This window comes from Escherichia fergusonii ATCC 35469 (genome assembly GCF_000026225.1).
Taxonomy (GTDB): domain Bacteria; phylum Pseudomonadota; class Gammaproteobacteria; order Enterobacterales; family Enterobacteriaceae; genus Escherichia; species Escherichia fergusonii.
Window position 1 is genome coordinate 2,075,123 of the sequence record NC_011740.1, and the last position, 230,686, is coordinate 2,305,808.

Sequence of the window (230,686 nt, forward strand, 5' to 3'; positions counted from 1 at the left end):
CGTTCAGTGATCCCACGTCCCCATGAGGCAATGTGGCGTCAAATGGTGGAGGGATAATGGAAAATCAGCCTCAAACTGAACGTATGATTCAGGAATATGTACCTGGAAAACAGGTTACCCTGGCGCATTTGATTGCTAATCCTGGTAAGGATTTGTTCAGCAAACTTGGTTTACCCAATACAGTTTCAGCACTGGGTATTCTGACGATTACCCCCAGCGAAGCATCAATTATTGCTTGTGATATTGCCACCAAATCCGGTGCGGTAGAGATAGGCTTTCTTGATCGTTTTACCGGTTCAGTAGTACTGACAGGCGATGTCTCCGCCGTTGAATATGCACTAAAACAGGTAACGCGTACGCTGGGGGAAATGCTGCGTTTTACCGCCTGCCCCATTACCCGGACGTAGCATGATGAAACGTATGATGTTAATTGGCCCAAGCCAGTGCGGGAAGACCTCCCTGACACAGTGGATGCGGGGTGAAACGCTACGTTATCAGAAAACTCAGGCCATTGTCTGGACGCCTGCCACGATTGATACCCCCGGCGAGTATCTGGAAAACCGCAGACTTTACAGTGCGCTACTGGTTAGCGCATGTGAGGCAGATGTTATAGCTCTGGTGCTGAATGCCAATGCCACATGGTCGCCCTTTTCTCCGGGATTTACCGGACCGATGAACAGACCAACAATTGGTATTCTCACCAAAGTAGATTTGGCTGACGAGCAAAATGTTTCACGAACTGAACAGTGGCTCAAACAAGCCGGAGCACAGCAGATTTTCATTACCAGCGCAGTCGCCAAAAGTGGACTGGACGAAATATTTACTTATTTGAATGTAGAGGCTCTTCATGTCACATAAAATCATGGCGATTAACGCGGGCAGCTCATCGCTTAAGTTTCAGTTACTGGCAATGCCGGAAGGCGAAATCTTATGCCAGGGAATAATTGAACGTATTGGTCTTGCGGATGCACGCCTTGTAGTCAAAACAGCGACCGAGAAATGGCAAGAAATTACCCCTGTCGCCGATCATCGTGAAGCCGTCACTTTATTGCTTGAACAGCTTATTAATCGGAAGATTATTAATAGCTTACATGATATCGATGCTACCGGGCATCGTGTAGCCCATGGGGGTGAGACGTTTAAGGATTCCGCGCTGGTGACAGATGATGTTATGGCAGAGATTGAACGTCTTGCGGAACTTGCACCTCTACATAATCCGGTCAACCTGTTGGGGATAAATATCTTCCGCCAGTTGCTTCCCTCAGCCCCAACAATCGCCGTTTTCGATACAGCTTTTCATCAAACACTTGAAATGCCAGCTTATATTTACCCTCTGCCCTGGCGCTACTACCACGAACTTGGAATTCGCCGCTACGGTTTTCATGGCACCAGCCATAAGTATGTCAGTGGTAAATTAGCGGAAAAACTGGGCGTACCTCTCAGTGCATTGCGGGTAGTATGTTGTCATCTTGGTAACGGCAGCAGTGTTTGTGCAATAAAAGGCGGAAAATCGGTCAATACGTCTATGGGATTTACGCCACAATCAGGCGTCATGATGGGGACTCGCAGCGGTGATATTGATCCGTCAATTTTACCGTGGATTGCGTTGCGTGAAGGTAAAACACCGCAAGAGCTGAACCAACTCTTAAATAATGAATCGGGGTTGTTAGGGGTTTCCGGGGTTTCACCCGATTTTCGTGATATTGAACAGGCTGCAGAAAATGGTAATCAGCAGGCGCAACTGGCACTCGCCCTCTTTGCTGAACGCATCCGCGCCACCATTGGCAGCTACGTCCTGCAAATGGGCGGACTGGATGCCCTGATCTTTACTGGCGGTATCGGGGAAAACTCTGCCAGGGCGCGTGCAGCAATTTGCAACAATCTACATTTCCTTGGGTTGAGCATTGATGCCGATAAAAATCAGCACAATGCAACCTTTATACAGTCAGAACAGGCAATGGTTAAAGTTGCAGTAATAAACACTAATGAAGAGTTAATGATTGCGCGTGATGTGATGCGTATTGCTTTGCCAGAACCGGCATTACAGGAAGTGCTTGCATAAAAAAAAGTATGGTGAGGATCAGAACGATCCTCACCACTATAATCGCCATACTTCAAGTTGCATGTACTGCGTCTGCCTGCAACTTGAATTATTCAGAGTCTATAAAGCGTTATTCTGCTTTTGCTTCGCCGTTTTTCAGTTCGCCAATCGCTTTCAGCTTTTTGGAGATCTCACGACGTTCTTTCGAAAGTTCAGCATTTTTGATGATGTAATCATCAACACGGTCTTCATAATCACCTTTCATGCTGGCGATAATGCCCTGAATAGCTTCAACGCTCATACCCGGCTTAATGTAGTCACTCAGGTTATCCAGCAGCAGAACACGTTTCTGGTTGTCACGGATCTTTTTCTCAACGTCCTGAATTTCACGTTGCAGTTTGTTCTTACGACGGAACAGACGGACAAATTCCAGCACGTCCTGGAAAGAAGGTTTGTTAGTTTCCATTTCTATACCCCTGATAAAGTGAGAGTCGGATTCGTATGAGCAACCGCTTAAGGGTAAACATTACTTTTAGCCGTTGCAGATGACAATGATTTTATCCCTGGGCGTTATCATACCCGTAAACGATGCTGAATCGAAGCAGCAGCGGCGTTATTCACCTTGCATGCTCATTATTTGCGCAATGCCCGACTAATTAAATGCGAAAGCAACTCCAGTTGTCGTGCAGTTTCCATGCTTAGCCAAACATAGCCATGAATAGGGGTTTCAGCCACGTCCAACGCATGATGATGTTCAATTAATTGTCGAAGCTGCGCCGCCGTTTCGTTCAATTTTTCAGTATTGGCAAAAACGGTCTGAGGCTGACCATCATAAAGCGTATGCACAATAGTCAGTAACGTCTGCTGTACCGTAGACTGCGCCTGACGCAAATCTGGTGCATTCAACAAAACAAAGTGACTTGCTCGCGTGGCCCAGTAAGCATTGATTTGCAATTCAAGCATACAGACCAGATTACGGTTAATCGTGTGAATAGCCTCAAGAATCGATTTTGGTATGCCAGTCTCTTTACTGGCCGGTGCCAGCAGCGCTCGCATTTTCACGACTTCATTCAGCAACTCCTGGATCTGTTTATCCAGTCGCGGACGTTCAATTAAATTTGGCGAAAATGCAGTTTGGTACAGGCGGTTATAGTCAGTCAAAAAGGTCGCAGATTTGATACGCCAGTGCATAAACGCCCGCTGTGGCCAGATACCGGTAAAAATAATTGCCAACAATGATCCAAGAATGACATCACCACTTCGCCACAACGCCACATCCATGTTGCCCGTAGGCGCTCCCACCACAATTGCCAGCGTTACGCCAATCAACAGCGCCTGATAGGGTTTCTTGCCTAACGCCAGCCAACCGCAGAGGAACATAGCAGCGGCACACCACACCAACATCAATGGTAAAGAATAGAGCTCAAGTTGCAGTGCAATCAGGCCGGATATCGAGCCTAAGATCGTACCTCCGGCACGTTGTATGGCACGTGAAACTACATTTCCCCAAAACGAAATGGGCGCCATAATCACAACGGTGGTCACCAGTGCCCAGGTACTTTCCGGAATATTTAGCAGACGAGTCAGCAGGAAGGTCAGAACAAACGCCAGCGCGACCCGGATACCGTGAACCGTACGGTAATGATGGTAGACACGGATTTCAAAAGGACTTAAAGATTTGTCGGCACGCACTCGACACACTCCCGAAGGAATTACGAATGCGCAATTGTACTCATATTCACTAACTGAATGACAGCAGAGCGGGCAGCTTTAACCCGCTCTGTGTTGATCTGCGCCATTATTTAGGCAGTACCGGTACATACATTTCGATATCCCAGTAACCATCGACAGCACCATTGTTTAAATAAACCTCAAAGCACGGTTTGTGGGCCATCTGATACTGAGAATCTTCCAGCAAGCTATTAATAAATTGATACCATGGCGTGCCGAAATCATGCCCCTGAACACGGGCAACAGTAACGGCATATTGTCCACCCGCAATTTCAGTGACGTTCACCCCTTCACTGTTTTCCGGCAGACAAAAATTCTCTGGCACGGTCACCACTGTATCGCAACGTAATTTTTCTGCAGGCACCTCGTCCGGGTTATCGTAATAGACAGCGACCCACTCCAGCGGCTCAATGTTATGATTCTCAACCCACATCATGAGCTGATCAAAACCTTGCTTTACCGTTTTTTCCCACGGTCCAACCAGATGGAACCCGGCAATAGTGCGTTTCTTCTCTTGCTTAATCTCGTAATCCATACTTCCTCCGTCATTTACTGTGTTTTCATACAGTGAATGAGATGAACCAAAATCACAACAAAATAGTGATTATTATGTGAGCAGTCTCGCACATGTGCCACGTTGTCTGGCGAAAATCAGGCTTTCGGGTGAACGCCGGGTTGACTGTTGATATGAGTACGCCAGGATGGCAATTTTTGATACTCTTAAGCGTTCTGGCGCGCGCTAAAAGAGAGTAACGGACAGCGATTAATGATGAATGACGGCAAGCAGCAAGCAACTTTTTTGTTTCACGATTACGCGAAACACCCCTGAGAACCGCCATAAACAAGGGTTTCATGATTTGTGATTTTAGTTTGGTACGCAATTTGGTACACAACACAATTTTCACTTCAGCGGGTAGTCATCAAACTCACCATAACGAGCATCGTTAATGATGTATGTGATCACCACAAACATCACATCTGGACTAGTTCCGCTTTCATGCGCAGGTATTTGTTCACGCCTCCCTTTCTGCAAATCCTAAAGATGAGATTTTGGGGTTTTGGGATATCTTTTATCCGCAGTTCTCTATCCATTATGCAAACCAGTAATGAACCATCACCGTGTGATAGTGAGGCATCTGCCACGATAAGCGCAGAGAAATGATGCAGTGGTGGGCAGATTGGCTTGATGAAAAGGTGGAGTGATCCACCTTAACCCATATCGAAGAGCACAAAGCCTTGCAATCCAGTGCAAAGCTTTGTTCGTCTCAGATTACACAACCAAATACGTCAACTTAGTATCATTGGTAACACGATCACGCTATGGTACAGCTATCCAATCTATGTTTTCTTATTTTTTTGCTTGTCGATAAAAGAGCTTTTAGATGATAAAATTTGTCATCTCTTCAAACATTTAGTCAAAACATCCTGCATAAAGCCAGAAGTGTTTTAGGGCAGGTAAACCAAGAGAATAGTATGAAATCTGTGAAATATAGACCTGATATTGACGGTTTGCGCACATTGGCCGTGCTGATGGTTATCTTGTACCATATTGGTGTACAAAAAATAAGCGGCGGTTTTATAGGTGTTGATGTTTTTTTTGTTATTTCTGGATATCTCATCACTGGAATCATATATCCTAAATTACAAGACGGGACCTTTAGCTATGAAGACTTTTATCTGCGAAGGATAAAAAGAATTTACCCAACTCTACTATTAGTAGTTGCAGTGACATTCATTGCATCATATTTCTTCATGATGCAAACAGATTTTAAAGAATTCATAAATAGTGCTCTTGCATCGTTGCTTTCATTAAGCAATTTCTTTTTCATGTTGAACACTGGTGGTTACTTTGACCAGTCTACAGACAATCTCCCGCTTTTACACACATGGTCATTATCTGTTGAAGAACAGTTTTACATTCTTTGGCCGATAATATTAACCATAGCATTTAAATTTAAGAAGGGAACAGTTATATTCATAGTTTCCCTTTTGTTATCCATTGGGTATTCTCAATATCTAACATTCACTAACCCTTCATTTTCTTACTACATGATACCATCTAGAGCTTTCGAGTTGTTAATTGGTGGTATGTGCTCAATTTATCTAAAAAATACATCCCCTACAATCAAGATCAGATCTTTACTTGCATCGTTAGGTGCAACAATTATTATTGCCTCATCATTAATACTGTCAAAGAATTCAAACTTCCCTGGATTGAATGCGCTACCAGTATGTCTTGGAACTGCAATGATAATAATTGCTGGTAATGGCAATATTTATCCATCAGTTAACAAAATCCTAAGTCTTAAGCCGATTGTTTACATAGGAAAAATATCCTATGCTGCTTACTTATGGCATTGGCCATTAATTGCTTTTTATAATTATAGAGGCATTCCTTTAACACCGTTAAATCAATTAATCATTATCATTATCACACTATTTTTATCAAGCGTAACATTTCATTTCATCGAAAATAAGACCAGATATCTGAATTTTTCATTTCAAAAAACAGTCCTGCTATTTTTCGTTTTACCTGTCATTGCGTTTATAGGAATCACCATTACTTCATATAAAACAGATGGGTTCGCTTACCGATTCAAAGGTTACATCGATGAACTGAGTGATGAAAATGATCCTAGTAAAATAAGAAGCAATTGCCATACAAACTATTATAAAAACAATTGGGATATCAAAAGAATAATCCCAGAGTGTAATATTGGTGACACATCAAGACCTGTTGATGGATATCTATGGGGAGATTCATTTGGAAATGCAAGCGCAGGGTTCTTTGACTCTTATGGGAAGGCTAACGGGCTTAACTTTCAAGAAAGAACAATAAGCTGGACCCCACCTATACCCGCAACCTCCTTTGGTCTCCCTAACTTTAAAAATGAATATAAAACCAGCACAGCAAACTTTACTTCTTGGATATTCAATGAATCTCTAAGATATAAGTACGTTGTATTATCTGCAGACTGGAGGCAATATGACAAATGTTCTCGTGATGAAATCACTGGTATACCTCATGAATGTGCTCTGTTTGATTCTAATGGTAACAACATCACCAGAGACTATAGAAATAGAGTTGAATCCATGATTAAAGAATACATCAATCACGGCGTGAATGTAATAATCTTTAACTCTGTTAATGGCATTGATTTTAATAAAATAAAATCAGGGAAAATAAGTGGAAAAGACATTTCCACAAAAGAATACATGAAAAAAGAGGTTGTAGGGAGTGATGAATTTATTCATTATCTTGTTAAAAAATACCCACAAATTACTTATATTGATCCTAATAATATTCTCTGCAAAAATGGTTTATGCACAGGTCAGATTAATGGCAAAATAATTTATAGAGACGGTGGCCATTTAAACTGGTCTGGTTCAAAGGAACTTGGAAAACTTTACGTTAAAGAGTAATCATAGAAAAGGCGCCGTTAAACGGCGCCTTATTTATATCAAACATTAAGAGTTTGAATTATATCAGTATTACCTTTATTGTCGACTGGATAGTTACATGATAAAGTTGAATTTATAGTCAAGTTTTCACCAAACCAAAATTTATTTGATGTCGATACTGATGAGGACCCAACCCCATCAATTTTTAAACACAACAGAGCATTTATGAAATTATTCCTAACACATCTAATTGTCTTATAGTGAGACAACCACGATTGTTCCCCATCGTCTCTAAATAATGTAGCAACACTCTGAGAGATAAATGATTGTGAGGTAATTGTGTTGCAAGTTAACTCCATAATACTATTGGGTGAACCAAGTGATATACCTGATGGTAAACTAGCAATAACATTACCACCCCTTAGTATATTTCTATTTACTCGAAGTATCTTTGGAGTATAACCGCTTGCGCTTAAATCAAGAAAAAATGATGAGACAGTACCTAACTGATTACCTGATATTTCTATAACGCAATCAGAAGAACATTTAACATTGAATCTATTATATGTACCAGTGAAATTGTTATTTGTTAATGATACTTTTTGATACCCACCTCCAGAGTTACTCCACATAGCTCCAAAAAATGGCGTAGATGGCAAAGATGATGACCATCTAAAGTCATTTCCATCAATAAATAGCTCCTTACTATAACTACCAAAACTTAAAGAGCAATTTCTTATTTCATTATCATGAATGAATACACGCTCAAAATTACTAACATGTAAGTTGGCGGTTCCTGATGTTAGTAACCTACCCATAATATTATTAGTAAGACGCAGGACTGAATTTGAAATTTCATCTTGATCTACGCCAATTATCATTCCAGTGCTTGTGATATTAATAATATTGTTATCTATCTTCCAGTCTGAGTTTGTAATATGCGTATACAAAGTTAAAAATGACGGCGCGGAAAAATAATTGTCCGATATGGATACATTATAAGAATTCATAATGTAATCATTATTTCCAGATATTCCTAAAAGAAGGATTCTATCCTTTGAACGGACGGTATTACCTGTAATTTCTATACTATGAGCCCATCCTGTGTCAAACCACTCAGTCCCCCTGTTGGTGTATACCATCATCCAATAGCCACTAGTTGTAGCAGTATTTCCAGATACTGTTATTTGCCCCCATGACTGTATAGCATATTCAGATCCAACCATACCATGCCCCGTATCGAATGCCATGCATCCATCAATACAATCAAACGTATTGCCGGTAACATCATATCTGTTAAACCCAAATCGACCTTTAACTGCACCATTTCCACGAGTATTTATTCTATTTCTGAAAGTATTGCCGGTTACTGTAATATCACCAATTAATATACCATTTCCTTGATTGGCAAATGCTTGACCAGCACAGTACACAGCATGGTCATACCATCCAAGAAATGAGTTTCCAGAAACACGCAAATTCCGCGCATTCCCTGCTATACAACTGCCAGGAGCATCTTTAAAAACCATATCAAAAACGACCAGTCCTGACGTTTTTTTGTCATGGTTATAATATGTCTCACCAGCAACTGGAATATTACCATCAGGACCATGTATATAAGGAGACGTACCACCTGGTTCGATATCACCATAATAAGTTTGGTCTGGAATTCCTGTAGTGCTGCTGGTTCCCGATGCCGCAACTTCAATTGAACGTGCATTACCATCAATTTGTAACCCATGCACCGACTGAGCACCTACAGCACCACTCAGGAATCGGAATAATTTACGGGTATCTCTTGCCGGATCAATCTCGGTCGTAGAACCTTCAACAAAGTATGTGCGATACCGGCGAGTAATAGTTGCTGAACCATCGCCCCATACTGAACGAACATATGACCATACATTAACAGCCGAATCAAAACAGTATATTCCAGTTGGGAAGTATACGGAGCATTTAAGATTATGCGCCTCATCCATGACCATCTGAACTTTAGGCTGATGGTTTATTGAAAGGTCACCAGATGCCAAAGCAGCCAGCTCTGCTTCGTTCATATATTTTGTAGCCAGAATACTTGGTGTCTTCTCTACATATTCATCAAGTGTTCCATATCGGGTGTTTACAAGAGAACCATTGCCATTAGCTAATTCAAGGCGCAACTGGTCAGGATCGTATTTCAGTACATTAGGATAATAGAACTGCTGTGCCCCGTACGCATCATAAACAGCCATAGAATGGCCTTGCACAGTTACGAACTTGGCAATCTGTCCGTTATATACCGGATATCCAGCGGCGTTAATGATGATTGGTTGCGATACAGGAACGTGAGAACCGTCTTCGTTTTCCACATAAACCTGAATCTGGTTTTCAGGATTTACAGGGTCAGTGTCAATTTTACCGATATAAATTTTGCCATTGGCAACCGCTTTAAAAGAACGCGCCATAGTGAAAAGTTGCGAAGGCATCGATACGATCACATTGGCTGTAATGTCTGTCATTTAATTTGCTCCAGATACAATGAATCGCCGCAGCGTGGCCACGGTGAAATTTGGGCATAAAAAAACCCAGCCGAAGCTGGGTCGTTGCGTTGGTTATCTGTCAGTAGTTATGTACTTAGTTAATTATTTATTCTATTGTTCTGCTGTAATTTGGCTTGAAAGTATAGGGCGTATCGCATTTGCAGCATTATTTAGCGCTCTTTCATAGGCTGGTGTTCCTGCTTTGGTGTTAGCCAAACGAAGAAGCATATTCCGTGCGGCTTTGGACTCATACAAGCGCATCATTGCACCGAAACCAGCCTCAAGCCCCATTGATACGCCAAGAGTTGCCGTTGCGCCAATCGTTCTTATCCGGTTGGCTTGCGATTGCCCTGTCTGAGTTACTACATTTGCGGTGTCTGACCTTGCTGTTTGCTGTAGAACTTCATGAAGAGCATCAAGCTCTTTCATGTGCTTTCCAGAAAAAATAGTGTTGTAAATTTCACCACCTGACTGAGATTTCAGCTTATTAACTTCCGTGATGAACTTGGCTGGAGAGTCACCGGCCTTTTCCGCTATTTTGCTGACGTAAGCTGCACGCATAGCATCTTTCCCCTTATCATCCAATGCGATCCAGATTCGTTTCACGTCAGATGGTTTTCTGCTTAATACAACGGTATTTATAAGTTCAGGGCTGGCTTCACTACTTGCCTTATTGAGCTTGTTAGCAATGTTTTTATTAAGCACCTTATTATAAACGTTTGCATAATCGGAATTTGCTTTAAGGTATTTTGCTGCGTCTGAAGCACCGAGGTTTTTAGCAACTGCGTTACGAAGGTCTTTTGACATTGCATTCTCTACCATATTGGTAGCTGCTTTTGCCTGGTTGGGGAAGACCATAGCATCTCCCTGAACATTAGATCTAAATGCCGTTCTGTGCTGACGCAGGAGATCAAACGTAACATCCAAATCAGTTGCAGGGTTTGCTAATTCTTCACGTAGGTTACGCAAGGATGTAAGCAGGCTTTGATTGGCAGACGTCCCAAGCCGTTCCTGTCTTGCGATCGCTGTATTCAGAGCATTCATAGTGTTTGTGGTATCAACTGCGGCATTACCCATTTTATTGGTGACGTCATTGATAACTGCGCCAGCAGAATCCTTCCGTCCCCTTAACGTGGTGGTCAGAGATTTCACCACATCATCAGGGTTGTACTCACCAAAACGGTCAAAATAATTACTTACCAACTTACTACGCGTTGCATATTGCTCTGCCCTTTTACTGCCAGTTCCAAGAATGGCCCCCTCAGCATCCTGAGTAAGACCACGAGTGAATGCATTTTTCGGTGGGATGACATCAGATGTCATAGGTGTCACGCCCATCGATTCTGATGTGGCAATTTTTTTCGCCACTTCTGGCGCAATATCGCCTTTTATAGCCGTTATTCCACGCCCTATTCCCTTTGCTGCTGCGGAAAGAACACCCTGAGCGGCAAGGTTAACTCCGGCATTTCTTGCTGCATTTTGTGCGAAATCGCCTTTCTGATTTGCGGCCTCTGCCAGTGATCCAATAGCCATGCTTCCTGCCGTTCCAACTCCTGGAACTAAATACCCACCAATTGTTTCACCTGCTTGTGCGTAGGGGTCTGTCGGTCTGTCTACTGGACGATAAACATCATCCAATACTTTTGGCCCACCAAGCCCCTGACTGATTGCATTAATCAGACTTGCGCCACCCTGCAATACGTCAAATGGTATGTTTACCAGACCACGACCAGCCTGTTCTGCAATTTGCCCTGCACTTTGACCACCAGTGAGCCAATCGCCAGCTTGTTGCATCAATGATGGTTCTTCCTGTGTTGGTGCATTATTGGCCTGATTAACTGTTTGTTGCTGAACAGCCTGACCAGCAAAATACTCATCAATGGCGGTGCCAATATCTTCGGTGCTCGTACCATCAGGAAAGGTAAATGTCTTACCGTTTGCAGTTACTTTCATCATTCCACCGTAAATTGAATGCCTGATTTTGAGGTATATGATCCAACCTGATTCCGTGGTTCTCCTGAAGGTGTCGAATCTTGTGCTGGCGCTGCGTCAGTATTCATTGACATATACCGCTTAACGGCACTCCCCAATGATTCACCTTTTTTAACATCCAACCCCAATATCTGACCGCCATTACGCGATTGTCCAGGGTTGCCATTCGCGCTCATCCACTCGGCTTTAAACTCATTAAACTGCGCGTTTCGTCGCTCAAGGTTTGCCATTGCATCAAGCCATCTTGCGACCGTCTCAGGGTTATCCATGTCAGTTGGCGCACCCTGTCGAACGATCTCAACGTCTTTATCCGTTGCTGGGCCGGGAGGTAGGAATTTAAGAACCTGACTGTTAACAAGGGCATTTTGGCGAATGCGCAAATCACGCAATGTTGTATCGCTTCCGGTAAGTTTTGCGAACATGTTCTGTGCGTTACCGAACAAACCTGTCGTTGGTTTTTCTGCTCTGAACTGTTGAGCAAGCGCACTCATAGAATTGGCTGAGTTTGATGATGCTGTAGCATTGTTTACAGCCGTCTCGATGCCTTTTTCCATGTTTACTGACAGCTTAGGTGCTTCGCTAATCAACTGCTGAGCCTTTTCCTGCGCTTGCTGCATCTTAAACCCGAACTCTTGCTGATCCAGAGCCAAGCGCTGTGCTGCGATATTGTGCCCAGTCATTGCTGACTGATAGGAAAGGTTTTGCCCTCTCGCCTGAAGTGCTTCTCCAGCCTGATTGCTGCGGATTGTCTCTGCCAGCCTGCCTCGGTCAATCTCACGACCAACCATCTTGTCCTGAACATTGAAGTAATCAATCGGACCAAGAGCAGCCATCCCAAGGTGATCAACAAACTCACCAAATCCTGAAGGGTTCTGCTGATACATCTGAGCAACGCTGTTAGGGTCAACACCGACGCGAGTCAGTTCCTTGGCGTTGTTTTGCAGCCATGATTGCATCGCTTCTGGAGATGATGACGCAAGGCGAGCGCCAGCCGCTAATGTGCCGATAGAACTGCGCTGGTCTTCGTCAGCCCACTTCATGCCTGACTGAATCTTCTCTAATTGACCAGGATATTTGGTCATCAGATCTCGCACCTGCTGTCGATCACCTGACTGGATGGCTGCCGCATATTCTTTTTGGAATGCAGCATCCGCTTCCTGTTGCTTTGCGGCTTTATATGTTTGAGCGACACTACCCAGCCCCTGCAACGCCTGAAGGCCGATGTTATTACGTCCTGAACGCTCCATCTCGTTATTCTGTCGAATGTATGCAAGCGTGGCGTCTGCATCACTTGCTCTTGGAGCGTTGGAGTTCATGCCGCCTAACCCGGCAAGAAGCGCGCCTGTATTACCAGCCTGTTGCCATGTAGCCAAGAGACACCTCCATTAAAAAAGTGAACCAAGAAGACCGACGCCGGCACCAATTGCTGTACCCCAACCAGGCATGATTGCAGTACCTGCAGCTGCACCTGCCGCCGCTCCACCCAAGGCGCTCTGAAATCCTGATGGTTTATTCGCATTAGCCGCAGATGCTGCCGCCTGCTGTTGATACAATTGGCTGACGTTGTTAGCGTAGTTCTGCCCAGCGTTTGCCTGACCTGTAAGAGCACCAAGGCCAATGTTTGCCAGATTGTTGTAGTTGTTCATCTGACCTGACAGCCAGTTTTGACCGAGTGTAGGTGCGATTGCAGCTAACTGGTTTCCTGTTGCTGTAGAGCCTAATCCACCAGTTGCCTCTGCTGCTGCCAGACTCTGGTAACGCGCCTGACCAGCAAGGTCTTTGTACTGCTGGGAGTTGTAATACTGGTTAAGCGCCTGACCTTGCCCCTGAAGAGAGGAAAGATTTTGCAACTGTGATACGTACTGCTGAGCGAGTGGTGTGAACGGTGCAAGGTTCTGCATGTTCGTTTGCCACATTTCACGCTGCAGTTCGATGCCCTTTTCAGTTGCGCGTGCCTGGGCTTTTGAACCGCCATCACTGCCACCTTTGCAGTAAACAGTTTTGCTGAGGTGCTTATTGGCAATCTGGAAAATTAACATTCTTTAGCTCCTCGTATTTTGAGCGCGGTAACTGATAAATCGTGATGCCTACAGGCTTTCCATTGCTGGTATAAGCATCATCAAGGTGACCAACACGGGTAGCGCCAAGCAAACGGATAATTGCCCGTCCGTATTTGGTGGTGTCAGGAACCATGGTGATGCTGTTAAGGAATGGTGAGTTTTCGAGAAGCCATTTGCAGAATAATCGATGACCTTGCAGTGCATATTCACCACGGAATCCGGGGTCGTACACCGCATGGCATTCAACAACGCTATGCCAGAAGTTACGCACTTCATGAACGCCAGCCAGCACTAATCCTTCGTAGATGCCGAGGTATACCGCATCAGGCTTGATGTAGTATTTATCTCCACTGTCTACGATATTTCCCGTGTTTGCCGGGTTGTTGAGGAATTCTGCAAGCTTCACCGGATTATCGATGAGCTTTATTTCCATCACTGCTCCGCAATGATTTTGATGGTTGTGGCAGTAAACGCCGCACCATTTGACTGAATGGTTAACGTGCTGCCATTTGTAGCAAGAAAGCCGTCTTTATCCACGCTGAAGAACGTAGCTAACAAGATGTTATCGGTTGTTGTCGCCGAGTTGCGACTGCTTACCAGAGTGTCAGGAACAGAGCCGGAAAATGTTAGCTGCATTGACCTGTTGGCGGTTCCGCTGGGCCACGTCCCGACAATCGACAGCTTGAAGAACAAGGTTTTGTTCTCGTTGAACACAACCATCTTGTTGTTAACGGTGTCGAAGAATGGTGCCAACGTGCCGGATGACGGCGTGAGCGTTTTCAGCAGGCTAACAAGGTTGGTCGGCGCTGTCGGGATGGTTACAGATACGCCAGAGTAAACAACTTCTGACTTCTTGCGCGTAGTGGCATACTCAAGAGCATCGATGCGCGTTTCATGGTCTGAAAGCGTGTTTTGAATGGCGACAACTTCATCCGTCAGATAATCAATATCGTTTTCTGCTGTCGTTAATCGTGAATCAAGTCCGACTATCGCCGCTTCTGCGTTAGTAATCCTTGTTTCGTGGTCCTGAATCTTCGCTTCAGCTGATGCCAGTCGAATTTCGTGATCAACCAGAATCACATCCTGCTCATCGTTCCTGACCTGTGCATCATAAGCGCCTTGTCCGGCCTCGTTGGCCTTGTTCGCCACATTACCAACATCAGCACCCTGTGCAATAACGTAAAGCAGATACGACTGCGAGAAGATATTGCGTGGAAGGATTGATGTATCGAGCCGCGTCGCCTGAACAATAACAGGTGTATTGAGATTCGAATCCGCCATTACTCAATCCTTATCTGAGCACCAGACAGAGTGACAGGTGACTTCGTGATAACGCGCAATTTGAAGCCAATGTTTTTCCTGATGCGCCCTACTTTCTTCCACAAAACGCGTTTGTCGTAAACGAACGGTTCATTCTGCTCAATCATCTGCTCACGCCCGTAATTGATGCCGTCAGTGGTTGCAGACAGAAACAGGCGGTCAGCGTACTGCGCAACACCCGTCGATGATTCCACCTCCAGATCAAAGCATCTGGCGTTATCTGCTTTGAAGAGTGGAGTAAACAGCAGGTGTTCTTGCTGTAGCCCATACTGGCTGCTGATGTCGAATTGCAATTTCCCGGTCACGGACTCCAGCTTATCGCCGCACGTTATCTGATTGCCTTCGTAAATGAAGTCGATAGCGCGGTACACATCGTCATACAGGCCTGTTTTCAGCACACACCATTGCGGACCATTGGCGCTTGAAGATGCGTCGTACACCAGAACATGGCGCGGAAGATGGATAATCAGCAGTTCATGAGCATCAAACCGCAACGATTCCATCACGCCATCAGCCAGTTCATCAGCAGTGTAGGAGCGTAGTATTTTCTCAATGCTCGCGCTGGCGATTGGTGATACCTGACCGGAGCCGATGATATACACAGACGGCGCACCTGTTGCCGGATTGCTGATAAACGCATAGGAATCAGCAAACGGCGTTTTGCAGTAAGTTCCGGCAATGCCTTTCTGCACCATCAGTGATGGCTGTGCGACATACAAAGCGGCACCAACGGTGGTTGCACCAGTCAGGGAGAAATATTCAATCGTCGATGAACCAAAGCAGACGATGAAGTCTCGCCATGTACCTATGCCGATGATGCCATCAGGCTGAGATTCTGCGCGATATTGTGCGCTGTATCGGTCAGGGTGTGATTCGTCTTCAAGGTCAGTGATAAACCATGAATCAGTACCGTCTTTTGACCACGCATAACGCCCACGTAAGCGCGTAATGTCACGAACTGAACCTAACTCGTACTGTGTGAATCCGCTGTCTGTAGGCCAGTTTGAGACGGTTTTAACCGTACCATCATAGCGATACTCGACCAGTTGACCATTAACGCCTACAGCCTGAGATGTTCGACCATGCGCCATTGATACGCGGCCACTTCCGGCGACGTCACCGACTTCGCTTTCGCCTTTGTAGAGCTTGCCGCCACACACACGATAAACAGCACTCTGCGCCATGTTGTACTCGACGCCGCGAGATACACCGTTCACATCAGAACGTTTGGCAATGCCCGGGAATGAGCGAAGATATCCGCTGCTGTTGAGGATTTCTTTGGGGGTTGCCAGCATATTCACTGGCAGATAGTCGATATAGTCGGCGTTTCGGAAGTCTTTGCCGACACCTTTCATAAGCGGAAGTTGCTGAATCGGCATTTATTCGCTCCCGTCATCGCAATGTTCCTTCCGGTGGAAGTAATTCCAACCGTTCCACTTCGCCAACTGGTTACCACTACCAACAGGCATACGGTTTGGATAACCGGACTTACATTTAGCGGCTTTTGCTCTGTCCATTGCAGACAGTTTGACGAGTCTCTCTTTCCCGTATCTGGCAGTGGTTATAAGTTTTGCAGACGCTTCCAGCGCATAATCCGGAGCAATGCGGCAGGCAAGGTTGAAAATGACGGCATTGATAGCGTTATTTGATAAACCGTGTTCATCGCCAGGATCTGGAGCGACATCTGCATCAGCGAAAATGTAGCCAACGTTGATACCTGGTGACGCATCACCGCCAAGCCACTCAGCCATCATCATTTCAAGGTCGTTGACGCCATCTTCCATGGACTGCGGTTCGACATCGGTTAACGTGGCATTTGATGCCACACCGAGCTTACGTAATGCCGCAAGAACTAAATCACCCTTCGTTGTCAGGTTCATCTGCTGCCGCCTTAGGTTTTCGACCAGGCTTTTTACGCTGTTTTTCTTCTGGCTCTGGCTCTGGCTCTGGCTCTGGCTCTGGCTCTGGCTCTGGCTCTGGCTCTGCAACATCCTTCAGAAGATCATCAGGATGTGCAAACCAGCCAGCATCCAGATATTCCTGAAGCTCTTCGGCTTTCACGATTTCAAAGTCGTATCCAACGCCTTTCCACTTCTTCATGTCTCCATGACGAAAGATCATGTGTGTCATGCTTGTCTCCAGATAAAAAAGGGAGCCGAAGCTCCCTCTGGTTATCACGCGGTCTGGTTAGGCAGACCAACACCAATTGCCTCTGGTCGTACAGCACATGCTGAATACCACACAGCAATACGGCACTTACCAGACAGAGTGTTGATATCACCCTGCGTTGCGAAGATGCCGTTAACACCAATACCAGGAATGCTGAAGGAAGAAGTTTTCATGCCAGCAAACAGTTCATGAGTTACCGGGATCGGCTGAGACAGCAGACGGATTGAGTCATCAGCCCAGAACACGTTAGCGGTGGTTGTTGCCACGTTCAGAACATTTACCGGAGTGGTATCAGCAAGAGAGGTGTTTACGTTAGCGTAAGCCTTCTCTTCTTTTGTCAGTGACGCGTCATCCAGTGCAATCGGTTTCGGCGTGATTTCGAGGTGAGTACCATCGATCACACGGGTGATTGAGAAAGTAGCATCATCAGTCAGCACGTTCTTCGCCATCTGAGACAGGAATTTCACACCAGTGAAGCTGATTTTGTCGCCGCGCTTAAATCCGGTGGTGGAGGATACGGTCACCGTTGCAACACGGTTGTCGACGTTCTCTTTGTTACCATCGGTATCAAGGGTGTATGCCTGCGGCTTAAACTTCTGCGCACCAGAAACAGTTACACCAGTAGCGGTTGACTTGGTAACTGCCGGAAGTTTCGGTGAGCGAAGAATTTCATCAAAGCCAGCAATCTGACGCTGAATAGTACCGTTGCGATACGCTTCTTCAGGAACGCGACCGAAGATGTCACCATCTACCAGGTTGCGGCCTGCTTTGCGGTAATCGTCAGGGTTCAGGAAGTAACTGATGCCCATATCGCGGTTTAGCTCACGGGAGAACATCAGGCGCTCTGCATCAGACACAAAATCCCAGCCAGACAGGCCAGTAGATGGACCAATTGCGCGGGTATCGTGAACAACAAGTGAGCCCATTTCGGTTGCCTGTTTGGCAATTGCTGACTCAATGTTATTCGCCAGTTTTTTGGCGGATGCCTGGATGCGGCGACGGTAAGAACGCTCATCACACAGGTCATCTGCACGAAGCTCGAAGAAATCGTTATCCGGATCGCCCATGTTGCATTTTACGGAGAGTTCCAGAATCCCGGTTGCGTTGCCAGTTAAATCCCAGCCAGTCTGAGTTGGCGCTTCCTGCTCAACAGGCATCCACACGGTGTTGCTTGAACGTTGCATGGATTCTGCCGGAGGGGTGTATTTTGTCACTTTGGACGCCATTGGCGTCAGGTTCTGGACGGTTTCGATGATTTCATCCAGAGCATACGTGACCAGTTGACCTTCATTTAATGCCATTATCGAATTCCTTTATTCAGTTGCGCCTTGAGCTTACGGTACGTCTCTACATCCCCTTTGTTTGCTGCCGCTTCCATCTGCTTTTCAATCGCAGAGATATTTGCAGCAACAGCGTGTCCCTGAATGGGTTCATCAGGTAACGGGGCTTCTGAAACAGGTTTGGCTCGAGGCTTTAGAGTTAAACGTTCTGACAGTCGAGTGAGTTCAATCAGCGCGGATTGCCCGTCCATCGCCAGCAACTGGCGTGTTTTCTCAGGATTAGCACCAAGGTGATACATGAGAGCGGCGGATTTCTCAGGGAAGAGGCGCATGATGTCGGCACCGACTGCTGGCGGCACCAGTTGCATGAATGCATCCTCTTTCTCCTGATAGTCAGGGATATTGAGCTTTTCCGCTGCGTCGTAGTGCTTACGGGCTGCCTCGACGTATTGCGCTGATTGCTGGGTGAACTCCTGAGTTTTGCGACCCTGCTCGGCGACAGCCTGGCTTCGTGCGTCCATAGCCTTGATCTGCCATTCACTGTTTGCCTGCTGGAAGGCAGCCAGTGCGCGGCTCTGGTCATAGTCGTACTTAGCCAGTGCGTCTTCGGAAAGATAATCGTTAGGGTCTGGTTGTTTTGGTAACTCAGGGTTCACCCGCAGGTGCTCCGGCAACTCTCCACGCTTAACCGCTTCCATCTGCTGCTCAAGCTCACGCTGGCGTTTGCGTTCGATGCGGCGACGGGCAAATTCAGCATTAGTTGCCGGGTCTTGTTTTGGTTTCTCATCGTCTTTCAGGACAATCTCGAAGCCTTCTTCCTGACCTGCGTTGTCGTTGGCATTATCGACAACTAAGCCATCAGCAGATGCCGCTGCATGATTGCCGGGCAGGGTTAATTCTTCAGAAGCCTGAATGTCGGTGGTTTGGTCCATGATTAACTCTCTCTTATTGAGGTGTCTCGGCTACTCCGCCGGAGGGGATTTGAACTTGACGCATAAGATTCGCGAAATCCATGCGTTGTGAATGAGTCTGGTCTGCATCTTTAAGAAGCAGCTCAGCGTTAGCACGAGCGTCCTTGCTGCGCTGTTGCTGGAATTGACCTACGAGCTTGAGGTACTCACGCAGTTCTGCCTGCTTGTCGAGGTCCATATTGTTGAAGATTTCTGCAATCTTCGCGGCGTTGAGTTGGTTTTGGGCTTCAACCTTGGCGGCTTCAACCTGAATCTGCGCCTGTTGGTTCTCTGCCTTGAGCAATTCAGCCTGACCTTGCAGAAGGATGCCCTGCGCCTGAATTTGCTCTGCTGATGGCTGCTGCGGCTGCTGTTGAGCCTGCTGTACCATCTCCATCTCTTCAGGTGTTTCTGGTTTCTTCAGCCCCATCATCACCAGTTGCTTGTTCGCGTACTCTCGCATCATCTCGACGCCTTTACCGTCAAGCAGCGTGAAGTATTGCAGCATCAGCATCTGGAACTCTGGAGTACCTTGCGGAACCTTGGTTAGCAACTCCTGAATCTCTGCGCGGTTCTGTTCCTTCATACTCTGGAAGGATGGCCCAACGTCTGTATAGCACTCATATCGACCGCGAATGTCGTTGAGTGTGACCACATTGCCAGACTGGTAATCGACAACTTGCGCATAGAGTTGAACGTCTTTCTCGCTTCCATCTTCAAGTGTCAGCGTTACATGACGAGGAACGTCATAAATATCGTTTACCATTGAGGCATAAATCTCGCCATCACGTCGCATTGCGGTAGCCAGGTTATCCTGAAACACGTATGTCTCAAGGTCTGCCCGCATGTTCAGTTGATTGACGGTATCGAAAGCGACCTGAGAGTTTGCTGCCTGCGCATCAACGCCAAGACTAGCCACCTCTTTCACTGCGTTGGTGGCAGCCTCAAGCATGTAAGCGTTGGCTTGCGGCACTTCAGGGTTTTCCATGTAGGAGATTGGACCAATCGGCAGGTCGTTACCGTTTTCATCGGTCCTGTTCTGCAGATAGTACGGATAGTCATCATTTCCACCGTACATGTATTCGTAGCCTTCGATTTGCTCAGGGAAGAAGGTAGGTTTCTTCTTCGGTGAACGAGCAACAATATCGGCGTTGAACGACATGATCATGTTACGAAGGCGCTGACCGTCTTTCGTCAGCCTTACCACTCCTTCGTAGCACTCCTTGTCACCAGCGAATGACCATTCGCCATACACTGGAACGATTGGAATATGCTCTCCGGCTATCTTCTCGCGGTCTTTCAGTATCTGCGTGCAGGTGATGATCGACTTATACACACGCCGACGCTTGACCTTACGCTCTGCTACCTTAATGAATCCACGATTAGCCAGGTCGTCGATGACGTCTTTGATATCCTGCTGGTAATAGCTGACCGGCTCACCTGTCAGCGGGTCGCGGTAGATAAAGACTTTCTCTTTCTTCTCTTCTACCTCGTAATACTCAGCGACGTAGACGACATCATTCGATATCCAAGGGAACAGCCATGTATCGTTCGGATTCTGGAAAGATGGCAAGGTATCCGGATCAATACCGTAATCCTCTGCAAACTCTTTCCAGCCATTGCGTGACAAAGCGTTAATCACCGTGCAATGCTTAGCGTCGCTCTTATCCATCTGCTTGCTGTTGGCGTCCCATATGACGTGTGAGCAGGCTTCATGGATTGGCAGGCGTCGAATTACCTGATTGTTACTTGTTGGATCGTTGTCTTCGTACTGCGTGACCAGACGCCATGCACCAACGCCGGACTCTATCTGCTCACGAACGCCAACGTTAACGGCAATTTTTGCCGTGTTATGGCGCATATCAGTACGATACATCCCCATCAGCACATCGGCAGCATCAGGATTAGCGCCGTCTTTTGGTCTGAAGAGAACGTCGATAGGGTTCCGGCGCATCTCTGCGACCAGTTTCCTGACCACCGGGCGAACAACATCGAATTGTCCGCGATATTGCAGGGTCGTGTAGTTTGATAGCCAGTCATCCCATTGCGACACTCGGCTAAAATACAGGTCATTTGTCGCCTCGGTTCTGGCTTCATCGCTCGCCATCCAGTCTGCGTCAAACTTACACAGAATGGAATTGAGTCTGTTTTCATCGGCCATTTAAGTTCTCCGTGCGATGGGCCTGATTGGGGCTGGTATCTTTTTCTCTTTTGGTTTTTTGATGTCGCGCATCATTTTGGCGAAGCGGCGCATCATGTATGCATAGCGAACGGCGGAGAGAACGTCATCGTTAAGCTTGACGATTTTCCCGTTTTCATCACGGTGATAGAGGCGGAACTCCTCAAAGAATGGCTCACAGGTGTTGAATACTTTGAAGCGACCATCGAGCATCATGTCGCGCAATTCAGTGATGCCAGGCTCCACCGCGTTACCGCCATCAGGCCATGTCGCATGCTCCTGCAACATCATAAAACCAGCATCTGCATACTGCCCTTTGAGCTGCTCACCGCCGCCCTTCTCGTGCTGATTTCCGTCATGAGGCCATGCTGTTGGCACTTTATGCGCCCATGATTTAACAGCTCCCCATGCCTGAACGGCTGTTTTTTCTTTCGCCTTCCACACGCGTGAAACGTAGATTGTGTCTGCGTCCTTATCCCACCAAAGCTGAACCTGCGCCTGTGGGTGATCCCATCCGAAATCCATCCCGCCAATTACGTAGAAGTGATCAGGACACTCGAACGGCTGGCACTTAATCGTCTCTTCCGGTATCTGGAAGATTCGACCGCTACCCATCGTAGGAATACCGCGAGCACGAGCCTCTCTCTCATGCTCGGGATAGGATGCGATGATTTGCTCTTTCTGCTCGTCGGTGTAGTGCTCAGCGTCGTAGATGGTCATGTTGACCACTTTCTGCGACTTGCTTGGATTCTTCAGGAACTTGGTAACAACGTCAGACATCCCCATCAGCGGGGTAAACGTCAGAATTGAGAATTGCCCGTATTTGTTGGTACGGGTAAGACCTTCGCCATAAATGCTGTATGGTGGTTCTTCGTCAAACCACACGCCGTGGATTGTGTCACCCTGCCAGCGAGCACGGCCTTGCGAGTATGGCTTGAAGTAGCAGATTGAAATGCCATCTTCAACGCCATCAGCCGTGTGATGCTTAACCAGAAGATGATCAACAAGGTTCGGAAAGAAAGGAGACTTCTTCCAGCTAATGATGTCTTCTTTCGGTATGGAACCGTAGCCAGGCTCATCATTCTCTTCAATACGACCGCACAGGATGCGTTGAGTCGTTTTGGTTACAGTCTCGTTTGTCTCGCCACCAATCCAGAAGACAACAGGCTCATAAAAACGCTTACCTTTCCACTCACCGCCATATTTACCATCAGCAGGATAGCCTTTTGTGCCCGGATAACGCCCTGTAAGGTGAAACGCTACTTCAGCAGCACCAGTAAATGACTTACCAAGCTGGTTACCAGCCATAAAACAGCGCTCTGGATAGTCATGCCCGGCGTCGATGAACTCACGCTGTTTGCTGTATGGCGTAAATTCATATAGCAGGTGTGTGTTCCGGTAGTTCTCTTCTTCTTCGAGTAGCTCGAGCAATTCGATTTGCTCTTCGTCGCTCAGGTTATCAAGAATCGCGTCCAGTTCCACGGTTGAATAGCTCCTTGATACGAGAGCGTCGCTTATCGCGATCTCCCTTATCAGGTGTCACGTCTTCAACTTGCGACTGCTCTTTGAGGCCCAAATCACGGGCGATGATGTTAGCGTTGAGAAGGTCAGCGGCTGCGCCAGAGAATTTCTGGTCGTAGATGACCTGCTCTGCTCGCGTAACGACTTCAGATAAATCTTCTCGCAGGCGATATGTGCGCCATGTTTCAAGCGTCACATCAATGAACAGAGTGAGGCCTGTAATAGTCATCGCTCGCATCTTGGCGATAGGCTCTTGTATCACTTCACCCTGATACGAGAACGCCTTCATCTCCCATAGCGGGTTAGCTTCTACCCACTCGAAGTATTCACAACAAGCAGCCCACAGCGCCTCAGGCGATTCGAATTTAGGATTTCGCCCATGACTACTGCGGGCCTCCCAAAATCGGTTGCCCTTTGGTGCTGCCATATTCATCTCACTTAGCTGTTATTTCAGGCTGAGGACTCTTTCGCGCCTTCAATCAATGACTGCTTCAGCAATTCAAGTGTGCCAATCGCCTCGCATAAACTGATTTCACCATCGTAATCATGGATGACGCTTTCCAGCCTCTCGTATAGCTCTTGAGTAATTGGGAATTTCTTCTCCTTACCCAAATTGATTACGCGGCTCACATCATGCTCCGGTAGTGAACAGGTCTAACGCTTCCTTCGATTTACGCACCGCTTCAAATGTGCGGATCGTGATATCCGAATTAGCGCCGCCTGACTGGAAGTGAATTTTGAATAGCTCAAGCTTCAGTTCGTCAGTGCCAATGAACTGAAATGCTTCTTCTGCGGCTGCGTTCTGGTTCATGACCAGTTTGTAAATCTCTAACTGGAATTTCTGTTCTTCAGTCATGGGAATAATCTCTGCCATTGTTGGCTCCGTTTATCCGTTAAAAGGGATATCAGTTAAGTTATCCCGTGTAGGGTATAAGCCATTGTCGAGACCATTCATTGAATGGCCTCTGCAATAACCGATGTCTTTCCATCAGTCCGCCACCACAAAGAATCTTTTTTGCCATAAGGCAGGAGGTTCATCTTTCAGTGGCTGCCAGTGTTATTTCCCCACTTACTGGCTTGGGTTGTGTCGCTGTACTTCCGTAACTGGTGGTGCACAGATTTAGTTAAATCTGTTCTCGCCTGAACTATCTTTTACATACCCGGATTGTGGGGATGTAAATCACGGTTTCATTATCAAGCCCACCCGTAGATGGGCTTTGGAATGGTCACTTTGGCAGTCCGGGGATCGATATTTGCGCCTGCTGCTCAAGCCTTTCGATTCTTGCTATGAGTTGCGGTTTTTTGATCCTGCCCCAGCGGTTCAGCAAGCGTCCTGACATACTGGCAACATCCTTTTCCTTCATGAACTCCAGCATTAACTCGTTGTGCTCTCTTTGGTATGAGTGAGCCATCTCCATCAGCCTGTCACGCATCCAATTAAATGCTTTGATAAACGCCTCTTTGATGGCGGCAGCTTTTTTGCCGGTAAACGACATGATGATGTACATCGCACCGTCTTTGGAAATTTCATATTCAACATACTGATTACCCTTGTGTTCATAGGTAACCCGCGAAAAGTTGCTGGTTAGAAATTCATCCGAACAGTCTAGCTTTTCGATTTTCTGAATGATGTGGTGATGCTGCTTGTCGAAGTAAGCTGCTACCTTGCGGGAGGTTGTGATCACGCGATCACCAGAAACAACCACCATGTCCCGGAAATCGAGATTAGCCAATTGATGATTCATAGCGTCTTTACCTTTTAGAAAGTGAGCCTGTCTCACAGAAAAGCCGCCCGAGAGAGGTCGCCACCTATAACGGCATTTCTCAGGCTCGCTTACTGAAAGGCTCTCGTTAATATGCGCGTGAGATGCGCTGTGAAATTCAGATATAAAAAAGCCCCGCGAATGCGAGGCTAAATCCTGGTGTTTGTGATGACTGGCTCTTATCTCAACGCAGCCCCTTACCGCGCGCCATATGCTTAACTTCAAGCATCAGCAATGAGATGTTTAATCTGGATTCACTCCAGAAGTGATCACCACCCTGTCTACAGAGCCAGATGTGAAGGATGATGAGTAAAATTATCGCTATCATCGAAGGCATTGCGTCCTGATGTATTCCTGAAGCGTTCTCAGTGCTGTTTGGTCGCGGATAATTCCGTCCCGGACACCGAGAACGTTTCGTCCAGCAACTGGAGAGAGTTCGACGGTGGCATCATTGCCCATGCCGGAGGTGCGGGAGGTTTCGGTTGAGGCTGGCACTTGACACTTTCCTTTGACGAGCACCCTGCCACCATTATCAAGCTTGCGCCGAAGAGCATCATTTTCAGCTTTCGCATCAGCTAACTCCTTCGTGTATTTAGCATCGAGTGCATCAGCAGAACGCTGGCGCTGCTGCATGTCAGCGATGGTGGCGGTCGCCTGCTTCAGCTCACTGACTTTTTTATCACGCTGTTCTTTATAGGTAATGGCGTTATCACGGTAATGATTAACCGCCCATGACAGACAGACGATGATGCAGATAACCAGAGCGGAGATAATCGCGGTTACTCTGCTCATTGTTGCCCCCACAAACAGACTTCACGCTCAATCTCACGGCGAGTCATCAGCCCTTTCCATTGCTTACCGCCAGCGTATGTCCAGCGCCGTAGCTGATCACATGCGCCTTTGATATCACCCTGGTTTATTTTGCGAAGAAGCGTCGATGTTCTGAAATTGCCAGCACCCACGTTGTAGACGAACGAGTAAAGAGCGCCGCGCGTTGTTTCCGGTATATCGACTTTGATGTACGGGTTAATTTGTCTGGCGACCGTGGCAAGGTCTTTATTCAGGAGGGCTTTGCATTCTGCTTCGGTATACGTTTTACCGAGCATGATGTCTTTTCCGGTGTGTCCGTGACATACAGTCCATACACCAACAATATCTTTGTATGGTATGTAGCTAACACCTTCCAAACCATCGTTACCACTTGGTCCAGTGATTAACACAGATGCTATAGCAATAGCCCCGCCACTTATCGCCGCTATTACGCTATTTCGTAGTGCCGGTGACATTGCCATTCAATCTGTCCTCGCGCTCTTTGCGCTTGTAGTACCAGTTGATGCCAAATGTGCCGACAGTACAAAGAATACCAATGATGACAGCCCAGTCATTCAGGGAGAGAATGCCACCCATCGCAGTCAGTCCTCCGAAGCTGTAACTGAACCATTCTCTGATTTTGTCCATACGGTACATGCTCTACCCCTTCATTGAGGGGATTTGCTCTATTTAATTAGGAATAAGGTCGATTACTGATAGAACAAATCCAGGCTACTGTGTTTAGTAATCAGATTTGTTCGTGACCGATATGCACGGGCAAAACGGCAGGAGGTTGTTAGCGCAACCTCTTGCCACCCGCTTTCACGAAGGTCATGTGTAGAAGGCCGCAGCGTAACTATCACTGATGAATTCAGGATAGCCAGTGGCTACGGCTCAGTTTGGGTTGTGCTGTTGCTGGGCGGCGATGACGCCTGTACGCATTTGTTGATCCGGTTCTGCTTCCGGTATTCGCTTAATTCAGCACAACGGAAAGAGCACTCGGTGCATTTAAGCCAAGCCCCATAAGGGAGAATGCTCTTACCTGTTGTGCAGATATAAAAAATCCCGAAACCGTTATGCAGGCTCTAACTATTACCTGCGAACTGTTTCGGGATTGCATTTTGCAGACCTCTCTGCCTGCGATGGTTGGAGTTCCAGACGATACGTCGAAGTGACCAACTAGGCGGAATCGGTAGTAAGCGCCGCCTCTTTTCATCTCACTACCACAACGAGCGAATTAACCCATCGTTGAGTCAAATTTACCCAATTTTATTCAATAAGTCAATATCATGCCGTTAATATGTTGCCATCCGTGGCAATCATGCTGCTAACGTGTGACCGCGTTCAAAATGTTGTCTGCGATTGACTCTTCCTTGTGGCATTGCACCACCAGAGCGTCATACAGCGGCTTAACAGTGCGTGACCAGGTGGGTTGGGTAAGGTTTGGGATTAGCATCGTCACAGCGCGATATGCTGCGCTTGCTGGCATCCTTGAATAGCCGACGCCTTTGCATCTTCCGCACTCTTTCTCGACAACTCTCCCCCACTGCTCTGTTTTTGCTATATCAACCGCGCGGCCTGTACCGTGGCAATCTCTGCATCTTGCGCCCGGCGTGGCGGCACTACGGCAATAATCCGCATAAGCGAATGTTGCGAGCACTTGCAGTACCTTTGCCTTAGTATTTCCTTCAAGCTTTGCCACACCACGGTATTTCCCCGATACCTTGTGTGCAAATTGCATCAGATAGTTGATAGCCTTTTGTTTGTCGTTCTGGCTGAGTTCGTGCTTACCGCAGAATGCAGTCATACCGAATCCGGCTTGTGATTGCGCCATCCCCATAGCAGCCATCACATCAGTACCGGAAAGAGAGTCAGAAGCCGTGGCCCGTGGTGAGTCGCTCATCATCGGGCTTTTTGGCGAATGAAATTTAGCTACGCTTTCGAGTCTCATGCGCCTTCTCCCTGTACCTGAATCAATGTGAGGTTTCCGCAGAACACTGCGCCGGTATCGATATACATCTGGTTGGCAAACTTGAGTGGTTTCACTGCTGGCGTATGACCAAAGATGAACGTGTCCGCGCCTTTGATTTCTTTCACGACCCCGTCTTGTGAGTTGCTGATTCGTTCGCGGTTCCAGATTACCTGCTGATGATCAACTGGCTTTCCAAACTCGTATTCGTCACAAGGATAATCGGCGTGGCAGATGACATATTTTTTACCTTTGCTCACCAGTTCAATGATTAACGGAAGTTCATCTGCTTTATGGGCAAGAGCTTTAGCCAGAATTTCTTTGTCGTAATCGAGATTAAAGAACCAGCCACCGCCATTAAACAGCCAGTGATTGACGTTTCCACGCTCTGATAAGCCATCAATCATCATTTGCTCATGGTTTCCACGTACAGCTTGGAACCAGGGGAATGTGATTAATTCCAGACATTCGACGTTCTCTGTACCGCGATCGACCAAATCGCCAACCGAGATAAGCAGGTCTTTTTTGGTGTCGAATCCTATCGTCTCCAGTTTTTTCATCAGGTTCGTGTAGCATCCGTGCAGATCGCCAACTACCCAAATATTTCGGTATTTGCTGCCATCAATTCTTTCGTAATAGCGCATCTCTTTCACTCCATCCGCGATGAACCATAAGAACGTCGTTGACGATGGCGTGCATTTTCCCGTCTTTATCATCAACGTATTTTCTTACCGTGCCGCGACTACATTTCAGTCTGCGTGCCACTTCTGTCTGGTTTCCGTATGCTTCAACGAGCATGTCTGGAATGGTTTTTACTGAGAACGTCATGCGGCCTCACTTCTGCTATTTCGCAGGTCTTTGAGTTTCTGTTGGTACTCTGCCTTGATCGCCTTGCACTCTTCGATAGTCCAGCGATGGCGGTTATGGTTTGATTCGATTTCGTCTACTGCTTCCTGCCCGATGCGATTAATCAGTTCGACGCGATACGGAACGAGATTTCCGCTTTTGTGCTGGTTGCACACCACGCATTGCTTGTGAATATTGCGTTCATCAAATCGGAGTTGAGGCGCCGCAGCAGTTGTCCGGTAATGCCCGGCATCCCACTGAGCAGACGTGAGCGTTCCGCACGAGATACATGGTAAGTCGCGGTCTCTTTCTCTGATGAAGGCGTTTACGGCTTGTTGGGCTTGTTTAATCCAGTAACTGCGGGGCTTTAAGGCGAGTTTTCGAATCTTAAGTTTATCTTTCTGTTTCTGCTCCTCTCGTCGTCGTTTCTTCTCTGCTGCCTTTTCCGCTTTTTCGCGTTCTTTACTTCGTCGTTCGAGTGCTATCTTGGTTCCACACTCTGGAGAGCACCACCACTGATTAGCGAATGCAGGGTGAAACCATTCCCGGCATTCATCGTTTTTACATCGTCTTCGCGCTGGTTTAGCCATGACGTCTCCCCCATTTCTCTTGGCATCTCCTCAACCACACTCGCATATTTTGGCTGGTAATATCGGTATGCTCTCCGCTGTATTCCTTTTGTGAGTGCTTGCATCTCACATAAACAAATACGGCAAGCAATGGATATGCGAATAACAAAATAAATAACAGAGCTGTAGCAACAGATACTTTCACAAAAAATGCAGGCAACTCTCTGACCTGATAGTCTGGAAAATCCAAGAATTCATCGATTATGTTGTTAGCAACATTGGTAGTTGCAATACATGCGACTGACAGACAATCAAAATAATTAAAGTCATATCCAGCCGCAGCAGCCCATGTTGGATTGTCTTGAAAATGTTTAAACGTTATTTGTCCGTATCGGCTAATCACCATCGTCTTCTTCCTCGTACATTGAGCTATTCGGATCGCTCATCAGTTCTGCACAGCAGTGCTCACACACGTGAACTTCCAGCACATGCAGCTTCTGACCGCAGTTATCGCACGTTAAAGCTCGCTCGACGCTTTCTTTCTGGTATTGAAGGGATTGGGATGGGCTAAGCATTATTGGATTCTCCGCATCATGAGAAAGACAATCATGGCGGCACGGAGTGGATTGTCATATGCGACACCAACATTCGGTCCGGCATCATCAAACAAGTCCCTTGCGTTGTCTGTAGCGCACGGCATTGAGGGATTGTCTAAAATTATGCTGATGTTGTTTTCAGTGATAATCGGCCATGCGTCTGCTGGGTTTGCGCATGGGTTAAAGGATCCGCGCTCAACTTCTACTTCAACTGCGTCTCCGTTTACAATGTCTCCCTCAAATGAGATAAACACCATCGCGCCATTCTCACCTTCTTTGTAATCCGGTGATCCGTTATGAATGGCTTCGAATACTGCCACGTTAATTTCAAAATCACTTAACTGTGAATAATCCATTGTCATTTCCTCGCACGATGTCTTAGCCACCGGATATCCCACAGGTGAGCCGTGTAGTTGAATGTTTTTACGTCAGATTCTTTTGGGATTGGCTTGCGTTTATTTCTGGAGCGTTTCGTTGGAAGGTATTTGCAGTTTTCGCAGATGATGTCGGTGATACTTCGTCGCTGTCGTCTCATTCGTACCTCCTGTCGGTAAATCTGACACCATGACCAATAGCCCAGGCTGTTGTGTACTCGATAAGACTTGCCATACGCTTCACACTCATCTGCGCGCTGCTTTCGCGAATGTTGACGTATTCGCCTTCAAGCCCGGGAAAAACATCAGCTTCCTGTTTTGTTGCCACTGCATGACCGCTAATCAACAAAACCTTCCATTGTTCCGGTTTTAACCATTTGCCGCACCATTGAACCTGACGAGCGATATCCGCCAGCATCGCGTGAAATTTTGCGTTCTGGTCAAGGTTGCGCTTGTAGTCAGTAATGCGGATGGTAACTGGCTTGTCTTTATCGAGTGGTGTTGCGAGGATGGCGTTGATTGCGGCTTGCTGTTGTTGTTTACCACGGAGGAAGATTGTTTGCTTCATCGTCACTCCTTCACTTTGACTCCAGCAGCGCGGATGTTTTCCTCATAAGCATCCATTCCATCACCGAAGCCATTGGAATAATCAACAGTAAACCCTTTGGCTAAGGCTTCTCTGCTGTCGATAAACTTTGGCGCGGTTATTTCAATAGCTGCTCGCGATGCCTGCCATGCCTCCCATGCAATCTCAACCTTGATGTGCATAATCTTCATCACGTCACTTGAAACGTGATATTTGTTTTTAAACCATTCTTCAAACTGCTTTCTTGATTCGTCCATATCAATCCCCGTTAGTCGTTTCACTCACGAATCTGACAAAACCAGCCATGTTAATTTGCATGAGTTTTTTCAACACCTTGTCTCTTCGACTACGTTTTTGTTTTGGCCTGTGGTTGAATCTTTCACAAACTGGAAGGCTTGATGATTTCCAGTACCTATTTCGCCTTGCTCCATCTTCCGCCATATCAGCATGAATAAGGTCTGCGAGTGTGCTCATATTCATCTCTCCAGTTACATTGGTTTTGTAATGTTGCTAGTCATCGTTCGAATAACAAAATGCGTAAGTAACCTTGCTTTCCACATGTAAATCTCTTCAAGGCGAGATAAATCTACGAATACCGGACCTTTGTAATCTGGTCTCGATGCCCTTATGTATGAGCTAATAGTTTGTGCATCTTGCTCGTCAAGATTCATGACTTCCCTCTCTAACAGACTTCAGATTATTCCACTCCGTTACCGCACTGCGATAATTCGCGGCCGCCACAGCAGCGTGGTTAGCGCAGTAGATTTGGCACCCGTTCTCCATGTCGAATATTGTCGGTGATTTTCCGCATTTACATTTTTTGGCACGCGGTGCGTCTGAACACATTCCGTTAACGGTGTCCATCAGGATCCCCCTCGTTCTTAATCCAATAAAAAAGGGCTACTGTGTAAATAGCCCCTGTTATTAGCTCAGTGATGTAGATGGTCATACGTCAGCCCCTTGTGCATATCGTCTGCCACGTGCACCGGGTGCATTTGATGTTGTGCAAATCTGTCTGGCTTCATCCTGGTCACATGCAACAAAGTGTCCGTTGCAGAACTGCTGGTAAACCGTACCAAGCGAGCCAAAACGGTTTTTCGTCACGATGATTTCAGCAAATGGCGCGGCGCTACTGTTCTCGTCATATACAGCTTCCCGATAGAGCATGATGATTGAGTCTGCGTCCTGTTCAATGCTTCCTGAATCACGCAAATCTGCGTTTGTCGGGCGTTTGTTTGGTCGCTTCTCAACATCGCGCGAAAGCTGACTTAGGGAGATAACAGGCGTTTTCAGGTCTTTCGCCATCGCCTTCAGGCTTCCGGAGATGTGAGCAATTGCGAGGTCGTTGCGATCTGCTTTCGGCTTCTCAATCAGGCCAAGATAATCCGCCATGATGAGTGACAGGTTTGGATTTTCCTGTTTATGCCGTTCTGCGATTGAGCGTATTTCTTCGACCGATAACCGCGAGGCATCGACTACCCATACATCCAAATCCGCAAGCTGACTCATGCCGTTAGCAACACGTGCCCAGCCCTCGTCATCCATCGATGCAGGATTTCGCAGTACGCTAACCGACATCCTCCCGGCGTTGGCAATGCTTCGTTCTGCAATCTGCAATGCGCTCATTTCCATCGAGAAAATCAACACTCCTCGCCGGACGTCAGAACCAGGAATAACGCGGCTTGCAACGCCTTCGGCAATCTTCAGCGCCAGCTCGGTTTTACCCATACCAGGACGAGCAGCGATTATCACCAGGTCTTCCGCGTTCATCCCTCCGGTGATGGCATCAAGTTCTTCGATTCCGGTCTTCAGGGTATCGGACTCTTCTCCGTTCCTCAGACGCCTGTCAAGCGTGTCAGTGTAGTCAGTGATGATTTCACCCAACCGTACAGGTTTAACCTCGTCACGGGGCTTTCTGATGGCTGAGAGACGCTTTACAAGTTCATCCATCGCCTGACTCGATGCGTCGATGGTTCCGCTCTGAATTGGTTCACGCATTTCATCCATGATTTCCAGCACCAGACGGCGGTGATAGTTATCCGCGACCATTCCGGCATATCCCTTCAGGTTTGCGGCACTCGGGCAGTTTTTGCTGGTCATCAGGATTGACGTGAAATGCTCCTCTCCGCACGCCTCGGCAACCATCAGCGCGTCGATTAGGTTTCTGTTTCGCGCCTGCTTGCGGATAACCTCGAAGGCTTTCCGGTAGAGCGGAATTGAAAACGCTTCCGGCTCAAGCGTTGCCAGAACGTCACTGGCAGTTGGTGTTAATCCACCAATCAGCAGGCCACCGATAACGCTCGCTTCGATATCCTGTTTCATGCAATCCCCCTGTCTGCAAACTTCCCTTCACGAACTCCCGTTAACGAATCTTCTCTCAGCAGGTAATCAAAATCGGCCGTCCAGCCAGTGTCGTTGTCTCCGAAGTAAAACGGCTTGGCCTGATGTACAAACGCCCTGACATACGCTCTGAAACCGTCCACGTTTGGCGTTTTCAGTTGCGGGATGATTTTCTTCAGGCGGCGTTTGCGTTTCTCGTTGACCGCAACAGCGTGTGGCAGTCTGTCACCGACTTCGGTGTTGTAGGCGTTCAGGAAGGATTCGTAGTCGATTCGTTCTGCCTTGCGACGTTCAGGTTTAACCTTCCCATCACCTCCCCCATTGGGGGGTAGGGGGGTATTATTTATATTCTTGTTAATACCTTCTTGTTCATGATGTGCGGTTGTTTGTGCGGCTTCATGTGCGCTTTCATGTGCGGCATGTACTCTGAAAGCCGCGCCATTGCTGGCTTCGTCATGTGCGTCATCATGTGCGGTTGTTTGTGCGGCTTCATGTGCGGGTGAATTGTTCATTTTTTGAGCGTATTCATGGTAATTTGTGACGGTGATCACACGACCTTTTTGCTTCTCTCCATCAATGGAGATCATCCCCTCTTTCACAAAAACCTGAAGCATCCGCTCAACCTGATCACGGCTTGCCGGCTTGCCATGCCTGTCGCATAACTGAAGACCTAAATCAGCTGCTGTCACAACCAGTTGACCGGGTTGCAGATGCCATTCATGACCTTTGAAATTCGCTTTGTATGGCTTTCTGGCGGCATTCAGGAGAAGGTTTTCCCACAGGGTGCGAAGATAAACATCTTTCGCCCATGACTGTTTCAGAATGCTCCGGTACAACGGAATGTAACCAGTTTTCTGGTTCTCCATCCTGTTGCTCCTGCGCTCGTGTGCGGCGCTGAAATCGTAGATTTTTGCTGTATTGCTCATAACTACCTGCCTTGACGAAAGACCTTAAGAACATCGTTAAACTGACTTACGGATATGTCTTCTTTGAGCAGCTTTTCCAGAAATGCGTTTGGAATGAACGTATATCCCTCCTCTTTTGGTAGAGACGGGAGCAACGCCCTTGCCTCAGCCTTCAGAAGCTCAGTTCTGGCAACTTTCACAAAAGAGATTTGAGTTCTTTCATCAATGGAACGAAGGAAGCGCAAACGCTTAACTTCTTTGTGTGTATCAGGTGGATTAAAGCCTTTGTTTCGCATATAATTACCTCGTTGGATGTTGTTAAAATTCCATTTGTATTTGATCAGAACGCTCGGTTGCCGCCGGGCGTTTTTTATTGGTGAGTCCATCAAGCGCATACTTAAAAGCCCTGCTAATCGGACTGATGTCTGATGCCATTCCAAAAGCACACAGGACCGAAGCAATAAACCTCCAGTCCGTTCTGCTTATCTTCGATTCATGACAGCCAATCATCTTTGCCAGACCGCGCTGGGTAAGCGTTGACAGGTTGATGAGTAAATCTGTTTCTGCGCGATCAACGTCACGCTGTGATAGTTTGCTGTAACTTGTTTGTTCCATTTCTTACTATTTCCATAGGTAAATAATCACTAATACTCATCTTTCGATGAGTGCTTAATTAGTTACCGCGTTGTCGGCGGTGCAGATTGATAAAGAGCGGTGTTACTTATGCAGCCAGAAGGTTCTTTTTACTTATTTCAAGCATTTCGCTTGCTTGATATTTGCCACCAGAAATCTCTTCGATTTTTGAGGCGTATTTCGTTTTCCCAAAAAACTCAGTCTTAGGGAGGAAGCCGTTTTTGAGCCACTTATAGACAGCCCTTTCGCTAACTCCACAAGCCTTCGCAACTTCAGGTATGCCGACACCTTTAATCGGCTCATCAAGATTTTGCATAGGAATGTCCTTTTTCGTACTTTCAGTACGCATTATGATTGAACTGAAAGTTTTTGCAAGTGCTTTAGTATCGTACTCATGGTTCAGAATGAAAAAGTGCGCAAAGAATTCGCCCAGCGGCTAGCGCAAGCCTGTAAAGAAGCTGGTCTTGATGAACATGGTAGGGGAATGGCTATAGCCCGTGCCCTTTCTCTTTCGTCCAAAGGCGTTAGCAAATGGTTTAATGCTGAGTCTTTACCGCGTCAGGAAAAAATGAATGCGCTTGCGAAATTTCTAAACGTTGATGTTGTTTGGCTTCAGCACGGCACTTCCTTAAATGGAGCGAATGATGAAGATACTCTTTCATTTGTTGGCAAATTAAAAAAAGGGTTAGTGCGCGTGGTTGGTGAGGCAATTCTTGGTGTTGATGGTGCCATCGAGATGACCGAAGAACGCGATGGGTGGCTCAAGATTTATAGCGATGATCCAGATGCCTTTGGCCTTCGTGTAAAAGGAGATAGCATGTGGCCTAGAATAAAATCAGGAGAATATGTACTCATTGAGCCTAACACCAAAGTATTCCCTGGTGATGAGGTGTTTGTCAGAACCATCGAAGGACACAACATGATCAAGATTCTTGGCTATGACAGAGATGGAGAATACCAATTTACAAGCATCAACCAGGACCACAGGCCAATAACGTTGCCTTATCATCAAGTAGCAAAAGTGGAGTATGTGGCTGGTATTCTGAAGCAATCTCGCCATCTGGATGACATCGAGGCAAGGGAATGGCTGAGAGATTCCTGACATCAAAGTCATAGAGTGAGTTTTCTAGTTAGAAATAGTGGTCAATGGGTACGCTTAGGTAAACCGTTTAAACATAATAAACAAGCCATATAAGATGAAATAAATCATGAGCGATAAAGAGTTTAAAGTACTTAATTTTGATGATTTTGCTCATTATTTGAGCACATTGAACGGCGAACAAATTTGTCCAATGTGTATGGAAGAGTCATGGACGCTTTTCACCCCAAACAAGCTTCCTCCAGAAGACGAGGATAGGTATGTAATAAGTTCTATCCCAGGATCACTTATTTCAAGTAAAAAACCTGAAAAATCAAATCTCTTCTTCAGAAGTTACAACAACGATGTCCTCCTGATGCAATGCAGAAATTGTGGATACATGGCATTTTTTAATTATAAAAAAGTCCAAGAAAACCTTGAATCAGGGGATTATATAAAAAAAGAAGATATAGATATGGTGGATGAAAATGACAAATCAGAAGACTGATTTCTTCCGTCCAATGGAGTATGATAATAACTATGAGCAATTTGGTGTTATAGAAGCACACAGGAATGGTCGTTCTACTCCGTCATATCAGCCAGGCACCATTGGTAAGGATATCCCGGTTATTATTGCGCATAAGTTAAGCGATCAACCAGCAGGGGGTGAGCCACAGATGAGCGTAAAATCACTGTCACGTTGGGAGTTTTGGCTAGGGATTTTCACTGCCATTATTGGGATATTTTCCATTGTTGTAGGAGCAACGTGGACAATTTCTAATAATATCAATGATAAGATTAATGCATCAAGACAAGAGCTAACCGGGAACATCCAATCCAGTCGAGCAGAAATCACGGCAAGAATTGACAGGCTCGAAGATAAGATGGAGTCTAATTTCAAAGAAACATCATCGAATCTGTTCAAAATACAGGCAATTCTAGAAGCAAAATCCGACAAAGAAAAATAAGAAAGTCCGGCCTCAGCGCCGGGTTTTCTTTGCCTTACGATCCCCACACCTAATAACACCTTAACCAATTGTATTTATTGAAAAATTGATAGATACAACTTGCTAAACCACGCAATTCTGATCCCTGCAGCATAACCTTCATCCGCAACATTTACAAAAATAAATTTCCTTATATATCAAAATCATATTTCGTATAGTTAATAAATCACAAACAATTCGTACCAATAGTTCTTGATAATATCGAACTATTGGTTCATTATTATCGCCATCAGCAGGACGCTGGTAGCCAAACGGAACAGATTGGCAGGCTCTTTAACTTCGATGGGGCGCTGACAAAGCGCAAACAGATACCAAACGAGATGGGTTTGGCGGTGATGTGAATTGCAGCTGCAACGACAGCAACCAGAAGATCAGCATCTGGCGCATCACCACCAAAGCCATTTCACATGAGGAAAATATCATGACGGTAATCGTGTACGGGAAATCAACATTCGCAGGAAATGCCAAAACTCGCCGTCATGAGCGGCGCAGAAAGCTGGCTATCGAGCGTGATGCCATCTGCAACATCATCGATTCGATCTTCAGTACAGACAGTGAGGAACCTGTTCAGGAAGCCCCGAGAAAGCGTTTAAGCCTTTCTGAAAAAGCAATATCACTCGGAAGCCTTCGCTGCAAGAAGTCAGAAGAAGTCGAGCGTAAACAGAATCGTATTTACTACCGCAAGCCACGCAGTGAAATGGGTGTGACTTGTTCAGGTCGCCAGAAGCAACGCGGAAAATCAATTCCAGCTTATTACGATTGAGGTGAGATATGCTCAAGAAAGTCAAACGCCGACTTTACAAAGAAGGTAGATATTCATGCCAGTTGCCAAAATGCGACACAACAAAATGGAGTGTCGATGATTGGTGTAACTGGATAGATAGATACGGAACTTGGTGGGATAAATAACAGGTAACTTAAGCGTATTTACTTTCGCAGCAAACAACTTATTTGAGGTGAGATATGGAAGAAGAATTTGAAGAGTTCGAAGAGCATCCTCAGGATGTGATGGAACAATACCAGGACTATCCGTATGACTACGACTATTGATAAAAATCAATGGTGTGGACAATTCAAGCGATGCAATGGATGCAAGCTGCAATCGGAATGCATGGTTAAGCCTGAAGAAATGTTTCCTGTAATGGAAGATGGGAAATATGTCGATAAATGGGCAATACGAACGACGGCAATGATTGCCAGAGAACTTGGTAAACAGAATAACAAGGCTGCCTGATGGTGGCCTTTATTTTTGGCATAAACAACAGAATAAATACTGCTCCGTGTATTCATTCCAACGAGTGAATACACGGAGCAATGTCGCTCGTAACTAAACAGGAGCCGACTTGTTCTGATTATTGGAAATCTTCTTTGCCCTCCAGTGTGGGGGCTTTTTTGATGGAGGATATATGAGTGAAGTAACAGATTTAGTTGTTATTGAAAAAGCAAATGCAATGATTGTATTTCAGTCTGCTGACCAGATTGAAGAAATTCTCCAAAAGGTTGAACGTGAAGTTATGTCCTTTGTGCCTGATATCACAACGGCAAAGGGCAGAAAGGAGATCGCTTCTCTGGCGTATAAAGTTGCGCAGACGAAAACATATCTCGATGGTCTTGGCAAAGACCTTGTTGCTGAACTGAAGGAAATTCCAAAGCTAATTGATGCCAACCGCAAGACAGTGCGCGATCGCCTTGATGAACTGAAAGCCAAGGCACGCCAGCCTCTTACTGATTATGAGGAAGAACAGGCGCGAATTAAAGCCGAAGAAGAAGCTAAGGCAGCAGCTGAAGCTCTCGCAAAGCAAATTGAGTCTGACCATGAAATAGCGATTTTGATGGATCGCGAATTTGACCGCCAAAGAGAAGAGGCAAGACTCAAAGCGGAGCAGGAAAAGCGAGAGCATGAAGAACGCTTAAAAAGAGAAGCTGAAGAGAAAGCCAGAGCAGAAGCCGAAGCAAAGGCAAAAGCCGAAATTGAAGCAGCAGCAAGACGAGAAGCAGAGGCTAAGGCCGCAGCGGAACGTGCAGAGCGTGAACGCATTGAAGCCGAGCAACGAGCACAGCGCGAAGCAAAAGAGGCAGCAGAACGAGCTGAAAGAGAAAAGCATGCGGCAATTGAAGCAGAACGCCGAAAAGCACAGGAGGAGGCTGAACGAATCCGGCTCGAGGCTGAAGCAAAAGAGCAAGCCAGAATAGCAGAAGAAAAAAGAATCAAGGACGAAGAAGAGCGTAGAGCAAAGGATAAAGCTCACCGGAAAGAAGTAAATAACAAAATACTTGCTGACCTTATCAAGGTTGGCGCATCAGAAGATGTTGCTAAAAATATCATAACAGCCATCGTAAAAGGCGAAGTATTCGCAACAAAAATAACCTACTAATAAACCAACATAAGGAACCACCCATGATTTACGCAATCGCGGGAGGCGCTCGCATGGGTGCCTTCCAACTAAATGAATCTTTACTTGAACGAATCACCCGTAAATTACGTGACGGATGGAAAAGAGTTGAGGTCTTATTATGCGCAATGAAATAGCCATCAATCACCAGATACTTCGTGCAGCACAGAACAAAGCAGTAATAGCCAGATTTATTGGTGATTCCAAAATGTGGCTTGAAGCAAATAAAGCGATGAAATCAGCTATCAACCTTCCGTGGTATCGCAGGAAATGAGTTTTACAGATAACTGGTCAGACGAAGAATTCATTCGTCAGATGAAAGAATTAATCGGTAACGAAGGAGATATTCATGTCACTTGCAACCACAGTGAAGGAGAGCAAGTTACAGAGACGCATGTACACGCAGCAGGCGTTAATGTATCGCCAGAAGGGAGATCGTGAAGGTGTTCGCGTATTTTTAAATGCGGCAAAGACTGAAGTATTAAATCAGCGTTATTTCCTTGGGCCATGTCCATTCTGAGAACAATCATATGAGCAAAGAATTTTACGCAAGACTGGCAGCTATTCAGGAGAATCTGAACGCGCCAAAGAATCAGTACAACTCATTCGGCAAATATAAATACAGAAGCTGCGAAGACATTCTTGAAGGCGTTAAGCCGTTACTGAATGGCCTGTTTTTATCAATCAGCGATGAAGTTGTGTTGATTGGTGATCGGTATTACGTGAAAGCCACGGCAACTATTACCGATGGCGAAAACAGTCATACGGCAACCGCTCTTGCACGAGAGGAAGAAAGCAAGAAAGGAATGGATTCTGCACAAGTTACGGGAGCTACAAGCTCTTATGCACGCAAGTATTGCCTCAATGGTTTGTTCGGCATTGATGATGCGAAAGATGCAGATACAGACGAGCATAAACATCAGCAGAACGCAGCAGCAAAGCAATCAAAACCATCACCTACACCTGAACAGGTTCTAAAAGCATTCACTGACGCAGCATTGCAGAAAAACACCGTAGAAGAGCTTAAACAGGCGTTCGCCAAAGCGTGGAAGATGCTCGAAGGCACACCGGAGCAGCACAAAGCGCAGGACGTTTACAACATCAGACGAGGCGAATTAGAAGGAGCGGCTGCTTAATGGCACATTCGATTACTGTAAGACTAAACAAGCCCGCAAGAGAGTTTCAGACCGGGGAAAATATCGGATTCAACATCCGTGCTGGCGTTCAGTATTACGATCGCCAGACAAAAAAGAAAGAATGGACAAACTACAGCGCCGTTGTATTTGCCAAGCCGGGAGCGCAAGCGGATTACTACCGTAGTGTTCTTGTTGAAGGTGGCATTGTTGAAATTACCGGAGAAAACATCAGGGTTGATGTTTATCAGGGGCAAAATGGTCAATCAATCAATCTTGAATTACTGAATGCAAAGATTGGATTTGCAACTTCAGGAAACAGCCAACAGCAGCAAAGTAGCAATCATCAAAATCATCCTGAATACGACGATTCAATTCCCTTCTAGATTTGCAAAACAAGGATTCCATTATGCCAGCGCCTCTGTATGGTGCGGATGACCCGCGCCGCTGTTCCGGCAATTCCGTATCGGAGGTGCTGGATAAATTCAGGAAAAACTACGACCGGATAATGTCGCTACCGCAGGAAACGAAAGAGGAAAAGGAATTTCGCCATTGTATATGGCTTGCAGAGAAAGAAGAACGCGAGCGGATTTACCAGACATCAATCCGACCATTCCGCAAAGCCACATATACCCACTTCCCTGAATATATCGACCCGCGCCTGCGTAATTACCGCTCACGCTATGGCGCTATCAGTAATGACTGAGGAATTAACAATGAAAACAATGAAGCTAAACATCGACCTCGGAAAATACGTTATTACCGGAACCAAACACGACCTGATTCTTAGCGAAAGAGGAATTATCAAAGAAGGCGAGAATGCAGGGAAAGAAACGCTCAGTCGTATCGGTTATTACAGCAAGTTTGAGCATCTGGTTAAAGAGTTATGCAACCGTGAAATCCTGTTATCTCAGGCGCAGACGCTACAGGATATTCAGCAGCATATCGAGACTTTAGGTGTGTCACTTAGCATGGCTATTGACCAGTTCGTGGAGAGTAAATCATGAGAGGACTTGCATACAATCCCGGCATTCTTCCGGCAGAAATGATTATTCGCCAACGCGTAAAGCCAATGCCATCGAGAGAGGAATTGCTTAAGAGAAATTCTTTTCCATCAGTGAATCAAAACAAATATCTGAATGCGATGTGGCGCAAAGGAGGCAACCAGTGAGTGAGTCAAAATGCCAAATTAATGGCAATAAGATAGAACCGTGCGCGGTGTTGGCAAAATCTCTCGAATATGGAAATCCAACATTCAAGAGTAAAGGCATATTTATCCCGGAGCGTGTGAACATAAACACCGGCGAGTCAGGCATAGATATTGCTCAAATTCACTCGGGGAAATATATCGGTCGTGGCGTTGCAATGTGCTTTTGCCCGTTCTGTGGTGAAAGTTTGAAAACGTGGGAAGCGGAGGCAGCCAGTGAGCAAAATTGACCATCAGGCACTGCGTGAGGTGGCGGAACGTGCAATTCCAGCAATGGAACGCCTGTTAATGTTGCCAGCTGATGATGATTTGTTAAGTGAACAGGAACTTAAAGATTACGGTGTGGATATTGATGCGCTCAATGCCTTCAAATTTCTGACCGGACCAGAAACCGTGCTGGCGCTGCTGGATGAACTGGAAAGGAACCAGCAATACATCAAATCCCGCGACCAGGAGAACGAGGATATTGCGCTAACGGTAGGGAAACTGCGTGTTGAGCTGGAAGCAACAGAGAACAACCTCATTGATAGTGAATGCCATGTTGCTGAACTAGAAGAAGCACTACGCGACAAGCAGGCGTTACTTGAAGCCTCAGAAAAGCGCATAGCAGAACTGGAAGCACGGGAGGTTGTACTGCCGCGTGCGCACGATGTTCACCCATTAGGGCCGCAGTCGGCGAAAATTTTTTGTGAGTTTCACCGGAGTATCGTGAACAGATGCTCCGATGAGATTCGCAAGGTTGGCGTCAAAGTCAGCATCAAGGGGAATTAGGGATATGGCTGAACTAACCAAAGAATGGCTGAAGCAAACTATCGCTGAATACGAAGCCAATCGTGATGAATTACCGTTTGGACTGGATACCAACAGTGCCATTGAGCTTCAGGCGTTCAAGTTGGCGCTGGCATCGCTGGAAGCAGAACCAGTTGCTTATATTTTCAAACATCCGGCTGGAAAATTATTCTGGGCTTTAACGGATGAAAGCAATAAAGATCAATCGGACGTTATTCCTGTTTATGCCGCCCCTCCAGTGCCAGTAGTACCTGCTGCATTACCTGAGAACGACGATGAGGACGGGCATGACATTGATTATCTTGAGCCATCTGAAGTTTACTCGCTTGGGCGAACAGCTGGCTGGAACGCCTGCCGTGCTGCCATGCTTCATGGTGCCGAACCTGTAAGCCAAACTTACAAGTTGAACGAGCTATCTGGCAACTCTCCGGTAACTCCTGATGGTTGGATAAGCTGTAGTAAGCGAATGCCGGAGAAATACGATTTCGATATCTGGGTATTCTCTCTATCCAGAGGTGTTCTTGACGGGCTACAGTGGGATGGCTCGATGTTTACTGATGATGAATATCAGTTCGTTATTCATGACGCCACGCATTGGATGAGAAAAGCATATCCAGCAGCACCACAGCAGGAGGTCGAATGAGCAGGGTGAACGGGAGCAAGCCGCCTAAGTACATGCCGGTAATGAACTCCGCCAAGCCAGTAAAGCTAACCTATGAGCAAGTAATGGCGCTTCCGTTGATGTCGGATGTTTATGTAAGGATGAATGACGGTAAAATTTTGAATGGTAAGCTCGCTTCGCACTCAGATTATCTCGTCGGATGTCCGGTAGTCGACATAGGTGAATCGAGGAGCATTGGAATTGGATACGAGGGGGAAATTATCGCAGCAGCACCGAAGCAGGAGGTGAAGTGATGTACTCCTTCGCGAAATATACGGTTATTGACTGGATAGCATTCCTTCAGGTTTTGCTCATCTGGTTTTATATGGCTTACAGGAGTGGACAGTGGATTGTCAGTGTAGCCTGTAGCAAGGGATGGCGTTGGTGGAACCGAAAGAATAAAAAAGCACTGGCATTGGATTCGTTTTACGAAGCATTCAATCTTAACAGCCTTCAGCCTGGTTCTGTCATTGTAGTCACCACTAAAAGCGGCATGACGATACAAATTCACAAGCCAAAGGAGGAAGGTCGTGGCTAACCTGCAACTTGCCGTTAAAGGTGAATACTTCGATGCCATGATTCGTGGAGAGAAAACGGAAGAGTATCGCCTGTGTAATGACTACTGGAATAAGCGAATTATGTTCCGGGAGTATGACCGCCTGATTATCACAAAGGGATATCCGAAGCGCGACGACTTCAGTCGCAGAATTGACGTCCCGTATGAAGGGTATGAAATCAAGACAATCACACACCCCCACTTCGGCGATAAACCGGTAAAGGTGTTCGCGGTAAAGGTGAATATTGATGGCTAAATCAGCAGCAGAACGCAACTAACAAACCTCGCACCGTCGAGGTTTTCTTTTATCTTAACTCGCTACGGCGAGTTTTGTTTTATGGAGATGATAAATGCACTTCCGAGTCACAGGTGAATGGAATGGAGAGCCATTCGACAGGGTTATCGAAGCAGAGAACATCAACGACTGCTATGACCACTGGATGATATGGGCGCAGATAGCACATGCAGACGTAACCAATATTCGAATTGAAGAACTGAAAGAACACCAAGCCGCCTGATGGCGGTTTCTTTTTGCCTGGAGAATTAAGATGACCGATACCAGCCTGATTCCTGAGAAAGAAGTGATGAACAAGCTCGGTGTTTCATCACGTCAGACAATCTGGAACTATACCAAACGGCACGGATTTCCGAAGCCAGTCAGAACCCACCCCAAATCATACCTTCGTGAAGCTGTTGAAGGGTGGATTCTTAACGGTGGCGTTAATCAGAAATGCTCCTGATGTGCCAGAACAATTTATCAGCGTGAAGCTCATACGCTTTGCGCTGAGCCTCTATCCAGTCGTGTTTATTGTATACGGACATTATCCCGCCAAGTTCATGACCGAGCATTCGCTCAGTAACATGAGGCTCGACATTCATCTCGGACAGACGTGTAACAAGCGTTCTTCTGAAATCATGTGTTCGCCAGTAACCTATATCCATCCCTCCCCTTATTCTATTTACGAATCGGTTGGCTGCAGCGATGCTGATCGGTTTGTTTATGTCTTCTCCAGGGAAAAGAACATCATTGTACGTTGTCATGGCCTTTTCGAGAAAAGGCTTAATTTGTTCGAAGATTGGACGACGGATAACATTACCCATCTTGCTATGCTCTTTCGGTACGGTCCATACGTTGTCCAGCAGGTCAAATTCTGTCTTTGTTGCCAGCCTAAGCTCTGAGAGCCTCGCCCCCCACAGCATAAGCATCTGATGAAGGAGCTTATTTGACGTAGACGCACGGCTTCTTTCAATAGCAAGCCAAATCTTAGCCAGTTCGTGATACGACAGTACCCGATCCCCTACCTCAGCGCGGGAGCCGAAGTCCCTTGGCTGGATGCTCATAATTGCGCAACTATCTATCAACTGACGCCGCATGCACCAACTAATTGCTGATCTTAGTTGACTTAGCACCTGCCTTGCTCGGCGTGGATTATCTCTTTCTTCTTCGGTAAGCAGGTCAACCCATTGCTTAACCGTGATAGAAGATGCCGGACGATTAGGAAATGCGTCATGCATGCGCTTCATAACCGTTGATCGGTAAAGTGCCTGGGTCTTTTCTCTGAGAGTTGTAGAGACGTAGTTGTCGAACCAGTAGTCGAGACACTGGGCGACCGTCATGGAGTTCTCCACCTTCTCTTCAAAATAAGTGCGTGGATCCGTTCCTGAGAAATAGAGCTTTCGCAAGTCAGCAGTGATCTGTCTGGCATCCTTCAAAGACAGGGATGGGTATCGACCAAGCCCAAGTCGATTAGGCTTGCCATGCCAGCGATAGCGGTACTGGAACTGGATGACCCCCTTCGGTGAAATTCGCACGCTGAGGCCATCGGCATCAGCCACTTCTTGTGGGCCCGAATATGGTTTACCATAAATAGTACGAAGTTTTGTGTCGCTTATAGCCATAAATAATATTTGGTACACTCAAAAATAATGGTTTGGTACACATCTGGTACACAATATCACATGGACAACAGCGCACAGTAAACAACTATATTTGACGTTCGTAGACATACTCAGGTGAAAAAATGGTTGTTTTTCGAGTTATAACAGACAGTTAATTAACTACAGTGGACAATGCTAGACAATGACAGACACAGATAAACAACCTACCTTCCTCTTTCACGATTACGAAACCTTTGGCACCCATCCGGCGCTGGATCGACCGGCGCAGTTCGCGGCTATTCGTACCGATAGCGATTTCAATATTATTGGCGAGCCGGAAGTTTTTTACTGCAAACCTGCAGATGATTACCTGCCGCAACCTGGTGCAGTATTAATTACCGGCATTACCCCGCAAGAAGCCAGAGCAAAAGGGGAAAACGAAGCCGCGTTTGCTGCCCGTATTCACTCACTCTTTACCGTGCCAAAAACCTGCATTCTGGGCTACAACAATGTGCGTTTTGATGACGAAGTCACACGCAATATCTTCTATCGCAACTTTTATGATCCTTATGCCTGGAGTTGGCAGCATGACAACTCACGCTGGGACCTCCTGGATGTCATGCGCGCATGTTACGCCCTGCGCCCCGAAGGGATTATCTGGCCTGAGAATGAAGAGGGTTTGCCAAGCTTTCGCCTTGAACATCTGACTAAAGCCAATGGTATTGAACACAGTAATGCACATGATGCGATGGCCGACGTTTATGCAACTATTGCGATGGCGCAGTTGGTCAAAGCGCGTCAGCCAAGATTGTTTGACTATCTCTATACTCATCGCAATAAACATAAGCTGACAGCATTGATCGACGTGCCGCAAATGAAACCACTGGTGCATGTTTCCGGCATGTTTGGCGCATGGCGTGGCAATACCAGTTGGGTAGCCCCACTGGCATGGCATCCTGAAAATCGCAATGCCGTAATTATGGTGGATTTGGCAGGAGACATTTCCCCATTACTGGAACTGGATAGCGACACATTGCGCGAGCGTTTATATACCGCAAAAACCGATCTCGGCGATAACGCCGCCGTTCCGGTAAAACTGGTACATATCAACAAATGCCCGGTACTGGCACAGGCGAATACGCTACGTCCGGAAGATGCAGAGCGTTTAGGGATTGATCGTCAACACTGCCTGGATAACCTGAAAGTGTTGCGCGAAAACCCGCAAGTACGCGACAAAGTTGTGGCAATTTTTGCAGAAGCTGAACCGTTTACACCGTCAGATAATGTGGATGCGCAGCTTTATAATGGCTTTTTTAGCGACGCCGATCGTGCAGCAATGAAAATCGTGCTGGAGACTGAACCGCGTAATTTACCGGCACTGGATATCACCTTTGTTGATAAGCGTATCGAGAAACTCCTGTTCAACTACCGCGCCCGCAACTTCCCCGGCACGTTAGATGATAATGAGCAGCAGCGTTGGCTGGAGCATCGCCGTCAGGTATTCACACCAGCGTTTTTGCAAGGCTATGCAGAAGAGATTCAGATGCTGGCGCAGCAGTATGCCGACGATAAAGAAAAAGTCGCATTGTTGAAGGCACTATGGCAGTACGCGCAAGAGATTGTCTGATTTAAAGCCTCCGCCGCTGATACGGCGGAGGATAATTTAGGATCAGGCTTTTTGAACGGTGATGCTCCACGCAGCATCGCCAATCTGCTGATAATCGGTGATGGCATGTCCTTCTTCTGCCGCCCACTGCGGGATTGCTTCAGTTGCCTGGGTGCAATCAAACTCAATCACCAACTCATCGCCGCTGGCCATTTCTGCCAGTGCTGCTTTTGCTTCTATGAGTGGAAACGGACAGACCTGCGTCACCACATCCAGCTTTTTAATCGCCATCTTTACACCTTACTTAATTTGCCGCAGCAGTAGCCAGTCGCGCCTTACGCTGCGGTCGAACATACACAAGCCAGGACGCAGTCCAGACTCCGAGAATCATAAATACAAGGCCAATCCAGCCCTGCCAGGTCATCATTGCCGTCATGACCAGTCCATTACCGATAGAGCAACCACCTGCAATGCTGGCACCGAAGCCCATCAGCACACCACCTAACCCGCTACGTAATGTTGTTTGTGCATCAGCTGCGCGGACGCGGAACTCACGGCTCGCTTTGGCTGCAATAAATGACCCCAGGAAAATCCCTAACACCAGGAAAACGCCCCAGTTAATATATTTCACGTCACCCGCGACCAGAAATTGCAGAATATTGGCCGTTGGGGAAGTGATGCCTAACCCAAACATGCGTCCGGTTGCTTCACTCAGGGGCCAGGCCAGAAGCGCAATCAAACCGATGAGTACGGCAGTGACAAAGGGATGCCAGCGTTTTTCAAACAGAATATGAGCGATCCCGGTACGGCGCGGTGGTAAAGTCGCGACTTTTAATTTTGGTTTCTTCAACTCTTTCATCACTACCCAGAGCGTTATCACCAGCAAAACGGCAACCAACGGCCACACAGACAAATTAAAAGTCTCAGCAATAGAGTTATGTTCAGTACTGTAGTGCTGCAAGGTTTGATTTAAACCACTGGCATGTGGAGAACGCATCACCGCACTCATCACCATATAAGTGAAAAGCGCGATCCAACTGCCGATCAATCCCTCACCCGCGCGATACCAGGTCCCGGTAGCACATCCACCCGCCAGAACAATTCCCAGCCCGAAGATATACCCACCGATAACAGTGCCAAGCCACGGGAACGCCCCGGCTTCGTAAGTCAGTAGACCCGCCTGAATCAGCGCAAAAACCCCCACGCTTTGTACCGAAATTGCAATCAGCAAGGCGTAAAACATGCGATTATTTTTCGCAATATACATATCGCGAAAACCACCTGTCAGGCAAAAACGCCCACGCTGCATGACAAATCCCAGCAGAGCACCACAAATGAGCCCGCTTAATATCAATGAAAACATAAATTAATTAACCAGATGAATGTTAATGGGGAAATTATTCATGACTGGCGGGATGCAGACCAATAACCAAATTCTCTAAATTAGAACAAATGGTTATTAATGAGGATTTCGATAAAAAGAATAAAAAAACCGGAGCCAAATATTCATTCGACTCCGGTTTATTATTAGAAAAGATGATTACGCTACGTCTTCGTACTGCGGAACCGGGTTACGGAAGCTCTTAGTTACGCAAGCCAGGTAAATCAGACCGATTGCCGCCCAGATCAGACCCAGAACCATTGAGCTTTCTTCCAGATTAACCCACAGCGCACCAACGGTCAGCGCACCACACATCGGCAGGAACAGATACTGGAAGTGATCCTTCAGCGTCTTGTTACGCTTCTCACGGATCCAGAACTGCGAGATAACCGACAGGTTAACGAAGGTGAACGCCACCAACGCACCAAAGTTAATCAGCGCCGTAGCCATTACCAGGTCAAAGTTGATTGCCAGCAGGGCAATCGCGCCAACCAGGATGATGTTCATTGCCGGAGTACGCCATTTCGGGTGCACATAACCGAAGAAGCTTTTCGGGAATACGCCGTCACGACCCATTACGTACATCAGACGCGCCACGCCTGCGTGCGCCGCCATACCGGACGCCAGTACGGTAATGGTGGAGAAGATCAGCGCGCCAACCTGGAACGTTTTACCCGCAACGTACAGCATGATTTCAGGCTGTGATGCTTCCGGATCTTTAAAACGAGAGATATCCGGGAAGTACAGTTGCAGGAAGTAAGTTGCAAAGATGAAGATCATGCCGCCGATAAGCGCGGTCAGGAAAATTGCACGCGGGATCACGCGCTCTGCATCTTTGGTTTCTTCCGACAAGTTGCTGATGCCGTCAAAGCCGGTAAAGGAGAAGCACAGAATCGTCGCACCAGTGATCATCGGAATGACATGTGCATCACCAGACCAGAACGGACGAGTGCTCGCCAGCGTACCAGCGCCTTCACCTTCAAATACGCCGTAAACTACCATGCCCAGAATTACCGCGATCAGCACTACCTGCAACACTACAATTACAGTGTTGAAGTTCGCTACGGATTTCAGACTACGCAGGTTAAAGGCGGTCATAAAGGCCACCAGCGCCACCACAAACATCCACGATGGGATGGAAGGCACCAGAGCTTCAAAATAGATTTTCGCCAGCAGAATGTTGATCATCGGCGCGAACAGATAGTCGAGCAGAGAAGACCAACCCACCATAAAGCCGACAGTCGGACTAATGGATTTCTGGGCGTAGGTGTATGCAGAGCCAGCAGAAGGATAGCGGCGAACCAGCTTCCCGTAGCTCAGAGCCGTAAACAGGATCGCAATCAATGCGAACGCATAGGCTGTCGGCACATGACCATCCGTGAGGCCTGAAACGATACCAAATGTATCAAACAGCGTCATCGGCTGCATATAGGCAAGACCCATCATTACAACCGGAACTAACGTAAGCGTTTTACGCAATTCCACGCGAGAGGTGTTTGGAGTAACGTTATGCGACATGGTCATTCTCCTTTACGGTAATAACCGTCGCGTAAGCAAAAAATTGCCCCATTTTTTTGGATTCCTCAGCGACAACAACTGTCGATTTTTAGTAAATATCTATCCGGTACGAAGCCCGGCCTCTTGGTATGAATGATTGGTTTGAAGCAAAAAATAACCGACGCTAATTAAACGTCGGTTTTAGTCATTTTTTGACAGCGGCGCATTGTGCCTAAATGGGGGGTAAATGACAAGAGAATGAGAGGCTTGTCATAAAAAATTTTCTTTAACCGGCTGATTTATGGTGCGTGGAATTTGCATAGACTCCCGTGATCGCACTATTTGCTAAAATCTCGTCCCGCCACCAGGCGCTGGCAAGTCCTGCGGTCTGTTCGTTCCAGCCAATCCAGACAGGTTCAAAGAGAGTTTGGGCGACCACTTTCTTCTCGATTAACGCGCCACTATCGAGAAAACGTTGCGCCAGATAACGAGGTAAATAGCCGCAGCCGAGGCCGCTAATTTGCAGCTCCAGCTTGGTTTTAAAATCGAAAACGGTAATGGCTTCTTGTTCGTCGAGAAGTTGCGAGGCCGTAGAAGCGCCTGCCTGCGCAGTATCCCCCACCACAATCGCCCGATATCGTTTAATGATACGACGTTTTAACGGCTCTTCTTCCTGGGCTAACGGATGATGAGGCGCGACCGCAAAGACTTGTTCGAGATCACCCAACCGTGAAAAACCAAACTCACTGGAAGATGGTGGCTCATGCATCGCACCAACAATAATATCCGCTCGTCCCTGAGTCAGGGCATCCCAGGAACCACCGAGCACGCCATTGATAAACTTCAGGCGCGTCACGCTATGATGTTGGTAAAAAGCTTCTATAAGTGGCGCGAGGAGAGAAAAAGGGAAGGTGTCGTCCACGCCAATCACCAGCTCGTTTTCCCAGCCTTCATGCAGTTTTATCGCCTGCTTTTCCAGTTCTCGCACGGTATGCAGAACTTCCCGCCCCTTCTCTAATAACATTTTTCCGGTGCGGGTGAATTTAGCGCGGTGACCGCTACGATCAAGCAATTGAATGTTAAGGTCGCTTTCCAGCTTGTGAACGGTGTAACTCAGAGCGGACGGCGTCTTATAGAGTTTGGCCGACGCCGCCGCAAAACTGCCTTCTTTTTCTAAGGCATCGAGGATCATCAACACATCCAGCAGTGGTTTCATACACGCCCCCTTGCAGTGCATGCGGCGTCCTGCTGGCGTGATCGTTTACTCCAGCGGCATTACCAGCGGATCGGGATACTGGTATTCAAATCCCAGTTCATTACAAATCCGGCTGCCATCAATAATCTTACCTTTGCCGCTATCCAGACTATTTCTGAACTGCGGAGGTTCAAGCCCCAGTAAACGGGCCATTTGCGGATAAAAAACATTACGCGCAGGGTGAGCTGGCGCACATATATTATAGATGTGTCCGCCTTTAGGTGCCTGTAACAACAGGGTGATAGCGCCAATAACATCTTCTAAATGGACTAAATTGACACCATGTTCACCATCAGGCGCGGTTTTTCCGGCAAAAAAGCGACCAGGATGACGTTCCGGCCCGACCAGGCCCGCAAGACGCAGAATATCGACTGAAGTACCGGGTAAATTGTGCAGCCAGTCTTCAAGTTCTTTTAATACTTGTCCACTGTTGGTCACCGGATTACGCGGGGTCGTTTCTTTAACGGCGCCTTGTGCGTCGCCATAGACAGACGTTGAGCTGGTAAAAATAATTCGGGGAATATGATGAGCCAGCGCGGTATCCACTAACTCTTGTACCGCTTGTAAATAGAACTCATCGCCGGGGCCGCTACGACGTGCCGGAAGCGTGATGACCAGCGCATCGGCATCCATCAGGGCATCCAGATCGTCAGAATCGCAAACTAACTCAGGTGCCATGCGAAGCAGATAGCTATCAATGCCACTCATTCGGGCCGCTTCGACGCCATCTTGTGTGGTTTTACTCCCGGTGACTTGCCAGCCTCGCGCTGAAAGTGACATCGCCAGCGGCATGCCTAACCACCCTAACCCGACAATTGCGACCTTTTTCATCCGTTATCTCCTGATACACCTTAGATCTATAAGGCTACGCTAGCGTATCAAAACTGACAATTCATTCTATGAATGAATCTCTTCAATAATGATAACGACATGCTGCAATGAGCAGTGAATCATCAGTAACCGCGTATACCAGACGGTGCTCCTCTGTAATGCGTCGGGACCAGAAGCCTGACAAATTATGTTTCAGGGGTTCTGGCTTCCCCTTACCTTCAAATGGCGTTCTGCGAGTATCTTTGATAAGTTCATTGATCTTTTTAACAATTCGCTTATCTGTTTCCTGCCAGTACAGATAATCATCCCATGATTCCTCAGACCAGATTAGTTTCACTCAATAATGTCCTTTTCCGTTCCTTTGCCTGATTTCAGGCTATCGATTGAGTCCATCAATCTCCGGGCATTAGCGGGGGAACGCAATAGATAAGCCGTCTCTTCCAGGGAGTTGTATTCTTCGAGTGACATCAGAACACAAGCCTCTCCGTTCTGACGAGTAATGAGGATCGGGGCATGATCTTCAACGGCTTTCATCATTGTTGCCGACAAATTCTGACGCGCTTCGCTGTAACTAATTGTACGCATGTCAATCTCCTCTTTTGTACAGTTCATTGTACAATGATAGACGTTAATTAACTATTTATTAATTAGTTTGTAGATCAAGACATTGTCAGTGAGACGAAAAATCCAGGCTTCGCTATTTTTGGTGCCGTCAGGTTAGAGGACAGTCCTCTTAGCCCCCTCCTTTCCCCGCTCATTTATTAAACAAATCCATCGCCATAAAATATATAAAAAAGCCCTTGCTTTCTAACGTGAAAGTGGTTTAGGTTAAAAGACATCAGTTGAATAAACATTCACAGAGACTTTTATGACACGCGTTCAATTTAAACACCACCATCATCACCATCATCCTGACTAGTCTTTCAGGCGATGTGTGCTGGAAGACATTCAGATCTTCCAGTGGTGCATGAACGCATGAGAAAGCCCCCGGAAGATCACCTTCCGGGGGCTTTTTTATTGCGCGGTTGATAACGGTTCAGACAGGTTTAAAGAGGAATAAGAAAATGACAGACAACACTCGTTTACGCATAGCTATGCAGAAATCCGGCCGTTTAAGTGATGACTCACGCGAATTACTGGCGCGCTGCGGCATTAAAATTAATCTTCACACCCAGCGCCTGATCGCGATGGCAGAAAACATGCCGATTGATATTCTGCGCGTGCGTGACGACGACATTCCCGGTCTGGTAATGGACGGCGTGGTAGACCTTGGGATTATCGGCGAAAACGTGCTGGAAGAAGAGCTGCTTAACCGCCGCGCCCAGGGTGAAGATCCGCGCTACTTTACCCTGCGTCGTCTGGATTTCGGCGGCTGTCGCCTTTCGCTGGCAACGCCGGTTGATGAAGCCTGGGACGGCCCGCTCTCCTTAAACGGTAAACGTATCGCCACCTCTTATCCTCACCTGCTCAAGCGTTATCTCGACCAGAAAGGTATCTCTTTTAAATCCTGCTTACTGAACGGTTCTGTCGAAGTTGCGCCGCGCGCCGGACTGGCGGATGCGATTTGCGATCTGGTTTCCACCGGTGCCACGCTGGAAGCTAACGGCCTGCGCGAAGTCGAAGTTATCTACCGCTCGAAAGCCTGCCTGATCCAACGCGATGGCGAAATGGAAGAATCCAAACAGCAACTGATCGACAAACTGCTGACGCGTATTCAGGGCGTGATCCAGGCGCGCGAATCAAAATACATCATGATGCACGCACCGACCGACCGACTGGATGAAGTCATCGCCCTGCTGCCAGGTGCCGAACGCCCAACCATTCTGCCGCTGGCAGGTGATCAACAACGCGTAGCGATGCACATGGTCAGCAGCGAAACCCTGTTCTGGGAAACGATGGAAAAACTGAAAGCGCTGGGTGCCAGTTCAATCCTGGTCCTGCCGATTGAGAAGATGATGGAGTGATCGCCATGAGCTTTAACACAATCATTGACTGGAATAGCTGTACTGCGGAGCAACAACGCCAGCTGTTAATGCGCCCGGCGATCTCCGCTTCTGAAAGCATTACCCGCACTGTTAACGATATTCTCGATAACGTGAAAACGCGTGGCGATGAGGCCTTGCGGGAATACAGCGCGAAGTTTGATAAAACCACGGTTACCGCGCTGAAGGTATCTGCGGATGAGATCGCCGCCGCCAGCGAACGCCTGAGCGACGAGCTAAAACAGGCGATGGCGGTGGCAGTAAAGAATATTGAAACCTTCCACACTGCGCAAAAACTGCCGCCGGTAGATGTCGAAACGCAGCCAGGCGTGCGTTGCCAGCAAGTTACGCGCCCGGTAGCTTCAGTGGGTTTGTATATTCCTGGCGGCTCCGCCCCGCTCTTTTCAACGGTATTAATGCTGGCGACTCCGGCGCGTATAGCAGGCTGTAAAAAAGTAGTGTTGTGCTCACCGCCGCCGATTGCCGATGAAATTCTTTACGCGGCGCAGCTGTGCGGCGTGCAGGACGTGTTTAACGTCGGTGGCGCACAAGCCATTGCCGCACTGGCGTTTGGTACAGAATCCGTGCCAAAAGTGGACAAAATCTTCGGGCCTGGCAACGCCTTTGTCACCGAGGCAAAACGTCAGGTGAGCCAGCGTCTGGACGGTGCGGCGATCGATATGCCCGCAGGCCCATCGGAAGTGTTGGTGATTGCCGACAGCGGCGCAACGCCGGATTTCGTGGCTTCTGATTTGCTCTCTCAGGCTGAACACGGCCCGGATTCACAGGTGATTTTGCTGACTCCTGATGCTGATATGGCGCGTCGCGTTGCCGAAGCCGTCGAACGCCAGCTGGCAGAACTGCCGCGAGCCGAAACCGCCCGTCAGGCACTGAGCGCCAGCCGCCTGATCGTAACCAACGATTTAGCGCAGTGCGTGGAGATCTCCAACCAGTACGGCCCGGAGCACCTGATCATTCAGACCCGCAACGCCCGCGAACTGGTCGATGGCATTACCAGCGCCGGTTCGGTATTTCTCGGTGACTGGTCACCGGAATCGGCAGGTGATTACGCCTCCGGCACCAACCACGTGCTGCCGACTTACGGTTATACCGCCACCTGTTCCAGCCTCGGGCTGGCAGATTTCCAGAAACGCATGACCGTACAGGAACTGTCGAAAGAAGGCTTTTCCACGCTGGCTTCGACCATTGAAACACTGGCCGCCGCCGAGCGCCTGACTGCCCACAAAAATGCCGTTACTTTGCGTGTTAACGCCCTTAAGGAGCAAGCATGAGCACCGTGACTATTACCGATTTAGCGCGTGAAAACGTCCGCAACCTGACGCCGTATCAGTCGGCGCGTCGTCTGGGCGGTAACGGCGACGTCTGGCTGAACGCCAACGAATATCCCACAGCCGTGGAGTTTCAGCTTACTCAGCAAACGCTCAATCGCTACCCGGAATGCCAGCCAAAAGCGGTGATTGACAATTACGCGCAATATGCAGGCGTAAAACCGGAACAGGTGCTGGTCAGCCGTGGCGCGGACGAAGGTATTGAACTGCTGATCCGCGCTTTTTGCGAACCGGGTAAAGACGCCATCCTCTACTGTCCGCCAACGTATGGCATGTACAGCGTTAGCGCCGAAACCATTGGTGTCGAATGCCGCACAGTGCCGACGCTGGAAAACTGGCAACTGGACTTACAGGGCATTTCCGACAAGCTGGACGGGGTAAAAGTGGTCTATGTTTGCAGCCCCAACAACCCGACAGGGCAACTGATCAACCCGCAGGATTTTCGCACCCTGCTGGAGTTAACCCGCGGTAAGGCGATTGTGGTTGCCGATGAAGCCTATATCGAGTTTTGCCCGCAGGCATCGCTGGCTGGCTGGCTGGCTGAATATCCGCACCTGGCTATTTTGCGCACACTGTCGAAAGCTTTTGCTCTGGCGGGGCTTCGTTGCGGATTTACGCTGGCAAACGAAGACGTCATCAACCTGCTGATGAAAGTGATCGCCCCCTACCCGCTCTCGACACCGGTTGCCGATATTGCGGCCCAGGCGTTAAGCCCGCAAGGAATCCTCGCCATGCGTGAACGGGTAGTGCAAATTATTGCTGAACGCGAATACCTGATTGGCGCACTGAAAGAGATCCCCTGCGTGGAGCAGGTTTTCGACTCTGAAACCAACTACATTCTGGCGCGCTTTAAAGCCTCCAGCGCAGTGTTTAAATCTTTGTGGGATCAGGGCATTATCTTACGTGATCAGAATAAACAACCCTCTTTAAGCGGCTGCCTGCGAATTACCGTCGGAACCCGTGAAGAAAGCCAGCGCGTCATTGACGCCTTACGTGCGGAGCAAGTTTGATGAGTCAGAAGTATCTTTTTATCGATCGCGATGGAACCCTGATTAGCGAACCGCCGAGTGATTTTCAGGTGGACCGTTTTGACAAACTCGCCTTTGAACCGGGCGTGATCCCGGAACTGCTGAAGCTGCAAAAAGCGGGCTACAAACTGGTGATGATCACGAATCAGGATGGTCTGGGAACACAAAGTTTCCCGCAGGCGGATTTCGATGGCCCGCACAACCTGATGATGCAGATCTTCACCTCACAAGGCGTGCAGTTTGATGAAGTGCTGATTTGTCCGCACCTGCCCGCAGATGAGTGTGACTGCCGTAAGCCGAAAGTAAAACTGGTGGAGCGTTATCTGGCTGAGCAAGCGATGGATCGTGCCAACAGTTATGTGATTGGCGATCGCGCGACCGATATTCAACTGGCCGAAAACATGGGCATTAATGGTTTACGCTACGACCGCGAAACCCTGAACTGGCCAATGATTGGCGAACAGCTCACTAAACGCGATCGTTACGCTCACGTAGTGCGTAATACCAAAGAGACGCAGATTGACGTTCAGGTGTGGCTGGATCGCGAAGGCGGCAGCAAGATTAACACCGGCGTTGGCTTCTTTGATCACATGCTGGATCAGATTGCTACCCACGGCGGCTTCCGGATGGAAATCAACGTTAAAGGCGACCTCTATATCGACGATCACCACACTGTCGAAGATACCGGTCTGGCGCTGGGCGAAGCGTTAAAAATAGCACTTGGCGACAAACGCGGTATTTGCCGCTTCGGTTTTGTGCTGCCGATGGACGAATGTCTTGCCCGCTGCGCGCTGGATATCTCTGGTCGTCCGCACCTGGAATATAAAGCCGAGTTTACCTACCAGCGCGTGGGCGATCTCAGCACCGAGATGATCGAGCACTTCTTCCGTTCGCTCTCATACACCATGGGCGTGACCCTGCACCTGAAAACCAAAGGTAAAAACGACCACCACCGTGTAGAGAGCCTGTTCAAAGCTTTTGGTCGCACCCTGCGCCAAGCCATCCGCGTGGAAGGCGATACCCTGCCCTCGTCGAAAGGAGTGCTGTAATGAACGTGGTGATCCTTGATACCGGCTGCGCCAATTTGAACTCGGTGAAGTCTGCCATTGCGCGTCACGGTTATGAACCCAAAGTTAGCCGTGACCCGGACGTCGTGTTGCTGGCCGATAAACTGTTTTTACCCGGTGTTGGCACCGCGCAAGCGGCGATGGACCAGGTGCGTGAGCGCGAGTTGTTTGATCTCATCAAAGCCTGTACCCAACCGGTGCTGGGCATCTGCTTAGGGATGCAACTGCTGGGGCGGCGCAGCGAAGAGAGCAACGGTGTCGATTTGCTGGGCATCATCGACGAAGACGTGCCGAAAATGACCGACTTTGGTTTGCCGCTGCCGCATATGGGCTGGAACCGCGTTTACCCGCAGGCAGGCAACCGTCTGTTTCAGGGGATTGAAGACGGCGCGTACTTTTACTTTGTTCACAGCTACGCCATGCCGGTCAATCCGTGGACCATCGCCCAGTGTAACTACGGCGAACCGTTCACCGCGGCGGTACAAAAAGATAACTTCTATGGCGTGCAGTTCCACCCGGAGCGTTCTGGTGCCGCTGGCGCTAAGTTGCTGAAAAATTTCCTGGAGATGTGATGATTATTCCGGCATTAGATTTAATCGACGGCACCGTGGTGCGTCTCCATCAGGGCGATTATGGCAAACAGCGCGATTACGGTAACGACCCGCTGCCGCGCTTACAGGATTACGCCGCACAAGGTGCCGAAGTGCTGCACCTGGTGGATCTGACCGGGGCAAAAGATCCGGCTAAACGACAAATTCCGCTGATTAAAACCCTGGTCGCGGGCGTTAACGTCCCTGTGCAGGTTGGCGGCGGCGTGCGTAGCGAAGAAGACGTGGCAGCGTTACTGGAAGCAGGCGTTGCGCGCGTGGTGGTTGGCTCCACCGCGGTGAAATCACCAGAAATGGTGAAAGGCTGGTTTGAACGTTTTGGTGCCGATGCCTTAGTGCTGGCGCTGGATGTCCGCATTGACGAGCAAGGCAACAAGCAGGTAGCAGTCAGCGGTTGGCAAGAAAACTCGGGCGTTTCTCTGGAACAACTGGTGGAAACCTATCTGCCCGTCGGACTGAAACATGTGCTGTGTACCGATATCTCGCGCGACGGCACGCTGGCAGGTTCTAACGTCTCTTTATATGAAGAAGTGTGCGCCAAATATCCGCAGGTGGCGTTTCAGTCCTCCGGCGGCATTGGCGACATTGATGATGTGGCTGCCCTGCGTGGTACTGGCGTGCGCGGCGTAATTGTCGGTCGTGCATTACTGGAAGGTAAATTCACCGTGAAGGAGGCCATCGCATGCTGGCAAAACGCATAATTCCGTGTCTCGACGTTCGTGATGGTCAGGTGGTGAAAGGCGTACAGTTTCGCAACCATGAAATCATTGGTGATATTGTGCCACTGGCAAAACGCTACGCCGAAGAAGGTGCGGACGAGCTGGTGTTCTACGATATCACCGCCTCCAGCGATGGACGCGTGGTAGATAAAAGCTGGGTATCACGCGTGGCGGAAGTGATCGACATTCCGTTCTGCGTGGCGGGGGGGATTAAATCGCTGGATGACGCAGCCAAAATTCTTTCCTTTGGCGCGGATAAAATCTCCATCAACTCCCCCGCGCTGGCGGACCCGACATTAATTACTCGCCTGGCGGATCGTTTTGGTGTGCAGTGTATTGTGGTCGGTATTGATACCTGGTACGACGCCGAAACCGGTAAATATCATGTGAATCAATATACCGGCGATGAAAGCCGCACCCGCGTTACTCAGTGGGAAACACTCGAGTGGGTACAGGAAGTGCAAAAACGCGGTGCCGGAGAAATCGTCCTCAACATGATGAATCAGGACGGCGTGCGTAACGGTTACGATCTCGAACAACTGAAAAAAGTGCGTGAAGTTTGCCACGTCCCGCTGATTGCCTCCGGTGGCGCGGGCACCATGGAACACTTCCTCGAAGCCTTCCGCGATGCCGACGTTGACGGTGCGCTGGCTGCTTCCGTATTCCACAAACAAATAATCAATATTGGTGAATTAAAAGCGTACCTAGCAACACAGGGCGTGGAGATCAGGATATGTTAACAGAACAACAACGTCGCGAACTGGACTGGGAAAAAACCGACGGACTGATGCCGGTGATTGTGCAACACGCGGTATCCGGCGAAGTGTTAATGCTGGGCTATATGAACCCGGAAGCCTTAGATAAAACCCTCGAAAGCAGCAAAGTCACCTTCTTCTCGCGCACTAAACAGCGACTGTGGACCAAAGGTGAAACGTCGGGCAATTTCCTCAACGTAGTGAGCATTGCGCCGGACTGCGACAACGACACGTTACTGGTGCTGGCGAATCCCATCGGCCCGACCTGCCACAAAGGCACCAGTAGCTGCTTCGGCAACACCGCTCACCAGTGGTTGTTCCTGTATCAACTGGAACAACTGCTCGCCGAGCGCAAATCTGCCGATCCTGAAACCTCCTACACCGCCAAACTGTATGCCAGCGGCACCAAACGCATTGCGCAGAAAGTGGGCGAAGAAGGCGTGGAAACTGCGCTAGCCGCGACGGTACATGACCGCTTTGAGCTGACCAACGAGGCATCTGATTTGATGTATCACCTGCTGGTGTTGTTGCAGGATCAGGATCTGGATTTAACGACGGTGATTGAGAACCTGCGTAAACGGCATCAGTGATTGCGGGGTAAGCGGATACGATGTTGTTGTCGCATCCGGCAAAAAAAGGGCAAGGTGTCACCACCCTGCCCTTTTTCTTTAAAACCGAAAAGATTACTTCGCGTTGTAATTACGTAGAGCGTTACGCCCCAGTACAATCCCCGCGCCAACCATGCCGCCCAGCAACACCGCCAGAATCAAGGTGATTGCCTTTTTCGGGCTATCGCGACGCACTGGCAATGTCGGTTTCATGACATAGCGATAAGCGTGAACATTAATGTTATCGACTTTCAGATCTGCAATATCCAACAAAGTTTGACGCGTCCGATAATATTCAGGAGAAAATACCAGAGGTCGGGTAGCTTCGTGTTCAACCATTGCATTGAGGGCATCGCTACCAAGCAAGAACATTGAATCCTGGGTTACGTCCTGAGTTTGCTGGATTTGAGGTTTAGTGACATTTGCCTGCATCGCATAACGAAGCGCTTCTTTAATCTGCTTGATACGCAAATCTTTCTGCTCCTGCGCAACCATTTCCTGAGTTTTTAAAGAGTCTTCAAGAGTCGTGGTTTGCAGTTTAATGTTATCTTGCAAATCGCCATCCAGCTCTTTGGCTACCAGCTCATCAACCTGCTGAAGATACTCAGCTAATTGCCGTTGCGCTCCCTCTGCGGTTTGACCGACATAGGACACCGCTAATGGTAAGCTTTGCCCTTTTATGGTTGGCTCAATGATAAGTTTCTCAGGTTTCTCTAGGTTATCTAAGTTCTCCCCTAATGCAAAAAGTGCAGTACTAAAACGGTTAAAAAAATCATATTGGACATCAGAAACTTTCGGTGCCCCTCCCCCATAGAGTACTTCAAGAGCATTGCTATAAGCACCAATCTGCGCCACATCAGGTTTAGTGATTATTGCTGTTGAAGTCCATTTTTCTTTAGCAATTACCAGGTACCCCACTGCAAGCGCAATAGCAACAACTATGCAAGCAATGATAGTGAGCTTACCGCGCCAGAGCTGCATCAAAAGATCAATCAAATCTATCTGTTCTGGGTCGTTGCTACGACCAGAGATATGGTTATTTTCCACTCTAATCAATACCCTATATAAAATTAGGTTTAGCCAACAGTAGTTTAGCTATAATTATGATTTATGCTATAGGATAAATGATAAAATTGATTGATGTTTAAATTAAGCGAACACACAATGATCATAATTTGGGATTACATTCACATAAATTATGTATTATATGATATCAGGCTTACATACCAAAATGCCTGAATAGTGAGGCTATCAGGCATAATTGGAATTATAATCAGGTCTGAAAAATTAATCGCTGCCAAAAAGGTCACGTGTATACACTTTTTCTCTTACATCGTCCAGTTCTGTAGACATGCGATTAGAGATGATAACATCAGATTGTTGCTTGAAAGTGGTGAGGTCTCGTTCCAGACGTGAGTTAAAAAATGATTCTTCTTTCATAACGGGTTCATAGATGATCACTTCCACGCCTTTCGCTTTAATTCGCTTCATAATCCCCTGGATAGAGGAAGCACGGAAGTTATCTGAACCACTCTTCATAATCAGACGATAAATACCCACCACTTGCGGTTTGCGTGACAAAATGGCATCGGCAATAAAGTCTTTACGCGTGCGGTTAGCATCGACAATTGCTGAGATCAGGTTATTCGGCACAGATTGGTAGTTTGCCAGAAGTTGCTTGGTATCTTTCGGCAAACAATAACCACCGTAACCAAACGAAGGGTTGTTGTAATGGTTGCCGATACGCGGGTCAAGACAAACACCTTCGATAATCTGTCGGGTATTCAAACCTAAACTTTCTGCATAACTATCCAGTTCATTAAAGTACGCTACGCGCATCGCCAGATAGGTATTTGCAAAAAGTTTAATCGCTTCAGCTTCGGTTGAGTCGGTAAACAGAGTCGGGATATTTTGCTTAATCGCGCCCTCCTGTAATAACGCAGCAAAACGTTCTGCGCGTTCTGAACGCTCACCGATGACAATACGTGAAGGATGGAGATTGTCGTAAAGTGCTTTACCTTCGCGGAGGAATTCCGGAGAGAAAATAAGGTTATCGATACCCAGACGTTCTTTAATTGATTTGGTAAAACCTACCGGAATTGTAGATTTAATCACCATTACAGCGTTAGGGTTAATCTCTGTCACATCACGGATGACCGCTTCCACGCTTGAGGTATTAAAATAATTTGTTTTCGGGTCATAATCGGTAGGCGTGGCAATAATAACGTAATCGGCATTTTTATACGCGTCATACTTATCTGTCGTAGCACGGAAATTGAGATCTTTAGTCGCCAGATACTCTTCAATCTCCTTATCAACAATCGGTGACTGCTTCTTGTTAAGCATGTCCACTTTGGCCTGAACGATATCCAGTGCAACCACTTCGTGGTTTTGCGCAATCAGAATACCATTTGAAAGACCAACATAACCTGTTCCTGAAATTGTTATTTTCATTAGCTCTGACTTCTTCCGGTTTAACATTTAGAGTGGTCATTAATCCACCACCACATCTTCATCCACTGCGGGATTTTTAACGCTGATGTAGATGAACTGTCAAGGCAGCGATCCTGCTGTGCGGCTCTGTATTATATCGCTTTTTTTAACCATAAATTATAAAAAAAGGCCATAACCTGCCGCTTTGTATAATAAAAAAGCCCGGAGGGTTTCTCCGGGCCTTGCATTGATTAATTGATTTAAATCAGATTAATCCAGCCATTCGGTATGGAACACACCTTCTTTATCGATGCGCTTATAAGTATGTGCACCGAAATAGTCACGCTGTGCCTGGATCAGATTCGCAGGCAGAACAGCGGCACGGTAGCTGTCGTAATAGGCAACCGCAGCAGCGAAGGTAGGAACCGGGATACCGTTCAGTACCGCATAAGCAACGACATCACGCAGCGCCTGCTGGTAGTCATCGGCGATTTGCTTGAAGTACGGGGCCAGCAGCAGGTTAGCGATCTGCGGATTTTCGGCATATGCATCGGTGATTTTCTGCAGGAACTGCGCACGGATGATGCAGCCAGCACGGAAAATCTTCGCGATTTCGCCGTAGTTCAGATCCCAGTTGTACTCTTCAGACGCCGCACGCAGCTGAGAGAAGCCCTGAGCGTAAGAAACGATTTTGCCCAGATACAGCGCACGACGAACTTTCTCGATAAACTCAGCCTTGTCGCCAGCTGCCTGTGCTTGCGGGCCAGAGAGAACTTTAGATGCGGCAACACGCTGATCTTTCAGAGAAGAGATATAACGTGCAAACACAGACTCGGTAATCAGCGACAGTGGTTCGCCGAGATCCAGCGCGCTCTGGCTGGTCCATTTACCGGTACCTTTGTTTGCTGCTTCATCCAGAATCACATCAACCAGGTAGTTACCGTCTTCATCTTTTTTGGTGAAGATATCTTTGGTGATGTCGATCAGGTAGCTGCTCAGTTCACCGTTATTCCACTCGGTAAAGGTCTGCGCCAGTTCTTCGTTGGTGAGGTTCAGGCCACCTTTAAGCAGAGAATAGGCTTCAGCAATCAGCTGCATATCACCGTATTCAATACCGTTGTGAACCATCTTCACATAGTGACCTGCGCCATCGGCACCAATATAGGTAACGCATGGCTCACCGTCTTCAGCTACTGCGGCGATTTTGGTCAGGATCGGCGCAACCAGTTCATAGGCTTCTTTCTGGCCACCAGGCATAATGGAAGGACCTTTCAGCGCGCCCTCTTCACCACCGGAAACACCAGTACCGATAAAGTTAAAGCCTTCTGCAGAAAGCTCACGGTTACGACGAATGGTGTCCTGGAAGAAGGTGTTACCGCCATCAATGATGATGTCACCTTTATCGAGATATGGTTTAAGGGAATCAATAGTAGCATCCGTCCCTGCACCTGCTTTCACCATTAACAGGATACGACGAGGCGTTTCCAGAGATTCAACAAACTCTTTCACCGTATAGTAAGGAACCAGTTTCTTGCCTGGATTTTCGGTAATCACTTCTTCCGTCTTTTCACGGGAACGGTTGAAAATAGAGACGGTATAACCACGGCTTTCGATGTTGAGCGCAAGGTTGCGCCCCATAACTGCCATACCGACGACGCCGATCTGTTGCTTTGACATTGTTTACTCCTGTCAGGGGTAGTCACCATAATTCTTATGCAGCTATAAGCTGATTCTGATGTTAACTCATATTAGATAATAAACAATATAAGTACACCAGGTTAAGTCAATTAAATTAAAGCTCAATAAACACTAGAGTTAATATATTATTTTTCGTGGCAAAAAGCATATACGTTCATCCAAAATACATTGGATGTGTGTATAGCGAATCAAAAAACAACAATTAATTTAAGCATATACTTTTCTACTACAGAACACCATGTTTTAAGTTAATTTATTTTAATCGTTAAAATCGCGTTTTTTCTTAATGTACTTTCATTTCATATCTCTACTTAAATATTAATCAAAAAATAGAGTTGTGATATTTAAGATATTATGAAGAGAGTACTTTACTATATTGTTCTATTTTCTTATTCTTGATAATGAATTTTGATTCTACTATATGCCATGAAAAAAAGCCAAAAATAAGTGATACTACGATACTAATAAAAGTACCTTCAAAAAAACCAAGGGTTAGCTTATTTATAATAATTTGTTGTATTGGAAATGAATATATATATACTCCGTAGGAATAATCGAAGCGTCCTGCAATTAAGTTGTCTTTAAAAATATGTCCAATTGCGATCGTGATTATTGCGATATTGATATAACCTATCACATTGATTTCATTTTTATAAGCAACAGCCATGAGCACTATTGTGGAAATTATAAGCAAATAACTTATGCATCTTTTGTTATACCAATAATTCAGAGTAAGCGCCATAATGGCACCTGTAAAAAAAGATAATGCACGAACAGGAAAAGCTTGTAATACAATACCATAAAATATTATATCGGTTTTATTGAAAAGAAAATAAATAGATATAAAAAGCAACGCGATAAAGGTAATTAATATTACTCTTAAAGTATTTTTAGATAAAAATACAATACATCCTAATATGAGATAACAAGTAAACTCCAGAGGGAGTGTCCATAAACTATCATTTAGAGAGTATGGATGTATAAATCCATTAAAAATTCCTGAATGTGCTGGAGCTCCTTGTAGGGTTATAACATTGAGTATGTTTTTTAGTATAGAAAAACTGATATATTCATCTAAAGTATCCCATTCCAAATACACTCCTAATACTAGATACATAAAAATGGAACAGGGAATTAATGCAGGAAATATTCTTCTAACACGTTTTAATAAAAACAAATCAAATCTTTCACTATTGATACAGGACTTTGTGATTAAAAAACCTGATATGGCAAAAAATATGATAACGCCAATACCTCCTAAAGTAGTCATACCAAGAAAGGTTGGTTCTGACAATCCAGAAAGTGAATACTGATGAGAAATAATTACAATAATTGCTGCAAACAATCTAATTATATCAAAACAGTTATTTCTATGTTCTCTACTATTCATTTTATGAACTTTCAAAGATTAATTTAACGATATTTTTTATATGCGTATCGAATAATAAATAAAGGCAATATATGAAAACAAAACTTTCCAAGCAAAACAATACTGTTATTAATATTAAACTCCCTGAGTTTTATCATATATTTAAAACGAATAGAAAACTCACTTATTGCTTTTCTAAGCCCCCTTCTCCGAGAAAATGTATTTTCATCAATTCTATAATCTAATAATACCTCAGGTAAATTATGGAAATGATATCCCTCCTCAAGAAGACAAAACCATAACGCCATATCTTCAGTAAATTTAGTGTTCAACGGATAACGGATTCCATCTTTAAAAATTGAACTTCTAAATATAACAGTTGGGTGTATGAAGGGGCAACGTATTATACTATACTTCTTCAACTCATCATGCTTGATAGGTACTGCCTTTAACTCTAATGCATATTCGCTGCCGAATTCGTGACAAAAAGTACCAAGCACATCAATTCCTTTATTTTCCTCCATGAATCTGAATTGCTGCTCAATTCGATTCGAACGTGAAATATCATCAGTATCCATCCGAGCAATATACTTATAACCTTTATTCAAAGTTATATCAATCAAAGTATTGAGTGCAAATGCAAGGCCTTTGTTAACCTTACCACGAATAACAAAGAAATTAGAGTGAACTTTAAAACCTTTAATTACATCTTCTAATAATTCATTCAAATCACCGTCTACATAGAGATAAATATCTGCATTCATAGTTTGAGTAAACAAACTAGAAAGGCTTTGTTTCAAATAATCTGGTTTCTCAGAAAAGTAGACGCTCATTATTATTGCTACACTATGATTCATCCTATATAAATATCCATTTAGTTTATTTATTATAATTAAGACCATGTTTTATAACATGGCCTTATGCTCAAAGTTAGTTTAATATTCTTAATATTTCATCTGTTTTCATAATCATGAGTTTAATATCGCCACGCGATTCTACATTCAACCGCACCACCGGTTCGGTGTTGGAGGAACGCAGGTTAAAGCGCCAGTCGGCAAAGGTCATGCTGATGCCATCGGTGCGATCCACCGCCAGCGCCTCGCGGCTAAAATGCTGTTCGACGCGATTAATCGCCTCAACGGGTTGCACCAGTTTGCTGTTGATCTCACCGCTTGCCGGGAATGCAGCCATGCGGTCGCGCACCAGTTCGCCCAGCGTTTTTCCTTTCAGGCACACCAGTTCGGCGACCAGCAGCCACGGGATCATGCCGCTGTCGCAGTAAGCGAAATCACGGAAGTAATGGTGGGCGCTCATTTCGCCACCGTAGATGGCGTCTTCCTTGCGCATACGTTCTTTAATAAAGGCGTGTCCGGTTTTCGACATCACCGGGGTGCCGCCTGCGGCAGTCACTACATCAACGGTGTTCCAGGAAAGACGCGGATCGTGGATGATCTTCGCGCCGGGATTTTTTTCGAGGAACGCTTCTGCCAGCAGGCCGACAATGTAGTAGCCCTCGATAAACTGTCCTTTTTCGTCAAACAGGAAACAGCGGTCAAAATCGCCATCAAAAGCAATACCCATATCCGCGCCGTGTTTAATGACCGCATTGCGGGTATCGTCGCGGCATTCCGGCAGCAATGGATTAGGAATACCGTTGGGGAAATTGCCGTCCGGCGTGTTGTGTACTTTGATCAATTCCACGGGTGCGCCGAGGGCTTTAAAGCGGGCTTCGATGGCGTCCACCACCGGACCCGCCGCACCGTTCCCTGAGTTGATTACCAGCTTGAGCGGCGTGAGGTTTTTGACATTGATATAACCGAACAGGTGATCAACATATGCGTCACGTAGGTTGATTTGCTGATAGCGACCACGTTTGGTTTCATCGACGGGAGGGAAGTCGTTGGCTTCTGCCAGACGCTGGACGTCGCGCAGTCCGGTATCACCGCTGATCGGGCGAGCCCCTTCGCGCACCAGCTTCATGCCGTTATAATCCATCGGGTTATGGCTGGCGGTAACTTCGATGCCGCCATCCACACCGAGATGGAACGTGGCGAAATAGATCTCTTCAGTGCCGGACATGCCGATATCCAGCACGTCAACGCCCGCATCCTGTAACCCTTTTGCCAGCGCCAGTTTTAAGGTTTCGCTGGTGAGACGGACATCACCGCCTAAAACAATGGTTTTCGGTTTGAGAAATTCGCCATAGGCACGCCCAATACGCCAGGCGATATCTTCATTCAGTTCTTCGCCTAATTTTCCGCGAATATCGTAGGCTTTAAAGCAGGTTAATTTTTTCATCTATTAGTCATCTATTTTGTAACGTTCTTTTTGACGAACAATATCATCCTCACCTAAATAATCTCCGGAACTAACCTCAATAAGATTAAGAGGAATTACGCCAGGATTTTCAAGGCTATAAGTAGCGCCCAGAGGAATATAAACGGACTCATTAGCAGTAACTAAGACGGTTTTATTATTTAAAGTTACTTTTGCTGTGCCTGAAAGAACAATCCAATGCTCTGAACGATGATGATGCATACGTAAGGATAGCCCTTCCCCTGGTTTAACGACAATCTTTTTGACTTTATATCGTTCCCCCTGCTCTATAGCATCAAATTTCCCCCAAGGCCGAAACTCCTCGCGATGTGATAGATATTCAGAACGTTCTTGCTTTTTGAGCATTTGGACAATTTGTTTAACATCCTGAACTTCAGATTTTTTTGAAACAAGAATTGCATCTTTCGTCTGAACAATAACTATATCCTCTACACCTACAGCGGCTACTAAGGCTGACTCCGAGTGAATATAATTATTTTTTGTATTATAGGTCAGGATATCACCTTTGCAAACGTCCCCTGTAGGAGTTTTGTCACTAACGTCCCACAACGATTGCCAAGATCCAACATCGCTCCAACCAATATCAAGGGGATAGACTATACAACGCTTTGTTTTTTCCATTACTGCAAAATCAATTGATTCCGATGGACAATTTTGAAAAACATCTTTCGAGAGTCGTATAAAGTCAAGATCATGGTAGGAAGAAGAAACTGTTTTTTCACATATATCGTATATATCAGATCTGTATTTTTTTAATTCCTCTAAATATACTGATGCTTTAAACATAAACATCCCACTATTCCAAAGATATTTATCTGAGGAAATATACTCTTCAGCCCTTGAGCGATTAGGTTTTTCAACGAATTGTTCTACTTGGTAAAATTTATTACCAACTCCACTGTCTGATTCTTTAATTACATTCCCTTTTTTTATATAACCATAACCGGTCTCTGCATAATGAGGAATAATACCAAAAGTTAAGATATTTCCTTGTTCAACAATTGAAATGGAATTTTTGATAGCGTTACAAAAAACATCTGTTTTGTTTATGACATGGTCAGCTGCAAGAACTAAAAGTATAGGATCTTGTTGTTCATTACGCTTCAAAGCCGTAAATGCTGAAAGTGCTATAGCTGGTGCAGTATTTCTTCCACATGGTTCAAGAATAATGTTATCGCTTAATTGGTTTATTTGACGCAATTGTTCTGCGACCACAAAACGATGCTGCTCATTAGTTATTACTAATGGAGTTTCGCAAGAAAGGGGGGATAGTCGTAATAAAGTTGACTGTAATAAAGTATTCTCACCTGATAATTGCAGAAATTGCTTTGGATAGTGCTCTCTTGAGAGGGGCCAAAGACGGCTACCCGTACCACCAGCCATTACAACAGCAATCAACGGTACATCAGACATTTTTGACATCCTTTTTATCTAAACCAATAACAGCACTTGGAGCATGATTAAAATAGGCTCGACTGTTAGCGTGAACATTGTCACTGGCGAGCAGCGCGTCCGGCGTCAGCCAGCGGTAATCGTCGTGCTGCTCATCCGGCAGTAACAGCTCATCTTCCGCGACTCTGAAGCGAAAACCGAGCACCACATAGTGAGTGGTGAAATCCGTGCCGGAGAAGTTATCGTCATAAAAGTGCTGCCAGACACCGTAAAACTGGCCTGCTGTTATCGGCAGACGCAGCCCCAGTTCCGCCATCGTCAACCGCTCAAATGCGGCTTCCAGCGTTTCGTCTTTCTGCACGCGCCCTCCCGGCACAAACCAGTAACCCTGTGCCGGGCGGTTGGTTCTTTTGCCAAGCAGAAACTCGCCGCGGCTGTTCTCAACAATAAAGTCGAGAGAGAGCAGCGGCGTGGAGCGCACTACCGTGGCAAAGTCTTCCTGACGTAAAAACATCATTACCCCCGAAAGCGGTCTTGATTCTCAAGGAACCACTGGTAAGTGCTGGCAAGCCCCGCTTCCAGTGAGATTTCGTGATACCAGCCAAGCTGATGCAGGCGCGTCACATCCAGCAATTTGCGCGGCGTGCCATCCGGTTTGCTGGCATCGAAAACCACCCGACCTTTGTAACCCACCACTTTAGCGATGGTTTGCGCCAGCTCGCGGATAGTGCAGTCAACGCCGGTACCGACGTTAATGTGCGACAGCATCGGCTGGGTGTTTTCCAGCCAGACTTCGTGCGCCAGCTCCATGACATGAATGCTCGCCGCCGCCATATCATCGACGTGCAGAAATTCGCGCATCGGTGTACCGCTGCCCCACACCACCACGTCCGGCGCATTCTGTGCCGTCGCCTCGTGGAAGCGACGCAGCAATGCAGGGATCACGTGCGAGTTACTCGGGTGGAAGTTGTCGTGCGGCCCGTACAGGTTGGTCGGCATGACAGAGCGGTAATCGCGTCCATACTGGCGGTTGTAAGATTCGCACAGTTTGATCCCGGCGATTTTGGCAATGGCGTAAGGCTCGTTGGTCGGCTCCAGCGAGCCCTGTAACAGCTCGCCTTCTGCCATCGGCTGTTTTGCCAGTTTTGGGTAGATGCAGGACGATCCGAGAAACAGCAGTTTGTTCACGTCGTTCTGATGCGCGACGTGAATGATGTTGCTCTCAATCATCATGTTCTGGTAGATGAAATCTGCCGGATATGTGTTGTTGGCAACAATGCCGCCCACTTTCGCCGCCGCCAGATAGACCTGGTCAATGCGCTCGCTGGCAAAGAAATCATGCACCGCGCGGCTGTCCAGCAGGTTCAGTTCGTCGCGGGTGCGTAATACCAGTTCCACATCACCGCGCTGTTCGAGCTGTCGCTTGATGGCAGAACCGACCATCCCGCGATGGCCAGCGATAAAAATGCGTTGTTTACTCATGCTTATGACTCCAGCGCGATCGCCACGTCGTAGCCGTGAGATTTCAGCAGAGAGTGTTTTTTCGCCGCTACGAGGTCATTAGCCACCATTTCAGACACCATCTCTCTGAGGGTGATTTCCGGTTTCCAGCCCAGTTTTTCGTGCGCTTTGGTCGGGTCGCCGAGCAGCGTTTCTACTTCAGCAGGACGGAAGTAACGCGGGTCAACCTTAACTATTACATCTCCCGGTTTAACGGCTGGGGCATCCTCACCAGTAACAGAAATCACTATCCCCTGCTCATCTACACCGGTGCCTTCAAAGCGCAGTTTGATCCCTACTTGCTCCGCTGCCATTTCCACGAACTGACGTACGGAGTACTGAACACCGGTAGCGATAACGAAATCTTCTGGCTGTTCCTGCTGCAGCATCATCCACTGCATTTTTACGTAGTCTTTGGCATGGCCCCAGTCGCGCAGGGAATCCATATTGCCGAGGTACAGGCACGACTCCAGTCCCTGGGCGATATTGGCGATTGCGCGGGTGATTTTGCGGGTAACAAAGGTTTCGCCACGGCGCGGGGATTCATGGTTAAAGAGAATGCCGTTACAGGCGTACATGCCGTAGGATTCGCGGTAGTTAACGGTGATCCAGTAGGCATACAGTTTGGCGACCGCATACGGAGATCGCGGGTAGAACGGCGTGGTTTCTTTCTGCGGAATTTCCTGCACCAGGCCATACAGTTCAGAAGTCGAAGCCTGATAGAAACGGGTTTTCTTTTCCAGACCAAGGAAGCGGATCGCCTCCAGTAAACGCAGTGTGCCCATCGCGTCGACGTCTGCGGTATATTCCGGTGACTCAAAAGAAACCGCAACGTGGCTCATTGCGCCCAGGTTGTACACTTCATCCGGCTGCACTTCACACAAAATGCGCGTCAGGTTGGAGGTATCTGTCAGATCGCCATAATGCAGATGAAATTTCGGGTTGCAGGTGTGTGGATCCTGATAAATATGATCCACACGCTCGGTGTTGAATGACGATGCACGACGCTTAATACCATGTACTTCGTAACCTTTTTCCAACAGAAACTCTGCCAGGTAAGAACCGTCCTGTCCGGTTATGCCAGTAATTAAAGCAACTTTCATTTTTGAATAACTCCTTAAAATTTAAATTAATTCACCAGGTAAGATAAAATTTCTCGTATCATGAATATTTAGCTTTTGAGGCGCTAATACAATACATCCTGGTTTGTATCCTAGCGCAGAAGCCCATATAGCAAATGTACTATTTGACAACACTTTAAATTGGGATTGTGCCAGTAATAAAAAATCATCGAGCATATTTCCATCAGAAAAAAAGTATTTAATAGATATTTTTTTCGCTATCTCAGTCGCATAATTCTTATCATCTGTCACAATTACGAATTGATCCACAGAATTCATTTCTTTAATTTTATTCAATTGCTCAAGATAATAATTCGTCGAAGCAATACCACTATATTTTTTAGTTAAAAAATCACCTCCGCGAATGTGAATCGCACATACGTTTGGTTTAATACTGAGATGCGAATATAGATAATCTTTTTTTAACAACTCAAGCATTTCATCAAAAAGAGTTTGATCCAAACAATTTTGGAAATAACCATCTAAATAATAGCTTTTGTTTGTAAGACTTTGATAGAGCACTCGATTAAAATTTAAGTCACCAACAAATCTATCTGTAAGGTTTGCTAAAATATTTATACGCGGCAAACGCAATTTAAGCAAAAATTTATTTTCTACATTTGAATTGGTCATTTTGAAATAATGTGGCAATTCATTACTTCTTGATGCTTTATAATTGTTTAACTCCGAATCATCAAGCTCTATATATTTCACATTACTTTTTTTGCTAATTAGTAATGAGGCGCCATATTGAAAAATTTGATTACCTAATCCTCCAGCTAACCTGCAGCATACCTTCGACATCTTGATACCCTTATTTATTAACAATAATTTCTTTTATGAACACAAGTATCATCATATAAAAAAATATTATTAGCATGATAAGCCAAACACTATTATTTAATGAAAGAAGATAAAGCAACAAAAAAACAACCGCCATAATAAAATAGTAAATTATCTTATATTTATTTTCATTACCAATAATGAAATGCATTAAACCAAATGACTTAGTCGAATATATTAATAATGCAGGTAGAGTATATATTAAAACTGAAAGTGGTATATATGCTAATTTCTCTGGTACCATCACGGATGAAAAAATTAGAATTGGAAATATAAACCGTGATGAAGACAAGATAAAAAAAGTTACTGTTTTAAAGGCATTTCGTATATTATTATGGAAATAATAAATTACACTAGTAAAAAAAGCATATGAGATTATTTTAATTATTATGATGTAGGGAGTAACATATAAAACAAGAAAAAGCAAAAAAACAAAAAAAAGAGTTCTAAGCAAAATAATACTATAATAATTAGTGTCAATAAAATCATATAACTCACCAACAATTCTCAATGTTGGATTTCTCTCTTTCTTAACGGTTTTTATATCATTTTGTATGTATCCATTTTCATAAAAAATATAAACACATACATAACTAACAACAAACCCCGCCCCTATCGAAAGATCTCTTTCTGAAGATGAAAGCAGCCCAAAATAAAAAAATACGAAGCACGGTATAGGTATTGTAAGTATAAAACTAATAAGTTTTGGAATTGTTTTAATCCTGGACAAATAGGTATATCCGAAGGGTAAATATAAAATATATTTATTCATCAAACATTCTTCTTTATGAAATCAATTTTGGATATATTGTTGTTAAGGAGTTTCGACCATTTTCGAATATTTTTATCATTATGAACTATAATATGACAATGATCGCACATTTTAACTAATTCAATATCGGTAAAATTATCAGTAACTACTATTGCAACTTCTACCTTATCAAGTAATTTAGATAGCATCACTTTTTTTTGGAGCAAAAGGTCTTTTTCAAGTTTACCACTACACATATTATTGGAATAACTCAATTTTGATGAGTAATATTCCACAGATAATTTATTAGCAATGGCTTTTGCTATAGGATCTATAGTGGCGCTAGCAATTACAATATTATATCCCTTACGCTTATACTCTTCCATTAAAGCAAAAGTACTTAATATACGATTATCTTCAAGACTATCGATAAATTCTATTGCCCATCTAGTTAAATCATAATACGAAAATCCAGCCAATTGTTTTATTTGAATATTCCTGTATAAATCAATACCGCTTAATGATGAATATATTTTATTGAGAGCACGTAAAATATAAGGCGCATTCATTATGCTTTTTTTATTTTTAATTATTCCTTTGTTAGATAACCAGATTAAAAAAGAATATGTTGTATTGTCATAATATAATGTGCCGCATATATCAAAAATAGCCAATTTCACAGAATTATCCCTCAAATACAGATAAGAAGAAGGCGCGTAGCTTTTTTTCTTTATTTTTCATAAAGACGTGATATTTATCTATAATTTTTACTTTATCGAAGTTACGCGAATTTATTTCCATAATTAACATACTGAGTGTCCGAGCATCATCATTCTTATATGAAAATAATTCATCAGAAAAATAATATTCCAATTCTGGCTGCTCTATTCCACTTGAGATAACGACACATCCATATTCCAGATATTGAAGTACTTTCGAAGGAAATGAATATAAAGAAAAATTACATTTTGATCTTAGTGGATTAATACTAATTTTTGCACTAGATAATAATGAATCATAATCAGCTTCGCTAAGAAATCCTTTAAATTTAATATTCAGCTCATTTGCATGAGCAACCACCTGTTCTTTTAATCCCCCATAACCTGTTATAACAAATTTATTTCTAATATCACTAGGTAGGTTACTTATTGCTTCTAAAAGTACCTCAACCCCCCCAACATAGTCTAACCTTCCAGTATAAACAATAGTATCTGATACACTTAACTTATTGTAAGCCTTGCTATTCCTTGTATTGTACCCATAATCAACTATTGATTTTGCTTTTTTTTGCTTAATAATTTTTTTAACATTCTCATTAACAACTATAAAGTTAAGACCATTTCTAAAAACAAACTTTTCTGAGTGAAGATTTAAAAGGTTCTTAATAAACGAAAAATTGTACATGCTATATAATTCTTCAACCTGAAAAATTGTTTTTTTCAAAAAACTCGGATATATATAAGACGCTATAAGATACGGAAAAATATGAACTGGCAATAAATTGTATATAAGGAGATAATTTTCTTTCTTTAAAGTTTTAAATAATAAATATATCATTAGACAGAGCGAAAGAAATATTTTTATAAGTATCCCTAAAGGATTTGAAGGAACAAAATATGTTATGCACTGTTGGTTGTTTTCAGTATTATTCACATTTCGTTTAATCAATAAAACATTTTTTTCTTTTACAATTGAATATATTATTGATTTGGTGGCATCCGGAAGACATCTGCAAACTCGGTCGACTCTGTGTCGAACTGAACTAGCTGCAGAACTATCCTTTATGTCAAAAGGATGATAATCATTTACTCTGTAGAAGAGTTTCACTCTTTTTATACCTCCTGGATTGAATAGCCATTGTTGTAAATAAGGCATAGCTGATTAGTAACATCATATTACCTTCAAGTACAACATCCTGACACATGATAATTAAAGTTATAAGTGATATAAAAAAATATGGATTTTTTATTCTTTTTCTATAATTCCTATATCCTAAATAGCTAATTAACACAATTAAATTTGAAAGTATAAATGGGATAAGCGATATAACCCCAGCGACTCTGGCGCTATCAAGATAAATATTATGATACCAATACCCACTATATTCGCTTGCATTTGGAGTAAACCCCCCCAGTGGATGAATTAGAAATTTTGTAATACCATCCTGTATAAGTTCAAATCTAGCCGATTTCAATCCTTCACTTCCAAATCGCTCAAATATTAAATCAAAATATTTATCAAAAAAAGGAATTTCTTTAACTAATAAAGAAAAAATGCAACCAAGGCATATTAATATAGTTAATCCTATGAGCGTTTTTATTTTAAAGTTACGACTATATTTATAAGTTATACATACTAATGCAATAATAAAGAATGCTCGCCCCCCCAAAAATATTGATGATAATAAAATTAATGGATATATAAATATAAGTAAGTACTTCAAGCTCAATGTATTTTTATATGCAACGAAGAAAAACATAAAAACAATTGCGAGTGAGTTACTAATGCCTGGAGAATTTATTTCCTCGTGATTAAATGGATCTAGCAATTTACCATATCCATAAACGCCGGAAGGATCTAGGAAGCTATAAACAACTATGGATTCAGCTCTAAAAAAGACACCTAATATAAAAAAGAAAAGCATGTACCAAGCATATTCAAAATTATTAATTAAGAGTAATGGTAAACATACTATCAAAAATATCATATACATTGCATACTTGACAGGGGATTCAAGTATTAATAGTTCTGAACCTATAGAAAACACACTAAATACAAATAAAACAATAAATAACACATTATAACTTGCAGCAGTACATCCTGCGTATAATGTTCTATTTTTAATCATTGATAGAATTAATGAAATTATTAATAACGGTATAAATACGTAATACAGACTAAACCCTGCAGAGAAAAAACTTAATAGAAGTAAAGTTTTATAAAAATGATTATTCACTGTTTGCATTAATCTAGCCTTTTAACTTTATTATATAATTTAGCTAACTCACAGATACTTTCATTAAAATCCTCTCGAAATAGGAATGAATTTTTTTTTAGGTCTTGTTCAGGCCAATCCCACCATTTAATTTTTTTTAAAATTTCAATCTGTTCAGTTGGAAAACGGTATCGTTTTATAATTGCCGGAACACCAACAACGATTGCATATGGTGGAACGTCTTTTGTAACAATTGCACCTGCACCTATTATGGCACCATCACCAATTGTTACCCCATCCATAATGATGGCATTCGTACCCACCCATACATCATTTCCTAATATTGTATCCGCATTTTCTAAAAAATAATCCTTACTAGTAAACGTAACCCCACATTGTTTCTTAGTAGAATAAAAGATAGGATGAGAAGATATGAAAGTTGTTGGATGCGCACCAAGCCCTCCTATTTTAGCTCCTTTTGCAATACTGCAAAATTTTCCCACTGTCGCATTTCCTATGCTTGCTCCGGCAACATAACTATATTTCCCAATATGAGAGTCATAAATTGATGATTTTCCAGTTATTCTGTTACAACCATCTAAAGTTGAAGACTCATCAATATAAGAAAAAACATCAACATATATATTTAAGTGACTTTTATTCAATTTTCTTTTTTTTAAATGTGATTTAATTCTACTTAGAAGTCCCATAGCACCTCTTTTTTACTATCTTTTTCACAAATGAATAAATTTTATAAATAAAATTTTGTTGATTTTTCCTGAAATAATGTAAGTGAGCTAAATAATAATCATAACTTTCAGTTAAGTCTTTTTTTAGTTCTAACTCGAGAGGTTCATTATCAATTAATATATCTTTATAAATATCATCTCCATTACAGTTTTCACCTGTCCCATCATAACCGATATTTTTTGCCATTACCTTTGATGGGAATAGAGTTAACCACTTATGAGAAGCCAGTGTTATATACCAAAATATAAACCAAGTATTAAGTTTACCTTTAGCATTTAGAGTGGCTTGATCAAAAAAATTAAATGCACCATCAAAGTTTATATAATTTTTTACATCCTTACTTATTAAATTTACGGAATTAATATCTTTTTTGAACATTCTCCATCTATCATCCCAAGTAGCCCACCCCCAACACAAGGGGATCCTTAAAAGATACGTTGACTCTAAATTGTTATTTATGGTTACTGGGTAACTACTACCAGAGATCGAGGCTACTTCTTTTATATCTGCATACATATCTAAAGCATCATTCATATACTTCAGAAAATAGGGTGATGTAATTATATCGTCTTCTAAGACAATAACTCTTCCATATTGTTTGACTACTTTTGTAACGCCCTGAATTATATTTTGAGCAAGACCTACATTTTGTTCCTGCTCAACGATAGTGATACTTCTGAAACCAGTTAACTTCCTGATAAGTTGCCGTACGGCATAAACACCAGGTTTATCTTTTTCTGATTTAGCACCATCAGAATAGATAATCAAATCTGTACATTCAGATAGACTATTCTTACTTAATGCTGACAGCATTTTTTTTGTATGCTCAGGGCGTGAATAGACAAAAACAACTACAGGGGAAATATTATTCACTTTTTGTTCCATTTATCTAAGGAAAAACAAACTTTTCAATTGCATAAAAAAAATCTTCTTCGCAAAACACAGATTAAAAATTGTAGAAGCTGTAATTTGTGAGAGAACTGACGCTATCGCTGCGCCTTTGATGCCATATAGCGGAATAAGAATGATATTTGCTATAACACTGACAACAAGCCCTGTAATTGACTTGTAAAGGATGAAAGTACCCTTTCTCTCATTAACAATCCAGAGACTCTGTGAAATTCCTAAACATATGAATAAATTGGTTATAACATGGATAGAAAGAACGCCAACGCCATCTTTATAATTGGCACCTAACATAAATTCTATTATGAATGGCGATAAAGTAATAATAGTTAATGTTATACACCATCCGATAATTGAAAATATTAAAAATATATTACACAGAGTTTGATAATATATCTGTTCACTTTCTTTTTTTTTCCTTGCCACATAAGGAGCTAAACTTACCGATAAAGTCAATGGGATAAAATTCCATAATGTAGAAAATTGTATTGCAGCTGAATAAATACCTAGCGGTTTTTCTCCCATTATATTTTTTATCAAAACTTGATCGATCCTCATGTATAATATGATAGATATTCCGCTTATTAAAAAAGGCCATGACTCTGACAGTAGCGCCTTGCATCGTAATAAACTTACGTGCCATCTATGCGCTGTTTTAAATGTTTTATAAGCAAACGTCAAAGCTAGAGCAGATAATGATGCATCAATACTTAGCAAAAGAGCAAAAGTCCATAATGGTGCATTATATATTATGAGGATAATCCGTAATATATTCGTAATTGTGTAAGAGCATAGCTTTGCTATAACAGTTCTTTTACTTTGGCTCTGACTTTGAAACCAAATATCTATAGTATCTGTGCATTGTAATAATAATCCGCCACTTGCCAATAATGTTAATACTCCAAAATATGCACCATTGAATATAGTTACACCACCAATAAGTAATACTATGCTTATACAACCAACAATGAAACGCATAAATATAGCGCTTCCTAAAATTTGGGCAGCTTCATTTTTATTGCACGTAATCTCACGCACTAAAATTGTATCCATTCCGAGAGATACAACAACTTGAAATAAACTTACAAGAGTAACAATATAAGCTAGCTGACCATATGTCCCAGGCCCTAGATAGCGTGCAATCCAGACACCAACTAACAAGCCGAACATTAATCGAATAAACTTATCAAATAACAACCATCCAGCATTTAAAATTATTTTTTGTATTTCAAAGTTGAGTTTTGTTTTTTTTATAAGAGTCTTCAGCATTAAGCACCTGATAGATATAAGTAAAATATGGCCTATATTGCTTGTATAATAAATTTGTAGTATTAGCTTTAACCAGACACGCTACCGCCCCTGGCTTTACAGCTACCAGTGCACTGCGTGCATTCTCATAAGATGTTACAGACTCTGCTACTAACGTCGCAAAGCTCTCAAAAATTTAAACGCCAATTGTCTAACCAAACGAGGTCAGACACAAGGAAAATCCGAAAATTTTTGGTCTCACTAAAGAGATATAACTCATTGTTATTATTACATTTACATAAGAAACGGCAGGAACATTCTTATTATGTAAGCATCTCTGCTTTTGAATGTTCACTGCCGTTCTATTCTTATTCAATCCCCCATATATGGGATGGTTAATTTTTATTCACTTAACAGCTTCTCAATCCCTTTGCGGAACTTCGCCCCTTCTTTCAAATTGCGCAGTCCATACTTCACAAACGCCTGCATATAACCCATTTTTTTACCGCAGTCGTAACTGTCACCGGTCATCAGCATTGCATCAACAGACTGTTTTTTCGCCATTTCAGCAATCGCATCGGTCAGTTGAATACGTCCCCATGCGCCAGGTTGAGTGCGTTCAAGTTCTGGCCAAATATCGGCAGAAAGCACATAACGTCCTACAGCCATGATGTCTGAGTCCAGCGTCTGTGGCTGATCCGGTTTTTCGATAAATTCAACAATGCGGCTGACTTTACCCTCACGATCTAGCGGATCTTTGGTCTGGATGACGGAGTATTCAGAGAGATCACCCGGCATACGTTTTGCAAGCACCTGGCTACGGCCCGTTTCGTTGAAACGTGCAATCATTGCGGCAAGGTTATAACGCAGAGGATCCGCAGAAGCGTTATCAATAATGACATCTGGCAGCACTACAACAAATGGGTTGTCGCCAATGGCTGGTCGAGCACACAAAATCGAGTGGCCTAAACCTAATGGTTCGCCCTGACGCACGTTCATAATGGTCACGCCCGGCGGGCAGATGGACTGTACTTCTGCCAACAACTGACGCTTCACGCGCAGTTCAAGGAGGGATTCTAATTCATAAGAGGTGTCGAAGTGGTTTTCGACCGCATTCTTGGACGCGTGAGTCACCAGGAGGATTTCTTTGATCCCAGCAGCCACAATCTCGTCAACAATGTACTGAATCATTGGCTTGTCAACGATCGGTAGCATCTCTTTAGGGATCGCTTTTGTGGCGGGCAACATGTGCATACCAAGACCAGCTACCGGTATAACTGCTTTTAAATTAGTCATTATTTTCATCCACCTGTAAAATGGTTGCTGAATTATAGCTTGTTAGTTTCTTTTCGCCAGCATCAATTACTTTTGCTGATATGCCACTGATGTTACGCCGCTCACAGTTAAATTTCAGTAGCCATAATCTTAAGTATGGTTCTAATTTTCCAGGAATGGTCGCAAATCTATCTAATGCGTGGTGGCAGCTCAAAACTCACCTTCTCCACATTAACCACATGGTGATTAATCCTGTCGATATCGACTGAATTTTGCCCTTTTTCATTCACTGCATGAACATTAACCAGAGATAGCAATGTCTCTTTTTTAGCCATGAATTTACCGCGAACGTCCTGGCGCAAGTCGAAGTTCATGGTCAATGCAGGCCCAACAGAAAATTCCTGCATCACATTGATATTTCTCATAAAAAGGTGTTGCGGCTGGTTATGTAGTTCCAGTGATGCGTGTTTCATTTCAATATTGGTGAGTGCAACAAAAGAGATCGCATTTCCGGCAGAAATCTGAATTCCGCGTAATTTTCTGGTCAGCTGTGTATTATCCAAACGAATGTTATTGAGCTTAAAATTTTGTGGGATCGATAAGTATTTTCCTTTGATTACGCCATAACCAATTAATAACCCAGCGCTATTAGCTATATCTATATTATCGATTATGAAATTATCACAGCCATATATGGCAATCGTTGCGTTATCAATACCTGCTTTTTTGCTGTAATCCGGTGTTATGTTCTTCGCATTTACGTTACGGATGACGAAATGTTTGCCGTTCTCAACATGAATCAACTGCCGACAGTCCGATCCCGTGATATTCGCCACGACAAAGTTTTTCACTGCCTGGTCTTCCGGGTAGTTGTTATCGTAAGTACTCCCCGCAAGGCCTATGCCGATGCCCCAGTTGATTTTGCCGTTGGTACAGTTGATACGCTCGATGAGATGGTCGGAGATCAAAATATCACGGTCGTTAATCGCCACATTCCATTCAATGGCGTCGCCCTGTAAGTCGCTGAACTTACAATTGGTGATATTGGCACCGATAATCTGGTTATGAAATCCCTGGCGTAAGATGGCGTAGTTAGCGTGGCTAACGGTGAGGTTATCGATGGTCAGGTTGCGCATAACCCGTTTGTTTTTGCCGCCAATATAAATCTGCGTTACCGGGCCAAAGCCGCTCATCGCCAGCCCTTTGATGGTGCAGTCAGAGCCGCGCACATCCAGGGTGATGTTATGCATACTGCCGCCCTTCTCCCCTTTCACCTGGCTGCCGTCCTGTAAGACAAAACGCCCTCTGCCGTTACCGCGCAGGCTTCCAAGGATGTGTAACGTTTTACCAGGGGGGATGAAGATGCCGGTGTTGATATTGTCACAAACCAATCCGGCAGGCACGACGACCGTTTGCCCTTCGCTGAAGGCTTGTTTAAATGAGGCGATCCAGTCGTGAGAGTTGTAGTCGTTAATGTTAACGCTTGTTCGGGCGGGAAGTGCGCGAGCGAAAGGGGTATGGAGGAAGGCAAGCGCGGAGCTTGCCGTCAGGAAGGTGCGTCGGGAGAGTTTTTTAAATGGCATACGTTCTCCTCTATAAAGCCTGCAATAAGCTGGCGAGTTCTCGATTAATCACCTGCTGGTTAAAATCGTGTTCGACTTTTTCGCGAGCACGTTTGACGACCGGAGCAAGTTCGTCGGTGTCCAGTTGGCTAAACGCCGCCAGTCGTTGCGCCAGTGCGCGAGCATCGTTCTCAGGCACCAGCCAGCCGGATTTATCGGCCTCCACCAGTTCCGGTATTCCGCTATGCAGAGTAGAAACCACCGGAATGCCGACCGCCATCGCTTCCATCAGCGCCACCGGAATACCTTCCATATCACCATCCGCACCCGTTACCGATGGCAACAGAAAGACATCCGCGTCGTCGAGCATCGCCTTCACTTCGTGGCTCGGTTTAAAGCCCGGCATCTCTACCACATCTTCCAGTTGATATTGTTCGATGAGGGTGCGCAGGCGTCGTTCCCACGGGCCAATGCCGAGGATGCGATAGCGAAATGCCACGCCCTGCTCTTTCAACTGACGGCAGGCTTCGATCGCCACATGCAGGCCTTTTTTCTCGGTTAAGCGTGCGACGGAAATAATCTCCAGCGGTGTTGCGGGCGCTTTCACCGGACGCGGGCTAAAGCGCGTCATGTCCACGCCCATGCGCGATACGGCAATTTTTTCCCTCGGGCAGCCCATTTTTTGCAGCCTTCCGGCCCACAGATCGCTAATCGGTAACATCAGGTCGCCACGGCGAAACAGTTGTTGATATTCGGGAGTGTAATGGTTGAGCACTTCCCGACTGGAGATATCAATGCCGTGGAAGATAGTGGCAATTTTGCCGCGAATGACACCCAGTTCCCGTAGTTTTGCTGCGGTTACCCCCGCAGGGCCAAAATGTGCGATAAACACATCAGCATGAAACGGTGTTGCGACCTGACCACAAATGGCAGACAAAATCAGGTTCCGCGACTCGGCACCATAGCGTTTGAGGTTGAGCGCCTGCCAGGTATTTTTGCGATGAATGCCGCGTAAGGTCTGGCTGGCGCGGTGGCGCAGCTTCGCCACTTTGCCCGTAGGTTCATCCTGTAACCAGCGGGTTCTGGCAGCAAGGTTGTATTTCGTCCATGCCGCGTGGGTGTTTTGCGTATCGCCTTTTTGCAGCGCGACAATCTCCACCTCAAAGCCCATATCAATAAACGCAGTGATTTGGTTGAGAACGAAGGTTTCCGACGACAGCGGAAATTTCAGTAAAAAGAAGCCGACCTTCATTTCGCCTCCCCGATGCGCTCAAGCACAGATTGCACCATCTGCATTCCTGTCTGACGCTCACGACTGACAGCTTCGCTAAGTCGTGCGTTCAGCGCCGGAAGCTGGCCTAAGGTATCCGCAACCATCGCTTGCAGGCTGCCGTCTAATAAATGATGAATATCAATCGCCATCTCTGGTAGCCCCAACTGCTGCATAATCCCGGCGGATTTATGTTCGTAGTTGATGGCAATTGCCGGAGTAGCAAAATTCATCGAGATAATAGCCGAGTGCAGGCGCGTACCGACGGTGAGTTCACAGGCACCGAAGATTTTGCCCATTTCCAGATCATTGAGCTCATCCATCACCACGTGATAACGGGCAGGATCGCTGATGTGCTGACGCAGGTTGAGCGCCACCATGCGGTCGTCTTTGTTATAACTGTCGATGCCCGTACAGGTGGAGAGCGCAATCACCTGATACCCTTCATCGAGAATGCGATTGACCACCCCGGCAAAGGCTTTTTCATACGCTTGTTGAGTGGTGCCGAGACGTTTGTCGAACGGTGCCAGTTCGCGCAGGGTAATTGCCACCGTTTTCTGTTGTGCGGCAACGTCCAGCCAGTGTTGAACGGCATAGCTGGCGGTGAAGTCTTCGGTGTGGTGATCGACCAGCCATGCGGTATCGACGCCATGTTCAACTTTTGCGGTAGTGATATTGCTGCGTTTCATTAGATCCAGGCTTACCGATTCGCGCAGGATCAGCGCGTCGCAGTGCCCGAATACGTAGTTCGCCAGTTGGTTAAATTGCTCATCCTGGAACGGGCCGACGCTGTGACCAATTATAAACAGCGGCTTTTTCGCCATAAACGTGCAAAGCGCATGTTCAAACTGCGGCACGCCGTAGAGATCAACAAAAAACGAACCGCCGACCTGGATAATGGCGTCGTAACCTGAAAGCAGGCGCACAAAGTCAGTAAATCCCTGGGCAATGGCGATATTACGCAGCTTGCCAGTGTCGGTGACGCGTGAGAGCAATACCTGGTGTTGATAACGGCGACGGAGGACTTTTTTTACGCGCCCGACCACACCCGCCGCGCTGTTGTGTTGTTTCATTTGCAGGAACAGCGGATCACCCATTACCGGGCGGTTGAGCAGCCAGGAAGAACTGACCGGATAGCGGCTCATTACGTCCACTTCGGCGTGTGGATTGAGGATGTTGATGGCATCAAGTAAGCCGCGCAAGATGGCGCTGTCGCCGCGGTTGCCGCAAGTGTGGTTGCCCAGAATAAGTAATTTCATTTTTTCCTCATAAATTTGATGCCAGGTGAGGCTGTGTTTGTTGTGTTCGTTGCCGGAACCGAAAACAACTATTCACCCCGCCCGTAAAAGCATTTTCATTTTTTCGCTGCGACAAAACTGACGCTTCACTTCCACCACCAGCGGATGGCGCGACAGCACAATCATCACCACAAACGCCAGCACGCCCGCGGCTATTTGCACCGCCAGCAGCATTCCCAGCACCAGTTGGCCTTTCAGCACAATGCCCAGTGCATAACTAACCACCAGCGTCGGCAGCGAGAGATAAAACGGCAGCCATAAACTCAGGATGTACTGGCGATAACTGGAACCGAGCACCGGTTTAATCATCACGAAATAACTCAGAATGGTGTTGATAATCTGTACCAGCAGGAAACCAAGCGTGACGCCGATTGCACCCGCCATCTGTCCGCCAATAACAATCGCCGGAATAAACAGAAAGGTTTTGAATACATTGAATTTAAAGCTGATATCCACCCGCGCTTTCGCCATCAGCAGCGAGCCAATGGGGTTACCCACGGAGCGCAGTAGCCCCACAATACACAGCAATTGCAGCACCGGAATAATGCTGTTCCACTTCTCACCAAAGACCAGCGGTACAAAGTTATTCGACACCACCATCAGCCCCAGCAGTGCCGGAAAATTGATAATCCCCACCACCGACAGCAGCTTGTAGAAGTTAACGCGCAGCTTTTCGGTGTCGTCCTGAATTTTGGCAAACGCCGGAAACAACACGCGGGTGATGATCGGGTTCAGTTTCATCGGCGGCACAACGGCCACGTTGTACGCCAGGTTGTATCCCCCTGCCACGCCCGCGCCGAGAATACGCGCCAGCACCAGCGTTGAAAGGTTGGTATTGAGATAGTTGATGATGCTGTCCGCCGTCAGCCAGGCACCAAAGCGTAAGTTCGGCACAACAGACGCCAGCGAGAAATGCAGACCGGGACGATAAATTTTGCGGCCAAAGTAGCCAAACAGCAGCGTTCTCACCGCACTATTGACCAGATAACCGAGGATGGCGGTCATCGCCAGCGGCCAGAAATGGGCGCTAACCACCGTAAAAGTAAAGCCCGCCAGCACCGCGCTGGTTTCGATCATGCCGATTTTGTTGAACTCAAGCTCCTTTTGCATCAACGCGCGGAACTGTTGCCCGTGGGGGATCACCACAAACGCCAGCGACAATGTTTTAATCAACGGCGCCAGATCCGGGTTATTCAGCACGTCACCAATGGCATCACTCAACAAAAACACCGCCACGCACACCACGATCCCCAGCCCGACGTTCAACCAGTACAGCGTGGTGAGTTCAAGATGGCTGATTTCTTTTCGCTGAATAATCGAGTTAGCGATACCGAAGTCAGAAAGCGTGTCTGCCAGCGCGATAATCACCAGCGAAACGGTAAGCAAACCGAACTGGTGGTTGTCGATAATCCGCGCCAGCACGGTCATCTGCACTAGCCCGAGGCCGATGATGATCACCGTAGCAATCGCCGACCACTTCGCGCCGCTGATGGTTTTTTCACGTAAGCTCATATCAATATGCCGCTTTGTTAACGAAGCCTTTGAATACCGTCAGGAAAACGATTTTGATATCGAACCAGACGCTCCATTCACGGATGTATTCAAGGTCGAACTCGACGCGTTTTTCCATTTTCTCCAGCGTGTCGGTTTCGCCGCGCCAGCCGTTAATCTGCGCCCAACCGGTAATGCCCGGTTTCACTTTGTGGCGCAGCATGTAGCCTTCAATGAGCTGGCGATATTGTTCGTTATGCGCCACCGCGTGCGGACGTGGCCCCACAATCGACATCCCCCCGGTCAGCACATTGATAAACTGCGGCAATTCATCCAGCGAGGTGCGGCGCAGAAAGTTCCCCACTTTGGTGACGCGCGGATCGTTCTGCGTCGCCTGAGTCACGACTTTGTCGTTCTCCATCACTTTCATGGAACGGAACTTCCACACTTTGATCGGCTTGCCATCCATGCCGTAGCGAGTCTGGCGGAAAATAACCGGCCCTGGTGAACTGAGTTTCACCGCCAGCGCAATACAGCACAGCACCGGGGAGATCAGCAGCAAGATCAGCGTTGCCAGCACAATGTCTTCCGCACGTTTTATCAGGCGGTTAACCCCGGAAAGTGGCGTGTCGTACAGCGGCACCACCGGAACGCCGTTCATCTCTTCGAGGCGTGAATGGAGAATGTTGAAGGTAAAGACGTCGGGGATCAGCAGCACCGAACAGGTGGTGTCCGCCAGTTGATGGACCAGTTTTTTCACTCGTGCGCCGTCGCACATTTGCATCGCGATATAGATGTTGTGAATCTTGCCCGCTTTTGCATCCTCGACCAGCTGTTGCAGATTGCCCGCCCAGTCGTTAGAAACGCCGCCCGGTTTCGGGTCGTGGTACACGCCCACCACTTCAAACCCTAACCACGGCTGATTACGGAAACTCTCCATCAGCATTTGTCCGGCGGCTAAATCCCCCGCTACGGCGATCATGCGCTTGTTATAGCCATGATTACGCAGCCAGCCCGCCCCAATGCGAATACACGAACGGCAAACCACCAGTCCGATGCTGGTCAGCCCATACCACGCCAGCCAGATTTTCAGTTGCGTGTCGAAATCATTGTTGAACGCCACCAGTCCGGCGCTAAAAATCACGCTTAAGGTCCAGTTTTGCAGCAGCAGGGCAAATTCTGTCGTTGCCCGAACACCGCGCCATGAGCGATAAAAATCGGTGATACCGCCCAGCATCTGGAACACCACCAGCGTAATCAGCGCCACCAACAGGTGCATGTAGAGGAATGACAGTCCGCTGACTTCGCAAACCAGCCATAGCCCGGCAAACATGATGGTGATATCTGAAAAGCGTTGCACCATAGAGATTAACGATGCATTGGTTTTCGCTCGCTCGCGCTTTTTTAGATTTGTCATCGTTGTTCCTGTTATTAGCCCCTTACCCGCAATGGGGTAAGGGAAGATCCGACATTACTCGTTCAGCAACGTCAGCAGAGTTCGCGTTCGCGCTTCCATCAGTGGCACATCGCCGCGCGATTCCACATTCAGGCGCACCACCGGTTCGGTGTTGGAGGAGCGCAGGTTAAAGCGCCAGTCGGCAAAGGTCATGCTGATGCCATCGGTGCGATCCACCGCCAGTGCCTCGCGGCTAAAATGCTGTTCGACGCGGTTAATCGCCTCAACGGGTTGCGCCAGTTTGCTGTTGATCTCACCGCTTGCCGGGAACGCCGCCATGCGGTCGCGCACCAGTTCGCCCAGCGTTTTTTCTTTCAGGCACACCAGTTCGGCGACCAGCAGCCACGGGATCATGCCGCTGTCGCAGTAAGCGAAATCACGGAAGTAATGGTGGGCGCTCATTTCGCCACCATAGATGGCGTCTTCCTTGCGCATACGTTCTTTAATAAAGGCGTGTCCGGTTTTCGACATCACCGGGGTGCCGCCTGCGGCAGTCACTACATCAACGGTGTTCCAGGAAAGACGCGGATCGTGGATGATCTTCGCGCCGGGATTTTTTTCGAGGAACGCTTCTGCCAGCAGGCCGACAATGTAGTAGCCCTCGATAAACTGTCCTTTTTCGTCAAACAGGAAACAGCGGTCAAAATCGCCATCAAAAGCAATACCCATATCCGCGCCGTGTTTAATGACCGCATTGCGGGTATCGTCGCGGCATTCCGGCAGCAATGGATTAGGAATACCGTTGGGGAAATTGCCGTCCGGCGTGTTGTGTACTTTGATCAATTCCACGGGTGCGCCGAGGGCTTTAAAGCGGGCTTCGATGGCGTCCACCACCGGACCCGCCGCACCGTTCCCGGAGTTGATCACCAGCTTGAGCGGCGTAAGGTTTTTGACGTTGATATAACCGAACAGATGATCAACGTAAGCGTCGCGCAGGTTGATTTGCTGATAGCGACCGCGTTTGGTTTCATCGACGGGAGGAAAATCGTTGGCTTCTGCCAGACGCTGGACGTCGCGCAGTCCAGTATCACCGCTGATCGGGCGAGCCCCTTCGCGCACCAGTTTCATGCCGTTGTAATCCATCGGATTATGGCTGGCGGTAACTTCGATGCCGCCATCCACGCCGAGATGGAACGTGGCGAAATAGATCTCTTCGGTGCCGGACATGCCGATATCCAGCACGTCAACGCCCGCATCCTGTAACCCTTTTGCCAGCGCCAGTTTTAAGGTTTCGCTGGTGAGACGGACATCACCGCCTAAAACAATGGTTTTCGGTTTGAGAAATTCGCCATAAGCGCGACCAATACGCCAGGCGATATCTTCATTCAGTTCTTCGCCTAATTTCCCGCGAATATCATAGGCTTTAAAGCAGGTTAATTTTTTCATATCGTTACCCTTTTTCAGGCAATAGTGGGCCCTGACCGAAGCGGCCAATTTTGTTTTTGTCGTTATTTACATCGCTGTTTTGCATTCATTGCCTGATGCGACGCTGTCGCGTCTTATCAGGCCTACAAACCCGAACCGTAGGTCGGATAAGGCGTTCACGCCGCATCCGACAGCCATCGCCTGATGCGACGCTGTCGCGTCTTATCAGGCCTACAAATCCGTACCGTAGGTCGGATAAGGCGTTCACGCCGCATCCGACAAACAGCGCCTGATGCGACATTTACACCCGTCCGTAGCGATCCGCGAAGCGCACCACATCATCCTCTTCGAGATAAGAGCCGGAGCGCACTTCAATTAAATCGAGGGGAATTTTCCCCGGGTTTTCCAGGCAGTGTTTTGCCCCCAGCGGAATATAAATGGACTCGTTTTCACCAAGCAGTTTGATATCACCGTCAATGGTGACTTTTGCCGTTCCCGCGACCACTACCCAGTGTTCCGCGCGGTGATGGTGCATCTGTACCGACAAGCCCTCGCCCGGTTTCACGGTGATGCGTTTCACCTGGTAGCGGTCGCCCGCGTCGATAGAGTCATATTTGCCCCACGGGCGATACACTTCGCGATGCACCCGATGCTCATGGCGACCATCGGCTTTGATCTGCTCGACCACTTTTTTCACATCCTGCACCGCGTTACGGTCTGCAATCAGCACCGCGTCTTTGGTCTGCACCACTACCAGATCTTTCACCCCGACGGTGGTGACCAGGCCAGATTCGGCATACACGTAGCTGTTTTCGGTTTTGTGATTAATCACATCGCCGTGGCAAACGTTGCCTTCCGCGGTGTGGGCGCTGATCTCCCATAAAGAGGACCAGGAACCGACATCGCTCCAGCCCGCATCCATCGGCACCACAACGGCATCTGCCGTACGTTCCATGACCGCGTAATCCACCGACTCTTCCGGGCAGGCAAGAAACGCCTCTTCATCCACACGAATAAAATCGAGATCCGGATCGACGGCACTCATCGCCTTTTCACAGGCATCGAGAATATCCGGGCGATATTTTTTCAGTTCTTCGAGATAACGTCCGGCGCGGAACAGGAACATGCCGCTGTTCCAGTAATATTCGCCGCTTGCCACATAGGCCTGAGCGGTTTCCAGATTCGGTTTTTCGACAAACTGCGCCACTTCAAAGGCCACCGTATCCTGCTCACCCGCCGACACTTCACCGCGACGAATATAGCCATAACCGGTTTCTGGTAGATCCGGCACAATGCCGAAGGTGACCAGCTTGCCCGCTTCGGCATACGGCATGGCATTACGCACGGCGGCGCGGAACGCGTCTTCGTCGGCAATCACATGATCTGCCGCCAGGACCAACATTAACGGATCGCTGTCCGGGCTATGACGTTTTGCCGCCAGCGCCGCCAACGCAATGGCAGGTGCAGTGTTACGCCCTGCCGGTTCGAGAATAATGTTCTCGGTGAGTTTGTTTAGTTGACGCAGCTGTTCCGCGACAATAAAGCGGTGCTGCTCATTGCAAATCACCACCGGGCTTTCGCACTCCACGCCGTTCAGGCGGCAGATGGTGGTTTGCAGCATGGTAAGATCGCCTTTCAGGCATAAAAACTGCTTGGGATAAAGTACGCGGGAAAGCGGCCATAAGCGGCTACCGGAGCCACCTGCCATCACAACTGGATAGAGTTTCGACTGCGACATAATTATCCCCGAATATCATGTATAAATTGACGTAACACGTTCTCTTTATCGAGCGTGCGTTCGGCATATTCACGTGCCACCGTGTTGTGTTTGGGCAGCAGGAGCGCCTGACGAATCCCAGCAACCAGCGCCTCGACCGATTCCGGTTCTACGCAAACCGCAATTCCTGGGAAGGTTTCGCAAAGCTGCCCCAGTTCTGTGTGAGCTTCTGCGGTAATTACCGCGTTACCGCCTACCGCCAGAATATTGGTCAGTTTCGACGGCAATACGGCATCTGCCGCACCGCGTTTTTGCACCACCAGATGGCAATCCCCCATCTTCAGCAGTGCAGGCAAGGCGTCATACGATTGCAGCGGGAAAAATTGCATATTGCGCAGTCCGCGCTGCTGCGCCATTTTTTCCAGCCGCGCTTTGCCGCCGCCCTGCCCGACAATGGCAAAAATCAGCGGTTCATCGCGCAGGCGATCGGCAGCTTCAATAACGTTTTCCAGCCCCTGCTTTTCACCAATATTGCCGGAGTAAAGAATGATTTTTTTGTTATCCGGCAGGCCAAGTTGGTTACGAAGGGCAGCAACATCGGCGTCTGCGACATGCTGAAAACGAGCAATTTCCGACCAATTGGGGAAGAAGATGACGTTTTCCGCCGCCACGCCTTTTTCGATGGCTTTATTCATCATCGAGCGCGAAATCGTGGAAACGTTATCGACGTTATGCAGTCCGCTACGTTCGAAGGCTGTCGCCAGCTGTGCCACTTTGCCGCCTTTGCCTTTTCCGGCAAGGCCCAGCCCCAGCATGGCATCCACTTCGTAATCCTGAATATGCAGCACGGTACGCGCACCAGAGAGTTTCGCCAGCAGGCGCATTCCCGGCGTGCAAAACAGCGTTGGTACTACGCCGATAATGCGATCCGGCTTCCAGCGACGTTGCGCCATCAGGGGAAAAAAACTGCTGGCGGCAAAGCTGCCGAGATGTAACAGGCGTTTCACGGTGCTCGGCTGTTTTGGCACATACAGCGGGCAGCGCCACACCGTGGCGGCCCCCTCTTCTCGTTTGTACCACCATGCGGAATAGTTCTCGCCCACCTGCCACTGCGGGTAGTACGGCGGTGCGGTAATGACCCGCACCTCATGACCTTGTGCCGCCAGCCATTCCACCATCTCGCCGGTGTATTTGCCGATGCCGGTTAACTCCGGCGAGTAGTTAATGCCGTAGACCAGTATTTTCATAATCCGGGTACTCCGGCACGCTTCTCAGCGAGAAAATAGGCGCGGCTGTTAGGGTGAACATTGTCACTGGCGAGCAGTGCGTCCGGCGTCAGCCAGCGGTAATCGTCATGCTGCTCATCCGGCAGTAACAGTTCTTCTTCCGCTACTCTGAAGCGAAAACCGAGCACCACATAGTGAGTGGTGAAATCCGTGCCGGAGAAGTTATCGTCATAAAAGTGCTGCCAGACACCGTAAAACTGGCCTGCTGTTATCGGCAGACGCAGCCCCAGTTCCGCCATCGTCAGCCGCTCAAATGCGGCTTCCAGCGTTTCGTCTTTCTGCACGCGCCCTCCCGGCACAAACCAGTAACCCTGCGCCGGGCGGTTGGTTCTTTTGCCAAGCAGAAACTCGCCGCGGCTGTTCTCGACAATAAAGTCGAGAGAGAGCAGCGGAGTGGAGCGCACTACCGTGGCAAAGTCTTCCTGACGTAAAAACATCATTACCCCCGAAAACGGTCTTGATTCTCAAGGAACCACTGGTAAGTGCTGGCAAGCCCCGCTTCCAGTGAAATTTCGTGATACCAGCCAAGCTGATGCAGGCGCGTCACATCCAGCAGTTTGCGCGGCGTGCCATCCGGTTTGCTGGCATCGAAAACCACCCGACCTTTGTAACCCACCACTTTGGCGATGGTTTGCGCCAGCTCGCGGATAGTGCAGTCCACGCCGGTACCGACGTTAATGTGCGACAGCATCGGCTGGGTGTTCTCCAGCCAGACTTCGTGCGCCAGCTCCATGACATGAATGCTTGCCGCCGCCATATCATCGACATGCAGAAATTCGCGCATCGGCGTACCGCTGCCCCACACCACCACGTCCGGTGCATTCTGTGCCGTCGCCTCGTGGAAGCGGCGCAGCAATGCGGGGATCACATGCGAATTACTTGGATGGAAGTTGTCGTGCGGCCCGTACAGGTTGGTCGGCATGACAGAGCGGTAATCGCGTCCATACTGGCGGTTGTAAGATTCGCACAGTTTGATCCCGGCGATTTTGGCAATGGCGTATGGCTCGTTGGTCGGCTCCAGCGTGCCCTGTAACAGCTCGCCTTCTGCCATCGGCTGTTTTGCCAGTTTTGGGTAGATGCAGGACGATCCGAGAAACAGCAGTTTGTTCACGTCGTTCTGATGCGCAGCGTGAATGATGTTGCTCTCAATCATCATATTCTGGTAGATGAAATCCGCCGGATACGTGTTGTTGGCGACAATCCCGCCCACTTTCGCCGCCGCCAGATAGACCTGGTCAATGCGCTCGCTGGCAAAGAAATCATGCACCGCGCGGCTGTCCAGCAGGTTCAGTTCGTCGCGGGTGCGTAATACCAGTTCCACATCACCGCGCTGTTCGAGCTGTCGCTTGATGGCAGAACCGACCATCCCGCGATGGCCAGCGATAAAAATGCGTTGTTTACTCATGCTTATGACTCCAGCGCGATCGCCACGTCGTAGCCGTGAGATTTCAGCAGAGAGTGTTTTTTCGCCGCTTCGAGGTCATTAGCCACCATTTCAGATACCATCTCTCTGAGGGTGATTTCCGGTTTCCAGCCCAGCTTTTCGTGCGCTTTGGTCGGGTCGCCGAGCAGCGTTTCTACTTCAGCAGGACGGAAGTAACGCGGGTCAACGGCGATAATCACATCGCCCGGTTTAACGCCCGGCGCGTCATGCCCGGTGACGGAAACCACAATGCCCTTCTCTTCAACGCCCGTGCCTTCAAAGCGCAGTTTGATGCCCAGTTGTGCTGCCGCCATTTCCACGAACTGACGCACGGAGTACTGAACGCCGGTGGCAATAACGAAATCTTCTGGCTGTTCCTGTTGCAGCATCATCCACTGCATTTTTACGTAGTCTTTGGCGTGGCCCCAGTCACGCAGGGAATCCATATTGCCGAGGTACAGGCACGACTCCAGCCCTTGAGCGATATTGGCGATTGCGCGGGTGATTTTGCGGGTCACGAAGGTTTCGCCACGGCGCGGGGATTCATGGTTAAAGAGAATACCGTTACAGGCGTACATGCCGTAGGATTCGCGGTAGTTAACGGTGATCCAGTAGGCATACAGTTTGGCGACCGCATATGGAGATCGCGGATAGAACGGCGTGGTTTCTTTCTGCGGAATTTCCTGCACCAGACCGTACAGTTCAGAAGTGGAAGCCTGATAGAAACGGGTTTTCTTTTCCAGACCAAGGAAGCGGATCGCCTCCAGCAGACGCAGTGTGCCCATCGCATCAACGTCTGCGGTATATTCCGGTGACTCAAAAGAAACCGCAACGTGGCTCATTGCGCCCAGGTTGTACACTTCATCCGGCTGCACTTCACGCAAAATACGCGTCAGGTTGGAGGTATCACTCAGGTCGCCATAATGCAGATGGAATTTCGGGTTGCAGGTGTGCGGATCCTGATAAATGTGATCCACGCGCTCGGTGTTGAATGACGATGCACGACGCTTAATACCATGTACCTCGTAACCTTTTTCCAGCAGAAACTCCGCCAGGTAAGAACCGTCTTGTCCGGTTACACCGGTGATGAGAGCGACTTTTGACATGTCTTATTCCTCTGTATTTTTTGAATTTATTCAGTTTCAACGCGTTCGCGTATCACCACTGCGGGATTCCCCCGGCAAACTCTATTTGCCGGAAGCGATTTAAAAACACTGCTTCGCGCACCCACGACGGTGCCGTCGCCGATCGTGACGCCAGGAGCAACAAAAACATCGGTTGCCAGCCAGCATTTCTCGCCAATCACAATGGGCGTGGCGTTTATGGTGAAATGTCGACTTGCATGGTCGTGGCTCCCGGTGCATAAATAACTTTTTTGCGATATCACCGAATGTGCGCCAATGGTTATTTCACCGAGGGTATATAAATTGACCTCATCGCCGACCCACGCGTAATCACCTAAGGTTAATTTCCACGGATAGGTAATTTTTACTGACGGACGAATAACTACGTTTTTTCCTATTTTTGCGCCGAATAAACGTAATAAAAAAGCCCGCCAGCGATATAATATTTGTGGCGACCAGGCAAATATTGTTGCCTGTACTGCCCACCACAATTGCACTTTAATAGCGTTGCCGCCCCGGAACCCTTTCGGCACCGAGAAACCGCTTAAATCTTGCATTGGTATTCCTTATATTCAGACTTTGTTATATAAGGCTTTCGTCTTTGAGGTCGTGCGCTGGCGTAAATGCCAGGATAATTCAGCCCAGAAGCCAGGCACATGTAATATTTGCCGTTGGACTTTTTTCGCGTCAGCACACAATTCCATATTATTGGTGGTAGATACCCCACCCATAGAAAATTCAGACACCAGCCCATTGAGTTTTTTAAACGCATAACCGGCTTTATACATTTTGGCCGCCAGCGCATAATCGGATGAAACTTTATATTCCAGATCATAACGCCATTTTTTCAAGCCGGATACCGGGAAAAATATCGCCTGATGGCTGGCGGGCAGGCTGTGATAAATATACCAGCCCGGTTTAGCGCGACGTTTAATTTTATGCCCGTCGCCAAAATCCAGCAGCGCATCGCCGGTAATCATCACGTTATCTTTTTGCATTTTTAATCTACGGACAAAATTTGCGGCATCCTGATGAAAAATATCGCCCGAGTTGAGAAACAGCGCAAACTTGCCTTGTGCCATCGCAATGCCTTTGTTCATGGCGTCGTAGATGCCCTTATCTGGTTCACTGACAAAGCGTAGGTTATAGATACCATTGAGATTTTCCAGATACTCACGGGTGCCGTCATTGGAACCGCCATCGACAACAATCCATTCGAAGCTGATATCGTCAGCCTGCGCCAGATGCGCCAGCGAGGCATGTGTTTTGACTATCCCTTCAAGGTTACGAAACGCGACGGTGATTATGCTAAGCAACATTTTTTACCTCGTAATACCCGTCATACTTCAAGCTGCATGTGCGTTGGTTTTCCTCGCTCACCCCAGTCACGTACTCGTGTACGCTCCTGGGGATTCGCTGCGTCACCAACTTCCTGCAACTCGAATTATTTAGGGTGTATATTTAACGCTTTTCGCAAAATAAATGGACAGACGATTAAAAATGCATATTCCGGGCTAAATATCGAACCGGTAAAAAACAGCGACACCGGAGTAAAAAGATAGAGCTGCACACGAAAATTGCGATTATCACCAAAAGCGTTGATCATCATTTTTATCACTTTCCCCATATACCACAGTGATAAAAGCACTGCGAACCAGGAAAAATAAATAATCAGCAGATACAAACCATTGTCTATGGTTTTTCCGACATCCGCACCGTTAAATATTCCGAATGATGCGACATATTCATAAAGTGAGCCAAATCTGACTACACCGTCAATATGGCTCAAAGAATAACCGACCATCACCAGTGGACCGACAATACGATAATACGATGACGATCCTTCCGTACCTAAATCGCCCAAGCGGGTGGAAATATAAGGAAACGCGATTACCACACCAACCAGGAATACAGCCAGAGAAATCAATGCTAACGGTAACTTTTTCTTAATCGCCTCTTTATTCAGATATTGAAACGCCCACTCCAACAAATAAAACAGGATAAAGGTCATAACCCCTGAAAACGATCCGGATAATATTATCCCTGCGAGAATCATAGCATCGGTTTTAGGCGTTTTGATACCAAACTGTTTGATACTGAGCCAAATTGAGATTAATGCCAGAGCGAAAAATGCCGGTTCGAAATAAAGTGCTGTCGTGCGCTTGCCGCCGAATTTAATGAAATTCAGCACATAACTGTTGCTGTAAATCAGATATTTCGAAATCGACTCCATAATACTGCTGCCGCCAGTGAGGATAATTTGCGCCATCTCCACCGCCGCCAGCGCCACCACCAGCCCGACCACCAGATAAAAGAAACGTAATATCTTGCGATGGTTGTGTGGCGAAATCGTTTTAAAGCGAATACTCCACACCATGCCAATAATGATCACAATATAGACAAACAGCATGGTTGAAGTGACGTATTTACTGGCATCCAACGACTGACCAAACAAGTAGTTAAACGCCGTGAGTCCCGCGCCAATCCCTAAGGCAATCATCAATTTTTTAACGCTGATGCGCTCTAAAAACAGCAGTAACAAGACAGGTAAAAAAGTGACGATGGTGATGGGGAAACTTTCGCCAAGCTGGGCGATTTTGACGTTAACCAGCAGGTAAATCAGCGGCAGCAGCAGGTAGCTACAGATTCTGATAGAAGTTGACATACTCCTCCAGCATCTGTTGTCCACTGTAGGCGGCGCGGCTGCGCTGGCTGAACTCAGCCAGCGTGGTACCAAATATCGCCTGCGCGATTTCCGGTTTGCTTAACTGCACCAGTTGCAGCACCTCTTCTTCGCTGACGGTTTTACCGCCGGATTTTTGCAGCACTTCCCGCGCCGCATCACTATGGGTGGCAATCACCGGCACACCAATTGATAACGCCTCACACAAAATCAGCGGGTAGTTATCGACGCGAGAACTGAACACCAGCGCATCCATCTGATTAAGCGCGCTCATCAACTTGCGCTTGTCAGTTTCAAAGCCGTGATTAACAACGTTACCAGCGGTGAACGGTGAAAACTTACCAAAGGTATGCAGTTCTATTTTGTCACCCAGCGCCATCATCTCGCGCACCAGTTGCTGGTTAGTTTTGCCGTCGTAACGCAGGTCATGCGCCACCACTGCGATTTTCGGCTTGCCCTGAGTTTCGCGCACCGGAGGCAGGTCCGCCAGAATCGCTTCGGTTGCCATATCAATGCCATTATTGATAATCCGGCAACGCCCTGGACCGTACAGGCTATTGAAAGCGTCAGCCACATGCTGGCTGGGGGAAATAAACTGACAGCCCAGTGCTAGCATCTCACGGAATAACTGGCGTTTGCCCGCCACCAGCTGGTGTGCGCGATCAATCTTCACCGGCGGATAGTTATTTAAGGTCGGGCATTTCTGACAGCCCGTTTTCCAGCCTTCGCAACCGTCGGTAAAAGCGCAGCGTCCGGTAACGCTCCAGTGATCGTGCAGTGTCCAGACCAAAGTGACATCCGGTTTGTGGTTTTTCACCTTTTCGCAAAAGCGCACCACGCTCTTAAGATTCAACCAGTAGCTGTGCAGCACATGAAAATGCAGGACTACCGGTCCCGGTGTGCGAGTAATGGTGCGATATAACTCATTGAAGTTGCCGAACAGATCGCGATTAAACAGACGAAACAGGGCCATGTTCGCCATCGCGGTCATCCGCGGCGTATGTTTGATGACCTGCGGATAGTTCTGATGGCTGACGCTCTCTTTGCCGCCTTTGCCGTAGCCGTAGACAAAATGTGACGCCAGCCCCTGTTGCAGCGCGCGCTGGTGGAGATCTAACGCCACACCTGCCGCCCCGCCTTCCGCCAGTCGCACATTAAATTGCAGAATATTCATTTAATTACCTTCACTCGCGCTTTTTCTCCCACCACCAGCGCGTTGTCCGGGACAGAGTCGAGCACCACGCTGCCCGCGCCCACGGTGACGTTATTACCAATCATGATATCGCCGAGAATAATGACGTTGGCACCAAGCTCGACGCCGTTGCCAATGTGTGGACATGCCATGTTATCGGCACCACGATTGCCGATAGTGACACCGTGGCGAATGGTGAAATCATCCCCCGCTACCACGTTTTTATTGATCACTACGGCATAGCCGTGATGGATAGTAAAGCGTCGGCCAATGGTCGCGGCGGCCTGGATTTCATAACCGAAAAAGCATTCGGTGATAATGCGATACAGCATCAACAGCGGGGCCGCCCACAGATTGTTGAGGACGTTTTTTTTGCGCCACACTGAACAAAAATGAGCAACGCGATAGGCAAGAACCATGCAGCACGGGCGTAAACTCCAGCTGTTGGCGCGCAGATCTTCCAGCATCTTTAGCGCCCCCGAATTCCATCAGCCAGACGTTTGCCGTTACGCACCGACAGCAGCGTCAACAAGGTGCGCCAGGTCATGCGTTTATTGCGGATCTGGTAGAGGGTAAACAACTGATATTTTTTGCTGGCGCGGTCGAATTTGTCTTTGTGCTTACGATAAAAGTGGAAGTACCCGGAGAATTTTTTCGGTGACGAGGTGATCTGCATTTCGCCGTGATTGATATGCAGGATCTGCGTCGCCTCTTCCACTTTCCACGGTTCGCCGTACTCCACCACCATTCGCAGGAAGATGTCGTAATCCTGTGCCGCTTTCAGTTCGGTATCGAACAAGCACTCTTTGAAACGCCACGCCCAGCTGAACACCTGATTACCAATGATATTGCGTTTGTAGAACAGGCGGCGTGAATACGGCGATTTGGGATACAGCGGCAAGCTTGCCGGTTGGGAATAAACTTCGCCCTGGCAAACGTAGTCGTTGGCGTACAAGAACGCATGTGTGACCAGTTGCTGTTTATGGGCGAGGAAGACGCTCAGGCGGTTGGGTGTCCATTCATCATCGTCATCGATCCCGGTGATGTATTCCCCTTGCGCCAGCATAATCGCCTGGTTACGTACCGCGCACGCCCCGCTGTTAATGTCGTTGTGAATGTACGTAATGCGCGAATCGTTGAGGGCGGTGACGTACTGTTGCAACTGTTCCCAGGAGGTGGAGCAATCATCCACGATAATCATCTCCCAGTTGCTGTAGTCCTGGCGCAGGACCGATTTTATCGCCCGAATCGCCAGTTGTTGGCGGTTCCAGGTCGGCATATAGATTGAGATCAGCGGATTGTCTTTCATAGGTTGTTCTCCCGGAGTATCGAGATGTTCTGCCGGTTTATAAGCTGGTTTACAGGTTCTGTTGCCGGATGCGGCGTGAACGTAGGTCGGATAAGATGCGTCAGCATCGCATCCGACAGCGGATCTCGTTATTTCGCGTCCGACTTATATTCGTATTCGTAATAGCCATAATCCTGATACGCGCTGGCGCGGCGAAAGATAGAGTTCAGAATCACCCCTTTCACCGGAATTCCGTTTTGCTCAAAGCGGCTCAGACTGGTTTCCACTTCTTTCAAGGTGTTGACCGCATAACGCGCCACCATTAACGTGGTTCCGACGTGACGCCCGACAATTGCGGCATCGGTCACAGCCAGAATCGGCGGCGTATCAATCAACACCAGGTCGTAGTTTTTACTCGCCCAGTTCACCAGTTCGGTAAAGCGTTCGCTCATCAACAGTTCAGAAGGATTTGGCGGCACCTGGCCGCGCGGGATCAGGTCAAATTTGGCAATAGAGGTCGGTTTAGCAGCGGTAGTAATATCGCCCTGACCAATCAGAATTTCCGACAGGCCATTGACGTTATTGGTGCCCAACAGCTCGTGGGTGTAGCCTTTGCGCATATCGCAGTCGATCAACAACACCCGTTTATTGGTCTGACTGATCACCGCCGCCAGGTTAGCGCAGACAAAGGTTTTACCGATTGACGGGCTAACCCCGGTCATCATCAACACATTGTTCTGCGCCTGCATCATCGCGAAGTGCAGACTGGTACGCAGACTGCGGATGGCTTCAATCGCCAGATCGGTTGGATTCCCCACCGCCAGTAGCTGGCTCTGTTTATAGCGTTTAACCCCTTTGATGGTTTTGACGCTATCGCGCGCTTTTTGCCATTCCGACAGCGGGATGCTGGCATAGACGCTGATGCCGTGTTCTTCCAGCACCTGCGGGCTTTCGATGCCGCGATTAAACAACGAGCGCAGCAGCACACCCACGATAGAGAGCATCAGGCCGAGGATAATTGCGCCGAGGATAATCAGCCCTTTCTTCGGTTTTAGCACGCCAGGCTGGGTGATTGCCGGGTCAACAATGCGCACATCGCCGACGGTGCTGGCTTCGGTGATTTTCAGCTCCTGCTCTTTATTCAGCAGTTGCATATAGACTTGCTGACCAGACTCGACATCGCGCGTCAGACGCACAATTTCCTGCTGAGTCTTCGGCATCGCCGTTACGCGACCGTTAAGTTTGGCTTTCTCTTCTTCCAGCGCCTGACGTTTCTCCAGCAGCGTGCGGTACGCCGGGTGAGCTTTGGTGTACAACTTGGAGATTTCCGCCTCTTTAAAGGTCAGTTCGTTCAACTGCGCGTCGATGTTCACCATTGAATCAAGCACCGCTTTCGCTTCCAGCGGCAGATCAACAGAATCTTTATCCTGACGGAAGGCATTCAGTTTGTTTTCAGCAACATCAAGGCGGCTGCGTACTTCTGGTAACTGTTGCGCGAGGAAGGCGAGGCTTTTCGACGCTTCCGCCGATTTGCGCTCAATATTTTGTTCCTGATAGTTACGGGCGATACTGTTAAGAATGTCGCGGATCTGTTCGCGATCTTCACCGGTATAAGTCAGGCTCAGTACGCCAGCGTCTTTGCCATTCTCTGTTACCGTCAGGCTGTTTTGCAGTTGATTGATCATCCCCAGCGTGGAGTATTTAGTGACGGTAAACTCACTGCCCTGGCTGGCGTGAATAGCTTCAACCATCAGCGTGACGCCTTCTTTTTTCAGCATCTGACCCGCTTGCCCACGAGCGCTAAAGCCGCCGTCGCTGCTCAAAGTGTAGTTTTTGTCATCAAGCACATTAAGCGTAAACACCTGATCCGCCATCTCTTTCGGGCGGTTAAAGGTGGTCACTTTCACCGTCTCGTTCTGGCGTCCCATCAGGCGATCCCAGCCCGCACCGAAAATCGGGAACGTGTTTTTGCTCACAGCAATATCGAGGTCGAGATCGTCCACCGTTTTACCGAGCACCAGACGCGAGCGAATCAACTGGATCTCGGCGTCCGATGCTGGCGGCTTGTTGGCTAACGCCGAGCCGATATCCTGCACTAACGAATTGCCGCTGCTTTGCTCGATTTGTACCAGTGCGTCGGCGCTGTATATCGGCGTAGCGAAGAAGGTGTAAACCACAGCACAGAGGGCGAATACGGCGGTGATGCCAATTACCCACCAGCGCGCTTCAATGACGGTGCCGACCAGGCGACCAATATCGATTTCATCACTGCCCGTTACCGGAGCGGCATGTTGTTTTACTTTTTCTGTCATTGTTATACCTGCTCTGCGTTCAATGCCTGCGCCCACTGGCGGGCAGACCGTTCAAGTAATGTGTACACCGCTGCAAACGTTTCCCGGCTTTTGCGATACGGATCGGGGATTTCACATTCGTTATCCCAGTGACCAAACAGCATCACTTTGCCGCGCATCTCAGGTGCCATCTCGCATAAGCGTTCGATATGGCGCTTTTCCATGGTCAAAATCAGGTCGTAGTTGCGACACAGGCTGCGGCTGATTTGACGGGCACAGTGACCTTCCAGAGACAGTTGATGTTCTGCGGCGACGCTGATAGCGGTAGGGTCAGCGCCCTTACCGACCAGCGCACCGAGTCCAGCGGACTCCACTTTCAGCTCAGGGTGATAACGTTGCAGTAAGCGTTCCGCCGTCGGGGAACGGCAAATATTGCCGACACAGACAACTAAGATGTTGTTAAACATGACGATTACCAGTTATGAATGTCGCTGGCTGTATCCGTCATGTAACGGACACCGCTAATAGTTGGCAGCAACTGATTGATCAGACGGTTCCAGCGGGAAACCGGGGCGGTGGTGACATACACCACGTCATAAGGCTGCAGGCGGAATTCTGTCGCCATCACCAGCGACGTGGCATCGGACATATCCAGCTGATAGATATTGGCAATCTTGCCGTTACGCCCGCCCTCGCCTTTCAGCGGACGAATGACAAAGATGCCGCTGGCGTTGGAGGTGGTCATGTCGATGCCTTCAGCATTGCCCAGGGCTTCAGTCAGGGTCATACCGCTAAAGTCCATTTTCAGGGTGCTCTGTTTTTTCACTTCACCCATCACAAATACTTTCAGATCATCATTACGCGGCACGTAGAGAATATCGCCAGGATAAAGCAGTCGGTTCTGATTGAGGTCGCCGTTTTGCATCAGCGCCTGCAAAGAAATGCGTTCTTCACGACCATTGTGTGTTAGCACCACGTTGCGCCAGTCAGCGGTGTCGGTCAGGCCACCTGCGGCGTTGATGGCATCGAGAATGGTCAGTGGTACGTTGGTGATCGCCTGTTGACCGGATTTATTCACCTGACCGGAGATATAGGCCTTTTGTGAGCGGAAGGCGGCGATATTAACGTCCACCTGCGGGTCAGCGATGTACGTCGCTAAGCGCCCGGTAATATCACTGCGGATTTCAGCGAGCGTTTTCCCCACTACGTGAACCTTGCCAATATACGGGTAGAACATGGTGCCGTCAGGCTGTACCCAGTTACCGGTGTCGCTGGAGCTGCGGTACTGACCAGCTGGCGTGGTGAGTTCCGGGTGATCCCAGACGGTGACATTAAGAACGTCGCCCGGCCCGACACGATATTGATAATTGGCAATCTCGCTTTCCAGCGTCATATTGGGGCGCGCGACGTTCGGGCGTGGGCGTAATTGATCAATCAGGCGCGGGGTCAGCGGATAAACATTCACCATTTTGTCGAGATCGAAATCAGCATCCTGCTGTTTGATGACGTCTTTACCCATCGTCGACATATTGCTGCCCGGAAGTACTGTGCAACCGCTTATCAAGGTTACTGACACCAATAATGGTATCAATTTCATTTTGGATTTCATCATTGTTTATTTATCACTTTGGCAGAGTAATTATCCTGTGCACTATTAATAGCAATGTTGCCATGCACATTTACCTTGCAGTTAATTGAATAAAAATTTAACTGGCATCAGTCCTAAAAAAATTGATTTCATCCGCAGGCTATTGACAGAATAATTCAGACTGGTCTTTCAGGCGTCCAGACACGCTACCGCCCCTGGCTTTTTAGCTACCAATACACTGATTTAGTTTAGATTTTCTAACTCTTTCATCATGCAGTCGATTATGAAAAAGCGTTATTCCGTGAATTAATTTTCCAGATATAAGGTGGCATTATGGTAATTGAATATTGGCTTCCAATAATGCAGGAGGAAGTGTTACAGCTAACGGAATAGCAGGCAAGGTAACAATTCGGCAATTGGCTATTTTTAAGAATTATATTAAGTGTCATTCAATATGGTTTTTAGGAGTTTCTTTAGGTTGACAATAATTAATATAGTGCCTCCATATGCGATATTTCTTAAATAATGTTTTATTATTGCCACTTTTAATTCAGGGATAATGCGATGTTATAGCCCTCAAATAAAGTCAGATAAAAAGTGCTGTGACATTGCATTTTTTCCCTGATTTATCCATGATCGAATTGTGACATTTGTCATACAACGAATAGGTTTTGTACTTACTATGGAATGGATTGCCGATCCGTCTATCTGGGCCGGGTTAATCACGCTGATTGTGATCGAACTGGTCCTCGGCATTGATAACCTGGTCTTTATTGCCATCCTCGCCGAAAAACTACCGCCGAAGCAGCGCGACCGCGCACGGGTTACCGGGCTGCTGCTGGCAATGTTAATGCGCCTGTTACTGCTGGCGTCAATCTCCTGGCTGGTCACCCTGACTCAACCACTGTTCAGCTTCCGCTCGTTTACCTTTAGCGCCCGCGACTTAATCATGCTGTTTGGTGGGTTCTTCCTGTTGTTCAAAGCCACGATGGAGTTGAACGAACGGCTGGAGGGGAAAGACAGCAATAACCCCACGCAACGCAAAGGTGCGAAGTTCTGGGGCGTGGTGACGCAAATTGTGGTGCTGGACGCCATCTTCTCACTCGACTCGGTGATTACCGCCGTCGGGATGGTCGACCATTTACTGGTAATGATGGCCGCCGTCGTTATCGCTATCAGCCTGATGCTGATGGCAAGCAAGCCGTTAACCCAGTTCGTTAATAGCCACCCGACGATCGTTATTCTCTGCCTAAGTTTCCTGTTGATGATTGGCTTTAGCCTGGTGGCGGAAGGTTTCGGCTTCGTCATTCCGAAAGGCTATCTGTATGCTGCCATTGGTTTCTCGGTGATGATCGAGGCGCTCAATCAGTTGGCTATCTTTAACCGGCGACGTTTTCTTTCCGCTAACCAGACACTGCGCCAGCGGACTACCGAAGCGGTAATGCGCCTGCTTAGCGGGCAAAAAGAAGATGCGGAACTGGACGCCGAAACCGCGTCCATGCTGGTGGATCATGGTAACCAGCAGATCTTTAATCCGCAGGAACGGCGGATGATTGAGCGGGTACTTAATCTTAACCAGCGTACTGTCAGCAGCATCATGACGTCACGCCACGATATTGAGCATATCGATCTCAACGCGCCAGAAGAGGAGATCCGCCAGCTGCTGGAGCGAAATCAGCACACGCGTCTGGTCGTTACCGACGGCGATGATGCAGAAGATTTGCTCGGTGTCGTTCACGTTATCGACCTGCTACAACAATCGCTGCGCGGCGAGCCTCTCAACCTGCGGGTGTTGATTCGCCAGCCGCTGGTGTTCCCGGAAACCTTGCCGCTGTTACCTGCTCTCGAGCAGTTCCGTAATGCCCGCACACACTTTGCTTTTGTGGTGGATGAGTTTGGCTCGGTGGAAGGGATTGTGACATTAAGTGACGTCACTGAAACCATTGCAGGTAACTTGCCAAACGAAGTGGAAGAGATCGATGCCCGTCATGATATTCAGAAAAATGCCGACGGTTCCTGGACAGCGAATGGTCATATGCCGCTGGAAGATCTGGTGCAATATGTGCCGCTGCCGCTGGATGAAAAACGTGAATATCACACCATTGCCGGGCTGCTGATGGAATATTTACAGCGTATTCCAAAACCTGGCGAAGAAGTTCAGGTGGGGGATTATTTGCTTAAAACGTTGCAGGTGGAAAGCCATCGCGTACAGAAGGTGCAGATTATTCCGCTGCGTAAGGATGGCGAGATGGAGTACGAGGTGTGATGGTATCGGCCATTTTACCCAATGCTGCGTAACGCCTTATAACTTCAGCAATGAAGCGTTGTCTGTGGTACATGGACATCACAGCGGGGGTGTGGGTCCGGCTGTAAATCGCCGAATCGTTTCCTGTAGGCCGGGGCAGCCCACATGGATGTGGGCTGAGGGCGCGTTTTACAGGGATAATGAGATGGACGCTCCAGATTTTACGGTATCAAAGTACCAGACTGGATCGTTGCAATACGTCCTGAAAAATTAGGAGCGTCCACATGAAAGTATCAACTCTTGGTATCGACCTGGCAAAGAACGTTTTTCAGCTTCATGGTGTCGATCATGAAGGCCATACTATTTTGCGTAAAAAGCTCACCCGGGCTAAGTTTGTTCAGTTTGTGATTCAACTGGAACCTTGTCTGATTGGCATGGAAGCCTGCTCATCCAGTCATTATTTTGCGCGATTATTCACCCGCTATGGTCATGAGGTAAAACTCATACCTCCGCAGTATGTGAAGCCTTATGTGAAAACGAACAAGACGGATGCAGCAGATGCTGAAGCAATCTGCGAAGCGGTAACCCGCCCGAATATGCGTTTTGTTCAGATAAAAACCGAAGAGCAGCAGGCCGTTTTAGCGTTACACACTGAACGGGGAATACTTATCCGTGAGCGGATTGCCTGTGCCAATAGTTTAAGAGCCACACTTGCTGAGTTTGGTATTACGATTGCGGCCGGACAAAGCCATTTAACACGTGAGCTGCCAGCCATTCTGGAGGATGGCGAAAATGGTTTATCTCCCTTTGTCAGAACCAGCATCTACAGACAGTCTAAACATATCCGGGAACTTGAAGAACAAGTTAAACAGGTAGAAGAAGCTCTGGCCTCCTGGTATAGAACGCAGGAAGCCTGCCAGAGAATGGCCAAGATCCCGGGGGTTGGCATGCTAACGGCCACTTATGTGGTAGCAGCAGTGGGTAATGCCCGACAATTCAGTACCGCAAAGCAGTTCGCTTCATGGCTGGGGCTGACACCAAAGGAACATTCCAGCGGCGGGAAACAGCAACTGGGAGGGATCAGCAAACGTGGAGATGGATATTTCCGATACCTGCTGGTTCACGGCGCACGCGCACTTACCGCCTGGGTCAACCGAAACGGCGCGGTTGAGGAGAATTCCTGGCTTCAGGGACTCCTTGAGCGGAAGCACTACAATGTAGCTGTTGTCGCCATGGCGGCAAAAACAGCGAGGATCATGTGGTCAATGTTGTCACACAATACTGAATATCAACCTCGGCAGCTCGCCTGACACAAGGTCAGTCAATCTGACGAGGTGCTGAAAAAAAGTTAACGTCCTGGTAGGTGCAGGTGACTTCAGAAGATGGCAAAACAGGTAAGACCGCAGGCAGGACACACCGAGAGGTAACAAGGGCAAGTTAGCCCGTAGAGGATGATTGGTACCTGCCTGGCGGATTTCATCATGGTTCGGGATAAAAATCCCATCAGAAACCGGATATATGGCTGCACCTACCCGTTTTATTACATAACTGAAGAAAGCATTGCATTCCGGGAGCGTCCATATATGTTACCTCGCGCCCGTACCCGATAGCCGAAAGGAATAAGATGAGGGAACCGCGCCAGCGGCGATTTACCGCCGGGAGCCCGGGTTGCCAGGGTGGTGGCGATTGAGCCACCCTGACACGTTCACCGGCTTGAGCGTTCCATAGTAGCGAGGAACATCAAGTGAACGGAACAGCCTTCGATCTTATATATTCAGAATATAATGATGCCGCCACGAACGCCTGATGCGACGCTTTACGCGTCTTATCAGGCCTACAGGACTGGTCACCTGGTAACTTACATCTTCTCCAGCAACTTCTTCACATCTTTGCCATTGCGGGAATCTTTATTCCGCTCGGCCCAGTCATTCAGGCGACGTTTCGCTTCGTCCTGGAGATGTTTGCGTAGCAGCTGGTCCACTTGCAGGCTGTAATTAAGTTGCTGCCAGTTGCCATAAACCCGCAAAGGAACCGGAGTTTCTTTAAGGAAATCAATCAGTTTGCTTTCCCCGTTCCAGCCACCCACGACCCGAATATCAAACTGGGTGTCGCAGGTTTGATCTGCCAGATTCAACGTACCAGCCCCGGAAAGCGCCAGCATGGGCGACTCACCCTGCATGTCATCAAGAGTCACAACGCCATTGTCGAGCGTCAAATCGGTAGAGAAGTGATCAAGCCGGGTCACGTTATCGAAGTTTTCAGCGGCCTTCACATCACCACCATTACGTTCTACCGCTTGTTGGATCATCTGCTGGAAGTTCATGCCTTCCATGCGCGTATCGGCCATTTCGACATGCGCCGTCCCCTGCCAGGTGTGGCGGAATGCGTTAGCATCAATATCAGCACCAGAGAAATCCCCCGCCAGCGACATTTTCCCCGTTAGTGAGATGGGGTAGTTAAAGGCATTCAGGATGGTGCCAATCTCGACATTTTCCAGTCGTGGATGGAAAACTATACGCGGATGAGAGGCTGTGGCATCCAGCGTACCGGGTAACGACACAACACCCTGGTTAAGTTTGCCCTGCAACTGGATAATCTCCAGCAGCCCCGCCTTGTTGGTCATTTGCGCAGTGACATCGGCAAAATCCATTCCACGCCAGCGCACGTTATTGGCCTGCAACAAAATATCTGCCGCAAAGCCTTTCAGCCCCTGATACGCGGGTTCATCAATGCGTGAGGAAATTACCGGACGTGGCAGCGTCGGCTGGTTTTGCCCCTGTTGAGCAACGCCATTTTGCGTAGTCATCACATCATTCATTGGCAGCAAATTATCCAGATTTAACTGGGCAAATTGCAATCTGAGCAGCCATTCTGGCTTCTCAAGCAGCGCTACCTGCGCCTGACCGGTAAGATTACTGTCGTTAGCGGTTAAATTGATTTGTTCAAAAGAGAGACGTTTTTGCGCTTCCTGCCACTGAGCCCTGAACTGACCATGGCCCTGAATCCCCTGCTTCGGCAGATCAGCACCCTGCAACTGCCAGTCAATCTGTTGAATATCTGCCGTTAAATCATGTGGATAATCAGAGGCATCAACCGTACCTTTGAGCGATAAAGAGAGATCGCGTTGGTCGCGATTTACCCGCCCGGAAAACTCAAACGATCCGCGATGTTGTGAGTCCTGCTCCATTTGCAGGCGGATATCACGCACCGTAACCTGCTCGTCATCTTCATGCTGGAACACCAGCACGCTGTCACTGACTCGCAGGCTGGCGATATCAAACGACCAGCCACGATCTTCTGCGTTATCGGGTAATGTATTGTCTTTCGGCGCTACCGGGGCATCTTCACTGCGCACCGCTTCTGTTTCCGGTGTCAGTTGAATCACTGCCCCTTTGAGCATGACTTGCTTAACGCTGAGTTGATGACTTAACAAAGGCCAGAGGGCCACATCAAGGCGCATATTATCGGCACGGACCAGCGGTTGGCTGGCACCCTGTGCCGTTAATATTGTGCGACCAGAAAGGATACTAAGCTGCGGCCAGACGTGCCAGCGCAGAGGACCATCTAACTGAAGCTGATAACCACTTCGCGCGGCAACCTGCTTTACCATGTAATCACGGAAATCATTCGGATTAACCAGCAGTACTAACGCAGAAAAACCCGCCACCAGCACGACCAGGAGAATCATCAGCGTGGTCAGAAATCGTCTCATGGTATCCTCAATGGACCAGAATTAGTCTTTATCGATCCGGCTGGCTACCGCACCCTGCTGGTTGCGATATTTCGCGTCTTCGCGGCGGTTGTACGGGCGTGCCGCCGGGCCGGAAAGCGGCTCAAAGCTCAGCGCACCAATTAACATACCTGGGCGCAAAGCGAGCGGCAGTTTACCAGAGTTGTAAAACTCCAGCACAATGCAGCCAGACCAGCCTGGATCGATACGGTGTGCGGTAACGTGTACCATCAGCCCCAGACGAGCCAGGGAGGAACGCCCGTCCAGCCAGCCAACCAGATCGGCAGGCAGTGTTACTGACTCCAGCGTTACCGCCAGCGCCAGCTCTCCCGGATGGAGATAAAACGCTTCACCCTCGTCGAGCACAATCTCGTCGCTCATCACACGATCAAGCGCGGCGCTCACTTCATCTTTGGGGCCGCTCAGATCGATAAACGCTGCCGTGTGACCACGGAAGGTACGAAATTTATTGCCCAGGCGCACATCCACCGTCGCGCCATTAATACGCTCCACTGGCGGACGTGGGTTGATCGACAAACGGCCTTCATCAAGCCAGGCTTCAATATCGCGGTCACACAGACGCATGGCACTTTCTCCTTTCGCGCATCACTCCCTTAACGCCTTTTGCGTCAAGGGCATACCAGGTTATCACTGAACGGTACACAATTCACAAAACTTATTCAAAGAACTGACTAATTTTTGCTTTCAATATATCGATCGCGATGCGGTTTTTCCCGCCGCGCGGCACGATAATATCCGCATATTGCTTGGAAGGTTCAATAAATTGCAGGAACATCGGGCGCACAGTTTTTTGATATTGCGCCATCACGGAATCCATCGAACGACCACGCTCATTAACGTCGCGCTTGATGCGGCGCATCAGGCAGATATCCAGCGGAGTATCGACAAAAATAGAGAAATTCAATTCGTCACGCAGCCGTGCATCTGTCAGCAATAAGATGCCTTCGAGAATGATGACTTTCTTCGGTTCAACCTTCACCGTTTCTTTCATTCGCGTGTGTTCTACGTAACTGTAAACCGGCAGGTCAATGGCCGAGCCACGTTTAAGTGCCTGAAGATGTTCAAGAAGCAGGCTATGATCCATCGCGCTGGGATGGTCATAATTAGTTTTAACCCGCTCTTCCATCGACAGATGGCTTTGATCTTTGTAGTAGCAATCTTCCGGAATAACGCCGATGTGTTCATCGCCCACTTGTTCACGCAGTTCACGATAAAGGGTACTGGCAATAAGACTCTTGCCGGAAGCCGATGCGCCAGCGATACCGATAATGACGCACTGATGAGACTGATCAGTCATATATTTAGCGACCTGAATAACCTGGATGTTAGGAAGGGGAGCGTCGAAACGCCAAACGCGGCAATTATAGGGATTTCATCCGTCTGATACCAGTCGAATAGCGCCTGCATGGTTAGGGCATAAATTTAGTCGAATAATTCCCTGACGCAAATTAATTCGCGCAATTTTAATACAAAGTTAAAAATGTTAGTTCACAGCGAACGAAATATCACCTGATGCGTCATTTTATGAACAATCCACATATAAAATGTAAAACTTTTGTACTAGCATAAACAGAAATTCACACTGAAACGTCCGGTATATCCGCGACGATCTGGCCATTCGGATTGAGCAGTAATGAGTAAACCATCCCAACATGTTTTAGTTACCCTGCCACATCCGCTACTGCACCTGGTCAGTTTAGGTTTAGTTTCTTTTATTTTTACTCTGTTCTCTCTTGAGCTTTCTCAGTTTGGTAACCAACTGGCGCCACTCTGGTTTCCCACCTCGATTATGATGGTAGCGTTTTACCGCCATGCAGGACGGATGTGGCCAGGCATTGCGCTGACTTGCTCGCTGGGCAATATCGCGGCATCCGTTCTCCTTTTCTCTACCAGCTCCCTGAATATGATCTGGACGGGAATCAACATTGTTGAAGCGGCTACAGGCGCCCTCCTCCTGCGTAAATTGTTGCCATGGTATAACCCTCTAAAAAATCTAAATGACTGGTTACGTCTGGCGTTTGGCAGTGCCATAGTTCCCCCGTTGCTGGGCGGCGTACTTATTCTCCTGATTACCCCTGGAGACGATCCTTTAAGATCATTTTTTATCTGGGTCCTTTCAGAATCCATCGGCGCTCTGGCACTGGTGCCGCTGGGATTGTTATTTAAGCCACATTATCTGTTGCGCCATCGCAACCCTCGGTTGCTTTTTGAGTCACTGCTCACGTTAGCCATCACACTGACGTTAAGCTGGCTTTCGATGCTGTATCTGCCGTGGCCTTTTACTTTCATTATTGTGCTGCTGATGTGGAGCGCCGTGCGCCTGCCACGAATGGAAGCCTTTTTGATTTTCCTTACCACGGTGATGATGGTGTCGCTGATGATGGCCGCGGATCCCTCCCTGCTTGCTACGCCGAGAACGTACCTGATGAGCCATATGCCGTGGCTACCGTTTTTACTGATCCTGCTGCCCGCCAACATCATGACTATGGTGATGTATGCCTTTCGTGCGGAACGCAAACACATTTCCGAAAGCGAAACCCGTTTTCGCAACGCTATGGAGTATTCCGCCATCGGCATGGCTCTTGTGGGAACGGAAGGACAATGGCTGCAAACCAATAAAGCCTTATGTCAGTTTCTCGGTTACAACCAGGATGAGCTACGCGCCCTCACCTTTCAGCAACTGACCTGGCCGGAAGATCTCAATAAAGATCTGCAACAGGTTGAGAAACTCATTAATGGTGAGATCAATACCTATTCGATGGAAAAGCGTTACTACAATCGTACTGGCGATATTGTTTGGGCATTGCTTGCTGTCTCACTGGTACGCCACACCGATGGTACGCCGCTCTACTTTATCGCCCAGATCGAAGATATCAATGAGCTCAAACGTACTGAACACATAAACAAACGCCTGATGGAACGCATTACACTGGCTAATGAAGCGGGCGGGATTGGTATCTGGGAATGGGAGCTGAAGCCGGATATTTTTAGCTGGGATAAGCGGATGTTCGAGCTGTATGAAATTCCTCCGCATATCAAACCGAACTGGCAAGTGTGGTACGAGTGCGTGCTGCCGGAAGATCGCCAGCACGCCGAAAAAGTGATTCGCGATTCATTGCAATCACGCTCTCCCTTTAAACTGGAATTTCGCATTGCCGTGAAAGATGGCATCCGCCATATCCGCGCCCTCGCTAACCGGGTACTGAATAAAGAAGGCGAAGTCGAACGCCTGCTCGGCATTAATATGGATATGACTGAGGTTAAACAGCTTAACGAGGCATTGTTTCAGGAAAAAGAGCGCCTGCACATTACGCTGGACTCCATCGGCGAAGCTGTGGTCTGTATTGATATGGCAATGAAAATTACCTTTATGAACCCGGTGGCGGAGAAGATGAGCGGCTGGATGCAGGAGGAAGCGTTGGGGGTTCCGCTCCTGACGGTGTTGCATATTACCTTTGGCGACAATGGTCCCCTGATGGAGAACATTTACAGTGCCGACACCTCGCGTTCCGCGATTGAACAAGATGTAGTGTTGCACTGCCGGAGCGGCGGCAGCTACGACGTGCATTACAGCATTACGCCACTAAGTACTCTGGACGGCAGCAATATAGGCTCAGTACTGGTGATTCAGGACGTCACCGAATCACGCAAAATGCTGCGCCAACTTAGCTACAGCGCCTCCCATGATGCACTGACGCATCTCGCCAATCGCGCCAGTTTTGAGAAGCAACTACGCATCCTGCTGCAAACGGTAAACAGTACACATCAGCGACATGCACTGGTGTTTATCGATCTTGATCGCTTTAAAGCGGTGAATGACAGCGCCGGGCACGCCGCTGGCGACGCTTTGCTGCGCGAACTGGCATCATTGATGCTGAGTATGCTGCGCTCCAGCGACGTACTTGCGCGACTCGGTGGCGATGAATTTGGTCTGCTGCTGCCAGACTGTAATGTCGAAAGTGCGCGTTTTATCGCTACACGCATTATCAGCGCCGTGAATGACTATCATTTTATATGGGAAGGACGTGTACATCGGGTAGGTGCCAGTGCCGGGATTACCTTGATTGATGACAACAATCATCAGGCGGTTGAAGTGATGTCGCAGGCTGACATCGCCTGTTATGCCTCCAAAAATGGTGGCCGCGGCCGGGTGACAGTTTACGAACCGCAGCAAGCTGACGCACATATCGAACGGGCGGCGATGTCGATTGATGAACAGTGGCGGATGATTAAAGAGAATCAGTTGATGATGATCGCCCACGGCGTCGCTTCGCCACGGATCCCGGAAGCGCGTAATTTGTGGTTGATATCACTAAAACTCTGGGGTTGCGAAGGCGAGATTTTTGATGAACAAACATTTCGTCGTAGCTTCGGTGATCCGGCGCTTAACCATGCTCTTGACCGCCGGGTACTCCATGAATTTTTCCAGCAGACCGCAAAAGCGATTGCCAGTAAAGGCTTAAGCATCGCCCTCCCCCTTTCTGTTGCCGGTTTGAGTAGCGCCGCTCTGGTGAATGAACTGCTTGAGCAGTTGGAAAATAGCCCTCTACCACCGCGGTTATTACATCTGATTATTCCGGCAGAAGCGGTTATCGATCACGCAGAAAGCGTGCAAAAACTGCGGCTGGCGGGATGTCGGATAGTGCTCAGCCAGGTGGGTCGCGATCTGCAAATTTTCAACACGCTGAAAGCGAATATGGCAGATTACCTGCTACTTGACGGTGAGCTATGCGCCAGCGTGCAGGGTAATTTGATGGATGAGATGCTGATTACGATTATTCAGGGGCACGCTCAGCGACTCGGGGTGAAGACTATCGCCGGGCCAGTTGTTTTACCCTTAGTGATGGATACGCTTTCTGGCATCGGCGTTGATCTGATTTATGGTGATGTGATTGCCGATGCCCAACCATTGGATTTGCTGGTGAATAACAGTTATTTCGCGATTAACTAAGGCGTGCTTCCCCATCGCCTGATGCGACGTATCAGGCCTACAATTCGTCCGTTCCGTCGGGTTGCCAGCCTTCCGTATACCAGATATGCAACAGCGCATAAGAACGCCAGGGCTTCCAGCGCTCGGCATAACGGCGGATTTGTGCCGGTGTCATTCCCGGAAATCGCTGTTTAATCAGATAATCATCCGGCAGAAAAACATCTTTCGCCTGCCAGCCGCGCAAGGCGAAATAATTCGCCGTCCAGCGCCCGATACCCGGAAAAGTTTGCAGCTTTTTCATCGCTTGTTCTACGTCGCCCGGTATTATCATTGGTAAGGTGCCCTCCAGCGCCGCATTTGCCAGATGAATCAGCGCCTCTGCCCGTTTCAACGGCATACCTAACGCTTTTAATGCCTGCGGGTCGGCTACCGCCAGCCGCTGAGGCGTGGGGAAGCAGACATATTCCGGGTAATCATCCAGCCGTTCGCCATAAAGCTGTGCCACTCTGGCGGTCAATTTTGCCGCCATCGCCACGCTCACCAGTTGGCCTAAAATCGCCCGCACGCCCTGCTCAAAAGCATCAACACAACCAGGTAAACGCAATCCGGGCCGCGCCGCGCCTAACTTTCCCAACGCACCGTTCACAATCTGCGGGTTACATTGCAGATCAAACAGGCGGCTCATTTTCGCCAGACACTCAGCGGCAACAGGTTCTAAACCTGCACTTAAATTTATGTGCAGAGTATGGCTGGCTATATCCGGAATAGCAGTCACCACGCCACGATGTTCACCCACCGCCAGACTACGGGCATAAAAATCGTCAGCGACTGTTTCCACACCGCTCACCGCACGAGCGGCGAGAAAACCCAACATCCACGACCAGTCATACGGCGGCTGCCAGTTCAGGGTATACATCGCATCTCCTTGTTAATCCGCTTTCAGCATAAACGTTATTCAGACGCTGCGCTTTGCTTTCATATTCCGGTTGTCGCGACGGCAACATTTCGCTAAAGTCACGCCCCTTCTTCACCGGCATGGGGATTATTTCGTGTTTATTGGTTTTGATTACGGTACAGCAAACTGTTCAGTGGCGGTCATGCGTGACGGTAAACCGCATTTGCTAAAAATGGAAAACGACAGCACGCTGCTGCCTTCAATGCTTTGCGCGCCAACGCGTGAAGCGGTAAGCGAATGGCTGTACCGCCATCATGATGTTCCGGCAGACGACGATGAAACGCAGGCGCTGTTACGTCGGGCAATTCGTTATAACCGCGAAGAAGATATCGATGTCACGGCGAAAAGCGTGCAGTTCGGTCTTTCCTCACTGGCGCAGTACATTGATGATCCGGAAGAAGTGTGGTTTGTGAAATCACCAAAATCGTTCCTCGGTGCCAGCGGCTTAAAACCGCAGCAGGTGGCGCTGTTTGAGGATCTGGTCTGCGCAATGATGCTGCACATTCGCAAGCAGGCCCAGACACAGCAGCCAGAAGCGATTACCCAGGCGGTGATTGGTCGCCCGATCAACTTCCAGGGGCTGGGCGGCGATGAGGCAAACGCCCAGGCACAAGGGATTCTGGAGCGCGCAGCAAAGCGTGCCGGGTTTAAGGATGTGGTATTCCAGTACGAGCCGGTGGCGGCTGGGCTGGATTACGAAGCCACCTTGCAGGAAGAAAAACGGGTGCTGGTGGTGGATATTGGTGGTGGTACGACTGACTGTTCTTTACTGCTAATGGGGCCACAGTGGCGTTCACGTCTCGATCGTGAAGCCAGCCTGCTGGGTCACAGTGGTTGCCGTATTGGCGGTAACGATCTGGATATCGCACTGGCGTTTAAAAATCTGATGCCATTACTGGGCATGGGTGGCGAAACTGAAAAAGGCATCGCCCTACCGATCCTGCCGTGGTGGAATGCGATTGCCATCAACGATGTACCTGCGCAGAGTGATTTCTACAGTAGTGCTAACGGTCGTCTGCTTAACGATCTGGTACGCGACGCCCGCGAACCGGAGAAAGTGGCCCTGTTACAGAAAGTCTGGCGTCAGCGTTTAAGCTATCGCCTGGTGCGCAGTGCAGAAGAGAGCAAAATCGCCCTTTCAAGCGTAGCGGAAACCCGCGCCTCACTGCCGTTTATCAGCGATGAACTGGCAACGCTGATTAGCCAACAAGGGCTGGAAAGCGCCCTCAGCCAGCCGCTGGCGCGGATTCTGGAACAGGTGCAACTGGCGCTGGATAACGCCCAGGAAAAACCGGATGTTATCTATCTGACCGGCGGTAGCGCCCGTTCGCCGCTGATTAAAAAAGCGCTGACAGAACAGTTGCCGGGCATTCCGATTGCAGGTGGCGATGACTTTGGCTCCGTCACCGCCGGGCTGGCACGCTGGGCGGAAGTGGTGTTTCGTTAATTGAAAAATGGCTCAGCAGCGGCTTAAATCAGCCTGCGCCTGAGCCAGTTTCTCCGCTGCCTGACGTAATGGTTCCATCAACGGAATGGTCCGTGCAGGAGCATGAAGGCGGAATCGCTGCAACTCTGTCGCGCCGACAGTCAGCGCCGATTCCAGCCGATGTCGTTTGGCGGTCATTTTCGCCATTACCGCTTGTCTGTCTGCTGGCGTTACCGCTTCATTCGGCCTGAACACAAAACGGCGTTCGCAACTCGCTTTCCAGTCGATAACCGCCTGTGTCAGATGATCACCAAACCCTTTCACTTGCTTAACACCACGACGGGTAACATCTGCTGCTGTTTCAATACCAAAAGACCGTAACGCCGCTTTACGCGCAGGGCCAACGCCGGGAATAGAGGCAACATCAATAAAAAATCCCTCCAGAAACTTCTGCTTCTGCCGTTCCCTTGCGTTGTCCTGAAGTGCTGCCAGATCGCGCTTTTCTTCTTCCGGTAAACCGAGAATTTCGTCCTTCATTTTTTCGAGCATCGTCCGTTTGGCGATAAAACCTTCCAACCCGCCCAACTGTTGGATCTGGCTGACTAAATGGTCATAGTCCATTTTCGCACGATTAAATACCTCACGACGGTGCTGGACTTCTGCTTTGTAAGCTTTGCTTGTCAGACTGCCAATAATCCAGATAGCCGCCAGCACAGGCACCAAAATAATATAACGCGGTTCTGCCTGAAGACCGCAAAGCAACAGCGATAACGCTGACAGTGTGATCTCAATCAGAATAATGTATTCACGCCGTAACAGGCCTAAAGGAAGCGGCCTGCCAGCTGGTTGGAAATGATCGGGTAATGGTAACTGTAGTGCTGGCGGTGCTACTGACGCCATCACCATCGCCCAGACTTTCGCCAGCACAAAATCACCGCCGGTGGTAATCACCTCTTCGCCAAGATCAATAAAATAGATAACGCCTTGATTATCCAGTGTACACCACGGACAGTCAGTCAAATGACCAGGGTAAACATGCATTGCCGAAACAGTACATTTCTTTAATTGTTGGCGTAGAGAATCCAGTGCCGCTATCCACGCTTTTGCCGTCGGACGCCCGGTTGCCACGCCACTTTCCGTGAACGCCTGCTGAAACATGGCTTCAACATCACCCGGTAACATCGATAGCGGAATCGATCGTGGCGGCGATTTTAAACCACGTCGCTGATTATCTGACGCGTAGGCATAACGGAAATGGGCAATATCCGTCTCCAGCGCATTACCCGCATCAGAGATAAGCGGTACACCGGAATAAGGATGCCGACCACCAAACAAGACGTGAAAAATCAGCAACGCAAGGCCAAAATTATCGTGATTCGTGGTGCGTTCAAAGCCGATAAATGACGGTAAGGTTTGCAGCTCTGGCGGCGTAAAATGCGACACGCCGACTTCGCATAAATGCAGTGTGCCATTGGCGTTAATCTGAAAGGAGTCACTATCGATCAACACCACTTTGCTGTCGCGACCTACCATAAAGCTGTTCTGGTTTACGTCACCCACGACGTGCCCGTGCTCATGAACCGTAGCAAAAGATGAAGCAATATTGCGCGCAACATAGAGTAGAAAATCCCACGCACAATGAGGGTAACTCTGGCGACGATGTGCCGGGCTATAGATCATATGAATCGGTTCTTTACCAGAAACTTTTGGCATCATAAAACCGATAACTTTTCCGCCTCGTCCACCGTGAAGCGTTGCCTGCGGCCAGGCGACATAATTCAGCAACTGCGCGTCAACTGTCGCAGCCATAAAGGCAAGTTTGTCCTGTTTTAAGGCGGGTGGCGGCGTGTGATAAATCTTGGCAACGCTATCGACAAACTCCTCGATATCATAAACCGCGCCTTCGCCGCCTTTGCCCAGTTCACGCCCGAGAGTGGTCAATTCACCTGTCGATGTAAATACTTTTATATTTGTCTTCATAATGTTTCAAGGGCAGTCATATTATATTTCAATGAATAATAACACTGCCCATTATAATTATTTCTATATTGGAAGAGTCCCACTCAAGAATAAAAATGATAATGCAATTTCATCAGGATACAATTCAATTCCAACCTGATAATGATTCACTTCCACAGGTTTTTTGCTAACTTTTACTACACAGGGATTCTGGAGAAAAAATGAAAAAGATATTACTTATGTTGTGTCTGCTATTTTTTACTACCGCAAGCTATTGTGAGATTTCGGATACGTTAGTGACAGGAGGTTATGATAAAAAGGCGATGTCTGACGCGATTAAACATGCGCGGAAAGAAACCGATCAATTCATCGAAGTTATGAATAAAAAAGATGCTGATACTTTCGCAGTCAAAGCCCCGATAACCGATCGCGGAGAAACCGAGCATTTCTGGCTCACGGATGTCACTTATTCTAACGGCATGTTTATTGGTATAATAAGCAATGACCCTGGTATTGTTACAAACGTAGAATATGGCCAGGAGTGGAAAATCAAGAAAGAAGATATTTCAGACTGGATGTATACGCGCGGGGATAAAATTTACGGTGGTTATACCATTGATCCTTTATTGGTCACCTATCCAAAAGAAGAAGCCGACGAGCTAAGAGCAAAATTAGTTCGCTAGCCAGCCATTATATTGATTGCTTAAACTGGCGGTTGAACCGTTGTCTTCAACCGCCATGCGATGTTCATTCTGTCCACATAGCCAGTGCTAACGTTTTATCATCATCGGTACGCTCGTTTACCGCTGGGCTGGACAAAAACTGCTTTAACAATTCAGGTAATAAATCGAGTTGTTCCTGCGTTGCTGACGCCAGTCCATTGAAAAACGGGGCAAAGAAAGGCACATGAGGAGAATTATCCAGCATATTTAACGCCAGCCGCTGAATACCATCCGTAAATGCTGCAACTTTATGCGCACGCTCAGTGCTGGTGAAAGTTTCCAGTCTGGAAACGGCATCTTCATCGGTAATGAAATGCGTCATATTGGCATATTCACCCACCATCGGCGTAAGCGGTAATTGCAGACCGTGACCAAAATCCACCACCACGCCGCCATCGCCAATCTGCATAATCAAGGTGCCGTTAGCCGACGAAATCAATCCCAGAAACGTGCTGGCAAAATCGCGAACTGCTAATTCTTTAGCTTCCGCCTCGGCAAAAAGTCGCTGACGAATAGTCAGTACCATATTTGTGGCGAGGACATCATTAAGCCCCAATTCCCCACCCTGCACTTTTTGCGACATATAAGCCATCGCTTCATTGACGGCGAGCATCGCGCCTTCGCCCCCCTGCGAAACGCTACCTGCGCCATCAGCAAGGAACATCACCAGTAATGGTTGCTGGTCGTTTAGGCAGACAACCTGCATCTGGCAGGCATCCTGACAAGGTAAATCAGCGCTGATGTGCGACGTTCCAACGGCTGATGCATAAACCAGACGCCAGCTCACACTGACGTCCAGCCTTTTGGCGCTTCCAGCACAACTTCCGTTCCCGGCGTGGAGCGGGAAACCGAACGCAGCGAACTGGATAACCAGCTAAACAGTTCACGGAATTGTAATCCCTGTAGTGGTAAAGGCTGACGAACGCTGATTTGTGCCAGGGTCTTCATATCAGCCCCCTGAACACCGATGGTAAAGAAGGCAAACTTTTTATCTTCTTCCCCCTGAAACACTTTGTTGGCGGCAGCCTGCCACTCATCGGTTGGTGCGCCATCAGTGATCAGGAAAATCCACGGACGATAATATGAAATACCATTTGCGCGGTACTCACGTTTCCGTTCCTCAACCATATTCATGGCTTTGGTAATGGCGGCGCCCATTGGTGTATCCCCCTGGGCAAACAGGATGGGCGGGAAAAAATTAGCGGCGCTGGTAAATGGTTGTTCCACATGCACCGGGCCGAACGTCACAATACCGAGTTCCACTCTTTTTAAAGCCAGCGGATCGGCAAGCAGTTCATCACGAAAGGTAACCAATCCGGCGTTAAGTTCATTAATAGGTCTGCCGCTCATTGAGCCAGAAACATCCAGCAGCAAAATGCAGGGACAACGTGGTTCCGGGTTACTGGCAAAATCGCTGGTGGCAAACGTGATTTGTTCGCTCATAAGAAATCCTTTCTTAGAGAATTATTGAGGTCCGGTATCATACCGACTGCAATAATGAAATAAGAGCAGGCAAAGCAACTTTCAGAATTCGGCCCATAAGCGCAGAGGGTTTTGCTATTCGCCCCGCAAGAACGTGGACTTACAGATTGACAATAAGGGTGGATTAACATAACTTCAGGAGTGAGGGTAGAGCGGGGTTTCCCCCGCCCTGGTAGTCTTAGTAAGCTGGCCAGCTAATAACTAAGAGCACCACGATGATGAGTAGCTTCATCATGACCCTTTCCTTATTTAAGGCCCCTTCCTCGGGAGGGGCTTTCCCGTTTCAGCGTCCCGCTGAAATCGGCGGCCTACCTCCTTTCGCCATGCAAGCAGTCTATCGCTAACTTGCAGATAAAATAGTTTCACATGTGATTATTGCGTAACGTCTCGCAAAGAATATTTGCTGGCAGGATCGCAGACTACAAAGCCTGCGGATTGACAATCTGATTGTGAAGGCATACTTTCAGGAGTGAGGGTAGAGCGGGGTTTCCCCCGCCCTGGTAGTCTTAGTAAGCCGGTAAGCTAATGACTAAGAGCACCACGATGATGAGTATCTTCATCATGACCCTTTCCTTATTTAAGGCCCCTTCCTCGGGAGGGGCTTTCCCGTTTCAGCGTCCCGCTGAAATCGTCGGCCTACCTCCTTTTGCCCTGAATGCAGTCTATCGCTAACGCGTAGATAAAATAGTTTCATCTGTGATTATTGCGTAACGACTCGCAAAGAATATTTGCAGACAGGATCGCAAACTGCAAAGCCTGCGGATTGACATTCTGACCGTGAAGGCATACTTTCAGGAGTGAGGGTAGAGCGGGGTTTCCCCGCCCTGGTAGTCTTAGTAAGCTGGGTAGCTAACGACTAAGAGCACCACGATGATGATCCACTTCATCATGACCCTTTCCTTATTTAAGGCCCCTTCCTCGGGAGGGGCTTTCCCGTTTCAGCGTCCCGCTGAAATCGTCGGCCTACCTCCTTTTGCCCTTAATGCAGTCTATCGCTAACGCGTAGATAAAATAGTTTCCTGTGTTATTACTGGATGCGTGCTCGCAAAAGTGCCCGTCATTCAGACGATTCCCGACAGTGTTTCATAATTCCTCCATTTTTCTCCCTTATTGGCTGGCTACACTAGTATCATTCCGCGAAACGTTTCAGGAAGAGAAACTCTTAACGATGAAAGGCAGTTATAAATCCCGTTGGGTAATCGTAATCGTGGTGGTTATCGCCGCCATCGCCGCTTTCTGGTTCTGGCAAGGCCGCAATGAATCCCAGAGCGCAGCGCCAGGTGCGACGAAGCAAGCACAGCAGTCGCCAGCCGGTGGCCGCCGTGGTATGCGTTCCGGCCCATTGGCCCCGGTTCAGGCAGCAACTGCCGTGGAACAGGCGGTTCCGCGTTACCTCACCGGGCTTGGTACGATTACCGCTGCTAACACCGTTACGGTGCGCAGTCGCGTAGATGGTCAACTGATGGCATTACATTTCCAGGAGGGTCAGCAGGTCAAAGCAGGCGATTTACTGGCAGAAATTGACCCCAGCCAGTTCAAAGTTGCATTAGCACAAGCTCAGGGGCAACTGGCAAAAGATAAAGCCACACTAGCCAACGCCCGCCGTGATTTAGCGCGTTATCAGCAACTGGCAAAAACCAATCTCGTCTCCCGTCAGGAATTGGATGCCCAACAGGCGCTGGTCAGTGAAACCGAAGGTACCTTTAAGGCTGATGAAGCGAGCGTCGCCAGTGCGCAGCTGCAACTCGACTGGAGCCGCATCACCGCACCAGTCGATGGTCGCGTTGGTCTCAAGCAGGTTGATGTTGGTAACCAAATCTCCAGTGGTGATACCACCGGGATTGTGGTGATCACCCAGACGCATCCTATCGATTTGCTCTTTACCCTGCCGGAAAGCGATATCACTACCGTAGTACAGGCGCAAAAAGCCGGAAAACCGCTGGTTGTTGAAGCCTGGGATCGCACCAACTCGAAGAAATTAAGTGAAGGCACGCTGTTAAGTCTCGATAACCAAATCGATGCCACTACCGGTACGATTAAAGTGAAAGCACGCTTTAATAATCAGGATGATGCGCTGTTTCCCAATCAGTTTGTTAACGCGCGCATGTTAGTCGACACCGAACAAAACGCCGTGGTGATCCCCACCGCCGCCCTGCAAATGGGCAACGAAGGCCATTTTGTCTGGGTGCTGAATAGCGAAAACAAAGTCAGCAAACATCTGGTGACGCCGGGCATTCAGGACAGTCAGAAAGTGGTGATCCGCGCGGGGATTTCCGCGGGCGATCGCGTAGTGACAGACGGCATTGATCGCCTGACCGAAGGGGCGAAAGTGGAAGTGGTGGAAGCCCAGAGCGCCACCACTCCAGAAGAGAAAGCCACCAGCCGCGAATACGCGAAAAAAGGAGCACGCTCCTGATGCAGGTGTTACCCCCGAGCAGCACAGGCGGCCCGTCGCGCCTGTTTATTATGCGTCCTGTCGCCACCACGCTGCTGATGGTGGCGATCTTACTCGCCGGGATTATCGGTTATCGCGCCCTGCCCGTTTCGGCGCTGCCGGAAGTGGACTATCCGACCATTCAGGTGGTCACGCTCTACCCTGGCGCCAGCCCGGATGTCATGACCTCCGCCGTTACTGCGCCGCTCGAACGCCAGTTCGGGCAGATGTCTGGCCTGAAACAGATGTCATCGCAAAGTTCCGGCGGCGCGTCAGTTATCACCTTGCAATTCCAGCTAACATTACCGCTGGATGTCGCTGAGCAGGAAGTGCAGGCCGCGATTAATGCCGCCACTAACCTGTTGCCGAGCGATCTGCCTAACCCACCGGTTTACAGCAAAGTGAACCCGGCAGATCCGCCGATCATGACGCTTGCCGTCACATCAACCGCCATGCCGATGACGCAAGTGGAAGATATGGTGGAAACCCGCGTCGCGCAGAAGATCTCGCAGATTTCCGGCGTCGGGCTGGTGACGCTTTCCGGCGGTCAGCGTCCGGCTGTTCGCGTCAAACTTAACGCCCAGGCGATTGCCGCCCTCGGCCTGACCAGCGAAACCGTGCGCACCGCCATTACCGGCGCTAACGTTAACTCGGCTAAAGGTAGCCTCGACGGCCCTTCCCGCGCGGTCACCCTTTCCGCGAACGACCAGATGCAATCCGCCGAAGAGTATCGCCAGCTAATTATTGCCTACCAGAACGGCGCGCCGATTCGTCTGGGCGATGTCGCAACCGTAGAGCAAGGTGCAGAAAATAGCTGGCTTGGGGCGTGGGCAAATAAAGAACAGGCCATAGTGATGAATGTTCAGCGCCAGCCTGGTGCTAACATTATCTCCACCGCCGACAGCATCCGGCAGATGCTGCCACAGCTCACCGAGAGTCTGCCGAAATCGGTGAAGGTGACGGTACTTTCTGACCGTACCACCAATATCCGCGCATCGGTCAACGATACCCAGTTTGAATTGATGATGGCTATCGCGCTGGTAGTCATGATTATCTACCTGTTTTTGCGCAATATTCCGGCGACTATCATTCCTGGCGTCGCCGTGCCGCTGTCGTTAATTGGCACCTTTGCGGTTATGGTGTTTCTCGATTTTTCAATCAATAACCTGACGCTGATGGCGTTAACTATCGCCACCGGATTCGTGGTCGATGACGCCATCGTGGTGATCGAAAATATTTCCCGCTATATCGAAAAAGGCGAAAAACCGTTGGCGGCGGCGCTCAAGGGCGCGGGTGAAATCGGCTTTACCATTATCTCGCTGACCTTCTCACTGATTGCGGTATTGATCCCACTGCTGTTTATGGGCGATATCGTCGGGCGCCTGTTCCGCGAATTTGCTATTACTCTGGCAGTCGCGATTTTGATCTCAGCCGTGGTGTCGCTGACCCTGACGCCGATGATGTGCGCACGGATGCTCAGCCAGGAGTCGCTGCGTAAACAGAACCGCTTCTCCCGTGCCTCAGAGAAAATGTTCGACAGGATAATCGCCGCCTATGGTCGTGGACTGGCGAAAGTGCTGAATCATCCGTGGCTGACTTTAAGCGTAGCGCTCAGCACGCTGCTGCTTAGCGTTCTCTTATGGGTGTTCATTCCGAAAGGTTTCTTCCCGGTACAGGACAACGGCATTATTCAGGGCACTTTGCAGGCACCGCAATCCAGCTCCTTTGCCAATATGGCCCAGCGGCAACGCCAGGTCGCGGACGTGATATTGCAGGATCCGGCGGTGCAAAGCCTGACCTCATTTGTTGGCGTTGATGGCACTAACCCGTCGCTGAACAGTGCGCGTTTACAGATCAACCTCAAACCGTTGGATGAACGTGATGATCGGGTGCAAAAAGTCATCGCCCGTTTGCAAACGGCAGTAGATAAAGTGCCGGGCGTCGATCTCTTCCTGCAACCAACGCAGGACCTGACGATTGATACTCAGGTCAGCCGCACCCAGTACCAGTTTACCTTGCAGGCCACATCGCTGGATGCGCTCAGCACCTGGGTGCCACAACTCGTGGAAAAACTCCAGCAACTGCCACAGCTTTCTGATGTCTCCAGCGACTGGCAGGACCAAGGGCTGGTGGCGTATGTCAATGTTGATCGCGACAGCGCCAGCCGTCTGGGGATCAGCATGGCGGACGTCGATAACGCCCTGTACAACGCGTTTGGTCAGCGACTGATTTCCACCATTTATACTCAGGCTAACCAGTATCGCGTGGTGCTGGAGCACAATACCGAAAATACCCCAGGGCTTGCGGCGCTGGATACCATTCGCCTGACCAGCAGCGACGGTGGCGTGGTGCCGCTAAGCTCAATTGCCAAAATTGAGCAGCGTTTTGCGCCGCTCTCCATCAACCATCTGGATCAGTTCCCGGTAACGACCATCTCCTTTAACATGCCAGATAACTATTCGCTGGGCGATGCGGTGCAGGCGATTATGGACACCGAAAAGACGCTGAATCTGCCGGTGGATATCACCACGCAGTTCCAGGGCAGCACCCTCGCCTTCCAGTCGGCGCTGGGCAGCACTGTCTGGCTGATTGTCGCGGCGGTGGTGGCGATGTATATCGTGCTCGGCATTCTTTACGAAAGCTTTATTCACCCGATCACCATTCTCTCGACGTTGCCAACGGCAGGGGTCGGCGCACTGCTGGCGTTGCTGATTGCCGGTAGCGAACTGGATGTGATCGCGATTATCGGCATTATTTTGCTGATCGGTATCGTGAAGAAGAACGCCATCATGATGATCGACTTCGCGCTGGCTGCTGAGCGCGAGCAAGGCATGTCGCCGCGCGATGCAATTTACCAGGCCTGTTTGCTGCGTTTTCGTCCGATCCTGATGACCACTCTGGCGGCACTGCTTGGCGCGCTGCCGCTGATGTTGAGCACCGGAGTTGGCGCGGAACTGCGTCGTCCGTTAGGCATCGGTATGGTCGGCGGTCTGGTTGTTAGCCAGGTGCTGACGCTGTTCACCACGCCGGTGATTTATCTGCTATTCGACCGCCTGGCATTGTGGACCAAAAGTCGCTTTGCCCGTCATGAAGAGGAGGCGTAAGTGAAGTTTTTTGCCCTCTTCATTTACCGTCCGGTGGCGACGATTTTACTGTCGGTTGCCATTACCCTGTGCGGAATACTGGGCTTCCGTATGCTGCCGGTCGCCCCGCTGCCACAGGTCGATTTTCCGGTGATTATGGTCAGCGCCTCGCTGCCCGGTGCGTCGCCGGAGACAATGGCGTCTTCCGTCGCCACGCCGCTGGAGCGCTCACTTGGGCGCATCGCCGGGGTCAGTGAAATGACCTCCAGCAGTTCGCTTGGCAGCACGCGTATTATTTTGCAGTTTGATTTTGACCGGGATATCAACGGCGCGGCGCGCGATGTGCAGGCGGCGATCAACGCCGCGCAAAGTTTGCTGCCCAGCGGAATGCCAAGCCGTCCGACCTATCGCAAAGCGAATCCTTCGGATGCGCCAATTATGATCCTGACGCTGACATCCGATACTTATTCGCAGGGTGAACTGTACGATTTCGCCTCGACGCAACTGGCTCCGACAATTTCGCAAATCGACGGCGTCGGTGATGTCGATGTCGGCGGCAGCTCGTTGCCCGCCGTGCGCGTTGGGCTGAACCCGCAGGCGCTGTTTAATCAGGGCGTGTCGCTGGACGACGTACGCACTGCCATCAGCAATGCCAACGTGCGTAAACCGCAGGGGGCGCTGGAAGATGGCACTCACCGCTGGCAGATCCAGACTAACGATGAACTGAAAACCGCCGCTGAATATCAGCCGCTGATTATTCATTACAACAACGGCGGCGCGGTTCGTCTGGGCGATGTAGCGACGGTGACCGACTCAGTGCAGGATGTGCGCAACGCCGGGATGACCAACGCCAAACCGGCTATTTTGCTGATGATCCGCAAGCTGCCGGAAGCCAATATTATCCAGACGGTTGACAGCATCCGGGCAAAATTACCGGAGTTGCAGGAGACCATTCCGGCGGCGATTGATCTGCAAATTGCCCAGGACCGCTCCCCCACCATTCGCGCCTCACTGGAGGAAGTCGAGCAAACGCTGATTATCTCGGTGGCGCTGGTGATTCTGGTGGTGTTTTTATTCCTGCGCTCGGGTCGCGCCACTATTATTCCCGCCGTTGCGGTGCCGGTTTCGCTGATTGGTACGTTTGCCGCGATGTACCTGTGCGGTTTCAGTCTCAATAATCTTTCGTTAATGGCGCTGACCATCGCTACAGGCTTTGTGGTGGATGACGCCATCGTGGTGCTGGAAAACATTGCCCGTCATCTGGAAGCGGGAATGAAACCGTTGCAAGCCGCACTGCAAGGTACCCGCGAAGTCGGCTTTACAGTGCTGTCGATGAGTCTGTCACTGGTGGCGGTGTTCCTGCCGCTGCTGCTGATGGGCGGATTGCCAGGACGCCTGTTACGCGAGTTTGCCGTGACGCTTTCTGTCGCCATTGGTATTTCGTTGCTGGTTTCCCTGACGCTAACGCCAATGATGTGCGGCTGGATGCTGAAAGCCAGCAAGCCGCGCGAGCAAAAGCGACTGCGTGGTTTTGGTCGCATGTTGGTTGCTCTGCAACAAGGCTACGGCAAGTCGCTGAAATGGGTACTCAATCATACCCGTCTGGTGGGCGTAGTGCTGCTTGGCACCATTGCGCTGAATATCTGGCTGTATATCTCGATCCCGAAAACCTTCTTCCCGGAGCAGGACACTGGTGTACTGATGGGCGGGATACAGGCGGATCAGAGTATTTCGTTTCAGGCGATGCGCGGCAAATTGCAGGATTTCATGAAAATTATCCGTGACGATCCGGCAGTGGATAATGTCACCGGCTTTACCGGTGGCTCGCGGGTGAACAGTGGGATGATGTTTATCACTCTCAAACCACGCGACGAGCGCAGCGAAACGGCGCAGCAAATTATCGACCGTCTACGGGTGAAGCTGGCAAAAGAGCCAGGGGCGAATCTGTTCCTGATGGCAGTGCAGGATATTCGCGTTGGCGGACGTCAGTCGAACGCCAGTTACCAGTATACGTTGCTGTCCGACGACCTGGCGGCGCTGCGCGAATGGGAGCCGAAAATCCGCAAAAAACTGGCGACATTGCCGGAACTGGCGGACGTGAATTCCGACCAGCAGGATAACGGCGCGGAGATGAATCTGGTTTACGACCGCGATACCATGGCACGGCTGGGAATCGACGTGCAGGCCGCCAACAGCCTGTTGAATAACGCCTTCGGTCAGCGGCAAATCTCGACCATTTACCAGCCCATGAACCAGTATAAAGTGGTGATGGAAGTGGATCCGCGCTATACCCAGGACATCAGTGCACTGGAAAAAATGTTTGTCATTAATAACGAAGGAAAAGCGATCCCTCTGTCATATTTCGCTAAATGGCAACCGGCGAATGCCCCGCTGTCGGTGAATCATCAGGGATTATCGGCGGCCTCGACCATCTCGTTCAACTTACCGACCGGAAAATCGCTCTCGGACGCCAGTGCGGCGATCGACCGCGCAATGACCCAGCTAGGTGTGCCTTCGACGGTGCGCGGCAGTTTTGCCGGAACAGCGCAGGTGTTCCAGGAGACGATGAACTCGCAGGTGATCCTGATTATCGCAGCCATCGCCACGGTGTATATCGTGCTGGGTATCCTTTACGAGAGTTACGTGCATCCACTGACGATTCTCTCCACCCTGCCCTCGGCGGGCGTTGGGGCGCTGCTGGCGCTGGAGCTATTCAATGCCCCGTTCAGCCTAATCGCCCTGATAGGGATCATGCTATTAATCGGCATCGTGAAGAAAAACGCCATTATGATGGTCGATTTTGCGCTCGAAGCCCAACGGCACGGTAACCTGACGCCGCAGGAAGCTATTTTCCAGGCCTGTCTGCTGCGTTTTCGCCCGATTATGATGACTACCCTGGCGGCGCTGTTTGGTGCGCTGCCGTTGGTATTGTCGGGCGGTGACGGCTCGGAGCTGCGGCAACCCCTGGGGATCACCATTGTCGGCGGTCTGGTAATGAGCCAGCTCCTGACGCTGTATACCACGCCAGTGGTGTATCTCTTCTTCGACCGTCTGCGGCTGCGTTTTTCGCGTAAACCTAAACAAACGGTAACCGAGTAAATGACAGATCTTCCCGACAGCACCCGCTGGCAATTGTGGATTGTGGCTTTCGGCTTCTTTATGCAGTCGCTGGACACCACCATCGTTAACACCGCGCTTCCCTCAATGGCTCAAAGCCTCGGGGAAAGCCCGCTGCATATGCACATGGTCATCGTATCTTATGTGCTGACCGTGGCGGTGATGCTGCCCGCCAGCGGCTGGCTGGCGGACAAAGTCGGCGTACGCAATATCTTCTTTACCGCCATCGTGCTGTTTACCCTCGGTTCGCTGTTTTGCGCGCTTTCTGCCACGCTAAACGAACTGTTGCTGGCACGCGCGTTACAGGGCGTTGGCGGCGCGATGATGGTGCCGGTCGGCAGGTTGACGGTGATGAAAATTGTACCGCGCGAGCAATATATGGCGGCGATGACCTTTGTTACGCTGCCCGGGCAAGTCGGTCCGCTGCTTGGTCCGGCGCTCGGCGGCCTGCTGGTGGAATACGCGTCCTGGCACTGGATCTTTTTAATCAACATTCCGGTAGGGATTATCGGTGCGATCGCCACGCTGATGTTAATGCCAAACTACACCATGCAGACGCGGCGTTTCGATCTCTCCGGTTTTTTATTGCTGGCGGTTGGCATGGCGGTATTAACACTGGCGCTGGATGGCAGTAAAGGTACTGGTTTATCGCCGCTGGCGATTGCCGGACTGGCAGCGATTGGCGTGGTGGCACTGGTGCTTTATCTGCTGCACGCCAGAAATAACAACCGCGCCCTGTTCAGCCTGAAACTGTTCCGCACTCGTACCTTTTCGCTGGGCCTGGCGGGGAGCTTTGCCGGACGTATCGGCAGTGGCATGTTGCCCTTTATGACACCGGTTTTCTTACAGATTGGCCTCGGTTTCTCGCCGTTTCATGCCGGATTGATGATGATCCCGATGGTGCTCGGCAGCATGGGAATGAAGCGAATTGTAGTGCAGGTGGTGAATCGCTTTGGTTACCGTCGGGTACTGGTGGCGACCACGCTGGGCCTGTCGCTGGTCACCCTGCTGTTTATGACTACCGCTCTGCTGGGCTGGTACTACGTTTTGCCGTTCGTCCTGTTTTTACAAGGGATGGTCAACTCGACGCGTTTCTCCTCTATGAACACCCTGACGCTGAAAGATCTACCAGACAATCTGGCGAGCAGCGGCAACAGCCTGCTGTCGATGATTATGCAATTATCGATGAGTATCGGCGTCACCATCGCCGGGCTGTTGCTGGGGCTTTTTGGTTCACAGCATGTCAGCGTAGACAGCAGCACCACACAAACCGTCTTTATGTACACCTGGCTTAGCATGGCGCTTATCATCGCCCTTCCGGCGTTCATCTTTGCCAGAGTTCCGAACGATACGCATCAAAATGTCGCTATTTCGCGGCGAAAAAGGAGCGCGCAATGAAGTTCTGGCGACCCGGTATTACCGGCAAACTGTTTCTGGCGATTTTCGCCACCTGCATTGTCTTATTGATCACGATGCACTGGGCGGTACGTATCAGTTTTGAGCGCGGCTTTATCGATTACATCAAGCATGGTAATGAACAACGGCTGCAAATGCTCGGCGATGCGCTTGGTGAGCAGTACGCCCAGCACGGGAACTGGCGCTTCCTGCGTAATAACGATCGCTTTGTATTTCAGATCCTACGTTCGCTGGAGCATGATAACAACGAAGATAAGCCCGGCCCCGGTATGCCGCCACACGGTTGGCGCACGCAATTCTGGGTGGTTGATCAAAACAACAAAGTGCTGGTTGGCCCGCGAGCACCGATTCCACCAGACGGCACACGGCGGCCCATTATGGTCAATGGGGCAGAAGTGGGTGCGGTGATCGCCTCCCCTGTTGAACGACTGACCCGCAATACCGATATCAATTTTGACAGACAACAGAGGCAAACCAGTTGGCTGATTGTCGCTTTATCTACCTTATTAGCAGCGCTGGCGACATTCCCACTGGCGCGCGGTTTGCTGGCTCCGGTCAAACGACTGGTGGACGGTACACACAAACTGGCAGCGGGCGATTTCACTACTCGCGTGACGCCCACCAGCGAAGATGAACTAGGGAAACTGGCGCAAGACTTCAACCAGCTCGCCAGCACCCTGGAGAAAAACCAACAGATGCGCCGCGATTTTATGGCCGATATCTCCCACGAGCTGCGCACGCCTTTAGCGGTACTGCGCGGCGAACTGGAAGCTATTCAGGATGGCGTGCGTAAATTCACGCCGGAGACGGTGGCTTCTTTACAGGCAGAGGTCGGTACACTGACCAAACTGGTGGATGATCTTCATCAATTGTCGATGTCTGATGAAGGCGCTCTCGCCTACCAGAAATCGTCGGTGGATCTGATCCCGCTACTGGAAGTCGCGGGTGGCGCATTTCGTGAGCGTTTCGCCAGCCGCGGGCTGAAACTGCAATTTTCCCTGCCAGACAGCATTACCGTATTTGGCGATCGCGATCGTTTAATGCAGTTGTTCAATAACTTACTGGAAAACAGCCTGCGCTATACCGACAGCGGCGGCAGCTTGCATATCTCTGCCGAGCAACATGACAAAACGGTGCGCCTGACCTTTGCCGACAGTGCACCGGGCGTTAGTGACGATCAACTGCAAAAATTGTTTGAGCGTTTTTATCGCACCGAAGGTTCCCGCAACCGTGCCAGCGGCGGTTCCGGCTTGGGGCTGGCTATTTGTCTTAACATTGTTGAAGCACATAATGGTCGCATTGTTGCCGCTCATTCGCCTTTTGGCGGGGTAAGCATTACAGTAGAGTTACCGCTGGAACGGGATTTACAGAGAGAAGTATGACCGAGTTACCAATCGACGAAAACACGCCACGTATTTTGATCGTGGAAGATGAACCGAAGCTGGGGCAGTTGCTTATTGATTATCTGCGTGCTGCGAGCTATGCGCCGACGCTTATCAGCCACGGCGATCAGGTACTGCCGTATGTGCGCCAGACACCACCGGATCTGATCCTGTTGGATCTGATGCTCCCTGGCACCGATGGCCTGACGTTGTGTCGGGAAATTCGTCGTTTTTCTGACATTCCGATCGTGATGGTGACAGCAAAAATCGAAGAGATCGACCGCCTGCTCGGGCTGGAAATTGGCGCAGATGATTATATCTGTAAGCCGTACAGTCCACGGGAAGTGGTAGCGCGCGTCAAAACCATTTTGCGCCGTTGCAAACCGCAGCGCGAGTTGCAGCAACAGGATGCCGAAAGCCCGTTGATTATCGACGAAGGTCGTTTTCAGGCTTCATGGCGCGGTAAAATGCTTGACCTGACGCCTGCGGAATTTCGTCTGCTGAAAACGCTCTCTCATGAACCGGGAAAAGTATTCTCCCGCGAGCAATTGCTCAATCATCTTTACGACGACTACCGCGTGGTGACCGACCGCACTATCGACAGCCACATTAAAAACCTGCGTCGCAAGCTGGAATCTCTCGACGCCGAACAGTCATTTATCCGCGCCGTTTATGGCGTCGGTTACCGCTGGGAAGCCGACGCCTGCCGCATCGTTTAACATTTTTACCTGCCGGAGAAGGCATTCACGCCACATCCGGCAGCATTATCCCGCGCATTGTCGGCTATCTGACATTATCTCTCCGCCCTGGCAAGCACCTGAAAATCGCTCATACTTTAATCGGCAAACAGTCCTTTTAGATGCTGTTTTCGATACGCAATTTCAATCAAGGAGTCATTATGGCTGGTTGGTTTGAACTCAGTAAGAGCAGTGATAATCAATGCCGGTTTGTGCTAAAAGCGGGCAATGGTGAGACTATCCTCACCAGCGAGCTGTATACCTCAAAAGCCTCTGCGGAAAAGGGCATCGCGTCGGTACGTAGCAACAGCCCGCAAGAAGAACGCTATGAGAAAAAAACGGCAAGCAACGGCAAATTCTATTTCAATCTGAAAGCCGCCAATCATCAAATTATCGGCTCCAGCCAGATGTACGCCACCGCGCAATCTCGTGAAACCGGAATTGCCTCCGTTAAAGCCAATGGCACAAGCCAGACGGTGAAAGACAATACGTAATTACGATGCCGGGCGTGGGTTGTTGGCGTCCGGCTTTATTTCCAAATAACGCTTATTTATTTACCTGCGCCATTAAAATAGTGGACACTGATGAATACTCATTGTGCTTTCTTTGTTTAACATCTCCATGCTTATCCTCCTGACCATGTTCATATGCCAAAATATCTTCTAATACTTTTCGTGACGCTATCCGGTTTATGACATACACTGATGTAAGATTTTTACTTACAAGAGAGCATAAACATGGCCAGAACGATGACAGTTGATCTTGGCGATGAGTTGCGTGAATTTATCGAGTCCTTGATTGAATCCGGCGACTATCGCACCCAAAGCGAAGTGATCCGTGAGTCACTGCGCTTACTTCGAGAAAAGCAAGCAGAGTCTCGCCTGCAAGCGTTACGTGACATGCTCGCAGAAGGGTTGAGTAGTGGTGAAGCTCAGCCGTGGGAAAAGGACGCGTTTTTACGGAAGGTGAAAGCAGGGATAAGGAAATAATGTGCGTATTATTAAACTCATGCCAAAAGCCAATGAGGATTTAGAAGGCATCTGGTATTACAGTTATCACCATTTCGGCGAACCACAAGCCGACAGATATGTGGAACATCTTTCAGACGTTCTCCAGATTCTGAGTAACAATAATATAGGTACGCCCAGATCTGAATTAGGCGAAGGTATTTTTGTTCTTCCTTTTGAACGCCACGTAATTTATTTCCTGCAATCACCAGGGGAAATTATCGTCATTCGTATCCTTAACCAAAACCAGGACGCCACCAGACATTTACACTGGAGCTAAACCCACCGATTGCGCTACAATGCCCGCCCTTAAAGTGGGGGCACTCCCCTAACCGCTTCATCAGGTGAAGCGGATCTGACCTGTCATCAGAACGAGAGAATTATGTTTAAACCGGAACTCCTTTCCCCGGCGGGAACGCTGAAAAATATGCGTTACGCTTTCGCTTATGGCGCAGATGCTGTTTATGCGGGCCAGCCGCGTTACTCCCTGCGTGTGCGCAACAACGAATTCAACCACGAAAATCTTCAGCTCGGCATTAATGAAGCCCACGCGCTGGGGAAAAAGTTTTATGTCGTGGTCAACATTGCACCGCACAACGCTAAGTTGAAAACCTTTATCCGTGACCTGAAACCGGTGGTGGAAATGGGGCCGGATGCGCTGATTATGTCCGATCCAGGGCTGATTATGCTGGTGCGTGAGCACTTCCCTGAAATGCCGATCCATCTCTCGGTACAGGCTAACGCCGTGAACTGGGCGACGGTGAAATTCTGGCAGCAAATGGGCCTGACCCGCGTGATCCTCTCTCGCGAGCTGTCGCTGGAAGAGATTGAAGAGATCCGCAATCAGGTGCCGGATATGGAGGTAGAGATCTTCGTTCACGGCGCGCTGTGCATGGCCTACTCCGGTCGCTGCCTGCTCTCTGGCTATATCAACAAGCGCGACCCGAACCAGGGCACCTGCACCAACGCCTGCCGCTGGGAGTACAACGTCCAGGAAGGGAAAGAAGATGACGTTGGCAACATCGTGCACAAGTACGAGCCGATTCCGGTGCAAAATGTTGAGCCGACGCTGGGTATCGGCGCGCCAACCGACAAAGTGTTTATGATCGAAGAAGCTCAGCGTCCGGGCGAGTATATGACCGCGTTTGAAGATGAGCACGGCACTTACATCATGAACTCGAAAGATCTGCGCGCTATCGCCCACGTTGAACGCCTGACCAAAATGGGCGTGCATTCGCTGAAAATCGAAGGTCGTACAAAATCTTTCTACTATTGCGCACGCACCGCGCAGGTTTACCGTAAAGCTATCGATGACGCAGCTGCGGGAAAACCATTCGATACCAGCCTGCTGGAAACTCTGGAAGGTCTGGCGCATCGTGGCTATACCGAAGGTTTCCTGCGTCGTCATACTCACGACGATTATCAGAACTACGAATACGGTTATTCCGTTTCTGACCGCCAGCAGTTTGTTGGTGAGTTTACCGGTGAGCGCAAAGGCGACCACGCGGCGGTAGCGGTTAAAAACAAATTCTCCGTTGGCGACAGCCTTGAGCTGATGACGCCGCAAGGGAACATTAACTTTACCCTTGAGCATATGGAAAACGCCAAAGGCGAAGCAATGCCGGTCGCACCGGGCGATGGTTATACTGTGTGGATCCCGGTACCGCAGGATCTCGAACTGAATTATGCGCTGCTGATGCGTAATTTCTCCGGGGAAACCACGCGTAACCCGCATAGTAAGTGATTAATTAAGGTTATTTTTTTGCGACGGGAAGATTCTTAGAAATCGATCACATACCGTTACATAAAAACCAGGTATTATCTGAGTCGCTGAAAAACATAACCCATAAAATGCTAGCTGTACCAGGAACCACCTCCTTAGCCTGCGTAATCTCCCTTACGCAGGCTGATTTTTTTTGGCCCACTTTCATCCTCTTCTGACAAAACCTTTTCTTTTCTGCTCTACACTTTCTACAGACCAATCATAAAGGCATACGATCATGGCAGATTTACCCGCCAGCTTACTGATTCTTAATGGTAAAAGTGCAGATAATGAACAACTGCGTGAAGCAATTATGCTGTTACGCGATGAAGGGATAAAGATTCATGTGCGCGTCACCTGGGAAAAAGGCGATGCTGCACGTTTTGTCGATGAAGCCCGCCAACTTGGTGTTGCAACAGTGATTGCCGGAGGCGGTGATGGCACTATTAATGAAGTCGCCACGGCACTGATCCAGTGTGAGGGTAATGTGATCCCTGCACTGGGTATATTGCCATTGGGTACCGCAAACGACTTTGCGACCAGTGTTGGCATTCCAGTCGCACTGGATAAAGCGCTAAAGTTGGCTATTGCAGGAAACGCCATTGAAATTGATATCGCTCAGGTTAATAAAGAAACCTGTTTTATTAATATGGCGACAGGCGGATTTGGGACGCGTATTACCACAGAAACGCCGGAAAAATTAAAAGCCGCGCTGGGTGGCGTCTCTTACATCATTCATGGCTTAATGCGTATGGATACTCTGCAACCGGACCGTTGTGAAATCCGCGGTGAAAATTTTCACTGGCAAGGTGATGCACTGGTCATTGGCATTGGTAACGGGCGTCAGGCGGGTGGCGGTCAGCAGCTGTGCCCGAACGCGTTAATTAATGATGGCTTATTGCAACTGCGTATTTTCACTGGTGATGAAATTCTTCCCGCTCTTGTTTCGACATTAAAACCAGACGAAGAAAATCCGAATATTATTGACGGCGCTTCGGCGTGGTTTGATATTCAGGCACCACACGACATCACCTTTAATCTTGATGGCGAACCGTTGAGTGGGCAAAATTTTCATATTGAAATTCTTCCGGCAGCGTTGCGTTGCCGTCTGCCACCAGATTGCCCGCTTTTACGTTAAATAAAAGCAAGCGCAGAAGCAGGATTAGCAGACCGGCATCATCCCTGGGATCTTCTGCGCTCACCATTTTTTGTTACGCAGCTACGGCTAACGCTGCCAGTAATTCATACATCGATAAATATCTTGCACTCGCCGCATTAAAGCAGCATTGTTGGGCATCTTCCGATACCACAATGGTGTTTATTCCTGCCGCCTGTGCTGCCTGAAAACCACTCAAACTGTCCTCTATAACTAAACAATCTGCAGCAGACAGTTGTAATTCTCGCAGAGCAGAAAGATAAACGGCCGGATGTGGTTTCCCATGGTTTTCATCATCAGCACTACAAATCACTGAAAAATAGTGCTGAATATTGAGTTTTGTCAGTACAGCATCGATCACCTGGTAAGATGAAGAGGTTGCCAGCGCCAGTTGATAGCCACTCCGGCGCAAAAAAGATAACACGTCCTGAACGCCTGGCATCGCTTCGCCCGTCCCGGCAATCAACGTAGTGATCAGGCGGCGAATCTCACTTTCCAGCAGTGCGGGTTCAATGTGTAAATGACAATATTCACACCAGGTTTGGGCAATCTCATCCAGCCTTTTACCTTTAGTCAGTCTTATACACTCTTCGTCACTGACACGTGTGCCCCACCTTACCAGTGCTCCCTTTTGTGCCTGACGCCATAACCCTTCCGAATCAATGATGACACCGTCCATATCAAAAATGACTGCTTTACAATTAAACATTGTTCCTCGCAATAAAGCCTGGCACCACGCCAGGCTTGTCATCATCAGGAAATGGTGGCGGTCTTCCCTTCACACACTTGCTGATTTGAGAATCCCGGTTGTTCGACGCGAATAAAAGGGCAAATAATAAACGCTATCACATACAGGGTGGTGTAAGCGATAACCACACCAATAGTACTGAAATAAGGCAGAAGTACCACGGCGATTGCCGGAGCAAGGAAGTTGGACAACCCGGCTGAAAGGTTATAAACCGAAATGGCTGCCCCTTTATGTTTCGGTTCCAGTGCCGGGAAAACGGCTGCCATCGGTACGAACGCAGCAACAAAGATACCCAGTGCCACCGCAGGTATCAGCGCCATAGCAAAGTTATGACCGAAATGTTGCGGCATGTAGTAGAACGCCAGGCTGGAAAGCGCCATTCCCACGCAACCAAACCAGCGAACAACTTTCATCCAGCCCATTTTCTCTGCCAGCACACCCCAGAATACGTTAGAGAAGATGGTGGTAAAGAAGAAGACTGCCCAGACCTGCAACCACTCGGAGGTGGTAAAGCCCAACTCATCAACAAACATCATCGGCATAATTACGGCGAATCCGAATAAAGATAATGTGTTGATAATGCGAACAATGCTGGAAAGCAAAATATTGCGATTGGTATAAAGCAACGTCACCGCACGGCCCAGTTCGCTAAACTTCTCTTTTGTGGTGAGATTTTGCATGTGGCGTGGTGTTTCTACTTTGCGCATAGAAATTAACGCAACAGCGCCACCAACCCCACAGAAGGCCAGCGCCAGCCATAATGTTCCCATTTCGCCAATAAGCGGAATGGTAAAACTGGGGATGTAGCTGCCAAATACGCCGATACCAATAGAGTAAACGGCCCAGAACCAGCCCAGCGCAGCACTGGTGCTGTCACTGCGTACATTATGGACAATCGCCACAATAAAGGCGTAGAGGAACAGCGGATAGGCCAGGCCACGAATCCCATAAAACAGCAGGATTAACCCATAGTTCGCCTGCCCCAGCCCAAAGACCAGAAACAGCACGTGAAATACGCACCACAGCACAAAGCCGATAAACATGGTTTTTTGCGGCGTAATGATTTCGGCAACTACGCCGGAAACCCAGGCGGAAAGCGCTGCCGCCAGGCCATAAAGTGTAAAGGCAAAGGAAGCTTCTGCAGGCGTGAAACCCAGTGCTTTAATGTAATGCGACAGGAATGCCAGTTCAAAACCGTCTCCGGTCATAAAGATGGCAATGGCAATATATCCCCACACCAGATTTAAGGGTAATCCCAGCCATTGTTTATTTGTTAACGACATAGTGACCTCGTTTGTAGGATACAAAACGCCGCTCCGGTGCACACACCGGAGGGCATTTGTGACAGATGTTATTGATTGCGATAGTTCAGGTCGTTGTGGTACAGCGCAGTAAACTGCTGATATCGTTGCATCAGCGCTTTATGACGTTCAGGATCGCTGCGCCAGGTTTTGAAGATTTCAGGTTTTTCACACACTGCCGCCAGTGGTTTTCCCGTAGCCAGACAGGCCAGACGCGCGGCTCCCAGCGCCCCCCCCGTCTCACCGCCTTTATGCGTCACCACTGGCATATCGAGAATGTCGGCCAGTAACTGCGCCCAGAATGGACTTCTCGCCCCCCCACCTACCAGCGAGCATTGCTCAATTGCCGTACCGCTTTCTTGCAGGACTCGCAGCCCATCGGCAATACCAAAGCTGACACCTTCCAGCACTGCATATCCCATTAGCGCACGCTGACTGGAGTGTGTCAGCCCCCAGAACATTCCCCGGGCATGAGGATCGTTATGTGGCGTACGTTCACCAGAAAGATACGGGAGGAACATCGGTGCGCTGGCTTTGTCTGCATCAGAAAGTTGGGCAATCTCTTCCAGTAGCTCTGTTTCCGTTACCCCCACCAGGCGGCAGAACCATTGCAGGCAACTGGCGGCACTGAGCATGACACTCATCTGGTGCCATAAATTCGGTAGTACGTGACAGAAAGCATGGACTGCTGATTGCGGCGCAGGACGATAGGCATCTGTCACCACAAACAACACCCCGGAAGTTCCCAAAGAAATAAACGCATCTCCGGGAGAAACGGCCCCCACACCAATTGCACTCACGGCGTTATCGCCACCGCCGCCAGCAACAACAACCGAAGATGTCAGCCCCCATCGGCTGGCAACTTCAGGGGAAAGAGTGGCAGAAACGTCACAACCTTCTACCAGTTCCGGCATATTCGCCCGTGTCAGGCCACATTTTTCCAGTAACGAATCTGACCAGTCGCGTTTTTCAACATCAAGCCACAACGTGCCAGCAGAATCCGACATATCGGAAATCTTTTGGCCGGTCATTTTGAAACGCAAATAGTCTTTCGGCAGTAAAACGGTGGAAATGCGCGCAAAGTGCTGCGGCTCATGGCGCCGTACCCATAGCAATTTGGGGGCGGTAAATCCAGGCATCGCCAGGTTTCCCGCTACCTGATGCAACTCTGGTGCAATCTCTTCCAGCTCCGCGCACTCCTGCGCACTGCGGGTGTCGTTCCATAAAATCGCCGGACGAATCGCCTCTCCTTTTTCATCCAGCAGGACGGCACCATGCATTTGACCAGAAAGGCCAATGGCCTTGATCGCCTGCCAGTGGTGACCGCATTTTTCCCGCAGGGTCGTCATTAAATATTCCGTCGCTTCCCACCAGGCTTGCGGCGATTGTTCTGACCAGTGTGGATGGGGGCGCTGAATGGTCAGCGGCGCACTATGGGTGGCAACAATTTCATTGTTTTCATCAATGACCAGCGCCTTAACTTCCGATGTGCCCAGATCGATACCCAGATACATAACCGCCTCCTGGTTAGTTAATTAACGCGTAGACGTCAGCGATTTTTTCGCGCAACAACGCGGCAAAATCTTCACGTTCGGTTAAATCGCCAAACAGCGCTTTATCACTGGCATAAACAGCGACGGGATCGGCAGACTGGAACATTGCATGAACAGCTGGCGCATCGAGGATGCCATCCTGATATTCATAGGGCAGTTTGCCGTGATGCCACTGCTCCATGAATACGTAAAACAGAGCAGGTAACATGGCTGTGGCATTCGGGCGAACGCCTCGCTGGTAGCACTCTCGCAGTGTGGGGGCAATCATCGCCGGAATTTTCGAGAAACCATCCGCAGCGACACGTTGGTTGGTGTCCTGAATATGTGGATTGGTAAAACGCTTGAGTACAACATCACGGTAGGTTGGCAAATCGATACCGTTATCGCCCAGACAAGGAATGACATCTTCCGTCACGTAGCGGTCGGCAATCTGATAGATAAAATCGGTCATTGTGCTTTCGTGGATATATTTTTGACCGATTAACGTACCTGCCCAGGCGATGCAACTGTGTGAAGAGTTAAGAATGCGAATCTTCGCCTCTTCATAGGGGATTACCGACGCCACCAGCTCAACACCGACCTTCTCCAGTGCCGGGCGCACATCGCGGAAATTATCCTCCACGACCCACTGGATAAAGGTTTCACCCATTACCGGCGCTTTATCTGCAATACCTGTTTGTGCCTTGATCCGTGCCGGAAGTTCTGCTGCCGGACGAGGCGTAATGCGGTCAACCATGGTGTTCGGGCAAGTAGTATTTGTACTCAGCCAGTCGATGACATCCTGTTTGCCAGTCAGCTGGAGAAACTCGACCAGACCATCATGGAAACGTTCACCATTATGGCGCACGTTATCGCAATTCAGCAGGGTCAGAGGTCCGGCGTTATTTGCCATACGCGCTTCGAGGATACGGGTAATAACACCGTAAATTGTTTTGCATCCCCCTTTAAGATCTGCCGCTAAATCAGGATTGTTGACTTCCAGTTTGTGACTGGTGTTCAGGTAGTACCCGCCTTCGGTGACGGTGAAAGCAATCACTTTTGTCTTCGGATCTGCCCCTTCAGCAATCAGCGGTTGTAAATCTGCCTGCCACGGTATCAGCTTCTGAATTGAGGTGATCTCTTCATATTCGCTTACCCCTTCCGGGCTAACGGTTTCCAGCACATAGCGACCTTTCTGCGCACTGAGTGCCTGTACGACATGTTCAGCATCGTTACGAATATTTCCCGCAGCAATGCTCCAGCGTTTATCGCCCATCACATGCAAACGGTGTAGATACCACGCCTGATGCGCGCGATGAAAAGAACCTAACCCGATGTGCAGCCATGTAAATTGTTCGTTCATTGTTTCGTTCTCCATTGACGTTATGGCTGAACTGTAATCGAACATTTGAGTTAATTAAGAGCGTTAGATCACAAAAGAACAATTGACCGTAAAAATTACAAATGACCAAATCAAAGCAATAAACTTGCCTCGCGGTAAAGCTATCGCCAAAATGACGCTAATCTGTTGCGGGATTTTCACGATTCCGCACGCCACTTTTGAGGTAGGGAAACGTGAACAAAGAAGATGACATCAGGCTCGATCAAAAAGTACGGGCGGCATGGATGTACTACATTGCCGGGCTTAATCAGAGCGAAATCGCCAGCCAGTTAGGCACTTCGCGGCCAGTGGTTCAACGCCTGATAGCGGCAGCAAAAGACGAAGGGATTGTGTCAATTGGATTGCACCATCCGGTTGCCAACTGTCTCGATTATGCCCAACTGTTAAAGGAAAAGTACCAATTAACCGACTGCAATATTGTGCCGGTGTACAGTATTGAAAGTACGCTCGATAGCGTGACATTTGGCTGTTATCAACTGATGGCGCGTTACTTACAGGGTGACAAACCGACCATCGTTGGTATTGGTTCTGGCTTAACGTTGAAGAAAACCATTAAACGTATTGATTTTGATAGTCAGAATACCCGCTGTGTGGCGTTGATTAGCGCCATGAATGAACACGGGCAATGCAACTATTACGACGACGTACCGCTGCTTTTGGCGAGAAAAATTCAGGGGAAATATTACCAGTGGCCTGCACCACGCTATGCTCAGTCGCGCGAAGAGTACCAAATGTGGTCAACCAACCGATTGTTCCGCAATGTCTCAACCGTGGCACGTGACTCTGATGTTATTTTCGTGGGTATCGGTGCTTTAGGTCGTCAAAGCCCTATCTTCAAAGATGGTTTTATTGATGAGCAGCAACTGGAGGAGTTAACAGCACGCGGAGGCGTTGGTGAAATCCTCGGACGCTTTATTGATGCTGAAGGCAATGTTGTGGAAAGCCAGATCAACCAGATGATCACCAGCCATGATATCCGCGAAAGCAACTGCCCACGTATCGCTGCTGCCTGTGGTGAGGATAAACGTCCGGCGATCCTCGCGGCATTAAAAGGTGGGTGGATCAACGGTCTGGTTACCGATGAACACACCGCACGCTGGTTGCTGACACGTTAATCTCAGCTGACAACATTCAGGCTGGGAATGAGTTGTGGCGGTATCTCAATGCGACGCAGGGTGGTATCGCCAGAATCCACAATTTCAAACACTTTTTCGAGCATGGCGGGTACATCCTGACGAACCATATCGATATCGTGCCCGAGCAGAGAAACAAAAGGATCCCAGTCAAAACATCCCATTGGCGGTTGATTGGCTCCCGTCTGCCCGGTTTGTGCCAGCCAGCGCACCACCCCTTCAAGAGAGATTGTCGAGTTGACGAATAACCCGTGAAGCGACACTGAAGAGCTTTGGAAAACCTCTTTCAGTAATCCCTCTACACGAGCAGAAGAGTAGCCGGTAACCAGTTTATATTCATCCGGTACGGTTATCCCCAAAGCCTGATGGGCATCGACAAAACCACGTAAACGCTCAGCGGTATTGTTATCGCTGATACGTCCGCCGACAAAAATTAAAGGCGCCAACTTGCCATAGCGTTTCTGGCTGTTGGCTAAAATTCTTTCCGTCAATAATTTCGCCCCCATGTAGTTATCAGAAATGATCGACGGCGCCAGTGTTCCCGGCAGATCCAGATTCAGTGTCGGTACGCCCGCTTGCTGACACATTTTGGCTATTTTATCCGGTTGAGTCGCTCCGGTAGCAATGACCCAATCCACCTGCCAGGAGAGCATGGCGCGAGCAGCCTCAATTTCCAGTTCGGGTTGTCGCCGCGTACAGGTGATGATTGGCAGTAATCCTCTGGCTCGCGCCATCTCTTCAAATTTTTCGGCAATCGATCCAAAGTATCGGTTGTCGTATTTCGGCACAATCATGCCAATAACGTTGGATTTTTTACTGCGCAGTAAACTTGCCTGCCGATTAACGGCATAGCCTTGCTCTTCTGCAATACGGGTGACCTTCTCAGCCAGCTTTGCGCTGATGCGTCGCTTTTTCCAGTTGCCATTCAAAATAGCGCTTACCGCACTGGCAGAAACGCCGGTTAATTCTGCCAGGTCGTAAATGGTCGTTTTCTTCGTTTTCTCAACGCGTGTCACAAATTTGCCTCTTCATTTTGAATGTCTCTTGCTGAGAATTTAAGCAAGTGCTAGATCTGCTTCATCGATTGAGCAGTTTGCTTCACACGCCAGCTAAATTCCCGTTCAGTGCGTGCCAGCAAACAGAGACTATAAATTCGCCCTGGTAAAAGGATTATATGATGAATCACTCTGTGCCCTCTATGAATACTCCCCTTAATGGCAAAGTTGCGGCTATCACTGGCGCTGCGTCAGGTATTGGCCTGCAGTGTGCAAAAACGCTGCTTGATGCAGGAGCAAAGGTAGTATTGATTGACCGGGAAGGCGACAAACTGCAAAAGATTGTCGCTGAGTTAGGTGAAAACGCGTACGCGCTGCAACTCGATCTCTTCAATAATCAGCAAGTCGATAACATGTTGGCGGGCATTATCGAACTGGCGGGTGGGCTGGATATTTTTCATGCCAATGCAGGGGCTTACATTGGCGGCCCGGTGGCTGAAGGTGATCCAGACGTCTGGGATCGCGTATTAAATCTGAATATAAATGCGGCGTTTCGCTGTGTCCGTGCTGTCCTGCCACATATGATTGCGCAGAAATCGGGCGATATTATTTTTACCAGTTCCATCGCGGGCGTCGTTCCGGTTATCTGGGAACCGATCTACACCGCGTCCAAATTTGCCGTTCAGGCGTTCGTACACACTACCCGCCGCCAGGTTTCTCAATATGGCGTACGTGTGGGTGCGGTACTGCCAGGGCCGGTAGTCACTGCCCTGCTCGATGACTGGCCAAAAGCCAAAATGGAAGAAGCCCTGGCAAATGGTAGCCTGATGCAACCGATTGAAGTGGCGGAATCAGTACTATTTATGGTGACACGCTCGAAAAATGTCACCGTGCGAGATTTAGTGATCCTGCCTGGCAGTGTCGATCTGTAAGGGCGCAATCATGACAATAACCAAAACCGTTATTGGTGTTGATGTGGGATCAGGCAGTGTCCGCGCCGGGATTTTTGATCTCAACGGATCTCTGCTATCCCATGCCACAGAAAAAATCACGACTACACGGCGCAGCGGAAGCCGCGTGGAACAATCCAGCCAGGAGATCTGGCAGGCGGTCTGTTCATGTATTCGTAATGCGCTCACTCTGGCAGACGTTTGTGCACAAAGTGTGGCAGGCATCGGTTTTGATGCCACCTGTTCTCTGGTGGTTCTGGATAAAAACGGTGATCCATTGCCTGTCAGCCCGGAAAGCGATGCAAAGCAAAATATCATTGTGTGGATGGATCACCGCGCCACCGAACAAGCAGAGCGAATCAATGCCACTCACCATCCGGTGCTGAACTACGTCGGTGGTAAAATTTCGCCTGAAATGGAAACACCGAAAATTCTCTGGCTGAAAGAAAATATGCCTGAGATCTACGAACGTGCCGGACAATTTTTCGATCTGGCCGATTTTCTCACCTGGCGGGCTACCGGTGATTTAGCGCGTTCAGTATGCACTGTTACCTGTAAATGGACTTGGCTGGCGCATGAAAATCGCTGGGATCCAGATTACTTCCGCACCATTGGCCTTGCAGAGTTAGCGGATGAAGATTTTATTCGCATTGGTCATCATATTGTTTCTCCTGGAACACCTTGTGGAAATGGTCTAACAGCACAAGCCGCGGCAGAGATGGGATTACTCCCCGGCACACCTGTCGCTGTGGGGTTAATTGATGCTCACGCTGGTGGCATCGGTACGGTTGGCGTAGAAGGTGGAGCGCTGAACAATCTCGCGTATGTTTTCGGCACTTCTTCATGCACCATGGCATCTACCACTTCTCCCTCGTTTGTACCGGGTGTCTGGGGGCCATATTACAGTGCGATGGTTCCAGGGCTGTGGTTAGTTGAAGGCGGGCAAAGTGCTGCGGGAGCGGCTATTGACCAGCTACTGGATTTCCATCCGGCAGTTGAAGAAGCTCGCGAAATGGCACAACGTGTGAATCAGCCTCTCCCCGTCTGGCTTGCTGATCGAATCCTCGAAAAAACGGCGCAACCATCAGATGCTGTCACCCTGGCAAAAGGGCTACACGTGGTGCCGGAATTTCTCGGAAATCGCGCCCCCTTCGCAGATCCTCATGCCAGAGCGATAATTTGTGGCCTGGGTATGGAGCGAGATCTGGATAATTTACTCGCCTTGTATATCGCTGGATTATGCGGAATTGGTTATGGTCTGCGCCAAATTCTCGACGCTCAAACAGCGCAGGGGGTAGTGAGTAAAAATATCGTTATTAGCGGCGGTGCCGGGCAGCATCCACTGGTACGACAAATTTTGGCAGATACCTGCGGCCTTCCGGTTATTACCACGCAATGCTGCGAACCGGTTTTATTAGGCTCGGCCATTCTTGGTGCTGTCGCCGGAAATATTGCACCTTCTGTTGGCGAAGCAATGCAACAATTCACCCATGTGGATAAATATTATTACCCGCAAGAACGCTATCAATCTCTTCATTATCGTCGATATGAGGCCTATAAGCAGTTGCAGCATACTGCAAAATTACTCAGAGATTAATTAACCAGCCGCCTGACGCTGTTTTCAGGCAATCAATAATAACGACTCACTCCGGTAATATCCCGGAGTGCATTCATCTGCACCCTAAAAACGAGGTTTATATGTCCAGAAATAATAAACAGTGGTTGGGTTTGCCACTGCATCTGATATGGGGATATATCGCCATCGCAGTATTTATGACTGGTGATGGTTTCGAACTCGCATTCTTATCGCACTATATTAAATCGTTAGGCTTCACACCTGCGGAAGCCTCTTTTGCCTTTACGCTCTACGGCCTGGCGGCTGCCCTTTCCGCCTGGGTTTCTGGGGTAGTAGCGGAAATCATCACGCCGCAAAAAACCATGCTGATTGGTTTTGTCCTATGGTGCGTATTCCACGTGCTGTTTCTGGTCTTTGGATTAGGACAGGCAAACTATGGGTTAATCCTGTTGTTTTACGGGATTCGTGGTTTAGCGTATCCGCTATTTCTCTACTCATTTATCGTCGTTATTATTCATAACGTGCGTAGCGAAAATTCCAGTTCTGCTCTGGGTTGGTACTGGGCGGTATATTCAGTAGGGATCGGTGTTGCTGGCAGTTATATTCCCAGTTTTACCATTCCGGCTATAGGTGAAATGGGAACGTTATGGCTGGCGCTGGCCTTCTGCTTTGCTGGCGGTGTCATTGCTATGATCTCCTTGCGTCATGTTAAAACACCAGATCATATGCATAATTTAACGCCCCGTGAGAAGTTTGCGGAATTAAGCCGGGCAGTAACGTTACTTTATACCAACCGCAATATTTTTCTCTCCAGTATTGTACGTATTATAAATACCTTATCGTTATTCGGTTTTGCGGTCATTATGCCAATGATGTTTGTGGATGAACTGGGATTCACCACGTCTGAATGGTTGCAGGTCTGGGCGGCATTTTTCTTTACCACTATTTTCTCTAATATTTTTTGGGGGATTGTAGCAGAAAAAATGGGCTGGATGCGTGTTATTCGCTGGTTTGGTTGCCTCGGGATGGCAGCATCAAGTTTAGCGTTTTACTATATGCCGCAATACTTTGGTCACAACTACTGGATGGCAATGATTCCGGCGATTGCTCTGGGAACTTTTGTTGCTGCATTTGTACCGATGGCCGCTGTCTTCCCGGCACTGGAACCAAAACACAAAGGTGCTGCAATCTCGGTTTACAACCTCTCTGCGGGTATGTCTAACTTCCTGGCTCCGGCAATTGCCGTGGTTTTATTACCGTGGTTTAGTACTATCGGTGTGGTCATTGCCTATACAGCATTGTATCTATTGGCGTTTAACCTTTGCGCATTCATTCGCGTTGAGCAGCCAGGATTCAGTTCTGCACCGGTTACTGAGAAAGCACTGAATATCACCTGACAAACGTAGCGCATCAATCACTCATCCTCTCCCGCATGGGAGAGGATGATTTCACATCAGGCGATAGTGACTTTATTATCGAGATAAACATCCTGCACAGCGTTAATCAATTTCACGCCATCAGCCATTGATTTCTTAAATGCTTTCCGCCCCAGAATCAGCCCCATACCGCCTGCGCGTTTATTAATTACCGCAGTACGCACCGCATCACTAAGGTCAGTTTCTCCGCCTGCCGCCCCACCTGAGTTGATAAGCCCGGCACGCCCCATATAGCAGTTAACTAACTGATAACGCACCAGGTCAATCGGGTTTTCACTGGTCAGTTTGCTGTAGACGCGATCGTCGGTATAACCGTAATTAATCGCTTTATAGCCGCCGTTATTTTCCGCCATTTTTTGTTTGACGATATCTGCACCTATGGTTGCCGCCAGATGGTTCGCCTGACCTGTCAGGTCGGCGGAAACATGGTAATCAACGCCATCTTTCTTAAAGGCGGAGTTACGCAAATAGGCCCACAGCACGGTCACCATGCCCAGCTCATGCGCGCGTTCAAAGGCCGCAGAAATTTCTTCAATCTGTCGACGTGACTCTTCCGAGCCAAAATAGATGGTCGCGCCAACCGCCACCGCGCCCATGTTGAACGCCTGCTCCACGCTGGCATACAGCGTTTGATCGTAAGTGTTCGGGTAACTTAGCGTCTCGTTGTGATTAAGTTTGACAAGGAATGGAATGCGATGCGCGTAACGCCGCGATACCGATGCCAGCACGCCGTAAGTTGACGCCACACAGTTACAGCCCGCTTCGATCGCCAGTTCAACAATGTTTTTCGGGTCAAAGTAGAGCGGGTTAGCGGCAAATGAAGCTCCGGCAGAGTGCTCAACGCCCTGGTCAACGGGCAGTATCGAAAGATACCCGGTCCCGGCCAGACGCCCAGTGTTATATAGCGTCTGCATATTACGTAGTACTGCGGGGGGGCGATTATTATCGATCATTACACGGTCTACGTAGTCGTGTCCGGGAAGGTAAAGTTGGTCAGAAGGAATAGTCATACAACGATGCTGTAAAAGAGTGTCGGCATCTTTGCCAAGCAACTGCGCAATATCAGTCATTACTATACTCCCGTAGGCTCCGAGCGGTTGTCGGAATGTGGATTGTCCTGGGCCCGCCTGGTGCGGGCACTGTTAATCCTGGTTGCTACGGCAGATTTTTTCCATCTTTTGCCTGTTTTTTCAGCGATTTCTGTTGGCACGATTCACCTGAAAACGTGCCACTGGACTATACGCTAATACTTTTTTTTACTGCCAGAACATGTTTGCATGGTCCTCTTTGCCCCTGATATTTACTGAACCATTCGCAGGTACAGCGTTCACCATTTGCATCGAGAATGACGGTATGCCGTACTCCACTCCCTTCAACTCGCGCCTCTGTTCTGGCTGGCTGCTGGCTAATAATTTCAACTTTGTTCTCTTGCAGTAATTTCTCAGCCCCTTTCAGACGGGGATTCAGACTCATTATGCGGGAGAGTTTGAACGGCAACTGGCGATAAAAATAGGCATTATCGGTAAGGTCGTAACCCAGTAATCCCATTGCCGCCAGTTGCGCGGCCAGTGTGTCGGTTTTTCCCAGCCACTGACTGCCACCAGAAGCAAAAAATGCCGGACTAATAGTCTGGTTGGCCTGTGCCTGTTCGTCAAAAATAGTCAGCCAGCTCTCGTCAATACCGTCATTTAGCGCATCCAGCGTCGCACCTTCGCCAGAAAATCCGCGCCAGCAATCACGAGATAAAGAAAGCGTAAAACGCAGATCGCCAAACCAGAGTTGCCAGGTAGTGGATTGCATATCCGGTTGCGCGAAGACCTGCAGGCAATCAACAAAAGGTAACAAGGGTTCCAGTAAGCGCAGGCGATGCAGCCCGCCGATACAAATCGCGTTAACTGATTTGACTGGCGAAAACTGTGGTGTCGTACCACGCACCTGTAAATAGTAATCGGTTTTCACCTGTCCTTTGGGTAAGGAACGAAACAGTTGCTGCGCCTGGACTTTAGTAAACTGGTGGCCTTTTGCCGACTGAGCAAGGTAGACCTGTACGCTACTCAGACCTTTGATCCATTTCACCGGAAGTGGCACTTTGCGTTCAATAACCTGGTGATTTTCCAGATGTAACCCCACCGATTTCTGACCGACGGATAAGGTAACAGCTTCACTATTGCTTACCCCTGCTAATGCCGAGAGCATAGGCTGGTTAAAATCGACATTGGTCGTGCCGCTTTGTAAAAACTCTCCGTTTAAGCCATCGGGCAAAATATCAAGCCGCGCATAGACCCCGGCACAGTGGGAAAATCCTTCAAAACGCACCCGCTCATTTCCTGCGCTGACAATGGGATCTTTCAGTAGCGCCAGTTGCGCGGGCGAAAGGTTAAAGCTCGACTTCACCACGTTGGAAAGGGCAATTAAACAACGCGCCATCAAAAAAGGTTGCCTGACCTGACCGACAAAAAAACAGGGAGCGTCAGACGCCTTTTGGATCTCGCTGTATTTCGCCAGGCGTAATTCATCTTTTCCGTTTGTTTTGTGCAAAGCGGATGGGATGTTGTAACTATAAGTGAGTGTCTCTTCCATTTATGACTTCCTTGTAAGTTCGAGTTGCAGCTCATTGAGCTTTTTGTAATTGGTGATTTTTACCGTGCTCAAATGGCTGTCCATTGCACTTATCATCTCAAGTAATGCCTGATTGTGGCGGGAACTGATATTGATAAGCGCCTGCATGGCAAGATCGGTAAAGCGTTTGAGTGGCGACCAGCCCTCTTTTTCCAGCCGACCAAGGATGTCGCCAATATGGGCAGAATTCACACCTTGTGGATAACACAGTTTTTCAATCCATAGTTCGCCAGCAAGAGCACGCACCGTTTTGTCGGCATGAAGCATGCAAAAAGCGGTGAGTAAATGGCCCATGGGTGAAAGTGGCAACGGGAGATCGTAAAGTGCCTGAAGGATTTCCAGATTAGACTTCGTTGATGAAATGTTTGGATCATGAAAATTCATTTCTATATAACGCATGAGTGTGACATCACCCTGCCAGGGAAAAGCATACAGCGTTCGCCGCTTATACCCTCCGCCAAAGTAACTGTATTTACAGCAAGGCATGAAACTGTCAGCATAGAACAAAGTTATCTCCAGATTTTGAACAGCCGTCGAGACGTCAAAATTGAATGTTCGGGCAGGGAAGCGAGTTTTGTTTTCCCTGATAAACCACGGGAACAAATTGCTTAATAACTCCATCGGTAACGCATGTTTTTCCAGCAACGCATACCCGACATCAAAAGACGTCGTGTCAGGGTTAACCGCACTGCGGGTAATAATGGCCGCCAGTTTCCAATCATCCTGCGCGATCTGTGCTAATGCATCCTGCTCGCCGGAAAACAAATATCGCACTAATGCGGCATATTCGGTGTTAAGTTGTGAAATATCAAGCTGAGTGTCAATAAATACACATCGTTGAATCGCAAGTTGCATATCCTGACTACAAGGTTCTACACCCGCATTTTGGTATTGTAAAAGACGCTCTACAAACACCGTAGGGTCAATAAAGCAAGGCAGATGCGTGGGTGTTGAAAGCAAAGGCAGATTAACGTTGTTTTTTAATAACAACAGAATGTTTTTGAAAAACGCAATCCATGAGCGGCTTCGTTTTTTGTCCTCTTCATCATAGGAATGAAACCCCCAGTCTATCTTTTTCCATTTGTCAGTTGTATTTTTTAAACCCTGAAAATCTTCATACATTATTTTAATTTTTGCTGTCTGTAGTGGAAAACGTGAGATAAGCTCTGCCGCATATTCCATAAAGAAAAAGCCCAACATCCCGTCAAAAAAAGAAATATGTTCAGATGCCTCAAGCGCCTGCATAAACGCGGGTTCCAGTTGGTTCACATTCTCTTCATTAATTTCAGGAGCAAAACGTAACAATGCAGCCGGTAACAGGTCAAAGTGATATGATTCCACGTTATGAAATGCCTGCCCTGCCAGGAAGACAAAATCATCCCAGTTTTCAATTGCGGGGATACGGTTATCATCACGAATCAGTGGCACTACGGGAGAAAGTTCAGCAGATTCATCGGGCGCAAGCGGTGTGATATCAAGAAAGTCGGTTAATAAATCACGAGCGCCTGTAAGCAGATTATCGGCATAACTGCTTAATAACGCACTTATTTCTGGATCTAATGGACTAGAATATTTTGCAATTAACTTTGCTGTTTTATTTTGTAGCGCGATATCTTTGTTAAGGAATACCGTGGTGAGGTGTTGACAGATTTCTAATCTTTTATCAGGGTGCTGTTTCGCCAGTTTATCAGCAATCATTAATGCGCTATCGACAATAGCTTTCGTGGTGAAAGAAAATAACAGAGGAAGGCAGGAAATAAACTCATCACGGTGAAACTCCGGATGTTCGGATATTTTTTTGATTGCCTGTAATGCCGTAGTGCCAGGTTTACTGTGCGGGCAATAAAATGTCGAAAAAAGTGCTTCCTGAAGTTGCAAACATTCGTCCGCTGTCGGTTGCAGCGAAGTAAATAGCGTGGCGTACCAACATGTTTGTTCACGATTAAAGTTACGATTGACCGCAAGTAAGCTTTCTTTTAATACTCTTATTCTGTCGATGCGTTTGTCCATAGTATATTTTTTGAAGAAATATATCCATTTATGATCATCGGCACCCTCAGGTTTACTTTCTTTCGGATACCACTGATCTGACCATGAAACACTGCACGGATAATTAAACACCATCCAAATATGATCGTCTAAAGAAAAACGATGTTTTTCAAGAATTGATGCAGAAGTAATTTTATTAACAATAACCTGCGGTGTAATATTGCCAACATAACCTTCGGCAATCCAGTCGCAGAGAGTGGCATAATCTATTGAAAAATCTCCACCTTTAATATCACCATTAATATAATCAGTAAGCCATTCCGGGCAGCGCCATTTGAGTGTTTCTTTAACTGCATTATTAGAATTCAATAAGTTACGTTCAATATTTTTACAGTCTTTTCGTGCATAGCAACTGATGATCGCAACACTAAGCATCTGTAATTGATTTTTTGTACCGTTTTGCTTGTAACTTCCTCCACGAAGACCGCCGATGCTTACTTCATACCATTGATAGGCACCTAATCGTTTCACGTCTTTCTTTATAAGCGGCACCAAATTTTTCCGCTGCTTATCATCCAGCGACTTCAGAAATGCTAATAACTGCTCTGAATTCCCTGATTCAATAATTTTGCTGTATTGTTCTTGAGTCGTATCCATTACTCTTTCCCTGAATATCAATTTTTATACGTGCTAAATTAGCTTTTACAATGCTGCTTCAAGTTCCTGCCGTAGCCCAGTCAGCTTTTTGTAGTTGGTGATTTTTACCGTGCTCAAATGGCTGTCCATTGCACTTATCATCTCAAGTAATGCCTGATTGTGGCGGGAACTGATATTAATAAGCGACTGCATGGCAAGATCGGTAAAGCGCTTTAGTGGTGACCAGCTCTCTTTTTCCAACCGGCCCAGGATGTCGCCGATATGGGCGGAATTCACACCTTGTGGATAACGCAGCTTTTCAATCCATAATTCTCCGGCAAGAGCACGGACAGTTTTGTCGGCGTGAAGCATGCAAAAAGCGGTAAGTAGATGTCCCATGGGTGTTAGCGGCAAAGGCAATTCAAGCATTGCCTGCAACAAGTGGATCGTGTCACGTGGCTCGTTATATTCTATTTTAAAGTGGTATTCGATAAACCGCACTAAAAAAAGATCGTGAGCAGCGGGAAAAGAAAATAACAGTCGTTGCTTATCTGTTTCCCAACCATTCGATGTTTTCATAAAACTAAAGGCATAAAAAAGTCTGGTCTTTTCCTGCTGCCAGTATCGAGATATATCAAAGTTCAATTGTTTGTAAGAAACTATCTCCTTTGAATAAGGTACTGTCTGTGTTTTTGTCTCAAGGCACCATGAAAACTCATTAGAGATGATATTTGCAGGTAAATTGTTTTTGCTTAGCAGAATCAAACCGTATTCGAATGACGCTAAATCATAGTGACTGGTATTACGTGTAATAATGGCTGACAATGCTAAATCATCATTTTCAACACATTTAAGTGACTTCACATCACCATGGAAGAAATATTTTAATAGCGCAGTATCATTTTGGTTTAATCCGGCTAAATTAATTTCATTTTCAGGTATCACGCAACGTTGAATAGCAAGTTGTAAATCTAAATTATCAGGAACCTGAGTTACCTCTTGATATTTTCTTAACCTTTGCACAAGAGTACAGGGATCAATAAAACACGGCAAATGCGTCGGAGTTGAAAGAAGTGGCAGGTGGTTTGATTTTTGTAACGAATGCAGGACATTTATTAATATATCAATCCATGGCTGAAATTTTGCTTTGGTAGATTTTTGCCACTCATGAAACCCCCAGTTAAGTTTTAAGTTCTTATTTTCATTATTAATTAATTCAAGATATTGATTATACTTTTTAAGTATATTTTCGTTAGGTAATTTATTAAGTAAATAACCAGCAAACTCAAGGATAAATGTTGCAAGGATTTGATCGAATGCGCCAACTGATGAAGAACCAGATTGCAATGTTTTCAGCGCCAGACCAAAAGCAGGCTCCAGTTGACTAAGATTATCTTTATTAATCTCAGGCGCAAAACGTAACAACGCTGCGGGAAACAGGTCAAAATGATACGATTCCAGGTTAAGACACGCTCTACCTGCCAGGAAGACAAAATCATCCCAGCTTTCAATTTCTGGGATACGGTTATCATCACGAATTAATGATATAACTGGGTGCAATAGCAACGCTTCATCAGCAACCGGGGGTTTGCTATCAAGAAAATCTGTTAATAATTGTTTAGTGCCAGCAAGCAAATTATTAATATAACTATCCAACAATGCACTCAACTCAGCATCTGTCGGATCGCCATACTTAACAATTAGTTTTGCAGCTTTCTCCTGAAGGCTGGTATCTTTATTTATAAAGACACCGGTGAGGTTATAACAAATTATCATTCGTTTATCAGGATATTTACTTGCCAGTTTATCGGCCAGTATTAAAGTACTATTCAAAGTACTCTTAATTGTTGAGGAAAAAAGGAGAGGCAGATGATTAATAAATGCATCATAATCAAATTCAGGATTTACACTAAGGCTGTTAATAATTTTTAATACATAGGAAATAGGTTTATTTTGCGGGCAATGAAATACTGAAAATAACTCATTTTGTAGTTGCAAACATTCATTTTCAGCAGGTTCCAGAGCAGTCAACAAGTCCACATACCAGTTAGTTTGATTTTTATTGAATCCGCGATTGACAGCAAGAAGGCTTTCTTTTAAAACCCGCATTCTGTCTAACCTTTTTTCTTGAGTGTATTTTTTGAACAAGTATATCCATCTATGTTCATCGGCGTCTTCTGGTTTCTCTTGTTTATGATACCAGCGGTCAGACCATGATATATCACAAGGATAATTAAATATTTCCCAAAGATGAACATCTAAAGTAAAAGAATGCTTTTGTAGCGTAATACTATGTATAATATTTTTTGCGATAAGTGTTGGCGACACATTAGATAGATAACCTGCCGCAATCCAGTCACTAATTTGTTCGTAATTAAAAGGACAACCATCTTTATCTGCGAAGATATTGACATAATCGGTAAACCAGTCAGGAGAAAATAACCCCAGAGCTATATCCAGATAATTATTATTCTTAAACATGACAGATTTTATGTTTTTACAATCTTTTTTATTGTAACAGCATAATATTGCTACACCTAACATTTTAAACTGATTTTCACTACCAATAACTCCCCACCTATTCCGTGATATCTCCTTGTGACCGATTAATCTTTTCACATCTTTCTTGATTAATGGAGCTAACTCTTTTCGAGACTGTTCATTCAGTACTTTTAATAAAGCTATTAATTGCTCTGAATTTCCCGATTCAATAATATTACTGTATTTTTCTTTAAAATCGATCATTTCACACATCCTTGTACAGTTAATTCATTAAGGTTAGCTATTAATTTTTTATAATTAATGGGCAGATCGTTGTCACCAGCCTGAGTGATGCAATTCTCCAGAATTTTCTTTTGGAATTTTCGTATTGCTGGATCACTATTGTGGTTATCAAGATATTCAATAAATCTATTAATCGGCGCATACTTATTCATAAGTAAATAAGCAATACATTCAGACAGATAGTGACTGTCTACAAAGTTATGTTGGATAGCCAATTGTATATATTCTGCTGCCAAATCGCGGCTAATCTTTTTCTCAAAAAGTAAACAAACTGCAATGTAGATCCAACCTGCCTGATGAACACGAAGTTGGTTTTCAAGCAAATATTGTAGAGGATATAAGCATTCTTCAAAGCCATCGACTTCGTTTCCCGATGCCGTCGCTGGAATAAAGAGATTTAACCAAGAATCCGGGTAATGTGGCACCAGAGATAAATAATACAATATGTCCTTCCAGTGACAACACTCATCAATACGGAGACTCATATAGTAATAATGACAAGGATAATGGTGAATACTCTCTCTCTCCCAGTGATAAAGCACACGGTTATTTAATGCCAGTCTGTACCAGGTTTTATATTCATTCTTATCAATTAATATGCAATACGTACAGGTAAATGGTTGGGCTATGCCAGGCCAACTCGCCTGCTCTTTGGCGATAGATTCATATTGTGGGAATACTCCGTTTGCATCTCGGGTACGTGTAATCTGTGTCCAGAGTGGTAAATACTCGTCATTTGTTGCCGATATATCATCTGTGATCCCCAACAAATAGTGCACCGCCTGGGCGTATTTCCCGGTTAAGATTAATGCCTGTTGCTTCACTTCTTCGGTAACCTCGCCTGGCAAAATACGATTACAGGCGACAATTAAATCATCAACATCAACCGGATAATTCTCGCGTTCGTGGGCCAACAATCTCTCCACCAGGATTTGTGGCGAAACATAGAACGGCGTGTGGCTTGGTGTTGCCAGTAAACTTAAGTGGCAGTTATCACGCAACCGTGTCAGTACCAATTGGTTTTGGTTTTGTAAATGTGGAAGGCGGCGTTCATGCCACTCTGGCGTTGATGCATATTCATCGTCAAACCATTGCTGAAAAAAATCTCTCAGGCAATAAAGTATTGATGATTCGAGATACTTTTTATGTGATTTTTTATAGTACGGTTGTAATTGTTTTTTATACCCAGCAGGAAGTTCATCTTGCAGAGCAATAATCCCGGCATAAAAAAGCTCAATATCCAGAGCTTCTTTATTTTCCAACATTTTTCCAGTTTGAAACAACAACGCATCCCAGTTTTCAGGAACAATAACCTGCTCATGTTGTAGCATGGGAATAACATGACTTTCGCCCAGCGGTGAATCACATTGTAACAGTGCCAGTACACTGTGCTTTAAGCCCGCCAACCATGGCTCAGCTAACGCGGCAACGTCCTGTGCTGCCTGGTATTTCAACATTAATTCGGCAGTGCGTAGTTGTAATTTTTCGCTACGCTGAATCAAGGCTCCAGAGATGTTTTGCGCCAGTGTTGTACGGTATTGGGGATAACGTACTGCCAAATCCCCGGCAATATCCAGTGCTATTAATAATGATTTATCGCATTTTTCGCGCCCGCTAATCACCGGTAAACACTGCATAAATGATGAATGGTCGAACTCAGGGTGAGAGTAAATTGTTTGAATTGTCTGAATAACAAAATTGACGACCGAATTATTGCTGGCACTTAATCCTGAAAATAATAACTGTTGGTTATCAATCCATTCATCTTCTTGTGGTTTAAACATTTTTATCAGACGAATATGCCAGTCAAGGCGACCTTTTTTAAAATTATTTGTTAATGAAGCTAACAGTTCTTTAATGAGCTGTCGTGGCAAAAGATTTTCAGCGAACAGTTGCTTAAACACTTCATCCCAAAACTCGGTAACGACACCACAATGATGCGTGTTATCGGCCTGATGAAAGTGACTTCGCAAAAGCACAGGGACGTCATATTGCGTGAACGGTAAAATTACCTTTTCTATGACTTGAGGGTTATCCCGCAGCCAGATAATTTCATCCTGAACGTTGCGAGTATACATCTCAACATGAAATAACACGTTGGCAAACGCTGCTTCGTTGAAGGTAATCCAGCCTTGCTGAAACCAACGCCAGATAAGACGGATATCTGGATATGTATGTGGAACGCGCAAACAATCCTCAAACACGCTATCCAGATAATCAGGAGGGCAGTGAGTAAAATAAGTGATTAGCGCATCATGTATAGCATGGTAACGACTTCTACTAACCATATGAAGTAACGTATGTTTCACTGGCCAGCTAACAGGAAACATTTTTTGATCTGCATAACTACGCGTACAAACGATTTTTGTCAAAGGGATTGCATCGTCAACATGTTCCCCCAGACGAAGTGAAATATAATCAAAGTTCTGCAATTCCTTTAAGGCAATAATTCGCTCATTTTCGGTTAATGACAATCCCCAATCAACAATGGCTGGATAATCTTTTTGGCGAATCAGTTCGACAGGTATCATTGGCGAGTCTCTTCCATGGAGTATTATTCATGATACCGGGTTGAACACCTGTTTTATCAGCCCCCGAAATTCTGATTTTTGATGTTTACTTCGTGAATGTGCTCCCCACGAATCCCTGCAGCTCCTCCACCGTGCCATTAAACACATTAAAATCCACCGGGCCATTAATGCCATCTACCTGGCCACGGTCGGAATGCTGCCAGAAACGCCATTCCATGCCGTCATTGTCCGGACGACGTTGATAGTAGTGCGCAACCCACCACGGATACTCATTGAAATACCCCGCCAAATTCGTGTGATAAAACGTCGCGCCTGCATAAATAATCGGCTTTTTTCCTGTGCTTTTTTCGACCATGTTTAGCCACTGACTTACCCGCTTGCGTAATTCCTTCGCCGATAATTTTCCTCGCTCTTCTACGTCCAGCACAGCAGGGAGATCGCCGTGGGCAAAATCCACCGTTTGCAGAAATAATCGCGCCTGAACTGAAGCGGATACCGACGGGGAAAAATAGTGATACGCGCCACGCAACAGGCCATTTTGACGACTGTGACGCCAGTTACGCGAAAAATATGGGTCTACCAGACTCTCGCCTTCCGTGGCCTTGATAAAAGCAAACTGTAAGCGGATACCGTTGTCGCGCATTTTTGCCACCCGCTGCCAGTCGATCCGCTCCTGCCAGCGCGAAACATCTATTCCGTGAATGGTGTAACTGGCAGGAATACGAATAGAAAAAGATTTGACCGGGCGGTAACCATAAAAGTGAATATAGTCTTTGATCTGAATTGCTGTGGAATAGAAAAAATTAACCGTCTGGCTGGGATAAATCGCCACGATGGAAATTAGCCCAAGGGCACAAAGTAAGGCGGTAAATCTTTTACGACTGGCAATCCATAGCTGCATTGGCTTCATCCCTGCATTTTCAGCACAAGCAGGCTGAAAAAAATCCAAAGCAGCTATATTACGGTGTTTACCACCAGGCGTGGAAGTGGTGAACCGGACCAATTCCGTGCCCCACTTCCAGCGTGTCGGCCTGCGCTAACGCGGCAGAAAGCCAACTTTTTGCCTCCTGTACGGTGTCAGCCCAGTTTGTATGGCGCGGGCGTAGTGCAGCCAACGCCGCAGAGAGCGTACAACCAGTGCCGTGAGTGTTTTTGGTCATAATGCGCGGTGCAGTAAACCGTTGTTCCCCCTCTCGGGTAAACAGCCAGTCCGGGCTTTGCTCATCATCCAGATGACCGCCTTTCATCAGCACTGCGCCACAGCCCATCGCTAACAGCGCTCGTCCTTGTTCCAGCATTTCCTGTTCGTTGCGCGCGTGTGGCGCGTCAAGCAATGCGGCTGCTTCGGGCAAGTTTGGCGTTATTAATGAAACCTGTGGCAATAATCGACTGCGCAGCGTGGCAACCGCCGAAGGTGAAAGCAGAGGGTCGCCGCTTTTTGCCAGCATAACGGTGTCGAGTACCACGTTTTGGATCTGATAACGTTGCAACCGTTCTGCCACCGCTTCAACAATATCGGTTTCCGCCAACATACCGATTTTAGTGGTGTCGATTCGCACATCAGTGAACACCGAATCCAACTGCGCGGCGACAAAATCAGGATCTATGCGACACACCGATTGCACGCCCCGGGTGTTTTGCGCTACCAGGGCGGTTATTACCGAACAACCATAAGCACCAAGTGCAGAGAACGTTTTGAGATCTGCCTGAATTCCTGCACCACCACTGGGATCAGTGCCTGCAATTGTCAGAGCGTTAATCCGTTTCATGCCTCTACCTCCTGAGTCATCTGCCAGAGTGCGTCGAGAAAATACGGCACAAATGTGCCCGGCCCCTGGCTTCTGACAATGGCTCGTTCTCCTGCTTGCTTCATCCAACTGCATGCAGAAGCAACATTTAGCAGTCTGTCGCCCGGTAATGCGCAACAGGCAGCAACCACTGCCGATAATGCACAGCCAGTTCCCACAACCTTGGTCATTAAAGGATCACCGCCGCCAACGCCGACAGTTCGTCGTCCATCGGTAACATAATCAACCTCGCCAGTAACCACTACCACTGCACCAGTTTCCTGAGCCAGCATAACTGCAGCGGGTAACGCGTTCGCTACCACATCCGTGCTATCAACACCGCGCCCACTATTGCTGACACCTGCTAATGCCATGATTTCGGAGGCATTCCCCCGAATAGCATCAGGATTAAGTGATAAAAGCTCTGTACAAAAATGGCGTCGATAATCAAGCGAACCAACAGCTACCGGGTCCAGCGTCCAGGGGGTTTTTACCCGTTTTGCATGGACTACAGCTGCACGCATTGCGTGCGCACGCGCTTGGGTGAGAGTGCCAACATTTATTAACAATGCACTGGCAACAGCAGCAAACTGGCTGGCTTCTTCTGTTTCAATCACCATTGCGGGGGAAGCACCTAGCGCCAGCAAAGTGTTGGCAGTAAAAGTTTGCACTACATCATTGGTCATGCAGTGTGTAAGTGGCGATAGCGTGTGAAATTTTTGTAATGTTAACGCCGCAGTTTTGCGGCTTAGCAGGTCAGGCTGCATATTTTAGCTCCTGCCCGCGTGAAAGAAGGGACACGAGCAGTGTCTGACTTCCCTACGCTGGCATTATCCAGATCAGGTGATACGGGTATTTCTCAGCCTTCACGTAGAAGGGCACCCCGAGTCGTTGAAGCTATACTCGTCATACTTCAAGTTGCATGTGCTGCGACTGAAATTATTTAGCGTATAATTTTGGCTTCGATAACAAGGATACTGCCTTGATAATCCAATGTAAATCGGCCTGGATGATTCCTAAACTGTTAGCCTTGCAGGGAAAATAAAAATAATTTATGCCGCCTGTGGGTGCTATCGTTTACACTTTTTACGCAATCAGTAGAATCCTAACAAAATATTTCTTGTCAGGATCATGCATGACAGAAATGATACCCGACTGATTTGAAGACCCGGAAAGTGGAGTGAATATGGGTGTGAAAACTAACATGTTGCTGGGTGCAGTACTGCTGGCAACAAGTGCTGCATGGGCCGCACCGACGACAACAGGTTCAGGCAATACTTCAGGTATTGCAAAATACGAATTAAGCAGCTTCATTGCTGATTTCAAGCATTTTAAGCCTGGCGATACCGTACCGGCGTTATACCGTACTAATGAATACAACATAAAGCAGTGGCAGTTGCGTAACTTACCAGCACCCGCCGCTGGCACACACTGGACTTATATGGGCGGTGCTTACGTGTTGATTAACGACACTGATGGCAAAATTATTAAAGCCTACGATGGCGAAATTTTTTACCATCGATAAAAAAATCCCCCTCATCCAGAGGGGGAATAAAATATTACTACTCCTGATATTTTAATCATATTTCATTGCGATAATAACGGTTGCTTTAAGGTCGCCTGGTTTGGCTTTACTTTTATCAAGAACATAATACCTGGCTGTAATAGGTATCTGCACTTCATTGCTGCCCACATATCCAGCTTTAGCAACTTCCCATAAACTACTAATGCCACTAACATTACCTGCATTAACACCAATCGTTAACTGTTTTGTTCCTGACTCCAGCACAAATCCAACAGCGTTATTTTCATCACCTTTCAGAACATCATTCCTGTTGGTTATTAAATCACTACTATAAAGATAAACCGTCATTTTACGCGTGGATTGTTTTCGCTCACCAAACAAGTTATCGCACTGCAGTTTGATATTTTCAGTGGCACTGGTTGTACTTTTTCCTGACTGAGGCAACTCAGAAAGTGTGGTATTTGGCAAAGTTATGCTCAGGTCTTGCGGTTTACAGGTAGATTGCTTTCTGTTCCAGGTTATTCGTAAATCTGAGGAATAGAATCCGCCAACCCTGGCCAGTGCGTTTCGGTAATTTGTAATACAGGTATTCCAGCCTTTGCCGAACACGACACACCAAAAAAGGTCAGAAAATGCATCATTCTTTGAAGTTGACGACGCACTGGAGAGCGATGCGATATCCTTAATTAAAACGCTATTTGAGGAATCAGCAGAAATATTAGCAGTTGTGCTACTGCTTACTTCACTAACTGTCACCTTATAGCTTGCAGGAAAAACTCCCTTACTTGAATCCAATTTAATATCTTGACCATCAATCCAGGTAATGGTCAGTTTTAATTTCACGCTATTATCATAAAAACCGACGATAATATCTGAAGGTTTCAATGGACTGACTGTATTTGTCCCGGAACAAGACATATCATTATATTGATGAGAAAATACTTCGCTCTGCGTAGGGTTGAGCACAAAATATTCATTCACAACCATTGAATCCTGGTAAGTAATATTTCCACTACAACCTGCCGACACACCATGTGTCATAAGTGCCAGTAAAAACGCGATAAATATTTTTAATTTCATAGAATCACCCACCTGCTACCGGCAAATATAAACCTTGCTTTCATCAATTGTCTTATCAAAGGTAATGGTGCATGAAAGCCCTTTTTCTTTATCTACAGCGACACTGATTTCTGGTGGTATCTCATTAGTTCGAATAAATAACTGACTTCCCTGCCCAACCACACCGACATCATGCCCATGAATATCAAGCACTTCATAGCCGAAGATCAATGGTGAACCATCATGACGTTTAGCTTTAATAAACCAGGGTTTGCGTTGGTCAGTTTCAAAATTAATCTGCACAACAGCGCCACGATAAGGGGCAACAATTTTTCGATTTCCCTTTAACTCTGTATCGCTGGAACTTTGTGAAATATCCAGCATCAGATGATTTTCGCGAAATGGCGTTAAGTTATCGTAAATAACAGTGCCGTTTTTATCTGTAGTGCGATATTTTTGCCCATTGACATACGCCCCTTGTAAGCCAGGTGCCTGCATAATCGCCAGCGTGTCAGTGAGTCGGTTTGTCACATTTACCCCACCGGCCCATGCCACCATCCCACCAGAAATACTACCGCCCATCTGAGTATAATTAGATGACTGACTGTAGTTGGCATTTACAATCGCCACTGGTCCGTTCCAGGTAATATTTGCACCTGCCGCCGTTTCATGGGCCTCTTTTTGGTGGCTAAAATTAAAACCATAATTAAATTGATCACGCTCACCGGCAACTCCGTTAATTCCCGTATTATTTGCGGTGTAACCCGCATTATCAAAAGTGGTTGAGTTTGATAAACTCAACTGCCGCCGTGTTGTGGTAATATCATCACCCCAGTCAAATGGCACTGAGATAAATAAGTTAAAGCGTTTTTCAGCTTTTCTATCTGCATCGTATGTTTGGCTGGCAGAAAAAATATAACTAATTTTTTTCCAGTTATTAGAATAACTCAACTGATAATCTTTGCTGTCACCACTGCGTTGCCAATAATCTCGCCATAGTGCGCTAACCGCCAGTGATCCAAGACCTTCTGGTAATGACTGGCTGATATTGGCTGAAAATGTATTTTTGCGACCAAAATCATTCTGGTAATAATCACCAATATCATAAACATCATTCTCATCACGACGATAACTGTCTTTATTATTTGCCCAGACGTGATCGTTAAATGTACGGTATCCGCTGGAAGAGTAGCGATAAGCGGCCAACCCAAACCGGGTTGAGGTCTGACTCAGATATTTATTCCACGCAATTTGATAACTCTGCCCATTAAAGACGTCACCATTTTCCTGCTTACTATGCGATTGCGTGGCATCCAGTGAAATCGCCCCGATTCGTGTATTCCAGCCAGTGCCGAGGGTAAACGCATTGTAATGTTCGGCTACCATCGAGCCGCCATACAGAGTGAGCAAATTATTAAAACCATACTGAACGCTAAGTTGCGCAAAATCTGCCTGCTCACTGGCACCTTCTATATGGCTGCGCCCGGCTGCAATGTCATATTTGTAAACGCCAGGTTGCAGCATATTGGGTACTGAGGCAAAAGGCACCAGGTAAGTGTTAACCTGACCATCTGCTTCTTTTACCGTAACATCAAGATCAGCGCCGCCACCAGCAAGCTGTAAATCAGCAATGGCAAATGGACCTGGTGGGACTTCTTTTTGGTAAACAATGAATCCGTTCTGCTCAATGGTCACCAGGGCGTTGCTGTGCGCAATACCTTGCACTATGGGGGTAAAGCTATGTTTGGAGTTAGGTAACATCGCCATATCGCGAAACAAACGCAAACCACGGAATCGTACCGAATCGAATATTTGTGCTGAGGTGTACATATCACCTGCCCGCAGGGTGCTTAGGGTAGAGGCAAATCCACGCTCCAGATATAAGGTGTTGCTTTTCCACTCACCGCTACTGTTATCGGCTTTGTTAAAACTGGCATCGGAATGCAGCTGCCAGCCCAACAGATTTATGCCGCTATTGAAACGTGAATAGGTACTTTTGTTATTGCCTGCACTTTTAAAATCGCTGTAATACTGGCTAAAATAATAAGAAGTATAAAACGCATTAATTCCCCGGTCCCAATTTTCCGGTAAAACATATCCTGGTTCTACTTCAATAACAAAAGCCTGGGGCACGCTAAGATCCAGTCTGAATACACCAATATCAAAAGCAAAACTGCCACTTCTGATGATTTCACGTAAAGGCACACAATCCGTAGATTGTTTTGTTTGTGAATTTGGCAGCAAAACACCTAAATTTGCTATAATTTCTGCTGACAGACAGGTTTCAGAGGGTTCGTCAGTAATATTGACATTATATTTCCCCCGCCATTGCTTATTAACATAGATATCCAACTCATAATCACCAGGAATTGGTTTGTTCGGATCAAGCTGGAAATGGGTAACTTTCTTATCTTTCATACCACCCATTAAAAAATGGGTATCAAAGGTTTCGGTCGCTTGAGCCTGAAATGTAAACAAGACAGCTAAGATAGCCAAAGCGACTGGCTTCATTTCTGGCATAGACAGCCCCTATTATTTTACATTGATATTATTGCTGATGTAGTTGCCGTGGTCGTCAATAATCGTAACTTCATATTGTCTTTCCGCTGCAGATTTCATATTTATTTTTTGCACTGATAAAGGTGCCAGCATAATTGTTTGATCATTAATTTTAACTCTACCTGCTTTGACATCTGTAACTGTAATCCAGTTAGCCGTATCATTTTTCAGCGTCACCAGCATGTCACTACGATATACAGCCAGTTTATTAAAAGACAGCTTATTCACAGGTGCGATATTTTTCGGCCGCCAGATAAGTTTGATCCGATTTTGCATTGCAAACTTAAGTACATTTTTGCCATCATTTTCTGGATTATTAGGCGGGATATCCAGAACATTAAGATAAAATATGCTTTCTTTATCTGCTGGCAATGTCGATGCTAATTTCTTAATTTTCAACTGCTGCCCGGATGATGCTGGCACGCGCGCGACGGGCGGCGTCAGCAGAAACGGAACTTCAATTTGTTCCGGTGGCAGGGACGTATTCCCATCATCAATCCACGACTGAACCAGAGATGCGTGATCACTTTGATTCATCAGTTGAACAATAACTTCTTTTTTTTCTTCCGGGTAAATAACCCGTGTGCCATAAATAACAATGCCAGCATGAGCAGGAAATATTGCGCTAATTAATATTATTGTGGTTAGACGTTTCATATTCACGCGCCTTTGAAAAAGGCCGGCGACGAGAGTCGCCGGCAAAGATGTTAATCAGTAACAACGGTCAGGGTTAATGTTGAATTTACATTACCCGATTCAACTGCTGCATCAGTATTACGGGCATAGCGAGCGAGGAAATTAAGTTCGTAATCACCCGTGCTATTTTTTTCCAGACTTACGCCAGTTTGCGGATCAACTTTTGTATTAGTATCACCATGGTAAACGGCAAAACCTACACCTTTTGCATCACCGTTATTCAGCGTTATATCATTGTTATCAAATTGCGTTGCAGAAAAGGTAATACGCGGTGTTTTATTAGCCTCACATTTTATTTTTAACGGGACCGCAGTACTATTAGTTACGCCATCATATACACCACCTGCTGGCAAACCATTAATTTTATCCGCGCCCAATTCGTTCAAAATAATTTCCGCACTATTACTACCAATAAATTCACACGTTGTACCTACAATTTTACCTTTGATTTCCAGCTTGCCTTGATCCTGTGTATCAGCAGCAAAAACACCAGCGCTCATAACTACGGCAGAAATAACGGTAGCAGCGATAATTGAACGTTTCATATTTAATTCCTCAGTAGATTTTTTTTGGTTTTGAGAATCTTTATCTCTTGAAACAAAATTCTCACATCACGTTAGTTACCGCAATGTAAACATATTGTTTTATTGATTTAAAACAATTTACATAATGCAATATAGATTTAACAAATGTGTTAATGTAAAAACATTATTAATCTTTATTGTTAAAAACAAAATTCATTTGTTATTTATTTTTTTAATGAATAAAAAATAAGAAATCATTCATCAAAATGATTTCTTATTGAGGAAATGAAAGTTTTGGAGGCATTAATCGTAACTGCTAAGGATAATTTTCCGTTTTCCATCTTCAGGTACAGCCACAACCTCTGTCACGACGCCTCTCACCGCAGTGATTACACTTTTCTGTAGGGTAAAGTGGCGTGTCATTTTTCCACATTCTTGCGTGAAATGACTGCTGACTACATCAACACTGCATGTTGGCGGGCTTATTTTGCCTTGAATAGAAAGTGTAGCTTCTTGAGAAGCGGAGACTGGCGCAGCGATACCATAAACCAGAACGATAATGCCGAATGGCAAGGGGGTCTTCATTTAACGTTATCCCTGTAGTGAAAATGGTCACTCTGCAAACTGCATACAAAAGCAACTATAGTCGTACATCCATTAATCGACCAACGACTGAGAATATTCAGTCATTTTTCATCAATCAATTTGCAGCGTAATTTTTAGGATTAACGCCCGGCAAGGCAGCAAAACGAAACACCGCGTCAACATTACATTGACGCGGTGGGAATAATAGAGAGGAAATCAAAGAGCGCGGAAGGCAATTTCGCCAGGGATCACTTCTCCCTGCCAATAAAGCTGGGCTGCAACGCGGTCAGCCAGCTGGCGGTAGATAGCGGTAAATTCGCTCTCCGGACGGCTGATAACTGTTGGCGTGCCTTTATCGAGATCTTCACGTAAGGAAATGTGTAACGGCATCTGCCCCAGCAACTGCGTGTGATATTTCTCAGCCAGTTTCTCTGCACCACCGGTACCGAAAATCGGCTCATGGTGACCGCAGTTACTGCAAATATGCACACTCATGTTCTCGACAATACCGAGCACCGGAACTTCGACCTTCTCGAACATCACAATGCCTTTTTTCGCATCGATCAGCGCGATATCCTGCGGCGTGGTGACCACTACCGCCCCGGTCACCGGAATGTTCTGTGCCAGTGTCAGCTGGATATCACCGGTGCCTGGCGGCATATCAAGCACCAGATAGTCGAGATCTGGCCACAACGTTTCCTGCAACATCTGCATTAACGCCTTGCTCGCCATCGGGCCACGCCACACCATCGCGTTATCATCAGTGACCAGATAACCAATCGAGTTGGTTGCCAGGCCATGAGACATAATCGGCGCCATGTGGGTGCCGTCTGGCGAGGTCGGACGCTGATTTTCTGCACCCAGCATGGTTGGGATTGATGGGCCGTAGATATCGGCGTCCAGAATGCCGACTTTCGCCCCTTCTGCCGCCAGCGCCAGTGCCAGGTTTACCGCCGTGGACGATTTACCCACGCCGCCTTTACCGGAGCTCACCGCGATAATGTTCTTCACGCCGTTAATACCCGGCTGATTCTTCACGCGTTTCAGAGTGGCGATGTTATGCGACAATTTCCAGTCAATAGCTTTCGCCCCGGTGATACGCAGCAACTCGGCGCTACATTGCTCTTTTAACTCTTCGAACGCGCTATGCCAGACAAACGGCATAACCAGTTCCACATGCAGCGTGTCGTCCATCCAGGCGACATGGTGCAACGCTTTCAGCGTGGTGAGGTTATGCTTGAGGGTTGGGTGCTGAAAATTGGCCAGTGTCCCGGCGACCATTGCGCGCAGGGCTTCTGGTGATTTGGCCTGGGATTGTTCGTTCATCCCGACTCCTTATTTATAAAGATAACTTATCGCTATTAGTTTACCTGAAGTTAACAGCTAAGTACTTACCTAATAATGCATCATAAGATGCTTGCACAGGACTTACGTAACCATGCCCCATTTGGTACTATCTAAGCCCTTTTCACTACAAAGAAGTAATGCCTACTATGACTCAAGTCGCGAAGAAAATTCTGGTGACGTGCGCACTGCCGTACGCTAACGGCTCAATCCACCTCGGCCATATGCTGGAGCACATCCAGGCTGATGTCTGGGTCCGTTACCAGCGAATGCGCGGCCACGAGGTCAACTTCATCTGCGCCGACGATGCCCACGGTACACCAATCATGCTGAAAGCTCAGCAGCTTGGTATCACTCCGGAGCAGATGATTGGCGAAATGAGTCAGGAACATCAGACTGATTTTGCAGGCTTTAACATCAGCTATGACAACTATCACTCGACGCACAGCGAAGAGAACCGCCAGTTGTCAGAACTTATCTACTCTCGCCTGAAAGAAAACGGTTTTATTAAAAACCGCACCATCTCTCAGCTGTACGATCCGGAAAAAGGCATGTTCCTGCCGGACCGTTTTGTAAAAGGCACCTGCCCGAAATGTAAATCCCCGGATCAATACGGCGATAACTGCGAAGTCTGCGGCGCGACCTACAGCCCGACTGAACTGATCGAGCCGAAATCGGTGGTTTCTGGCGCTACCCCGGTAATGCGTGATTCTGAACACTTCTTCTTTGATCTGCCCTCTTTCAGCGAAATGCTGCAGGCATGGACCCGCAGCGGTGCGTTGCAGGAGCAGGTGGCAAACAAAATGCAGGAGTGGTTTGAATCTGGCCTGCAACAATGGGATATCTCCCGCGACGCCCCTTACTTCGGTTTTGAAATTCCGAACGCGCCGGGCAAATATTTCTACGTCTGGCTGGACGCACCGATTGGCTACATGGGTTCTTTCAAGAATCTGTGTGACAAGCGCGGCGACAGCGTAAGCTTCGATGAATACTGGAAGAAAGACTCCACCGCCGAGCTGTACCACTTCATCGGTAAAGATATTGTTTACTTCCACAGCCTGTTCTGGCCAGCCATGCTGGAGGGCAGCAACTTCCGCAAGCCGACCAACTTGTTTGTTCACGGCTATGTGACGGTGAACGGCGCGAAGATGTCCAAGTCTCGCGGCACCTTTATTAAAGCCAGCACCTGGCTGAATCATTTTGACGCTGACAGCCTGCGCTATTACTACACTGCGAAACTCTCTTCGCGCATTGATGATATCGATCTCAACCTGGAAGATTTCGTTCAACGTGTGAATGCTGATATCGTCAACAAAGTGGTTAATCTGGCGTCCCGTAACGCGGGCTTTATCAACAAACGTTTTGACGGCGTGCTGGCAAGCGAACTGGCTGACCCGCAACTGTACAAAACCTTCACTGATGCCGCTGAAGTGATTGGCGAAGCGTGGGAAAGCCGTGAATTTGGTAAAGCAGTGCGCGAAATCATGGCACTGGCTGACCTGGCTAACCGCTATGTCGATGAACAGGCTCCGTGGGTGGTGGCGAAGCAGGAAGGCCGCGATGCCGACCTGCAGGCGATTTGCTCTATGGGTATTAACCTGTTCCGCGTACTGATGACTTACCTGAAGCCGGTACTGCCAAAACTGACCGAGCGCGCAGAAGCATTCCTGAATACGGAACTGACCTGGGATGGTATCCAGCAACCGCTGCTGGGCCATAAAGTGAATCCGTTCAAAGCACTGTATAACCGTATCGACATGAAACAGGTTGAAGCACTGGTGGAAGCGTCTAAAGAAGAAGTGAAAGCCACTACCGCGCCAGTTACTGGCCCACTGGCAGATGATCCGATTCAGGAAACCATCACCTTTGACGACTTCGCTAAAGTTGACCTGCGCGTGGCGCTGATTGAAAACGCAGAGTTTGTTGAAGGTTCTGACAAACTGTTGCGCCTGACACTGGATCTCGGCGGTGAAAAACGCAATGTCTTCTCCGGCATTCGTTCTGCTTACCCGGATCCGCAGGCACTGATTGGTCGTCACACCATTATGGTGGCTAACCTGGCACCACGTAAAATGCGCTTCGGTATCTCCGAAGGCATGGTGATGGCTGCCGGTCCTGGCGGGAAAGATATCTTCCTGCTAAGCCCGGATGCCGGTGCTAAACCGGGTCATCAGGTGAAATAATCCCCCCTTCAAGGCGCTGCATCGACAGCGCCTTTTCTTTATGAATTCCTAAAGTTGTTTTCTTGTTTGTTCAACGCTCTTAATTTTTTACATTAACTGATAGCATCCGCTTATAACTGGATATAAATACAGGGAACGCGGATGAAGAGTTTTATCTATCAGGACGAAAAATCACATAAATTCTGGGCGGTGGAGCAGCAAGGTAACGAGTTGCATATCAGTTGGGGAAAAGTTGGTACCCAAGGGCAAAGCCAGGTAAAAAATTTTGCTGATGCTGCAGCAGCGGAAAAAGCGGAACTGAAGCTTATCGCAGAGAAAACGAAAAAAGGCTATGTGGAAGACGCTTCGGCAAACGTGCATATCTCCCCCGTCACCAAAGTCACTCCTGAAGTTGAAACTTCACCTGAGAGTAAAAACAAACGCCTATGGCTGGCTGATGATGCAGCCATTCCGCTAACCGACGATATTAACCGATTTGCTTTTCCACATCGCTCTCGCCCCAGAGATATCAATTATCTGCACAAAGATGGTCAAATATGGAAGCGCATCGCGAATAACACCAGGGCATATGACCCCGACAACAATTACCGTTCTTATCCAGAAAACTGGCAGCAGGCTTTTACTGAGTTACAAATGCGAATTCTGGGTAATAAACAGACAGGGAGTGCGCAATCTGATGCGGCATTGCTCTGGAGTTTCTGGAATTCTTACTCTGCAGATGAACTGGTCGATGACTTAATCATTCGCTGTGGTCTGGAAACTACCGTTGAAATTGCCCTTCTCGCTCTTCAACTAAAATATAAATCAGTAAAAGGCGTCGTCACGACCATTATTCCTCCAGATCACGAAGCAGAATCGCTACCGAACTGGCATCAACGTCTATGCCATCATCTTTCACTCGCTTCAGAAAATGAGTGGCAACGCTGTGTGGATAAAGTGCTTACTGCTATTCCGACGCTATCCCCAGCACGGCAACCTTTTGCCGCGTTACTGCTCCCTGAACGCCCGGATATTGCCAATGCTATGGCTCTACGCTATGCAGACCAAAACGTTCCGGCGATAACCTGGTTAAGACTGGTAGTAACCGATGATATAGCTCTGACTACAGCAGAAAAATACGACTTCCCACCGTTGTATCGTGATTTTCGCGCTTATCTGGCAATGTTGCTGGCAAATAATGGGGGGCGCGGTGTAAGCCGGATACTTACTGAGTTTGTGGAAGAGCATTCTGACAATCCCACTTATCTCTTCGAGCGCATCAGCGAGACTGAAGATCTTGTCAAATGGCTATGGAAAACGAATCACCCGGATGCGATTCAAATTCTGATCCTCGGTGTAAATGGCAAGAAAAAGCACCTGGAATACTTAAGCAAAGCCTGCCAAAAACATCCCGCTGCGGCTATTGCCGCTTATGCTACTTTGCTGGCAATACATGAAGATGCACAGTGGCGCAACGCGCTTGTCAAACTGGTTACCGTCACGCCAGAGTTAGTACGCGACGTCATTCCCTGGGTTAATGCTAAAGCGGCAGGCATCTTATCTGAATGTCGTCCTCAGTCAGTAGCTAAAGAATGTGAGTATGCCACTGCGGATATGTTGCCAGAACTGCTTGTCGCTCCACCGTGGGCAATAAATAAGAAAAAGAATGTAATACCCGTATTTGATTTACCGGTACTTCCCATCCCTTCCGTCACTGACATCACACCTGGAATTACAGAGTTAATCAGTCACACTGACATATCCAGATTCAGTGAAATCGCGCAATATCAGTCATCACAGCAAACCTTATTTACCGACCTACCACTAATTGAAAAAGAAAGCTGGGAGACATCTTTCATTCCTTTTACACCAGAACAACAAATCCTTTGGCAATTAGGTTTTAATGAATGGCTGCATTGCGAAGATGACTTACATGAAAAAAAATACATACCGCAAAGCGCTGTTGATGCCTTGTTGCGCTTTGATTTTCCAGCACTAAAAGCTGAGTTTGCGAAATATCACAACAATGCCAACAAAAGCTGGAATTTATCTGCGCTTTGTTACTTACCGGGACAACAGGCGATTTCATTTCTCAACCAAATAATCATTGAGGAGCGATATTCAGGTGAGAAAGAGATTCTGGCAGTTTTTGGTAGTACGGCCATTCCTGCGTTTATGACCTGCTTGCAACGAGATCATCAACGACTGTGGATATTCACCCTCTTTATTGGGGCCAGTGAACTAGCCTTAACAATGGCGCAGCGGTTACAGAAAAAAATGGCTTACAAGGATGCCGTTAATTGGCTGGCAAATAACCCGCGCCATGCCGCCGCCGGGCTACTGCCTTTGGCGCTGGGCAAACCGTGCCAAAATCGGGAATATGCCCGCCAGGCGCTCCGCCTGCTAGTGAAATTAAACCAGCGAGAAACGATTGAGAAAATCGCGCAAGGATATAATCAACCTGATGTTTTAGCTGCGCTGGCAACATTATTTGATAGCGATCCTCTGGAAGAATATCCCGCAAAAATCGCCACACTGCCCGGCTTTTATCAGTTCACCTTATGGCGCAGACCGCGGCTTAAAAGTAACAACCTGCCTCTGCCCGATGACGCTATGCGCCATCTCGGCACAATGTTGAGCTTTCCTCGCGACATTACCGCCTACGCTGGGCTGGAGATCATCAAAGAAACCTTCACTCGCGAATCACTGGCTGACTTTGGCTGGGATCTGTATACCGCCTGGACAGAAGCTGGCGCACCCGCAAAAGAAAACTGGGCATTTACTTCGCTGGGGATTTTAGGCAATGACGACACCGCGCGTAAATTAACCCCGCTTATCCGTGCCTGGCCTGGGGAATCCCAGCATAAACGGGCGGTGTCCGGGCTGGATGTATTAGCTGATATTGGCAGCGATGTTGCGCTAATGCTGCTTAATGGCATCGCGCGAAAAATTAAATTCAAAGCATTACAGGAACATGCCCGCGAGAAAATCAACATAGTTGCTGAAAACCGTGGGCTGACTATGGCTGAACTGGAAGACCGCCTGGCTCCAGATTTAGGGCTTGATATCAATGGCTCGCTGACACTTGATTTCGGCCCACGTCAATTCACCGTTGGTTTTAACGAAACCTTGAAACCCGTGGTTCGCGACGCAAACGGCAAAGTCCTGAAAGATTTACCCAAACCAAACCAGAGCGATGATAAAACACTGGCAACTGACGCCGTTAACCTCTTCAAACAATTGAAGAAAGATGTGCGCGCCATTGCCAGTCAGCAGATTGATCGTCTGGAGCAGGCTATGTGCCAGCGCAGACGCTGGACGGCAGAACAGTTCCGCCTGTTTCTGGTGGAGCATCCGCTGGTACGTCACTTAACCCGGCGGCTGTTATGGGGGGTATATACTGAGGAAAACACGCTGATTGCCTGCTTCCGGGTCGCAGAAGACAGCACTTACAGCGATACGCAGGATGAGCTATTCACGCTACCAGCAGGAAACATCGGTATTCCGCATATGCTGGAAATCCCCCCTGAATCTGCCGCTGCATTCAGGCAAATTTACGCTGATTACGAACTGCTTCCCCCCTTTCAACAGCTCGATCGTGGTAGTTATCGTCTTGCTGATAATGAACGGAATACCCACGAACTGACACGCTGGAGCGGACGCCTTTGCCAGGCAGGGCGCATTGTCGGGCTAGAGCGCCGAGGCTGGCAACGTCTGGAAGAAAGCGGCAGCGTCTATGCGATGCGCAAATCTACCCCTTATGGCGCTCTCGAACTTGAAACAGAACCTTTTTCATTAATTTATGGCGAAACGGGGTATAGCGACCTGCTGCCTGTCGAAAGCGTAAAAATCACCGCCCCTTATGATCGCTATGGTAAGCAATCCTCACCCACTTTCTCCGTGCTCGACGACATCACCGCCAGCGAGTTGATTAACGATGTTGAATCACTTTTTGATTAAAAGGACTTTGCAATGAAAACCTATATTTATCAGGACGAAAAATCACATAAATTCTGGGCAGTGGAGCAACAGGGAAACGAGCTGCATATTAGTTGGGGCAAAGTCAGTACCAACGGGCAAAGCCAGGTAAAAAGCTTTGCTGATGCTGCGGCGGCGGAAAAAGCGGAACTGAGGCTGATTGCGGAGAAGATGAAGAAGGGGTATGTGGAGCAAGCGAAGGATAATTCTTTGCAACCTTCCCAAACGGTAACGGATTCTCTCAAGGTAGCGGCCTTATCCACCATTATTCAGGAACAACCCTTTTGCGTAGCAGAAGCCCGTGTGGCTGACAAAAATACAGATGATGTTTTACCGTGGCTGGCGAAAGATATTGCTGTCGTTTTTCCGCCCGAAGTTGTACACACCACGTTAAGCCATCGCCGCTTTCCCGGAGTTCCTGTTCAGCAAGCAGACAACTTGACCCAGTTACGTCGCTTAGCCTGTAGCGTGTCGCAACGGGATAATAAAACAGCCACATTTGACTTCAGCGCCTGTTCTTTAGTATGGCAAAACACCGTCGCCCAGGCGATCAGTCAGATCGACTGCCTGAAAACAACACAGTTACCATCACCAGTAATGGCTGTACTCACGGCACTTGAAATGAAATGCACAAGATATAAAGTGCGTGAGGATGTTATGGATCAGATCATTCAGGAAGGCGGTCTGGAATATGCTACTGATGTAATAATACACCTTCAACAGATTGATATTGAATGGAATTATGCGAATAATATCATTATTATTCTGCCGTCTGGCATTGCACCTGATAACCTGCAGCAATATTCCAGTTTTGAATTACGCCTACGGAAACATTTATCACTGGCGGAAGAGTCTCTCTGGCAAAAATGTGCACAAAAACTTATTGCCGCAATTCCACATATTCCAGAATGGCGGCAACCATTAATTGCTTTGTTATTACCCGAAAAACCAGAAATTGCACATGAAATTGCCCAGCGTCTACTGGGGAAAAAAAAATTACCCTCGCTTGAGTGGCTAAAAATAGTGGCGACTGATGAGCACATTCTTGCCTCATTAGAAAAATATCACGAGCCATATGCCATTTTTGATGATTACTATTGTGGTGCGATATGGTCAGCCACCGTATTACAGGAGCAAGGTGTTGCAGCCCTGCCCCGATTTGCTCCCTATGCCGCAAGTGACTACTGCGCCGATGTGTTGCGTCATATCAATCATCCGTTCGCATTAACACTGCTTATACGTGTAGCCGGGCATACTAAACGCTGTCACGATCGAATGACGAAAGCCTGCGCTGCGTTCCCACACGCAGCACTGGCAGCACTGGCGGAACTTCTAGTGCAAAAAGAAGAGAATAGTTGGCGCATTATGCTAATGACGATGCTTATCTCGCAACCAGCACTGGCAGAACAGGTCATTCCCTGGCTTTCGACACCCGCAGCTGCAGTGCTGAAATCATGCCAGCAACAACTGACACAGCCCTCAAACCATGCCAGCACCGATCTACTGCCGGCCATAGTAGTCTCCCCTCCCTGGCTTTCGAAAAAGAAAAAATCGCCGATTCCGGTGCTGGATTTAGCGCCATTAGGCATTGAGCCAATCTGTTATCTGACAGAAGAAATCAGTAATCAACTTTTGGCGAAATATATCTGGTATTCAAAACACATCACGGTTAGTCATGAAGAAAGTACTGCCAATCTGTTGGCAAGGATGGGTTTTCAACGACGGATCGCTGGTACATATATTAAAGCTCCCGAAGCGGTAGTTGAGGCATGGCTAAATGAAGATTATTCAACCTTAATAAGTGAATTTAAGGTGTTTCATTCACCTACCGGGCATTATTGGCATTTGGGGATTTTGACAACATTGCCACTGGAGAAAGCAATAAGAGCATGGAATGCCCTTACTCTATCTCCGCATACCGATACCGAATACGCCATGTTACATTTTGGACTCAAAGGATTACCTGGGTTAGTAAACTCACTTGCACGCTATCCACAGGAAGCCTTGCCCATAACGAATTACTTCGCAGCGAGTGAGCTGGCTCCTGCCGTCGCCCGCGCCTTTAACAAACTCAAAACTCTACGACAAGACGCCCGCACCTGGCTGCTGAAATATCCGGAACATGCCATTATCGGCCTGTTGCCTGCGGCACTCGGCAAAGCTGGTGAAGCCCAGGATAACGCCCGCGCCGCCTTACGTATGTTGATTGAAAGTGGTTATCCGTCATTACTGCAAGAAATCGCCCAGCGTTATAACCAGCCGGAAGTAACCGATGCGGTGAACGCTCTACTTGCGCTCGATCCCTTAGATAATCACCCGACTAAAATCCCGACACTTCCGGCCTTTTATCAGCCATCGCTCTGGACACGCCCGGTATTAAAAGCAAACGCCCAATCACTGCCAGATAGCGCCCTCTTCCACCTCGGTGAAATGCTCCGCTTCCCTCAGGAAGATACGCTGTATGCGGGTTTATTACAGGTGAAAGACGCCTGTACTGCCGACTCACTGGCTGAATTTGCCTGGGATCTGTTTACCGCCTGGCAGACCGCTGGCGCACCGTCGAAAGAAAGCTGGGCGTTCACTGCGTTAGGTGTTCTCGGCAACGATGATACCGCCCGCAAACTGACGCCTTTGATTCGCGCCTGGCCTGGTGAATCCCAGCATAAACGCGCCACCGTCGGGCTGGATATTCTCGCTGCTATCGGTAGTGATATCGCCCTGATGCAGCTTAACGGCATTGCTCAGAAACTGAAATTCAAAGCATTACAGGAGCGGGCGAAAGAGAAAATTGCCGACATTGCCGAGAGCCGCGAACTCACGGTGGCGGAGCTTGAAGATCGGTTAGCACCGGATCTCGGTCTGGATGATAACGGTTCGTTGCTGCTGGATTTCGGCCCACGGCAGTTCACCGTCAGCTTTGATGAAACCTTAAAACCGTTTGTGCGTGATGTTTCCGGCAGCCGCCTGAAAGACTTACCTAAACCCAATAAAAGCGATGATGAATCGCGGGCTGATGAGGCGGTAAACCGCTACAAATTGCTGAAAAAAGATGCGCGTACCGTCGCCGCCCAGCAGGTAGCAAGGCTGGAATCCGCCATGTGCCTGCGTCGCCGCTGGTCACCGGAAAACTTTCAGCTCTTCCTGGTTGAGCATCCGCTGGTTCGCCACTTAACCCGCCGTCTTATTTGGGGCGTTTATAGCGTCGAAAACCAGCTACTGGCCTGTTTCCGGGTGGCGGAAGATAACAGCTACAGCACCGCTGACGATGATCTTTTCACCCTGCCGGAAGGCGATATCTCTATCGGCATTCCTCACGTTCTGGAAATATCACCGACGGATGCTGCCGCCTTTGGTCAGCTTTTTGCCGACTACGAACTGCTACCACCGTTCCGTCAGCTTGACCGTAACAGCTACGCCCTGACAGAAGCCGAGTGCAATGCCAGTGAACTGACCCGCTGGGCAGGCAGAAAATGCCCGAGTGGTCGGGTCATGGGGCTGGCGAATAAAGGCTGGATAAAGGGCGAACCACAGGATGGAGGCTGGATCGGATGGATGATCAAACCTCTCGGTCGCTGGTCGTTAATCATGGAAATCGACGAAGGTTTTGCGGTGGGTATGTCACCAGCCGAACTTAGCGCTGAGCAGCTCTTAAGCAAGCTGTGGCTATGGGAAGGCAAAGCGGAAAGCTATGGCTGGGGGAGTAATTCAACACAGGAAGCGCAGTTCTCCGTACTCGATGCCATCACCGCCAGCGAGCTAATTAACGATATTGAAGCCCTGTTTGAATAAGGAAAGAGCATGGACAAGGAATTACCGTGGCTGGCGGATAACGCCCAACTGGAACTGAAATATAAAAAAGGCAAAACACCACTCAGTCATCGCAATTGGCCGGGCGAACCAGTGCCTGTTATCACTGAAAGCCTCATCCAGACACTGGGTGATGAATTGCTACAAAAAGCTGAGAAGAAAATAAACATTGTCTGGAGTTATGAAAATTTTTCACTGGAGTGGCAGTCTGCCATCACGCAGGCCATCAACTTGATTGGCGAACACAAACCCTCAATTCCGGCACGGACAATGGCGGCGCTAGTCTGTATCGCGCAAAATGACAGCCAAAAGTTGCTCGACGAAATCGTCCAACAAGAGGGACTGGAATATGCGACTGAGGTGGTGATTGCACGCCAGTTTATTACACGATGTTATGAGAGTGATCCTCTGCTAGTGACATTGCAGTATCAGGACGAGGATTATGGCTATGGTTATCGCTCAGAAACCTATAACGAATTCGATCTCCGACTGCGTAAGCATCTCTCTCTGGCAGAGGAAAGCAGCTGGCAGCGTTGCGCCGACAAACTCATTGCCGCACTACCAGGAATAACCAAAGTTCGCCGCCCTTTTATTGCGCTGATCCTCCCGGAAAAACCAGAAATCGCCAATGAGTTGGTAAGCCTTGAATGCCCGCGGACTCATTTTCATTCTAAGGAGTGGTTAAAAGTTGTTGCGACTGACCCCAGAGAGGTGAGAAAACTCGAACGCTACTGGAGCCAGGATATATTTAGCGATCGAGAAGCCAGCTACATGTCGCATGAAAACCGCTTCGGCTACGCGGCTTGCGCCTCCCTTTTGCGCGAACAAGGACTGGCAGCCATTCCGCGCCTCGCGATGTATGCCCATAAAGAAGATTGCGGCAGTCTACTGGTACAAATTAACCATCCGCAAGTCATCCGCACCTTGCTACTGGTGGCTGATAAAAACAAATCCAGCCTGCAACGTGTAGCTAAATACCATAAAAACTTCCCCCATGCGACGCTCGCCGCACTGGCAGAACTGCTGGCGTTAACAGAACCACCAGCCCGCCCTGGTTATCCAATCATCGAAGACAAAAAGCTGCCTGCACAGCAAAAAGCACGCGATGAATACTGGCGTACACTGTTACAAACGCTGATGGCATCGCAGCCACAACTGGCAGAAGAGGTGATGCAGTGGTTAAGTACTCAAGCCAGGGCAGTGCTGAATAGTTATTTATCGGCACCGCCCAAACCGGTTATTGATAGCACCGATAACAGCAGTCTGCCTGAAATCCTCGTTTCGCCACCGTGGCGTGGCAGAAAAAAGACTTCCATAACTCACTTTTCGCTACCTGAACTTACGCTTGTACCGCAAGCGTACAGGTCGTCCCAGGAACACTGGACGCAGGAACAGCAAACTACAATCAGCCATTTTAGCACCATGCCTTTTGACGAACGTCTCGCTAGCAGAGGAACCGATACCCTCTTGCGAGAATTAGGCTTTGAAGATCACAGGTGGAAGTTTAATGAGTTTATTCTCACAGGACAGTTGGATGCTCTGGATTCCGATCAACTAGAGACACATACTTCAGTAGGAAGATTGCTCAATTATCAGGCAAAACAGACTGAAAATAAACACTACCGGGAAGAGGCCGCCAGCGCATTACTGGCACAAGATAGCGTTGCGTTGATGGAGGGGTGGCGAACTTTCCAACGCAAATTTAATTACACTGATGAAAAGCGTTGGGGAGTGTGGAACCTGTACCTTATCGCGCAAATGCCACGCGAAATGGCGGTATCGTGCTGGCAACAAATTGTCGCGGCTGATTTTCATTACACCGGGGTGGAATATCTGTTAAGTGTGCTGGGTACCGATGCTTTGCCCGGTTTAAGCGCCGCCTTTGCCCGACATCCAAAAGAGATATTTCCGCTGCTGATTCAATTCGGCACTACCGAACTGGCGTTACCCATTGCCCGCGTCTGGCATCGTTTTGCGGGCCAGCGTAATCTGGCTCGCCAGTGGATTTTACAATGGCCGGAGCATACGGCTACGGCGCTGATCCCATTAATCTTTGCCAGGTCTGGCGATAACAGCGAAGCGGCACTCAGCGCTCTGCGTTTACTGTATGAACAAGGGCATGGCGAATTACTGCAAACTGTAGCCAATCGTTGGCAGCGTACAGATGTATGGCCTGCCCTGGAGCAATTACTTAAACAGAGTCCAATAGAGATTTACCCAGCACGCATTCCAAAAGCTCCTGATTTCTGGCATCCGACAATGTGGTCCAGACCACGACTTATAAATAATAATCAACCTGTTACTGATGATGCTCTGGAAATTATCGGCGAAATGCTGCGCTTTACCCAAGGCGGACGTTTTTATTGTGGGCTGGAACAACTGAAAACGTTCTGCCAGCCACAAACGCTGGCCGCTTTTGCCTGGGATCTCTTCACCGCCTGGCAACAAGCTGGCGCCCCCGCAAAAGACAACTGGGCTTTTTTGGCGTTAAGTCTCTTTGGTGACGAAAGCACGGCTCGGGATCTGACGACAAAGATCCTCGCCTGGCCACAGGAAGGCAAATCTGCCCGTGCCGTCAGTGGCCTGAACATACTTACCCTGATGAATAATGATATGGCGCTGATACAGCTGCATCATATATCGCAACGGGCGAAATCCCGTCCCTTACGTGATAACGCGGCGGAATTTCTTCAGGTGGTCGCAGAAAATCGTGGACTAAGCCAGGAAGAGTTAGCGGACAGATTAGTCCCAACGCTGGGCCTGGATGATCCGCAGGCGTTGATATTTGATTTTGGTCCCCGGCAGTTTACCGTTCGCTTCGATGAAAACCTCAACCCGGTTATCTACGATCAACAAAAAGTTCGCCAGAAAAGCATTCCCCGGTTACGCGCCGATGACGATCAGCTGAAAGCACCCGAGGCACTGGCCCGACTAAAAGGGCTAAAAAAAGATGCCACTCAGGTGAGCAAAAACCTGCTCCCGCGTCTTGAAACTGCCCTACGCACCACCCGACGCTGGTCGCTGGCAGATTTTCATTCTCTGTTTGTTAATCATCCCTTTACTCGCCTGGTTACCCAGCGATTAATATGGGCGGTTTATCCGGCAAATGAACCGCGTCGTTTACTCAACGCCTTTCGTGTGGCCGCTGAGGGGGAGTTCTGCAATGCACAAGATGAGCCCATTGACCTGCCTGCGGACGCTCTGATTGGCATTGCCCACCCGTTAGAAATGACAGCAGAAATGCGCAGTGAATTTGCACAGCTTTTTGCCGATTACGAAATTATGCCGCCTTTTCGCCAGTTGTCGCGCCGCACGGTGCTGCTCACGCCTGACGAGTCAACCAGTAACAGCCTGACTCGCTGGGAAGGTAAATCCGCTACCGTTGGGCAGCTTATGGGAATGCGATACAAAGGCTGGGAGTCAGGCTATGAGGACGCATTTGTCTATGACCTGGGCGAGTACCGGCTGGTCCTTAAGTTTTCACCCGGTTTTAACCATTACAGTACTGATAGCAAAGCGCTAATGAGCTTCCGTTCTCTTCGAGTGTACCGTGACAATAAATCCGTCACTTTTGCCGAACTTGATGTGTTTGATTTGAGTGAGGCGTTAAGCGCACCCGACATCATTTTCCATTAAAACACAGCGGGCAGTGATGCGACTGCCCATTTTCAACACGACTTACCAACGGGAAAGCGATGATCGTGCAAAAAGAGCTGGTCGCTATTCACGATTATGAGGTCCCTGTACCTGAAGATCCGTTTTCCTTCAGACTTGAGATCCATAAATGCTCTGAATTATTTACAGGTTCCGTCTATCGACAGGAACGATTCCGGCTACGTCCAACATTTCATCAACGTGATAGAGAAGATGCCGACCCGCTAATAAATGATGCGTTGATTTATATAAGAGATGAATTTATTGATGAGCGAAAATTACGAGGTGAATCACCAGAAACTGTAATCGCCATTTTTAATCGCGAACTACAGAACATATTCAACCAAGAAATAGAATAATATACTCTAAATAATTCAAGTTGCAGGAAGGCGATAAGCGAGTGAATCCCCAGGAGCTTACTAAAGTAGGTGACTGGAGTGAACGAACGTAGCCGCAGCATATGCAACTTGAAGTATGGCGAGTATAGCTTTATTAAAGGGGGAAACGGTATTCCCCCTTAGATGCGTTTCAATTTGCCAGCTACTTCAACAAATCAATCAACCGTAACAGAGCCACTAATAACTCCAGTACGGCAATGAGCACAGTTAACTTTTGTGTCAGCGTGTCCATCCGCTCTCCTTATTAAGGAGCGCAACACCAGGACCTTACCCTTACACTGCCTGTCGATACTGGTTTACGTATGTTGAGTCGCCATGTTGCACTCCGGATCAGGGCACCACCTGCGGCACCACCCGTCCGGTAGCCAGGACTTGAAATTGGTTCGATCCGGCGCAACTTCCCAACAGTCAGGATTATAAATCTCATTATCTTAATTGCAACACGGTCCCGAGGTGGTTATAATTCGTTCGTTGGGGCGCCATGTTGCATAATCAGTAACTTAACGTCAAAGTTGTAAATAAAAGAACCTGCCTCACCAGCAGGTTTTTTTATTTTCTGCGATCTGCTTTCCAGATATTTTTTGCCCATAATCCACCATAAGAACTCACATCCCGGTCAAATGTACGTTAATTATAAAATCGATGAATTTATAAATAAGAAAAAAGTTATCGGGTGAATTAATGGAAGATGTAATCATTTTATTAAAGGGGGAAGAGGTATTCCCCCTTAGATGCGTTTCAATTTGCCCGTTACTTCAACAAATCAATCAGCCGTAACAGAGCCACTAATAACTCCAGTACGGCAATGAGCACGGTTAACTTTTGTGTCAGCGTGTCCATCCGCTCTCCTTATTAAGGAGCGCAACACCAGGACCTTACCCTTACACTGCCTGTCGATACTGGTTTACGTATGTTGGTACGAAACGTTGCTCTCCGGATCAGGGCACCACCTGCGGCACCACCCGTCCGGCAGCCAGGACTTAAAATTGGTCCGATCCGGCACAACTTCCCAACGGGCAGGATTATAAATCTCACTCACTGAATTGCAACGGGATGTGGATATGGTTATAATTCATTCGTTGGTACGAAATGTTGCACAATCAGCAAGTTATCGTCAAAGTAGTAAATAAAAGAACCTGCCTCACCAGCAGGTTTTTTTTATTTACTGTGATCTGCTTTCCAGATATTTTCCGCTCAAACAACTAATGCGCCAAACATTTATTGCGCGTAGAATATTTTTTATTTTCTTAATACATTTCAGGGATGAATATATGTCAACGCAGAATAATCACCTGCAGCGTCCACCTGCCGCTGTGTTATACGCCGATGAACTGGCAAAATTAAAACAAAATGATAACGCACCTTGCCCGCCCGGTTGGCAGTTAAGTTTGCCTGCGGCACGTGCTTTTATTCTTGGCGACGAAGCACAAAATATCAGCCGTAAAGTCGTGATTAGTCCCTCCGCTGTCGAACGCATGTTAGTCACTCTTGCTACCGGGCGCGGTTTGATGTTGGTGGGGGAACCTGGCACCGCAAAATCGCTCCTGTCTGAATTACTGGCAACCGCTATTAGCGGCGATGCCGGGTTAACCATCCAGGGCGGCGCATCTACCACCGAAGATCAAATCAAGTACGGCTGGAACTACGCCCTGCTTATCAACCATGGCCCGTCAACGGAAGCGCTGGTCCCTGCCCCACTTTACCAGGGAATGCGCGACGGCAAAATTGTCCGTTTTGAAGAGATAACGCGTACACCGCTGGAAGTACAAGACTGTCTGTTAGGTATGCTTTCTGACAGGGTAATGACGGTGCCGGAACTCACTGGTGAAGCCAGTCAGCTCTATGCGCGAGAAGGCTTTAATATTATTGCCACTGCCAATACCCGCGATCGCGGCGTCAATGAAATGAGCGCGGCACTAAAGCGTCGCTTCGATTTTGAAACTGTCTTTCCGATTATGGATTTCGCCCAGGAGCTGGAACTGGTCGCCAGCGCTTCGGCACGCTTGCTGGCACATAGCGGTATTCCGCATAAAGTGCCTGACGCGGTACTGGAGTTACTGGTCCGCACCTTCCGCGATCTGCGTGCCAACGGCGAAAAGAAAACCTCAATGGATACCCTTACAGCGATTATGTCCACCGCTGAAGCCGTTAACGTAGCTCACGCTGTCGGTGTCCGCGCCTGGTTTTTAGCGAATCGCGCGGGGGAACCTGCCGACCTGGTAGACTGTATTGCCGGAACCATCGTCAAAGATAACGAAGAAGATCGCGCACGTCTTCGCCGTTACTTCGAACAGCGTGTCGCTACACATAAAGAAGCTCACTGGCAGGCTTATTATCAAGCTCGCCACCGCCTGCCGTGAGGAAAGATGCATGAGCGAGCCGTTAATTGTCGGCATCCGGCATCATAGTCCGGCCTGCGCCAGGCTGGTGAAATCGTTAATCGAAAGACAGCGGCCACGATACGTGTTGATTGAAGGCCCTGCTGATTTTAATGACCGGGTAGACGAACTGTTTTTAGCCCACCAGCTTCCGGTGGCTATTTACAGTTATTGCCAGTATCAGGACGGTGCTGCCCACGGGCGTGGTGCCTGGACGCCATTTGCTGAATTTTCGCCGGAGTGGCAGGCGCTACAAGCTGCACGTCGTATTCAGGCACAAACTTACTTCATCGATTTGCCTTGCTGGGCGCAGAGTGAAGAAGAGGACGAGTCACCCGGTACGCAAGAGGAAAGCCAGGCTTTGTTGCTGCGTGCCACTCGTATGGATAACAGCGACACCCTGTGGGATCACCTGTTCGAAGATGAAAGCCAGCAACCTGCATTATCCTCTGCACTGGCGCACTATTTTGCCCAACTGCGGGGCGACTCCCCCAGCGATGCGCTCAATCGTCAGCGCGAAGCCTTTATGGCCCACTGGATTGCATGGGCGATGCAGCAAAACAATGGCGGCGTGTTAGTCGTCTGTGGTGGCTGGCACGCTCCGGCACTGGCAAAAATGTGGCGCGAATGTTTGCAAGAAATGAACAAGCCAGAATTGCCTTCGCTGGCAGATGCCGTTACAGGTTGCTATCTCACGCCATACAGTGAAAAGCGCCTTGATGTGCTGGCAGGATACCTTTCCGGAATGCCAGCCCCGGTCTGGCAAAACTGGTGCTGGCAGTCAGGTTTGCAGCAGGCAGGTGAACAACTACTAAAAACGGTTCTTACCCGTTTGCGCCAGCACAAATTGCCTGCTTCAACAGCGGATATGGCTGCCGCTCATCTGCATGCGATGGCACTGGCACAGTTGCGCGGTCATACACTACCGTTACGCACTGACTGGCTGGATGCTATAGCAGGCTCGCTGATCAAAGAAGCCCTGAACGCGCCGTTGCCGTGGAGCTATCGCGGCGTTATTCATCCCGATACCGATCCGATTCTGCTAACGTTGATAGACACATTAGCAGGTGACGGATTCGGTAAACTTGCCCCCTCGACGCCACAGCCACCTCTGCCAAAAGATGTCACCTGCGAACTGGAACGTACCGGAATCTCTCTTCCGGCGGAGCTTACCTTAAATCGCTTTACCCCCGATGGACTGGCGCAAAGTCAGGTGCTACATCGGTTGGCAATACTGGAGATTCCCGGCATTGTGCGCCAGCACGGAAGTACACTGACGCTGGCGGGCAACGGTGAAGAACGCTGGACATTAACCCAGCCACTTAGCCAACATGCGGCATTGATTGAAGCCGCCTGCTTTGGTGCCACACTCCAGGAGGCCGCACGGAATAAATTAGAAGCCGATATGCTGGACGCGGGTGGAATCAGCGGCATCACCACATGTCTTAGCCAGGCAGCGTTAGCGGGTCTGGCGTCCTTCAGTCAGCAATTACTGGAACAACTCACATTATTAATCGCCCAGGAAAATCAGTTTGCCGAAATGGGCCAGGCGCTGGAAGTGCTTTACGCCTTGTGGCAGCTCGATGAAATCAGCGGTATGCAAGGCGCGCAGATATTACAGACGACGTTATACGCGGCTATCGATCGCACGCTGTGGCTATGTGAATCCAACGGCAGGCCGGATGAGAAGGAGTTTCACGCTCACCTGCATAGCTGGCAGGCGCTTTGCCATATCCTGCGCGATCTAAATAGCGGCGTTAATTTACCCGGCGTTTCGCTTTCTGCGGCGGTAGCCTTACTGGAACGTCGCAGTCAGGCGATTCATCCCCCAGCGCTGGATCGCGGTGCGGCCCTTGGCGCGCTGATGCGTCTGGAACATCCCAACGCCAGTGCCGAAGCGGCGCTGACGATGCTGGCACAATTATCCCCGGCACAATCTGGCGAGGCGCTGCACGGTTTGCTGGCATTAGCCCGCCATCAACTGGCCAGTCAGCCTGCATTTATCGCCGGTTTCAGCAGCCATTTGAATCAACTGAGTGACGCCGATTTTATTAACGCCCTGCCCGATTTGCGCGCGGCGATGGCCTGGCTACCGCCACGAGAACGCGGGACGCTGGCGCATCAGGTGCTTGAGCATTACCAGCTCGCTCAGCTTCCCGTTTCGGCGCTGCAAATGCCGTTGCATTGCCCACCGCAAGCCATTGCACATCATCAACAACTCGAACAGCAGGCACTGGCATCACTGCAACACTGGGGAGTTTTCCATGTCTGAACTGAACGATCTTCTGACCACCCGTGAGCTACAACGCTGGCGATTAATTCTTGGCGAAGCGGCAGAAACGACCCTTTGTGGGCTGGATGACAATACCCGGCAGATAGACCACGCGCTGGAGTGGCTGTATGGGCGCGATCCTGAACGGCTCCAGCGTGGTGAACGTTCCGGTGGATTAGGTGGCTCAAATCTCACCACCCCTGATTGGATCAACAGTATTCACACGCTGTTTCCGCAACAGGTGATTGAGCGGCTGGAAAGCGATGCTGTACTGCGCTATGGCATTGAAGATGTAGTGACAAATCTCGACGTGCTGGAACGTATGCAGCCCTCTGAAAGCCTGTTACGCGCCGTTTTGCACACCAAACATCTGATGAATCCCGAAGTGCTGGCTGCCGCCCGCCGGATAGTGCGCCAGGTTGTTGAAGAAATTATGGCGCGACTGGCAAAGGAAGTTCGTCAGGCTTTTTCTGGTGTCCGCGATCGTCGTCGCCGCTCATTTATTCCACTGGCGCGTAATTTCGATTTCAAAAGTACCCTGCGTGCCAACCTGCAACACTGGCATCCGCAACACGGCAAGTTGTATATCGAATCCCCCCGCTTTAACAGTCGCATTAAGCGCCATAGCGATCAATGGCAACTGGTCTTACTGGTTGATCAAAGCGGATCGATGGTTGACTCGGTGATCCACTCAGCGGTGATGGCGGCCTGTTTATGGCAGTTACCCGGCATTCGTACCCATCTGGTGGCGTTTGACACCAGCGTCGTTGATCTCACGGCAGACGTTGCTGATCCGGTAGAGTTATTAATGAAAGTACAGCTGGGTGGCGGGACCAATATCGCCAGCGCCGTGGAATATGGTCGGCAACTTATTGAACAACCAGCGAAAAGCGTCATCATCCTCGTGAGCGATTTTTATGAAGGGGGTTCATCATCATTGCTGACGCATCAGGTGAAAAAGTGTGTCCAGAGCGGCATCAAAGTGCTGGGACTGGCAGCGCTCGATAGCACCGCAACACCTTGCTACGACCGCGATACAGCCCAGGCGCTGGTAAATGTCGGCGCACAAATAGCCGCGATGACGCCAGGCGAACTGGCGACCTGGCTTGCGGAGAATCTTCAGTCATGAATTCACTACGTCCGGAATTATTAGAACTGACACCGCAGGCCCTGACGGCGTTAAGCAATGCTGGTTTTGTGAAGCGCAGCCTTAAGGAACTGGAAAATGGCAATGTCCCGGAAATCAGTCATGAGAACGGCGCTTTAATCGCCACGTTCAGTGACGGTGTCCGTACCCGGCTGGCGAACAGTCAGGCACTGAAAGAGGCTCAATGCAGCTGCGGGGCCAGCGGCATGTGCCGTCATCGCGTGATGCTGGTGTTAAGTTATCAACGACTTTGTGCCACCGCCCAGCCTACGGAAAAAGAAGAAGAGTGGGATCCGGCAATCTGGCAGGAAGAACTGGCTACCCTGCCCAATACCACGCGCAAACGCGCGCAGGCGCTGGTCGCTAAAGGCATCACCATTGAGTTGTTCTGCACGCCGGGCGAAATTCCCTCTGCCCGCTTACCGATGAGCGATGTGCGTTTTTATTCCCGCAGCAGCATTCGTTTCGCCCGTTGTGACTGTATTGAAGGAATGCTGTGTGAACACGTAGTACTGGCTGTGCAGGCCTTCGTCGAGGCCAAAAATCAACAAGCAGAATTTACTCATTTGATCTGGCAGATGCACAGTGAACACGTCACATCATCTGACGATCCGTTTTCCAGCGACGAAGGTAAAGCATGTCGTCAATATGTTCAGCAATTAAGTCAGGCATTATGGCTGGGCGGGATCAGCCAACCGTCAATCCACTACGAGGCCGCTTTCAGCCGCGCGCAGCAAGCGGCGGAACGCTGCAACTGGCGTTGGGTAAGTGAATCACTACGACAGCTACGGGCAAGCGTTGATGCCTTCCACGCCCGCGCCAGCCACTATCATGCCGGAAAATGCTTGTGCCAGCTTGCGGCGTTAACCAGTCGCTTGAACAGTGCACAAGAGATGGCGCGACGTGACAGTGTCGGTGAAGTACCGCCCATACCGTGGCGCACGGTCGTTGGCGCAGGCATTGCTGGCGAAGCAAAGCTTGATCATTTGCGACTGGTGTCACTAGGTATGCGTTGCTGGCAGGATAATGAGCGGTATGGTTTACGCATCTGGTTCACCGATCCCGACACCGGCAGTATTTTGCATCTTTCGCGCAGTTGGCCGAGAAGTGAACAGGATAACTCTCCAGCGGCAAAACGGCGGCTGTTTAGTTTTCAGGCTGGCGCGCTGGCGGGTGGGCAAATTGTTTCACAAGCAGCAAAACGCAGTGCCGATGGCGAGTTGCTGTTAGCTACCCGCAACCGCTTAAGCAGTGTTGTTCCGCTGTCGCCTGATGCCTGGCAAATGTTGAGCGCACCACTGCGCCAGCCGGGCATTGTGGCTTTGCGGGAATATTTACGCCAACGTCCGCCAGCCGCCATACGACCGCTTAACCAGGTCGATAACTTATTTATTCTGCCAGTAGAAGAGTGCATTTCACTCGGTTGGGACAGCAGTCGGCAGACACTGGATGCGCAGGTAATCAGTGGCGAAGGTGAAGATAATGTGCTGACGTTATCACTGCCAGCTTCAGCCAGTGCGCCCTTTGCTGTTGAACGCATGGCAGCTCTGTTACAACAAACAGAAGATCCCGTTAGTCTGGTTTCTGGGTTTATCAATTTTGCTGAGGGGCAATTGACACTGGAACCACGAGTAATGATGACGCAAACCCGCGCCTGGGCACTGGACGCAGAAACTGCGCCTGTGGCACCGCTACCTTCAGACAATGTTCTTCCGGTGCCGTCCAGTGCTCACAAGCTTTTAGAGCGCTGTCAGTCATTGTTGATCCAGGTGTTACATAACGGCTGGCGTTACCAGGAAAGGAGTCTTATGAATCAGGCTGAAATGCTGACAAATGAGTTAGCAGCATTTGGTTTTTCCCGACTGGCGCATTTGTTACATCAATTGCAGCAAACAGAAGAGGAAAAACGTAGCGCCATATTGAATAACAGCGTGTTGCTTTATGAACATTTGGTGCTATTACTGGCGGATTGACCAGACAACCCCCTTAATTAGTCGTTCTACTCCTGATTCGGACTGCTCAACCCCTTGTAACAGGCATATCCTATAGCGCCACTGGCAAACGACCAGGTCAACAATGCCAGGGCGCTGATATTTTGATATTTAAAAATGGAGTTTTACATGAAGGCTTTTAATAAACTGTTTTCTATGGCGGTGGCATCCGTTCTCGTTTTTTCCCTCGCTGGCTGTGGTGATAAAGAAGAAACCAAAAAATTTACCGCCAATCTGAATGGCTCTGAAATTGCTGTTACCTATACCTACAAAGGCGACAAGGTACTGAAGCAAACTTCTGAAAATAAAATTATGTACTCTTCTATCAACGCTGCAAATAAAGAAGATGCCGCGAAGATCCTTGACCCAATCAGCGCCAAATATAAGAATCTTGTTGGTGTAGAAGAAAAATTAACCTATAAAGACAGCTGGGCAGAAGAAACTGTCTCTGTAGATATGGAAAAAGTTGATCTCAAAGAGTTGCAAAAAGCTGCTGGTACTATGATCAGTGGCGACACCAGCAAAGGGATTAGCATGAAACAATCACAGAAAGTACTTGAAGCCGCTGGTTTTAAAGAAGTGAAATAATCTGTCGGCGGCCATGTTCTTCGCATGGCCGCCATACCCGTCTTAGCTTTTCTTCACATGCTGGCGCGCTGCCAGCCCACGCAGAAAATAACGCAAGAATTGATCGCCGCATTCACGAAAGTTTTTATGATCCGGTGCACGCATCATCGCCGTAATTTCCGGCATCGAAACACGGAACTGCTGTTCGGTGAGGATCGCCAGAATATCATCAGTTTTCAGTGAAAACGCGATGCGCAATTTTTTCAGTACAATATTGTTATTAATGCGACGTTCCGGCTCCAGCGCCGGAGCAGACTCATCCTTGCCACGTTTTTCATAAATCAGGCCATTCAGGAATGAAGACAGAACAATGTCCGGACAACGCTGAAAACCCTCTTCGTCTTCTTTGCGTAGCCAGACGGCGATCTGTTCCGCAGTGGCTTCGACATTACCCAGCGCCAGAATGCGCACCAGGTCGTTATTATTGGCTTTCAAAATGTAGCGCACGCTGCGCAGAATATCGTTACTTAGCATGAGGCCTTCAGGTGTTGATGAGGCAAAAAACCATTTTAGCAGTCTTTTACAGGCCAATCGCCTCTTTTAAACTTTTCAGATAGCGGCGGCTGACAGGGACGGTTAAACCATTACGCAAAATCAACTCAGCCTGACCGTTATCTTCCAGGCGAATCTCCTGTAAATGCGCGAGGTTAACCAGATACTGACGATGGCAGCGCAGTAGTGGTGTACGGCTCTCCAGAGTGCGCAAAGTCAGTTCGGTGAAACCTTCTTTCCCTTCGTGGCTGGTAACGTAGACACCGCTCATCCGACTGCTGACAAATGCTACATCTCTCATTTGCAGCAAATAAATCCGACTATGCCCCGTACAAGGGATAAATTTCAACGCCTGTTGGTTTTCCGGTAACAGCGAAACATCCTGCTTGCTGCGCTCCTGACGCAAACGCGCCAGCGTTTTCTCCAGCCGCGCTTCATCAATTGGCTTCAGGAGATAATCAAAGGCATGTTCTTCAAAGGCTTTAATGGCGTATTCGTCAAACGCGGTGAGAAAAACAATATACGGGCGATGTTCCGGGTCGAGCATCCCCACCATTTCCAGACCGCTGATACGCGGCATCTGGATGTCGAGAAACAGTACGTCCGGGCGCAGTTTATGCACCGCGCCAATCCCTTCAACAGCATTTGAACACTCACCGACGATTTCAATATCGCTCTGCTCCTGCAAAAATATGCGCAGGTTCTCCCGTGCAAGCGGTTCATCATCGACAATTAACACCTTAATCATGCGTTATCCCTCCATGGAAGTCGTAAAGTAATGCGGGTGTAACAATCTGGTTCACATGCCACACTGATGCCATAGTCATCGCCAAATCTCTCGCGTAATCGCTTATCTACCAGACTCATCCCCAGCCCGCTGGCGTTGGTTGCTGGCTGGTATAATCCGGCGTTGTCTTCAATATCCAACATAAAATATTGCCCTTCGCGGCGTGCAGTGATCGACACTTCCCCGGTGCCCAGCAATTGTGATGTGCCATGTTTTATCGCATTCTCAACAATTGGTTGAAGTGTAAAAGCCGGAAGGTGTTGCCAGGCAAGCTCTCCCGGGATATTCATGTTGACCTGCAACCGTGACTGAAACCGTGCTTTTTCTATTTGCAGATAAGCATTTACGTGTTCAATTTCATCAGCAAGAGTCACAATTTCCGACGGTCGTTTTAAATTTTTGCGAAAGAAAGTCGACAGGTACTGAACCAGTTGACTGGCTTGTTCACTGTCTCGGCGAATCACTGCTTTAATGGTGTTAAGCGCGTTAAACAGGAAATGCGGATTTACCTGAGCGTGTAACAGCTTGATTTCTGACTGTGTGAGCATCGCTTTTTGTCGCTCATACTGCCCGGCAAGGATCTGTGCCGAAAGCAGTTGTGCGATCCCTTCACCCAGCGTGCGGTTGATCGAGCTAAACAAACGGTTTTTGGCTTCATACAATTTGATGGTGCCCATCACCCGCTGATTTTCGCCACGGAGTGGGATAACCAGTGTTGAACCTAACTTACACTGCGGATGTAAAGAGCATTGATAAGGCACTTCGTTGCCGTCAGCATAAACGACTTCACCGGTTTCAATCGCTTTTAAGGTATATCCCGATGAGATTGGTTTACCGGGCAGATGGTGATCATCGCCAATCCCTGTGAAAGCCAGCAGCTTCTCGCGATCAGTAATCGCGACTGCGCCAATATCCAGCTCCTGGTAAAGCACCTGCGCCACCTTCATGCTGTTCACTTCGTTAAAACCCTGACGCAATATCCCTTCCGTCGAGGCCGCCACTTTCAGTGCGGTTGCTGAAAACGCCGAAGTGTATTTCTCAAACATCGCGCGTTTATCGAGCAATATACGCATAAACAGGGCCGCGCCCACGGTATTGGTGACCATCATTGGCGCAGCAATATTGCTCACCAGACGCACGGCATCTTCATAAGGCCGGGCAATGGCAAGAATGATCAACATTTGGATCATTTCGGCAATAAAAGTGACTGCTCCGGCGGTGAAGGGGCTAAACACCCGGTCGGTACGTCCACGACGAATCAGGATACTGTGCACCAGGCCACCTAACAGACCTTCAACAATGGTAGAAATCATGCAGCTGAGCGCCGTCATTCCTCCCATTGAATAACGGTGTAACCCCCCGGTCAGACCAACAAGTCCGCCAACAACCGGGCCACCCAACAGCCCCCCCATCACTGCACCGATGGCGCGTGTATTAGCAATGGAGTCATCGATATGTAAGCCGAAGTAAGTGCCGAGGATACAGAAAATCGAGAAGGTCACGTAACAAAGCAGTTTGTGAGGTAACCGCACTGTGACTTGCATTAAAGGGATGAAGAGCGGGGTTTTACTCATCAACCACGCAATAACCAGAAAAACACACATCTGCTGAAGCAGCAGCAACACCAGATTAAACTCGTACATACCTGCAAGCCACACATCCCTTAAAAACGCGTAACATACATGGCATGCGCATAACTTTCTTTGAAGTGCTGCAGAAAATAAGAAAATTGTGAGAGCGATCGCGCAAAAAGCGCCGGATAAATCGATATCAGCCCTTTTTCGATCAAAAAACGATCAGTACTACCTGGTTCGCAAAACTGCGTCTAAAGTTAAACCGGGACCTCGCGAGCAAAGGTGAGACGATGGCGCTTTACACAATTGGTGAAGTGGCGTTGCTTTGTGATATTAACCCTGTGACGTTACGCGCGTGGCAGAGGCGTTACGGATTGCTGAAACCGCAGCGGACAGACGGCGGTCATCGCCTGTTTAACGACGCGGATATCGACAGGATCCGGGAGATCAAACGCTGGATCGACAACGGCGTGCAGGTTAGCAAAGTTAAGATGCTGCTCAGTAATGATAATGTTGATCTACAAAATGGCTGGCGCGAGCAACAAGAAACGCTACTCAATTACCTGCAAAGTGGCAATCTGCATAGCTTGCGAACATGGATCAAAGAGCGTGGTCAGGATTACCCCGCCCAGACGCTCACCACGCACCTGTTTATTCCTCTGCGTCGACGACTTCAATGCCAACAACCTACTCTCCAGGCATTGCTAGCGATTCTGGACGGCGTGCTGATCAACTACATCGCCATTTGCCTGGCTTCGGCACGTAAAAAACAGGGCAAAGAAGCGCTGGTGGTTGGCTGGAATATTCAAGATACCACCCGTCTATGGCTGGAAGGCTGGATCGCCAGTCAACAAGGGTGGCGTATTGATGTACTCGCCCATTCCCTCAACCAGCTCCGCCCGGAACTGTTTGAAGGCCGCACGCTATTGGTGTGGTGCGGTGAAAATCAGACTCCCGCCCAACAGCAACAACTCACCAGTTGGCAGGAACAAGGGCATGATATTTTCCCGCTTGGCATTTAATGATTCGTTAACAAATGCGCTTTACTGTACAATCCTTTCGTTAACATAAGGAGTGCATTATGCGCATAGCTAAAATTGGGGTCATCGCCCTGTTCCTGTTTATGGCGTTAGGCGGTATCGGTGGCGTAATGCTCGCAGGTTATACCTTTATTTTGCGTGCTGGCTAAGCGCCTGCACCAGCCGTTCAAACAGGCGGTCTACGATGATCGCCGCCAGTGCAACCAGTAACGCCCCCTGGATCACATACGCGGTATTAAATCCGCTAAGCCCGATGATGATCGGCGTACCCAGCGTGCTGGCTCCTACCGTTGAGGCGATGGTCGCCGTGCCAATGTTGATAATCACCGAAGTTCGCACGCCCGCCAGAATCACCAGCGCCGCCAGCGGTAGCTCGACTTTGCGCAGTCGCTGACCACGGCTCATTCCCATGCCTTTGGCAACTTCGGTCACGCTATCATCAATCGCTCCCAGCCCGGCAAGCGTCGCCTGCAAGATGGGTAACACGCCGTAAAGGATCAGCGCGATAATCGCCGGTTGCAGACCAAACCCGATCACCGGAACGGCAATAGCCAGCACGGCTACAGGAGGAAACGTCTGCCCAATGGCGGCAATGGTTTCCACCAGTGGACGAAACTCAGCCCCCCACGGGCGAGTGACGGCAATTCCGGCACCAACACCGATAATTACAGCAAACAAACTTGAGATCCCCACCAGCCAGAAATGGGCCAGCGCCAGGGCCGCAAAACTTTCTTGCTGATAAACGGGCCGCGGCAGTTGCGGAAATAAAGCACCGAACAGCGGCTGGCTATAGGGTAGCCAGAAAATCAGCGCCACAAACAGAGCAATGAGCCAGAACAGCGGATCGCGCAACATCTTCATACGCTCACGCCTCCACCAGCAGATCCTGAAAATGCAGCGTGCCGCAAGGCTGGCCCTGTGTGTTCACCACCGGCAGCACTTCGCATCCCCGCGCGACAAACAGGGAGAGCGCATCGCGTAGCGTCATTTCTTCTGCCAGCGCCTCACCTTCAGCCCGCTCTTCGCGGCGCACGTAATCCGCCACACTACGTAACGAAAGCAGGCGGACCCCCAGTTCACTACGGCCAAAAAACTGGCGGACGAAATCATTCACCGGACGAGTCAGCATCGCCAGAGGATTGCCCTGCTGCACCACTTCACCGTGATCCATCAATACCAGATGTTCTGCCAGCCGTAGCGCCTCATCAATATCATGAGTGACCAGCACAATGGTACGCCCCAGCAAACGGTGAATGCGCGTCATCTCTTGTTGCAACGCGCCGCGCGTTACCGGATCCAGTGCGCCAAAAGGTTCATCCATCAGTAAGACTTGCGGATCGGCAGCCAGTGCGCGCGCCACTCCCACACGTTGCTGCTGACCACCGGAAAGCTGATGCGGATAACGCTCACGCAAATCCGGCTCCAGCCCCAGTAGCGCCATTAATTCGTCGATACGGTCGTCGATCCGCGCCCGCGACCATTTTTGTAATTGCGGCACAGTGGCAATGTTTTGCGCCACGCTCCAGTGGGGAAATAAACCAATAGATTGAATGGCATAGCCCATCCGGCGGCGCAACTCCAGCACTGGCAGCGAGCGAATTTCTTCTCCGGCAAAGCGGATCACTCCGCTGTCATGCTCCACCAGGCGATTAATCATTTTCAGGGTTGTGGATTTGCCGGAGCCAGATGTGCCAATCAGCACCGAAAAACTCCCTTCCTGAAAATTGAGATTGAGATCGTTAACGGCTTTTTGTGTGCCGAACAGTTTGCTGACATGGCTAAATTCAATCATTACGTTTCACCTTCAGCAGTGCGATAACCAGATCGAACAGTGCGTCGATCAGCACCGCCAGTACGATTACCGGGATCACCCCCAGCAACACTAAATCAATGGCACTGCTTAGCAGCCCCTGGAAAACCAACGCACCAAAACCGCCTGCGCCGATTAATGCCGCAATCACCGTCATGCCGACGGTTTGCACCATCACCACCCGCAGGCTGCGCAGAAATACCGGTAACGCCAGCGGTAGCTGCACATGCAGGAATCGCTGTGCTCCGTTCAAGCCCATCGCTCTGGCGCTCTCCAGCACATCGCGCGGGATCTGGTTCAAGCCGACTACCACACCGCGCACCAGCGGCAGCAAGGCATAGAGCACCAGCGCAATCAGTGCGGGTGTCATTCCGGTTCCTGCTATGCCGAGCTTACCCAGCCACGGAAAGGCCGTAACCAGCGCGGCAAGCGGCGCAATCAACAGGCCAAAGAGCGCCACCGAAGGCACGGTCTGAATGACATTCAGCAGAGAAAAAATCGCCCCCTGCCGCGCAGTGGAAAAGTAGCACCAGACGCCCAGCGGCACACCAATCACTAACGCAGGCAGCACCGCACCAAACAGCAACGTCAGATGTTGCGCCAGCGCGTCATTAAACACATCCTGACGGTTGGCGTATTCTTTCATTAGCGAGAGATCGTTAAGCGTACCGGAGTACAGCAACCACAGCGGAATAATGGCAATCTGCATATGCAACAACCAGCGCCACAGCGGATGCGTGGAGATTCGGCGGATGGCATCGCTACAGGCCAGCAATGCCAGCGCCGCAGCCAGCCAGAAACCACTGCCGAGGCTGGTACGCGCCAGTGCACTGCCATTTTGCGCCAGTTGTGTCGCCGCCTTTCCCGCGCCCCACACCAGCAATATGAAGACGAATTGCGCCAGAATGAGTGCAAAAATGCTGCCTTTTCTACCGGGAATAAAACAGGCTGTCAGCCAGGCGCAACATACGCCCACCAGCATCCAGATCGTTTGCGGCCACAACTGCCAGAGATGACGCCCCTCACCCGAGACTAAACGATTAGGCGCGTAACTGATAAACGGCAGCGCCGCTGCGATTGCCGTCAGCAACAGCAGCAGCGCCAGAACAGGATTAATACGGAAATAAGTCACGGGAAATTACTTCGTCCACCCTTTTTGTTTCAGGTAGTCGGTAGCCACTTTTTTGGCATCCAGTCCTTCAACGGCAATGCTGGCATTCAGTTGCTGTAACGTCTTTTCATCGAGGCTGGCGAAGACTGGCTGTAGCCACTGTGCCATTTGCGGATACTCCTTCAACACCGATTCACGCACCACTGGTGCAGGCGCGTAGATAGGTTGCACGCCTTGCGGATCGCTTAAGGTTTGCAGCCCCAGCGCCGCGACCGGGCCGTCGGTGCCGTAAGCCATCGCCGCATTAACGCCGGATGTTTGCTGGGCAGCAGCTTTGATTGTCACCGCAGTGTCGCCACCGGCCAGTGACAGCAACTGATCCTGACCGAGCTTAAAGCCATAGGCTTTTTCAAACGCGGGTAAGGCATCGGCGCGTTCGATAAACTCTGCCGAAGCCGCCAGCTTGAAGGTGCCACCCTCTTTCAGATAACGACTCAGGTCGGCAAGCGAAGTGAGTTTGTTTTTCTCTGCCATATCCTGACGCACGGCGATGGTCCAGGTGTTATTCGCAGGCGCTGGCGTCAGCCAGATTAACTTGTTTTGCTCTGCATCGAGCTTTTTGACTTTCTCATAGCCTTGTCCGGCATTTTTCCACGCCGCATCATTTTCATCTTTAAAGAAGAAAGCGCCATTACCGGTATATTCCGGATAGATATCCAGCTCGCCAGAAGTGATCGCGCCGCGCACCACCGGCGTGGTTCCCAACTGGACTTTATTCACCGTCGGTACGCCGTGGCTTTCCAGCACTTGCAAAATAATGTTGCCGAGTAGCGCGCCTTCGGTATCGATTTTCGAACCGACTTTAACGGGGGAAGCCGCCTGTAGCGGCAGGCTCACGGCTGCCAACAAAACCAGTGAACCTGCCCAGAGCTTTGAGAGTGGCATGATGCTTTCCTCATTCTTTTACTGTTGTTTTCAGCGAATTAAGAGAAAAGCATAGTTGATAATGGCGGGGTTAGCCTGACAAGGCGGATTCAGTTGCAGAATCAGATAAATACTTAAAGGGCGCAAACGTCGCGCCCTGGCTAAAGCATTACAGCAATTCAAACTCGCCTTTCTTAACGCGCGCGGAATCGGTGCCGATGAAGACATTGAACTTGCCAGGCTCGGCGTCATATTTCATCTGTTGATTCCAGAACTTCAGCGCCTCAATATCGATCGGGAAGCTGACAGTCTGAGTTTCGCCCGGCTTCAGGGTGATTTTCTCAAAGCCTTTCAGCTGCTTCACCGGGCGACTCATGGAAGCCGTCACATCCTGCAAGTACATCTGCACTACCGTGGCCCCTTCACGCTTACCGGTGTTTGTCACCTGCACGCTGGCGGTCACTTTGCCGTCACGCTTCATGGTCGGCGCAGAAAGTTTCACATCAGAGACGGTGAAAGTGGTATAGCTCAGACCATAACCGAACGGATAAAGCGCCCCGTTAGCTTCATCAAAATAACGCGAAGTGTATTTGTTCGGTTTGTCGGCATTATACGGACGACCGGTATTCAGATGGCTGTAGTACACCGGGATCTGCCCGACAGAACGCGGGAAGGACATCGGCAGCTTGCCGGAAGGGTTGTAATCGCCAAACAACACATCGGCAATCGCATTCCCCCCTTCCGTACCCGCAAACCAGGTTTCCAGAATCGCATCAGCCTGCTGATCTTCTTTCACCAACGCCAGCGGACGCCCGTTCATCAGCACCAGCACCAGCGGTTTACCGGTGGCTTTCAGCGCCGCAATCAAATCACGTTGGCTTTGTGGAATAGTGATATCGGTACGGCTGGAGGCTTCGTGCGCCATCCCCTGAGCTTCACCGACCACAGCCACCACCACATCAGATTGTTTTGCGGTCTGCACCGCTTCATCAATCATCTCTTGCGGCGAACGCGGATCGACTTTTACCGCTTCTTCATACTGATTCAGGAAATCGATAATGCCTTTATCACTGGTAACGTTCGCACCTTTGGCATACAGCACCTTGCCGTTTTCACCGACGGCGTTTTTAATCCCGGTCAGTACGGTCACAGATTGATCGGCAACACCGGCTGCGGACCAGCTGCCCATCACGTCACGTTTGCTGTCCGCAAGTGGCCCTACCACCGCAATGGTTGCCGATTTTTTCAGCGGCAGCGTTTCAAGGCGGTTTTTCAGCAACACCAGGCTTTCGCGCGCCACTTCACGCGCTTCTTTGCGGTGCAGGCGGCTTTCAGCATTAGTATCAACCGGGTCAGACTCTTTCGGTCCAAGGTGGCTGTATGGGTCGTTGAACAGCCCCATATCATATTTAACGTTCAGTACATGGCGGGCAGCGTCGTCCAGCTCTGCCATCGTCACTTTGCCGGATTTGATCAAACCGGGCAGATACTTCGAGTAGTACTCGTCGCTCATACTCATGTTGATCCCGGATTTCAGCGCCACGCGCACCGCATCTTCCGGGTCTGCCGCCGTGCCATGTTTAATCAGCTCTTTGATTGCGCCATGATCGGAAACGGTAATGCCTTTAAAGCCCCACTGATCGCGCAGCACATCTTTCAGCAGCCAGGAGTCGGAAGTTGCTGGCGTGCCATTCAGCGAGTTCAGCGCCACCATTACCGCACCGCTGCCTGCATCCAGCCCCGCTTTGTACGGCGGCATATAGTCGTTAAACAGGCGCTGCGGACTCATATCGACGGTGTTGTACTCTTTACCGCCTTCTACCGCGCCGTAAGCGGCAAAGTGTTTGACGCTGGTCATCACCGAGTAGCGATCTGCCGGGCTTTTACCCTGCATCGCTTCCACCATGGTCTTACCCATAATCGAAGTGAGATACGTATCTTCGCCAAAACCTTCAGAAGCACGTCCCCAGCGCGGATCGCGCGAGACATCGACCATCGGTGCCCAGGTCATGTTCAGGCCATCATCTGCCGCTTCATAAGCAGAGACACGCCCGACCGTTTTCACCGCATCGAGGTTAAAAGACGAGGCCAGACCGAGGCTAATCGGGAAAACCGTGCGTTGACCGTGCAGCACATCGTAAGCAAAGAAGAGAGGAATTTTCAGGCGGCTCAGTTCCATCACCTGATCCTGCATGGCGCGGATATCCTGACGGGTTACGGTGTTGAAAATCGCCCCAACCTGCCCGTCTTTGATCATCTCGCGGATCGCCTCTTTCGGGTTATCCGGGCCGACGCTGATTAAGCGAAGCTGACCAATTTTCTCATCAACTGTCATTTTCTTGAGCAGATCGGTGACGAATGCATCACGCGCTTCGGGCGTTAATGGATGGTTGCCGAATAAATCATCCGCCAGTGCTGGCTGCAGGGCCAGACTCACCGCGATTCCTACTGAACATAGCCATTTCATATGGATTTTCTCTTCCTCTTGGGCCCAATGTGGCGGCGAAAAATGTCGCAAAAACCGCAGTTTGCCATAAGCCCGAACAAGAGAGAAAAAGAAAGTGATGTGGATAGTCTGAAATTATGAAATATTCGTTCACTGTATCATCATGCATAGAGCTATGCTTATCCGTGATATTTTGTCCTGCCACAAGGAGTGGAGAATTCCTTCCATGACCACGATTGATAATAAAGACTTTTTGAATGAACTTGCCCGACTGGTGGGTTCTTCACACCTGCTCACCGATCCCGCAAAAACGGCCCGCTATCGCAAGGGCTTCCGTTCTGGTCAGGGCGACGCACTGGCTGTCGTTTTCCCTGGCTCACTACTCGAACTTTGGCGAGTACTGAATGTTTGTGTTGCCGCCGACAAAATTATTCTGATGCAGGCTGCCAATACAGGTCTGACCGAAGGCTCGACGCCAAACGGTAACGACTATGATCGCGATATCGTGATCATCAGCACCCTGCGTCTCGACAAGCTTCATGTTCTCGGTAAGGGCGAACAGGTGCTGGCATATCCTGGCACCACGCTCTATTCGCTGGAAAAAGCCCTCAAACCGCTGGGACGCGAGCCGCACTCGGTGATTGGTTCGTCGTGCATTGGCGCATCGGTCATCGGCGGTATTTGTAACAACTCCGGCGGCTCGCTGGTGCAGCGTGGCCCGGCGTATACCGAAATGTCGTTATTCGCGCGTATAAATGAAGATGGAAAACTGACGCTGGTGAACCATCTGGGGATTGATCTGGGCGAAACGCCGGAGCAGATCCTTAGCAAGCTGGATGACGATCGCATCAAAGATGACGATGTGCGCCACGATGGTCGTCACGCCCACGATTATGACTATGTCCACCGCGTTCGTGATATTGAAGCCGACACACCCGCACGTTATAACGCCGACCCGGATCGCCTGTTTGAATCCTCCGGTTGCGCCGGAAAACTGGCCGTCTTTGCGGTACGTCTTGATACCTTCGAAGCGGAAAAAAATCAGCAGGTGTTTTATATCGGCACCAACCAGCCGGAAGTACTGACCGAAATCCGCCGTCATATTCTGGCTAATTTCGAAAATCTGCCGGTTGCCGGGGAATATATGCACCGGGATATCTACGATATTGCGGAAAAATACGGCAAAGACACCTTCCTGATGATTGATAAGTTAGGCACCGATAAGATGCCGTTCTTCTTTAATCTCAAGGGACGTACCGATGCGATGCTGGAGAAAGTGAAATTCTTCCGTCCGCATTTTACCGACCGTGCGATGCAAAAATTCGGTCACCTGTTCCCCAGCCATTTACCGCCGCGCATGAAAAACTGGCGCGATAAATATGAACATCATCTGCTGTTAAAAATGGCGGGCGATGGCGTCGGTGAAGCCAAATCGTGGCTGGTGGATTATTTCAAACAGGCCGAAGGCGATTTCTTTGTCTGTACGCCGGAGGAAGGTAGCAAAGCGTTTTTACACCGTTTCGCCGCTGCGGGCGCAGCAATTCGTTATCAGGCCGTGCATTCCGATGAAGTCGAAGACATTCTGGCGCTGGATATCGCTCTGCGGCGTAACGACACCGAATGGTATGAGCATTTACCGCCGGAGATCGACAGCCAACTGGTGCACAAGCTCTATTACGGCCATTTTATGTGCTATGTCTTCCATCAGGATTACATCGTTAAAAAAGGCGTGGATGTACATGCGTTGAAAGAACAGATGCTGGAACTGCTACAGCAGCGCGGCGCGCAATACCCTGCCGAGCATAACGTCGGTCATTTGTATAAAGCACCGGAAACGTTGCAGAAGTTTTATCGCGAGAACGATCCGACCAACAGTATGAATCCGGGGATTGGTAAAACCAGTAAGCGGAAAAACTGGCAGGAAGTGAAATAAAAATTACGGATGGCAGAGTATCGCCATCCGTACTTCACTTAATCGTTCTGTGCCGTCTGCCCCGCCGCCGCCATCTGAGCGGCTTTTTGTTTTTTATAGCTCAACGCTGCTGCCGGAACAGGCATCACTTTACCGGTCTCAATCCAGGTACGCAGGCGGCTGGCATCGGCAAAATGGGTATATTTGCCAAACGCGTCCATCACTACCAGTGCCACCGGTTTATTATTGATAACCGTGCGCATCACCAGACAATGGCCCGCCGCATTGGTAAAGCCAGTTTTGGTTAACTGAATATTCCAGTTATCGCGATACACCAGATGGTTAGTATTGCGGAACGGCAGCGTATACGTCGGGTTAGAGAAGGTTGCCATATCTTCCCTGGTAGTACTTAACTGACCAATCAACGGATATTGTTTGCTGGCAATGAGCAGTTTGGTTAAGTCACGGGCAGTTGAAACGTTATGCACCGACAATCCGGTCGGTTCAACAAAGCGCGTGTTGTTCATTCCGAGCGATTTCGCTTTCGCATTCATCGCCTTAATAAAGGCTTTGTAGCCACCGGGATAATGGTGCGCAAGGCTTGCCGCCGCGCGGTTTTCTGAAGACATCAGCGCCAGCAACAGCATATCTTTACGGCTGATTTCGCTGTTCAGTCGTACGCGCGAATAGACCCCTTTCATCTCCGGCGTCTGGCTGATATCCACTTTTAGTTTTTCATCCAGCGGCAGGCGCGCATCCAGCACGACCATCGCGGTCATTAATTTACTGATAGACGCAATCGGACGCACCAGATCCGGGTGGTTCGAATAGATCACTTTGTTGGTATTCAGATCAACAATCATCGCGCTACCGGAGGCAATTTCCGGCTGTGAAGCGGTGGTAGCGGCTGCCGTTTTCGCAACGGCCTGTGGTGCAAAAGGCACAGCCAGCATCAGGGCCAGGCTAAATAAAGAAACTCGAAATTTCGGCATGATGAGCATTCAGATAGTGGTTCACGCGCACGGGTTGCGCACCGCCGGAGTAAGGATTTACTGAGGCTAGCGACGCCATCATAACGAGCAAAAAGTGCGATCGTCAAAAGAGAATCGTGAGGAAATGCTGCATTGCTGACATTTACGCCAGCAATGCAACGTCAAAGAACTTTCTAGAACAAACGATAACCGTAGCCCCATAGTATAACGGTAAGGGCGAGCAGCACTTCCAGTACCAGCACGCCTATCGCCAGCGTCGAACTGGAGAAGCTAAGGCCTTCCTCTTTGTTGATATTCAGGAAACTCGGAATACCGAGGTAAAGCAGGTAGCCGGTGTAAAACAGCGCCACCGTGCCGACCAGCGCACACAACCAGACCAGCGGGTAAAGCGCCACCAGACCGCTTAAAAACAGCGGAGTTGCAACGTAGCCCGCGAAGACCATGCAGTGCGCAAGTGACGGACGCTGCGGGTAATTGCGCGCCATCCACCAGATGACCCGCCCCATCACCGCGACCCCAGCCAGCATAACGCCATAAAACAAGACAGCCAGCGCCAGTCCGGTAAACCAGGATAACTTCAGGATAGTGCCATCGCCAAAATTCCAGCCAATTTGTGTGGTGCCAATAAAGGCGCAAATCACCGGAATCGCCGCCATCAGCAAAACGTGGTGGGTGTAATGGTGAGAAATCGTTTCGTTTTCGCGATTAATCACCTGCATTTCACGATCGGGATGGGAAAACAGTCCCCAGACATGGCTCATACCGCCCCCTTGTTGTGAGTTCATGAACCTGACAGTTCAAGTATAAGTCAGCTTGTGATTATTTTTTGTTCGCTTATGTAATTTGTACCGTCTGATGTACGTCCTTTTTCAGCGTGAATAATTCACAGGGTGTATGCTTACAGGCAACCAAAGGGAGACAGACGGGCCTATGGATCTCAATACACTCATCTCACAATATGGTTATGCTGCGCTGGTGCTCGGCAGTCTGGCGGAAGGTGAAACCGTGACGTTGCTGGGAGGCGTTGCGGCACATCAGGGGTTATTAAAGTTCCCGCTGGTGGTACTTTCTGTGGCGCTTGGCGGCATGATTGGCGACCAGGTGCTTTATCTGTGCGGGCGGCGGTTTGGTGGCAAGCTGTTACGCCGTTTCTCTAAGCATCAGGATAAAATTGAGCGGGCGCAGAAACTTATCCAACGCCATCCGTATCTGTTTGTCATTGGTACGCGTTTTATGTATGGCTTTCGGGTCATTGGCCCGACGCTGATTGGTGCCAGCCAGCTGCCGCCGAAAATCTTTCTGCCGCTGAATATTCTCGGCGCATTTGCCTGGGCGTTGATTTTTACCACTATCGGTTATGCTGGTGGTCAGGTGATTGCGCCGTGGTTGCACAATCTCGACCAGCATTTGAAGCACTGGGTCTGGTTGATCCTGGTCGTGGTTCTGGTGGTTGGCGTGCGCTGGTGGCTGAAACGGCGCGGTAAGAAAAAGCCGGATGATAAGGCGTAAAACCATTGCCGCGGATAAGACGGTCTGCGCCGCATCCGACATCAGGTACATCATGCCTGATGCGACGCTTCCGCGTCTTATCATGCCTACCAAATATTACCCATTGAAATATCCACGCACTTCACTGCGCTATTCTGGCTTAAACTGCGGATTCGCCAGCATAAATCCCCCATCCACTATCAACGACTGCCCGGTGGTGTAATTCGCGCCCTCTGAGCACAGCCACGCCACCAGGCTGGCAATCTCATGCGTTGCGCCAAAACGCCGCAGAGGAATCGAAGGCTCCGCGTCGGGCTTCACGTCGCCGTCATCCATGCCGTTCATTGGCGTGGCGATCGCCCCAGGCGCGACTGCGTTCACCAAAATCTTATGCCTGACCAGCTCAAGCGCCATCGCTTTGGTTAGCCCACCGAGTGCATGTTTAGCGGCTGTATAGGCGCTGGCATCCGGCAGCGGCGTATGCTCATGTACCGACGTAATGTTGATGATGCGACCGCCCTGCCCTTGTTTCACCATCTGACGAGCCGCAATTTGCGAGCATAAGAATGCACCATCGACATCAACGGTAAAAATCTTGCGCCACTCATCGAAAGCCATATCAAGAAACGGCGCTTTGGTCATTGCGCCCGCATTATTCACCAGCACATCGATGCGCCCCAGCCGTTGAATAAGTTTCTCCAGCGCCAGTGCCCCCTCTGGCAGTTTACCGAGATCGAGCTGCACGATCTCCGCACGTACGCCGTGACTAACCACCTCACGCGCAGTATCTTTTGCCCCTTCTTCATCGGAGTGCCAGGTAATGCCAATATCAAACCCCTGCTGCGCCAGTAATAACGCGCACTCTTTGCCGATCCCCGAATCGGAGGCGGTAATTATCGCGACCTGTGCCATCGAGTTCTCCACGGAGTCTCTAAAACAATAAGTATAGAAACGGGCTGATTACTTACGTCATATTTAGATAACTCCTGGAATTCGCGGCGCGTCGTTTCCTTTCCTATACTTAACGAAGTTTTAACAAAAAAGGAAAGCCAATGAAAATTTTACTCTGGGCAGTTTTGGTTATATTTATTATCGGGTTACTGGTAGTGACGGGCGTTTTTAAAATGATTTTCTGAAGATTTCCCACAAGGCCGGGTAGTTATCCCGGCCTTGCAACGATTACAGTTTTATCGCCTGAATAGCCTGCGCGATAGCAGGGGAATTATTTAATGCGCGGATTTGCTGAAATAATGTTGTCGCTTCGCTGTATTCTTTACGCAGATAACCTAACCACTGTTTAATTCGTGCCACGTGATATAGCCCGGTATCGCCCTGTTTTTCCAGACGCGTATATTTCTGCAATAATGCAACAACTTGTGCCCACGGCATACGCGGCTCGTTGTATTTCACCACCCGACTTAAGTTGGGAATATTTAATGCCCCGCGCCCAATCATAACGGCATCACAGCCACTTAACGCCATACATTGCTGTGCGCTCTGCCAGTCCCAGATTTCTCCATTCGCGATCACCGGAATCGTCAGTCGCTGACGGATTTCACCAATCGCCTGCCAGTCAATATGCTCGGCGCGATAGCCCTGCTCTTTCGTCCGCCCGTGAACCACAAGCTCCGTGGCCCCCGCTTGCTGCACAGCATCGGCAATTTCAAATTTTTGCTCACCACTGTCCCATCCCAAACGCACTTTTACACTCACTGGCAAATGAGCAGGCACCGCTTCGCGCATCGCTTTCGCGCCCTGGTAGATAAGTTCAGGATCTTTTAATAATGTCGCTCCGCCACCGCTACCATTAACTGTTTTTGAAGGACAGCCGCAGTTAAGATCAACCCCAAATGATCCCAGTTCCACCGCCCTGAGAGCATTCTCCGCCAACCACTGTGGATATTGACCAAGTAATTGGATGCGCACCAGCGTACCGGAAGGTGTCCGACTACTATTTTGCAGCTCCGGGCAGATACGTTGAAAGACTTTAACTGGCAGGAGTTGATCAACCACGCGAACAAATTCGGTGATACAAAGATCGTAATCGTTTACTTCGGTCAGTAATTCACGCACCAGAGAGTCGAGCACGCCTTCCATCGGTGCCAGTAACACACGCATATTTTTACCCACGAAAAAATGAGGCGCTATGGTAACGTCTCCGCTCTACTGTTTAAAGTGCTTCAATATCTGTGCACCAAAGCCTGGAGACGACTCTATGCTTTGTCTATGTGACAGTTATGTTAACGACTGCAGAAACCGTTTTGCCCAGATTTGGCGACGATTATCAGGGGAGATGCCCAGTGCTCCTGGTGAGAGGAACGACTATGCTCAGATTTCTTTATGTGATCGGTAGCACATTTTTGAGTTTAATTGTATGATGAATCCACTTCATCCAGGACGTTTATCATGAGTAAGATACTAAACACTATCTGGCAGTATGTACGTGCTTTCGTACTGATCTATGCCTGCCTGTATGCAGGTATTTTCATTGCATCTCTCCTTCCGGTCACCATTCCAGGCAGCATTATCGGCATGTTGATTCTGTTTGTACTGCTGGCACTGCAAATTCTGCCCGCACAATGGGTTAACCCCGGATGCTATTTACTGATTCGCTATATGGCGCTGCTTTTTGTGCCAATTGGCGTTGGCGTTATGCAGTATTTCGATCTATTGCGCGCGCAGTTTGGCCCGGTAGTGGTTTCCTGCGCAATTAGCACCCTGGTGGTGTTCTTAGTTGTTAGCTGGAGTTCGCAGCTAGTGCATGGCGAACGAAAAGTGGTTGGGCAAAAGGGTTCGAAAGAATGATGGCGTATATCTGGTGGTCATTACCACTGACCTTGATCGTCTTTTTCGCCGCACGCAAACTGGCGGCTCGCTTTAAAATTCCATTATTAAATCCATTGTTAGTGGCAATGGTGGTCATTATTCCTTTTCTGCTACTGACAGGTATTCCGTACGATCACTACTTTAAAGGCAGCGAAATATTAAACGATCTGCTGCAACCTGCTGTTGTGGCATTGGCTTATCCTTTATATGAGCAACTTCACCAGATCCGCGCACGCTGGAAATCGATCATCACGATTTGTTTTATTGGTAGTGTCGTGGCAATGGTCACCGGGACCACGGTTGCCTTGCTGATGGGTGCTACACCTGAAATTGCGGCCTCTGTATTACCGAAATCCGTTACCACGCCTATCGCAATGGCTGTTGGCGGTAGCATCGGAGGCATCCCGGCCGTGAGCGCGGTTTGCGTGATTTTTGTCGGTATTCTTGGCGCAGTATTTGGTCACACGTTACTGAATGCCATGCGTATTCGCACTAAAGCCGCTCGTGGTCTGGCAATGGGTACAGCTTCCCACGCATTAGGAACCGCACGTTGTGCAGAGCTGGATTATCAGGAAGGCGCCTTTAGTTCGCTGGCGCTGGTGATTTGCGGGATTATCACATCGGTGGTTGCACCGTTTATTTTCCCGATCATTCTGGCGGTAGTAGGATAAAATTTGCGATACGTCGCACATTTTTGATACGTGTTTCATATGTTGCACATTTAATGAGATTCAGATCACATATAAAGATAGGGTGGGTTCGTAAACTGTTATCCCATTACACTGTTACGAGGCAACGCCATGCATCCACGTTTTCAAACTGCTTTTGCCCAACTCGCAGATAACTTGCAATCTGCACTGGCCCCAATTCTGGCAGACAAGCATTTTCCTGCTTTACTGACCGGGGAGCAGGTCTCTTCGCTGAAGAGCGCTACGGGGCTGGACGAAGACGCGCTGGCATTCGCACTACTCCCGCTGGCTGCAGCTTGTGCACGTACGCCATTGTCGAATTTTAACGTTGGTGCAATTGCACGTGGCGTAAGTGGTACATGGTATTTCGGTGCCAATATGGAATTTATTGGCGCCACCATGCAGCAAACTGTCCATGCCGAGCAAAGTGCAATTAGCCATGCCTGGTTGAGCGGTGAGAAAGCGCTTGCTGCCATCACCGTTAACTACACCCCTTGTGGTCACTGCCGTCAGTTTATGAATGAACTTAATAGCGGTCTGGATCTGCGTATTCATCTGCCTGGCCGCGAAGCACACGCGTTACGTGACTATCTGCCTGATGCCTTTGGTCCAAAAGATCTGGAAATTAAAACATTGCTGATGGACGAACAGGATCATGGTTTCGCGCTCACTGGTGATGCCCTTTCTCAGGCAGCAATTGCGGCGGCTAACCGTTCACACATGCCTTACAGTAAATCTCCGAGCGGTGTGGCGCTGGAATGTAAAGATGGTCGTATTTTCAGCGGCAGCTACGCTGAAAACGCCGCATTTAACCCAACGCTGCCGCCGTTACAGGGCGCGTTAATCTTGCTGAATCTCAAAGGTTATGATTACCCGGATATTCAACGTGCGATTCTGGCTGAGAAAGCTGATGCGCCGCTGATTCAATGGGATGCAACCGCAGCGACTCTGAAAGCGCTTGGCTGTAATACTATCGACCGTGTTCTGCTCGGTTAACATCAGTGCCGGATAAACGTAGTGCATCCGGCATTTCTGCTCCCTTCTGGTGTCGAAAATCCCGGCAAACAGTTTGCCGTTTCTTGCGCAAAAGCAGCGGGTAAAGTAGCCTGAGTAAAACTTCATTCAGCAACTGAGCCTACTGCATGTTAAAGCGCGTTTTCTACAGCCTGTTAGTCCTGATCGGCTTACTGCTGTTGACTGTGCTCGGCCTTGATCGTTGGATGAGCTGGAAAACCGCACCTTATATTTACGATGAATTGCAAGATCTCCCCTACCGCCAGGTCGGGGTGGTCCTCGGCACGGCAAAATATTATCGTACTGGCGTTATTAATCAGTATTACCGCTACCGTATTCAGGGAGCGATTAATGCTTATAATAGCGGCAAAGTAAATTATTTATTACTGAGTGGCGATAACGCGTTACAAAGTTATAACGAGCCGATGACGATGCGCAAAGATTTAATTGCAGCAGGTGTTGATCCCGCTGATATTGTCCTCGATTATGCGGGTTTTCGTACGCTGGATTCCATTGTGCGCACGCGCAAGGTGTTTGATACTAACGATTTCATTATAATTACCCAACGTTTCCACTGTGAGCGGGCATTATTTATTGCCTTGCATATGGGGATTCAGGCCCAGTGTTATGCTGTTCCTTCCCCGAAGGATATGTGGTCAGTTCGCATTCGTGAGTTCGCCGCACGCTTCGGCGCCCTGGCAGATCTCTATTTCTTTAAGCGTGAACCCCGTTTTTTAGGCCCGCTGGTACCCATTCCATCTATGCATGAAGTCCCTGAAGATGCTCAGGGATACCCAGCGGTTACGCCAGAGCAATTACTTGAATTACAAAAGAAACAAGGAAAGTAGTGATGGATATTCAGCAGTTTTTTGTCGTTGCTGTTTTTTTCCTTATCCCGATATTTTGTTTTCGCGAAGCATGGAAAGGCTGGCGTGCTGGCGCGATTGATAAACGGGTTAAAAATGCACCGGAACCGGTGTTTGTCTGGCGAGCAAAAAATCCCGGACTCTTCTTCGCTTATATGGTGGCATATATCGGCTTCGGTATTTTATCTATCGGCATGATTGTTTATCTTATTTTCTATCGTTAATATTTTCCCTCTCCTGTTAATTATTGAGAATAATTATTACTTCACTCAATAAGCTGCGGATATAACATTCTGAACCGCAGCTATTTGTGAATCCTTTCACAGTTTAAATTTCCCCACGCGCATAGCCTTAATATCAGCACGCAATATTTATACTCTAAATAATTCGAGTTGCAGGAAGGCGACAAGTGAGTGAGTCCCCCGGAGCTTACATAAGTAAGTGACTGGGGTGAGCGAACGCAGACGCAGCACATGCAACTTGAAGTATGACGAGTATATTTAGCGTTCGCCTTAATTACTCATAGCATTAAGGAAGATCACATGCCGCAACAAAATTATCTGGATGAACTCACTCCGGCTTTTACGCCTTTACTGGCAATAAAAGAGGCATCCCGCTGTTTATTATGTCATGACGCCCCCTGTAGTCAGGCTTGTCCGGCGCAAACTGACCCAGGGAAATTTATCCGCTCAATCTACTTTCGTAATTTTAAAGGCGCTGCCGAGACAATTCGCGAAAATAATGCCCTCGGTGCCGTTTGTGCCAGAGTGTGTCCAACGGAGAAATTATGTCAAAGCGGTTGTACCCGTGCCGGTGTTGATGATCCAATTGATATTGGCCGCTTGCAGCGTTTTATCACTGATTTTGAACAACAAACCGGGATGGATATTTATCAGCCAGGCACTAAAACGCTCGGTAAGGTAGCGATTATTGGCGCGGGCCCTGCCGGGTTACAGGCCAGTGTGACGCTGACAAATATGGGTTACGACGTCACTATTTATGAAAAAGAACCACAGCCCGGTGGCTGGCTATGTAACGGTATTCCGCAATTTCGGTTACCGCAATCGGTGCTGGATGCAGAAATCGCCCGTATTGAAAAAATGGGCGTGACCATTAAGTGCAACAACGAAGTCGGTAAAACAATCACCCTGGAGCAACTAAAAGCGGAAAACCGCGCAGTACTTGTCACCGTAGGGTTGTCGGGCGGTTCCGGGCTACCGCTGTTTGAGCATAGCGACGTTGAGATTGCCGTCGACTTCTTGCAACGTGCACGACAGGCGCAGGGCGATATCAGCATTCCACAAAGCGCATTAATTATCGGCGGCGGTGATGTCGCGATGGACGTTGCCAGCACGCTGAAAGTTCTCGGCTGTCAGGCGGTAACCTGCGTAGCACGTGAAGAGTTAGATGCGTTTCCGGCAAGCGAAAAAGAGTTTGCCAGCGCCCGGGAACTGGGCGTTTCGATCATCGATGGATTCACACCAGTAGCCGTGGAAGCCAATAAAGTCACGTTTAAGCATGTACGGTTACCGGGCGAACTGACGATGGCGGCAGATAAAATTATTCTCGCCGTCGGCCAGCATGCCAGACTGGATGCCTTTGCGGAGTTAGAGCCGCAGCGTAACACCATCAAAACACAAAATTACCAGACCCGCGACCCGCAAGTCTTTGCTGCTGGCGATATTGTTGAGGGTGACAAAACCGTGGTCTATGCAGTGAAAACCGGGAAAGAAGCCGCCGGGGCGATTCATCACTATTTAGAGGGAGCTTGCTCATGTTAACGAAAGATCTTTCGATTACTTTTTGCGGCGTGAAGTTTCCCAACCCGTTCTGCCTCTCTTCTTCGCCGGTAGGCAACTGCTATGAGATGTGCGCCAAAGCCTACGACACGGGCTGGGGCGGCGTGGTGTTTAAAACGATCGGCTTTTTTATCGCCAACGAAGTCTCGCCGCGTTTTGATCATCTGGTGAAAGAAGATACCGGTTTTATCGGCTTCAAAAATATGGAGCAGATTGCCGAGCATCCGTTGGAAGAGAATCTGGCCGCCCTGCGTCGGCTGAAAGAAGATTATCCTGACAAAGTATTGATCGCCTCGATCATGGGGGAAAATGAGCAGCAGTGGGAAGATCTGGCGCGCCTGGTGCAAGAAGCTGGTGCCGATATGATCGAGTGTAACTTCTCCTGTCCGCAAATGACTTCTCATGCGATGGGTAGCGATGTCGGGCAAAGCCCGGAACTGGTAGAAAAATATTGTCGGGCGGTGAAACGCGGTTCTACGCTGCCGATGCTGGCGAAGATGACGCCGAATATCGGTGATATGTGCGAAGTGGCGCTGGCGGCGAAGCGCGGCGGCGCAGATGGCATTGCGGCGATTAACACCGTTAAATCCATTACCAATATCGATCTTAATCAGAAAATTGGTATGCCGATCGTTAACGGTAAATCGAGTATTTCCGGATATTCCGGTAAAGCGGTAAAACCGATCGCCCTGCGCTTTATTCAGCAAATGCGCACCCATCCTGAGCTGCGCGATTTCCCGATCAGCGGTATCGGCGGTATTGAAACCTGGGAAGATGCGGCAGAGTTTTTATTGCTCGGTGCAGCGACATTACAGGTGACCACCGGTATTATGCAGTACGGGTATCGGATAGTGGAAGATATGGCGAGCGGGTTATCACATTATCTCGCCGATCAGGGGTTTGATTCGTTGCAGGAGATGGTAGGTCTGGCGAATCACAATATTGTCCCGGCGGAAGATTTAGACCGTAGCTATATCGTCTATCCCCATATCAATCTCGATAAATGTGTCGGATGCGGACGCTGTTATATTTCCTGTTACGACGGCGGTCATCAGGCGATGGAGTGGAATGAGAAAACGCGCACACCGCATTGTAATACCGAGAAGTGCGTTGGTTGTCTGCTTTGTGGTCACGTCTGCCCGGTTGGTTGTATTGATCTTGGGGAAGTGAAGTTTAAGAAAGGTGAGAAAGAACACCCGGTGACGTTGTAGAACCAGCGGCGCATCCGGTATTTGGCACCGATTGCCGGATGCGATGCATCCGGCAATACCCAAAATCACATCACTTCTTACGTGCGTATTTCAGTGAATCCAGCGCCACGGCGAAGATAATAATCGCCCCTTTGATGATGTACTGCCAGTATGGGTTTACGCCGATGTACGTCAGGCCATAGTTGATGACGGTAAAAATAATCACCCCAGTCACCACGCCAATCACCGTCCCTACACCACCGCTGAACGATACACCGCCCACCACACACGCCGCGATAGCATCCAGCTCATACATAAAGCCGAGGTTGTTGGTGGCAGAGCCGATACGTCCGGCTTCTAACATCCCGCCGAAGGCATAGAACACACCAGACAACGCGTAGATCATCAGCAGGTTCAGGCCGACGTTGACACCAGATACTTTCGCCGCTTCCGGGTTACCGCCAATGGCAAAAATGTTCTTGCCGAAGCGGGTTTTGTTCCACAACACCCAGACGAATGCCACCGCAATCAACGCGTAGAAAGTGATGTAAGAGAGACGGAAGCTCCCCAGCGCGACAAAGCCCTGAGCAAAGGTAGAGAAGCCACTGTCAAAACCAGAAATTGGCGACGCCCCGACAAAGTCGTAATAGAGCGAGTTGATGCCGTAGACGATAATCATCGTGCCGAGCGTGGTAATGAATGGCGTCACGTTGAGATAAGCGATAATCAGGCCGTTGATCAAACCGATCACCGCACCAATGGCACAGACAATCAGAATTACCAGCGCAATCGGCATCGTCGCCATTTCCGGGAATACTTTGTTAGCGTTATCCATGGACTGCAATAACGTCGCCGCGACTACTGCCGCCAGCCCCACTTGACGACCTGCGGAAAGGTCAGTCCCCTGGGTGACAATTAATCCTGCTACACCAAGCGCGATAATAATACGCACCGATGACTGGGTGAGAATATTGCTTAAGTTTAACAGACTTAAAAATGTTGGGTCCTGGAAAATAATAATCGCCAGCAAAACTAAAAGAACGACGTAAATACCGCCCTCTTTCAGGTAAGTAAGAAAACTTTTCTTATTTAACGCACTCATGGGAGGCCCCTAATCTTAAAGGTGCAAAGACGCAAGACGCAGAATTTCGTTTTGCGTTGTTGTTTTTGTATCGACAATTCCGGAAACGAGGCCATTACTCATAACCAGAATACGGTCTGTTATCCCTAACAACTCTGGCATTTCGGAGGAAATAATAATAATCCCCTTGCCTTTCTTCGCCAGTTCGGCAATTAACTGATAAATTTCAAACTTCGCTCCGACATCAATACCGCGCGTCGGTTCATCGAGCATTAATATTTCTGGTTGCGTTAGCAGCCAGCGCCCAATAATTACCTTTTGCTGATTACCGCCGGAGAGTGAACCAATTTGCGTACGATGTCCCGGCGTTTTTACCCGCATCGAATCAATTACCCACTGGGTATCGCTTTTCATCCGCGAGTTATCCAGCAAGCCAACTTTATTTTTGTAGTTGCGGATATTGGAAATTAACGAGTTAAAGCCAATATCCAGATAGGCATAAATTCCCGTTGAGCGGCGCTCTTCAGTTACCAGTGCAAATCCGTGGTTTATGGCTTCGTTGGCGTTATGGTTATTGATCTTTTTGCCATGCAACGTTATGGTGCCAGCCGATTTCTCGCGAATACCAAATAACGTCTCAACAATATCGGTACGTTTCGCCCCCACCAGACCGGCAATGCCGAGGATCTCCCCTTTATGCAGATCAAACGAGACATCGCGAATCGACGGCTGGCGCAGCGACGTCAGGTTACGCACTTCCAGAATCACTTCGCCTGGCTTGTTTTCTTTGTCAGGGAAACGCTGATTAAGAGAGCGTCCAACCATCATGGCGATGATCTTGTCCATCGTCAGCCCTGCCAGTGGTTCGGTAGCGATCCACTGACCGTCGCGCAATACGGTGACTTCATCACATAACTGGAAGATTTCTTCCATTTTATGCGAGATATAAACAATACCGCAGCCGCGCTCTTTTAATTTACGGATAATAGTGAACAGATGATTGACCTCTTTTTCGGTTAACGAAGAAGTCGGTTCATCCATAATCACAATTTTCGCGTTATAGGAAAACGCTTTAGCGATTTCGATCATCTGCATTTGCGAAACGGATAATGTGCCGACGCGCGCACGCGGATCGATATCAATATCCAGCTCATCAAAAATCGCTTTGGTTTCGCGGTACATTTTGTCCTGATCGACAAACATGCCTTTGGTGGGATATCGCCCCAGCCACATGTTGTCCATCACCGAACGTTGTAATACCAGGTTTAATTCCTGGTGTACCATCGAAATACCATTTTCCAGTGCTTCTTTGGCAGAATGAAAATCGATCTCTTTACCCTGGAACAAAATGGTGCCGGAGTCTTTTTGATAAATACCAAACAGGCATTTTAATAATGTTGATTTTCCTGCGCCGTTTTCCCCCATTAATGCATGGATAGAATGTGGCCGGACTTTTAAATTAACGTTATCAAGTGCCTTAACCCCCGGAAAAGACTTGTTGATACCGCTCATTTCCAACAAGTATTCCCCGGAAGACGGAGTCGTTGAGCTGACCATATAATTTTACCTTGTTGGCCATACAATAAGGGCGCAGTAAACGACTACGCCCAATCAGTCTTATTTCTTGCTGAATTCAGCCAGGTTGTCTTTATCTACGCCAACATAAGGTACGCGGACCACTTTGTTGTCGATTTTCCAGTTGGTGCCATCAGCCGCACCTTTGCCATCGGCCAGGTTTTTCGCCAGATCAAAGGTCGCTTTCGCCTGGTTGTTAGCATCGTTCAGTACGGTGCCCGCCAGTGCACCGGATTTCACCAGCGCCAGCGCTTCTGGCAGCGCATCGACGCCAAACACCGGAATGCTGGACTTGTTGTGTGCTTTCAGTGCTTCTACTGCGCCCATTGCCATCGCATCGTTGTTGGCGATAACCACTTCGATTTTGTTGGCGTTCGGGCCAGACAGCCAGGCGTCCATCTTATCTTTCGCCTGAGCGGTATCCCACATTGCGGTATCTAACTGTAACTGTTCAGTTTTGATGCCTTTGTCGTTCAGCTCTTTAATCACGTAAGTGGTGCGTGCTTCTGCATCCGGATGGCCCGGTTCACCTTTCAGCAGTACGAATTGAATCTGACCGTCTTTGTTGAGATCCCAACCCTGGTTTGCCGCCCAATGCTTAGCAATCAAATCGCCCTGAATAATGCCGGACTCTTTGGAGTCAGTGCCAACATAGTAGGCTTTATCGTAGCTATCCAGCGCCTTACGAGACGGTTCTTTGTTAAAGAAAACCACCGGCACGTTTTGCCCACGCGCTTTCTCAATCACCGTACCCGCAGCTGCCGGGTCAACCAGGTTGATTGCCAGTGCCTTCACCCCTTTCGCCAGCAATACGTCGATCTGATCGTTCTGCTTGGACTGGTCATTCTGAGAATCATTCATCAGCAGCTGAACATCTGGCGCGGCTTTCGCATCTTGTTCGATAGCCTTGCGCACAACAGACATAAAGTTATCGTCGTACTTATAGATTGTTACACCAATACGGGTATCAGCAGCGTGTGCAGTGGCACCGAATAACATGCTGGCCATGATTGCAGACAGGGTTAACACCTTCTTATTCATGAGATCTCCGGTTTTCTTATGCAGGGTAAAGTGCTTGAGATAAATGTCCGGCACTTAGCATTGTTAAAACAAATGTTAAAAGCGCCAGATTCTTTTTATAAATATTTTAAATCATCAGCCTGTAGACGGTCATAAAACAGGCCCAAATGTTGTTATTCCTGGCTGAACCTCGCTAAAAGTGATAATTCACTGTTACATATCGGTTACAGCACTGAAAACGGTGCCATCATAGCCATCACATTGTTAAGATACTGTGAAATCACTCACAGATTGAAAGCGGTTACATCAGGTGATTTGCTTAGTTAGTGATCGCTGCCGCATTCTGTCTGGCAGCAACTGAATGACGACGAACCAGAGTGGGCATAAAGCAGTGACTGGCGGAAAGATCCAGCGTACCCGCTGCCCCTTGTAATGCCAGTTCCGTCGCCATTTTTGCCATCGATGCAATGGGATAACGAACGGTGGTCAGTTGTGGATCGGTATATCGGGCGATAGGGATATCGTCAAAACCGATAATAGAAAGATGCTGTGGAATGGTAATGCCGTTGTCTTTTAACGCGGTTAGCGCTCCTGCGGCCATATTGTCGTTATACGCAAACACGGCGGAGAGTTGCAAATTGCGCCCCAGTAGCTCTACCATCGCGGCTTCCCCTCCTTGCATGTCTGGCGTTCCCATACCAATCCAGCTATCTGGCGGAACAATATCCCGCTCTTTTAGCGCACTCAGCCAGCCTGCTTTACGCATCGCATCATCTTCAATGCCGTGACTGGAGGCAAGGTATCCGATACGTTGATGGCCGTTGTTCAATAACATTCTGGTTGCCATTCTGGCACCGCTACAATTATCGAGGCAAACACAGCGATGTGCATATCCTGGCACCAGACGATTAATCAACACCATTCCGGGTATTTGCTCCATAAACTGGACCAGTTCCTCATCACTGAGCGCTTTTGAATGAACAATCAAAGCATTACAGCGTTGACGAATTAACACCTCAATGGCATGGCGCTCTTTTTCTGCTTCATGGTAGCTGTTGCCAATCAGTACATATTTCTGGTGCTGCTGGGCAACGAGATCCACGGCCTTGACCAGGGCTCCGAAAAAGGCATCTGACACGTCCATCACCACCACGCCGATGGTTTCGCTGATCTGCGTCGCCAGCGCCTGAGCATTGGCGTTCGGACGGTAATCCAGTAGCGTTACCGCTTTCATTACTGCTTCACGCGTGTCAGGGCTGACTAATACACTGTTGTTTAGCACCCTGGAAACCGTAGCTACGGAGACGCCAGCCTGACGAGCCACATCACGTATGGTGATCATATTCACTACCCTGTTCTGAAAATTGCAGTAGGCCACTGCATGCTGGCGGCTATTTTGTCAGCACTGAATACAGGACTTCGTGAATCGAGTCACAGCAATGGAAACGGTTACAGTCATTTTGTTAATGAATGTGATCCAGATCGTTATCTGAGTGTATTGGGAGTTGTTGCCCCTGATGATAGCAGGGTTAAACGACGCCAGAGCCATTCAACGGGTCCCTGCCGAAAGAAATGCAACCAAATAATGGAGAAAAGAAGATTCGCCAGCCATACCGGAACAACAAATAACAGTAGTTCCAGGCGGTTAAACTGCATAAACAGACCGAGCTGGTAAAACAGCGTGGTACAAATTAATGTTTGTAACAGGTAATTCGTCAGCGCCATCCGTCCTACACAGGCAATTGCCAGTACCACTTTAAAGCGGCTGAGCTGCGGCCAATAACCAAACAATAATGCCGCATAACCCACGGTCTGAAACGGCGCACCAATCTCGCGCGGGAGCTGCAATAAAAACGCGCACCAGCGATACGCCCAGTCCAGTCGCCACTGCAATATGATCGCAGGTAAGTTGATGACAACACCAATCACCACCAGCACCATTCCCGTTCGGCGATAATGACGCAGACTGTATTGCCCTTTCAGCCACCCGCTGCGCATCAATGCTGCGCCAATCAACATCATCCCCGCCAGCTGCCAGCCGTACTGCGCACCTAACGCCAGTAGACTGTCTCCGACCGCATTCGCACGATTCCCAATAGCCTCTGCGCTGCCGTGGAGTTTCCAGTATTTTTCATACAAGAGGGTAGACGCATCTGGCGTCCAGGCGCGGCTGGTCTGGCTGTCAGAAATCATACCCAGCAACAGCAATACGCCTAATCCCACCAGATACAGCAATACGCCTGTATTAAACAAACTTTTCACTGAAGGTGCATCGCGTACCAGTCGCCAGCAAATCAACCCCACCAGACCGTAGGCCAACAGAATATCGCCATCCCAGAATAATAACCCGTGAATAAATCCCAACAGAACCAGCAGTGTTAAACGAGACTGGATCCAACGTCTGCCACGCGGCAGCAGCATTTGCAAACCTGCACCAAACAGCAATGCAAAAAGTGTGAGGAATTTAACCTGCCCGATAAGATCAATAAATGCCCAGGTCCAGGCATCTTGCGGCGTAATAGTGCCGTACCAGGCGGGATTGAGATAAGCCGCCTTTGGTAACCCAAAGGCGCTGATGTTTAATAGCAGGATCCCCAGAACGGCGACGCCGCGAACAAAATCGAGCGTGACGTTGCGCTCCATGGTTCCTGCCTTTTAATCAGTTGTGATGACGCACAGCGCGCAGAAACTCGTGGCGCGTATTCTGACTGGATTTGAACAATCCACCAAGAGAGGTCGTTGTCGTGGCACTGGTTGCATCGCGGATACCACGCGCTTTCACGCAGTAATGCACCGCGTCAATAGAGACAGCCACGTTATTGGTACCCAGCAGCGTTTGTAACGCAATGAGAATTTGTTGAGTCAGGCGTTCCTGCACTTGCGGACGCTGAGCAAAGAACTGCACGATACGGTTAATTTTTGACAGGCCAATGACCGAGTCTTTCGGGATATAGGCCACCGTCGCTTTGCCATCAATGGTAACAAAATGGTGTTCACAGGTGCTGGTCAGGGTGATATCGCGCACGGTAACCATTTCATCGACCTTCATTTTGTTTTCAATAAGGGTGATTTTCGGGAAATTGGCGTAATCAAGACCGGAGAAAATTTCATCGACATACATTTTGGCAATGCGATGTGGTGTTTCCATCAAACTGTCATCAGCCAGGTCGAGATTCAGCAACTGCATGATTTCCGTCATATGACCGGCGATAAGGCTTTTGCGCGTTTCGTTATCCATTTCATGCACGGGCGGGCGCAGCGGTGTTTCCAGTCCTCGCGCAACCAGCGCTTCATGAACCAGGGCCGCTTCTTTACTGAGTGATGGCATTTATTTTTCTCCTGCAGGTGTGACGCCTCTGCCCTGCGTGGGGCAAAGTTATTAAGCTGATTAGCAGCCTGATTATTGTGCGTGAGGCGGCACACATAATCCAGTATTCACCGCGATAATTGTTGTAATTGCCGCTGCCTTACAAAGGTGTAATGTTAAAACACGGTTATGTAAATACGGAAGTGAAAGTTACTCACGACACAATGAATTAACGGTATGATGGAGGAATTGCAAACAACACAACAAGGAGCCACGCATGGAATTGCTCGAAGAGCACCGCTGTTTTGAAGGCTGGCAACAACGCTGGCGGCACGACTCCCGAATCTTAAACTGTGCGATGACGTTTAGTATCTTTTTGCCACCGCCCCGCGATAACACCCCGCCACCAGTGTTGTACTGGCTTTCAGGGTTAACCTGCAATGACGAGAACTTCACTACCAAGGCGGGGGCCCAGCGCGTGGCGGCGGAACTGGGGATTGTGCTGGTGATGCCTGACACCAGCCCGCGCGGCGAACAGGTTGCCAACAACGACGGCTACGATTTAGGCCAGGGCGCAGGCTTTTATCTTAATGCCACGCAACCACCGTGGGCGACGCACTATCGGATGTATGATTATCTGCGCGATGAATTACCTGAGTTGATTCAGTCGCAATTTAACGTCAGCGATCGCTGCGCTATCAGCGGCCATTCGATGGGCGGTCACGGTGCATTGATTATGGCGCTAAAAAACCCAGGCAAATACGCCAGCGTTTCCGCCTTTGCGCCGATTGTGAATCCATGCAGCGTACCCTGGGGCATTAAAGCGTTTAGCACCTATTTAGGTGAGGACAAAAATGCATGGCTGGAATGGGACAGTTGTGCGTTGATGTACGCCAGCAATGCGCAGGATGCAATCCCGACACTGATTGATCAGGGCGATAACGATCAGTTTCTTGCCGACCAGCTACAACCTGCGGTGCTGGCGGAAGCCGCCCGTCAAAAAGCATGGCCGATGACACTGCGTATTCAGCCGGGATATGATCACAGTTACTACTTCATCGCCTCTTTTATAGAGGATCATCTGCGCTTCCATGCGCAGCATTTACTGAAGTAAAGTCTGCCCGGTTCGCCGGGCATCTTCTCATCAGAAGCGATAATCCACAGCCATAAAGTAACGACGTCCATCTTCGTTATAGCTGTAGTCGTCACGACTGAGATCCTTGTCACCCAGGTTCAGCACGCCCGCACGCAGTTTGACGTCTTTGGTCACCTGCCAGGCCGCGCCGGTATTCCAGATGGTATAGCCGCCCGGTGTTTTAGCCGTCGCGCTGTCTGCTCGTTTCTGCCCGGTATAGTGACCAGAAACATAGAATGACCAGTCTTCCAGCGCCAGCGGTTTCCAGTCCAGCGTACCGTTAGCAGTATGGAACGGCAGATCGGATAGCGGTTTATTTTCGCCGTTGCTGACATCACGACCATCGTTGTAGGTGTAGTTGAGTGACAGTTTCCATTCATCGTTGAACGGAATTTTCAGTTCGGTTTCCACGCCCTGAATACGTGCTTTGTTAACGTTGTAGTAGCTGAATACCGGCACACCGTCCGCTGTAAAACCAACAAAGTTTTGGTAGCCCGGTGCAGCATTGACGTCAGACGTACGGCTGATGCTGATACGATCTTTCACATCGTTACGGAAAACGGTCACGCTGGATTCCACCCCTTCCAGCCAGCCCTCTTCACCCAGGTAGTACAGCCCCAGCTCCCAGCTTTCGCTGGTTTCAGGTTTCAGATCCGGGCTACCCACAATCTTACATGCCCCACGGCAGGAATTGCTCGTCCAGTCAGGGCTAAGTTGCAACAGAGAAGGCGCTTTAAATGCCGTCGCCCAGCCCCCTTTCACCGTTACAGTATCGGTGGCGTTATAAACCAGGTAGGCACGCGGACTCCAGTGTTCACCGTAGGTTTCATGATCGTCCATACGTACGCCGGTAGTCAGTGACAACGGTTCGAAGATCCGCCATTCATCTTCAACAAACAGCGCGTACTGGCTGGCAGATGTTTTGGTGCTGGTACCACCAGTCAGGTTTACCGCATCGCTAAGTTTGTCGTGACGCCATTCACCGCCAAACGTGACAAACTGATTAATCGCCGTCAGCGGCAACGTGTATTTGCCATCGACGGTATTACTTTCGGAAGTGATCGGACTGCTGTTACCAGGGTTTTTGTTCTCAACTTTCTCGCCGTAATATTTCAGTTCGCTGGTACCGTAATCCCAGCGACCATTATGGCTGACAGAGTAGTTCTGGCGTTCGAGGCGGTTTTTGTCCAGCGAGTCGGAATCACGATCCTGACGGTCAAAACCGTATCCGGCAGTAAAATCGTGATTTTGATTCGGTGTCCAGGCAAATTCAACATTGCCGTCGCGGCTGGAGAATCCTTCAATACGTGGTGTTTCTCCGGTATCGGTGGTGGTTGAATTTTGTGGATCATCCTTTTCACGTTTTGCCAGGCTGCCGTAAGCTTTCATTCCCAGCACGCCATCAATCAATGGTCCGCTGGTAAAGAACTGGCCGTTATAGGTATCACCGCGATCGCGATGTTCCTGAATGGTGGTATCGACGGTTACTGTGCCTGCCCATTTTTGGCCGATTTTTTTAGTGATGATATTCACCACACCGCCAAGTGCATCGGAACCGTACAGCGAAGACATCGGGCCACGGACCACTTCAATACGTTCGATGGAATCGACCGGGATCCAGTTCAGATCGAAATCATTATGGCGGAAGACGGCATTGCGGGAGTTAACGCGTTTACCATCGACAAGAATCAGCGTGTAGCTGCTGTCGAGACCACGAATACTGACACCCTTGCGGTTGTCACCTTCGTTCGTCAGTTGTACGCCTGGCACTTCTTTGAGGACATCTTTCAGATTCTGAACAGGTTTACGCTGCAAATCTTCCTGAGTAATAACGCTAATACTCGCAGGTGCATCTTTGAGGTTTTGTTCAATGGAAGAGGCGGTGACAACCATCGTTTCGCCATCGCTATCAACCGCTAACACAGGCCATGCACAAGAAATTGCGGACAAACATAGCCCGACCCGTACGAAAGGGTTCAACCTAAACATTCCATATCTCCATGAGGTAACTACGAAAATAAAATGGGTTATCGCTCACATCTTCTGCATGTCCCCCTGCGCAAAACGTCATCGCGGTGGACTTTTTAATATGCAGGCGCTCACCTCAGAAAGCCTGATCAGCCTCTGATTTGTCAGCCTTTTTGGTTTGCCGTAACGATAATGCAAACGATAACAATTATCAATCTAATTGTTAAATTTATATCAGCATGATTATTAAGGAAAAGAAAAAGCCCTCTCGGTTGAGAGGGCTTCGTTAGGAAGGGGGATGACTTATTTGTTGTCGTTCTGCGGGAACTTCATTTCGCTGTAACGCACAAAGTGTGTTCCTTTAATCAACTTGTAACCAAACCAGATAGCCAGGAACAGCGGAATACCGATATACGTCGCCGCTACGCCGCCCCAGTCGATGGTGTCTTTCAGGAACGCTTCGTAGTTCTGACCCAGAGTGATGATCAGGCACAGTACAAATGCGAAGATCGGCCCCAGCGGGAAGAAACCAGAACGGTATGGCAGATCGTTAATATCATGACCCTGCAATACATAACCGCGACGGAAGCGATAATGGCTAATTGCAATCCCCAGCCAGGCGATGAAACCTGTCATCCCGGAGGTGTTCAGCAGCCATAAGTAAACTGTCTGGTTACCGAACATAGATGTCAGAAAGCACAGACCCGCGATCACCGTTGTCGCATACAGAGCGTTACGCGGCACGCCACCACGCGACAGTTTAGCGAAAATACGCGGCGCTTTACCGTCACAGGCCAGGGTATACAGCATACGGGTAGATGCATACATCCCGGAGTTACCCGCTGACAGTACTGCCGTCAGAATGACCGCGTTCATCACTGCCGCCGCAGAGAGCAGCCCCGCGTGCTGGAACACCAGGGTGAACGGGCTAACGCTAATATCTTTCACATCGTTACGCAGCAGGCTCGGATCAGTGTAAGGAATGATCAGGCTGATGATCAGAATCGCGAACACATAGAACAGCAGGATTCGCCAGAACACCTGACGCACCGCGCGCGGAATGTTTTTCGCCGGATCTTCAGATTCGCCAGCTGCAATACCGATCAACTCTGTTCCCTGGAAGGAGAAGCCGACAATCATCGCCACACCGATCATCGCCGCAAAACCACCGGCAAACGGTGCCTCGCCTATCGTCCAGTTGCTCCAGCCCGCCGGCTGTGCGCCTTTGAAGATACCAATAATCATCATTACACCGACGATGATAAAGATAACCACAGTGGCAACTTTGATAAGTGAGAACCAGTATTCAGCTTCACCAAAGCCACGAACAGAGATGTAGTTCAGCAGGAAGATAACGCCAAGGAACAAGGCACTCCAGATCCAACCGGGCGTATCCGGGAACCACCAGCTCATGACCAGCTGCGCAGCTACCAGGTCAACAGCGATAGTTACCGCCCAGTTGTACCAGTAGTTCCAGCCCAACGCGAAGCCAAAGCCTTCTTCAACATAGTTCTGACCGTAAGTGGCAAACGAACCGGAAACCGGCATATATGCAGCCAGTTCACCGAGACTGGTCATCAGGAAGTAAACCATCAGACCTATCAGAATATATGAGAGCAGCGCGCCACCTGGGCCCGCCTGAGAAATCGTTGCACCAGAAGCAACAAAAAGACCTGTACCGATGGAACCGCCAATGGCAATCATCGTCAGGTGGCGCGCCTTTAACTCACGGCGTAAACCGGGCGCTTCTGTAGTTTTAGTTTCGGAAACCATACTAAAAATGCTATCCATCCAAAAAATGAGGCGCGATTGTAGCAGAGGAAATGCTTTCCTTCCGGTACAAATACGCAGTTATAAGAGACCTTCATGACTGCCTGCGGATTATAAGTAAAGCAGAGATTACGTGAGTCGCCCCCCTGCTTCAACATGCCCCGCTCCACATCAAGGTTTGGTGCAATAACTTAAAAACCGTTGTAGCGCATTTGAAAGGTGTTTCTGCCGATGATGAATGCGCCACATAGTGCGCATCAGGCGTGGCAACGGCACTGCCACTTCACTTAGCGTGCCAGCCTGCAATTGTTCTTCAATTACACGCCGTGACAAGCAGCTGATTCCCAGACCATGACGCACGGCGTGCTTAATGGCTTCTGAGTTGCCAAGCTCCATTGCCATCTGGAACTTCGGCAGATGCGATAACAACAGATAATCAACAATCTCCCGTGTTCCTGAACCGCGTTCACGCAGGATCCATGGCGCATTAGCCAGTTGTTCTAATGTTACCGGACCTTGAGCTAACGGTGATGACGGGGAGGCAAAAACGACAAGTTCGTCTTCCAGCCACGGTTCCGAAATTATCTCGGTACTGTGGCACGGACCTTCAATCAGACCGATATCAACACGAAAATCGAGTACGGCCTGGATCACCTCCTGGCTATTGCCAACGCTCAGCTCCAGCGGTAACTCCGGGTAGTCCTGACGATAGCGAGCAATTACCTCCGGCAATATATAGTTGCCAATAGTACTACTGGCAAATATACGGATCGCACCGTTGTCGCCACGAAATAATTGTTCGATCTCAATTGCCCGCTCCAGCAATGCCAGCGCACGCGGGTAGAGCAAACGCCCGTGTTCATTAACCACTAGTCGCTTACCGACACGGTCAAAGAGCTGAACACCAAGCTGCCCTTCCAGATCGGTTAAGGCCGCGCTTACCGCCGACTGTGATAACGCCAGCATTGCCGACGCCTGAGTCGTTGATCCGCTTTTTAAAACTTCAGTGAATACTTCTAACTGCCGCAGAGTGATGTGCATGATCGCTTACCACTTATAAAGATTAATTATAAATATATAATCAATTTTATTTTTAAACCAGATCGCCGTAACCTTAATGCCCGGATAAAGGAGAAGGTTATGTCAAATATCACCTTACAGAATCATCGTCGTACAGTGTGGCATTTTATACCGGGGCTTGCCCTGAGTGCAGTGATTACCGGGGCCGCCCTGTGGGGTGGTTCCATTCCCGCGGTTGCGGGTGCCGGGTTTAGTGCCCTCACCCTCGCAATTTTGTTGGGGATGGTTTTAGGCAACACCATCTATCCGCACATCTGGAAAAGCTGTGACGGTGGTGTGCTGTTTGCCAAGCAATATTTATTACGTCTGGGTATCATTCTTTATGGCTTCCGTCTGACGTTCTCGCAAATTGCCGATGTTGGTATCAGTGGGATCATCATTGACGTGCTGACGCTGTCCAGTACCTTCCTGCTGGCTTGCTTCCTGGGGCAGAAAGTGTTTGGTTTGGATAAGCATACCAGCTGGTTGATCGGTGCCGGTAGCAGTATCTGTGGTGCTGCAGCGGTACTGGCGACTGAGCCGGTAGTGAAAGCGGAAGCCAGTAAAGTAACCGTGGCTGTTGCAACCGTCGTTATCTTCGGGACCGTCGCGATTTTCCTCTATCCGGCGATATATCCGCTGATGACTCAATGGTTTAGCCCGGAAACTTTCGGTATCTACATTGGTTCTACTGTGCACGAAGTGGCGCAGGTGGTGGCAGCAGGTCATGCCATCAGCCCGGATGCAGAAAACGCAGCAGTTATTTCCAAAATGCTGCGCGTGATGATGCTGGCTCCGTTCCTCATCCTGCTGGCGGCGCGTGTTAAACAGCTGTCTGGGGCGAACAGCGGCGAGAAAAGCAAAATCACTATTCCGTGGTTTGCCATCTTGTTCATCGTAGTTGCCATCTTTAACTCGTTCCACCTGTTACCGCAGAGCGTGGTGAACATGTTGGTAACGCTGGATACCTTCCTGCTGGCAATGGCGATGGCGGCGCTGGGTCTGACCACTCACGTCAGCGCGCTGAAAAAAGCCGGGGCAAAACCTCTGCTGATGGCACTGGTACTGTTTGCCTGGCTGATTGTTGGTGGTGCTGCGATTAACTTTGTAATTCAAAGCATCATCGCATAAACCACTACATCTTGCTCCTGTTAACCCGCTATCATTACCGTTTTCCTCCAGCGGGTTTAACAGGAGTCCTCGCATGAAATACATTGGAGCGCACGTTAGTGCTGCTGGCGGTCTGGCAAATGCCGCAATTCGCGCCGCCGAAATCGACGCAACCGCGTTTGCCTTGTTCACCAAAAACCAACGTCAGTGGCGTGCCGCGCCGCTCACGACGCAAACCATCGATGAATTCAAAGCTGCCTGCGAAAAGTATCACTACACGTCGGCACAAATTCTTCCCCACGACAGTTATCTGATTAACCTCGGACATCCGGTTGCTGAAGCCCTGGAGAAATCACGCGATGCATTTATTGATGAAATGCAACGTTGCGAACAACTGGGTCTCTCTTTGCTCAACTTCCACCCTGGCAGCCATTTAATGCAAATCTCCGAAGAGGATTGCCTGGCACGTATTGCTGAATCCATTAACATTGCACTGGATAAAACCGAAGGCGTGACGGCTGTAATTGAAAACACCGCCGGTCAGGGCAGCAATTTAGGTTTTAAATTCGAACATCTCGCCGCGATTATCGCCGGTGTGGAAGATAAATCTCGCGTCGGCGTCTGTATCGATACCTGTCACGCCTTCGCTGCCGGATACGATTTACGCACTCCCGCTGAATGCGAAAAAACTTTTGCTGAGTTTGAACGCATTGTCGGCTTTAAGTATCTACGCGGTATGCATCTTAACGATGCGAAAAGTACCTTTGGCAGCCGCGTCGACCGTCATCATAGTCTCGGTGAGGGCAATATCGGCCACGATGCGTTTCGCTGGATTATGCAGGATGCGCGTTTCGACGGTATTCCACTGATTCTCGAAACAATTAACCCGGATATCTGGGCAGAAGAAATCGCCTGGCTAAAAGCGCAACAAACTGAAAAAGCGGTGGCCTGATCAATGAACGACAGGGAAAAGCAGATTCTTAAAATTCTGCGGCGCAACCCACTGATTCAACAGAATGAAATAGCCGATATTCTGCAAATCAGCCGCTCGCGCGTTGCCGCTCATATTATGGATTTGATGCGTAAAGGTCTGATTAAAGGCAAAGGATATATCCTTACCGAGCAGGATTACTGTGTGGTTGTGGGGGCAATCAATATGGATATTCGTGGAATGGCGGATATCCACTACCCGGAGGCGGCATCGAATCCGGGTACTGTTCACTGTTCAGCGGGCGGCGTTGGTCGCAATATCGCTCATAACCTGGCTCTGCTTGGTCGGGATGTGCATTTGATTTCGGCTATTGGTAACGATTTTTATGGTGAGACATTGCTGGAAGAGACGCGCCGTGCAGGTGTGAACGTTTCAAGCTGTATTCGCCTGCATGGGCACAGCACCGCAACTTATCTCGCTATCGCCAATATGCAGGAGGAAACTGTACTGGCAATCAATGATACGCATATCCTGCAACAGCTGACGCCGCAACTACTCAATGCTTCACGAGACCTGATTCGTCATGCTGGTGTGGTGCTGGCAGACTGTAACCTCACCGCCGAAGCACTGGAATGGGTCTTTACCATCGCTGATGAAATTCCGGTATTCATTGACACCGTTTCCGAATTTAAAGCGAGCAAAGTGAAAACCTGGTACAGCCGGATCCACACCCTGAAACCGACACAAAATGAACTGGAAATTTTGTGGGGACAGCCAATTAAAGATAACGATGATCGCATCAGCGCTGTAAATTCACTGCATCAGCAAGGTGTTAAACGTATTTTTGTTTACCTGAAAGATGAGTCTGTTTTTTGCAGCGAAAAGGACGGCGAGCAATTTTTATTGACTGCGCCAGAGCATACGATAGTAGACAGTTTTGGTGCTGACGATGGTTTTATGGCAGGGCTGATTTACAGTTTTCTGGAAGGAAGCAGCTTTCGCGACAGCGCCCATTTCGCTATGGCCTGCGCGGCGTTATCGCGCGCCAGTGGCAGCATAAACAACCCTACCCTGTCTGCCGATAACGCGCTTTATTTGTTGCAGATGGCCTGAATATGATGCCGGATACGACGCTTAGAATGTCTTATCCGGCATACAAATTGTGCACTACGCCAGCCCAATAAAGAACCCGGCAATGGTCGCACTCATCAGGTTAGAAAGTGTCGCCGCCGCCAGCGCCCGTAAACCAAGCTGGGCGATTTCCGGCGCACGGTGTGGCGCAACCGCAGAAAATGCGCCAACCACCACCCCGATAGAACCAAAGTTAGCGAAACCGCACAACGCGAAGGAAATAATCGCCACGGTTTTAGCATCCAGAGTGCCAGCTGTTTGCAGATAAGGTGAGAAATTGAGGTAAGCGACAAATTCATTAATCGCCAGCTTCTGTCCAATCAAACTCCCGGCAAGATTCGCATCACTCCAGTCAACCCCCATCACCCACGCCAGTGGAGCCAACAGGTAACCTAAAATGGACTCCAGCGAGGCA

220 protein-coding genes, 3 pseudogenes, 1 riboswitch and 1 other annotated feature (2 of these 225 cut by a window edge) are annotated in these 230,686 nt (G+C 48.5%); of the genes and pseudogenes, 84 read left to right on the forward strand and 139 right to left on the reverse strand.

Annotation, left to right across the window (positions count from 1 at the left end):
* The 4 genes in view from pduT to EFER_RS10185 are tightly spaced (at most 4 nt apart) and all read left to right on the forward strand, a layout consistent with a single transcriptional unit that may run on beyond the window.
* On the forward strand, positions 1–57 hold the end of the coding sequence (pduT, locus tag EFER_RS10170) for a propanediol utilization microcompartment protein PduT (RefSeq protein WP_000075780.1). The gene continues 498 nt to the left of window position 1, outside the view; the window shows 57 of its 555 coding nt (coding positions 499–555); its start codon lies beyond the left edge, outside the window; the stop codon is at positions 55–57.
* On the forward strand, positions 57–407 hold the full coding sequence (gene pduU, locus EFER_RS10175; RefSeq protein ID WP_000431410.1) for a propanediol utilization microcompartment protein PduU: 351 nt from the start codon (positions 57–59) through the stop codon (positions 405–407). Before pduT ends, pduU begins: the two co-directional genes overlap by 1 nt.
* 4 nt (positions 408–411) lie before the next feature.
* On the forward strand, positions 412–858 hold the full coding sequence (gene pduV, locus EFER_RS10180; RefSeq protein WP_024256479.1) for a EutP/PduV family microcompartment system protein: 447 nt from the start codon (positions 412–414) through the stop codon (positions 856–858).
* Positions 848–2,062, forward strand: coding sequence for an acetate/propionate family kinase (locus EFER_RS10185; RefSeq protein ID WP_000018485.1), 1,215 nt, complete (start codon positions 848–850; stop codon positions 2,060–2,062). The genes pduV and EFER_RS10185 overlap by 11 nt, the downstream gene beginning before the upstream one ends.
* 109 nt (positions 2,063–2,171) lie before the next feature.
* On the opposite strand, the gene EFER_RS10190 is transcribed toward EFER_RS10185, so the two are convergent.
* From EFER_RS10190 to EFER_RS24900, 4 genes and pseudogenes are all read right to left on the reverse strand, one after another.
* Positions 2,172–2,507 carry a DUF496 family protein gene (locus tag EFER_RS10190; protein WP_000449651.1) on the reverse strand — a complete coding sequence of 112 codons (336 nt, stop codon included), beginning with the start codon at positions 2,505–2,507 and terminating at the stop codon, positions 2,172–2,174.
* A gap of 167 nt (positions 2,508–2,674) precedes the next feature.
* Entirely contained in the window at positions 2,675–3,733 is a 1,059-nt protein-coding gene (locus EFER_RS10195; protein ID WP_001200864.1) for an FUSC family protein, read from the reverse strand.
* A gap of 106 nt (positions 3,734–3,839) precedes the next feature.
* Complete coding sequence (gene sbmC / locus EFER_RS10200; protein WP_000384319.1) at positions 3,840–4,307, reverse strand: DNA gyrase inhibitor SbmC; 468 nt, start codon at positions 4,305–4,307, stop codon at positions 3,840–3,842.
* Positions 4,308–4,673: 366 nt separating this feature from the next.
* Positions 4,674–4,924, reverse strand: a pseudogene (locus EFER_RS24900) (HumD family translesion DNA polymerase); the annotation flags it as partial.
* A 321-nt stretch (positions 4,925–5,245) separates the two neighbouring features.
* Between EFER_RS24900 and EFER_RS10210 the strand changes: the two are divergent.
* Positions 5,246–7,195: an acyltransferase family protein gene (locus tag EFER_RS10210; RefSeq protein WP_000843775.1), complete on the forward strand. Its 1,950-nt coding sequence runs from the start codon at positions 5,246–5,248 to the stop codon at positions 7,193–7,195.
* 38 nt (positions 7,196–7,233) lie between these two features.
* Here the strand turns inward: EFER_RS10210 and EFER_RS24575 are convergent, their stop codons facing one another.
* From EFER_RS24575 to EFER_RS10400, 37 genes are all read right to left on the reverse strand, one after another.
* Positions 7,234–9,672, reverse strand: a complete 2,439-nt coding sequence (locus tag EFER_RS24575) for a phage head-binding domain-containing protein (RefSeq protein ID WP_000129901.1) — start codon at positions 9,670–9,672, stop codon at positions 7,234–7,236.
* 132 nt (positions 9,673–9,804) lie between these two features.
* A complete protein-coding gene (locus EFER_RS10220; protein WP_024256482.1) occupies positions 9,805–11,646 on the reverse strand; it encodes a hypothetical protein in 1,842 nt (613 codons plus the stop codon).
* Positions 11,646–13,058, reverse strand: a complete 1,413-nt coding sequence (locus EFER_RS10225; RefSeq protein ID WP_000246965.1) for a phage DNA ejection protein — start codon at positions 13,056–13,058, stop codon at positions 11,646–11,648. The genes EFER_RS10220 and EFER_RS10225 overlap by 1 nt, the downstream gene beginning before the upstream one ends.
* Before the next feature lie 12 nt (positions 13,059–13,070).
* Positions 13,071–13,724: a hypothetical protein gene (locus tag EFER_RS10230; protein WP_000904613.1), complete on the reverse strand. Its 654-nt coding sequence runs from the start codon at positions 13,722–13,724 to the stop codon at positions 13,071–13,073.
* Positions 13,699–14,178, reverse strand: a complete 480-nt coding sequence (locus tag EFER_RS10235) for a DUF2824 family protein (RefSeq protein ID WP_000403515.1) — start codon at positions 14,176–14,178, stop codon at positions 13,699–13,701. The genes EFER_RS10230 and EFER_RS10235 overlap by 26 nt, the downstream gene beginning before the upstream one ends.
* Positions 14,178–15,026: a tail needle knob protein gene (locus tag EFER_RS10240; protein WP_000785524.1), complete on the reverse strand. Its 849-nt coding sequence runs from the start codon at positions 15,024–15,026 to the stop codon at positions 14,178–14,180. The genes EFER_RS10235 and EFER_RS10240 overlap by 1 nt, the downstream gene beginning before the upstream one ends.
* The gene (locus tag EFER_RS10245; RefSeq protein WP_001122409.1) at positions 15,026–16,444 is read right to left on the reverse strand and encodes a packaged DNA stabilization protein gp10; all 1,419 of its coding nucleotides are present in this window, start codon (positions 16,442–16,444) and stop codon (positions 15,026–15,028) included. Before EFER_RS10245 ends, EFER_RS10240 begins: the two co-directional genes overlap by 1 nt.
* Positions 16,445–16,945, reverse strand: a complete 501-nt coding sequence (locus EFER_RS10250) for a packaged DNA stabilization gp4 family protein (RefSeq protein WP_001054833.1) — start codon at positions 16,943–16,945, stop codon at positions 16,445–16,447.
* On the reverse strand, positions 16,923–17,195 hold the full coding sequence (locus tag EFER_RS10255) for a hypothetical protein (protein WP_024256483.1): 273 nt from the start codon (positions 17,193–17,195) through the stop codon (positions 16,923–16,925). Before EFER_RS10255 ends, EFER_RS10250 begins: the two co-directional genes overlap by 23 nt.
* A 44-nt stretch (positions 17,196–17,239) precedes the next feature.
* Entirely contained in the window at positions 17,240–18,535 is a 1,296-nt protein-coding gene (locus EFER_RS10260) for a P22 phage major capsid protein family protein (RefSeq protein WP_001196942.1), read from the reverse strand.
* Entirely contained in the window at positions 18,535–19,446 is a 912-nt protein-coding gene (locus EFER_RS10265) for a scaffold protein (RefSeq protein ID WP_000373006.1), read from the reverse strand. Before EFER_RS10265 ends, EFER_RS10260 begins: the two co-directional genes overlap by 1 nt.
* A gap of 13 nt (positions 19,447–19,459) precedes the next feature.
* On the reverse strand, positions 19,460–21,625 hold the full coding sequence (locus tag EFER_RS10270; RefSeq protein ID WP_000752838.1) for a portal protein: 2,166 nt from the start codon (positions 21,623–21,625) through the stop codon (positions 19,460–19,462).
* Positions 21,626–23,125, reverse strand: coding sequence for a terminase large subunit domain-containing protein (locus EFER_RS10275; RefSeq protein WP_000417851.1), 1,500 nt, complete (start codon positions 23,123–23,125; stop codon positions 21,626–21,628). It abuts the gene before it with no gap.
* The gene (locus tag EFER_RS10280) at positions 23,103–23,591 is read right to left on the reverse strand and encodes a DNA-packaging protein (RefSeq protein WP_000729922.1); all 489 of its coding nucleotides are present in this window, start codon (positions 23,589–23,591) and stop codon (positions 23,103–23,105) included. The genes EFER_RS10275 and EFER_RS10280 overlap by 23 nt, the downstream gene beginning before the upstream one ends.
* Before the next feature lie 23 nt (positions 23,592–23,614).
* Positions 23,615–23,794 carry a hypothetical protein gene (locus EFER_RS10285; RefSeq protein ID WP_000091987.1) on the reverse strand — a complete coding sequence of 60 codons (180 nt, stop codon included), beginning with the start codon at positions 23,792–23,794 and terminating at the stop codon, positions 23,615–23,617.
* 1 nt (position 23,795) lies between these two features.
* Positions 23,796–24,038 carry a DUF2560 family protein gene (locus EFER_RS10290; RefSeq protein WP_000807785.1) on the reverse strand — a complete coding sequence of 81 codons (243 nt, stop codon included), beginning with the start codon at positions 24,036–24,038 and terminating at the stop codon, positions 23,796–23,798.
* 352 nt (positions 24,039–24,390) lie between these two features.
* The gene (locus EFER_RS10295; protein WP_001016386.1) at positions 24,391–24,909 is read right to left on the reverse strand and encodes a Rha family transcriptional regulator; all 519 of its coding nucleotides are present in this window, start codon (positions 24,907–24,909) and stop codon (positions 24,391–24,393) included.
* Positions 24,910–25,111: 202 nt separating this feature from the next.
* Entirely contained in the window at positions 25,112–25,264 is a 153-nt protein-coding gene (locus tag EFER_RS10300) for a hypothetical protein (RefSeq protein ID WP_015953503.1), read from the reverse strand.
* Positions 25,252–25,719 (reverse strand): lysis protein, encoded by a 468-nt coding sequence (locus EFER_RS10305; RefSeq protein WP_000092286.1) that lies wholly within the window; start codon positions 25,717–25,719, stop codon positions 25,252–25,254. Before EFER_RS10305 ends, EFER_RS10300 begins: the two co-directional genes overlap by 13 nt.
* Positions 25,716–26,213, reverse strand: a complete 498-nt coding sequence (gene rrrD, locus EFER_RS10310; RefSeq protein WP_001504512.1) for a lysozyme RrrD — start codon at positions 26,211–26,213, stop codon at positions 25,716–25,718. The genes EFER_RS10305 and rrrD overlap by 4 nt, the downstream gene beginning before the upstream one ends.
* Complete coding sequence (locus EFER_RS10315; protein WP_001360173.1) at positions 26,191–26,385, reverse strand: phage holin family protein; 195 nt, start codon at positions 26,383–26,385, stop codon at positions 26,191–26,193. The genes rrrD and EFER_RS10315 overlap by 23 nt, the downstream gene beginning before the upstream one ends.
* Before the next feature lie 679 nt (positions 26,386–27,064).
* Entirely contained in the window at positions 27,065–27,688 is a 624-nt protein-coding gene (locus EFER_RS10320) for an antitermination protein (RefSeq protein ID WP_001235473.1), read from the reverse strand.
* Positions 27,685–28,350, reverse strand: a complete 666-nt coding sequence (locus EFER_RS10325; protein ID WP_001271141.1) for a serine/threonine protein phosphatase — start codon at positions 28,348–28,350, stop codon at positions 27,685–27,687. Before EFER_RS10325 ends, EFER_RS10320 begins: the two co-directional genes overlap by 4 nt.
* A complete protein-coding gene (locus EFER_RS10330) occupies positions 28,328–28,534 on the reverse strand; it encodes a phage NinH family protein (protein ID WP_000144614.1) in 207 nt (68 codons plus the stop codon). Before EFER_RS10330 ends, EFER_RS10325 begins: the two co-directional genes overlap by 23 nt.
* Entirely contained in the window at positions 28,531–29,142 is a 612-nt protein-coding gene (locus EFER_RS10335) for a recombination protein NinG (RefSeq protein WP_001108032.1), read from the reverse strand. The genes EFER_RS10330 and EFER_RS10335 overlap by 4 nt, the downstream gene beginning before the upstream one ends.
* Entirely contained in the window at positions 29,135–29,527 is a 393-nt protein-coding gene (locus EFER_RS10340) for a hypothetical protein (RefSeq protein ID WP_000237094.1), read from the reverse strand. Before EFER_RS10340 ends, EFER_RS10335 begins: the two co-directional genes overlap by 8 nt.
* A complete protein-coding gene (locus EFER_RS10345) occupies positions 29,517–29,696 on the reverse strand; it encodes a protein NinF (RefSeq protein ID WP_000950976.1) in 180 nt (59 codons plus the stop codon). The genes EFER_RS10340 and EFER_RS10345 overlap by 11 nt, the downstream gene beginning before the upstream one ends.
* A complete protein-coding gene (locus EFER_RS10350) occupies positions 29,696–30,073 on the reverse strand; it encodes a phage protein NinX family protein (RefSeq protein ID WP_000386650.1) in 378 nt (125 codons plus the stop codon). Before EFER_RS10350 ends, EFER_RS10345 begins: the two co-directional genes overlap by 1 nt.
* Before the next feature lie 2 nt (positions 30,074–30,075).
* Positions 30,076–30,252, reverse strand: coding sequence for a NinE family protein (locus EFER_RS10355; protein ID WP_001254255.1), 177 nt, complete (start codon positions 30,250–30,252; stop codon positions 30,076–30,078).
* Positions 30,249–30,659, reverse strand: coding sequence for a recombination protein NinB (locus tag EFER_RS10360; protein ID WP_000814599.1), 411 nt, complete (start codon positions 30,657–30,659; stop codon positions 30,249–30,251). The genes EFER_RS10355 and EFER_RS10360 overlap by 4 nt, the downstream gene beginning before the upstream one ends.
* Positions 30,660–30,661: 2 nt before the next feature.
* Positions 30,662–30,934, reverse strand: coding sequence for a hypothetical protein (locus EFER_RS10365; protein ID WP_024256485.1), 273 nt, complete (start codon positions 30,932–30,934; stop codon positions 30,662–30,664).
* A gap of 1 nt (position 30,935) precedes the next feature.
* Positions 30,936–31,157 carry a DUF7301 family protein gene (locus tag EFER_RS24905; protein ID WP_015953508.1) on the reverse strand — a complete coding sequence of 74 codons (222 nt, stop codon included), beginning with the start codon at positions 31,155–31,157 and terminating at the stop codon, positions 30,936–30,938.
* A 465-nt stretch (positions 31,158–31,622) separates the two neighbouring features.
* The gene (locus EFER_RS10380; protein WP_000806595.1) at positions 31,623–32,999 is read right to left on the reverse strand and encodes a replicative DNA helicase; all 1,377 of its coding nucleotides are present in this window, start codon (positions 32,997–32,999) and stop codon (positions 31,623–31,625) included.
* A complete protein-coding gene (locus EFER_RS10385) occupies positions 32,996–33,883 on the reverse strand; it encodes a replication protein (protein WP_000431322.1) in 888 nt (295 codons plus the stop codon). Before EFER_RS10385 ends, EFER_RS10380 begins: the two co-directional genes overlap by 4 nt.
* A gap of 62 nt (positions 33,884–33,945) precedes the next feature.
* Positions 33,946–34,218, reverse strand: a complete 273-nt coding sequence (locus EFER_RS10390; RefSeq protein ID WP_001244625.1) for a hypothetical protein — start codon at positions 34,216–34,218, stop codon at positions 33,946–33,948.
* Positions 34,219–34,240: 22 nt separating this feature from the next.
* Complete coding sequence (locus tag EFER_RS10395) at positions 34,241–34,537, reverse strand: CII family transcriptional regulator (protein WP_000438533.1); 297 nt, start codon at positions 34,535–34,537, stop codon at positions 34,241–34,243.
* Positions 34,538–34,643: 106 nt separating this feature from the next.
* The gene (locus EFER_RS10400) at positions 34,644–34,871 is read right to left on the reverse strand and encodes a helix-turn-helix transcriptional regulator (protein WP_001180318.1); all 228 of its coding nucleotides are present in this window, start codon (positions 34,869–34,871) and stop codon (positions 34,644–34,646) included.
* Positions 34,872–34,949: 78 nt separating this feature from the next.
* On the opposite strand from EFER_RS10400, the gene EFER_RS10405 reads away from it, so the two are divergent.
* From EFER_RS10405 to EFER_RS10515, 22 genes and pseudogenes are all read left to right on the forward strand, one after another.
* On the forward strand, positions 34,950–35,657 hold the full coding sequence (locus EFER_RS10405; RefSeq protein WP_000250471.1) for a S24 family peptidase: 708 nt from the start codon (positions 34,950–34,952) through the stop codon (positions 35,655–35,657).
* 106 nt (positions 35,658–35,763) lie between these two features.
* On the forward strand, positions 35,764–36,141 hold the full coding sequence (locus EFER_RS10410; RefSeq protein WP_001280592.1) for a hypothetical protein: 378 nt from the start codon (positions 35,764–35,766) through the stop codon (positions 36,139–36,141).
* A complete protein-coding gene (locus EFER_RS10415; protein ID WP_061360317.1) occupies positions 36,122–36,601 on the forward strand; it encodes a hypothetical protein in 480 nt (159 codons plus the stop codon). The genes EFER_RS10410 and EFER_RS10415 overlap by 20 nt, the downstream gene beginning before the upstream one ends.
* A gap of 460 nt (positions 36,602–37,061) precedes the next feature.
* Positions 37,062–37,403 carry a transcriptional antitermination N peptide gene (locus EFER_RS10425; RefSeq protein ID WP_024256487.1) on the forward strand — a complete coding sequence of 114 codons (342 nt, stop codon included), beginning with the start codon at positions 37,062–37,064 and terminating at the stop codon, positions 37,401–37,403.
* Between the two features lie 270 nt (positions 37,404–37,673).
* Complete coding sequence (locus EFER_RS10430) at positions 37,674–37,874, forward strand: antirestriction Ral family protein (RefSeq protein ID WP_000213975.1); 201 nt, start codon at positions 37,674–37,676, stop codon at positions 37,872–37,874.
* Positions 37,875–38,046: 172 nt separating this feature from the next.
* Positions 38,047–39,015 carry a coiled-coil domain-containing protein gene (locus EFER_RS10435; protein ID WP_000005777.1) on the forward strand — a complete coding sequence of 323 codons (969 nt, stop codon included), beginning with the start codon at positions 38,047–38,049 and terminating at the stop codon, positions 39,013–39,015.
* Positions 39,016–39,038: 23 nt separating this feature from the next.
* Positions 39,039–39,170 carry a protease FtsH-inhibitory lysogeny factor CIII gene (locus tag EFER_RS10440; RefSeq protein ID WP_000638547.1) on the forward strand — a complete coding sequence of 44 codons (132 nt, stop codon included), beginning with the start codon at positions 39,039–39,041 and terminating at the stop codon, positions 39,168–39,170.
* Positions 39,155–39,307 carry a host cell division inhibitory peptide Kil gene (kil, locus tag EFER_RS10445; protein ID WP_001243350.1) on the forward strand — a complete coding sequence of 51 codons (153 nt, stop codon included), beginning with the start codon at positions 39,155–39,157 and terminating at the stop codon, positions 39,305–39,307. The genes EFER_RS10440 and kil overlap by 16 nt, the downstream gene beginning before the upstream one ends.
* Positions 39,308–39,382: 75 nt before the next feature.
* Positions 39,383–39,553, forward strand: a complete 171-nt coding sequence (locus tag EFER_RS24445; RefSeq protein ID WP_000050554.1) for a hypothetical protein — start codon at positions 39,383–39,385, stop codon at positions 39,551–39,553.
* 10 nt (positions 39,554–39,563) lie between these two features.
* Complete coding sequence (locus EFER_RS10455) at positions 39,564–40,169, forward strand: ERF family protein (protein ID WP_000031368.1); 606 nt, start codon at positions 39,564–39,566, stop codon at positions 40,167–40,169.
* Complete coding sequence (locus tag EFER_RS10460; protein ID WP_000951333.1) at positions 40,169–40,552, forward strand: hypothetical protein; 384 nt, start codon at positions 40,169–40,171, stop codon at positions 40,550–40,552. Before EFER_RS10455 ends, EFER_RS10460 begins: the two co-directional genes overlap by 1 nt.
* Positions 40,553–40,575: 23 nt before the next feature.
* On the forward strand, positions 40,576–40,872 hold the full coding sequence (locus EFER_RS10465; protein ID WP_001111304.1) for a phage anti-RecBCD protein: 297 nt from the start codon (positions 40,576–40,578) through the stop codon (positions 40,870–40,872).
* Positions 40,873–40,891: 19 nt separating this feature from the next.
* A complete protein-coding gene (locus EFER_RS10470) occupies positions 40,892–41,173 on the forward strand; it encodes a DUF5405 family protein (protein WP_000773123.1) in 282 nt (93 codons plus the stop codon).
* Positions 41,170–41,337, forward strand: a complete 168-nt coding sequence (locus tag EFER_RS10475; RefSeq protein WP_001214454.1) for a DUF2737 family protein — start codon at positions 41,170–41,172, stop codon at positions 41,335–41,337. Before EFER_RS10470 ends, EFER_RS10475 begins: the two co-directional genes overlap by 4 nt.
* The gene (locus EFER_RS10480) at positions 41,334–41,603 is read left to right on the forward strand and encodes a hypothetical protein (RefSeq protein ID WP_000004318.1); all 270 of its coding nucleotides are present in this window, start codon (positions 41,334–41,336) and stop codon (positions 41,601–41,603) included. The genes EFER_RS10475 and EFER_RS10480 overlap by 4 nt, the downstream gene beginning before the upstream one ends.
* A pseudogene (locus tag EFER_RS10485) lies at positions 41,590–42,009 on the forward strand (ead/Ea22-like family protein); the annotation flags it as partial. The gene EFER_RS10480 and the pseudogene EFER_RS10485, both read left to right, overlap by 14 nt.
* A 139-nt stretch (positions 42,010–42,148) precedes the next feature.
* The gene (locus EFER_RS10490; protein ID WP_000829409.1) at positions 42,149–42,805 is read left to right on the forward strand and encodes a DUF551 domain-containing protein; all 657 of its coding nucleotides are present in this window, start codon (positions 42,149–42,151) and stop codon (positions 42,803–42,805) included.
* Positions 42,802–43,077 (forward strand): hypothetical protein, encoded by a 276-nt coding sequence (locus EFER_RS10495; RefSeq protein ID WP_000092026.1) that lies wholly within the window; start codon positions 42,802–42,804, stop codon positions 43,075–43,077. The genes EFER_RS10490 and EFER_RS10495 overlap by 4 nt, the downstream gene beginning before the upstream one ends.
* Positions 43,077–43,361, forward strand: coding sequence for a DUF4752 family protein (locus tag EFER_RS10500; protein ID WP_000286787.1), 285 nt, complete (start codon positions 43,077–43,079; stop codon positions 43,359–43,361). Before EFER_RS10495 ends, EFER_RS10500 begins: the two co-directional genes overlap by 1 nt.
* Positions 43,354–43,635, forward strand: a complete 282-nt coding sequence (locus EFER_RS10505) for an ASCH domain-containing protein (protein WP_000002099.1) — start codon at positions 43,354–43,356, stop codon at positions 43,633–43,635. The genes EFER_RS10500 and EFER_RS10505 overlap by 8 nt, the downstream gene beginning before the upstream one ends.
* A 94-nt stretch (positions 43,636–43,729) precedes the next feature.
* Positions 43,730–43,897: a hypothetical protein gene (locus EFER_RS10510; RefSeq protein ID WP_000545718.1), complete on the forward strand. Its 168-nt coding sequence runs from the start codon at positions 43,730–43,732 to the stop codon at positions 43,895–43,897.
* Positions 43,898–43,927: 30 nt separating this feature from the next.
* On the forward strand, positions 43,928–44,119 hold the full coding sequence (locus tag EFER_RS10515; RefSeq protein WP_000132739.1) for a helix-turn-helix transcriptional regulator: 192 nt from the start codon (positions 43,928–43,930) through the stop codon (positions 44,117–44,119).
* On the opposite strand, the gene EFER_RS10520 is transcribed toward EFER_RS10515, so the two are convergent.
* Positions 44,100–45,278, reverse strand: coding sequence for a tyrosine-type recombinase/integrase (locus tag EFER_RS10520; protein ID WP_024256491.1), 1,179 nt, complete (start codon positions 45,276–45,278; stop codon positions 44,100–44,102). The genes EFER_RS10515 and EFER_RS10520 overlap by 20 nt on opposite strands.
* Positions 45,279–45,459: 181 nt before the next feature.
* On the opposite strand from EFER_RS10520, the gene sbcB reads away from it, so the two are divergent.
* Positions 45,460–46,884 carry an exodeoxyribonuclease I gene (gene sbcB, locus EFER_RS10525; protein ID WP_000132554.1) on the forward strand — a complete coding sequence of 475 codons (1,425 nt, stop codon included), beginning with the start codon at positions 45,460–45,462 and terminating at the stop codon, positions 46,882–46,884.
* A gap of 42 nt (positions 46,885–46,926) precedes the next feature.
* On the opposite strand, the gene tsuB is transcribed toward sbcB, so the two are convergent.
* The 8 genes from tsuB to yefM form a co-directional block, all read right to left on the reverse strand.
* Positions 46,927–47,154 (reverse strand): thiosulfate utilization sulfurtransferase TsuB/YeeD, encoded by a 228-nt coding sequence (tsuB, locus tag EFER_RS10530; protein WP_000985273.1) that lies wholly within the window; start codon positions 47,152–47,154, stop codon positions 46,927–46,929.
* 13 nt (positions 47,155–47,167) lie between these two features.
* Positions 47,168–48,226: a thiosulfate utilization transporter TsuA/YeeE gene (tsuA, locus tag EFER_RS10535; RefSeq protein ID WP_000492054.1), complete on the reverse strand. Its 1,059-nt coding sequence runs from the start codon at positions 48,224–48,226 to the stop codon at positions 47,168–47,170.
* Positions 48,227–48,403: 177 nt separating this feature from the next.
* Complete coding sequence (gene plaP / locus EFER_RS10540; RefSeq protein WP_000019201.1) at positions 48,404–49,762, reverse strand: putrescine/proton symporter PlaP; 1,359 nt, start codon at positions 49,760–49,762, stop codon at positions 48,404–48,406.
* Positions 49,752–49,814: a membrane protein YoeI gene (gene yoeI, locus EFER_RS24095; RefSeq protein ID WP_010723108.1), complete on the reverse strand. Its 63-nt coding sequence runs from the start codon at positions 49,812–49,814 to the stop codon at positions 49,752–49,754. Before yoeI ends, plaP begins: the two co-directional genes overlap by 11 nt.
* Positions 49,815–50,027: 213 nt before the next feature.
* Positions 50,028–50,957 carry a LysR substrate-binding domain-containing protein gene (locus EFER_RS10545; RefSeq protein WP_000803362.1) on the reverse strand — a complete coding sequence of 310 codons (930 nt, stop codon included), beginning with the start codon at positions 50,955–50,957 and terminating at the stop codon, positions 50,028–50,030.
* A 45-nt stretch (positions 50,958–51,002) separates the two neighbouring features.
* Complete coding sequence (locus EFER_RS10550) at positions 51,003–51,827, reverse strand: SDR family oxidoreductase (protein ID WP_000754724.1); 825 nt, start codon at positions 51,825–51,827, stop codon at positions 51,003–51,005.
* 82 nt (positions 51,828–51,909) lie between these two features.
* A complete protein-coding gene (gene yoeB / locus EFER_RS10555) occupies positions 51,910–52,164 on the reverse strand; it encodes a type II toxin-antitoxin system mRNA interferase toxin YoeB (protein WP_000767829.1) in 255 nt (84 codons plus the stop codon).
* On the reverse strand, positions 52,161–52,412 hold the full coding sequence (yefM, locus tag EFER_RS10560; protein WP_001259255.1) for a YoeB-YefM toxin-antitoxin system antitoxin YefM: 252 nt from the start codon (positions 52,410–52,412) through the stop codon (positions 52,161–52,163). The genes yoeB and yefM overlap by 4 nt, the downstream gene beginning before the upstream one ends.
* A 283-nt stretch (positions 52,413–52,695) precedes the next feature.
* Between yefM and hisL the strand changes: the two genes are divergently transcribed.
* From hisL to hisIE, 9 genes are all read left to right on the forward strand, one after another.
* Positions 52,696–52,746, forward strand: coding sequence for a his operon leader peptide (gene hisL, locus EFER_RS23020; RefSeq protein WP_001364200.1), 51 nt, complete (start codon positions 52,696–52,698; stop codon positions 52,744–52,746).
* Positions 52,722–52,845: a sequence feature (His leader region), on the forward strand. (Overlaps the previous gene by 25 nt.)
* Positions 52,846–52,891: 46 nt before the next feature.
* Positions 52,892–53,791 carry an ATP phosphoribosyltransferase gene (hisG, locus tag EFER_RS10565; RefSeq protein ID WP_000131779.1) on the forward strand — a complete coding sequence of 300 codons (900 nt, stop codon included), beginning with the start codon at positions 52,892–52,894 and terminating at the stop codon, positions 53,789–53,791.
* A 5-nt stretch (positions 53,792–53,796) separates the two neighbouring features.
* Positions 53,797–55,101 (forward strand): histidinol dehydrogenase, encoded by a 1,305-nt coding sequence (gene hisD / locus EFER_RS10570; RefSeq protein ID WP_015953522.1) that lies wholly within the window; start codon positions 53,797–53,799, stop codon positions 55,099–55,101.
* Positions 55,098–56,168, forward strand: a complete 1,071-nt coding sequence (gene hisC / locus EFER_RS10575) for a histidinol-phosphate transaminase (RefSeq protein ID WP_000108922.1) — start codon at positions 55,098–55,100, stop codon at positions 56,166–56,168. The genes hisD and hisC overlap by 4 nt, the downstream gene beginning before the upstream one ends.
* Positions 56,168–57,235 carry a bifunctional histidinol-phosphatase/imidazoleglycerol-phosphate dehydratase HisB gene (gene hisB, locus EFER_RS10580; protein ID WP_000080093.1) on the forward strand — a complete coding sequence of 356 codons (1,068 nt, stop codon included), beginning with the start codon at positions 56,168–56,170 and terminating at the stop codon, positions 57,233–57,235. The genes hisC and hisB overlap by 1 nt, the downstream gene beginning before the upstream one ends.
* Positions 57,235–57,825: an imidazole glycerol phosphate synthase subunit HisH gene (gene hisH, locus EFER_RS10585; RefSeq protein WP_001103560.1), complete on the forward strand. Its 591-nt coding sequence runs from the start codon at positions 57,235–57,237 to the stop codon at positions 57,823–57,825. Before hisB ends, hisH begins: the two co-directional genes overlap by 1 nt.
* Complete coding sequence (hisA, locus tag EFER_RS10590) at positions 57,825–58,562, forward strand: 1-(5-phosphoribosyl)-5-[(5-phosphoribosylamino)methylideneamino]imidazole-4-carboxamide isomerase (RefSeq protein WP_000586444.1); 738 nt, start codon at positions 57,825–57,827, stop codon at positions 58,560–58,562. Before hisH ends, hisA begins: the two co-directional genes overlap by 1 nt.
* Positions 58,544–59,320, forward strand: coding sequence for an imidazole glycerol phosphate synthase subunit HisF (hisF, locus tag EFER_RS10595; protein ID WP_000880158.1), 777 nt, complete (start codon positions 58,544–58,546; stop codon positions 59,318–59,320). The genes hisA and hisF overlap by 19 nt, the downstream gene beginning before the upstream one ends.
* On the forward strand, positions 59,314–59,925 hold the full coding sequence (gene hisIE, locus EFER_RS10600) for a bifunctional phosphoribosyl-AMP cyclohydrolase/phosphoribosyl-ATP diphosphatase HisIE (protein ID WP_000954914.1): 612 nt from the start codon (positions 59,314–59,316) through the stop codon (positions 59,923–59,925). Before hisF ends, hisIE begins: the two co-directional genes overlap by 7 nt.
* A 93-nt stretch (positions 59,926–60,018) precedes the next feature.
* On the opposite strand, the gene wzzB is transcribed toward hisIE, so the two are convergent.
* The 38 genes from wzzB to wza form a co-directional block, all read right to left on the reverse strand.
* The gene (wzzB, locus tag EFER_RS10605; RefSeq protein WP_024256492.1) at positions 60,019–60,996 is read right to left on the reverse strand and encodes an LPS O-antigen chain length determinant protein WzzB; all 978 of its coding nucleotides are present in this window, start codon (positions 60,994–60,996) and stop codon (positions 60,019–60,021) included.
* Positions 60,997–61,230: 234 nt separating this feature from the next.
* The gene (gene ugd / locus EFER_RS10610; RefSeq protein WP_000704800.1) at positions 61,231–62,397 is read right to left on the reverse strand and encodes a UDP-glucose 6-dehydrogenase; all 1,167 of its coding nucleotides are present in this window, start codon (positions 62,395–62,397) and stop codon (positions 61,231–61,233) included.
* A gap of 249 nt (positions 62,398–62,646) precedes the next feature.
* Positions 62,647–64,053, reverse strand: a complete 1,407-nt coding sequence (gene gndA, locus EFER_RS10615; protein WP_000043515.1) for an NADP-dependent phosphogluconate dehydrogenase — start codon at positions 64,051–64,053, stop codon at positions 62,647–62,649.
* 373 nt (positions 64,054–64,426) lie between these two features.
* Positions 64,427–65,464, reverse strand: a complete 1,038-nt coding sequence (locus tag EFER_RS22500; protein ID WP_065757558.1) for an acyltransferase family protein — start codon at positions 65,462–65,464, stop codon at positions 64,427–64,429.
* 23 nt (positions 65,465–65,487) lie between these two features.
* Complete coding sequence (locus tag EFER_RS10630) at positions 65,488–66,300, reverse strand: glycosyltransferase (protein ID WP_001016780.1); 813 nt, start codon at positions 66,298–66,300, stop codon at positions 65,488–65,490.
* A 73-nt stretch (positions 66,301–66,373) separates the two neighbouring features.
* The gene (cpsG, locus tag EFER_RS24100) at positions 66,374–67,741 is read right to left on the reverse strand and encodes a colanic acid biosynthesis phosphomannomutase CpsG (protein WP_000736842.1); all 1,368 of its coding nucleotides are present in this window, start codon (positions 67,739–67,741) and stop codon (positions 66,374–66,376) included.
* Positions 67,742–67,744: 3 nt separating this feature from the next.
* Positions 67,745–69,193, reverse strand: coding sequence for a mannose-1-phosphate guanylyltransferase/mannose-6-phosphate isomerase (locus EFER_RS24105; RefSeq protein ID WP_001286273.1), 1,449 nt, complete (start codon positions 69,191–69,193; stop codon positions 67,745–67,747).
* The gene (locus EFER_RS10645) at positions 69,186–69,686 is read right to left on the reverse strand and encodes a GDP-mannose mannosyl hydrolase (protein WP_024256493.1); all 501 of its coding nucleotides are present in this window, start codon (positions 69,684–69,686) and stop codon (positions 69,186–69,188) included. The genes EFER_RS24105 and EFER_RS10645 overlap by 8 nt, the downstream gene beginning before the upstream one ends.
* A gap of 2 nt (positions 69,687–69,688) precedes the next feature.
* On the reverse strand, positions 69,689–70,654 hold the full coding sequence (gene fcl / locus EFER_RS10650; protein WP_000043593.1) for a GDP-L-fucose synthase: 966 nt from the start codon (positions 70,652–70,654) through the stop codon (positions 69,689–69,691).
* A 2-nt stretch (positions 70,655–70,656) separates the two neighbouring features.
* Positions 70,657–71,775 carry a GDP-mannose 4,6-dehydratase gene (gmd, locus tag EFER_RS10655; RefSeq protein ID WP_000861363.1) on the reverse strand — a complete coding sequence of 373 codons (1,119 nt, stop codon included), beginning with the start codon at positions 71,773–71,775 and terminating at the stop codon, positions 70,657–70,659.
* A gap of 21 nt (positions 71,776–71,796) precedes the next feature.
* The gene (locus EFER_RS10660) at positions 71,797–72,597 is read right to left on the reverse strand and encodes an alpha-1,2-fucosyltransferase (RefSeq protein ID WP_000048215.1); all 801 of its coding nucleotides are present in this window, start codon (positions 72,595–72,597) and stop codon (positions 71,797–71,799) included.
* Between the two features lie 810 nt (positions 72,598–73,407).
* Positions 73,408–74,067, reverse strand: a complete 660-nt coding sequence (locus EFER_RS10670; RefSeq protein ID WP_024256494.1) for an HAD family hydrolase — start codon at positions 74,065–74,067, stop codon at positions 73,408–73,410.
* Between the two features lie 4 nt (positions 74,068–74,071).
* The gene (locus tag EFER_RS10675; protein WP_000765778.1) at positions 74,072–75,214 is read right to left on the reverse strand and encodes a glycosyltransferase; all 1,143 of its coding nucleotides are present in this window, start codon (positions 75,212–75,214) and stop codon (positions 74,072–74,074) included.
* Positions 75,189–76,352 (reverse strand): hypothetical protein, encoded by a 1,164-nt coding sequence (locus tag EFER_RS10680; RefSeq protein WP_001195313.1) that lies wholly within the window; start codon positions 76,350–76,352, stop codon positions 75,189–75,191. The genes EFER_RS10675 and EFER_RS10680 overlap by 26 nt, the downstream gene beginning before the upstream one ends.
* Positions 76,352–77,032, reverse strand: a complete 681-nt coding sequence (locus EFER_RS24730; protein WP_000523768.1) for a CatB-related O-acetyltransferase — start codon at positions 77,030–77,032, stop codon at positions 76,352–76,354. The genes EFER_RS10680 and EFER_RS24730 overlap by 1 nt, the downstream gene beginning before the upstream one ends.
* On the reverse strand, positions 77,016–77,945 hold the full coding sequence (locus tag EFER_RS10690; RefSeq protein WP_001059986.1) for a hypothetical protein: 930 nt from the start codon (positions 77,943–77,945) through the stop codon (positions 77,016–77,018). Before EFER_RS10690 ends, EFER_RS24730 begins: the two co-directional genes overlap by 17 nt.
* Positions 77,946–77,957: 12 nt before the next feature.
* Complete coding sequence (locus EFER_RS10695) at positions 77,958–79,247, reverse strand: flippase (protein ID WP_000920912.1); 1,290 nt, start codon at positions 79,245–79,247, stop codon at positions 77,958–77,960.
* 381 nt (positions 79,248–79,628) lie between these two features.
* A complete protein-coding gene (gene galF / locus EFER_RS10700; protein WP_000183028.1) occupies positions 79,629–80,522 on the reverse strand; it encodes a UTP--glucose-1-phosphate uridylyltransferase GalF in 894 nt (297 codons plus the stop codon).
* 167 nt (positions 80,523–80,689) lie between these two features.
* Complete coding sequence (wcaM, locus tag EFER_RS10705) at positions 80,690–82,084, reverse strand: colanic acid biosynthesis protein WcaM (protein WP_001116046.1); 1,395 nt, start codon at positions 82,082–82,084, stop codon at positions 80,690–80,692.
* 10 nt (positions 82,085–82,094) lie between these two features.
* Positions 82,095–83,315, reverse strand: coding sequence for a colanic acid biosynthesis glycosyltransferase WcaL (wcaL, locus tag EFER_RS10710; protein WP_000862656.1), 1,221 nt, complete (start codon positions 83,313–83,315; stop codon positions 82,095–82,097).
* Positions 83,312–84,592: a colanic acid biosynthesis pyruvyl transferase WcaK gene (gene wcaK / locus EFER_RS10715; protein WP_000770776.1), complete on the reverse strand. Its 1,281-nt coding sequence runs from the start codon at positions 84,590–84,592 to the stop codon at positions 83,312–83,314. The genes wcaL and wcaK overlap by 4 nt, the downstream gene beginning before the upstream one ends.
* 72 nt (positions 84,593–84,664) lie before the next feature.
* Positions 84,665–86,143, reverse strand: coding sequence for a colanic acid undecaprenyl disphosphate flippase WzxC (gene wzxC, locus EFER_RS10720; RefSeq protein WP_000058419.1), 1,479 nt, complete (start codon positions 86,141–86,143; stop codon positions 84,665–84,667).
* Between the two features lies 1 nt (position 86,144).
* The gene (wcaJ, locus tag EFER_RS10725; protein WP_000183150.1) at positions 86,145–87,539 is read right to left on the reverse strand and encodes an undecaprenyl-phosphate glucose phosphotransferase; all 1,395 of its coding nucleotides are present in this window, start codon (positions 87,537–87,539) and stop codon (positions 86,145–86,147) included.
* A gap of 54 nt (positions 87,540–87,593) precedes the next feature.
* The gene (cpsG, locus tag EFER_RS10730) at positions 87,594–88,964 is read right to left on the reverse strand and encodes a colanic acid biosynthesis phosphomannomutase CpsG (RefSeq protein ID WP_001355594.1); all 1,371 of its coding nucleotides are present in this window, start codon (positions 88,962–88,964) and stop codon (positions 87,594–87,596) included.
* A 280-nt stretch (positions 88,965–89,244) separates the two neighbouring features.
* Positions 89,245–90,681, reverse strand: coding sequence for a mannose-1-phosphate guanyltransferase (gene cpsB / locus EFER_RS10735; RefSeq protein WP_000083413.1), 1,437 nt, complete (start codon positions 90,679–90,681; stop codon positions 89,245–89,247).
* Between the two features lie 2 nt (positions 90,682–90,683).
* A complete protein-coding gene (gene wcaI / locus EFER_RS10740) occupies positions 90,684–91,907 on the reverse strand; it encodes a colanic acid biosynthesis fucosyltransferase WcaI (RefSeq protein ID WP_000699770.1) in 1,224 nt (407 codons plus the stop codon).
* A complete protein-coding gene (gmm, locus tag EFER_RS10745) occupies positions 91,904–92,383 on the reverse strand; it encodes a GDP-mannose mannosyl hydrolase (protein ID WP_015953530.1) in 480 nt (159 codons plus the stop codon). The genes wcaI and gmm overlap by 4 nt, the downstream gene beginning before the upstream one ends.
* 2 nt (positions 92,384–92,385) lie before the next feature.
* Positions 92,386–93,351 carry a GDP-L-fucose synthase gene (gene fcl, locus EFER_RS10750; RefSeq protein ID WP_000043585.1) on the reverse strand — a complete coding sequence of 322 codons (966 nt, stop codon included), beginning with the start codon at positions 93,349–93,351 and terminating at the stop codon, positions 92,386–92,388.
* A 2-nt stretch (positions 93,352–93,353) separates the two neighbouring features.
* Positions 93,354–94,475 carry a GDP-mannose 4,6-dehydratase gene (gmd, locus tag EFER_RS10755; RefSeq protein WP_000048190.1) on the reverse strand — a complete coding sequence of 374 codons (1,122 nt, stop codon included), beginning with the start codon at positions 94,473–94,475 and terminating at the stop codon, positions 93,354–93,356.
* Positions 94,476–94,501: 26 nt separating this feature from the next.
* On the reverse strand, positions 94,502–95,050 hold the full coding sequence (gene wcaF / locus EFER_RS10760; protein ID WP_001153542.1) for a colanic acid biosynthesis acetyltransferase WcaF: 549 nt from the start codon (positions 95,048–95,050) through the stop codon (positions 94,502–94,504).
* Positions 95,051–95,065: 15 nt separating this feature from the next.
* On the reverse strand, positions 95,066–95,812 hold the full coding sequence (gene wcaE, locus EFER_RS10765) for a colanic acid biosynthesis glycosyltransferase WcaE (protein ID WP_000927034.1): 747 nt from the start codon (positions 95,810–95,812) through the stop codon (positions 95,066–95,068).
* Positions 95,813–95,937: 125 nt separating this feature from the next.
* Positions 95,938–97,158, reverse strand: a complete 1,221-nt coding sequence (gene wcaD, locus EFER_RS10770) for a colanic acid polymerase WcaD (protein ID WP_000107805.1) — start codon at positions 97,156–97,158, stop codon at positions 95,938–95,940.
* On the reverse strand, positions 97,133–98,350 hold the full coding sequence (wcaC, locus tag EFER_RS10775; RefSeq protein WP_001023949.1) for a colanic acid biosynthesis glycosyltransferase WcaC: 1,218 nt from the start codon (positions 98,348–98,350) through the stop codon (positions 97,133–97,135). The genes wcaD and wcaC overlap by 26 nt, the downstream gene beginning before the upstream one ends.
* Positions 98,347–98,835, reverse strand: coding sequence for a colanic acid biosynthesis acetyltransferase WcaB (wcaB, locus tag EFER_RS10780; protein WP_000888731.1), 489 nt, complete (start codon positions 98,833–98,835; stop codon positions 98,347–98,349). Before wcaB ends, wcaC begins: the two co-directional genes overlap by 4 nt.
* A 2-nt stretch (positions 98,836–98,837) precedes the next feature.
* Positions 98,838–99,677 carry a colanic acid biosynthesis glycosyltransferase WcaA gene (gene wcaA / locus EFER_RS10785; protein WP_000654512.1) on the reverse strand — a complete coding sequence of 280 codons (840 nt, stop codon included), beginning with the start codon at positions 99,675–99,677 and terminating at the stop codon, positions 98,838–98,840.
* Positions 99,678–99,805: 128 nt separating this feature from the next.
* Positions 99,806–101,968: a tyrosine-protein kinase Wzc gene (gene wzc, locus EFER_RS10790; RefSeq protein ID WP_000137160.1), complete on the reverse strand. Its 2,163-nt coding sequence runs from the start codon at positions 101,966–101,968 to the stop codon at positions 99,806–99,808.
* Between the two features lie 2 nt (positions 101,969–101,970).
* Positions 101,971–102,414 (reverse strand): low molecular weight protein-tyrosine-phosphatase Wzb, encoded by a 444-nt coding sequence (wzb, locus tag EFER_RS10795; RefSeq protein WP_000482918.1) that lies wholly within the window; start codon positions 102,412–102,414, stop codon positions 101,971–101,973.
* A gap of 5 nt (positions 102,415–102,419) precedes the next feature.
* Positions 102,420–103,559 carry a polysaccharide export protein Wza gene (gene wza / locus EFER_RS10800; RefSeq protein ID WP_000978069.1) on the reverse strand — a complete coding sequence of 380 codons (1,140 nt, stop codon included), beginning with the start codon at positions 103,557–103,559 and terminating at the stop codon, positions 102,420–102,422.
* Positions 103,560–104,217: 658 nt separating this feature from the next.
* Here wza and EFER_RS10805 point away from each other — a divergent pair.
* Together EFER_RS10805 and EFER_RS10810 are read left to right on the forward strand one after the other, a co-directional pair.
* The gene (locus EFER_RS10805) at positions 104,218–105,801 is read left to right on the forward strand and encodes a TerC family protein (RefSeq protein ID WP_000454701.1); all 1,584 of its coding nucleotides are present in this window, start codon (positions 104,218–104,220) and stop codon (positions 105,799–105,801) included.
* A 263-nt stretch (positions 105,802–106,064) separates the two neighbouring features.
* Positions 106,065–107,090: an IS110 family RNA-guided transposase gene (locus EFER_RS10810; RefSeq protein WP_000868863.1), complete on the forward strand. Its 1,026-nt coding sequence runs from the start codon at positions 106,065–106,067 to the stop codon at positions 107,088–107,090.
* Between the two features lie 548 nt (positions 107,091–107,638).
* Here EFER_RS10810 and asmA read toward each other — a convergent pair.
* The 3 genes from asmA to udk all read right to left on the reverse strand — a co-directional run bounded on the left by asmA (position 107,639) and on the right by udk (position 110,828).
* Positions 107,639–109,492: an outer membrane assembly protein AsmA gene (gene asmA, locus EFER_RS10815; RefSeq protein WP_001252280.1), complete on the reverse strand. Its 1,854-nt coding sequence runs from the start codon at positions 109,490–109,492 to the stop codon at positions 107,639–107,641.
* 21 nt (positions 109,493–109,513) lie between these two features.
* The gene (dcd, locus tag EFER_RS10820) at positions 109,514–110,095 is read right to left on the reverse strand and encodes a dCTP deaminase (RefSeq protein ID WP_001234767.1); all 582 of its coding nucleotides are present in this window, start codon (positions 110,093–110,095) and stop codon (positions 109,514–109,516) included.
* Positions 110,096–110,186: 91 nt separating this feature from the next.
* Positions 110,187–110,828 (reverse strand): uridine kinase, encoded by a 642-nt coding sequence (gene udk / locus EFER_RS10825; RefSeq protein ID WP_000132077.1) that lies wholly within the window; start codon positions 110,826–110,828, stop codon positions 110,187–110,189.
* Between the two features lie 336 nt (positions 110,829–111,164).
* Between udk and EFER_RS10830 the strand changes: the two genes are divergently transcribed.
* Positions 111,165–114,482, forward strand: a complete 3,318-nt coding sequence (locus EFER_RS10830) for a diguanylate cyclase (protein WP_000042965.1) — start codon at positions 111,165–111,167, stop codon at positions 114,480–114,482.
* A 37-nt stretch (positions 114,483–114,519) separates the two neighbouring features.
* Here the strand turns inward: EFER_RS10830 and alkA are convergent, their stop codons facing one another.
* Positions 114,520–115,377, reverse strand: coding sequence for a DNA-3-methyladenine glycosylase 2 (gene alkA, locus EFER_RS10835; RefSeq protein ID WP_000288363.1), 858 nt, complete (start codon positions 115,375–115,377; stop codon positions 114,520–114,522).
* A gap of 133 nt (positions 115,378–115,510) precedes the next feature.
* Here alkA and yegD point away from each other — a divergent pair, with 133 nt between their 5' ends.
* Positions 115,511–116,863 (forward strand): molecular chaperone, encoded by a 1,353-nt coding sequence (gene yegD / locus EFER_RS10840; protein ID WP_000469672.1) that lies wholly within the window; start codon positions 115,511–115,513, stop codon positions 116,861–116,863.
* A gap of 12 nt (positions 116,864–116,875) precedes the next feature.
* Here the strand turns inward: yegD and yegI are convergent, their stop codons facing one another.
* Positions 116,876–118,822 (reverse strand): protein kinase YegI, encoded by a 1,947-nt coding sequence (gene yegI / locus EFER_RS10845; RefSeq protein ID WP_000856094.1) that lies wholly within the window; start codon positions 118,820–118,822, stop codon positions 116,876–116,878.
* Between the two features lie 200 nt (positions 118,823–119,022).
* On the opposite strand from yegI, the gene EFER_RS10850 reads away from it, so the two are divergent.
* Positions 119,023–119,484, forward strand: a complete 462-nt coding sequence (locus EFER_RS10850; protein ID WP_000722340.1) for a YegJ family protein — start codon at positions 119,023–119,025, stop codon at positions 119,482–119,484.
* Between the two features lie 64 nt (positions 119,485–119,548).
* Here the strand turns inward: EFER_RS10850 and EFER_RS10855 are convergent, their stop codons facing one another.
* The 5 genes from EFER_RS10855 to EFER_RS24845 form a co-directional block, all read right to left on the reverse strand.
* Positions 119,549–120,310 carry a PP2C family serine/threonine-protein phosphatase gene (locus EFER_RS10855; RefSeq protein ID WP_000119077.1) on the reverse strand — a complete coding sequence of 254 codons (762 nt, stop codon included), beginning with the start codon at positions 120,308–120,310 and terminating at the stop codon, positions 119,549–119,551.
* A complete protein-coding gene (locus EFER_RS10860; RefSeq protein WP_000003182.1) occupies positions 120,307–120,966 on the reverse strand; it encodes a vWA domain-containing protein in 660 nt (219 codons plus the stop codon). Before EFER_RS10860 ends, EFER_RS10855 begins: the two co-directional genes overlap by 4 nt.
* A 217-nt stretch (positions 120,967–121,183) precedes the next feature.
* A complete protein-coding gene (locus EFER_RS24110) occupies positions 121,184–121,240 on the reverse strand; it encodes a type I toxin-antitoxin system Ibs family toxin (protein ID WP_100249772.1) in 57 nt (18 codons plus the stop codon).
* A 271-nt stretch (positions 121,241–121,511) separates the two neighbouring features.
* Positions 121,512–121,568, reverse strand: a complete 57-nt coding sequence (locus EFER_RS24115) for a type I toxin-antitoxin system Ibs family toxin (RefSeq protein ID WP_100733667.1) — start codon at positions 121,566–121,568, stop codon at positions 121,512–121,514.
* A 270-nt stretch (positions 121,569–121,838) separates the two neighbouring features.
* Positions 121,839–121,895, reverse strand: coding sequence for a type I toxin-antitoxin system Ibs family toxin (locus EFER_RS24845; RefSeq protein ID WP_100733666.1), 57 nt, complete (start codon positions 121,893–121,895; stop codon positions 121,839–121,841).
* 278 nt (positions 121,896–122,173) lie between these two features.
* Between EFER_RS24845 and mdtA the strand changes: the two genes are divergently transcribed.
* From mdtA to yegS, 11 genes and pseudogenes are all read left to right on the forward strand, one after another.
* Entirely contained in the window at positions 122,174–123,421 is a 1,248-nt protein-coding gene (gene mdtA / locus EFER_RS10865; RefSeq protein WP_000679019.1) for a multidrug efflux RND transporter subunit MdtA, read from the forward strand.
* Positions 123,421–126,543: a multidrug efflux RND transporter permease subunit MdtB gene (mdtB, locus tag EFER_RS10870; protein WP_001197909.1), complete on the forward strand. Its 3,123-nt coding sequence runs from the start codon at positions 123,421–123,423 to the stop codon at positions 126,541–126,543. The genes mdtA and mdtB overlap by 1 nt, the downstream gene beginning before the upstream one ends.
* On the forward strand, positions 126,544–129,621 hold the full coding sequence (gene mdtC / locus EFER_RS10875; protein ID WP_000667531.1) for a multidrug efflux RND transporter permease subunit MdtC: 3,078 nt from the start codon (positions 126,544–126,546) through the stop codon (positions 129,619–129,621).
* Positions 129,622–131,037, forward strand: a complete 1,416-nt coding sequence (mdtD, locus tag EFER_RS10880; RefSeq protein ID WP_000130825.1) for an MFS transporter — start codon at positions 129,622–129,624, stop codon at positions 131,035–131,037.
* Positions 131,034–132,437: an envelope stress sensor histidine kinase BaeS gene (gene baeS, locus EFER_RS10885; RefSeq protein ID WP_000675173.1), complete on the forward strand. Its 1,404-nt coding sequence runs from the start codon at positions 131,034–131,036 to the stop codon at positions 132,435–132,437. The genes mdtD and baeS overlap by 4 nt, the downstream gene beginning before the upstream one ends.
* Positions 132,434–133,156, forward strand: a complete 723-nt coding sequence (baeR, locus tag EFER_RS10890; protein WP_000137877.1) for an envelope stress response regulator BaeR — start codon at positions 132,434–132,436, stop codon at positions 133,154–133,156. Before baeS ends, baeR begins: the two co-directional genes overlap by 4 nt.
* Positions 133,157–133,335: 179 nt before the next feature.
* Positions 133,336–133,668, forward strand: a complete 333-nt coding sequence (locus EFER_RS10895) for a YegP family protein (RefSeq protein ID WP_015953533.1) — start codon at positions 133,336–133,338, stop codon at positions 133,666–133,668.
* A 197-nt stretch (positions 133,669–133,865) separates the two neighbouring features.
* Positions 133,866–134,163: pseudogene (locus tag EFER_RS10900) on the forward strand (type II toxin-antitoxin system ParD family antitoxin).
* 1 nt (position 134,164) lies between these two features.
* Positions 134,165–134,461 carry a type II toxin-antitoxin system RelE/ParE family toxin gene (locus tag EFER_RS10905; protein WP_001220183.1) on the forward strand — a complete coding sequence of 99 codons (297 nt, stop codon included), beginning with the start codon at positions 134,165–134,167 and terminating at the stop codon, positions 134,459–134,461.
* A 102-nt stretch (positions 134,462–134,563) separates the two neighbouring features.
* The gene (gene trhP / locus EFER_RS10910) at positions 134,564–135,925 is read left to right on the forward strand and encodes a prephenate-dependent tRNA uridine(34) hydroxylase TrhP (protein ID WP_000476035.1); all 1,362 of its coding nucleotides are present in this window, start codon (positions 134,564–134,566) and stop codon (positions 135,923–135,925) included.
* Positions 135,926–136,181: 256 nt separating this feature from the next.
* The gene (yegS, locus tag EFER_RS10915; RefSeq protein WP_000774462.1) at positions 136,182–137,081 is read left to right on the forward strand and encodes a lipid kinase YegS; all 900 of its coding nucleotides are present in this window, start codon (positions 136,182–136,184) and stop codon (positions 137,079–137,081) included.
* A 73-nt stretch (positions 137,082–137,154) separates the two neighbouring features.
* Here yegS and EFER_RS10920 read toward each other — a convergent pair whose 3' ends face one another.
* The 4 genes from EFER_RS10920 to dalD all read right to left on the reverse strand — a co-directional run bounded on the left by EFER_RS10920 (position 137,155) and on the right by dalD (position 142,043).
* A complete protein-coding gene (locus tag EFER_RS10920) occupies positions 137,155–137,808 on the reverse strand; it encodes an HAD family hydrolase (RefSeq protein WP_000481296.1) in 654 nt (217 codons plus the stop codon).
* A gap of 44 nt (positions 137,809–137,852) precedes the next feature.
* Positions 137,853–139,130 (reverse strand): RbtT/DalT/CsbX family MFS transporter, encoded by a 1,278-nt coding sequence (locus EFER_RS10925; protein WP_000060034.1) that lies wholly within the window; start codon positions 139,128–139,130, stop codon positions 137,853–137,855.
* A 68-nt stretch (positions 139,131–139,198) separates the two neighbouring features.
* The gene (xylB, locus tag EFER_RS10930) at positions 139,199–140,662 is read right to left on the reverse strand and encodes a xylulokinase (RefSeq protein ID WP_000280585.1); all 1,464 of its coding nucleotides are present in this window, start codon (positions 140,660–140,662) and stop codon (positions 139,199–139,201) included.
* A gap of 13 nt (positions 140,663–140,675) precedes the next feature.
* Positions 140,676–142,043 carry a D-arabinitol 4-dehydrogenase gene (gene dalD / locus EFER_RS10935; RefSeq protein WP_001005231.1) on the reverse strand — a complete coding sequence of 456 codons (1,368 nt, stop codon included), beginning with the start codon at positions 142,041–142,043 and terminating at the stop codon, positions 140,676–140,678.
* Positions 142,044–142,255: 212 nt separating this feature from the next.
* Here dalD and EFER_RS10940 point away from each other — a divergent pair, with 212 nt between their 5' ends.
* Positions 142,256–143,197, forward strand: a complete 942-nt coding sequence (locus EFER_RS10940) for a sugar-binding transcriptional regulator (RefSeq protein WP_001030847.1) — start codon at positions 142,256–142,258, stop codon at positions 143,195–143,197.
* Positions 143,198–143,199: 2 nt separating this feature from the next.
* On the opposite strand, the gene EFER_RS10945 is transcribed toward EFER_RS10940, so the two are convergent.
* Entirely contained in the window at positions 143,200–144,231 is a 1,032-nt protein-coding gene (locus EFER_RS10945) for a LacI family DNA-binding transcriptional regulator (protein ID WP_000198988.1), read from the reverse strand.
* A 161-nt stretch (positions 144,232–144,392) separates the two neighbouring features.
* Here EFER_RS10945 and EFER_RS10950 point away from each other — a divergent pair, with 161 nt between their 5' ends.
* The 3 genes from EFER_RS10950 (at position 144,393) to EFER_RS10960 (ending at position 148,133) form a co-directional block, all read left to right on the forward strand.
* Positions 144,393–145,142 (forward strand): SDR family oxidoreductase, encoded by a 750-nt coding sequence (locus EFER_RS10950; RefSeq protein ID WP_001016802.1) that lies wholly within the window; start codon positions 144,393–144,395, stop codon positions 145,140–145,142.
* A 10-nt stretch (positions 145,143–145,152) separates the two neighbouring features.
* On the forward strand, positions 145,153–146,757 hold the full coding sequence (locus EFER_RS10955) for an FGGY family pentulose kinase (RefSeq protein WP_000156562.1): 1,605 nt from the start codon (positions 145,153–145,155) through the stop codon (positions 146,755–146,757).
* A gap of 101 nt (positions 146,758–146,858) precedes the next feature.
* Positions 146,859–148,133, forward strand: coding sequence for an RbtT/DalT/CsbX family MFS transporter (locus EFER_RS10960; RefSeq protein ID WP_000089320.1), 1,275 nt, complete (start codon positions 146,859–146,861; stop codon positions 148,131–148,133).
* Between the two features lie 56 nt (positions 148,134–148,189).
* Here the strand turns inward: EFER_RS10960 and fbaB are convergent, their stop codons facing one another.
* The 8 genes from fbaB to thiM form a co-directional block, all read right to left on the reverse strand.
* Positions 148,190–149,242, reverse strand: a complete 1,053-nt coding sequence (fbaB, locus tag EFER_RS10965; RefSeq protein WP_000129596.1) for a class I fructose-bisphosphate aldolase — start codon at positions 149,240–149,242, stop codon at positions 148,190–148,192.
* 166 nt (positions 149,243–149,408) lie between these two features.
* A complete protein-coding gene (locus EFER_RS10970) occupies positions 149,409–150,752 on the reverse strand; it encodes an SWIM zinc finger family protein (protein WP_000393185.1) in 1,344 nt (447 codons plus the stop codon).
* A complete protein-coding gene (locus EFER_RS10975) occupies positions 150,753–153,437 on the reverse strand; it encodes a DUF6493 family protein (protein WP_000381772.1) in 2,685 nt (894 codons plus the stop codon).
* A gap of 45 nt (positions 153,438–153,482) precedes the next feature.
* On the reverse strand, positions 153,483–156,161 hold the full coding sequence (locus EFER_RS10980; protein ID WP_000564862.1) for a DUF6493 family protein: 2,679 nt from the start codon (positions 156,159–156,161) through the stop codon (positions 153,483–153,485).
* Complete coding sequence (locus EFER_RS10985) at positions 156,158–158,731, reverse strand: DUF6493 family protein (RefSeq protein ID WP_000613354.1); 2,574 nt, start codon at positions 158,729–158,731, stop codon at positions 156,158–156,160. The genes EFER_RS10980 and EFER_RS10985 overlap by 4 nt, the downstream gene beginning before the upstream one ends.
* 85 nt (positions 158,732–158,816) lie before the next feature.
* Complete coding sequence (locus EFER_RS10990) at positions 158,817–159,632, reverse strand: glycoside hydrolase family 25 protein (RefSeq protein WP_024256496.1); 816 nt, start codon at positions 159,630–159,632, stop codon at positions 158,817–158,819.
* 67 nt (positions 159,633–159,699) lie between these two features.
* Positions 159,700–160,500 (reverse strand): bifunctional hydroxymethylpyrimidine kinase/phosphomethylpyrimidine kinase, encoded by an 801-nt coding sequence (gene thiD, locus EFER_RS10995; protein WP_000822250.1) that lies wholly within the window; start codon positions 160,498–160,500, stop codon positions 159,700–159,702.
* Positions 160,497–161,285 (reverse strand): hydroxyethylthiazole kinase, encoded by a 789-nt coding sequence (thiM, locus tag EFER_RS11000; protein WP_001182180.1) that lies wholly within the window; start codon positions 161,283–161,285, stop codon positions 160,497–160,499. The genes thiD and thiM overlap by 4 nt, the downstream gene beginning before the upstream one ends.
* Positions 161,286–161,317: 32 nt before the next feature.
* Positions 161,318–161,414: riboswitch (TPP riboswitch) on the reverse strand.
* A gap of 290 nt (positions 161,415–161,704) precedes the next feature.
* On the opposite strand from thiM, the gene rcnB reads away from it, so the two are divergent.
* Positions 161,705–162,043 (forward strand): Ni(II)/Co(II) efflux transporter accessory subunit RcnB, encoded by a 339-nt coding sequence (gene rcnB / locus EFER_RS11005; protein ID WP_002432367.1) that lies wholly within the window; start codon positions 161,705–161,707, stop codon positions 162,041–162,043.
* A 51-nt stretch (positions 162,044–162,094) separates the two neighbouring features.
* Here the strand turns inward: rcnB and EFER_RS11010 are convergent, their stop codons facing one another.
* The 6 genes from EFER_RS11010 to apbC all read right to left on the reverse strand — a co-directional run bounded on the left by EFER_RS11010 (position 162,095) and on the right by apbC (position 168,792).
* Positions 162,095–163,123 carry a putative fimbrial-like adhesin protein gene (locus EFER_RS11010; RefSeq protein WP_000768290.1) on the reverse strand — a complete coding sequence of 343 codons (1,029 nt, stop codon included), beginning with the start codon at positions 163,121–163,123 and terminating at the stop codon, positions 162,095–162,097.
* Positions 163,124–163,138: 15 nt separating this feature from the next.
* Entirely contained in the window at positions 163,139–165,622 is a 2,484-nt protein-coding gene (locus EFER_RS11015) for a fimbrial biogenesis outer membrane usher protein (protein WP_001114702.1), read from the reverse strand.
* Between the two features lie 12 nt (positions 165,623–165,634).
* Positions 165,635–166,318, reverse strand: coding sequence for a fimbria/pilus periplasmic chaperone (locus EFER_RS11020; protein ID WP_000826927.1), 684 nt, complete (start codon positions 166,316–166,318; stop codon positions 165,635–165,637).
* A 50-nt stretch (positions 166,319–166,368) separates the two neighbouring features.
* Entirely contained in the window at positions 166,369–166,902 is a 534-nt protein-coding gene (yehD, locus tag EFER_RS11025; protein WP_000830485.1) for a fimbrial protein YehD, read from the reverse strand.
* Between the two features lie 282 nt (positions 166,903–167,184).
* Complete coding sequence (locus EFER_RS11030; RefSeq protein ID WP_000856721.1) at positions 167,185–167,466, reverse strand: DUF2574 family protein; 282 nt, start codon at positions 167,464–167,466, stop codon at positions 167,185–167,187.
* Positions 167,467–167,682: 216 nt separating this feature from the next.
* On the reverse strand, positions 167,683–168,792 hold the full coding sequence (apbC, locus tag EFER_RS11035) for an iron-sulfur cluster carrier protein ApbC (protein ID WP_001005445.1): 1,110 nt from the start codon (positions 168,790–168,792) through the stop codon (positions 167,683–167,685).
* A 167-nt stretch (positions 168,793–168,959) separates the two neighbouring features.
* Here apbC and metG point away from each other — a divergent pair, with 167 nt between their 5' ends.
* The 10 genes from metG (at position 168,960) to EFER_RS11095 (ending at position 191,185) form a co-directional block, all read left to right on the forward strand.
* A complete protein-coding gene (gene metG, locus EFER_RS11040) occupies positions 168,960–170,993 on the forward strand; it encodes a methionine--tRNA ligase (protein ID WP_015953546.1) in 2,034 nt (677 codons plus the stop codon).
* Positions 170,994–171,134: 141 nt separating this feature from the next.
* Positions 171,135–174,932, forward strand: coding sequence for a DUF4132 domain-containing protein (locus EFER_RS11045; protein WP_000834560.1), 3,798 nt, complete (start codon positions 171,135–171,137; stop codon positions 174,930–174,932).
* Positions 174,933–174,944: 12 nt separating this feature from the next.
* Positions 174,945–178,739, forward strand: coding sequence for a DUF4132 domain-containing protein (locus EFER_RS11050; protein WP_000860766.1), 3,795 nt, complete (start codon positions 174,945–174,947; stop codon positions 178,737–178,739).
* Positions 178,740–178,748: 9 nt separating this feature from the next.
* Positions 178,749–182,393 (forward strand): DUF4132 domain-containing protein, encoded by a 3,645-nt coding sequence (locus tag EFER_RS11055; protein WP_000356807.1) that lies wholly within the window; start codon positions 178,749–178,751, stop codon positions 182,391–182,393.
* Between the two features lie 59 nt (positions 182,394–182,452).
* A complete protein-coding gene (yehK, locus tag EFER_RS11060; protein WP_000636914.1) occupies positions 182,453–182,770 on the forward strand; it encodes a protein YehK in 318 nt (105 codons plus the stop codon).
* 1,310 nt (positions 182,771–184,080) lie between these two features.
* On the forward strand, positions 184,081–185,169 hold the full coding sequence (locus tag EFER_RS11075) for an ATP-binding protein (protein ID WP_015953547.1): 1,089 nt from the start codon (positions 184,081–184,083) through the stop codon (positions 185,167–185,169).
* A gap of 10 nt (positions 185,170–185,179) precedes the next feature.
* Positions 185,180–187,459, forward strand: coding sequence for a DUF5682 family protein (locus EFER_RS11080; RefSeq protein ID WP_001294346.1), 2,280 nt, complete (start codon positions 185,180–185,182; stop codon positions 187,457–187,459).
* Positions 187,452–188,588 (forward strand): VWA domain-containing protein, encoded by a 1,137-nt coding sequence (locus EFER_RS11085; protein WP_015953548.1) that lies wholly within the window; start codon positions 187,452–187,454, stop codon positions 188,586–188,588. The genes EFER_RS11080 and EFER_RS11085 overlap by 8 nt, the downstream gene beginning before the upstream one ends.
* Complete coding sequence (locus EFER_RS11090) at positions 188,585–190,579, forward strand: SWIM zinc finger family protein (RefSeq protein WP_001087238.1); 1,995 nt, start codon at positions 188,585–188,587, stop codon at positions 190,577–190,579. Before EFER_RS11085 ends, EFER_RS11090 begins: the two co-directional genes overlap by 4 nt.
* Before the next feature lie 147 nt (positions 190,580–190,726).
* Positions 190,727–191,185: a YehR family lipoprotein gene (locus EFER_RS11095; protein WP_000643203.1), complete on the forward strand. Its 459-nt coding sequence runs from the start codon at positions 190,727–190,729 to the stop codon at positions 191,183–191,185.
* A gap of 42 nt (positions 191,186–191,227) precedes the next feature.
* Here the strand turns inward: EFER_RS11095 and EFER_RS11100 are convergent, their stop codons facing one another.
* From EFER_RS11100 to btsS, 3 genes are read right to left on the reverse strand one after another with little or no spacing between them, the layout of a single operon-like run.
* On the reverse strand, positions 191,228–191,698 hold the full coding sequence (locus EFER_RS11100; RefSeq protein WP_001295430.1) for a YehS family protein: 471 nt from the start codon (positions 191,696–191,698) through the stop codon (positions 191,228–191,230).
* 46 nt (positions 191,699–191,744) lie between these two features.
* Entirely contained in the window at positions 191,745–192,464 is a 720-nt protein-coding gene (btsR, locus tag EFER_RS11105) for a two-component system response regulator BtsR (protein WP_000598631.1), read from the reverse strand.
* On the reverse strand, positions 192,461–194,146 hold the full coding sequence (gene btsS, locus EFER_RS11110; RefSeq protein ID WP_002431447.1) for a two-component regulatory system sensor histidine kinase BtsS: 1,686 nt from the start codon (positions 194,144–194,146) through the stop codon (positions 192,461–192,463). The genes btsR and btsS overlap by 4 nt, the downstream gene beginning before the upstream one ends.
* 221 nt (positions 194,147–194,367) lie before the next feature.
* Between btsS and mlrA the strand changes: the two genes are divergently transcribed.
* Together mlrA and EFER_RS11120 are read left to right on the forward strand one after the other, a co-directional pair.
* Entirely contained in the window at positions 194,368–195,099 is a 732-nt protein-coding gene (gene mlrA, locus EFER_RS11115; protein WP_001240385.1) for an HTH-type transcriptional regulator MlrA, read from the forward strand.
* A 59-nt stretch (positions 195,100–195,158) separates the two neighbouring features.
* Positions 195,159–195,266 carry a protein YohO gene (locus tag EFER_RS11120; protein ID WP_001216963.1) on the forward strand — a complete coding sequence of 36 codons (108 nt, stop codon included), beginning with the start codon at positions 195,159–195,161 and terminating at the stop codon, positions 195,264–195,266.
* On the opposite strand, the gene yehW is transcribed toward EFER_RS11120, so the two are convergent.
* The 5 genes from yehW to bglX form a co-directional block, all read right to left on the reverse strand.
* Entirely contained in the window at positions 195,247–195,978 is a 732-nt protein-coding gene (gene yehW / locus EFER_RS11125) for a glycine betaine ABC transporter permease YehW (protein WP_000783140.1), read from the reverse strand. The genes EFER_RS11120 and yehW overlap by 20 nt on opposite strands.
* Positions 195,979–195,982: 4 nt before the next feature.
* Positions 195,983–196,909, reverse strand: coding sequence for a glycine betaine ABC transporter ATP binding protein YehX (yehX, locus tag EFER_RS11130; protein WP_000569379.1), 927 nt, complete (start codon positions 196,907–196,909; stop codon positions 195,983–195,985).
* A complete protein-coding gene (yehY, locus tag EFER_RS11135) occupies positions 196,902–198,059 on the reverse strand; it encodes a glycine betaine ABC transporter permease YehY (protein ID WP_000220827.1) in 1,158 nt (385 codons plus the stop codon). The genes yehX and yehY overlap by 8 nt, the downstream gene beginning before the upstream one ends.
* Positions 198,060–198,065: 6 nt before the next feature.
* Positions 198,066–198,983, reverse strand: a complete 918-nt coding sequence (osmF, locus tag EFER_RS11140) for a glycine betaine ABC transporter substrate-binding protein OsmF (protein WP_001131229.1) — start codon at positions 198,981–198,983, stop codon at positions 198,066–198,068.
* Positions 198,984–199,131: 148 nt separating this feature from the next.
* Positions 199,132–201,429, reverse strand: a complete 2,298-nt coding sequence (gene bglX, locus EFER_RS11145) for a beta-glucosidase BglX (RefSeq protein WP_000871465.1) — start codon at positions 201,427–201,429, stop codon at positions 199,132–199,134.
* Between the two features lie 196 nt (positions 201,430–201,625).
* Between bglX and dld the strand changes: the two genes are divergently transcribed.
* A complete protein-coding gene (gene dld / locus EFER_RS11150; RefSeq protein ID WP_024256497.1) occupies positions 201,626–203,341 on the forward strand; it encodes a D-lactate dehydrogenase in 1,716 nt (571 codons plus the stop codon).
* A 38-nt stretch (positions 203,342–203,379) separates the two neighbouring features.
* On the opposite strand, the gene pbpG is transcribed toward dld, so the two are convergent.
* Entirely contained in the window at positions 203,380–204,312 is a 933-nt protein-coding gene (pbpG, locus tag EFER_RS11155; protein ID WP_001319943.1) for a D-alanyl-D-alanine endopeptidase, read from the reverse strand.
* Positions 204,313–204,485: 173 nt separating this feature from the next.
* Positions 204,486–205,073 carry a Yip1 family protein gene (locus EFER_RS11160; RefSeq protein ID WP_001295454.1) on the reverse strand — a complete coding sequence of 196 codons (588 nt, stop codon included), beginning with the start codon at positions 205,071–205,073 and terminating at the stop codon, positions 204,486–204,488.
* Between the two features lie 169 nt (positions 205,074–205,242).
* Between EFER_RS11160 and EFER_RS11165 the strand changes: the two genes are divergently transcribed.
* The gene (locus EFER_RS11165; protein WP_015953552.1) at positions 205,243–205,821 is read left to right on the forward strand and encodes a DedA family protein; all 579 of its coding nucleotides are present in this window, start codon (positions 205,243–205,245) and stop codon (positions 205,819–205,821) included.
* A gap of 129 nt (positions 205,822–205,950) precedes the next feature.
* Here the strand turns inward: EFER_RS11165 and EFER_RS11170 are convergent, their stop codons facing one another.
* On the reverse strand, positions 205,951–206,712 hold the full coding sequence (locus tag EFER_RS11170) for an SDR family oxidoreductase (protein WP_000079514.1): 762 nt from the start codon (positions 206,710–206,712) through the stop codon (positions 205,951–205,953).
* A gap of 140 nt (positions 206,713–206,852) precedes the next feature.
* On the opposite strand from EFER_RS11170, the gene yohP reads away from it, so the two are divergent.
* Positions 206,853–206,936: a small membrane protein YohP gene (yohP, locus tag EFER_RS11175; protein ID WP_000698461.1), complete on the forward strand. Its 84-nt coding sequence runs from the start codon at positions 206,853–206,855 to the stop codon at positions 206,934–206,936.
* A gap of 43 nt (positions 206,937–206,979) precedes the next feature.
* Here yohP and dusC read toward each other — a convergent pair whose 3' ends face one another.
* On the reverse strand, positions 206,980–207,918 hold the full coding sequence (gene dusC / locus EFER_RS11180; RefSeq protein WP_001264885.1) for a tRNA dihydrouridine(16) synthase DusC: 939 nt from the start codon (positions 207,916–207,918) through the stop codon (positions 206,980–206,982).
* A 288-nt stretch (positions 207,919–208,206) separates the two neighbouring features.
* Between dusC and EFER_RS11185 the strand changes: the two genes are divergently transcribed.
* The 7 genes from EFER_RS11185 to preA all read left to right on the forward strand — a co-directional run bounded on the left by EFER_RS11185 (position 208,207) and on the right by preA (position 214,205).
* Positions 208,207–208,605: a CidA/LrgA family protein gene (locus tag EFER_RS11185; RefSeq protein WP_002431444.1), complete on the forward strand. Its 399-nt coding sequence runs from the start codon at positions 208,207–208,209 to the stop codon at positions 208,603–208,605.
* Positions 208,602–209,297 carry a CidB/LrgB family autolysis modulator gene (locus tag EFER_RS11190; protein ID WP_000968391.1) on the forward strand — a complete coding sequence of 232 codons (696 nt, stop codon included), beginning with the start codon at positions 208,602–208,604 and terminating at the stop codon, positions 209,295–209,297. The genes EFER_RS11185 and EFER_RS11190 overlap by 4 nt, the downstream gene beginning before the upstream one ends.
* A gap of 129 nt (positions 209,298–209,426) precedes the next feature.
* Positions 209,427–210,311 (forward strand): cytidine deaminase, encoded by an 885-nt coding sequence (gene cdd / locus EFER_RS11195; protein ID WP_000553537.1) that lies wholly within the window; start codon positions 209,427–209,429, stop codon positions 210,309–210,311.
* 146 nt (positions 210,312–210,457) lie between these two features.
* Positions 210,458–211,177, forward strand: coding sequence for an outer membrane permeability protein SanA (sanA, locus tag EFER_RS11200; protein WP_000920074.1), 720 nt, complete (start codon positions 210,458–210,460; stop codon positions 211,175–211,177).
* A gap of 2 nt (positions 211,178–211,179) precedes the next feature.
* On the forward strand, positions 211,180–211,419 hold the full coding sequence (locus EFER_RS11205; RefSeq protein ID WP_000354464.1) for a DUF2542 family protein: 240 nt from the start codon (positions 211,180–211,182) through the stop codon (positions 211,417–211,419).
* 318 nt (positions 211,420–211,737) lie between these two features.
* Complete coding sequence (preT, locus tag EFER_RS11210; protein ID WP_001136347.1) at positions 211,738–212,976, forward strand: NAD-dependent dihydropyrimidine dehydrogenase subunit PreT; 1,239 nt, start codon at positions 211,738–211,740, stop codon at positions 212,974–212,976.
* On the forward strand, positions 212,970–214,205 hold the full coding sequence (preA, locus tag EFER_RS11215; protein WP_000956048.1) for an NAD-dependent dihydropyrimidine dehydrogenase subunit PreA: 1,236 nt from the start codon (positions 212,970–212,972) through the stop codon (positions 214,203–214,205). Before preT ends, preA begins: the two co-directional genes overlap by 7 nt.
* A 70-nt stretch (positions 214,206–214,275) precedes the next feature.
* Here preA and mglC read toward each other — a convergent pair whose 3' ends face one another.
* From mglC to folE, 6 genes are all read right to left on the reverse strand, one after another.
* Positions 214,276–215,286 (reverse strand): galactose/methyl galactoside ABC transporter permease MglC, encoded by a 1,011-nt coding sequence (mglC, locus tag EFER_RS11220; protein WP_001275118.1) that lies wholly within the window; start codon positions 215,284–215,286, stop codon positions 214,276–214,278.
* Between the two features lie 15 nt (positions 215,287–215,301).
* Complete coding sequence (mglA, locus tag EFER_RS11225; RefSeq protein WP_000255032.1) at positions 215,302–216,822, reverse strand: galactose/methyl galactoside ABC transporter ATP-binding protein MglA; 1,521 nt, start codon at positions 216,820–216,822, stop codon at positions 215,302–215,304.
* A gap of 60 nt (positions 216,823–216,882) precedes the next feature.
* The gene (gene mglB / locus EFER_RS11230) at positions 216,883–217,881 is read right to left on the reverse strand and encodes a galactose/glucose ABC transporter substrate-binding protein MglB (protein WP_001036935.1); all 999 of its coding nucleotides are present in this window, start codon (positions 217,879–217,881) and stop codon (positions 216,883–216,885) included.
* A 298-nt stretch (positions 217,882–218,179) separates the two neighbouring features.
* Positions 218,180–219,202, reverse strand: a complete 1,023-nt coding sequence (galS, locus tag EFER_RS11235; RefSeq protein ID WP_000628682.1) for an HTH-type transcriptional regulator GalS — start codon at positions 219,200–219,202, stop codon at positions 218,180–218,182.
* 143 nt (positions 219,203–219,345) lie between these two features.
* Positions 219,346–220,503, reverse strand: a complete 1,158-nt coding sequence (gene yeiB / locus EFER_RS11245; protein WP_000440946.1) for a DUF418 domain-containing protein YeiB — start codon at positions 220,501–220,503, stop codon at positions 219,346–219,348.
* A gap of 16 nt (positions 220,504–220,519) precedes the next feature.
* Positions 220,520–221,188 carry a GTP cyclohydrolase I FolE gene (gene folE, locus EFER_RS11250; protein ID WP_001139613.1) on the reverse strand — a complete coding sequence of 223 codons (669 nt, stop codon included), beginning with the start codon at positions 221,186–221,188 and terminating at the stop codon, positions 220,520–220,522.
* 256 nt (positions 221,189–221,444) lie between these two features.
* On the opposite strand from folE, the gene yeiG reads away from it, so the two are divergent.
* Positions 221,445–222,281 carry an S-formylglutathione hydrolase gene (yeiG, locus tag EFER_RS11260; RefSeq protein ID WP_000421371.1) on the forward strand — a complete coding sequence of 279 codons (837 nt, stop codon included), beginning with the start codon at positions 221,445–221,447 and terminating at the stop codon, positions 222,279–222,281.
* A 30-nt stretch (positions 222,282–222,311) separates the two neighbouring features.
* Here the strand turns inward: yeiG and cirA are convergent, their stop codons facing one another.
* From cirA to yieE, 3 genes are all read right to left on the reverse strand, one after another.
* Complete coding sequence (gene cirA, locus EFER_RS11265) at positions 222,312–224,291, reverse strand: catecholate siderophore receptor CirA (protein ID WP_000489295.1); 1,980 nt, start codon at positions 224,289–224,291, stop codon at positions 222,312–222,314.
* 282 nt (positions 224,292–224,573) lie between these two features.
* Positions 224,574–226,043 carry a lysine-specific permease gene (lysP, locus tag EFER_RS11270; RefSeq protein ID WP_000253266.1) on the reverse strand — a complete coding sequence of 490 codons (1,470 nt, stop codon included), beginning with the start codon at positions 226,041–226,043 and terminating at the stop codon, positions 224,574–224,576.
* 168 nt (positions 226,044–226,211) lie between these two features.
* Positions 226,212–227,081, reverse strand: a complete 870-nt coding sequence (gene yieE / locus EFER_RS11275; protein WP_000548321.1) for a DNA-binding transcriptional regulator YeiE — start codon at positions 227,079–227,081, stop codon at positions 226,212–226,214.
* A 99-nt stretch (positions 227,082–227,180) separates the two neighbouring features.
* Here yieE and EFER_RS11280 point away from each other — a divergent pair, with 99 nt between their 5' ends.
* From EFER_RS11280 to EFER_RS11290, 3 genes are all read left to right on the forward strand, one after another.
* Positions 227,181–228,230 (forward strand): YeiH family protein, encoded by a 1,050-nt coding sequence (locus EFER_RS11280; protein WP_000065815.1) that lies wholly within the window; start codon positions 227,181–227,183, stop codon positions 228,228–228,230.
* 73 nt (positions 228,231–228,303) lie between these two features.
* Complete coding sequence (gene nfo, locus EFER_RS11285) at positions 228,304–229,161, forward strand: deoxyribonuclease IV (protein WP_000873874.1); 858 nt, start codon at positions 228,304–228,306, stop codon at positions 229,159–229,161.
* Positions 229,162–229,164: 3 nt separating this feature from the next.
* Positions 229,165–230,253, forward strand: coding sequence for a sugar kinase (locus EFER_RS11290; RefSeq protein ID WP_000999812.1), 1,089 nt, complete (start codon positions 229,165–229,167; stop codon positions 230,251–230,253).
* A gap of 54 nt (positions 230,254–230,307) precedes the next feature.
* On the opposite strand, the gene EFER_RS11295 is transcribed toward EFER_RS11290, so the two are convergent.
* A protein-coding gene (locus tag EFER_RS11295; RefSeq protein ID WP_000382947.1) for a NupC/NupG family nucleoside CNT transporter crosses the window boundary here: on the reverse strand, positions 230,308–230,686 show its 3' end. 872 nt of this gene lie beyond the right edge of the window; the window shows 379 of its 1,251 coding nt (coding positions 873–1,251); its start codon lies off the right edge, out of view; the stop codon is at positions 230,308–230,310.

What these genes read in the sequence shown, in the direction of transcription:
- pduU (WP_000431410.1), top strand. Translation starts at nt 57, where the DNA reads ATGGAAAATCAGCCTCAAACTGAACGTATGATTCAGGAATATGTACCT.
- pduV (WP_024256479.1), top strand. Translation starts at nt 412, where the DNA reads ATGAAACGTATGATGTTAATTGGCCCAAGCCAGTGCGGGAAGACCTCC.
- EFER_RS10185 (WP_000018485.1), top strand. Translation starts at nt 848, where the DNA reads ATGTCACATAAAATCATGGCGATTAACGCGGGCAGCTCATCGCTTAAG.
- EFER_RS10190 (WP_000449651.1), bottom strand. Translation starts at nt 2,507, where the DNA reads ATGGAAACTAACAAACCTTCTTTCCAGGACGTGCTGGAATTTGTCCGT.
- sbmC (WP_000384319.1), bottom strand. Translation starts at nt 4,307, where the DNA reads ATGGATTACGAGATTAAGCAAGAGAAGAAACGCACTATTGCCGGGTTC.
- EFER_RS10210 (WP_000843775.1), top strand. Translation starts at nt 5,246, where the DNA reads ATGAAATCTGTGAAATATAGACCTGATATTGACGGTTTGCGCACATTG.
- EFER_RS24575 (WP_000129901.1), bottom strand. Translation starts at nt 9,672, where the DNA reads ATGACAGACATTACAGCCAATGTGATCGTATCGATGCCTTCGCAACTT.
- EFER_RS10220 (WP_024256482.1), bottom strand. Translation starts at nt 11,646, where the DNA reads ATGAAAGTAACTGCAAACGGTAAGACATTTACCTTTCCTGATGGTACG.
- EFER_RS10230 (WP_000904613.1), bottom strand. Translation starts at nt 13,724, where the DNA reads ATGTTAATTTTCCAGATTGCCAATAAGCACCTCAGCAAAACTGTTTAC.
- EFER_RS10235 (WP_000403515.1), bottom strand. Translation starts at nt 14,178, where the DNA reads ATGGAAATAAAGCTCATCGATAATCCGGTGAAGCTTGCAGAATTCCTC.
- EFER_RS10240 (WP_000785524.1), bottom strand. Translation starts at nt 15,026, where the DNA reads ATGGCGGATTCGAATCTCAATACACCTGTTATTGTTCAGGCGACGCGG.
- EFER_RS10245 (WP_001122409.1), bottom strand. Translation starts at nt 16,444, where the DNA reads ATGCCGATTCAGCAACTTCCGCTTATGAAAGGTGTCGGCAAAGACTTC.
- EFER_RS10250 (WP_001054833.1), bottom strand. Translation starts at nt 16,945, where the DNA reads ATGAACCTGACAACGAAGGGTGATTTAGTTCTTGCGGCATTACGTAAG.
- EFER_RS10255 (WP_024256483.1), bottom strand. Translation starts at nt 17,195, where the DNA reads ATGACACACATGATCTTTCGTCATGGAGACATGAAGAAGTGGAAAGGC.
- EFER_RS10260 (WP_001196942.1), bottom strand. Translation starts at nt 18,535, where the DNA reads ATGGCATTAAATGAAGGTCAACTGGTCACGTATGCTCTGGATGAAATC.
- EFER_RS10265 (WP_000373006.1), bottom strand. Translation starts at nt 19,446, where the DNA reads ATGGACCAAACCACCGACATTCAGGCTTCTGAAGAATTAACCCTGCCC.
- EFER_RS10270 (WP_000752838.1), bottom strand. Translation starts at nt 21,625, where the DNA reads ATGGCCGATGAAAACAGACTCAATTCCATTCTGTGTAAGTTTGACGCA.
- EFER_RS10280 (WP_000729922.1), bottom strand. Translation starts at nt 23,591, where the DNA reads ATGGCAGCACCAAAGGGCAACCGATTTTGGGAGGCCCGCAGTAGTCAT.
- EFER_RS10290 (WP_000807785.1), bottom strand. Translation starts at nt 24,038, where the DNA reads ATGGCAGAGATTATTCCCATGACTGAAGAACAGAAATTCCAGTTAGAG.
- EFER_RS10295 (WP_001016386.1), bottom strand. Translation starts at nt 24,909, where the DNA reads ATGAATCATCAATTGGCTAATCTCGATTTCCGGGACATGGTGGTTGTT.
- EFER_RS10300 (WP_015953503.1), bottom strand. Translation starts at nt 25,264, where the DNA reads ATGCCTTCGATGATAGCGATAATTTTACTCATCATCCTTCACATCTGG.
- EFER_RS10305 (WP_000092286.1), bottom strand. Translation starts at nt 25,719, where the DNA reads ATGAGCAGAGTAACCGCGATTATCTCCGCTCTGGTTATCTGCATCATC.
- rrrD (WP_001504512.1), bottom strand. Translation starts at nt 26,213, where the DNA reads ATGTCACCGGCACTACGAAATAGCGTAATAGCGGCGATAAGTGGCGGG.
- EFER_RS10315 (WP_001360173.1), bottom strand. Translation starts at nt 26,385, where the DNA reads ATGGACAAAATCAGAGAATGGTTCAGTTACAGCTTCGGAGGACTGACT.
- EFER_RS10320 (WP_001235473.1), bottom strand. Translation starts at nt 27,688, where the DNA reads ATGAGACTCGAAAGCGTAGCTAAATTTCATTCGCCAAAAAGCCCGATG.
- EFER_RS10325 (WP_001271141.1), bottom strand. Translation starts at nt 28,350, where the DNA reads ATGCGCTATTACGAAAGAATTGATGGCAGCAAATACCGAAATATTTGG.
- EFER_RS10330 (WP_000144614.1), bottom strand. Translation starts at nt 28,534, where the DNA reads ATGACGTTCTCAGTAAAAACCATTCCAGACATGCTCGTTGAAGCATAC.
- EFER_RS10335 (WP_001108032.1), bottom strand. Translation starts at nt 29,142, where the DNA reads ATGGCTAAACCAGCGCGAAGACGATGTAAAAACGATGAATGCCGGGAA.
- EFER_RS10340 (WP_000237094.1), bottom strand. Translation starts at nt 29,527, where the DNA reads ATGGTGATTAGCCGATACGGACAAATAACGTTTAAACATTTTCAAGAC.
- EFER_RS10345 (WP_000950976.1), bottom strand. Translation starts at nt 29,696, where the DNA reads ATGCTTAGCCCATCCCAATCCCTTCAATACCAGAAAGAAAGCGTCGAG.
- EFER_RS10350 (WP_000386650.1), bottom strand. Translation starts at nt 30,073, where the DNA reads ATGGATTATTCACAGTTAAGTGATTTTGAAATTAACGTGGCAGTATTC.
- EFER_RS10355 (WP_001254255.1), bottom strand. Translation starts at nt 30,252, where the DNA reads ATGAGACGACAGCGACGAAGTATCACCGACATCATCTGCGAAAACTGC.
- EFER_RS10360 (WP_000814599.1), bottom strand. Translation starts at nt 30,659, where the DNA reads ATGAAGCAAACAATCTTCCTCCGTGGTAAACAACAACAGCAAGCCGCA.
- EFER_RS10365 (WP_024256485.1), bottom strand. Translation starts at nt 30,934, where the DNA reads ATGGACGAATCAAGAAAGCAGTTTGAAGAATGGTTTAAAAACAAATAT.
- EFER_RS24905 (WP_015953508.1), bottom strand. Translation starts at nt 31,157, where the DNA reads ATGAATATGAGCACACTCGCAGACCTTATTCATGCTGATATGGCGGAA.
- EFER_RS10380 (WP_000806595.1), bottom strand. Translation starts at nt 32,999, where the DNA reads ATGAAACAGGATATCGAAGCGAGCGTTATCGGTGGCCTGCTGATTGGT.
- EFER_RS10385 (WP_000431322.1), bottom strand. Translation starts at nt 33,883, where the DNA reads ATGGAGAACCAGAAAACTGGTTACATTCCGTTGTACCGGAGCATTCTG.
- EFER_RS10390 (WP_001244625.1), bottom strand. Translation starts at nt 34,218, where the DNA reads ATGCGAAACAAAGGCTTTAATCCACCTGATACACACAAAGAAGTTAAG.
- EFER_RS10395 (WP_000438533.1), bottom strand. Translation starts at nt 34,537, where the DNA reads ATGGAACAAACAAGTTACAGCAAACTATCACAGCGTGACGTTGATCGC.
- EFER_RS10400 (WP_001180318.1), bottom strand. Translation starts at nt 34,871, where the DNA reads ATGCAAAATCTTGATGAGCCGATTAAAGGTGTCGGCATACCTGAAGTT.
- EFER_RS10405 (WP_000250471.1), top strand. Translation starts at nt 34,950, where the DNA reads ATGGTTCAGAATGAAAAAGTGCGCAAAGAATTCGCCCAGCGGCTAGCG.
- EFER_RS10410 (WP_001280592.1), top strand. Translation starts at nt 35,764, where the DNA reads ATGAGCGATAAAGAGTTTAAAGTACTTAATTTTGATGATTTTGCTCAT.
- EFER_RS10415 (WP_061360317.1), top strand. Translation starts at nt 36,122, where the DNA reads ATGACAAATCAGAAGACTGATTTCTTCCGTCCAATGGAGTATGATAAT.
- EFER_RS10425 (WP_024256487.1), top strand. Translation starts at nt 37,062, where the DNA reads ATGACGGTAATCGTGTACGGGAAATCAACATTCGCAGGAAATGCCAAA.
- EFER_RS10430 (WP_000213975.1), top strand. Translation starts at nt 37,674, where the DNA reads ATGACTACGACTATTGATAAAAATCAATGGTGTGGACAATTCAAGCGA.
- EFER_RS10435 (WP_000005777.1), top strand. Translation starts at nt 38,047, where the DNA reads ATGAGTGAAGTAACAGATTTAGTTGTTATTGAAAAAGCAAATGCAATG.
- EFER_RS10440 (WP_000638547.1), top strand. Translation starts at nt 39,039, where the DNA reads ATGATTTACGCAATCGCGGGAGGCGCTCGCATGGGTGCCTTCCAACTA.
- kil (WP_001243350.1), top strand. Translation starts at nt 39,155, where the DNA reads ATGCGCAATGAAATAGCCATCAATCACCAGATACTTCGTGCAGCACAG.
- EFER_RS24445 (WP_000050554.1), top strand. Translation starts at nt 39,383, where the DNA reads ATGTCACTTGCAACCACAGTGAAGGAGAGCAAGTTACAGAGACGCATG.
- EFER_RS10455 (WP_000031368.1), top strand. Translation starts at nt 39,564, where the DNA reads ATGAGCAAAGAATTTTACGCAAGACTGGCAGCTATTCAGGAGAATCTG.
- EFER_RS10460 (WP_000951333.1), top strand. Translation starts at nt 40,169, where the DNA reads ATGGCACATTCGATTACTGTAAGACTAAACAAGCCCGCAAGAGAGTTT.
- EFER_RS10465 (WP_001111304.1), top strand. Translation starts at nt 40,576, where the DNA reads ATGCCAGCGCCTCTGTATGGTGCGGATGACCCGCGCCGCTGTTCCGGC.
- EFER_RS10470 (WP_000773123.1), top strand. Translation starts at nt 40,892, where the DNA reads ATGAAGCTAAACATCGACCTCGGAAAATACGTTATTACCGGAACCAAA.
- EFER_RS10475 (WP_001214454.1), top strand. Translation starts at nt 41,170, where the DNA reads ATGAGAGGACTTGCATACAATCCCGGCATTCTTCCGGCAGAAATGATT.
- EFER_RS10490 (WP_000829409.1), top strand. Translation starts at nt 42,149, where the DNA reads ATGGCTGAACTAACCAAAGAATGGCTGAAGCAAACTATCGCTGAATAC.
- EFER_RS10495 (WP_000092026.1), top strand. Translation starts at nt 42,802, where the DNA reads ATGAGCAGGGTGAACGGGAGCAAGCCGCCTAAGTACATGCCGGTAATG.
- EFER_RS10500 (WP_000286787.1), top strand. Translation starts at nt 43,077, where the DNA reads ATGTACTCCTTCGCGAAATATACGGTTATTGACTGGATAGCATTCCTT.
- EFER_RS10510 (WP_000545718.1), top strand. Translation starts at nt 43,730, where the DNA reads ATGCACTTCCGAGTCACAGGTGAATGGAATGGAGAGCCATTCGACAGG.
- EFER_RS10515 (WP_000132739.1), top strand. Translation starts at nt 43,928, where the DNA reads ATGACCGATACCAGCCTGATTCCTGAGAAAGAAGTGATGAACAAGCTC.
- EFER_RS10520 (WP_024256491.1), bottom strand. Translation starts at nt 45,278, where the DNA reads ATGGCTATAAGCGACACAAAACTTCGTACTATTTATGGTAAACCATAT.
- sbcB (WP_000132554.1), top strand. Translation starts at nt 45,460, where the DNA reads ATGACAGACACAGATAAACAACCTACCTTCCTCTTTCACGATTACGAA.
- tsuB (WP_000985273.1), bottom strand. Translation starts at nt 47,154, where the DNA reads ATGGCGATTAAAAAGCTGGATGTGGTGACGCAGGTCTGTCCGTTTCCA.
- tsuA (WP_000492054.1), bottom strand. Translation starts at nt 48,226, where the DNA reads ATGTTTTCATTGATATTAAGCGGGCTCATTTGTGGTGCTCTGCTGGGA.
- plaP (WP_000019201.1), bottom strand. Translation starts at nt 49,762, where the DNA reads ATGTCGCATAACGTTACTCCAAACACCTCTCGCGTGGAATTGCGTAAA.
- EFER_RS10545 (WP_000803362.1), bottom strand. Translation starts at nt 50,957, where the DNA reads ATGAAACCACTGCTGGATGTGTTGATGATCCTCGATGCCTTAGAAAAA.
- EFER_RS10550 (WP_000754724.1), bottom strand. Translation starts at nt 51,827, where the DNA reads ATGAAAAAGGTCGCAATTGTCGGGTTAGGGTGGTTAGGCATGCCGCTG.
- yefM (WP_001259255.1), bottom strand. Translation starts at nt 52,412, where the DNA reads ATGCGTACAATTAGTTACAGCGAAGCGCGTCAGAATTTGTCGGCAACA.
- hisG (WP_000131779.1), top strand. Translation starts at nt 52,892, where the DNA reads ATGACAGACAACACTCGTTTACGCATAGCTATGCAGAAATCCGGCCGT.
- hisD (WP_015953522.1), top strand. Translation starts at nt 53,797, where the DNA reads ATGAGCTTTAACACAATCATTGACTGGAATAGCTGTACTGCGGAGCAA.
- hisC (WP_000108922.1), top strand. Translation starts at nt 55,098, where the DNA reads ATGAGCACCGTGACTATTACCGATTTAGCGCGTGAAAACGTCCGCAAC.
- hisB (WP_000080093.1), top strand. Translation starts at nt 56,168, where the DNA reads ATGAGTCAGAAGTATCTTTTTATCGATCGCGATGGAACCCTGATTAGC.
- hisH (WP_001103560.1), top strand. Translation starts at nt 57,235, where the DNA reads ATGAACGTGGTGATCCTTGATACCGGCTGCGCCAATTTGAACTCGGTG.
- hisA (WP_000586444.1), top strand. Translation starts at nt 57,825, where the DNA reads ATGATTATTCCGGCATTAGATTTAATCGACGGCACCGTGGTGCGTCTC.
- hisF (WP_000880158.1), top strand. Translation starts at nt 58,544, where the DNA reads ATGCTGGCAAAACGCATAATTCCGTGTCTCGACGTTCGTGATGGTCAG.
- hisIE (WP_000954914.1), top strand. Translation starts at nt 59,314, where the DNA reads ATGTTAACAGAACAACAACGTCGCGAACTGGACTGGGAAAAAACCGAC.
- ugd (WP_000704800.1), bottom strand. Translation starts at nt 62,397, where the DNA reads ATGAAAATAACAATTTCAGGAACAGGTTATGTTGGTCTTTCAAATGGT.
- gndA (WP_000043515.1), bottom strand. Translation starts at nt 64,053, where the DNA reads ATGTCAAAGCAACAGATCGGCGTCGTCGGTATGGCAGTTATGGGGCGC.
- EFER_RS22500 (WP_065757558.1), bottom strand. Translation starts at nt 65,464, where the DNA reads ATGAATAGTAGAGAACATAGAAATAACTGTTTTGATATAATTAGATTG.
- EFER_RS10630 (WP_001016780.1), bottom strand. Translation starts at nt 66,300, where the DNA reads ATGAATCATAGTGTAGCAATAATAATGAGCGTCTACTTTTCTGAGAAA.
- cpsG (WP_000736842.1), bottom strand. Translation starts at nt 67,741, where the DNA reads ATGAAAAAATTAACCTGCTTTAAAGCCTACGATATTCGCGGAAAATTA.
- EFER_RS24105 (WP_001286273.1), bottom strand. Translation starts at nt 69,193, where the DNA reads ATGTCTGATGTACCGTTGATTGCTGTTGTAATGGCTGGTGGTACGGGT.
- EFER_RS10645 (WP_024256493.1), bottom strand. Translation starts at nt 69,686, where the DNA reads ATGTTTTTACGTCAGGAAGACTTTGCCACGGTAGTGCGCTCCACGCCG.
- fcl (WP_000043593.1), bottom strand. Translation starts at nt 70,654, where the DNA reads ATGAGTAAACAACGCATTTTTATCGCTGGCCATCGCGGGATGGTCGGT.
- gmd (WP_000861363.1), bottom strand. Translation starts at nt 71,775, where the DNA reads ATGAAAGTTGCTTTAATTACTGGCATAACCGGACAGGACGGTTCTTAC.
- EFER_RS10660 (WP_000048215.1), bottom strand. Translation starts at nt 72,597, where the DNA reads ATGTCGAAGGTATGCTGCAGGTTAGCTGGAGGATTAGGTAATCAAATT.
- EFER_RS10680 (WP_001195313.1), bottom strand. Translation starts at nt 76,352, where the DNA reads ATGCAAACAGTGAATAATCATTTTTATAAAACTTTACTTCTATTAAGT.
- EFER_RS24730 (WP_000523768.1), bottom strand. Translation starts at nt 77,032, where the DNA reads ATGGGACTTCTAAGTAGAATTAAATCACATTTAAAAAAAAGAAAATTG.
- EFER_RS10695 (WP_000920912.1), bottom strand. Translation starts at nt 79,247, where the DNA reads ATGCTGAAGACTCTTATAAAAAAAACAAAACTCAACTTTGAAATACAA.
- galF (WP_000183028.1), bottom strand. Translation starts at nt 80,522, where the DNA reads ATGACTAATTTAAAAGCAGTTATACCGGTAGCTGGTCTTGGTATGCAC.
- wcaM (WP_001116046.1), bottom strand. Translation starts at nt 82,084, where the DNA reads ATGCCATTTAAAAAACTCTCCCGACGCACCTTCCTGACGGCAAGCTCC.
- wcaL (WP_000862656.1), bottom strand. Translation starts at nt 83,315, where the DNA reads ATGAAGGTCGGCTTCTTTTTACTGAAATTTCCGCTGTCGTCGGAAACC.
- wcaK (WP_000770776.1), bottom strand. Translation starts at nt 84,592, where the DNA reads ATGAAATTACTTATTCTGGGCAACCACACTTGCGGCAACCGCGGCGAC.
- wzxC (WP_000058419.1), bottom strand. Translation starts at nt 86,143, where the DNA reads ATGAGCTTACGTGAAAAAACCATCAGCGGCGCGAAGTGGTCGGCGATT.
- wcaJ (WP_000183150.1), bottom strand. Translation starts at nt 87,539, where the DNA reads ATGACAAATCTAAAAAAGCGCGAGCGAGCGAAAACCAATGCATCGTTA.
- cpsG (WP_001355594.1), bottom strand. Translation starts at nt 88,964, where the DNA reads ATGAAAAAATTAACCTGCTTTAAAGCCTATGATATTCGCGGGAAATTA.
- cpsB (WP_000083413.1), bottom strand. Translation starts at nt 90,681, where the DNA reads ATGTCGCAGTCGAAACTCTATCCAGTTGTGATGGCAGGTGGCTCCGGT.
- wcaI (WP_000699770.1), bottom strand. Translation starts at nt 91,907, where the DNA reads ATGAAAATACTGGTCTACGGCATTAACTACTCGCCGGAGTTAACCGGC.
- gmm (WP_015953530.1), bottom strand. Translation starts at nt 92,383, where the DNA reads ATGTTTTTACGTCAGGAAGACTTTGCCACGGTAGTGCGCTCCACTCCG.
- fcl (WP_000043585.1), bottom strand. Translation starts at nt 93,351, where the DNA reads ATGAGTAAACAACGCATTTTTATCGCTGGCCATCGCGGGATGGTCGGT.
- gmd (WP_000048190.1), bottom strand. Translation starts at nt 94,475, where the DNA reads ATGTCAAAAGTCGCTCTCATCACCGGTGTAACCGGACAAGACGGTTCT.
- wcaF (WP_001153542.1), bottom strand. Translation starts at nt 95,050, where the DNA reads ATGCAAGATTTAAGCGGTTTCTCGGTGCCGAAAGGGTTCCGGGGCGGC.
- wcaE (WP_000927034.1), bottom strand. Translation starts at nt 95,812, where the DNA reads ATGTTGCTTAGCATAATCACCGTCGCGTTTCGTAACCTTGAAGGGATA.
- wcaD (WP_000107805.1), bottom strand. Translation starts at nt 97,158, where the DNA reads ATGTCAACTTCTATCAGAATCTGTAGCTACCTGCTGCTGCCGCTGATT.
- wcaC (WP_001023949.1), bottom strand. Translation starts at nt 98,350, where the DNA reads ATGAATATTCTGCAATTTAATGTGCGACTGGCGGAAGGCGGGGCGGCA.
- wcaB (WP_000888731.1), bottom strand. Translation starts at nt 98,835, where the DNA reads ATGCTGGAAGATCTGCGCGCCAACAGCTGGAGTTTACGCCCGTGCTGC.
- wcaA (WP_000654512.1), bottom strand. Translation starts at nt 99,677, where the DNA reads ATGAAAGACAATCCGCTGATCTCAATCTATATGCCGACCTGGAACCGC.
- wzc (WP_000137160.1), bottom strand. Translation starts at nt 101,968, where the DNA reads ATGACAGAAAAAGTAAAACAACATGCCGCTCCGGTAACGGGCAGTGAT.
- wzb (WP_000482918.1), bottom strand. Translation starts at nt 102,414, where the DNA reads ATGTTTAACAACATCTTAGTTGTCTGTGTCGGCAATATTTGCCGTTCC.
- wza (WP_000978069.1), bottom strand. Translation starts at nt 103,559, where the DNA reads ATGATGAAATCCAAAATGAAATTGATACCATTATTGGTGTCAGTAACC.
- EFER_RS10805 (WP_000454701.1), top strand. Translation starts at nt 104,218, where the DNA reads ATGGAATGGATTGCCGATCCGTCTATCTGGGCCGGGTTAATCACGCTG.
- EFER_RS10810 (WP_000868863.1), top strand. Translation starts at nt 106,065, where the DNA reads ATGAAAGTATCAACTCTTGGTATCGACCTGGCAAAGAACGTTTTTCAG.
- asmA (WP_001252280.1), bottom strand. Translation starts at nt 109,492, where the DNA reads ATGAGACGATTTCTGACCACGCTGATGATTCTCCTGGTCGTGCTGGTG.
- dcd (WP_001234767.1), bottom strand. Translation starts at nt 110,095, where the DNA reads ATGCGTCTGTGTGACCGCGATATTGAAGCCTGGCTTGATGAAGGCCGT.
- udk (WP_000132077.1), bottom strand. Translation starts at nt 110,828, where the DNA reads ATGACTGATCAGTCTCATCAGTGCGTCATTATCGGTATCGCTGGCGCA.
- EFER_RS10830 (WP_000042965.1), top strand. Translation starts at nt 111,165, where the DNA reads ATGAGTAAACCATCCCAACATGTTTTAGTTACCCTGCCACATCCGCTA.
- alkA (WP_000288363.1), bottom strand. Translation starts at nt 115,377, where the DNA reads ATGTATACCCTGAACTGGCAGCCGCCGTATGACTGGTCGTGGATGTTG.
- yegI (WP_000856094.1), bottom strand. Translation starts at nt 118,822, where the DNA reads ATGAAGACAAATATAAAAGTATTTACATCGACAGGTGAATTGACCACT.
- EFER_RS10850 (WP_000722340.1), top strand. Translation starts at nt 119,023, where the DNA reads ATGAAAAAGATATTACTTATGTTGTGTCTGCTATTTTTTACTACCGCA.
- EFER_RS10860 (WP_000003182.1), bottom strand. Translation starts at nt 120,966, where the DNA reads ATGAGCGAACAAATCACGTTTGCCACCAGCGATTTTGCCAGTAACCCG.
- mdtA (WP_000679019.1), top strand. Translation starts at nt 122,174, where the DNA reads ATGAAAGGCAGTTATAAATCCCGTTGGGTAATCGTAATCGTGGTGGTT.
- mdtB (WP_001197909.1), top strand. Translation starts at nt 123,421, where the DNA reads ATGCAGGTGTTACCCCCGAGCAGCACAGGCGGCCCGTCGCGCCTGTTT.
- mdtD (WP_000130825.1), top strand. Translation starts at nt 129,622, where the DNA reads ATGACAGATCTTCCCGACAGCACCCGCTGGCAATTGTGGATTGTGGCT.
- baeS (WP_000675173.1), top strand. Translation starts at nt 131,034, where the DNA reads ATGAAGTTCTGGCGACCCGGTATTACCGGCAAACTGTTTCTGGCGATT.
- baeR (WP_000137877.1), top strand. Translation starts at nt 132,434, where the DNA reads ATGACCGAGTTACCAATCGACGAAAACACGCCACGTATTTTGATCGTG.
- EFER_RS10895 (WP_015953533.1), top strand. Translation starts at nt 133,336, where the DNA reads ATGGCTGGTTGGTTTGAACTCAGTAAGAGCAGTGATAATCAATGCCGG.
- trhP (WP_000476035.1), top strand. Translation starts at nt 134,564, where the DNA reads ATGTTTAAACCGGAACTCCTTTCCCCGGCGGGAACGCTGAAAAATATG.
- yegS (WP_000774462.1), top strand. Translation starts at nt 136,182, where the DNA reads ATGGCAGATTTACCCGCCAGCTTACTGATTCTTAATGGTAAAAGTGCA.
- EFER_RS10920 (WP_000481296.1), bottom strand. Translation starts at nt 137,808, where the DNA reads ATGTTTAATTGTAAAGCAGTCATTTTTGATATGGACGGTGTCATCATT.
- EFER_RS10925 (WP_000060034.1), bottom strand. Translation starts at nt 139,130, where the DNA reads ATGTCGTTAACAAATAAACAATGGCTGGGATTACCCTTAAATCTGGTG.
- xylB (WP_000280585.1), bottom strand. Translation starts at nt 140,662, where the DNA reads ATGTATCTGGGTATCGATCTGGGCACATCGGAAGTTAAGGCGCTGGTC.
- dalD (WP_001005231.1), bottom strand. Translation starts at nt 142,043, where the DNA reads ATGAACGAACAATTTACATGGCTGCACATCGGGTTAGGTTCTTTTCAT.
- EFER_RS10950 (WP_001016802.1), top strand. Translation starts at nt 144,393, where the DNA reads ATGAATCACTCTGTGCCCTCTATGAATACTCCCCTTAATGGCAAAGTT.
- EFER_RS10955 (WP_000156562.1), top strand. Translation starts at nt 145,153, where the DNA reads ATGACAATAACCAAAACCGTTATTGGTGTTGATGTGGGATCAGGCAGT.
- EFER_RS10960 (WP_000089320.1), top strand. Translation starts at nt 146,859, where the DNA reads ATGTCCAGAAATAATAAACAGTGGTTGGGTTTGCCACTGCATCTGATA.
- fbaB (WP_000129596.1), bottom strand. Translation starts at nt 149,242, where the DNA reads ATGACTGATATTGCGCAGTTGCTTGGCAAAGATGCCGACACTCTTTTA.
- EFER_RS10970 (WP_000393185.1), bottom strand. Translation starts at nt 150,752, where the DNA reads ATGGAAGAGACACTCACTTATAGTTACAACATCCCATCCGCTTTGCAC.
- EFER_RS10975 (WP_000381772.1), bottom strand. Translation starts at nt 153,437, where the DNA reads ATGGATACGACTCAAGAACAATACAGCAAAATTATTGAATCAGGGAAT.
- EFER_RS10980 (WP_000564862.1), bottom strand. Translation starts at nt 156,161, where the DNA reads ATGATCGATTTTAAAGAAAAATACAGTAATATTATTGAATCGGGAAAT.
- EFER_RS10985 (WP_000613354.1), bottom strand. Translation starts at nt 158,731, where the DNA reads ATGATACCTGTCGAACTGATTCGCCAAAAAGATTATCCAGCCATTGTT.
- EFER_RS10990 (WP_024256496.1), bottom strand. Translation starts at nt 159,632, where the DNA reads ATGCAGCTATGGATTGCCAGTCGTAAAAGATTTACCGCCTTACTTTGT.
- thiD (WP_000822250.1), bottom strand. Translation starts at nt 160,500, where the DNA reads ATGAAACGGATTAACGCTCTGACAATTGCAGGCACTGATCCCAGTGGT.
- thiM (WP_001182180.1), bottom strand. Translation starts at nt 161,285, where the DNA reads ATGCAGCCTGACCTGCTAAGCCGCAAAACTGCGGCGTTAACATTACAA.
- rcnB (WP_002432367.1), top strand. Translation starts at nt 161,705, where the DNA reads ATGGGTGTGAAAACTAACATGTTGCTGGGTGCAGTACTGCTGGCAACA.
- EFER_RS11010 (WP_000768290.1), bottom strand. Translation starts at nt 163,123, where the DNA reads ATGAAATTAAAAATATTTATCGCGTTTTTACTGGCACTTATGACACAT.
- EFER_RS11015 (WP_001114702.1), bottom strand. Translation starts at nt 165,622, where the DNA reads ATGCCAGAAATGAAGCCAGTCGCTTTGGCTATCTTAGCTGTCTTGTTT.
- EFER_RS11020 (WP_000826927.1), bottom strand. Translation starts at nt 166,318, where the DNA reads ATGAAACGTCTAACCACAATAATATTAATTAGCGCAATATTTCCTGCT.
- yehD (WP_000830485.1), bottom strand. Translation starts at nt 166,902, where the DNA reads ATGAAACGTTCAATTATCGCTGCTACCGTTATTTCTGCCGTAGTTATG.
- EFER_RS11030 (WP_000856721.1), bottom strand. Translation starts at nt 167,466, where the DNA reads ATGAAGACCCCCTTGCCATTCGGCATTATCGTTCTGGTTTATGGTATC.
- apbC (WP_001005445.1), bottom strand. Translation starts at nt 168,792, where the DNA reads ATGAACGAACAATCCCAGGCCAAATCACCAGAAGCCCTGCGCGCAATG.
- metG (WP_015953546.1), top strand. Translation starts at nt 168,960, where the DNA reads ATGACTCAAGTCGCGAAGAAAATTCTGGTGACGTGCGCACTGCCGTAC.
- EFER_RS11045 (WP_000834560.1), top strand. Translation starts at nt 171,135, where the DNA reads ATGAAGAGTTTTATCTATCAGGACGAAAAATCACATAAATTCTGGGCG.
- EFER_RS11050 (WP_000860766.1), top strand. Translation starts at nt 174,945, where the DNA reads ATGAAAACCTATATTTATCAGGACGAAAAATCACATAAATTCTGGGCA.
- EFER_RS11055 (WP_000356807.1), top strand. Translation starts at nt 178,749, where the DNA reads ATGGACAAGGAATTACCGTGGCTGGCGGATAACGCCCAACTGGAACTG.
- yehK (WP_000636914.1), top strand. Translation starts at nt 182,453, where the DNA reads ATGATCGTGCAAAAAGAGCTGGTCGCTATTCACGATTATGAGGTCCCT.
- EFER_RS11075 (WP_015953547.1), top strand. Translation starts at nt 184,081, where the DNA reads ATGTCAACGCAGAATAATCACCTGCAGCGTCCACCTGCCGCTGTGTTA.
- EFER_RS11080 (WP_001294346.1), top strand. Translation starts at nt 185,180, where the DNA reads ATGAGCGAGCCGTTAATTGTCGGCATCCGGCATCATAGTCCGGCCTGC.
- EFER_RS11085 (WP_015953548.1), top strand. Translation starts at nt 187,452, where the DNA reads ATGTCTGAACTGAACGATCTTCTGACCACCCGTGAGCTACAACGCTGG.
- EFER_RS11090 (WP_001087238.1), top strand. Translation starts at nt 188,585, where the DNA reads ATGAATTCACTACGTCCGGAATTATTAGAACTGACACCGCAGGCCCTG.
- EFER_RS11095 (WP_000643203.1), top strand. Translation starts at nt 190,727, where the DNA reads ATGAAGGCTTTTAATAAACTGTTTTCTATGGCGGTGGCATCCGTTCTC.
- EFER_RS11100 (WP_001295430.1), bottom strand. Translation starts at nt 191,698, where the DNA reads ATGCTAAGTAACGATATTCTGCGCAGCGTGCGCTACATTTTGAAAGCC.
- btsR (WP_000598631.1), bottom strand. Translation starts at nt 192,464, where the DNA reads ATGATTAAGGTGTTAATTGTCGATGATGAACCGCTTGCACGGGAGAAC.
- btsS (WP_002431447.1), bottom strand. Translation starts at nt 194,146, where the DNA reads ATGTACGAGTTTAATCTGGTGTTGCTGCTGCTTCAGCAGATGTGTGTT.
- mlrA (WP_001240385.1), top strand. Translation starts at nt 194,368, where the DNA reads ATGGCGCTTTACACAATTGGTGAAGTGGCGTTGCTTTGTGATATTAAC.
- EFER_RS11120 (WP_001216963.1), top strand. Translation starts at nt 195,159, where the DNA reads ATGCGCATAGCTAAAATTGGGGTCATCGCCCTGTTCCTGTTTATGGCG.
- yehW (WP_000783140.1), bottom strand. Translation starts at nt 195,978, where the DNA reads ATGAAGATGTTGCGCGATCCGCTGTTCTGGCTCATTGCTCTGTTTGTG.
- yehX (WP_000569379.1), bottom strand. Translation starts at nt 196,909, where the DNA reads ATGATTGAATTTAGCCATGTCAGCAAACTGTTCGGCACACAAAAAGCC.
- osmF (WP_001131229.1), bottom strand. Translation starts at nt 198,983, where the DNA reads ATGCCACTCTCAAAGCTCTGGGCAGGTTCACTGGTTTTGTTGGCAGCC.
- bglX (WP_000871465.1), bottom strand. Translation starts at nt 201,429, where the DNA reads ATGAAATGGCTATGTTCAGTAGGAATCGCGGTGAGTCTGGCCCTGCAG.
- pbpG (WP_001319943.1), bottom strand. Translation starts at nt 204,312, where the DNA reads ATGCCGAAATTTCGAGTTTCTTTATTTAGCCTGGCCCTGATGCTGGCT.
- EFER_RS11160 (WP_001295454.1), bottom strand. Translation starts at nt 205,073, where the DNA reads ATGAGCCATGTCTGGGGACTGTTTTCCCATCCCGATCGTGAAATGCAG.
- EFER_RS11165 (WP_015953552.1), top strand. Translation starts at nt 205,243, where the DNA reads ATGGATCTCAATACACTCATCTCACAATATGGTTATGCTGCGCTGGTG.
- EFER_RS11170 (WP_000079514.1), bottom strand. Translation starts at nt 206,712, where the DNA reads ATGGCACAGGTCGCGATAATTACCGCCTCCGATTCGGGGATCGGCAAA.
- yohP (WP_000698461.1), top strand. Translation starts at nt 206,853, where the DNA reads ATGAAAATTTTACTCTGGGCAGTTTTGGTTATATTTATTATCGGGTTA.
- dusC (WP_001264885.1), bottom strand. Translation starts at nt 207,918, where the DNA reads ATGCGTGTGTTACTGGCACCGATGGAAGGCGTGCTCGACTCTCTGGTG.
- EFER_RS11185 (WP_002431444.1), top strand. Translation starts at nt 208,207, where the DNA reads ATGAGTAAGATACTAAACACTATCTGGCAGTATGTACGTGCTTTCGTA.
- EFER_RS11190 (WP_000968391.1), top strand. Translation starts at nt 208,602, where the DNA reads ATGATGGCGTATATCTGGTGGTCATTACCACTGACCTTGATCGTCTTT.
- cdd (WP_000553537.1), top strand. Translation starts at nt 209,427, where the DNA reads ATGCATCCACGTTTTCAAACTGCTTTTGCCCAACTCGCAGATAACTTG.
- sanA (WP_000920074.1), top strand. Translation starts at nt 210,458, where the DNA reads ATGTTAAAGCGCGTTTTCTACAGCCTGTTAGTCCTGATCGGCTTACTG.
- EFER_RS11205 (WP_000354464.1), top strand. Translation starts at nt 211,180, where the DNA reads ATGGATATTCAGCAGTTTTTTGTCGTTGCTGTTTTTTTCCTTATCCCG.
- preT (WP_001136347.1), top strand. Translation starts at nt 211,738, where the DNA reads ATGCCGCAACAAAATTATCTGGATGAACTCACTCCGGCTTTTACGCCT.
- preA (WP_000956048.1), top strand. Translation starts at nt 212,970, where the DNA reads ATGTTAACGAAAGATCTTTCGATTACTTTTTGCGGCGTGAAGTTTCCC.
- mglC (WP_001275118.1), bottom strand. Translation starts at nt 215,286, where the DNA reads ATGAGTGCGTTAAATAAGAAAAGTTTTCTTACTTACCTGAAAGAGGGC.
- mglA (WP_000255032.1), bottom strand. Translation starts at nt 216,822, where the DNA reads ATGGTCAGCTCAACGACTCCGTCTTCCGGGGAATACTTGTTGGAAATG.
- mglB (WP_001036935.1), bottom strand. Translation starts at nt 217,881, where the DNA reads ATGAATAAGAAGGTGTTAACCCTGTCTGCAATCATGGCCAGCATGTTA.
- galS (WP_000628682.1), bottom strand. Translation starts at nt 219,202, where the DNA reads ATGATCACCATACGTGATGTGGCTCGTCAGGCTGGCGTCTCCGTAGCT.
- yeiB (WP_000440946.1), bottom strand. Translation starts at nt 220,503, where the DNA reads ATGGAGCGCAACGTCACGCTCGATTTTGTTCGCGGCGTCGCCGTTCTG.
- folE (WP_001139613.1), bottom strand. Translation starts at nt 221,188, where the DNA reads ATGCCATCACTCAGTAAAGAAGCGGCCCTGGTTCATGAAGCGCTGGTT.
- yeiG (WP_000421371.1), top strand. Translation starts at nt 221,445, where the DNA reads ATGGAATTGCTCGAAGAGCACCGCTGTTTTGAAGGCTGGCAACAACGC.
- cirA (WP_000489295.1), bottom strand. Translation starts at nt 224,291, where the DNA reads ATGTTTAGGTTGAACCCTTTCGTACGGGTCGGGCTATGTTTGTCCGCA.
- lysP (WP_000253266.1), bottom strand. Translation starts at nt 226,043, where the DNA reads ATGGTTTCCGAAACTAAAACTACAGAAGCGCCCGGTTTACGCCGTGAG.
- yieE (WP_000548321.1), bottom strand. Translation starts at nt 227,081, where the DNA reads ATGCACATCACTCTGCGGCAGTTAGAAGTATTCACTGAAGTTTTAAAA.
- EFER_RS11280 (WP_000065815.1), top strand. Translation starts at nt 227,181, where the DNA reads ATGTCAAATATCACCTTACAGAATCATCGTCGTACAGTGTGGCATTTT.
- nfo (WP_000873874.1), top strand. Translation starts at nt 228,304, where the DNA reads ATGAAATACATTGGAGCGCACGTTAGTGCTGCTGGCGGTCTGGCAAAT.
- EFER_RS11290 (WP_000999812.1), top strand. Translation starts at nt 229,165, where the DNA reads ATGAACGACAGGGAAAAGCAGATTCTTAAAATTCTGCGGCGCAACCCA.